The 225,994-nt window shown below is 61.3% G+C and carries 217 protein-coding genes and 3 tRNA genes (2 of these 220 only partly in view); 111 read left to right on the top strand and 109 right to left on the bottom strand.

From position 1 onward, the window contains the following. Both infB and P0648_RS15895 read right to left on the bottom strand, forming a co-directional pair. Positions 1-1,312 carry the 5' portion of a translation initiation factor IF-2 gene (infB, locus tag P0648_RS15900; RefSeq protein WP_277504742.1) on the bottom strand. It extends 488 nt beyond the left edge of the window, so 1,312 of the gene's 1,800 nt are visible here — the first part of the coding sequence; the start codon lies at positions 1,310-1,312; its stop codon lies beyond the left edge, outside the window. Positions 1,313-1,388: 76 nt separating this feature from the next. Beyond that, positions 1,389-1,922, bottom strand: a complete 534-nt coding sequence (locus tag P0648_RS15895; RefSeq protein ID WP_276246319.1) for a plastocyanin/azurin family copper-binding protein — start codon at positions 1,920-1,922, stop codon at positions 1,389-1,391. 106 nt (positions 1,923-2,028) lie between these two features. Here P0648_RS15895 and P0648_RS15890 point away from each other — a divergent pair, with 106 nt between their 5' ends. Next, complete coding sequence (locus P0648_RS15890; protein WP_276246320.1) at positions 2,029-2,274, top strand: PRC-barrel domain-containing protein; 246 nt, start codon at positions 2,029-2,031, stop codon at positions 2,272-2,274. Further along, the gene (locus tag P0648_RS15885; RefSeq protein ID WP_276246321.1) at positions 2,274-2,738 is read left to right on the top strand and encodes an NOB1 family endonuclease; all 465 of its coding nucleotides are present in this window, start codon (positions 2,274-2,276) and stop codon (positions 2,736-2,738) included. The genes P0648_RS15890 and P0648_RS15885 overlap by 1 nt, the downstream gene beginning before the upstream one ends. Here P0648_RS15885 and P0648_RS15880 read toward each other — a convergent pair. Genes P0648_RS15880 through P0648_RS15870 form a run of 3 tightly spaced genes read right to left on the bottom strand, consistent with a single transcriptional unit; the run spans position 2,735 to position 5,340 of the window. Continuing rightward, complete coding sequence (locus P0648_RS15880; RefSeq protein WP_276274755.1) at positions 2,735-2,866, bottom strand: CopG family transcriptional regulator; 132 nt, start codon at positions 2,864-2,866, stop codon at positions 2,735-2,737. The genes P0648_RS15885 and P0648_RS15880 overlap by 4 nt on opposite strands. Positions 2,867-2,913: 47 nt before the next feature. Then, entirely contained in the window at positions 2,914-4,011 is a 1,098-nt protein-coding gene (locus P0648_RS15875; RefSeq protein WP_276274756.1) for a CPBP family intramembrane glutamic endopeptidase, read from the bottom strand. Positions 4,012-4,050: 39 nt separating this feature from the next. Then, entirely contained in the window at positions 4,051-5,340 is a 1,290-nt protein-coding gene (locus P0648_RS15870; RefSeq protein ID WP_277504741.1) for a glucose-6-phosphate isomerase, read from the bottom strand. 157 nt (positions 5,341-5,497) lie between these two features. On the opposite strand from P0648_RS15870, the gene P0648_RS15865 reads away from it, so the two are divergent. Genes P0648_RS15865 through P0648_RS15855 form a run of 3 tightly spaced genes read left to right on the top strand, consistent with a single transcriptional unit; the run spans position 5,498 to position 7,400 of the window. Next, on the top strand, positions 5,498-6,055 hold the full coding sequence (locus P0648_RS15865) for a hypothetical protein (protein WP_276246325.1): 558 nt from the start codon (positions 5,498-5,500) through the stop codon (positions 6,053-6,055). A gap of 43 nt (positions 6,056-6,098) precedes the next feature. Continuing rightward, positions 6,099-6,893, top strand: a complete 795-nt coding sequence (locus tag P0648_RS15860; protein ID WP_276246326.1) for a winged helix-turn-helix domain-containing protein — start codon at positions 6,099-6,101, stop codon at positions 6,891-6,893. A gap of 45 nt (positions 6,894-6,938) precedes the next feature. Next, a complete protein-coding gene (locus tag P0648_RS15855) occupies positions 6,939-7,400 on the top strand; it encodes a DUF5812 family protein (protein ID WP_276246327.1) in 462 nt (153 codons plus the stop codon). Here P0648_RS15855 and P0648_RS15850 read toward each other — a convergent pair. Then, a complete protein-coding gene (locus P0648_RS15850; protein ID WP_276246328.1) occupies positions 7,388-7,702 on the bottom strand; it encodes a hypothetical protein in 315 nt (104 codons plus the stop codon). The genes P0648_RS15855 and P0648_RS15850 overlap by 13 nt on opposite strands. A 111-nt stretch (positions 7,703-7,813) precedes the next feature. On the opposite strand from P0648_RS15850, the gene secF reads away from it, so the two are divergent. The 3 genes from secF (at position 7,814) to P0648_RS15835 (ending at position 11,055) form a co-directional block, all read left to right on the top strand. After that, positions 7,814-8,686 carry a protein translocase subunit SecF gene (secF, locus tag P0648_RS15845; protein WP_277504740.1) on the top strand — a complete coding sequence of 291 codons (873 nt, stop codon included), beginning with the start codon at positions 7,814-7,816 and terminating at the stop codon, positions 8,684-8,686. Continuing rightward, entirely contained in the window at positions 8,683-10,239 is a 1,557-nt protein-coding gene (locus P0648_RS15840) for a preprotein translocase subunit SecD (RefSeq protein WP_277504739.1), read from the top strand. The genes secF and P0648_RS15840 overlap by 4 nt, the downstream gene beginning before the upstream one ends. Positions 10,240-10,305: 66 nt before the next feature. Next, complete coding sequence (locus P0648_RS15835) at positions 10,306-11,055, top strand: hypothetical protein (protein ID WP_277504738.1); 750 nt, start codon at positions 10,306-10,308, stop codon at positions 11,053-11,055. 3 nt (positions 11,056-11,058) lie between these two features. Here the strand turns inward: P0648_RS15835 and P0648_RS15830 are convergent, their stop codons facing one another. The 6 genes from P0648_RS15830 to P0648_RS15805 all read right to left on the bottom strand — a co-directional run bounded on the left by P0648_RS15830 (position 11,059) and on the right by P0648_RS15805 (position 14,830). Further along, positions 11,059-11,409, bottom strand: coding sequence for a hypothetical protein (locus P0648_RS15830; protein WP_277504736.1), 351 nt, complete (start codon positions 11,407-11,409; stop codon positions 11,059-11,061). A 39-nt stretch (positions 11,410-11,448) separates the two neighbouring features. Beyond that, complete coding sequence (locus P0648_RS15825) at positions 11,449-11,772, bottom strand: multidrug efflux SMR transporter (RefSeq protein ID WP_277504734.1); 324 nt, start codon at positions 11,770-11,772, stop codon at positions 11,449-11,451. Positions 11,773-11,813: 41 nt separating this feature from the next. Continuing rightward, on the bottom strand, positions 11,814-11,948 hold the full coding sequence (locus tag P0648_RS15820; protein ID WP_277504733.1) for a hypothetical protein: 135 nt from the start codon (positions 11,946-11,948) through the stop codon (positions 11,814-11,816). A gap of 42 nt (positions 11,949-11,990) precedes the next feature. Next, positions 11,991-12,632, bottom strand: coding sequence for a ribonuclease HII (gene rnhB / locus P0648_RS15815; protein WP_277504732.1), 642 nt, complete (start codon positions 12,630-12,632; stop codon positions 11,991-11,993). A gap of 80 nt (positions 12,633-12,712) precedes the next feature. Next, positions 12,713-13,237, bottom strand: a complete 525-nt coding sequence (locus tag P0648_RS15810; RefSeq protein ID WP_277504731.1) for a hypothetical protein — start codon at positions 13,235-13,237, stop codon at positions 12,713-12,715. Positions 13,238-13,534: 297 nt separating this feature from the next. After that, positions 13,535-14,830: a tRNA pseudouridine(54/55) synthase Pus10 gene (locus tag P0648_RS15805; protein WP_277504729.1), complete on the bottom strand. Its 1,296-nt coding sequence runs from the start codon at positions 14,828-14,830 to the stop codon at positions 13,535-13,537. A gap of 99 nt (positions 14,831-14,929) precedes the next feature. Between P0648_RS15805 and P0648_RS15800 the strand changes: the two genes are divergently transcribed. Then, entirely contained in the window at positions 14,930-15,439 is a 510-nt protein-coding gene (locus tag P0648_RS15800; RefSeq protein ID WP_277504727.1) for a hypothetical protein, read from the top strand. Positions 15,440-15,447: 8 nt separating this feature from the next. On the opposite strand, the gene P0648_RS15795 is transcribed toward P0648_RS15800, so the two are convergent. The 6 genes from P0648_RS15795 to P0648_RS15770 all read right to left on the bottom strand — a co-directional run bounded on the left by P0648_RS15795 (position 15,448) and on the right by P0648_RS15770 (position 22,802). After that, positions 15,448-17,133, bottom strand: a complete 1,686-nt coding sequence (locus tag P0648_RS15795) for a PQQ-binding-like beta-propeller repeat protein (RefSeq protein ID WP_277504725.1) — start codon at positions 17,131-17,133, stop codon at positions 15,448-15,450. 140 nt (positions 17,134-17,273) lie between these two features. Then, on the bottom strand, positions 17,274-18,962 hold the full coding sequence (locus tag P0648_RS15790) for a PQQ-binding-like beta-propeller repeat protein (protein WP_277504723.1): 1,689 nt from the start codon (positions 18,960-18,962) through the stop codon (positions 17,274-17,276). 142 nt (positions 18,963-19,104) lie between these two features. Then, positions 19,105-20,853 carry a PQQ-binding-like beta-propeller repeat protein gene (locus P0648_RS15785; protein ID WP_277504722.1) on the bottom strand — a complete coding sequence of 583 codons (1,749 nt, stop codon included), beginning with the start codon at positions 20,851-20,853 and terminating at the stop codon, positions 19,105-19,107. A 131-nt stretch (positions 20,854-20,984) separates the two neighbouring features. Then, positions 20,985-21,230 (bottom strand): hypothetical protein, encoded by a 246-nt coding sequence (locus tag P0648_RS15780; protein ID WP_277504720.1) that lies wholly within the window; start codon positions 21,228-21,230, stop codon positions 20,985-20,987. A 119-nt stretch (positions 21,231-21,349) separates the two neighbouring features. Beyond that, the gene (locus P0648_RS15775; RefSeq protein ID WP_277504718.1) at positions 21,350-22,459 is read right to left on the bottom strand and encodes a mechanosensitive ion channel family protein; all 1,110 of its coding nucleotides are present in this window, start codon (positions 22,457-22,459) and stop codon (positions 21,350-21,352) included. Between the two features lie 43 nt (positions 22,460-22,502). Then, complete coding sequence (locus P0648_RS15770) at positions 22,503-22,802, bottom strand: DUF3303 family protein (RefSeq protein WP_277504717.1); 300 nt, start codon at positions 22,800-22,802, stop codon at positions 22,503-22,505. A 150-nt stretch (positions 22,803-22,952) separates the two neighbouring features. Here P0648_RS15770 and P0648_RS15765 point away from each other — a divergent pair, with 150 nt between their 5' ends. The 3 genes from P0648_RS15765 to glmS (P0648_RS15755) all read left to right on the top strand — a co-directional run bounded on the left by P0648_RS15765 (position 22,953) and on the right by glmS (P0648_RS15755) (position 26,822). Further along, positions 22,953-23,768 (top strand): undecaprenyl-diphosphate phosphatase, encoded by an 816-nt coding sequence (locus P0648_RS15765; protein ID WP_277504716.1) that lies wholly within the window; start codon positions 22,953-22,955, stop codon positions 23,766-23,768. Between the two features lie 61 nt (positions 23,769-23,829). Then, positions 23,830-25,023 carry a bifunctional sugar-1-phosphate nucleotidylyltransferase/acetyltransferase gene (gene glmU / locus P0648_RS15760; RefSeq protein ID WP_277504715.1) on the top strand — a complete coding sequence of 398 codons (1,194 nt, stop codon included), beginning with the start codon at positions 23,830-23,832 and terminating at the stop codon, positions 25,021-25,023. Then, complete coding sequence (gene glmS, locus P0648_RS15755) at positions 25,023-26,822, top strand: glutamine--fructose-6-phosphate transaminase (isomerizing) (protein ID WP_277504714.1); 1,800 nt, start codon at positions 25,023-25,025, stop codon at positions 26,820-26,822. Before glmU ends, glmS (P0648_RS15755) begins: the two co-directional genes overlap by 1 nt. Here glmS (P0648_RS15755) and P0648_RS15750 read toward each other — a convergent pair whose 3' ends face one another. After that, positions 26,823-27,371 (bottom strand): hypothetical protein, encoded by a 549-nt coding sequence (locus tag P0648_RS15750; protein WP_277504712.1) that lies wholly within the window; start codon positions 27,369-27,371, stop codon positions 26,823-26,825. Between the two features lie 242 nt (positions 27,372-27,613). Here P0648_RS15750 and P0648_RS15745 point away from each other — a divergent pair, with 242 nt between their 5' ends. Then, on the top strand, positions 27,614-27,748 hold the full coding sequence (locus tag P0648_RS15745) for a hypothetical protein (RefSeq protein WP_277504710.1): 135 nt from the start codon (positions 27,614-27,616) through the stop codon (positions 27,746-27,748). 9 nt (positions 27,749-27,757) lie between these two features. Here P0648_RS15745 and P0648_RS15740 read toward each other — a convergent pair whose 3' ends face one another. Beyond that, positions 27,758-29,833, bottom strand: coding sequence for a hypothetical protein (locus P0648_RS15740; RefSeq protein ID WP_277504708.1), 2,076 nt, complete (start codon positions 29,831-29,833; stop codon positions 27,758-27,760). A 115-nt stretch (positions 29,834-29,948) separates the two neighbouring features. Then, positions 29,949-30,635 carry a hypothetical protein gene (locus P0648_RS15735; protein ID WP_277504707.1) on the bottom strand — a complete coding sequence of 229 codons (687 nt, stop codon included), beginning with the start codon at positions 30,633-30,635 and terminating at the stop codon, positions 29,949-29,951. 151 nt (positions 30,636-30,786) lie between these two features. Between P0648_RS15735 and P0648_RS15730 the strand changes: the two genes are divergently transcribed. From P0648_RS15730 to P0648_RS15715, 4 genes are all read left to right on the top strand, one after another. After that, positions 30,787-31,956, top strand: coding sequence for an NAD-dependent epimerase/dehydratase family protein (locus tag P0648_RS15730; protein WP_277504705.1), 1,170 nt, complete (start codon positions 30,787-30,789; stop codon positions 31,954-31,956). Positions 31,957-31,959: 3 nt separating this feature from the next. Further along, positions 31,960-32,892, top strand: coding sequence for an NAD(P)-dependent oxidoreductase (locus tag P0648_RS15725; protein WP_277504704.1), 933 nt, complete (start codon positions 31,960-31,962; stop codon positions 32,890-32,892). Continuing rightward, positions 32,889-33,863, top strand: a complete 975-nt coding sequence (locus tag P0648_RS15720; protein WP_277504703.1) for an NAD(P)-dependent oxidoreductase — start codon at positions 32,889-32,891, stop codon at positions 33,861-33,863. Before P0648_RS15725 ends, P0648_RS15720 begins: the two co-directional genes overlap by 4 nt. Positions 33,864-33,947: 84 nt before the next feature. Next, positions 33,948-34,901, top strand: coding sequence for a DUF4352 domain-containing protein (locus P0648_RS15715; protein ID WP_277504702.1), 954 nt, complete (start codon positions 33,948-33,950; stop codon positions 34,899-34,901). Between the two features lie 12 nt (positions 34,902-34,913). Here the strand turns inward: P0648_RS15715 and P0648_RS15710 are convergent, their stop codons facing one another. Then, a complete protein-coding gene (locus P0648_RS15710) occupies positions 34,914-35,633 on the bottom strand; it encodes a YqjF family protein (RefSeq protein WP_277504701.1) in 720 nt (239 codons plus the stop codon). Between the two features lie 144 nt (positions 35,634-35,777). Between P0648_RS15710 and P0648_RS15705 the strand changes: the two genes are divergently transcribed. Then, on the top strand, positions 35,778-36,608 hold the full coding sequence (locus P0648_RS15705) for a ZIP family metal transporter (protein WP_277504700.1): 831 nt from the start codon (positions 35,778-35,780) through the stop codon (positions 36,606-36,608). A 28-nt stretch (positions 36,609-36,636) separates the two neighbouring features. On the opposite strand, the gene P0648_RS15700 is transcribed toward P0648_RS15705, so the two are convergent. After that, complete coding sequence (locus tag P0648_RS15700) at positions 36,637-37,086, bottom strand: universal stress protein (protein ID WP_277504698.1); 450 nt, start codon at positions 37,084-37,086, stop codon at positions 36,637-36,639. A gap of 280 nt (positions 37,087-37,366) precedes the next feature. Between P0648_RS15700 and P0648_RS15695 the strand changes: the two genes are divergently transcribed. After that, positions 37,367-37,738 carry a hypothetical protein gene (locus P0648_RS15695; RefSeq protein WP_276246359.1) on the top strand — a complete coding sequence of 124 codons (372 nt, stop codon included), beginning with the start codon at positions 37,367-37,369 and terminating at the stop codon, positions 37,736-37,738. A gap of 41 nt (positions 37,739-37,779) precedes the next feature. On the opposite strand, the gene P0648_RS15690 is transcribed toward P0648_RS15695, so the two are convergent. From P0648_RS15690 to rfbB, 6 genes are all read right to left on the bottom strand, one after another. Further along, positions 37,780-37,956, bottom strand: coding sequence for a hypothetical protein (locus P0648_RS15690; RefSeq protein WP_276246360.1), 177 nt, complete (start codon positions 37,954-37,956; stop codon positions 37,780-37,782). 1,210 nt (positions 37,957-39,166) lie between these two features. After that, positions 39,167-39,334: a hypothetical protein gene (locus P0648_RS15685; protein WP_277504695.1), complete on the bottom strand. Its 168-nt coding sequence runs from the start codon at positions 39,332-39,334 to the stop codon at positions 39,167-39,169. A gap of 632 nt (positions 39,335-39,966) precedes the next feature. Further along, positions 39,967-40,488, bottom strand: coding sequence for an ArsR family transcriptional regulator (locus P0648_RS15680; RefSeq protein WP_276246362.1), 522 nt, complete (start codon positions 40,486-40,488; stop codon positions 39,967-39,969). Positions 40,489-41,134: 646 nt separating this feature from the next. Then, positions 41,135-41,404, bottom strand: a complete 270-nt coding sequence (locus P0648_RS15675; protein WP_277504692.1) for a hypothetical protein — start codon at positions 41,402-41,404, stop codon at positions 41,135-41,137. A 246-nt stretch (positions 41,405-41,650) separates the two neighbouring features. Continuing rightward, positions 41,651-42,394, bottom strand: coding sequence for a UTP--glucose-1-phosphate uridylyltransferase AglF (aglF, locus tag P0648_RS15670; RefSeq protein WP_277504690.1), 744 nt, complete (start codon positions 42,392-42,394; stop codon positions 41,651-41,653). Positions 42,395-42,533: 139 nt separating this feature from the next. Next, on the bottom strand, positions 42,534-43,454 hold the full coding sequence (gene rfbB, locus P0648_RS15665; RefSeq protein WP_277504689.1) for a dTDP-glucose 4,6-dehydratase: 921 nt from the start codon (positions 43,452-43,454) through the stop codon (positions 42,534-42,536). 52 nt (positions 43,455-43,506) lie between these two features. Here rfbB and P0648_RS15660 point away from each other — a divergent pair, with 52 nt between their 5' ends. Further along, entirely contained in the window at positions 43,507-44,385 is an 879-nt protein-coding gene (locus tag P0648_RS15660; RefSeq protein WP_277504688.1) for an SDR family oxidoreductase, read from the top strand. Between the two features lie 185 nt (positions 44,386-44,570). Here the strand turns inward: P0648_RS15660 and P0648_RS15655 are convergent, their stop codons facing one another. The 5 genes from P0648_RS15655 to P0648_RS15635 form a co-directional block, all read right to left on the bottom strand. Further along, positions 44,571-45,644: a glucose-1-phosphate thymidylyltransferase gene (locus P0648_RS15655; RefSeq protein WP_277504686.1), complete on the bottom strand. Its 1,074-nt coding sequence runs from the start codon at positions 45,642-45,644 to the stop codon at positions 44,571-44,573. Beyond that, on the bottom strand, positions 45,641-46,105 hold the full coding sequence (locus tag P0648_RS15650) for a dTDP-4-dehydrorhamnose 3,5-epimerase family protein (protein WP_277505882.1): 465 nt from the start codon (positions 46,103-46,105) through the stop codon (positions 45,641-45,643). The genes P0648_RS15655 and P0648_RS15650 overlap by 4 nt, the downstream gene beginning before the upstream one ends. 54 nt (positions 46,106-46,159) lie before the next feature. Further along, entirely contained in the window at positions 46,160-46,915 is a 756-nt protein-coding gene (locus P0648_RS15645) for a hypothetical protein (RefSeq protein ID WP_277504683.1), read from the bottom strand. Positions 46,916-47,013: 98 nt separating this feature from the next. Beyond that, the gene (locus P0648_RS15640; protein WP_277504682.1) at positions 47,014-48,477 is read right to left on the bottom strand and encodes a glycosyltransferase domain-containing protein; all 1,464 of its coding nucleotides are present in this window, start codon (positions 48,475-48,477) and stop codon (positions 47,014-47,016) included. Between the two features lie 66 nt (positions 48,478-48,543). Continuing rightward, positions 48,544-50,016 (bottom strand): lipopolysaccharide biosynthesis protein, encoded by a 1,473-nt coding sequence (locus P0648_RS15635; RefSeq protein WP_277504680.1) that lies wholly within the window; start codon positions 50,014-50,016, stop codon positions 48,544-48,546. A gap of 244 nt (positions 50,017-50,260) precedes the next feature. Here P0648_RS15635 and P0648_RS15630 point away from each other — a divergent pair, with 244 nt between their 5' ends. Both P0648_RS15630 and asnB (P0648_RS15625) read left to right on the top strand, forming a co-directional pair. Further along, a complete protein-coding gene (locus tag P0648_RS15630; protein WP_277504679.1) occupies positions 50,261-51,163 on the top strand; it encodes a glycosyltransferase family 2 protein in 903 nt (300 codons plus the stop codon). Further along, positions 51,163-53,010 (top strand): asparagine synthase (glutamine-hydrolyzing), encoded by a 1,848-nt coding sequence (gene asnB, locus P0648_RS15625; RefSeq protein WP_277504677.1) that lies wholly within the window; start codon positions 51,163-51,165, stop codon positions 53,008-53,010. The genes P0648_RS15630 and asnB (P0648_RS15625) overlap by 1 nt, the downstream gene beginning before the upstream one ends. On the opposite strand, the gene P0648_RS15620 is transcribed toward asnB (P0648_RS15625), so the two are convergent. Continuing rightward, entirely contained in the window at positions 53,000-54,055 is a 1,056-nt protein-coding gene (locus P0648_RS15620; protein WP_277504674.1) for a glycosyltransferase, read from the bottom strand. The two genes, asnB (P0648_RS15625) and P0648_RS15620, sit on opposite strands and share 11 nt — an antisense overlap. Positions 54,056-54,184: 129 nt before the next feature. Between P0648_RS15620 and asnB (P0648_RS15615) the strand changes: the two genes are divergently transcribed. Both asnB (P0648_RS15615) and P0648_RS15610 read left to right on the top strand, forming a co-directional pair. Further along, entirely contained in the window at positions 54,185-56,059 is a 1,875-nt protein-coding gene (gene asnB, locus P0648_RS15615; RefSeq protein ID WP_277504673.1) for an asparagine synthase (glutamine-hydrolyzing), read from the top strand. Positions 56,060-56,096: 37 nt separating this feature from the next. Further along, on the top strand, positions 56,097-57,365 hold the full coding sequence (locus tag P0648_RS15610; RefSeq protein ID WP_277504672.1) for a hypothetical protein: 1,269 nt from the start codon (positions 56,097-56,099) through the stop codon (positions 57,363-57,365). A gap of 155 nt (positions 57,366-57,520) precedes the next feature. Here P0648_RS15610 and P0648_RS15605 read toward each other — a convergent pair whose 3' ends face one another. Both P0648_RS15605 and P0648_RS15600 read right to left on the bottom strand, forming a co-directional pair. After that, complete coding sequence (locus P0648_RS15605; protein ID WP_277504671.1) at positions 57,521-58,639, bottom strand: glycosyltransferase family 4 protein; 1,119 nt, start codon at positions 58,637-58,639, stop codon at positions 57,521-57,523. A gap of 9 nt (positions 58,640-58,648) precedes the next feature. After that, the gene (locus tag P0648_RS15600) at positions 58,649-60,070 is read right to left on the bottom strand and encodes a sugar transferase (protein ID WP_277504670.1); all 1,422 of its coding nucleotides are present in this window, start codon (positions 60,068-60,070) and stop codon (positions 58,649-58,651) included. A 215-nt stretch (positions 60,071-60,285) separates the two neighbouring features. On the opposite strand from P0648_RS15600, the gene P0648_RS15595 reads away from it, so the two are divergent. Further along, positions 60,286-60,768: a pyridoxamine 5'-phosphate oxidase family protein gene (locus tag P0648_RS15595; protein ID WP_277504669.1), complete on the top strand. Its 483-nt coding sequence runs from the start codon at positions 60,286-60,288 to the stop codon at positions 60,766-60,768. Between the two features lie 20 nt (positions 60,769-60,788). Here the strand turns inward: P0648_RS15595 and P0648_RS15590 are convergent, their stop codons facing one another. Together P0648_RS15590 and P0648_RS15585 are read right to left on the bottom strand one after the other, a co-directional pair. Further along, on the bottom strand, positions 60,789-61,157 hold the full coding sequence (locus tag P0648_RS15590) for a hypothetical protein (RefSeq protein WP_277504668.1): 369 nt from the start codon (positions 61,155-61,157) through the stop codon (positions 60,789-60,791). An 83-nt stretch (positions 61,158-61,240) separates the two neighbouring features. Then, positions 61,241-62,098, bottom strand: a complete 858-nt coding sequence (locus P0648_RS15585) for an alpha/beta fold hydrolase (RefSeq protein WP_277504667.1) — start codon at positions 62,096-62,098, stop codon at positions 61,241-61,243. 133 nt (positions 62,099-62,231) lie between these two features. On the opposite strand from P0648_RS15585, the gene P0648_RS15580 reads away from it, so the two are divergent. Beyond that, positions 62,232-63,041, top strand: a complete 810-nt coding sequence (locus P0648_RS15580) for an alpha/beta fold hydrolase (protein ID WP_277504666.1) — start codon at positions 62,232-62,234, stop codon at positions 63,039-63,041. Between the two features lie 48 nt (positions 63,042-63,089). On the opposite strand, the gene P0648_RS15575 is transcribed toward P0648_RS15580, so the two are convergent. Further along, positions 63,090-64,334 (bottom strand): alginate lyase family protein, encoded by a 1,245-nt coding sequence (locus P0648_RS15575; RefSeq protein ID WP_277504665.1) that lies wholly within the window; start codon positions 64,332-64,334, stop codon positions 63,090-63,092. Between the two features lie 344 nt (positions 64,335-64,678). On the opposite strand from P0648_RS15575, the gene P0648_RS15570 reads away from it, so the two are divergent. From P0648_RS15570 to P0648_RS15550, 5 genes are all read left to right on the top strand, one after another. Further along, the gene (locus P0648_RS15570; RefSeq protein ID WP_277504664.1) at positions 64,679-65,524 is read left to right on the top strand and encodes a hypothetical protein; all 846 of its coding nucleotides are present in this window, start codon (positions 64,679-64,681) and stop codon (positions 65,522-65,524) included. A 428-nt stretch (positions 65,525-65,952) separates the two neighbouring features. Next, positions 65,953-67,290, top strand: a complete 1,338-nt coding sequence (locus P0648_RS15565) for a glycosyltransferase (RefSeq protein ID WP_277504663.1) — start codon at positions 65,953-65,955, stop codon at positions 67,288-67,290. A 5-nt stretch (positions 67,291-67,295) separates the two neighbouring features. Continuing rightward, a complete protein-coding gene (locus P0648_RS15560; RefSeq protein WP_277504660.1) occupies positions 67,296-68,246 on the top strand; it encodes a polysaccharide deacetylase family protein in 951 nt (316 codons plus the stop codon). Then, the gene (locus P0648_RS15555; RefSeq protein ID WP_277504659.1) at positions 68,224-69,045 is read left to right on the top strand and encodes a methionyl-tRNA formyltransferase; all 822 of its coding nucleotides are present in this window, start codon (positions 68,224-68,226) and stop codon (positions 69,043-69,045) included. Before P0648_RS15560 ends, P0648_RS15555 begins: the two co-directional genes overlap by 23 nt. Beyond that, entirely contained in the window at positions 69,045-70,238 is a 1,194-nt protein-coding gene (locus P0648_RS15550; protein WP_277504657.1) for a glycosyltransferase family 4 protein, read from the top strand. The genes P0648_RS15555 and P0648_RS15550 overlap by 1 nt, the downstream gene beginning before the upstream one ends. On the opposite strand, the gene P0648_RS15545 is transcribed toward P0648_RS15550, so the two are convergent. Beyond that, positions 70,225-72,111, bottom strand: a complete 1,887-nt coding sequence (locus P0648_RS15545; protein ID WP_277504655.1) for a hypothetical protein — start codon at positions 72,109-72,111, stop codon at positions 70,225-70,227. The two genes, P0648_RS15550 and P0648_RS15545, sit on opposite strands and share 14 nt — an antisense overlap. 323 nt (positions 72,112-72,434) lie before the next feature. Between P0648_RS15545 and P0648_RS15540 the strand changes: the two genes are divergently transcribed. From P0648_RS15540 to P0648_RS15520, 5 genes are read left to right on the top strand one after another with little or no spacing between them, the layout of a single operon-like run. Next, a complete protein-coding gene (locus P0648_RS15540; protein ID WP_277504653.1) occupies positions 72,435-73,544 on the top strand; it encodes an FkbM family methyltransferase in 1,110 nt (369 codons plus the stop codon). Then, positions 73,544-74,731, top strand: coding sequence for a glycosyltransferase family 4 protein (locus P0648_RS15535; RefSeq protein ID WP_277504651.1), 1,188 nt, complete (start codon positions 73,544-73,546; stop codon positions 74,729-74,731). The genes P0648_RS15540 and P0648_RS15535 overlap by 1 nt, the downstream gene beginning before the upstream one ends. Positions 74,732-74,744: 13 nt before the next feature. Continuing rightward, on the top strand, positions 74,745-75,743 hold the full coding sequence (locus P0648_RS15530; RefSeq protein WP_277504649.1) for a hypothetical protein: 999 nt from the start codon (positions 74,745-74,747) through the stop codon (positions 75,741-75,743). Positions 75,744-75,763: 20 nt separating this feature from the next. Then, positions 75,764-76,963 carry a glycosyltransferase family 4 protein gene (locus P0648_RS15525; protein WP_277504646.1) on the top strand — a complete coding sequence of 400 codons (1,200 nt, stop codon included), beginning with the start codon at positions 75,764-75,766 and terminating at the stop codon, positions 76,961-76,963. Next, on the top strand, positions 76,960-78,087 hold the full coding sequence (locus P0648_RS15520) for a glycosyltransferase family 4 protein (protein ID WP_277504645.1): 1,128 nt from the start codon (positions 76,960-76,962) through the stop codon (positions 78,085-78,087). Before P0648_RS15525 ends, P0648_RS15520 begins: the two co-directional genes overlap by 4 nt. Here the strand turns inward: P0648_RS15520 and P0648_RS15515 are convergent. From P0648_RS15515 to P0648_RS15495, 5 genes are all read right to left on the bottom strand, one after another. Then, on the bottom strand, positions 78,068-79,522 hold the full coding sequence (locus P0648_RS15515) for an oligosaccharide flippase family protein (protein WP_277504644.1): 1,455 nt from the start codon (positions 79,520-79,522) through the stop codon (positions 78,068-78,070). The genes P0648_RS15520 and P0648_RS15515 overlap by 20 nt on opposite strands. 19 nt (positions 79,523-79,541) lie before the next feature. Then, on the bottom strand, positions 79,542-80,132 hold the full coding sequence (locus P0648_RS15510; protein WP_277504643.1) for a DapH/DapD/GlmU-related protein: 591 nt from the start codon (positions 80,130-80,132) through the stop codon (positions 79,542-79,544). 99 nt (positions 80,133-80,231) lie between these two features. Continuing rightward, positions 80,232-80,402, bottom strand: coding sequence for a hypothetical protein (locus P0648_RS15505; RefSeq protein ID WP_277504642.1), 171 nt, complete (start codon positions 80,400-80,402; stop codon positions 80,232-80,234). A 1-nt stretch (position 80,403) separates the two neighbouring features. Beyond that, positions 80,404-81,759: a hypothetical protein gene (locus tag P0648_RS15500; RefSeq protein ID WP_277504641.1), complete on the bottom strand. Its 1,356-nt coding sequence runs from the start codon at positions 81,757-81,759 to the stop codon at positions 80,404-80,406. Positions 81,760-81,769: 10 nt separating this feature from the next. Further along, on the bottom strand, positions 81,770-82,738 hold the full coding sequence (locus tag P0648_RS15495; RefSeq protein WP_277504640.1) for a hypothetical protein: 969 nt from the start codon (positions 82,736-82,738) through the stop codon (positions 81,770-81,772). A 358-nt stretch (positions 82,739-83,096) separates the two neighbouring features. Here P0648_RS15495 and P0648_RS15490 point away from each other — a divergent pair, with 358 nt between their 5' ends. Continuing rightward, complete coding sequence (locus P0648_RS15490; RefSeq protein ID WP_277504639.1) at positions 83,097-84,218, top strand: DUF1616 domain-containing protein; 1,122 nt, start codon at positions 83,097-83,099, stop codon at positions 84,216-84,218. On the opposite strand, the gene P0648_RS15485 is transcribed toward P0648_RS15490, so the two are convergent. Together P0648_RS15485 and P0648_RS15480 are read right to left on the bottom strand one after the other, a co-directional pair. Then, a complete protein-coding gene (locus P0648_RS15485) occupies positions 84,203-85,159 on the bottom strand; it encodes a bifunctional 2-polyprenyl-6-hydroxyphenol methylase/3-demethylubiquinol 3-O-methyltransferase UbiG (RefSeq protein WP_277504638.1) in 957 nt (318 codons plus the stop codon). The two genes, P0648_RS15490 and P0648_RS15485, sit on opposite strands and share 16 nt — an antisense overlap. 143 nt (positions 85,160-85,302) lie before the next feature. Beyond that, a complete protein-coding gene (locus P0648_RS15480; protein WP_277504637.1) occupies positions 85,303-85,461 on the bottom strand; it encodes a hypothetical protein in 159 nt (52 codons plus the stop codon). Positions 85,462-85,559: 98 nt separating this feature from the next. On the opposite strand from P0648_RS15480, the gene P0648_RS15475 reads away from it, so the two are divergent. After that, on the top strand, positions 85,560-86,417 hold the full coding sequence (locus P0648_RS15475) for a TrmB family transcriptional regulator (RefSeq protein WP_277504636.1): 858 nt from the start codon (positions 85,560-85,562) through the stop codon (positions 86,415-86,417). On the opposite strand, the gene P0648_RS15470 is transcribed toward P0648_RS15475, so the two are convergent. Next, positions 86,411-86,980 (bottom strand): metal-dependent hydrolase, encoded by a 570-nt coding sequence (locus P0648_RS15470; protein ID WP_277504634.1) that lies wholly within the window; start codon positions 86,978-86,980, stop codon positions 86,411-86,413. The two genes, P0648_RS15475 and P0648_RS15470, sit on opposite strands and share 7 nt — an antisense overlap. Positions 86,981-87,030: 50 nt before the next feature. Further along, the gene (locus tag P0648_RS15465; protein ID WP_277504633.1) at positions 87,031-87,420 is read right to left on the bottom strand and encodes a hypothetical protein; all 390 of its coding nucleotides are present in this window, start codon (positions 87,418-87,420) and stop codon (positions 87,031-87,033) included. A 121-nt stretch (positions 87,421-87,541) separates the two neighbouring features. Between P0648_RS15465 and P0648_RS15460 the strand changes: the two genes are divergently transcribed. From P0648_RS15460 to P0648_RS15445, 4 genes are all read left to right on the top strand, one after another. Further along, positions 87,542-88,039, top strand: a complete 498-nt coding sequence (locus P0648_RS15460; protein WP_277504632.1) for a hypothetical protein — start codon at positions 87,542-87,544, stop codon at positions 88,037-88,039. 69 nt (positions 88,040-88,108) lie between these two features. Then, positions 88,109-88,384, top strand: a complete 276-nt coding sequence (locus P0648_RS15455) for a hypothetical protein (protein WP_277504631.1) — start codon at positions 88,109-88,111, stop codon at positions 88,382-88,384. Continuing rightward, entirely contained in the window at positions 88,384-89,412 is a 1,029-nt protein-coding gene (locus tag P0648_RS15450) for a DUF4350 domain-containing protein (protein ID WP_277504630.1), read from the top strand. Before P0648_RS15455 ends, P0648_RS15450 begins: the two co-directional genes overlap by 1 nt. A 63-nt stretch (positions 89,413-89,475) precedes the next feature. Further along, on the top strand, positions 89,476-90,495 hold the full coding sequence (locus P0648_RS15445) for a MoxR family ATPase (protein WP_277504628.1): 1,020 nt from the start codon (positions 89,476-89,478) through the stop codon (positions 90,493-90,495). Here P0648_RS15445 and P0648_RS15440 read toward each other — a convergent pair. The 3 genes from P0648_RS15440 to P0648_RS15430 are packed head-to-tail and all read right to left on the bottom strand — an operon-like array spanning position 90,492 to position 93,252. Then, complete coding sequence (locus P0648_RS15440; protein ID WP_277504627.1) at positions 90,492-91,376, bottom strand: hypothetical protein; 885 nt, start codon at positions 91,374-91,376, stop codon at positions 90,492-90,494. The two genes, P0648_RS15445 and P0648_RS15440, sit on opposite strands and share 4 nt — an antisense overlap. After that, positions 91,373-91,828 (bottom strand): hypothetical protein, encoded by a 456-nt coding sequence (locus P0648_RS15435; protein ID WP_277504626.1) that lies wholly within the window; start codon positions 91,826-91,828, stop codon positions 91,373-91,375. The genes P0648_RS15440 and P0648_RS15435 overlap by 4 nt, the downstream gene beginning before the upstream one ends. Then, complete coding sequence (locus P0648_RS15430) at positions 91,825-93,252, bottom strand: DUF58 domain-containing protein (protein ID WP_277504625.1); 1,428 nt, start codon at positions 93,250-93,252, stop codon at positions 91,825-91,827. The genes P0648_RS15435 and P0648_RS15430 overlap by 4 nt, the downstream gene beginning before the upstream one ends. 187 nt (positions 93,253-93,439) lie before the next feature. Between P0648_RS15430 and P0648_RS15425 the strand changes: the two genes are divergently transcribed. Further along, on the top strand, positions 93,440-95,602 hold the full coding sequence (locus tag P0648_RS15425) for a carboxypeptidase-like regulatory domain-containing protein (protein WP_277504623.1): 2,163 nt from the start codon (positions 93,440-93,442) through the stop codon (positions 95,600-95,602). Here the strand turns inward: P0648_RS15425 and P0648_RS15420 are convergent, their stop codons facing one another. Continuing rightward, complete coding sequence (locus P0648_RS15420) at positions 95,603-96,589, bottom strand: NAD-dependent epimerase/dehydratase family protein (RefSeq protein ID WP_277504622.1); 987 nt, start codon at positions 96,587-96,589, stop codon at positions 95,603-95,605. Between the two features lie 257 nt (positions 96,590-96,846). On the opposite strand from P0648_RS15420, the gene P0648_RS15415 reads away from it, so the two are divergent. The 6 genes from P0648_RS15415 to P0648_RS15390 all read left to right on the top strand — a co-directional run bounded on the left by P0648_RS15415 (position 96,847) and on the right by P0648_RS15390 (position 103,092). Further along, positions 96,847-98,148, top strand: a complete 1,302-nt coding sequence (locus tag P0648_RS15415; protein ID WP_277504621.1) for a spondin domain-containing protein — start codon at positions 96,847-96,849, stop codon at positions 98,146-98,148. 229 nt (positions 98,149-98,377) lie between these two features. Further along, entirely contained in the window at positions 98,378-98,521 is a 144-nt protein-coding gene (locus P0648_RS15410; protein WP_277504619.1) for a hypothetical protein, read from the top strand. Positions 98,522-98,627: 106 nt separating this feature from the next. Then, positions 98,628-99,770 (top strand): GNAT family N-acetyltransferase, encoded by a 1,143-nt coding sequence (locus tag P0648_RS15405; RefSeq protein ID WP_277504617.1) that lies wholly within the window; start codon positions 98,628-98,630, stop codon positions 99,768-99,770. A gap of 95 nt (positions 99,771-99,865) precedes the next feature. Then, positions 99,866-101,008, top strand: a complete 1,143-nt coding sequence (locus P0648_RS15400; protein ID WP_277504615.1) for a GNAT family N-acetyltransferase — start codon at positions 99,866-99,868, stop codon at positions 101,006-101,008. Positions 101,009-101,176: 168 nt separating this feature from the next. Continuing rightward, positions 101,177-102,706: a flippase gene (locus P0648_RS15395; RefSeq protein WP_277504613.1), complete on the top strand. Its 1,530-nt coding sequence runs from the start codon at positions 101,177-101,179 to the stop codon at positions 102,704-102,706. Between the two features lie 170 nt (positions 102,707-102,876). Continuing rightward, a complete protein-coding gene (locus tag P0648_RS15390; protein ID WP_277504611.1) occupies positions 102,877-103,092 on the top strand; it encodes a hypothetical protein in 216 nt (71 codons plus the stop codon). 42 nt (positions 103,093-103,134) lie between these two features. Here the strand turns inward: P0648_RS15390 and P0648_RS15385 are convergent, their stop codons facing one another. The 3 genes from P0648_RS15385 to P0648_RS15375 form a co-directional block, all read right to left on the bottom strand. After that, the gene (locus P0648_RS15385; RefSeq protein WP_277504610.1) at positions 103,135-104,490 is read right to left on the bottom strand and encodes a hypothetical protein; all 1,356 of its coding nucleotides are present in this window, start codon (positions 104,488-104,490) and stop codon (positions 103,135-103,137) included. 104 nt (positions 104,491-104,594) lie between these two features. Beyond that, positions 104,595-106,175, bottom strand: coding sequence for an alkaline phosphatase family protein (locus P0648_RS15380; RefSeq protein ID WP_277504609.1), 1,581 nt, complete (start codon positions 106,173-106,175; stop codon positions 104,595-104,597). A 112-nt stretch (positions 106,176-106,287) separates the two neighbouring features. Further along, positions 106,288-108,180, bottom strand: coding sequence for a hypothetical protein (locus P0648_RS15375; RefSeq protein WP_277504607.1), 1,893 nt, complete (start codon positions 108,178-108,180; stop codon positions 106,288-106,290). Positions 108,181-108,359: 179 nt separating this feature from the next. On the opposite strand from P0648_RS15375, the gene P0648_RS15370 reads away from it, so the two are divergent. Continuing rightward, on the top strand, positions 108,360-109,331 hold the full coding sequence (locus P0648_RS15370) for a polysaccharide deacetylase family protein (protein ID WP_277504605.1): 972 nt from the start codon (positions 108,360-108,362) through the stop codon (positions 109,329-109,331). A 424-nt stretch (positions 109,332-109,755) separates the two neighbouring features. Here the strand turns inward: P0648_RS15370 and P0648_RS15365 are convergent, their stop codons facing one another. Beyond that, positions 109,756-110,751 carry a glycosyltransferase family 4 protein gene (locus P0648_RS15365; protein WP_277504604.1) on the bottom strand — a complete coding sequence of 332 codons (996 nt, stop codon included), beginning with the start codon at positions 110,749-110,751 and terminating at the stop codon, positions 109,756-109,758. After that, positions 110,748-111,929 (bottom strand): DUF354 domain-containing protein, encoded by a 1,182-nt coding sequence (locus P0648_RS15360; protein ID WP_277504602.1) that lies wholly within the window; start codon positions 111,927-111,929, stop codon positions 110,748-110,750. Before P0648_RS15360 ends, P0648_RS15365 begins: the two co-directional genes overlap by 4 nt. A 474-nt stretch (positions 111,930-112,403) precedes the next feature. On the opposite strand from P0648_RS15360, the gene P0648_RS15355 reads away from it, so the two are divergent. The 3 genes from P0648_RS15355 to P0648_RS15345 all read left to right on the top strand — a co-directional run bounded on the left by P0648_RS15355 (position 112,404) and on the right by P0648_RS15345 (position 117,323). After that, positions 112,404-113,801 carry a hypothetical protein gene (locus P0648_RS15355; protein WP_277504601.1) on the top strand — a complete coding sequence of 466 codons (1,398 nt, stop codon included), beginning with the start codon at positions 112,404-112,406 and terminating at the stop codon, positions 113,799-113,801. 369 nt (positions 113,802-114,170) lie between these two features. After that, positions 114,171-116,102, top strand: coding sequence for a right-handed parallel beta-helix repeat-containing protein (locus P0648_RS15350; RefSeq protein ID WP_277504600.1), 1,932 nt, complete (start codon positions 114,171-114,173; stop codon positions 116,100-116,102). Between the two features lie 174 nt (positions 116,103-116,276). Next, entirely contained in the window at positions 116,277-117,323 is a 1,047-nt protein-coding gene (locus tag P0648_RS15345) for a DUF1616 domain-containing protein (protein WP_277504598.1), read from the top strand. A gap of 249 nt (positions 117,324-117,572) precedes the next feature. Here P0648_RS15345 and P0648_RS15340 read toward each other — a convergent pair whose 3' ends face one another. Together P0648_RS15340 and P0648_RS15335 are read right to left on the bottom strand one after the other, a co-directional pair. Next, a complete protein-coding gene (locus tag P0648_RS15340) occupies positions 117,573-118,682 on the bottom strand; it encodes a kelch repeat-containing protein (protein ID WP_277504597.1) in 1,110 nt (369 codons plus the stop codon). Between the two features lie 3 nt (positions 118,683-118,685). Beyond that, positions 118,686-119,612, bottom strand: coding sequence for a class I SAM-dependent methyltransferase (locus P0648_RS15335; protein ID WP_277504596.1), 927 nt, complete (start codon positions 119,610-119,612; stop codon positions 118,686-118,688). A gap of 297 nt (positions 119,613-119,909) precedes the next feature. On the opposite strand from P0648_RS15335, the gene P0648_RS15330 reads away from it, so the two are divergent. The 4 genes from P0648_RS15330 (at position 119,910) to P0648_RS15315 (ending at position 123,881) form a co-directional block, all read left to right on the top strand. After that, positions 119,910-120,914, top strand: a complete 1,005-nt coding sequence (locus P0648_RS15330; RefSeq protein WP_277504594.1) for a GNAT family N-acetyltransferase — start codon at positions 119,910-119,912, stop codon at positions 120,912-120,914. 330 nt (positions 120,915-121,244) lie between these two features. After that, positions 121,245-122,189 carry an NAD-dependent epimerase/dehydratase family protein gene (locus P0648_RS15325; protein WP_277504593.1) on the top strand — a complete coding sequence of 315 codons (945 nt, stop codon included), beginning with the start codon at positions 121,245-121,247 and terminating at the stop codon, positions 122,187-122,189. Between the two features lie 42 nt (positions 122,190-122,231). Continuing rightward, positions 122,232-123,263: a glycosyltransferase family 2 protein gene (locus P0648_RS15320; protein ID WP_277504592.1), complete on the top strand. Its 1,032-nt coding sequence runs from the start codon at positions 122,232-122,234 to the stop codon at positions 123,261-123,263. Positions 123,264-123,581: 318 nt separating this feature from the next. Then, on the top strand, positions 123,582-123,881 hold the full coding sequence (locus P0648_RS15315; protein WP_277504590.1) for an ArsR family transcriptional regulator: 300 nt from the start codon (positions 123,582-123,584) through the stop codon (positions 123,879-123,881). A 62-nt stretch (positions 123,882-123,943) separates the two neighbouring features. Here P0648_RS15315 and P0648_RS15310 read toward each other — a convergent pair whose 3' ends face one another. After that, a complete protein-coding gene (locus tag P0648_RS15310) occupies positions 123,944-125,149 on the bottom strand; it encodes a succinylglutamate desuccinylase/aspartoacylase family protein (protein ID WP_277504589.1) in 1,206 nt (401 codons plus the stop codon). 619 nt (positions 125,150-125,768) lie between these two features. Between P0648_RS15310 and P0648_RS15305 the strand changes: the two genes are divergently transcribed. Then, positions 125,769-127,277 (top strand): oligosaccharide flippase family protein, encoded by a 1,509-nt coding sequence (locus tag P0648_RS15305; RefSeq protein WP_277504587.1) that lies wholly within the window; start codon positions 125,769-125,771, stop codon positions 127,275-127,277. Between the two features lie 45 nt (positions 127,278-127,322). Here the strand turns inward: P0648_RS15305 and P0648_RS15300 are convergent, their stop codons facing one another. Continuing rightward, positions 127,323-128,129: a hypothetical protein gene (locus P0648_RS15300; protein WP_277504585.1), complete on the bottom strand. Its 807-nt coding sequence runs from the start codon at positions 128,127-128,129 to the stop codon at positions 127,323-127,325. Between the two features lie 390 nt (positions 128,130-128,519). On the opposite strand from P0648_RS15300, the gene P0648_RS15295 reads away from it, so the two are divergent. Both P0648_RS15295 and P0648_RS15290 read left to right on the top strand, forming a co-directional pair. After that, entirely contained in the window at positions 128,520-129,674 is a 1,155-nt protein-coding gene (locus P0648_RS15295; protein ID WP_277504584.1) for a hypothetical protein, read from the top strand. A 9-nt stretch (positions 129,675-129,683) separates the two neighbouring features. Continuing rightward, positions 129,684-131,432 (top strand): hypothetical protein, encoded by a 1,749-nt coding sequence (locus P0648_RS15290; protein WP_277504583.1) that lies wholly within the window; start codon positions 129,684-129,686, stop codon positions 131,430-131,432. Here P0648_RS15290 and P0648_RS15285 read toward each other — a convergent pair. Continuing rightward, positions 131,429-133,387: a hypothetical protein gene (locus tag P0648_RS15285; RefSeq protein WP_277504582.1), complete on the bottom strand. Its 1,959-nt coding sequence runs from the start codon at positions 133,385-133,387 to the stop codon at positions 131,429-131,431. The two genes, P0648_RS15290 and P0648_RS15285, sit on opposite strands and share 4 nt — an antisense overlap. A 127-nt stretch (positions 133,388-133,514) precedes the next feature. On the opposite strand from P0648_RS15285, the gene P0648_RS15280 reads away from it, so the two are divergent. Next, positions 133,515-134,501: a DUF1616 domain-containing protein gene (locus P0648_RS15280; protein ID WP_277504581.1), complete on the top strand. Its 987-nt coding sequence runs from the start codon at positions 133,515-133,517 to the stop codon at positions 134,499-134,501. A gap of 6 nt (positions 134,502-134,507) precedes the next feature. Here P0648_RS15280 and P0648_RS15275 read toward each other — a convergent pair whose 3' ends face one another. Continuing rightward, positions 134,508-135,746, bottom strand: coding sequence for an ATP-grasp domain-containing protein (locus P0648_RS15275; RefSeq protein ID WP_277504580.1), 1,239 nt, complete (start codon positions 135,744-135,746; stop codon positions 134,508-134,510). Positions 135,747-135,871: 125 nt separating this feature from the next. Here P0648_RS15275 and P0648_RS15270 point away from each other — a divergent pair, with 125 nt between their 5' ends. From P0648_RS15270 to P0648_RS15245, 6 genes are all read left to right on the top strand, one after another. Next, entirely contained in the window at positions 135,872-137,560 is a 1,689-nt protein-coding gene (locus P0648_RS15270) for a Na+/H+ antiporter (RefSeq protein WP_277504578.1), read from the top strand. A 57-nt stretch (positions 137,561-137,617) separates the two neighbouring features. Further along, the gene (locus P0648_RS15265) at positions 137,618-138,790 is read left to right on the top strand and encodes an MFS transporter (protein WP_277504576.1); all 1,173 of its coding nucleotides are present in this window, start codon (positions 137,618-137,620) and stop codon (positions 138,788-138,790) included. 201 nt (positions 138,791-138,991) lie between these two features. After that, positions 138,992-139,696, top strand: coding sequence for a hypothetical protein (locus P0648_RS15260; RefSeq protein ID WP_277504575.1), 705 nt, complete (start codon positions 138,992-138,994; stop codon positions 139,694-139,696). Positions 139,697-139,745: 49 nt separating this feature from the next. Next, on the top strand, positions 139,746-142,001 hold the full coding sequence (locus tag P0648_RS15255; protein ID WP_277504574.1) for an NADP-dependent malic enzyme: 2,256 nt from the start codon (positions 139,746-139,748) through the stop codon (positions 141,999-142,001). 153 nt (positions 142,002-142,154) lie between these two features. Further along, on the top strand, positions 142,155-143,012 hold the full coding sequence (locus tag P0648_RS15250) for a hypothetical protein (protein ID WP_277504572.1): 858 nt from the start codon (positions 142,155-142,157) through the stop codon (positions 143,010-143,012). Positions 143,013-143,198: 186 nt separating this feature from the next. Next, positions 143,199-144,497 (top strand): hypothetical protein, encoded by a 1,299-nt coding sequence (locus tag P0648_RS15245; RefSeq protein WP_277504571.1) that lies wholly within the window; start codon positions 143,199-143,201, stop codon positions 144,495-144,497. Here the strand turns inward: P0648_RS15245 and aglF (P0648_RS15240) are convergent. Beyond that, entirely contained in the window at positions 144,494-145,231 is a 738-nt protein-coding gene (aglF, locus tag P0648_RS15240; RefSeq protein ID WP_277504570.1) for a UTP--glucose-1-phosphate uridylyltransferase AglF, read from the bottom strand. The genes P0648_RS15245 and aglF (P0648_RS15240) overlap by 4 nt on opposite strands. Positions 145,232-145,328: 97 nt before the next feature. Between aglF (P0648_RS15240) and aglM the strand changes: the two genes are divergently transcribed. Beyond that, positions 145,329-146,621: a UDP-glucose 6-dehydrogenase AglM gene (gene aglM, locus P0648_RS15235; RefSeq protein ID WP_277504569.1), complete on the top strand. Its 1,293-nt coding sequence runs from the start codon at positions 145,329-145,331 to the stop codon at positions 146,619-146,621. A 29-nt stretch (positions 146,622-146,650) separates the two neighbouring features. Here aglM and P0648_RS15230 read toward each other — a convergent pair whose 3' ends face one another. After that, positions 146,651-148,963: an STT3 domain-containing protein gene (locus P0648_RS15230; protein WP_277504568.1), complete on the bottom strand. Its 2,313-nt coding sequence runs from the start codon at positions 148,961-148,963 to the stop codon at positions 146,651-146,653. A gap of 84 nt (positions 148,964-149,047) precedes the next feature. Between P0648_RS15230 and trmY the strand changes: the two genes are divergently transcribed. The 13 genes from trmY (at position 149,048) to P0648_RS15165 (ending at position 159,223) form a co-directional block, all read left to right on the top strand. Next, positions 149,048-149,644 carry a tRNA (pseudouridine(54)-N(1))-methyltransferase TrmY gene (trmY, locus tag P0648_RS15225; RefSeq protein WP_277504567.1) on the top strand — a complete coding sequence of 199 codons (597 nt, stop codon included), beginning with the start codon at positions 149,048-149,050 and terminating at the stop codon, positions 149,642-149,644. A 44-nt stretch (positions 149,645-149,688) separates the two neighbouring features. Then, a tRNA-Pro gene (locus tag P0648_RS15220) sits at positions 149,689-149,761 on the top strand. A gap of 316 nt (positions 149,762-150,077) precedes the next feature. After that, on the top strand, positions 150,078-150,794 hold the full coding sequence (locus P0648_RS15215) for a hypothetical protein (protein WP_276246411.1): 717 nt from the start codon (positions 150,078-150,080) through the stop codon (positions 150,792-150,794). A gap of 198 nt (positions 150,795-150,992) precedes the next feature. Continuing rightward, entirely contained in the window at positions 150,993-152,672 is a 1,680-nt protein-coding gene (locus P0648_RS15210; RefSeq protein ID WP_277504566.1) for a glycosyltransferase family 39 protein, read from the top strand. A gap of 39 nt (positions 152,673-152,711) precedes the next feature. Then, positions 152,712-153,503, top strand: coding sequence for an inositol monophosphatase (locus P0648_RS15205; protein ID WP_277504565.1), 792 nt, complete (start codon positions 152,712-152,714; stop codon positions 153,501-153,503). Positions 153,504-153,533: 30 nt separating this feature from the next. Continuing rightward, positions 153,534-154,079 (top strand): NUDIX hydrolase, encoded by a 546-nt coding sequence (locus tag P0648_RS15200; protein ID WP_276246414.1) that lies wholly within the window; start codon positions 153,534-153,536, stop codon positions 154,077-154,079. A 52-nt stretch (positions 154,080-154,131) separates the two neighbouring features. After that, complete coding sequence (gene tgtA / locus P0648_RS15195) at positions 154,132-155,634, top strand: tRNA guanosine(15) transglycosylase TgtA (RefSeq protein ID WP_276246415.1); 1,503 nt, start codon at positions 154,132-154,134, stop codon at positions 155,632-155,634. Then, entirely contained in the window at positions 155,631-157,382 is a 1,752-nt protein-coding gene (gene arcS, locus P0648_RS15190; RefSeq protein WP_276246416.1) for an archaeosine synthase subunit alpha, read from the top strand. The genes tgtA and arcS overlap by 4 nt, the downstream gene beginning before the upstream one ends. 37 nt (positions 157,383-157,419) lie before the next feature. Beyond that, complete coding sequence (locus P0648_RS15185; protein WP_276246417.1) at positions 157,420-157,806, top strand: hypothetical protein; 387 nt, start codon at positions 157,420-157,422, stop codon at positions 157,804-157,806. A gap of 38 nt (positions 157,807-157,844) precedes the next feature. Next, a complete protein-coding gene (locus P0648_RS15180) occupies positions 157,845-158,126 on the top strand; it encodes a ubiquitin-like small modifier protein 1 (RefSeq protein ID WP_276246418.1) in 282 nt (93 codons plus the stop codon). Further along, entirely contained in the window at positions 158,126-158,386 is a 261-nt protein-coding gene (locus P0648_RS15175; protein WP_276246419.1) for a hypothetical protein, read from the top strand. Before P0648_RS15180 ends, P0648_RS15175 begins: the two co-directional genes overlap by 1 nt. Further along, positions 158,387-158,758, top strand: a complete 372-nt coding sequence (locus P0648_RS15170) for a hypothetical protein (protein ID WP_276246420.1) — start codon at positions 158,387-158,389, stop codon at positions 158,756-158,758. A gap of 57 nt (positions 158,759-158,815) precedes the next feature. Continuing rightward, positions 158,816-159,223: a hypothetical protein gene (locus P0648_RS15165; protein ID WP_276274800.1), complete on the top strand. Its 408-nt coding sequence runs from the start codon at positions 158,816-158,818 to the stop codon at positions 159,221-159,223. Between the two features lie 51 nt (positions 159,224-159,274). Here P0648_RS15165 and P0648_RS15160 read toward each other — a convergent pair whose 3' ends face one another. Beyond that, positions 159,275-161,212 (bottom strand): aldehyde ferredoxin oxidoreductase family protein, encoded by a 1,938-nt coding sequence (locus P0648_RS15160; RefSeq protein ID WP_276246422.1) that lies wholly within the window; start codon positions 161,210-161,212, stop codon positions 159,275-159,277. 153 nt (positions 161,213-161,365) lie between these two features. Here P0648_RS15160 and P0648_RS15155 point away from each other — a divergent pair, with 153 nt between their 5' ends. Further along, the gene (locus P0648_RS15155; RefSeq protein ID WP_276246423.1) at positions 161,366-161,758 is read left to right on the top strand and encodes a VanZ family protein; all 393 of its coding nucleotides are present in this window, start codon (positions 161,366-161,368) and stop codon (positions 161,756-161,758) included. Here the strand turns inward: P0648_RS15155 and P0648_RS15150 are convergent. Next, a complete protein-coding gene (locus P0648_RS15150; RefSeq protein ID WP_369685685.1) occupies positions 161,741-162,970 on the bottom strand; it encodes a M20/M25/M40 family metallo-hydrolase in 1,230 nt (409 codons plus the stop codon). The two genes, P0648_RS15155 and P0648_RS15150, sit on opposite strands and share 18 nt — an antisense overlap. A 111-nt stretch (positions 162,971-163,081) precedes the next feature. On the opposite strand from P0648_RS15150, the gene P0648_RS15145 reads away from it, so the two are divergent. Beyond that, a complete protein-coding gene (locus P0648_RS15145; protein ID WP_276246425.1) occupies positions 163,082-164,152 on the top strand; it encodes an archaeosine biosynthesis radical SAM protein RaSEA in 1,071 nt (356 codons plus the stop codon). A 335-nt stretch (positions 164,153-164,487) separates the two neighbouring features. Here P0648_RS15145 and purQ read toward each other — a convergent pair whose 3' ends face one another. Beyond that, entirely contained in the window at positions 164,488-165,159 is a 672-nt protein-coding gene (gene purQ, locus P0648_RS15140) for a phosphoribosylformylglycinamidine synthase I (RefSeq protein WP_276274801.1), read from the bottom strand. Continuing rightward, on the bottom strand, positions 165,156-165,407 hold the full coding sequence (purS, locus tag P0648_RS15135; RefSeq protein ID WP_276246427.1) for a phosphoribosylformylglycinamidine synthase subunit PurS: 252 nt from the start codon (positions 165,405-165,407) through the stop codon (positions 165,156-165,158). Before purS ends, purQ begins: the two co-directional genes overlap by 4 nt. A gap of 153 nt (positions 165,408-165,560) precedes the next feature. Between purS and P0648_RS15130 the strand changes: the two genes are divergently transcribed. Continuing rightward, entirely contained in the window at positions 165,561-166,508 is a 948-nt protein-coding gene (locus tag P0648_RS15130) for a formyltetrahydrofolate deformylase (RefSeq protein WP_276246428.1), read from the top strand. Here the strand turns inward: P0648_RS15130 and P0648_RS15125 are convergent. From P0648_RS15125 to P0648_RS15115, 3 genes are read right to left on the bottom strand one after another with little or no spacing between them, the layout of a single operon-like run. After that, on the bottom strand, positions 166,505-167,419 hold the full coding sequence (locus P0648_RS15125) for a hypothetical protein (protein WP_276246429.1): 915 nt from the start codon (positions 167,417-167,419) through the stop codon (positions 166,505-166,507). The genes P0648_RS15130 and P0648_RS15125 overlap by 4 nt on opposite strands. A 53-nt stretch (positions 167,420-167,472) precedes the next feature. Next, the gene (locus P0648_RS15120) at positions 167,473-167,988 is read right to left on the bottom strand and encodes a phosphoribosyltransferase family protein (RefSeq protein WP_277504559.1); all 516 of its coding nucleotides are present in this window, start codon (positions 167,986-167,988) and stop codon (positions 167,473-167,475) included. A gap of 35 nt (positions 167,989-168,023) precedes the next feature. Then, a complete protein-coding gene (locus P0648_RS15115; RefSeq protein WP_277504557.1) occupies positions 168,024-169,043 on the bottom strand; it encodes a phosphoribosylaminoimidazolesuccinocarboxamide synthase in 1,020 nt (339 codons plus the stop codon). A gap of 151 nt (positions 169,044-169,194) precedes the next feature. Between P0648_RS15115 and cofH the strand changes: the two genes are divergently transcribed. Then, positions 169,195-170,568, top strand: a complete 1,374-nt coding sequence (gene cofH / locus P0648_RS15110) for a 7,8-didemethyl-8-hydroxy-5-deazariboflavin synthase subunit CofH (protein WP_277504556.1) — start codon at positions 169,195-169,197, stop codon at positions 170,566-170,568. Here cofH and cofG read toward each other — a convergent pair. The 5 genes from cofG to P0648_RS15085 all read right to left on the bottom strand — a co-directional run bounded on the left by cofG (position 170,540) and on the right by P0648_RS15085 (position 175,312). Then, a complete protein-coding gene (gene cofG / locus P0648_RS15105; protein WP_277504555.1) occupies positions 170,540-171,661 on the bottom strand; it encodes a 7,8-didemethyl-8-hydroxy-5-deazariboflavin synthase subunit CofG in 1,122 nt (373 codons plus the stop codon). The genes cofH and cofG overlap by 29 nt on opposite strands. A gap of 36 nt (positions 171,662-171,697) precedes the next feature. Next, complete coding sequence (gene cofC, locus P0648_RS15100; RefSeq protein ID WP_277504553.1) at positions 171,698-172,300, bottom strand: 2-phospho-L-lactate guanylyltransferase; 603 nt, start codon at positions 172,298-172,300, stop codon at positions 171,698-171,700. Positions 172,301-172,332: 32 nt separating this feature from the next. After that, the gene (locus tag P0648_RS15095; RefSeq protein WP_277504552.1) at positions 172,333-173,103 is read right to left on the bottom strand and encodes a hypothetical protein; all 771 of its coding nucleotides are present in this window, start codon (positions 173,101-173,103) and stop codon (positions 172,333-172,335) included. After that, a complete protein-coding gene (locus P0648_RS15090; protein WP_276246436.1) occupies positions 173,081-174,256 on the bottom strand; it encodes a tubulin/FtsZ family protein in 1,176 nt (391 codons plus the stop codon). Before P0648_RS15090 ends, P0648_RS15095 begins: the two co-directional genes overlap by 23 nt. A gap of 168 nt (positions 174,257-174,424) precedes the next feature. Beyond that, positions 174,425-175,312 carry a complex I NDUFA9 subunit family protein gene (locus P0648_RS15085; protein ID WP_277504551.1) on the bottom strand — a complete coding sequence of 296 codons (888 nt, stop codon included), beginning with the start codon at positions 175,310-175,312 and terminating at the stop codon, positions 174,425-174,427. Positions 175,313-175,411: 99 nt separating this feature from the next. On the opposite strand from P0648_RS15085, the gene tmk reads away from it, so the two are divergent. Next, the gene (gene tmk / locus P0648_RS15080; protein ID WP_276246438.1) at positions 175,412-175,993 is read left to right on the top strand and encodes a dTMP kinase; all 582 of its coding nucleotides are present in this window, start codon (positions 175,412-175,414) and stop codon (positions 175,991-175,993) included. On the opposite strand, the gene P0648_RS15075 is transcribed toward tmk, so the two are convergent. Further along, complete coding sequence (locus P0648_RS15075; RefSeq protein ID WP_276246439.1) at positions 175,990-176,310, bottom strand: hypothetical protein; 321 nt, start codon at positions 176,308-176,310, stop codon at positions 175,990-175,992. The two genes, tmk and P0648_RS15075, sit on opposite strands and share 4 nt — an antisense overlap. Before the next feature lie 71 nt (positions 176,311-176,381). Here P0648_RS15075 and P0648_RS15070 point away from each other — a divergent pair, with 71 nt between their 5' ends. Further along, on the top strand, positions 176,382-177,422 hold the full coding sequence (locus P0648_RS15070; RefSeq protein WP_277504549.1) for a thiamine pyrophosphate-dependent dehydrogenase E1 component subunit alpha: 1,041 nt from the start codon (positions 176,382-176,384) through the stop codon (positions 177,420-177,422). Here P0648_RS15070 and P0648_RS15065 read toward each other — a convergent pair whose 3' ends face one another. Beyond that, positions 177,423-177,653 (bottom strand): Lrp/AsnC family transcriptional regulator, encoded by a 231-nt coding sequence (locus P0648_RS15065; RefSeq protein ID WP_276246441.1) that lies wholly within the window; start codon positions 177,651-177,653, stop codon positions 177,423-177,425. It lies immediately after the preceding gene. Between the two features lie 99 nt (positions 177,654-177,752). On the opposite strand from P0648_RS15065, the gene P0648_RS15060 reads away from it, so the two are divergent. Beyond that, the gene (locus P0648_RS15060) at positions 177,753-178,436 is read left to right on the top strand and encodes a TrkA family potassium uptake protein (RefSeq protein WP_276246442.1); all 684 of its coding nucleotides are present in this window, start codon (positions 177,753-177,755) and stop codon (positions 178,434-178,436) included. A gap of 1 nt (position 178,437) precedes the next feature. Beyond that, positions 178,438-178,668, top strand: a complete 231-nt coding sequence (locus P0648_RS15055; protein ID WP_276246443.1) for an Lrp/AsnC family transcriptional regulator — start codon at positions 178,438-178,440, stop codon at positions 178,666-178,668. 18 nt (positions 178,669-178,686) lie between these two features. On the opposite strand, the gene P0648_RS15050 is transcribed toward P0648_RS15055, so the two are convergent. The 6 genes from P0648_RS15050 to P0648_RS15025 all read right to left on the bottom strand — a co-directional run bounded on the left by P0648_RS15050 (position 178,687) and on the right by P0648_RS15025 (position 182,658). Next, the gene (locus P0648_RS15050) at positions 178,687-179,187 is read right to left on the bottom strand and encodes a DUF5813 family protein (RefSeq protein WP_276246444.1); all 501 of its coding nucleotides are present in this window, start codon (positions 179,185-179,187) and stop codon (positions 178,687-178,689) included. Positions 179,188-179,250: 63 nt separating this feature from the next. Continuing rightward, the gene (locus P0648_RS15045; RefSeq protein ID WP_276246445.1) at positions 179,251-179,595 is read right to left on the bottom strand and encodes a HalOD1 output domain-containing protein; all 345 of its coding nucleotides are present in this window, start codon (positions 179,593-179,595) and stop codon (positions 179,251-179,253) included. A 934-nt stretch (positions 179,596-180,529) separates the two neighbouring features. After that, a tRNA-Leu gene (locus tag P0648_RS15040) sits at positions 180,530-180,614 on the bottom strand. A 53-nt stretch (positions 180,615-180,667) separates the two neighbouring features. Then, positions 180,668-181,006, bottom strand: a complete 339-nt coding sequence (locus P0648_RS15035) for a ferredoxin (protein ID WP_276246446.1) — start codon at positions 181,004-181,006, stop codon at positions 180,668-180,670. Positions 181,007-181,037: 31 nt separating this feature from the next. Beyond that, positions 181,038-181,553: a peptidylprolyl isomerase gene (locus P0648_RS15030; protein ID WP_276246447.1), complete on the bottom strand. Its 516-nt coding sequence runs from the start codon at positions 181,551-181,553 to the stop codon at positions 181,038-181,040. A gap of 40 nt (positions 181,554-181,593) precedes the next feature. Next, positions 181,594-182,658, bottom strand: coding sequence for an anthranilate phosphoribosyltransferase (locus P0648_RS15025; protein WP_276246448.1), 1,065 nt, complete (start codon positions 182,656-182,658; stop codon positions 181,594-181,596). Between the two features lie 84 nt (positions 182,659-182,742). On the opposite strand from P0648_RS15025, the gene P0648_RS15020 reads away from it, so the two are divergent. Next, a complete protein-coding gene (locus P0648_RS15020; protein WP_277504546.1) occupies positions 182,743-183,252 on the top strand; it encodes a GNAT family N-acetyltransferase in 510 nt (169 codons plus the stop codon). Here P0648_RS15020 and P0648_RS15015 read toward each other — a convergent pair. Then, a complete protein-coding gene (locus P0648_RS15015) occupies positions 183,249-184,127 on the bottom strand; it encodes an SDR family oxidoreductase (RefSeq protein WP_277504544.1) in 879 nt (292 codons plus the stop codon). The two genes, P0648_RS15020 and P0648_RS15015, sit on opposite strands and share 4 nt — an antisense overlap. A gap of 79 nt (positions 184,128-184,206) precedes the next feature. On the opposite strand from P0648_RS15015, the gene P0648_RS15010 reads away from it, so the two are divergent. Next, positions 184,207-185,244 (top strand): Lrp/AsnC family transcriptional regulator, encoded by a 1,038-nt coding sequence (locus tag P0648_RS15010; RefSeq protein WP_276246451.1) that lies wholly within the window; start codon positions 184,207-184,209, stop codon positions 185,242-185,244. Between the two features lie 129 nt (positions 185,245-185,373). Here P0648_RS15010 and P0648_RS15005 read toward each other — a convergent pair whose 3' ends face one another. Then, positions 185,374-185,631, bottom strand: a complete 258-nt coding sequence (locus tag P0648_RS15005) for a hypothetical protein (RefSeq protein ID WP_276246452.1) — start codon at positions 185,629-185,631, stop codon at positions 185,374-185,376. A 41-nt stretch (positions 185,632-185,672) separates the two neighbouring features. Continuing rightward, entirely contained in the window at positions 185,673-185,894 is a 222-nt protein-coding gene (locus P0648_RS15000; RefSeq protein ID WP_277504542.1) for a hypothetical protein, read from the bottom strand. Between the two features lie 77 nt (positions 185,895-185,971). Here P0648_RS15000 and eis point away from each other — a divergent pair, with 77 nt between their 5' ends. Continuing rightward, a complete protein-coding gene (gene eis, locus P0648_RS14995; protein ID WP_276246454.1) occupies positions 185,972-187,168 on the top strand; it encodes an enhanced intracellular survival protein Eis in 1,197 nt (398 codons plus the stop codon). Here eis and P0648_RS14990 read toward each other — a convergent pair. Continuing rightward, positions 187,165-187,986, bottom strand: a complete 822-nt coding sequence (locus tag P0648_RS14990) for a S9 family peptidase (RefSeq protein WP_277504539.1) — start codon at positions 187,984-187,986, stop codon at positions 187,165-187,167. The genes eis and P0648_RS14990 overlap by 4 nt on opposite strands. Before the next feature lie 187 nt (positions 187,987-188,173). Here P0648_RS14990 and P0648_RS14985 point away from each other — a divergent pair, with 187 nt between their 5' ends. Together P0648_RS14985 and P0648_RS14980 are read left to right on the top strand one after the other, a co-directional pair. Beyond that, positions 188,174-189,022: a thioredoxin domain-containing protein gene (locus P0648_RS14985; RefSeq protein ID WP_277504538.1), complete on the top strand. Its 849-nt coding sequence runs from the start codon at positions 188,174-188,176 to the stop codon at positions 189,020-189,022. Positions 189,023-189,465: 443 nt separating this feature from the next. Further along, a complete protein-coding gene (locus P0648_RS14980; protein ID WP_277504537.1) occupies positions 189,466-190,431 on the top strand; it encodes a MoxR family ATPase in 966 nt (321 codons plus the stop codon). Here P0648_RS14980 and P0648_RS14975 read toward each other — a convergent pair. From P0648_RS14975 to P0648_RS14960, 4 genes are read right to left on the bottom strand one after another with little or no spacing between them, the layout of a single operon-like run. Next, complete coding sequence (locus P0648_RS14975) at positions 190,412-191,098, bottom strand: hypothetical protein (RefSeq protein ID WP_277504536.1); 687 nt, start codon at positions 191,096-191,098, stop codon at positions 190,412-190,414. The genes P0648_RS14980 and P0648_RS14975 overlap by 20 nt on opposite strands. Then, positions 191,095-192,348, bottom strand: a complete 1,254-nt coding sequence (locus P0648_RS14970; RefSeq protein ID WP_276246459.1) for a DUF58 domain-containing protein — start codon at positions 192,346-192,348, stop codon at positions 191,095-191,097. Before P0648_RS14970 ends, P0648_RS14975 begins: the two co-directional genes overlap by 4 nt. Further along, positions 192,338-192,940, bottom strand: a complete 603-nt coding sequence (locus tag P0648_RS14965; RefSeq protein WP_277504535.1) for a hypothetical protein — start codon at positions 192,938-192,940, stop codon at positions 192,338-192,340. The genes P0648_RS14970 and P0648_RS14965 overlap by 11 nt, the downstream gene beginning before the upstream one ends. Then, positions 192,937-193,701 carry a DUF4129 domain-containing protein gene (locus tag P0648_RS14960; RefSeq protein WP_276246461.1) on the bottom strand — a complete coding sequence of 255 codons (765 nt, stop codon included), beginning with the start codon at positions 193,699-193,701 and terminating at the stop codon, positions 192,937-192,939. Before P0648_RS14960 ends, P0648_RS14965 begins: the two co-directional genes overlap by 4 nt. 354 nt (positions 193,702-194,055) lie before the next feature. Here P0648_RS14960 and P0648_RS14955 point away from each other — a divergent pair, with 354 nt between their 5' ends. From P0648_RS14955 to P0648_RS14930, 6 genes are all read left to right on the top strand, one after another. Next, complete coding sequence (locus P0648_RS14955) at positions 194,056-195,624, top strand: hypothetical protein (RefSeq protein ID WP_276246462.1); 1,569 nt, start codon at positions 194,056-194,058, stop codon at positions 195,622-195,624. Between the two features lie 69 nt (positions 195,625-195,693). After that, positions 195,694-196,608: a hypothetical protein gene (locus P0648_RS14950; protein ID WP_276246463.1), complete on the top strand. Its 915-nt coding sequence runs from the start codon at positions 195,694-195,696 to the stop codon at positions 196,606-196,608. A 162-nt stretch (positions 196,609-196,770) separates the two neighbouring features. Then, complete coding sequence (locus P0648_RS14945) at positions 196,771-199,110, top strand: polysaccharide biosynthesis C-terminal domain-containing protein (RefSeq protein ID WP_277504533.1); 2,340 nt, start codon at positions 196,771-196,773, stop codon at positions 199,108-199,110. Next, on the top strand, positions 199,110-200,174 hold the full coding sequence (locus P0648_RS14940; RefSeq protein ID WP_277504532.1) for a DUF1616 domain-containing protein: 1,065 nt from the start codon (positions 199,110-199,112) through the stop codon (positions 200,172-200,174). The genes P0648_RS14945 and P0648_RS14940 overlap by 1 nt, the downstream gene beginning before the upstream one ends. Beyond that, positions 200,174-200,749, top strand: a complete 576-nt coding sequence (locus P0648_RS14935; protein WP_277504530.1) for a metal-dependent hydrolase — start codon at positions 200,174-200,176, stop codon at positions 200,747-200,749. Before P0648_RS14940 ends, P0648_RS14935 begins: the two co-directional genes overlap by 1 nt. Before the next feature lie 50 nt (positions 200,750-200,799). Next, on the top strand, positions 200,800-201,798 hold the full coding sequence (locus P0648_RS14930; RefSeq protein WP_277504529.1) for a glycosyltransferase: 999 nt from the start codon (positions 200,800-200,802) through the stop codon (positions 201,796-201,798). A gap of 6 nt (positions 201,799-201,804) precedes the next feature. On the opposite strand, the gene P0648_RS14925 is transcribed toward P0648_RS14930, so the two are convergent. Then, positions 201,805-202,446 carry an HAD family hydrolase gene (locus tag P0648_RS14925; RefSeq protein WP_277504526.1) on the bottom strand — a complete coding sequence of 214 codons (642 nt, stop codon included), beginning with the start codon at positions 202,444-202,446 and terminating at the stop codon, positions 201,805-201,807. 81 nt (positions 202,447-202,527) lie between these two features. On the opposite strand from P0648_RS14925, the gene P0648_RS14920 reads away from it, so the two are divergent. Together P0648_RS14920 and P0648_RS14915 are read left to right on the top strand one after the other, a co-directional pair. Further along, complete coding sequence (locus tag P0648_RS14920; protein WP_277504525.1) at positions 202,528-203,577, top strand: hypothetical protein; 1,050 nt, start codon at positions 202,528-202,530, stop codon at positions 203,575-203,577. 109 nt (positions 203,578-203,686) lie between these two features. Continuing rightward, the gene (locus P0648_RS14915; protein ID WP_277504524.1) at positions 203,687-204,784 is read left to right on the top strand and encodes a hypothetical protein; all 1,098 of its coding nucleotides are present in this window, start codon (positions 203,687-203,689) and stop codon (positions 204,782-204,784) included. Here P0648_RS14915 and P0648_RS14910 read toward each other — a convergent pair. The 5 genes from P0648_RS14910 to P0648_RS14890 are packed head-to-tail and all read right to left on the bottom strand — an operon-like array spanning position 204,756 to position 211,035. Next, positions 204,756-206,741 carry a DUF2206 domain-containing protein gene (locus P0648_RS14910; RefSeq protein ID WP_276246471.1) on the bottom strand — a complete coding sequence of 662 codons (1,986 nt, stop codon included), beginning with the start codon at positions 206,739-206,741 and terminating at the stop codon, positions 204,756-204,758. The genes P0648_RS14915 and P0648_RS14910 overlap by 29 nt on opposite strands. Further along, positions 206,734-207,663 carry a glycosyltransferase gene (locus P0648_RS14905; RefSeq protein WP_277504523.1) on the bottom strand — a complete coding sequence of 310 codons (930 nt, stop codon included), beginning with the start codon at positions 207,661-207,663 and terminating at the stop codon, positions 206,734-206,736. Before P0648_RS14905 ends, P0648_RS14910 begins: the two co-directional genes overlap by 8 nt. Next, on the bottom strand, positions 207,660-208,679 hold the full coding sequence (locus tag P0648_RS14900) for a DUF354 domain-containing protein (protein ID WP_277504522.1): 1,020 nt from the start codon (positions 208,677-208,679) through the stop codon (positions 207,660-207,662). The genes P0648_RS14905 and P0648_RS14900 overlap by 4 nt, the downstream gene beginning before the upstream one ends. After that, a complete protein-coding gene (locus P0648_RS14895; protein WP_277504520.1) occupies positions 208,679-209,683 on the bottom strand; it encodes a glycosyltransferase family 2 protein in 1,005 nt (334 codons plus the stop codon). Before P0648_RS14895 ends, P0648_RS14900 begins: the two co-directional genes overlap by 1 nt. Before the next feature lie 2 nt (positions 209,684-209,685). Then, positions 209,686-211,035, bottom strand: coding sequence for a nucleotide sugar dehydrogenase (locus tag P0648_RS14890; protein WP_277504519.1), 1,350 nt, complete (start codon positions 211,033-211,035; stop codon positions 209,686-209,688). 428 nt (positions 211,036-211,463) lie between these two features. Here P0648_RS14890 and P0648_RS14885 point away from each other — a divergent pair, with 428 nt between their 5' ends. The 5 genes from P0648_RS14885 to P0648_RS14865 all read left to right on the top strand — a co-directional run bounded on the left by P0648_RS14885 (position 211,464) and on the right by P0648_RS14865 (position 217,406). Beyond that, positions 211,464-211,604 carry a hypothetical protein gene (locus P0648_RS14885; RefSeq protein WP_277504518.1) on the top strand — a complete coding sequence of 47 codons (141 nt, stop codon included), beginning with the start codon at positions 211,464-211,466 and terminating at the stop codon, positions 211,602-211,604. Further along, positions 211,601-211,741, top strand: a complete 141-nt coding sequence (locus P0648_RS14880; protein ID WP_277504515.1) for a hypothetical protein — start codon at positions 211,601-211,603, stop codon at positions 211,739-211,741. The genes P0648_RS14885 and P0648_RS14880 overlap by 4 nt, the downstream gene beginning before the upstream one ends. Before the next feature lie 377 nt (positions 211,742-212,118). After that, complete coding sequence (locus P0648_RS14875; protein WP_277504514.1) at positions 212,119-213,552, top strand: hypothetical protein; 1,434 nt, start codon at positions 212,119-212,121, stop codon at positions 213,550-213,552. 320 nt (positions 213,553-213,872) lie between these two features. Beyond that, on the top strand, positions 213,873-215,690 hold the full coding sequence (glmS, locus tag P0648_RS14870) for a glutamine--fructose-6-phosphate transaminase (isomerizing) (protein WP_277504513.1): 1,818 nt from the start codon (positions 213,873-213,875) through the stop codon (positions 215,688-215,690). A gap of 27 nt (positions 215,691-215,717) precedes the next feature. After that, positions 215,718-217,406 (top strand): asparagine synthase-related protein, encoded by a 1,689-nt coding sequence (locus tag P0648_RS14865; protein WP_277504512.1) that lies wholly within the window; start codon positions 215,718-215,720, stop codon positions 217,404-217,406. Positions 217,407-217,430: 24 nt separating this feature from the next. Here P0648_RS14865 and P0648_RS14860 read toward each other — a convergent pair whose 3' ends face one another. The 6 genes from P0648_RS14860 to P0648_RS14835 all read right to left on the bottom strand — a co-directional run bounded on the left by P0648_RS14860 (position 217,431) and on the right by P0648_RS14835 (position 219,956). Beyond that, positions 217,431-217,880, bottom strand: a complete 450-nt coding sequence (locus P0648_RS14860; RefSeq protein ID WP_277504511.1) for a pyridoxamine 5'-phosphate oxidase family protein — start codon at positions 217,878-217,880, stop codon at positions 217,431-217,433. Continuing rightward, positions 217,877-218,314: a universal stress protein gene (locus P0648_RS14855; protein WP_277504509.1), complete on the bottom strand. Its 438-nt coding sequence runs from the start codon at positions 218,312-218,314 to the stop codon at positions 217,877-217,879. The genes P0648_RS14860 and P0648_RS14855 overlap by 4 nt, the downstream gene beginning before the upstream one ends. Before the next feature lie 42 nt (positions 218,315-218,356). Beyond that, positions 218,357-218,557: a hypothetical protein gene (locus P0648_RS14850; RefSeq protein ID WP_276246482.1), complete on the bottom strand. Its 201-nt coding sequence runs from the start codon at positions 218,555-218,557 to the stop codon at positions 218,357-218,359. 46 nt (positions 218,558-218,603) lie between these two features. After that, positions 218,604-218,921 (bottom strand): cupin domain-containing protein, encoded by a 318-nt coding sequence (locus tag P0648_RS14845; RefSeq protein ID WP_276246483.1) that lies wholly within the window; start codon positions 218,919-218,921, stop codon positions 218,604-218,606. 378 nt (positions 218,922-219,299) lie between these two features. Next, positions 219,300-219,373: transfer RNA gene (locus P0648_RS14840), tRNA-Ile, on the bottom strand. A gap of 58 nt (positions 219,374-219,431) precedes the next feature. Further along, positions 219,432-219,956, bottom strand: coding sequence for an FxsA family protein (locus P0648_RS14835; RefSeq protein ID WP_276246484.1), 525 nt, complete (start codon positions 219,954-219,956; stop codon positions 219,432-219,434). Between the two features lie 76 nt (positions 219,957-220,032). Here P0648_RS14835 and P0648_RS14830 point away from each other — a divergent pair, with 76 nt between their 5' ends. Together P0648_RS14830 and P0648_RS14825 are read left to right on the top strand one after the other, a co-directional pair. After that, positions 220,033-221,649, top strand: a complete 1,617-nt coding sequence (locus tag P0648_RS14830; protein ID WP_277504507.1) for a DUF255 domain-containing protein — start codon at positions 220,033-220,035, stop codon at positions 221,647-221,649. Between the two features lie 59 nt (positions 221,650-221,708). After that, on the top strand, positions 221,709-222,512 hold the full coding sequence (locus P0648_RS14825) for a TrmB family transcriptional regulator (protein WP_276246486.1): 804 nt from the start codon (positions 221,709-221,711) through the stop codon (positions 222,510-222,512). Here P0648_RS14825 and mptA read toward each other — a convergent pair. Together mptA and P0648_RS14815 are read right to left on the bottom strand one after the other, a co-directional pair. Continuing rightward, positions 222,509-223,447 (bottom strand): GTP cyclohydrolase MptA, encoded by a 939-nt coding sequence (mptA, locus tag P0648_RS14820; protein ID WP_276246487.1) that lies wholly within the window; start codon positions 223,445-223,447, stop codon positions 222,509-222,511. The genes P0648_RS14825 and mptA overlap by 4 nt on opposite strands. Positions 223,448-223,497: 50 nt before the next feature. Continuing rightward, a complete protein-coding gene (locus P0648_RS14815) occupies positions 223,498-224,322 on the bottom strand; it encodes an NAD(+)/NADH kinase (protein WP_276246488.1) in 825 nt (274 codons plus the stop codon). A gap of 111 nt (positions 224,323-224,433) precedes the next feature. Here P0648_RS14815 and P0648_RS14810 point away from each other — a divergent pair, with 111 nt between their 5' ends. Together P0648_RS14810 and P0648_RS14805 are read left to right on the top strand one after the other, a co-directional pair. After that, positions 224,434-225,519: a KaiC domain-containing protein gene (locus P0648_RS14810; protein WP_276246489.1), complete on the top strand. Its 1,086-nt coding sequence runs from the start codon at positions 224,434-224,436 to the stop codon at positions 225,517-225,519. 199 nt (positions 225,520-225,718) lie between these two features. Beyond that, a protein-coding gene (locus P0648_RS14805; protein ID WP_277504504.1) for a hypothetical protein crosses the window boundary here: on the top strand, positions 225,719-225,994 show its 5' portion. The gene runs 159 nt beyond the window's last position; the window shows 276 of its 435 coding nt (coding positions 1-276); it begins with the start codon at positions 225,719-225,721; its stop codon lies off the right edge, out of view.

Below are 225,994 nucleotides of genomic sequence, written 5' to 3'. Positions count from 1 at the left end.
CGGATTCGAAGATTTTCACGCCGGATTCCTCGGCGCGGCGCTCGGCGTCGTCTAAGACGCCAACGTTGAACGCGAGGACGACCTGATTTAGTTCCTCGTCGGCGGTGGAGGCGACGGAGATGTCGCGGGGAGCCACGTCGCCGACTTCGGCGCGCATGATTGGCACTTCGGCTTCCTTCAGCGCGCTCGCAATCGCTTCGAGGCTGCCGAGGGTGTCCGCCTTCACGACCACGCCGTCGTCCGCGGTGTGGACGTCGATTTCGGAGAGTTCGGCCTCGACTTCCTCGATGACCTCCGCGACCGGGCGGTCGCGGACGACGCGCACGGGCGCGCCGGCCATCGCGTCGTCTAAGTCGGGGGCGGCGATTTTGATACCCGCCGCCGCCGTCACTTCGTCGAAACGGTCGAAGCGTTTCTCCGTACGAATCTCTGCGAGCGGACGCGGCTTGAGCAGCGCGCGCACGTCGGTCACGATAGGGTCGTTCTTCCCGCCGACGACGATGGTGTCGCCCTCGCGGACAGAGCCGTTGTAGAGCACCACGTCGAGGGTTGCGCCGAAGCCGCGTTCCTCTTTGACTTCGAGAACCGTCCCTGCGCCGGGGCCGGTCACGTCGATTTCCATGGCCTCCTTCATGTACCGCTGGGAGAGACCCATGAGGACGGTCAGGAGGTCCGCCATCCCCTCGCCGGTGAGCGCGGAGACGGGGACGACGCCGATGTTCTTCTGGAAGTTCTGGACGCGCCAGTAGAAGTCGGCGGAGAAGCCGGCGTCGCTCATGTTGCCGATGACCTCGTAGAGTTTCTCTTCGAGTTTCCGGCGCGCGCGGTCGGATTGCTTGTCGAAGGTTTCCTGGACGGCGGTGTCCGGTTGGGGGTTCCAGCCGGGGGTGGTGTCGATTTTGTTCGCAGCGACGATGAACGGCGTCTGCGTACGTTTGAGGATGTCGATAGCTTCGAGCGTCTGTGGCTGGAAGCCGTCGTTTACGTCTACGACGAGGACGGCGATGTCAGCGAGTGCCCCGCCCCGCGAGCGCAGGGTCGAAAACGAGTGGTGACCGGGCGTGTCGATGAACAGCAGGCCCGGCAGGTCGAAGTCGTCTGGGTCGACGAGGTCGCCAGCGATTTCGGAGATGACGTCGAGGGGGACGGCCGTCGCCCCGATGTGCTGAGTAATTGCGCCGGCTTCGCCCTCGATGACGGCGGAGCCGCGAATCTTGTCGAGCAGACTGGTCTTGCCGTGGTCGACGTGGCCGAGGACGGCGACGATGGGGGTCCGCAGTGAGTGTGTATCTGGTGTGTTATTGTCCGACATGAAATCCACCCGTAACAAAGGTTCTTACCTAGACCAGCAATTCTCGGCTTAAAAGTCTTTCAAAAGGCTCTATTGGCTATTCGACCACTTCGAGGATCGCTTCCATGCCGAAACTGCGGTGGGGCGCACAGTAGTACTCGTACGTGCCGGGCACGTCGAACGTGAACGTGAACTCGTCGCCCGACTGATACGTGGTTCCGTTGCCGCCGGGGGTCCCCTCCCAACTCGCCCCATCTGGCTGGGAATTCGGCCGTACGTTGTGACCCGACGAATCGAATGTGAAGGTCACCTCGCCACCGGCCTGCACGGATGCCCGCGTCGGCGAAAAGCGAAGGTTGCCGCCCGGCCCGACGGTGATTGTGATGGCCGACTGAACCGGCGTCGTCTGCTGGGTCGTGGTCTCCGCTGCCGTGGTGGTCGCCTGAGTCGTCTGTTGAGTCGTCGTTTCCGCTGCCGTGGTGGTCGTCTGCGTCGTGGCTTGGGTTGTCGTTTCCGCCGCGGTGGTGGTGTCCTGTGTCGTCGTCCCATCGTCGCCACCGCCCGTACAACCGGTCAGCAGTCCGAGTGTTCCGACCGCGAGGCCATGTTTCAGTAGCGTTCGTCTGTCCATAGGGTGAAATACGTGATGGCGAGGTATCAATTTTCGCTGGTCATGCGGCCGACGGATGTCAGACATCCCCGTGCCGTTTATATGAGTTGACTCAGAACTGGTGGGTATGCCCGAAATACTCGCCGAGAATCTCTCGGGGAAGGCCGTCATGGGGTCAGACGGTGCTGAAATCGGGATGCTTTACAACATCACGATGGACCTCAAGACGGGGTCGCTGAACGACCTCATCGTCGAACCGACCGAACAGACCAACACGCGAAACGTCGACTTCAGCGTAGACGACAGCGGGCGGTTCAAAGTGCCCGTAAACCGCGTTCAGGCAGTGAAAGACCACATCGTCATCCGTCGGTAATGCACGTTCTCGACACGTCGGCCTTTATCAACGAGTACCACACGCAAGCCAAGAAAGCGTCCATCCCCCTCGTCCGCGAGGAACTGGAGGGCGAACACGCGTTCCGCTTCGACGCGATGGAAGGCGCCGGGATGTACATCCACATCCCCGACGACCAATCGGTCGAAACCGTCGAACGCGCCGCCCGCCAGTCGGGTGACTTAGCGGAACTCTCCGCTACTGACATACGCCTCATCGCGGCGGCCTACGAACTGGAAGGCACGCTCGTCACAGACGACTACGCGATGCAGAACGTCGCAGAGCGTCTCGAAGTCACCGTCGAGGTCATCGCTCAGGACGGCATCGAAGAGCAGCGAAACTGGAAGTTCCAGTGTCAGGGCTGTGGGCGCGTCTTCGACGAGAACAAAGAGCGCTGTCCCATCTGCGGGACGGGACTCACACGGAAGAACCCAGGCCGGGCCTAATCGAGCGACTGTAGGCCCGCTTCTACCAACTGCCGGAGCACCTCTGCTTCTGTGAGCCCGTACTCAGCAGACAGTTCCGACACCCGCGCTGCCTGCTGGTCCTCACAGAGAAACGAGTAACGGTGCATGCGCAATGCTACCGCGCTCGAATATTTATACTTCAGTCAGACGGCCGTCACACCGGACTGCCGGCGAGTTGGACGTACAACTGGGCGAACTGAACGGCGTTGAACGTGCCGTGGATGAGGATGGGGACGACGAGGTTCTTCGTCCGGCGGTAGGTCTCTCCGAGCAACAACGAGAGGATGAAGATGACCGCGAGGGTCGTGACCGTCGAAGCGGGGTTCGTCGCGCTGTAGTACTGGGGGATGTGGATGAGGGCGAAGATGATGCTCGCGACGATGACGGCCGCTTTCTCCGAGAAACTGTCGTAGAGCGACTTCTGGACGATGTTTCGGAACACGAGTTCCTCACCCGGGCCGATGACGAGCCACGAGAGCGGAATCAGGACGAGCAACAGCGTCGGGTTCCCCTCTCTGGCTTGCTGTTCGATGCTGCTCTCTGCCCCGGAGAGACCGACCGACTCGAGGATGAGACCGATGACGATGGCCGCCCCGTAGAGGGCGACGATGCCGCCCACCGCGTACGCGAGGTCGCGGCGAGAGGGCCGCCGAATGTCGATGTAGTCGAGGCCGATGTCGCGAATCTTCAGGTAGGCAATCGCCGAGAGGGCGAGTCCGAGGCCGAAGAAGGTGGTGAACACGCCAAACTGGATGGCGAAGCCTGCATCCGCGACGATGGATGCCGGAATGACCGAGAGCGCCATCCCGACGAGGAAGCTGATGAGACCGACCGCCGCGGCCGTCGAGACGTCCTGGACCATTCGCACGAGGTGTTTGGTGGAGACGCCCGCGCCGTCTGCCGCGGCCGCGCCGACCGAGACGAGACCCGCAATCGCCGCGATGGGGAGGCCGCGGCCCACGTCCGGGGTCGGCACGCCGGCCGTCGCTGGCGCGAGGAGGGCGTAGGCGGCTACGCCGACCACGGCGAAACTGGCGGTGCCGGCGAGGGGAGCGCCCCACGACCGGGGAATCACGTCGTGGCGGCGAAGGAGGAAGGCGAGCAACGCAAGCCCGGCGAGGGCTGCACCGGCGACGCTGCCGACGGTCAGACTGGCGACGGAGACGCCGCTTCCCGTCCACGGGAGGAACGCGGCGGCGAGCGCGACGCCAGCGAGCGCGAGGCCCACGCTGGCCGCAGGGCTCTTTGACATACCGGGAGGTAGGCGGGGACGGCTAAAATCGCTACGGTCTCAGCGAATCCACTTGGTCTCTTTGTCGGCGACGGCCTGCGCTTCTGCGAAGTCGCCACCGCCGAGCAGTCCGCGTGCGGCGCGCTTGCCCCACTCGACGGCAGGTTGGGTGAACGTCTCGACGGAGTAGAGTTCCCCCGCGAGGATGCACGCCGCTTCCATGCTGTAGAGCAGGTCGCCGATGCCCACGGCGTCGACGCGGCCGATTTCGATGCGGACGTTCGGCTGACTCGCGGCGGCGAGGGAGGCTTCCGTCGCGCGAAACTCTGCATCCAGCAGTTCACCGAGCGAATTCCCACTCAGGTAGGCGAGTTCCTCCGCACCGGTCTCTGGAATCTCTCGGTCGTCGCGCTCCTGTGAGCGCACGAGCGTGACGAGTTTGTCGTTCGGGCCGGCCCGATAGAGCTGCAACTGCGAGTGCTGGTCGGTCGCGCCGAGGGCGCGCACCGGCGTCTGGCCCATGCCGTCCTTGCCGAGGCTCTCGGCCCAGAGCTGGGCGAACCACTCGGCGAACGGTTCGAGTGCCTCGGCGTAGGGCACCATCGCGTTGATGTGTGCGCCCCGGAGGTCGAGGGCGTAGGCAATCGCGCCGTAGGCGTAGGCCGGGGAGTCGAACAGCGACCCGGAGAGCGACTCCATCGCTCGCTCGCCGCCTTCGAGAACCGCTTCGATGTCGCCGCCAAGGATGGCCGCGGGCACGAGACCGACCGCAGAAAGCGCAGAGAAGCGACCCGGCACGCCGTCCGGAACCGTGAGCGTCGGCAGGTCGTGGGTGTCCGCGAGGTCACGGAGGGGGCCGGACTCGCCGGTGGTGACAATGGTCTGGTCAGTCCAATCGACGCCCGCGGCCTTCATCGCGTCGCGAACGACGAGGAACGTGGCGAGCGTCTCGGCCGTCGTGCCAGAGCGCGAGACGACGTTCACGGCGGTGGTCGCCAGGTCGAGTTCGTCGAGGACGGCGCTCGTGTGCTCTGGGTCCACGTTATCGAGGACGTAGGCGTTCTCGATGCCGAGTGCCCGGGAGATGGTCGCCGCCCCGAGGGCGCTGCCGCCGATGCCGACGGTGAGCACCGACTCGGCGTCGGTGAGCGGAGCGATGGCATCACGAATCTCCGCGGCGTCCGTCTGCGCGGGGAGGTTGAGCGCCTCATACCCGTGTTCGTGCGTCTCTCTGCCGCGTTCGATTCGCTGGTGGGCGCTCTCGACGCGCTCGTCGAGGCGTTCCAGGGCCACTTCGGTCACGCCCGGTTTCGCGACCGAGGCGAGTGCGTTGCCGACGTCCAGTTGCATAGATGGACGCTCGGGTGGAGGGGTAAAATGATTGGTGTAACGCCGTCGTGCGCTGCAGGTTACAACTTCCGGCAGCCCGACGTGCGAAATTTGGCGCGGACTGTCCGCAGGACCGATATCGCGTCGTTTAATCGGCTCCGCTCCCAACTCCCCGATAATGACAGCCAGTGGGACGACCGACGGTGACGACGCCTACAAGGGCGTGTTCGGCGCGATTCCCTACGCGCTTCGCGCAAGCGATTCACTCCTGTTTCGAACCTACGTCGTCGTCGGGTCGCTCGCCGGGTTGTTGGTGACTATCACCATCACGCTCGCGCTGGTCGTCCTCATCGCCGCGACGTCGAACGTTCCCGGTGGGTCGCTCACCCTCTCGCGGGCGTTCTACGTCGTCATCGGCATTCTGGTGCTCGGACCGCTGCTCGCGCCCATCCTGTTCGTCGCCCGCCGCCACCGCCGTCGCTTGCCGGTGAGTGCCCGCTACGACACGCTACTCGCTGCCGCCGGCTACCTGTTCCTCCTGTCGTTGTACGTCGGCCTCGTCATCTCCATTCCGGAGTGTTTCGTCCTCGACGGCGAGACGACCTGCCGTAACTCGCCAACGGGCGTGTTCGGTCCGGTCATCAGCGTCCTCTACGCGCTTCCGGCCATCACGAGTCCACTCCCGCCGCTGTTTGCGGCGTTGCTCATCTTTGCTATCCACCGCAAACTCCGGTAAATTTTGTCGAAAACTTAAGTGTGGCCCTCTCTAGCATCCAGCTATGGGCACTGCATTCGACGATCTCGCGTTCCTCGCTGGATCAGCGAATCGGGCCACCGTCCTCCTCTCGTTGTCGAATCAGCCACGCGACCGTCACGAACTCGAAGCCGAGACGGGTGCGTCGCGGGTCACGCTGGGACGCATCCTCGCCGACCTTACAGACAAGGGGTGGGTTCGAAAGCAGGGCCACACGTACGAGGTGACGGGCGTTGGCAAACTAGTCGCCACGGCGTTCGGCACCTTTCTCGAAACGATGGAGACCATCTCGCAGTTGGGGCCGATGGCCCCGTGGCTACCGGTCGAGAACTTCGGCTTCGACATCGAGCGCCTCGACGACGCCCTGGTCACCGTTCCAACGACGGCGGACCCGCTCGCCCCCTATCGGCGGGCGGCTCACACGCAGCGAAACGCGTCGTCGCTTTCGGTCCTCACGAACGCCACCGCCCCGCAGAACATCGAGGTCATTTGGCGGCGAACCACCGCTGGCGACCTGAAAATCGAAGCAATCCTCACCGGCGACGTCATCGACACCATCCGCAGCGACGAACAGATGGCCGCCCAGTTTCGCGACATTCTGGCCTCTGGACAGGCAGAGATCCGTCGCTACTCCGGCGACATCCCGTTCATCGTGTCCATCGCCGACGAGACGGTGGACATCGCCATCGCCGACGAAACCGGGATGCCTCGGGGCCTCATTCAGGTCACAGACGACGCAGTTCGGTCGTGGGCCGAACAGACCATCGCCCGATATCGCGACCAATCGGACCCGCTCACGTGCGACGCTTTCTCTGCCTGACCGGCACACGAAACGCAGAAAACGCATCCGCACCTAGCCACGGGCATGAAAAAGACGGGCACGTTTCTCTGCACCCACGCAGAGGCCGACTCGGCAATTCTTCGAGACGTCACCGACGGCCAGGTTCACACGCTCGGGTCCAATCCCGGCGTCGAAGAGGGCGACGCCATCGAGGGTACCCTCGCGCCCGAACCGCCGATGGAGGTTTCGTGGCAACTCGTCTCCGTCGAGCGCCGTTGGCAAATCCCCGTCGAGCGAAGCGACGAATCGCCGACGAAGTTAGAACGCGACCTCGCCGCAGACCAGGAGGTGGGTGGCCTCACGACCCGCGAACGGGCCGGTATTGGCGAGATTCACGTCCTCACGGTCGAACCGGACATGACCGACTCGGTGGTCGAAGATGTCCTCGAAGACGGCGCAACACTCGAACGCGCCGCTCGTCTCGGCGTCAACCGGGTCGAAATTCGCGCCGCATCCGGCGTCGTCGCGGTGCGCTATCTCCCCTGAGGTGCGCCCTCGCTCTGGACGAGCCAGCCACCTTCGATGCCACAGGCCTCGCGCTCCGTGTACTCGATTGTGGTCGTCTCGCCGACGCGCGTGCCGCCGTCTATCGCCTCGATTCTGAGCGGCACGTCGAGTGAACTCCCACAGCACCCCACGTCCACGAACTCCTCGAAAACGTCGCCGACTGCGGGTTCGCCGAGCGTTTTCTTCAGGTAGGCGCGAAACCACGGCGTGTCGAGTTGGTCGCGGCCCCACCCGCTCAGGTCGGCCGGATACGAGATGTTGACCCGCGTTGCGTCGCTCATAGCATCCCCTTTGGGTGCCATTGCCAAGCAACTTGTGGGTTCCCTGCCGTTTCGTTCTCTCACGACAGAAGGATAAGAAGGCTTATTCGACGGGGATTAGGACCCACAGGTATGGTCGAGTTCGAGGTACCGAAGGTCGATTACACCCGGTACTCCAACCGCCAGTTGGCCGCGGTGCCCCTCGGAGTGCTCGCCGTTGCACTCCTCATCATCGCTGGCTGGTTCGTGATGACGGGTGCGCCGGTCACCCCGGGCATCGCGTTCACTGGCGGCACCGAGTTACAGATACAGACTACTGATTCACCCGCCCAGATCGAGGCGACGTTCGACACGCCGGTCGAATCGATTCAGCCGATTCGGTCGAGTGACAACAGCTACATCGTGACGTTCCAGGCGTCCGGCGAGGACACATCAGCTGGGGCCATCGAGCAACAGGCCCGCGACGCTGGCTACACCGTCCAGTCCTCACAGAGTCGCTCGCCAAGCTTCGGCGCGGAGACCCAGCGCCTCGCGCTCATCGGCATCCTCATCGCGTTCGGCGGGATGAGCGCGGTCGTTTTCCTGCTCTTTCGGTCGTTCGTTCCCTCTATCGCCGTCGTTCTCTCTGCGTTCTCTGACATCGTCATCCCCATCGCGCTGATGAACATCTTCGGCATCAAACTCTCGCTCGGGACGGTCGCCGCGCTGTTGATGCTCATCGGTTACAGCGTGGACTCCGACCTCCTGCTCAACAACCACATCCTGCGCCGGAGCGGTGACTTCTACGAGTCCACCTACCGGGCGATGCGCACGGGTGTGACGATGACGCTCACCTCGCTCGCGGCGATGACCGTCATGACGATTACGGCGTTCCTCCTCGGGATTCCGCTGCTCCCGTCTATCGGTATCGTCCTCGTCTTCGGACTGAGTGCTGACCTGATGAACACGTACATGTTGAACCTGAGTCTGCTTCGCTGGTACAAGTTCGAGGGGGTCGCCCGATGAGCGCCCTCCGCGAAAACTGGCGCATCGTCCTGCTGGTCATCTTCATCGTGCTCTCCGGGGTGGCGCTGTTCGCGCCGACCGGTGGCGCAGACGACGGCGGCCAGGCCGGCACCGCCGACACGGGGCCGACGAACCTCAAGTACGGCCTCGAACTCTCCGGCGGGACGCGGATTCGCGCCCCGCTCGTCGGCATGACCGCAGACGACGTCGACGTGACGCCCGACAACGACCGCGAGGTGGAACTCGCCGTCGCGAATCAACTGAACATCTCACGAACCGACGTTCGCGCCACGCCCCAAACCCGCACCGTCGAGGTGTTCACGGAGAACGTGACCCAGGCGCAGTTCGCCCAGGCACTCCAGGCCGCTGGTCTCTCAGCGAGCGAGGAGAACATCCGCGACGGCGTCACCGACGAGACGCGCCAGACGGCCGTCTCCGTCCTCACGGAGAAAATCAACCGCATCGGCCTCTCCGGCGGGTCGGTCCAGCAGGTCCAAACCACCCAGGAGACGTTCATCCTCATCGAGGTGCCAAACCAGAATCGAACTGAAGTGCTCAACCTCATCGGTGACCGCGGGAAGGTCGAAATCGTCGCCGAATTCCCCACCGACGCCAACGGCACCACCGAGTATCGACAGGTGTCGATGCTGACGCAGGGTGACTTCGCCGAAATCGGCGCGCCACAGGCGGGCCAGGGTAACCAGCCGTCGTACGTCCCCGTGACGCTCACCGACGAGGCGGCACAGAACTTCTCACAGGGGATGCAGAACTTCGGCTTTACGACCCAGCAGGGCGTCCAGAGCTGTCGATACGGCGATACGCCTGACGACCCCGGCTACTGTCTGCACACCGTCGTCGACGGCGAAATCGTCTACTCTGCGTCGATGTCCGCGGGCCTCGCTGGCACCATCGCGAACGGCGACTTCGTGAAGGACCCCGGCTTCCGGATGACGACGACGAACGCCTCCGACGCCCGCGCGTTGCAGGTCAACCTGCAGGCCGGTGCGCTCCCGACCTCCCTCGACATCGAAGGCGAGGGGACGACGTACTTCCTCGAACCGGCGCTCGCCTCTGAGTTCAAGCTGTTCAGCCTCATCACGGGCATCATCGCCGTGCTCGCCGTCGCCGGGATGACGTACCTGCGCTACGGCGAGGCGAAGATTGCCGCCCCGATGGTCGTGACCGCGCTCTCCGAGGTCGTCATCCTGCTCGGGTTCGCCGCGGCGGTGGACCTCGCGCTCGACCTCTCACACATCGCGGGCCTCATCGCCGTCATCGGTACCGGGGTGGACGACCTGGTCATCATCGCCGACGAGATTAGCCAATCGGGCGTGAAGACCAGTCGCGTCTTCCGCGACCGCTTCCGCAAGGCGTTCTGGGTTATCGGCGCGGCCGCCGTGACCACCATCATCGCCATGAGTCCGCTCGCGGTGCTCAGCCTCGGCGACCTGCAAGGGTTCGCCATCATCACCATCGTCGGCGTGCTCATCGGCGTGCTCGTCACCCGTCCGGCCTACGGTGACGTGCTCCGGAACCTGATGGATATCGACTGATTAGGCGTTTTCTCGTTTCGATTAATTGAGAAATCATTTTCACACCGCCCTGTGTGGGTTCGGTCAATGCTCTCTCGCCGTCAAGAACTCTGGGTCTCCGCCGTCGCCGGTTTCCTTTTGCTCGCGTTGGTGGTCTTTTATCCCATCGGCCAAGTTGTGCCGAAGTACACGTACGAGGCCGAGGAGTTCACTCTCGAAAACCCAGAACAATTGTCGACAGAAGCGTACGTAGAGCAGGTCAACGCGCTGAAGCGACACGCGGAGCACTCGGCCGACATTCAACACTGCCACTGGAAACGCTCACGCTCGTGTCTCGTCGAGCACCGCGTACTGGCGGCGGGTGGGTCGCTGGTCCTGAACGAGAGCGACGAAACTGGCTGGTACGCAGAGGACCAGGATTCAAACGGATTTTATCTGCCTCCGCAAACCCCTGAGTTCGTCTACCTCGAGGTCGAGCATCGTTACCTCGGCGAGTTTTACCGCGCGAATACCACGCTCTCAGCCAACGGAACGGTGGTGCTCACGCTCGAACCGGTTGCTCCGATGACGGTAGTCGACGAAACAGCTGTGAGTGTGAACAAATCGCCGGGATTCGAGCAACTGCTCGAAACGGGACGACACGAATCGCTCGAACCGCTCGGTGAGTACAAGTGGTGGGCGTGGTCGCACCCAGTACTCATCGAACACGAAGGGAACTACTATCACCCAGATGGCTTTCAGACGAACACCGACTACGGCAAACTCCTCCAACTCATGTTGCTGGTTACAGGGGTGGCCCTTCTCCTCAACGCGGGTCAACACATGCCCCGCGAGTAGCGGTCACTCGGTGCGCTCGTATTCGAACGCCACGCCGGCCGCAAGGCCGAACGACGCGAGGCCAAAGCCGAGTGCCGCCGCGCCGAACGTTGCGTCGTGTGTAACACCGCTCGTGAGCGCAAGACAGCAGAACGTGGTCACGCCAGCGAACGCGCCGCTCACCCGGCTTGGGCCGTCCGTACTTCGAAGAATCCGCTGGTAGCGAAGCCAGTAGTACGCGCCGACGCCATACACTACTGCGATTGCCAGTAGAACGAACCACGAGGTTTCTGGCGGCGGTGCGACGAGAAACACGGCGGCAGGAACGAGTACGGCGACGAGGACAGTGAGGGCGAACCGTGAAAACCGATTCATACCGAACCGTTCACCGCAGCGTCACTTAGTTTGGGGCGGTCAGTGGCCGCCGGAGACGAGATTCAGGCCGACGACGCCGACGACGATGAGGCCGATGAAGCCGAGTCGGGCGACGGTCGCCGGTTCGTCGAACAGGTACATCCCGAGAATCGCAGTCCCCACCGCGCCGATGCCGGTCCAGACGGCGTAGGCGGTGCCAACGGGGAGGGTTTCGACGGCTTTCGCGAGGAGAACCATGCTAATGATGAGCGCGACGACGGTTCCGGCGGTCGGGAGGGGCTTCGTGAGGCCTTCTGAGTAACCGAGTCCGATGGCCCAGGCAATCTCGAAGAGGCCGGCAACGAACAGCAAGTTCCAGGACATCGTCTCCGGGTTGGGGGTGCAGACGGCTATAGCTGCTGGAATCAGCGCGTCGTGCCCTGCGAAGGCGATAGTTTCTGCGCGGCTATGAGTCCGCTGTACACCACTGGCGGAGCGATGACGAGCAGCACCATGAGAATCGAGAAGAAGCCGAACGTTCCCGCCTGCTCCGGAATCATACCAGCACATTCCCGTTCCAGTGTGAGTGTCTTGTGGGCGTCTCAGAACTCGGTGAGTCCCGACTGCTCGCGGGCGGCGAGGACGTCTTTGCTCGTCTGCCACGAGGCCCGGGCGCAGGCGGGGAGTTCGCCGTGTTCTGCGACGTACCCTTCGAGGAACGACTTCGTCGTCGGGTCGCTCGGGTAGCCGCTGCCGACCTCGCCGTACTCCGCGGCAAGTGTCGCGACGTGGGCGTCGCGGGCCACCTTGGCGACGATGCTGGCCGCGCCCACGACGGGGTGATTTTCGTCTGCGTTGTGCTCCGCCCGGAGGGTGACGTTCTTGTCCAACTTCCCGGCCACTCGACGGGCGAACCGCGCTTCGTCGGTGTCGCAGGCGTCCACGATGCCCTCCATGTCGTCTTCGAGGATCTGTCGGAGGGCTTCCGCCTGGGCGCGGACGGTGAGGGTGTTGAGGTCCACCTCGGGGTCGTCGATTTCCCCGACGCGCACCTCCGCGAGGCCGATGCTGACTTTCGGCGAGGCTCTCAGCGCCTCGTCTAGTTCCTCGCGGCGGGCGGGCGTGAGGAACTTAGAATCCTTGATTCCGGGCGGAAGGTCGCTCTCGTCGGGCACGCTCACGGCGGCGGCGAACATCGAACCGAGGACGGGACCGCGTCCGGCCTCGTCTGCACCAAAGCGCATCGCATGGCCATCAACGCCAGGTCGTATAGTACTTTTCGCCGCGGCGACCACGACCATCCAAAAAAATCAATCGCTGCTGGCTACACGTCGAAGAACGTCCGCGAGAAGGTTCCGGGAATCGATTCGGTTCCCGCTTCCGGTTCACTGACGGTGACGTTCGTGTAGGTGACTTCGGCGAGTACGTGGCGCTGGCCGGGCGGGCACTCGAGCGTCGATTCGGGCGGCGAGAGCGTCAACGAGCCGGTAATCTGCCCATTTTTCCCGGACGTGAATTCACCGGACGCCTCGACTCTGCCGGTCTCCTCGCGCTTGTTCGAGGCACTCGGATTCTTCCCGCCGCCGTTGATGCAGGCGTACAGCGCCGAGGCGTCGGCGCTCGCGGTGACCGTCGTCGTCACGTTTTGCCCCAGTCCTGCGATTTTGAAATTCACACGCAGGTCGCCCCGGTTGTCTGGGCCGCTCGCGGACGCGCGGATGAAGTGCGGATTGGCGGCCGCGCCGCTCGTCGCGAAGGCGACGCTCGCGAGGAGCGTAGAACCGGTTACTTTGAGCACGGTGCGTCGTGTCGGTGTCACCCGGTCTCCGGGTGACGTGCTGGCTGTCATTCTTCTTCCCCCGCTGGATTCGCCCCTCTGCAGAGTGGGCCCCCTCCAGCATTAGACCGGTTTCATACCCGCCCGAAAAGTAATGCATCACCTTTCGTGTCACTGACCGTCGGTGACGCGACTAATTTCAAATTAACTCGAAGGTATTCGCTCGGAGGGAGTACTAATTCGACGATACGTTCCGTCCGCATCTGAAGGCTGTTCGAATTTGCTGAATTGGCTTCGTGCCTCGACTTGCGCGTCGGAGGTGGAGAGTGTCACTTTAACCGATCCGTTAGCACGGACTTACGGGGTGGCTCAGGCGGACTCTCCGTCGAGGAAGAACTCCTCGCGTTCGAACGGTTCGTCCTCGCCTTCGACGGCGACCACGTCAAGCGCCGTCACGACGGCGTTGACGCCGAGTAACCCGGTCAGGCTGGGTTCGGTGCGGCCGTCGTCGCCGCTCACGAGTTCCTTGATGTAGAGGCCGCCCGCCCCGTGGATGGTGAGGTCGGCGTGGTACTCGTCTACCAGTTCGCCCTCGATGTCGTACACCGTGCGCTCGCGGGTCAGGTTCGCTCTGCGGTGGTCGACGCGTTTCGGGGTGTACTGTTCGATGGTTGCACCTTCGAGTTTCGAAATCGCCGCCTGCAAATCCTCAACGGTGACGGGGTGGGCGAATTTCACGTCCATGCGATAGGTCTTCGAGGCGTCGTGTTCTTTGACGCGTTCGACCATCTCGTAGGTGCACGCTCGTAGGCCCTCGACCTCGATTTTCCCGTCGGCTTGCTCGTTGATTTTCTCCTCGAGCGCGGCCATATCAACGTGACGGACCTTCGGATTCGAAATCTCCATGACGAACGGGCGGCCCGTCCCGAGCATCAGCGCGTCTACGTCCTCGCGGCCCGCGCCGTGGAAGGTCGTTTCTTCGCCGTCCATGGCTTCGAGGAGGGGTGGGGCGGCGAGCTGTTCGACGCTCTCGGGGTAGCGGTAGCCCGACCCGGCACAGACGTGACACGGGTCGCCGCGAATGTAGCCTGTCTCGTTGCACTCAGAGCAGGGCCACTTCGTCTGGGGGATGTCGCGTTCGAGTTTGCGATAGCGCCCGTAGACGAACGTCGAGTGGTTGCGCGTCTCGACTGCGTCGCCCTCCAAATCGAGCGTGAACATCACGTGCGGGCGGCCGAAATCGACCTCCGTCTCGGTCAGCCGGCCGATGCGCTTGCCCACCTCGCGGTTGAACTCGGATTTGAACTGCTCGCCTGCGTCCTCGGGCAGGCCCGCGCTCTCGCGCAGGAGCAGCTCGTTTTCTTCGACGAGCGGTGGGGTGCGCGTGCCGACCTGGTAGGTGTCGAACTCGATGTCCGCGACCGTCTCGGCGGCGCGTTCTGCCCACTCGTCGAACGTCGCACAGAGCCCTTCACAGACCCAGCACTCGGAGACTGCGGTGGGTTCGTAGGGTTCGTCGGCTGCCAATGCCACGGCGGTCCGCAGCGCGTTCCCGCGCTGTTCGTTGGTGAGGCCGAAGCTCCGGTCGGCGAACACCCGGCCCAGACAGGAATCGCAGACGGGGCCGTTCTCGATGACCGCTCGCGCATCGTCGAGAATCGTCATTATACCTCCTGCGTCCCCCTCGGATTAACAGTCTTGGTTTTTCTGTCGCGAACCTGCTGGCTGGACAAAGTATTTACCGGTCATGTCGAAACGTCGACTATGGCCCGCACAGACCACTCCCTCCAGACCACCGCTGCCGTCTGGGTTGGTGCACTCCTCCTGTTCACCATCCCGGTCGCGTTCGTGCTCGTCCAGAGCGCGCTGCTCGTCACCGACGCGGTCGGCGCGCGCGAGGTGCTCGCGGGACCGCTCTGGTTCGCCCTCCTCGCGTTCGCCTTCGTGAGCGGCGCGCAGGTCGCGACGAACATCGCTGGCGTCCAACTCCACGGCACCGCCCACCTCTCCCGCGGCAGTCGTGTCCGCCGTTTCGCCCGTCACGGATTGTTCGTCCTCGTCGGCCTCGCGACGCTGCTCGTCGTCGGGTCGCTCTTGCTCGGCATCACCACCTGGAGTCTCGCGACCGGTCGCGCCATCTCGCTCGCGCTCGTCGGCGCTGTCGCGCTCGCACTGCTCTGGGCGCTTCGCCGGAGTCTCTCTGCGTTCACGAAGGGGCTCCGCGAACCGGTCGGCAAGGACGGTGACTTGCTGCTCTCGACGACGAAAAAGTAGGAGGTTGCTCAGACCGTCGAGAGTCGGATGGTCTCGGTGTCGCGCTTGCCAGCCTCGTCGGTGACGCGGAGGGTCATCTCCAGAATGCCACAGAAATCGAGTTCCACGTCCACTGATTCGCCAGTCTTCTCGTACTCGCCGTCGCCGTCGATATCCCACTCGAATGTGGTAATCGCGCCGTTCTCGGACGTTGATTGCTCTCCACTGAGTGTGACCGTCGCGCCGGAGTCAAAGTCCTTGTTCTCTGCATCTTGCGGGTCGCTCGTGATTGCTGCGGTGATGTCCTCCTTCTCGGAGAAGTGGTCGACAGGGGTATGGGCAGCATTCGGTGGCGTCTCACTCGATTCGAAGACTTCTATCCAGCCTTTCGAGTCGGCGAGGCCGCCGTTCGAGAAGTCGGTGAGCGTCACGTACAGTCGGTCGTCGACGGGAACACAGCGCCCTGCATTCAGGTTGCCGTGTCCTTCGGAAACGGCGTAACTCCACTGCTCTTCGCCAGACCCGGCATCGAGGGCGTAGACGGTCGGTATCGCATTCGTCGAGGCAGACGGATCCTTCGTCTCCTGTTTGGTTCCGACGTACACCGTGTCTTCAGTCGCCGATACCCGCATCGTCGGCCGAGGTGGGATGAAATTTTCGACGTGCGTACTGAACGTCCATTGTCGCTTCCCTGTCTCTGCGTCGAAGGCGTTGAGCGTGTTGTACTCGCCGCCGTTGTTGTAGGCACTCACGAAGACCAACCCGTCCCCGACGGTCGGGTCGGTGTTCGCCGTTGGCTGACCGCTCTCGCTTTCGACGGTCGTCTCCGCCTCCCAGACGACCGAGCCATCGTCGGGCGAGAGCGCCCACACCTTGTCAGCATCTGCAGTCTCGGCGAACACTTCCGAGATGTAGAGCAGGTCTTCGGTGGCGACGACGCCGCCTGAGGCTCCGTCTGGTCGGTCGACGGTCCACTGGACAGTCCCGTCCGGACCGAGTGCCATGACCTCGTCTCTCGTCGTCGTGTAGAGCGTGTCTCCCGCGAGGACTGGGCTGTCGATTCCGGCGTCCTCGTTCGTTTTCGTCCAGACCTCTGAGCCACTCTCAGCGTCGACAGCGTACAGTGCGTGCTCTGCTTCTGAGACGGCGTAGACCACGCCGTCGTGCACGAGGGCTCTGCCACCCCAGTACGCACCCATCTTGAACTGCCAGTTGATTTCGCCCGTCTCCGCGTCGAGGGCGAACAGGCCGCCGACCGTGGGGTCGGGACCCATCTCGTAGGTCGCCTGCTCTGCACACGCGGTTGGGATGTAGAGCGTGCCTTCGTGGAACGTCGGGGCCGCGAACACCTCGCCAATTTCGTCTTCGTGGTCGCGCTTCCACAGTTGCTCGCCGGATTCGGTGTCGTACGCGACGATTGCACCCTTCGAGTTGTTCGGTTCGCTCGTGGACATCGCGAGGTACATCGTCCCGTCGACGACCGTCACTCCCGCGGGGTCTCTCGGGAGCCTGTCGGTCCGCCACGCGCGGTCCGCGTACGGGCCGGGGCCGCTTCCTGTTGTGAAGTTGGTCGCCCCGGGTGTGCCATGGCCAAGGGGCCAGGCGGTTTCTCCGTTTTCAACCGATTCAGTAGCCATCGCGTTCGTGCCGATGAGGCCTGCTACACTTGCCGCGCCAATGCCTTTCAAGACCGTTCGTCTGGAGGGTCGTCGCATGCGACCGGACCAATACGTGTTAGGGTGGTAACTATTCAGTGCATAAGGCTACAACTGGTATCTTTTCAACCAGTTCACGACTGTTCAAACGGGAAATTCGGCAGACTGAGCGATGAGCACTCCGGAGAGTGATTCGGGATTCAGACGGTTGAGAGCTTGATTTTCTCGGTGGTCGTCTGCCCTGCTTCGTCGGTGACGCGCAGGGTCACTTCGAGGACACCACAGTAGTCCAGTTCGACCTCGATTGTCTCGCCGGTCTTTTCGAACTCACTGTCGGCGTCGATATCCCATTGATAGGATGTGATATCGCCGTTCTCCGAGGTGGACTCAGAGCCGTCGAGGGTGACGACTGCGCCCGAATCGAAATCGATGTTCTCGGCGTTCGGCGGTTGACTTGCAATCGCTGCATCTGGCTTGGGCAGTTCTGGTTTTGTCGGCGTGTCGTCGGCAAGTTGGTGCATGTCGCCTGGTTTCGCTTCGCTCGATTTGAGCACTCGGACGAATCCTCTCTCGCGGTCAATGGGCATCCCTTTCGTCGAAACTTGGACGTACAGTCGATCGTCTACGGGGGTTGTCGTGAACGCTTTCAATCCACTCCTTGCGTCATGGAACGCGTAGTTCCACCGTTCTTCGCCACTGGTTACGTCGAGGGCGTATTGTGCGGCGACGTTGGTGTATGCGCTCTCACCTGCTGTGTATTTGCTCTGGAAATATCCTCCGGCGTACACCGTCTCTTGAGTTACAGATGGTCTGCTCACCAACTTCGCCGCCGTGGTGAACTGCCACTGCTCTTCTCCAGTCTGTGCATCGAGAGCGTGAACGGCACCCACGTCGTTGTTTACGTCGTAGCTAGTGAGATACAATACTCCATTCCCGACGGCCACATCGCTAACCCGTGTCGGAGTACTCCATTCGTAATCTGCTGAGACGTGAGCTTCCCAGGCTAGTGACCCGTCTACTGTCGAGAATGCCCAGATTGAGTTGTTTGTGGTTTCCTCAAAATACAGCTCTTGGTTGGTCACGTAGAGGAACTCTTCAGTCGCGACAACTCCCTCTCCATTCGCGTCCTCGGGTATTTCTGCGCTCCATTTTTCGTTTCCATCCATATCGAATGCTGTGAGGCCCCACCAGTCTCCCGTGTAGAGTGTCTCACCAACTCGTGCCAATGTTCGACCGTTCGCTTCAATCATCCACTTCTCGGTTCCATCAGGGTTCAACGCATAGAGGCCATCCCCTCCGAGTGCGTAGATTGTTCCGTCGTGAACAACGGGACTACCCAGCCACTGCTCTTCCCGTTTGTAGGTCCATTTCGTTTCACCTGTCTCCCGGTCAATAGCCTTGAATCCGCCCTTATTCGGTTCCGAACCCAGTTCGTCTTCGACGATGGCACCGAAGGAACTGGTCGCAACGTAGAGCGTGTCGTCTGTGATGGTTGGTGCACCTGCGACTAACCCGATTCCTTCTGATTTGTACCAGATAAGTCCATCACCGCTCGCGTCGAATGCGGCGACTTCGCCGTTCGTTTCCGAGTAGAAGTAATTCGTCGTCACGAACAATGTCCCGTCGTCAACGACGAGCGGGAGCGGGTCTTCCTGGAGAAGTGCTTCGTCTGGATTCAGATCCGTATCGATACCGAAATCGTTGGTTGCGTACGGTCCACTCGGCCCACTCCCGGTCGTGAAACTCGTCCGGCCATCGGTTCCGAACGCCGTTGGCCAGTCGGTTCCGACCGAGGGGGACTCTTGACCGAGCGCAGTCGAGCCGAGGAGGGTACCTGCACTTGCGACGCCGATGCCTTTCAGGAACGTCCGTCTGGAGGGTCGTACCATGACTACCACTATCTCGCCAGTGTTGTTACTATCCTGTCAATAATATCTGATATATTAACTATTAGACTGGTTTTACCTGTTTTCAAATCCCAGTAAGGGAACGGAATCTGTCGAAAAAAGACGACGAAGTCGAACGTTTCGCTCAGACTGTAGAGAGCGAGATGCTCTCGGTGGCGGTCTGGCCAGCTTCGTCAGTGACCTTCAGCGTCACTTCGAGAACGCCACAGTAGTCCAGTTCGACGTCGATTGTCTCACCGGTCTTCTCGTATTCGCCGTCGGCGTCGATGTCCCACTCGTAGCTTACGATTCCACCAGTGGGCGAACTGGAGTCGCTTCCGGAGAGGGTGACCGTCGCGCCGGAGTCGAAGTCCAGTTCGTCCGCGTTCTCTGGGTCGGAGGTGATGACCGCGCTGACCGGTTCCTCCTCGGGTTCCCTTGGCGTGTCATCGACGAGTTGGTGTTCCTTCCCCGGCTTGTTCTCGCTCGATTCGAGGGCGTACATCGCACCGACCGCACCGTACGGTGGATTGCGGGTGCCCGAAACCTGCACGTAGAGATGGTCGTTCGCCGGAACAGTCGAGAGGGCGAAGTAGTCCGCGCCACCGTCCTCGATGCCGTAACTCCACTGCACAGTTCCGTCCTCACGGTTGAGTGCGTAGACCGCTGGGCGTGCGTACGCCGTGTCGACGTAATCGGCTCCGTGTTCGAAGTAGCCGGCATCACGTTCGTTTTCAACGGCCGCGTTCGTCGTGTACTGTCCACCGACGTAGATGGTATCCTCGGTGACAGCAGGTGTGCCGACGAGTTTCGCTGCAGTTGTGAACTGCCACAGTTCGTCGCCCGACTCGGCGGAGAGCGCGTGGAGTGCACCGACGCGCTCGTCGTCCTCCGAGTCGCTCGAATTGGAATCCTCAGAGGCGACGTATACGACGTCGTCTGCAACTGCTGGGGCACTCAGGTCGTTCGGGGTGCTGTCCTTGAAATTAGCAGCGACCTGCGTCTCCCAGACCACGGACCCGTCGTCGGGTGAGAGCGCCCACACTGTGTCCGCATCTGTGTCGCCACTGCTGGTCATCGTGAGGTAGAGGTGCTCGTCGCCGGCGGCGAGGGTGTTCGCCTCGATACCTTCGGGAGCGTCCGTCTCCCACTCGACTGTGCCGTCCAAACCAATCGCAGCGACCGTCTGGGGCGTCGCCGCGTAGAGCGTCTCCTCGCCGAGGGCGAGCGTGCGGACGCTGTTGGTCGTGGTCACCTCGGCGCTCCACTGTTCCTCGCCGGATTCGGTGGAGAGGGCGTACACCATCGCGCCCGAGAAGGCGTAGACCGTTCCGTCGCGGACGAGGACTGCTTCGCTCATCGTGAGTATCGACTGGTTCGTCCACAGCGTCTCGCCGCTGTCTGCGTCGAGGGCCAAGATGCCGCCGTTTGGCGGGGTCTCCCCCTGTCGCCCGCCGGCGGTATAAATCGTCGCTGGGCGCGTGACGACGAAGACGCGACCGTCTGCGACCGAGGGTGCGGCCTGTACTGCGCCGAACGAGTCGCCTTCGCGAATCCAGCGAACGCCGTCGCCGGTCGCGTCGTAGGCGGCGACCTGTCCCGTGCTCACGTCGAAGTCGAACGACCCGACCGTGCCGATGTAGGCGGTGCCGTCTACGACCGTTACTTCGGTGGGGTCGTTGAGTTCGTCACCGGGTGACCAACCTGGACCGGCGTACGGACCGGGGCCAGACCCCTGCGTGTAGCCGGTACGCGCGTTGGTCCCGCGACTCACCGGCCAGTCAGTCCTTGCGTCGTCGTCTGGTGTTGCGGCCATCGCGTTCGAACCGACGAGGCCTGCGGCCCCGGCGATGCCGATACCTTTCAAAACCGTTCGTCTGGAGAGTCGTCGCATGCACCCCACCCAACACATGATAGTACCCTAACTATAAACAGAATAATATCACGAATGATAACCATTCAACTGGTTTCAGGATGGTTCAATCGTCCAACAGGCCTCCTCAGACTGCCGAACGCTTGATTTCACTACGGGGCGGCCCCGTCCATCCACGCCCGGCGTGTTTCCGGTCTGGCGGTCGCGTTCGCGGCCACGCGGCCCATCTGCCGGACCATCAAGACGCCGTAGATGCCGAGTTTGCTCTCGTCGATGCGGTGGGTTCGCAGGTGGTCACGGGCAATCGATTTGAGCGCCTCTGGGTCCCTCGCCTCGGCCACACTGCTCACGTAGCGCTGATCACAGACGGGACAGGTGAGCACGCCGTACTCTCTCATACGAAGCAGTTCGTCTCCCAGACCTTGAAGATTCCTCACATTTCTACACAGTGTCATATGGAGAACGCTATAGGAAGGGCATGAAAGAGAGATTTTCACAAAATATAGACTATTCTCACTCACTCGCCGTTGCCGTCGCCGACAACGCCGTCGCGGGTGACGAATGCTGGCTGGGCTGCGTCCTCGGCCACGGTGACCACGCGCTGTGGGAACGGGATTTCGATGTCCTCGCGCGCGAAGGCGTTGTAGATGCGCTTGTTCATCTCGTGGGTTGCCCGCCCCCGGAGGACGGGGTCGCCAATCCAGCACAGCAACTCGAAGTCGAGCGCCGAGTCTCCGAAGTTGCGAAAGCGCACCCGTGGGTGGGGGTCTGCGAGAACGAGTTGTTCGGCTTCTGCCTCCGCGAGCAACACCGCCTCGACGTGGTCCACGTCAGTCCCGTAGGCCACGCCCACCGGGAGGCGAATCCGTCGTTCGCGCTCGGGTGTCGATTCGTTCACGATGCGCGCCGAATTCAACACGGCGTTCGGGACGGTGACGAGCATGTCGTCGCGCGTGCGGATGACCGTGCTTCGAATCGAGATGTCCTCGACGCGCCCGCGTTCGCCCGATTCGAGGACGATGTAGTCGCCGACGGCGTACGTGCCGTCGAAGTAGAGCGCGATGCCGCCGAAGAAGTTCGCGATGGTGTCGCGGGCGGCGAGACCCACGACGATGCCGATGATACCAGCGGAGGCGAGAAACGGCGTGATGTCGATGGCCCAGAAGGTGAGCAGGAGGAATATGGTCGCCCCGAGGATGAGGAACGTCCAGACGTTCTGGAAGATAGGGACGACGGTCTGGTCGAACTCCCTGCCCGCGGTGACCTCCTTCGACACCTTGCGCCCGAGCCGAGTGAGCGTGAACGCCCAGAGGACCGTAATCACCGAGAGCGTGCCCGCAAGCAGTGGGGCGTCGGTTTCGGGGCCGAAGCCGAGTGGAATCGTCGCGATGTACGCCCCGGCGAGAACCACGGTGACGTAGAGGGGGGCGTGAATCGTCCGAAAGATTACGTCGTCGACTTCGCCCTCGATACTCCGGGTGAGTCGCGGAATGGCGACTTTTCCGCCAAGTTCGACGAGTTTCGCGACGACGAGCGAGAGGGCGACGGTGAGGAGGACGCCTTGCCACGGTGGCACCGTGAGGAGCACCTCACGCAGCAACATCCAATATTCCGTCACCGTTGGCATAGCTGACAGTTGGAGAGCGTCGGGATAAAACGTGGTGTCGCCGTCACTCCATCTCGATGAAGAGACGGGCGATGTCTTCGAGATTCCCGACGGGCGTAACGTGCGCCGTGTGGTCGGTCAGCAATGGTGGTCCGAGAAACGCAGAAACGGCCCCAAAGTCGTCTGCCTCAATGACGAAGTAGAAGGTGTGTTCGTTGGTCGCGACGTACGCGCCGTGGAGGTGGATGCCCTGTTCCTCTGCGCGGGTGTGCATCGTCGAAATCCAGTCGCGGGCGTCGTCGGCCCGGTCTTCGCGTGCCCAGCAATGGTCTGGGCTGTGTGTGAGTGTTGCAATGAATTGCATAATCGTGTTTATTGTTGTTATCATTCGATTCACCCCCTTCCTTCCATTCCCTCTCCATTTCACCTCTCTGTAGAGGTACGGTTCGCTGGGCGATAATCTCCCGCTCAGGAAATCCGAACCACCTTTGTACTCACGCGAATCTGTCAGGATATGGATTCGTGGCTCCTCGCGCTCGTCGTCGGCATCCTGCAGGGCATTTTCGAGTGGTTGCCCATCTCGAGTGAGGGGAACATCACGCTCTTTCTCACGGCGTTTCAGGGCGTCTCTCCGCACGTCGCTGTCCAGTTCTCGCTGTTCTTGCACGCGGGTACGGCCTTCTCGGCGCTCGCCTACTACCGAGACGAGGTCGTCGCCGTGCTCGCCTCACTTCCGCAGTGGCGACCCGGCGACGCCTTCGACGGCGAGACGGCAGACCTCTCCTTTCTCGTCCTCGCCACGTTCGCCTCCGGCATCGTCGGGTTCGTCGCCTACGCGGGCCTCATGGACCTCGCGAGTGCCCTTACGGGAAGCGCCTTCGTCGCGTTCATCGGCGTCCTGCTCGTGGTGACCGGTCTCGTTCTGCGCGGGGCGGACCGCCTGTCGCTCGGCGAGCGCGAGCGCCCAACGCTACTCGACGCCGTTCTCGTCGGCAGCCTGCAGGGCCTCGCCATTTTGCCGGGTGTCTCACGCTCTGGAACCACCGCGAGCGCGCTGCTCCTGCGGGGGCACGACGGGCCCTCCGCGCTCAGACTCTCGTTTCTGCTCTCCATCCCGGCCGCGTTCGCCGCCGGGGCGCTCACGGTGCTCACGGAGGGCGTTCCCGCCATCGAACCGGGCCCGGCGCTGTTCGCCCTCGCCGTCGCCGCCGTCGTCGGCTATCTGACCATCGACGCGCTGATGCGATTGGTTCACCGGGTTGCGTTCTGGGCGGTTTGTGTCGGTCTCGGCATGCTCGCAATTATTGGCGGAATTCTTACACTGGCGTGACCTGTCGCAATACCAGTCTTTAGACAGAACGTTCTTACTCTCTGATGTCAATGGTATGTACATGGGTGTTAGGACAGCCGTCGTGCTGGCGGCAGGGGAGGGGACGCGGTTACATCCGTTGACGCGAAACCGACCCAAGCCAATGCTTCCGGCGGCGAACCGTCCGGTGTTAGCCTACGTCTTTGATGCGCTCATCGACGCAGGAATCGAACAGATTCACGTGGTCGTCGGCTACAAACGCGACCGCGTCCAGGAGTACTTCGGTCACTCCTACCGGAACGTGCCACTTTCGTATCACGTTCAGGAGAAACAACTCGGCAGTGGGCACGCCCTCTTGCAGGTTCAAGAGGCGGTCACGGAGTCGATGATCGTCGTAAACGGCGACCGGGCTATCGAGCCCGGCATCGTCAAAGACGTCATGGACGCCTACGAGCAGTACGGCACGGCCACGCTCGCCGTCCTCGAACGCGACCACCCGAACCGCTACGGGACGGTCGTCTTAGACGGCGGACGCATCCAGCAACTGGTCGAGAAACCGGACGTGGCCATGTCGCGGCTCATCAACGCCGGCGTGTACGCGTTCGACGCCTCGATTTTCGACGCCATCGACCAGACGCCTCGTGAGGACGGCGAACTCGCGCTCACCGCGACCATCGCGCGTCTCATCGCCGAGGGCACGGTGGTTCGCGGCGTGCGCACCGAAGGGATGTGGGTGGACGCGACGTTCCCGTGGGACTTGCTCCACATGAACCGCGAACTTCTCGCGCGTGGGCGTGTGGAGGAACCGAACCGCAACGGTGAGGTCTGGGTCGCAGAGAGCGCGCTCGTCCACGAGGACGCGACGCTCGTTGGCCCCGTCGTCATCGGGCCGGACTGCGTCATCGGGCCGGGGTCGGTCATCGGGCCGAACGTCGCGCTCGGGCGCAACGTCACCATCGGCGCGAACGCGACCATCGAACAGTCGGTCATCGACGCGGACACCCGGGTCGGTCCGGGGAGCGTTCTCATCGATACCGTGACTGGACAGGACGTCCACCTCGGGGCGAGCACGATCGTCCCCGGTGGGCCGGCAGACGTGCGCATCAACGCGCAGATCTATCAGGACGAAGACCTCGGCGCGGTGTTTGCAGACCGCGTCCGGGCAGAGGGAGCGGTGAGCGTCGCGCCCGGGACGCTCGTCGGCCCGAAAGCCCACCTCCACACGGGGGTGCGGATTTCTGGCTACATCGTCGAAGGGGCAGAGGTGATGAGATAATGTGTGGAATTATCGGCTGCGTTGGCCGTGAGGGGGAAACGTTAGACGTACTGATGAACGGGCTCTCGAAGCTCGAATACCGTGGCTACGACTCGGCGGGTGTCGCGCTCGTGAGCGACGACATCTCCGTCGTCAAGCGCCAGGGCGAACTCGTCAACTTAGAGAACGCCCTGCAGGGAGTCGAGTTGGGCGGGATGATTGGCATCGGCCACACCCGCTGGTCGACCCACGGGCCGCCAAACGACCGCAACGCCCACCCACACCAGGACTGCACGGGCGACGTCGCGGTGATTCATAACGGCATCATCGAGAACTACCAGCCACTGCGCGACGAACTCGTCGAACAGGGCCACGAGTTCAACAGTGACACCGACACGGAAGTCGTCGCTCACCTCATCGAGCGCAACCTGGACGCCGGCATGGCACAGAAGGAGGCGTTCTACGACGCCATCAAGACCATCGAGGGGAGCTACGCAATCCTCGCCGTGTTCGCCGGCCACGACACCATCTACGCCGCGCGCCAGGACTCGCCGCTCGTCCTCGGCATTGCAGAGGACGCGACGTACTTCGGCAGCGACGTGCCCGCGTTCCGCGACCACACGGACAAGGTGGTCTACTTAGAAGACGGTGAAATCGCCGTCATCAACGAACGCGAATGGTACGTCACCGACCACTCGGGGACGCGCCACGAGAAGGAGATTCACACCGTCGAGTGGAACGCAGAGGAGACGGGCAAGAGTGGCTACGACCACTTCATGATAAAGGAGATTCACGAACAGCCCCGCGCCCTGCGCCAGTGTCTCCGCGGCCGGATGAACGAACTCACCGGCGAGATTACCATCGAGGAACTCGGCGAGTTACAGCCCACGGGCGTCCAGTTCGTCGCCTGTGGGACCTCGTATCACGCGGCGATGTACGGCGCGGAACTGTTCCGCGAAGCCGGTATCCCGGCCCAGGCGTTCCTCGCGAGCGAGTTCACCACGTCGCCGCCGCCGACGGGCACCGACCTCGTCATCGGCGTGACGCAGAGTGGTGAGACGGCCGACACGCTCTCTGCGCTGCGCGAGGCGAAACGTCGCGGCGCGACCACGCTCGGGGTTACGAACGTCATCGGGAGCACGGTCTCGCGTGAGTGCGACCACGTCTTCTACATCCGCGCCGGCCCCGAAATCGGGGTCGCCGCCTCGAAGACGTTCGCCTCGCAACTGGCCGCGCTGACGCTGCTCGTCATGGCAACCGCGCCGATGAAATCGACCGAGAAGCGCGACGTCATCGCCGCGCTGCGCGACCTGCCGAGCGCCGTCCAGGCAATCCTCGACGAAGCGCCGCTCACCGAGGACATCGCAGCGGAGTACCTCGACGCGGATGCGTACTTCTTCATCGGCAGGGGGCTCAACTACCCCGTCGCGCTCGAAGGGGCGCTCAAGATGAAGGAAATCACGTACAAGCACGCGGAGGGCTTCGCGGCGGGCGAGCTCAAACACGGTCCGCTCGCGCTCGTCTCCAGCCAGACGCCGGTCATCGCCGTCGTCACCGGCGACGACGAGATCGCGCGAAAGACCATCGGCAACGTCAAAGAGGTCGAGGCGCGCGACGCGCCGGTCATCGCGGTTACCGACGGTCAGTCTGACGTCGAACGCTACGCAGACCACGTCATCCGCATCCCAGAGAGTCACGCGCGCACCGCGCCGATTCTCGCGAACGTCCCGCTGCAGTTGCTCGCCTACTACACGGCCGCCCAACTCGGGCGCTCTATCGACAAGCCGCGCAACTTAGCGAAGAGTGTGACCGTCGAATAATCAGTCGCGCTCGTCGTACGCGGGCGGCTCGAACGCCGCGACAACCGTTTTTCCGATTTTCGTCTCACCGAGCTCTCGCCACGTCAGGTCTACGCGCGAGGCGGCGAGAGCGAGCGAGACGACGAGTCCGTCCCAGACGAATCCCGCGGCTGTGAGCCTCCCTGTGAGCGCACTGGCGAGCAGGCTCGCTGTGAACGCAATCGCCACTGCAAGGCCGCCCACGCGCAGTGGTGCGCGTTGGAGGGCCGTATGGGCCTCTCCTGTGGCGGTCCGGAAGTGCGAGGACGCAACCGCTGGTGCGAGGCGCTCGGTCAGCCAGTCGAGCGCGGCGATGGCGGGCCCGACGGTCCACGTCTCGCGCAGGTCGATGACGACGACGTCTGGGTCGGGCTCCGCTGTGAGCCAGCGGTAGAGGTACGACTGTCGGGTTACCCGCCCGGTTCGCCGGCTCGCACGAGCGACGAACGAGTCGTCCACGGCACGACCGGTTCGGGCGACGACCTGCACCACGCGCGACCGCTCGCCCGCGGCACGTAGTCGTTCGGTCATCGAGTTCGGCCGAAGAAATGATTCAGAATTCATGAATATCTGTCATTTTGGATAGTGGTACGTGCGTGCCAAGTGTCGTCCCTACACGGACAAAAGAACTTTGGTGTCGCTTATCGAACCATTTTGTATGTGTCAATTGTTAGCGGAGGCAGTACTGTTTATATCTTGACTTTTTTACGTTAATTTCATGCTTGATATATTAGAATAATTATATATTCTAGTCGCGCCATTAGAAGGTTGTAATGTCCGAAAGCTCAATTAAAGCATACCTGGCAGAGAACCCAAAGATGACCGGCGCGCTGTTCATGCTGATGCTCCTGTTCTCCCAATTCGGGAGCGCGGCAGCCGGTGTGGCAGGCTCCGTTGCTGGCCCCTGAAAAATAACGTTACAGTTCGCTGTGTGTGATGTCGCTGGACCAACGAAGCTGACCGTCTATTCTAACCGGGAAATCCTCGAGCAAGAACAGTTGCAAGAGCTCAGACCGGTGGACCTCGAACGGGTCGATTCGCCCTGAGCCAAGGAAGTACTGACCGTTCTCCTGAATGTACGGGACGACGAGACTACCCATCCCGCGGTCCGTGGTCGGGAATGTCTTCATCGTGACCGTGTAGGTCTCGTCGTCAATCCGTTCGAGATCCCAGAGGAGTGGAATTCCGCTCTCAGCCTGCGCAACTGCGAGACTTCCGTCACCCACGACCGCGTACTGGCCGCCGACGATGCTCTCGCCCTTTGCGACTTCGAGTGCTGAGGCGAGCGGGAATCCGCCGTTGAGCAGTCGGGCGACCGTCCCGCCGATCTTCACCGCGCCGCTGTTGATGACGTCGGAGAGCGTGACGATGCCGCCGATGGCCCCCTTCGCGATGAGCGCCATTCCTTGGTCGTAGGACGAACAGGCGTTGAGGAAGAAGGCGTCGACGCCCACTTCGTCGAGAGTGGTCACGTCGAGTTTGCCGTCCACGCACTCGAACCCCTCCGAGTCGATGTGGCCAATGTAGTGAAGGAACTCCGTCGGCGTCTGGAGCACGGCTGCCAGTTCCTCGGTCGTGAGGTTGTGCTTGATTTCGACGTCGAACAACAACTCTGAGCGAGAGCCGTAGACGCGGTCGACGATGTCGCGCTCCTCGTCCATCTGCGGGTCGTTGCAGACGACGGTGATGTCGATGTCGCCGTCCGACAATTCTCGCGCAAGGCGGTTGTGGAACGCCTGCGTGGTGGTCTTGCTCGCGCCGAGGGGTGCACCCTCACCAATCCAGGCCTGTTCGAGCGAGCGAACGGCCTGTGGCTTCACGTACGACGACGGTGCGGCGGAGGCGGCGGCCCCACTGCGCAGGAAGTTGCCGTCGCGCAGGAACTCGTCTACGAGCGCCATCTGTGCCGCGTCCTGTTCGATACGCTCTGCCTGTGGCGTGCGGACGATTGCGAGGTCGTCGACCAGGAACGGGAGCGTCTCGATGCTCGTTGCCGAGAGCGAGACGTGCGAGGTGAGTTTCCACTCGGGCAAGAACGGGTCGAGCGTCTCAAACGGAATCGAGAGGTACGCTTCGAGCTGTGCGGCGAGTGGTTGGTCGTACAACGCGGCGAAGTCGATATCGACGACCGACTCCACTTCGTGACGTTCGTGGAGGTTCAGTTTGTAGAACCCTTCCGTGCGCGTGATGCAGTCTAAGAAGAACACGTGCTGGAGGAGCGCCTCCACCGTGTTCTCGAAGTCCAAGAGCGTGCTCCCGAGTGGATACTCGAACTCGGTGTCGGTGACGATGCGCGCCTCGACGGCGGGGACGAGTTCAGCACCGAGGTAGTACGCAAGCGGCGCGGCCACGAAGATGTAGCCGGGCTCGGGCGGAATCTCGATGGAGATACCAGTGTCCGGGCGGACGAGCCCCTCCGGAATGTTGAGCTCGTCGCCGAGTTCGACGAGTGGTGGGTGTCCGCGGAGCGTGGGATACGAACGTTCCGCGCTCGTCGTCTTGAGCGCAGAGCCGAACGCGGAGATGGCGGCCATCATGTCGAACGGGTCTTCGGTGGTGGTGATGGTCGCTGCCGGGTGTTTGTGGTGTGAGCGTGCGCCGACCAGTATTTCGGTCGGCTGGTCGAAGGAGATGTGGAGTTGCTGGGCGTCGCCGGTGATGGTGAGCGGACCGGTCGTACGCAGGTAGATCTTCATTGGCGCGCATAGCTCGAGGCTGTAGTCGCCCGCAGGGAGGTTCTCATCTGCGAAGTGTTCGGCTTCCGCGAGCATCTGCCCGGCTGCATCGCGGACGTACACCGGAATGACGGTCGGCAGGGTGACCTGTGTGGTCGTAATCGAAACGGCTTCGTCGACCGGGAACAGGAACTGCTCTGCATCCGTCGGGCGCGGCGTGACCGGCGTATCCGTCAACAACGAATAGCGCCGCCGCTCGATGGTGTCTGAAATCTCCAGGCCCGTCCCGCCATCCGTTTTCCGATACGTTATGTACACGTGCGCTCACCTGTCCGATTGCCGGATAGTCCCACACTCCTGACAGTCGTTGCTATCATACTGTTGTATAAAGGTAAAAATGTATCTACTAGCTTATAAATCACGGGACGCCTCGTTACCCCTCGCCCGTCGTGCCGAGCGTTAGCCAATCAGTTGTCACGTTCTCGTCTCGAAGATGCCACCGTTGTTGAAAGGTTCCGGCCTGCTCGCGAAGTTCGATATGTGCGTCGAACAGCTCGGTGTAGAGTTCCACCTCCGTCGGGTCGTCCGTCTGGAGGTAGGCGTGACCGAGCGCCCGCGCGTGACGGACTCGCCAGCACAGGGCGTGCAGTGCGGCGAAAGTCGCTTTCCGACCGTGGTACTCGACGAGCGGAGTGAGCGAGTCGATGCACACGCGCAGTTCTGCCGGTTCAGCACCCACTTCGAGGTCGCCGATCGCGTCGAAGGTGGCCGAAATGAGGTCGGCGAGGTCGTCACTGTAGACGTACTGGTGGCGCACGCCAGCGGTGCTCGCCGTCGCGGTTGCCCCTCGCAGGAACGTGCAGTGTTCGATGATTCGTGTCTGCCCCGGGTCTGCGGTGACCGGTAGCCGCTCCCCGACGCTCTCTGCGGTGGCGTCCGTCAGAACGAACAATCGCCGCCGCGATAGGTCAGCATCCCCAAGCATCTGCCGGGAGACGGCAGTAAAGGCAGCTCGGGGGACGCTCCCGGTCACGAGGACCGTACTTCCCGACTGTTTGAGCCGCGAGAGCGCCCGCCCGAACGCCAGTACGTCCGTCTCCGTCAGCGCACCGGGGTTCATGCATGATACGCACTTTCTGACACCATAATTGTTTCTAATCTTATGATTGTCTGACGGGAAGCTGACGGCAGTGTGGCATGTTACCGTTGACCACTCTTAGAACGGGAAAGTATTTATTGACATGTATAGTTACTCAGAAGTAGAGTAACACATGTCCATTCTCATCACTGGCGGCGACGGCTATCTCGGCTGGCCAACGGCACTCCGCATCGCAGACCGCACCGACGAACGCGTCATTCTCGTCGATAACTTCGCCCGGCGCGGCTGGGTCGAAGAGGTCGGCGCGACGAGCGCCGTGCCCATCATGGGTATCGACCAGCGCCTTGCCGCGGCCGAAGAGTCGCTCGGTATCTCGAACCTCTCGTTTGTCGAGGGGGACCTCACCGAGAAGTCGTTCGTCGACCAACTCCTGTCGGTCCACGAACCGCGCGTCGTCGTCCACACGGCGGCCCAGCCCTCTGCGCCGTACTCACAGATCAACGGCGAGCGGGCGAACTACACCCAGCACAACAACATGCAGGCGACCCGGAACCTCGTCTGGGGCCTGAAAGAAAACGACCTCACGGATACTCACTTCATCGAGACGACGACGACGGGCGTCTACGGCGCACCGAAGTTCCCCATCCCCGAAGGGTTCGCGACGATGGAGAACGAAGGCGAGCGCGACGAGGTGCCGTATCCGGCGATGGCAGGCAGCTGGTACCACCTCACGAAGGCCCACGACGCGGCCAACCTGCGCCTCGCGAACAAGCAGTTCGGCATCCCGGTGTCCGACGTGCGCACGGCCATCGTCTACGGCACTGAAACCGACGAAACCCGCGAAGACGGCCGTCTCAAGACGCGCTTCGACTTCGACTACTACTTCGGCGTCGTCGCCCACCGCTTCGCCGCCCAGGCAGTTGCCGGCTACCCGCTCACGGTCTACGGCAAGGGCGAACAGCGAAAGCCGTTCATCAGCTTAGAGGACGCCGTCGAAGGTCTCGCACAGCTCGCGCTCACCGACGTCGACGAGCGCCCCGACGACCTTTCCGTCTACAACCAGGTCACGCGCGCAATCAGCATCGTCGAGATGGCAAACACCATCTCCGACGTCGCCCAGGACTTCGGCCACGACGCCGCAGTCGAGCACTTCGAGAACCCGCGCGACGAAGACGAGACCCACCAGATGGAGATTCAGAACGCGAACTACATGGCCCTCATCGGCGAGCAGGCCCAGGACTTCGAGAGCGGCACGCGCGACATCTTCACTTCGCTCACCCGCTACGAGGACACGGTCAAAGCCTACCAGGACCGCTTCCTCCCGAGCGTCTTAGAGGACTGAGCCATGAACGTGCTCGTCACGGGCGGTTGTGGCTACATCGGCAGCGCCCTCATCCCGCTGTTACAGCAACACGACGACGTCGAGGAAATCGTCATCCTCGACAACTACTCGCTCGGGTCGCCTCGCAACCTCATGGGCGCACGGCTAGACGAGTCCATCGACTTCCGGCGTGGCGACGTCCGCGAATACGGCGACGTCGAGAGCGCCATGCGAGACGTGGAGACGGTGATTCACCTCGCCGCCATCACGGGCGCAGACAGCACCCACGACCGCCGCGCGGAGACCTTCGACGTGAACTTAGAGGGGACGAAGAACGTCCTCACTGCGGCGCGCAAACTCGCCGTCGAGAACGTCGTGTTCGCCTCCTCGTGTAACAACTACGGACGGGCGACGAGCATGGACTTAGACGAGGAGACGAAGACCGACCCGCTTAATCCCTACGCCGAGTCCAAACAGGCCGCAGAGGAACTGCTGAAGCGAACCATCGAGCAGTCAGACCTTCAGGGCACGGCCCTCCGGATGAGCACGAACTACGGCTACGCGCCCGGCGTCCGGTTCAACCTCGTCGTCAATCACTTCGTCTTCCGCGCGCTCACGCGCCGACCGCTCACCGTCTACGGCGACGGGAGCAACTGGCGACCCTTTATCCACGTCAAAGACGCCGCCCGCGCCTACCTCCACGCTGCGCTCAACCCCGACGACTGGGACCAGTTCGTCTACAACGTCGGGTCGAACGACCAGAACTTCCGTATCGCGGAGGTCGCAGAGGTCGTGAGCGAGGAGGTCGGCGAAGTGAACATCACCTATTTAGAGGACAAACACCCTGGCCCGTCGTACCACGTCAACTTCGACCGGCTCGCGGGCACGGGATTCGAGACCGAGTGGACGCTCCGCGAGGGCGTCCGCGAACTCGCAGACAAATTCAGACAATCATGACCACGGAATCGCCGCGCGTTGCCATCACGGGTGCCGCGGGCTACATCGGCAGTCGCGTCGTCTACAAACTACAGGAAGAACACCCAGACTGGGACATCGTCGCGCTCGACAACTTCTACCTCGGACAGGTTCGGGAGATCGGCGACGTGCGCGTCGAACACCTCGACATTCGCCACCGCGACCGGCTCGAGGAGAAACTCGAGGGCGCAGACGTGGTCATCCACCTCGCGGCGGTTTCGGGGGTCAAAGACTGCGACCAGAATTCGGACTTGGCCTTCGAGGTGAACGTTCACGGCACGAACAACGTCGCGTGGTTCTGTAAGAAGACGGGCGCGGCGCTCGTCTTCCCGTTCAGCATGGCCGTCCTCGGCGACCCACAGGCGTTTCCCATCACGGTCGACCAGCCACGCGCCCCGCTCAACTGGTACGGACGGACGAAACTCCTCGGCGAGCGCGCGATCGAGACGCTCGCGGAAGACGCGTTCCCCGCTCACCTGTTCATGATTTCGAACGTCTACGGCGAACACGACATCGCCGGGAAGACCATCTCGAAGAACACGGTCATCAACTTCTTCGTCAATCGCGCGCTCGACGGCGAGGACCTGACGGTGTACAAGCCGGGGACGCAGGCGCGAAATTACGTCCACGTAAAGGACGTAGCGAACGCCTACCTCCGCAGCGCAGAGCGCCTCGTCGAACTGCGCGAGCGCGGCGAGACGGGCGTCGAGAAGTACGAAATCGCGAGCGACGAGGACCCGAGCGTCCTCGACGTCGCCGAACTGGTCCAGGCGGAGGCTGCCGAGTTGCTCGGGACAGACCTCGACATCAAACTGCTCGAAAACCCGCGCAGCGAGACGCTCGTCGAATCGTTCACCGTGGATACCACCCAAGCCCACGATGTGCTCGGCTGGGAAGTCCAGCACTCGACCGAAGAGAGCGTGCGCGACTTGTTGTCGGAAGCCGCACACTGACCAGACACTACAGTCGGATTCTCTCCGACACATCAATTTTCGTGTGTGTCTAGTATTTTACCAACTAGTGTTGTAGGTGTCGCTATGACGTTCCACCAGTTCACTCGAAGACAGTTTCTGAGCACCGGAGCAGCGTCACTGTTTGCCGGGTGTGTCGGTGGTGCTGGACGGACTGCCGAGAAGACTGAAACCGAGACGCCACTGACAATCGCCGTTGGCGACCTCGTCGAAACGCCCTCGTTCAGTTTCGTAGTGAGAGCCGTAACGAAGACGAAGGCACTCACCGACTCCACTCGGGCAGACCGTGGCAACACGTTCGTCGTCATTCGGCTTGCCGCAAAAAATATCGGCGACGAGGTCGTCCACTGGCTCCCGAGTAAAGAGCCATACATCGCCGACAGTAACGGCAACGAGTACTATCTGACCGACTCGACGACGACGAACGCCCTCCCGAAAAATCACGATCTTCTCCCGGGCGAGGTTTCTCGGGGCGACGTCGTGTACGAGGTTCCAATGGACGCGGCGGGCCTCACCTATTCTCTCGATTTCACCAACCGTTCGGAGGTAGCGCTTTCAAATGTTACAATCGACCTCGAATCAACGGTAGCATCCGTCACTGATCTCGAACAGTCCCTGGAGACGGTTCATCCCCTGGGCGAACCGGTGTCCAACAATGACGTGCGCGTGACTGTCACAGAGGTTCGTACTGCAACCGAACTCGGAGACGGTATCACGGCAACCGAGGGCCACGAGTTCGTGCTTCCAACCCTCGAAATCACGAACGACCGAACTGACTCGATTCCCATCTCGTCGTTCTGGAACATGCGACTGAAACGTGAGACGGGATTGGTGTACACCGCAGACCTCTGGGCGTGGGAGTCGCTCAGCAATGGATTCGAAGTGGGGAGTCTCGACGCAGGCGAGACCGAACGGGGTGAACTCGCCTTTCACATCTCAATCGACAGCAAAGCGCGTTATTTCATGTTTGACTGGTACAACCTCGATGCCGACTACGCCAAAGCGTTCTGGGCACTCTGACGCGGCTCCTCGTTACGATTCATCGGCGTGCTTGCTTCCCGAGGCAACCGTCTCCACGCCTGGACTGTAGAGATACACCGGGTCGCTCGTCGGGGAGGCAAACCCGTTCGCTCGAAACAGACTGTTCGCACTCCATTCGACGGCTGCTTCCGTGAGCGGCCAGCGTTCGTGACTCACCGCCGCATACCGGAGCGTTCCGTCGATGGCTTCCGTGTAGTAGCGATAGCGTTCGGTCAGGAATGCTTCAAGTGAACCCGGAACAGCGTGGAACTGCTCGCCTCTCGGGCCGTATGTCGCGTGGAAACGTACTGGACGCGCACCCGGATGGACGCGCCGACTCGAAAACTCGACGCGGTCGTTTTTCGCTGAGAGGGAAATCCGGGCGTAATAGTAGGGGAGGTGATGAAACAGGCGCGCCCCGACAACGCCGAGGACGCCCTGTGCGTCGAGGCTGAAAAAGTAGACGCCCGGTTCGCCGTCGTGGGTGACGTAGGTGCGCAAATTGAGCTCTGGGAGTCGAAATCCTGCGAAGTGCGGCATGCCCGCCGGGCGCACCGCGACGTTCGTAAACGGAACCGCAGAGAGCCACGCCTGTCCGTCGAACGTGTCCACTGAGAGCGAGTCAGGGAGATGGGCCGCGACGAGTTCAGGCCCTACCGGCCAGTTTACGAACAGCACGTGTCGCCACCCCATCGAGACAGGAAGCTGGAGGCGAGAGCGCAGGGCCGTCATCTGTCGAATGATACAGCGGCCGAGGGGATAGCCCTTGGCGCACGCTCGTGGCACGGGAGGTGCCGTCACAATGCGGGGACGGTTGGTTGTTTCACAACGATTTAATCGCTGGTTCACAATGCTCCCGTATGACTAGGAGTGGCCATGGCGCTCGCTGACGAATTTATCCGCCTTTTCGGGACAAACCCCGTCGTCCACGGTCTCGTCGGCGGCCTCGTCATCGCCACGCTCAACCTCTTTGGCGCATCGCTCGTGCTCGTCTGGCGCAACCCTTCTGAGCGGGCGCTCGACGGCGCACTCGGTTTCGCCGCGGGCGTGATGCTCGCGGCGAGTTTCACGAGCCTCATTCTCCCCGGCATCGAGCAGTACTCGGGCGGCAATCCCATCCCGGTGCTTGTCGGCTTGGCGCTTGGCGCGCTGTTTTTAGACCGCGCCGACGTATTCGTCCCGCATGCACACTACCTGCTCTCCGGTCGCTCTCGCCCGGATGCGGCCCACCCCTCGGACCAGCTCCCCGTCACGGACGAGCGACTGACGGGTGTCGTGCTGTTCATCCTCGCGATTACGCTCCACAACATGCCCGAGGGCCTCGCCGTCGGCGTCAGCTTCGGGAGCGGGAACGTAGACACTGCCATCCCACTGATGCTCGCCATCGGCATTCAGAACATCCCCGAGGGCCTCGCCGTCTCCGTCGCGGCCATCAACGCAGGTCTCGACAGGCGATTCTACGCGGCGTTCGCGGGCGTACGCTCCGGAGTGGTCGAGATTCCACTCGCCGTACTCGGAGCCTACGCCGTCCAGACCGTCGCCGAACTGCTCCCCTACGCGATGGGCTTTGCCGCGGGCGCGATGCTATTCGTCATCAGCGACGAAATCGTCCCGGAGACACACACGGGCGGCAACGAACGAATCGCAACGCTCGGGACTATCGTCGGCGTCATCGTGATGCTCTATCTCGACATCTCGCTTGCCTGATGACCCAGTCAGTTGCCTGTTAGCCCCGTCAGTCGGCGTGCCTGACGATGTGGACGTCGTAGTGTGGGTCCGCGGAAACCGGCGCACCGACGCTCGAAAGCGGCTGTGACACCCGGCCTGCGTTCTCGCTGCCGATGAAGATGATGTCCGCATCGACCTCCGTGGCCACCTTTCGGACGGTGCGGACGATGTTCATCGTCACCGACGAGTAGGGTTCGTCGTCGGGGTCGCTCGCGTGCTCGACGCGGAACGTCGCCTCCGGCGCGATGTCTGCGACTCGCGCTTTGAGTTGCGCGGTGAACTGCGATTTGTCGAACCCGTCGCCGTTCGTCCAGCCGCGTTCCTGGGCGTACGCTTCGTCGTCGGGGAGGACGACCAGCGCGACGAGGTCGCGGTCGAGCACCTGGGCGAACTGGGCCGCACGGCGCAACGCAGTCTCTGCGAGCGCAGACCCGTCGAAGGGAACCAGTAGTACCATGTGTTAATCGATGGACGGGTCTGTAATGATTCTTGTTGTGGATTGTTCGCAGATGGTGGGAGTCGATGCCGGGTGATTCTTCAGTCAAGCGTGATGTTCCCTACCTAAAAACGATTCAGCCAGCGTTCAATCCTGGCTTTATCGCGCTGAAATCACCATCAGGCGGCAGTGTCAGACGCCGCTGTGCGCAGGGAGCGCAGACCCTCCTGAAACGGTCGGTAACGAACGTCGAAGGTTATTATAGCCGCCGAGAGAGGGCCTGTTGCGGAGACTCAGGACAATGAATGTATCCAAAGCCGCACTGTTCGGCATGTTGGTCGTTGCGAGCGTCCTCGTCGCGGGGACGACTGGCGTCGCCGCCCAGTCGAACAGCCCTGAAGACAGCACCACAGACGCTTCGGTCGTCGAACTCGGCAGCCACGACATCGTAATTCAAGATCTCACCGTCACGATTCGCGATACCCACGTCCGTGGCACGGGCCTGCCGAGTGAGTCCGTAGACGACGCAACCTACACGATTCAGGAGTCACACGTCTCGACCGACGGCTTCCTCGTGACCGTCGACGGAACGACCTACCGCATCTGCGCGATCGACGTCACCATCGACGACGTCGGCGTCGAACTGCAGAACGTCTCGGTCGGCGAGGCATAAGCTGTCGTTCCCGAGGATTGCTTTTGCGTGACCGGTAGTGCCTAGCCAGCCCACCCGCCCGTGATGTCCTCGTTGATGCAGTCGCGCCACGTCTCGAAGGCGGTCTCACAATCGGGTGTCTGCTCGATGTGGGTGATGAATCCCTCGCCGGGCGAGGCGAGTTGCGCTCTACAGAACGGGCATACATATGGGTCGGTCCACGTTTCACTGGCTGCCATGACTGGTCGTGTGTAGTGGTATTGTATAAGGTTTTCCGGCAAATAATTAATTTGTACTAGTGGTATAAAATGTGCCTAAAATATCGGTCGTAGGTTGGGCTTGTATCTCCACACTCGGGTGAAATCCCCGGAAGAGACGTGGTTGTGGAGATTCGAATCTGAGTGTGGAGAGTGGGGACTGCGTAGCATTTTGAGAGTAGTTTATTTCTGAAACTGGCGTATTTCGGTGCTTGAGGTGGGTTACACCCACGAACCTGAGTGTGGAAATCCACCTGAAACACGGCCTTTCAGACCGAATTTGAGGTGTTTCCCGACCACCCAAAGTCCACAATCGGTTTGCATCTGGCGGTTTTCGATTTGAGGAGTTCGGTGGCACTGATGGCCACCTGTTCTCACTGAACCCTTGATTCGAGCAATCCTGCTTTTCAGGGGATAGACGGCACAGAGCGCACGATTCGTAATTTCAATTCGCTTCGCGAAACTCACACCTGTCCCCTCCACACTCAGATTCACATACACAATAGACGCGTTCTTCCGGGGAAGCAACCCGATTGTGGAGATTCAGTCTCTGATTCTAGAGAGGTGTGGTTAGTGTTGGTGGGGCGTTGGGTGTTTCACGGCGCGTCAGGGATGGTCGTCGAAATTCGAAATCGTTCGATAGAGCTGCTCAAACCCGAGATGGACCTGGATTCAGGAGTCGGTTTCTTTCTCCAGATCGGCGCGGAGCCGTGTGACCGTGTTCATCGTGATGATGTCGGCAAAGTCGATTCTGAACTGGTTTCGTGGGGTAGATTCCACAAACGGTCTCCGTATGCGGGTTTTGCCGACAGGAGGGTTGTCCAATTCGTCGAGGACGGTGTCCCTCGGATTGGACCATCACGACCCAGATTGCTTCTGTGGGGCACAGGCGGCCATATTCGCTCTTTCTGCTTTCGTAGAATAATGCTACCGATTATCTAAATCGTGATTTTACTATTCTCGAATGTATTGGCCCCAAAGGGGTCACCCACAGGCTTCGCTGTCTCCCGATGTCGAAACACCTCCTCGACCGACTGGAGGACACGAATCGCTCGCTGAAACGTGCCCAGTACGAAGCCTTCGAATTCTCGGTCACTAAATGCGGTGTCCTCGTTCGTAATGGAGGTAATACCGACCTCTAGTCAGGCGACCCCGACTTCGAAGGCCGCAAAGCAGTCGAGACGGGTGTCCGTTACCTCGCTTCGACTTGTTGTGCCCCACACTCCGGGCACTGGTCGTGATCGGTGTGGAATCGCGCGCCACACGCCCGACACTCGTAGTCTGCGTCCTCCTCGGCTGCCTGCGTGGCGGTTTGCTTGAACTCCTCGACCGTCCGTCCGGCCCGTTTGAAGAAACCCATGTGTTCTCCTCATAGAGGGAAACGGGAAGGATAAGAGTTTATCCGCGAGAGTATGACTTATCTTTAAACAGTGAGAGAATCCCGCCGTTTACGGCGGGGAGGATGTCACGTAGCCCCTGTATCAGTGGAACGCGACCCGCCTCATCACGACTTGGCAGACCACGTCAGTTCGTCGAGCACTCACTCGCTCCGACATCGAAGAACCTCCTCAAGGCGTTCCAGACTCTCCCACAGCACTCGCACAGGCTGGATGCTCCCGAACGATATTCCCTCGTACTTGTACTCCTCACTTGGCGACTCCCGCTCCTGGTAGTGTGCCCAGCTATCGACATGTGGATTCGGCTCATGGTGCCATCCGCAGTCAAACCCAGATTCGTCGCTATAATGTATCGCAAATTCCGGTCGGGCTTCACGTGTTTCGCCCGCAAACCACCGAATCGTTACTGTCCCCGTGCTCGTTGATCCACCAAACACTGTCGGGGTACAGTCAGCTCGCACCCGAGTAAACAGCCCGGGTGGGTACCCTTGTGCCTCATTTACGCCAGGATGTCGCTCCGCGGTTCGCCGTAACTCAAGTAACACCGCATGCGACGCTTCGCCAGCATTATACCCGCTATCAGAGACGAACACAACTACGCAGGTGCAGGTGCTGGCCCGGAGTATTCCGAGTAGTGTTCGATAGCATCCTCAACCAGACTGAGACGGTAGCAAACAAGCTCCCAATCACTCGCAACTTCCCGATACGCTCGAGTTTCCGCAGCCGAGCCCGTCTGTGCGGCCTGCTCCCATAGCTCACTCGACGACGAGACACCATACTGCTCACGCCACGTCTCTACTTGTTCCTGCAGATCAGCACGTAATGCAACCAGGTCATCGCGGTCACGCCCATCAAGCAAGTCCCTGAGCACTCGCATTCGCGTGTAGAGTGGATCAGGCCGATACACCGTTGCCTGCCCCCTCGAAATGGATTGGAGGGCGTTCATCTCGACGAGCCGTGCGAGGTGACCGCGAGCAGTATTCCCGGCGACGAGCGCTTGGTCTGCTATCCAGTCCGCAGTGCGAGGTTGGTCGAGTGTAACGGCTACCGAGCGGACACGGTCGAACGCGCTGGTATGCTTTTTCCACGCGGTTGCTCCGGGCGCGTCGCCAGTCATACGCATTACTTGCTGGCAAGCTGTAATAATCCTATCGGAGATTCAATTATTTGCACACCCTTGTGCTGAGGTGGAGGTTCTGACAATACCGGTGCGCTCCGTTACCTGGACTGCGTCCGCTCTCGATTGGATCGAATCCACTGACGGCTGGTAGGCTGACTACGCTGTTCTTGAAAACGAATCTTCGTCGAGAAGGCGCTTGCTGGAGCGGCTGTGACAGTGCACACGCCGGGGACGCAGGCTCGAAATTTTGTACACGTGACAGACTGGCGCGAGCGTCTATTCTGCGTGCGGAGTGACTCCTAGAGATACTCAAAGCCAACGAGACGGGAGTCTCAACGGTCGAGCTCATTGGGAACGAACCCTCCTCAGTTGCTGAGATTGCAAACCTCGTTCAACAGCACGCTGAGGCCCTCTTAGGTAAAAACCGTCTCGTCGCTTGCTCGAAACCCCCGAACCAAGACGCTCGTTGCGCGCTTCGACGTCGATACAGCCCGGACTTCCGAGGTACGTGGCTGGGAACAGCCAACACTCAGTCGAAGAGGCAATCAGAGACGGGCTCAGCCGAACTGACAGGCACGAATTGCCGACGTCGCAGTAACTCGAATTTTGCCGTCAGTCTATTTTCCAAAAAGCGCTGTGTCACTCAGAGTGACACGGTATCGCAATGCCAACCTGGGTCGTGGCCGGTGTCGGCGATGAGCTCTGCTCGACACGCCGGACAATAGTCGGGGGTGCTCGCTTCGGCTCGCGGGACGTACACACCACCGCCGCACGCTACGCACGCATCAGCCACGATGACCACACAGTCCGCACAGATGTTGAAATCGTCTACGGTGAGGTCACGGAGGGGTTCGAGTTGTTTGTCCAAGTAGTACTCGTCGATGACCGACTGACAACTGTGGCACGGTTTCATAGCGGTACATGCTGGCGAATGTGACCATGGCACAAATAGTTATTCCTCGCGAATGTGCTGGATGCACGGTGTTTGGTGGAACCACGCTGCTCTTGCAAACGAATTTTCGCCGAGAAGGCGCTCACAGGCGAGCGATGCTTAGCCTGCAGTGAGCGCCACTGAGCATTTTACAGTTGACAGACGCTGAACCACTCGAGAAAACGAATCATTCATTGGTAATTTCTGTCATTTGAAGTTGTGAGAATTCTATTGCGTTGGACTGGTAGACTCCTGAGAGCCAGTTTCCTGAAGTCGTTCCTCAGCTTCATCGCGATCTTCTGGATAGCCAATGTCCATGCGCCAGCCATCAAGCGGGAGTGCGTCGATCGTCCGGTTACTCTGAATCAGCAGGTCGATTGCTTCACTGATCTCGAATTCACCGCGATTCGACGGCTGAACTAACTTACAGGCGTGGAAGATGGCCGGCGTAAACGTGTAGAAGCCGGTCATCACGAGATTGGACGGCGGGTCTTCGGGCTTCTCGACGACCTCAGTTATCTCGCCGTAGGGATTTGTTACGCAGACTCCGTACCTGCTCGCCTCCTCGTAAGGAACTTCCTCGACGAGGAACGCCGCATCTGCTCGGTCCTCTGACTGGCGTTTCACCACGTCCCCGAGATTCGCCTGAAAGATGTTGTCGCCGAGGATGAGCATGAAGTCGTCGTCGATGTGTTCCTCGACAGTGAGAAGGGCGTGAGCGAGACCTTTCTGTTCGCGCTGATGGGCGTATGTAATGGGGACGCCTTGGAACTCATCGCCGTAGTGACTGATAATCTTCTCTTTGAGGTACCCAACCACGATGACAAACTCGTCTGCATCTAGTTCGACGAGCTGTTCGAGACAATGGGTGAGGATTGGTTTTCCGTCGACTTCGACCATCCCTTTTGGTTTGTCTTCAGTGAGAGGTCGCAACCGAGTCCCTTTCCCCGCCGCGAGAACAACTGCTTGCATTAGTATCTCAATTCTATCGCTTCAATACCTAATAGTTTTTCAGACAAAATATTGATCGGACTGTATACCTTGCTAATAAGACTTGTATTCAAGTGCGCAACCTTGGAGAATCGGCCTTCCGATTCATTATCGATTTCACTCAGTGAGAGTGCCACTCAATCGTCTGTTTCAATCCTTCTTTGAATGACCACTTTGGTTCCCAGCCAAGCTTGTGCAGTTTGCTAGCATCAAGAGCATATCGTTGGTCGTGTCCGGGCCGATCCTCAACAAATTCAATCAGCTCTTCGCTGGCTCCAACTCCACCAATCACTGCTTTTGCAACCTCAATGTTTGTCCGCTCGAAACCGCTCCCGATATTATAAATCTCTCCAACTGAACCTTCCTTGCGAATCACTTCAATCGCGGCACAATTGTCTTCAACGTAGGTCCATTCTCGGACATTCGAACCGTCACCATAAATTGGGAGTGACTTGCCTTCATTGGCTCTGCGAATAAGCTTCGGAATGAGTTTCTCTTCGTGTTGTCGTGGCCCGTAATTGTTCGATGAACGAGTGATTTTCACTGGAACGTCGTGGGTTGTGTAGTAGCTACGCGCGAGCATGTCTGCCCCTGCTTTCGTCGCTGAGTATGGATTACGCGGGTTGAGTGCATCGTCCTCCGTGAACTCTCCTTCGACGATCTGACCATACACCTCATCAGTTGAAATCTGGATAAATTCCTCAACACCGTGTTCGACAGCTGAATCTAATAGCGTCTGTGTACCCTGGACGTTTGTTGTTACGAATGGAGATGCACCGTTAATCGATCGATCGACGTGTGATTCAGCAGCGAAATTCACTACCACGTCTGCCGGTTCAATTAGTTCTGACACGAGTTGTGCATCTGTGATATCTCCTTCTACGAACTCGAGCCGATCTGTCTCTACACCGTTCAAATTCTCTCGGCTTCCGGCGTAAGTGAGTGCGTCTAAGACGGTTACTTCAGCATCAGAATTTTCGAGAACATAGTGGATATAATTGGAGCCAATGAATCCCGCGCCCCCCGTGACGAGTATTCGCATATTTCTATCTTCTTACCGGTAGCCATTTAGATTACGCTATCCAGTTTCCGGCATGCATCTGCTCGTCACTGGAGCAAATGGGCTGCTCGGGAGCAATATCGTTTCTTATGGACTTGAATCGGGTCACGAGGTCACCGCTACTTATCATAGAACAAAGCCCGAATTGGAGTGCGAGTGTCTCCAATTAGATGTTACGGAGGACAATTCGATTGAAGAAATTCTTGACTCCAAGAACCCAGATGTTGTGTTCAACTGTGCTGCGATGACCGATGTCGATGGGTGTGAAACCCTCCCCGAAAAAGCTCACGCAGCTAATGCAGCCGCTCCAAAGAAAATCAGTCTCGAAACAAAGCAACGAGACATCTCATTTGTTCATTTCTCAACTGATTATGTCTTTGAAGGGATGGCTTCGACCCCGTACAAACCCGAAGCTCAAACGGACCCGCTTCAGGTGTATGGCGAGACGAAGCTGGCAGGGGAACTAGCTGTCCTCAAAAACAACGAGTCTGCGATAGTTGCTCGCCTCTCGTTCGTCTATGGTCGACATGGTGCAACAAGTGATGTCGAAGGGTTTCCAGCATGGATTTCTAGGCAATTAGAAAACGGTGAAGAAACGCCATTATTTACCGACCAACACGTCACGCCAACACGCGCAGGACAAGCTGCACACAGTGTGTTCGAACTCATTGAAGCTGGGGCAAGCGGGCTCGTACACATTGCAAGTCGATCCTGTGTTACTCCCTTCTACTTTGGCACATTGATTGCCGAAGTACAGGGAAGGGCTCCAAATATTTTCACCGAAGAGTCGATGAATGAACTTAACCGACCTGCTGCTCGGCCTCGGTACAGTTGTCTCGATGTGTCCGACCTCGAAGCTACGCTTGGACGGAAGCAACCCACACTGGATGAAGATTTACGCGAGATTTTCTGAACTATCCTATCCGATATTCGGTGCGGTTAGTTTCGTAGTGCTCTTGCGCACTTTCTGGCAAGTCTTCGAACCGGAGTACGTGTTTGCAATCCAGACCGGGGCATTTCAGCACTCGGTGTGACTCGAGCACGTTGGCAGCAACGATAGTTCTACAATCGGGACAGCTGAGCGTTTCAATTCGCATTTTACAATTTGAGTTTTGAATTCTCGCCAATTACGAGACGGCGGCCTTCGGGAAGGTCGTCGTCTGCACTTCCAACCTGTGCACCACGTCCAATGAGGCTATCAACAATCCGACCACCAGACGTAATCTCAGACTTTCCAATGACGACGCTGTTCTCAACATGGGTTCTGGTGATTGTGCAGTCCCTGCCAATCGATGTGTACGGTCCAATGTAGGTACCAGCGCTGATAACCGTGTTCGCGTCGATGCTCACGGGACCGCGGACAACCGCTCCTGCTTTGATTGAGGCGGTTTCAGCAAGGTCAACGTGGCCTGTCACATCTGCATTCGATTCTACTGTCCCCTCCCGCGAACCAGGCTTGCTTTCGAGGACGAGCCGATTTGCGTCGAGGATGTCTTCTGGTCTCCCGGTGTCTTTCCACCAACCTTCGACGACGTGAGAGTCAATCGAACACCCATCGTCGATGAGCGATTGAATCGCGTCTGTAATTTCGAGTTCTCCTCTCCAGGATGGCTCTAACCGTGCAATTGCGTCGAATACCTTCGGAGAGAAAACGTAGATGCCAATGAGTGCGAGATCACTTGGTGGTTCGTCTGGCTTCTCAACAAGCTCTTTGACTGTCCCATTTTCGTCAACGGATGCGATACCAAATTGGTGCGGATTGTCGACGTGCTGGAGCGCGATTCCAGCGTCGAAGTTCCCAGATTCGAAACTCTTGACGAATTCTTCGATACCCTGCTTGAGGATGTTATCTCCGAGGTACATCACGAAGTCATCATCGCCAACAAATTCTTCTGCACAGCCGGCAGCGTGAGCGAGTCCGAGTGGCGAACCCTGAATAATATAGGTGATTTCAACGTCGAGATTCGAACCGTCGCCGAGAAACGCTTGAATCTCCTCTCTGCCTATTTCACCGAGAATCACGCCGATTTCTGTGATGCCTGCTTCACGCAAGTCCTCGATGCAGTACTGGAGCACTGCTTTGTTTGCGACTGGGACGAGCTGCTTTGGCCCGGTGTGAGTGATGGGTCGAAGACGTGAACCTGTTCCTCCTGCAAGAACGATTCCTTTCATGCGTGCGGCTCTTCGTCCCAGTCTAACGGAATTTCATCCGTATCATACGGAAGTCGTTCTTCGTCTGGGTCTTCATAGTCGTAGAGGTTGGTCGGGAAATTGATGAGCATTGATTGCTCGTTTCCAATTACCTTGAAACCATGCCAGCAATCTCCAGGGATGCGAATGACCTGTTGGTTGTGTTCTCCGATGATGAACGTGTTTAACTCACCTGCAGTTTGTGAGTCCTCTCGATCGTCATAGATACCTACCTTGACACGGCCCTTGGGGCATACGAAGTGGTCGACTTGACCACGGTTGTGACGATGCCAGGCGCGGATTACGCCTGGATAGCTAATGGAGTAATATGATTGGGCTGGGGCTGGCTCATATATGTCCCAGTCCTTTCTGAAAATCTCTACAAGGTGGCCTCGTTCATCGGTATTGACTTGGAGGTCTTTCACTTCGACGCCATCAATCATCATTTAGGGTGTTTTTCAGAGAGCCTATTATTCTTTTTCTTAGATATAGTACTCTCACAAGAAGTTATCTCCCTCTTTCACACCGATTAAGACGAATATCTCATTATCCAAACAGAATTCTCGAGAGTCACTGTCTGCGACATTTGTCGCCACCACCTCATATCCTTTTTCGGACAAACTCTTCTTTACCTTTCTTTTGGGCGCCCCATAGAGGCCATGTGTTTCGACAATCACTATTCGCGGTTCGATTGTCATCTCTTCGAGTATCTCTATTTCAGCTCCTTCACAATCGAGAATGAGCGCATCACAATCGGGTAATTCTAGGGGAGCAACCACGTTTGCACCCCCATCTGCTCCGTAGAGAGAATGTGCGCTGGCAACTATCGCGTGGTTGATTTGAACGACTTCATTCACTGAATTATAACTAACCGTTTCTCTGACTTGCTCGAATGCTTGCTTCGCCCCTTCAAATGTATACACCCTACCGCTATCGGTCACTTGGAACGCTGCAGCGACAGTTGAAACACCCCACCCTCCTCCCACAATACATACATGGTCTCCTTCAGAAACGTAGTCTTGAATTCCTCGAATGATTGCTTCTTCATAATTCGGTCTATTGAATGACCGCCATGGGATGTACCTATCTCCCAATCGTGCTGCTTTTACAGGTACGTTATTATATTTCACTTCTTGTCGGGGAAGAAAGGGTCGAATGAATCTATTGTACCCGAAGTGAATACTTTTAACTGCAAGTCGAGAAATCCCCTTCTCTGAGTAGATTTTCTTCGCCCGTTCAATATCCGTCAACATAGAATATCAGAGACATACTTTTGCCCTAACTGTTCCGTTTACTCTATTCCTCCTCATTCCAATTACCTTGAACACCGTTTCCCTAGTTCTCCTACAATTTATTCTGGTTGCTTTCGAAACACTAAGAGGTTCTTTGGGACGTGAGAAAAGGTATCCACATCTATACGCTCACGTAATCGATCTCCAGTATCACTATCGTAAACAAACCCTCTCTTTTCGAACTTAGATTTCCAGTATCTTCGAGGCTGTTCGTTGACGTGATGCGTTCCCCCCTGTTCAGGCGGTGCCGCGGTCAAAACAACCGTTGAACCTGCTGTTGTTAACGTGTCAACAAAATTATCTGCATACCTCTCAGAAATGTGTTCTGCCACTTCAATACTTATCACTAAATCATACAACTCTTCGGTTGAAAACCTCTCGCGAAGGTCATGTATCTCGATTAACTCTGACGGGATAACAGCATGCTCTATAGCTGCGTTATTGCCCTCTACTCCTTTCACACGTATTCCATCTGTATAGAACGGTTCGAGATATGCTCCGATTGCACACCCGAAGTCAACAACGCTCTTCGGTTCGAATTCGTATTTGAAAACTTTGGCAATATGGTGGGCCTCGCTTCGAAACGGATCGTGTCGTCTCTTCTGATAATAATTTTCTTTATAAATCTGATTTGGCCCTAAAACACCGTATCTGTCGCCTATTTCTAAGACGTAGTCATAGATTGGTTTGAGAACATTCTGTTTTATCATAGCATTCGTTACGGTTAACGCCCCTTCCTCTTTTGCTTTTCTTGCCCCTTTCACCCCAAAATAGATTGTTGCATAATCAATCCGGCTCTCGTAGTTTCCACGCACTTGTATCCAATATTTCCAGAAAGGTTTCAACTTCGTTTGTGGGAGATGAGGGTGAAGTCGGAAGAACTCACTTCCTAAACGTGGTCCTTCCTCCATCTGGTAGTAATCGAAATCAAGTTTCCAGGAAATGTACGGGAGACTCAATTGGTCACGACCCGATTCGTTTTGGAGTTCTTTCCACCATGCCTCGGATAAAGCTTGAACATTGGTGTCATTATGATTCCGGAAGAGGATACTGTTTGCAGATAGACCGTAATGTTCAGGGAATCCCTCTTTCTTATATCGGGCTATCTGCCTTCGTATCCGCCTTTGATTCCCTTTTCCTCCTTCAATACAGGCTCTTGCCTCTTCATAAACACAATCTCGGAGATAGTGCTTTGGACAGGCAAACTTTGTACAAGAATACCTATCAACTAGCTCGGAAATATCTTTTGTAATCTGAATATTTCCGTCTATGTAGACACTATAATTATACCTCTGTAGTATATCGAATTTATGCGGTAGAATCTTCACTTTCCTGTTTTTTAGATTTGGAGAGTGGGCATTATCCTCGTATAGAACAAATGACCAAATATCAGACTTCAATGAAGGATTATCAGTAAAGCAAAGGTAGTCGATATTTTCATTTGGTACCTTTGGATCATGGAGGTAGTCATAGTCCTCGAAAATTGCGGTATATACTACGATCTTCTTCTGATTTTGACTCATGGTTTGTTAGCGAATGAAATTATAATCCTTCTTGAAGTGACTTCTTCATTTCTTGTTTCCAATGAATCAGCTTATAAGCTCAGCAAGCAAACTTCGACCCTGAAATTGATAAACTGATGCCAATATGATTGTATAAACTCCTATTCCGCAAAATACAGCTGCTACGATATGCATGAGCGTAGGCGCAACAATAATCGAAACAGGTACCATCATTATTGCTGTTGCGACTGCAGCCGGGAGCAGGTGTTCAATAAAGTCTGAAACCTTCGCTTGTGTTATCTCTTTAGACTTAAACGCCCAGATGGGAAGGGCACTCCCCATTCCGAGTGTGATTGCAAGAGCCGTTCCAGTAATCCCCCAGCGTGAAGTTAACGGGGCAATTGAAACGATGATAGTTATTACTCTAACAAGGTTCATTCTGAAGTCCCAATGAGGGCTTCCATAGCCTTGAAACAACACCCCTCCTGTTTTCCCATAGGCCCGAAACAACCCTGCAATCGCCATTATCTGCATAGCTGGTACCATCTCAATCCATTTATCCCCAAGTGCAAATTCCGTGAATTCCGGTGCGACAAGGATAATCCCGATTGCCATTGGCAAGCCGATTACAGATGTTAGACCGAACATTCGTAGATATGCTTTTTTGAGTCTGTTCTTGTCATCTTGAAGCTTCGAAAAGAGGGGCAATGACACGCTTGCGATTGTTTGCGTAACCTCCGTGGCTGGTGCATTTGAAAGTCGGAATGCCATTTGATAAAGGCCGAGTGCTCCGGCAGATAAGTACCAGCCAACGAATGCATCGTCACCTGACGTCGCCATGAACGTCACTAATGAAGTGACCCAAATCCATTTCCCAAAAGTGAGCATTTCTTTGGCCTTTTCTGTCTTAAACGCGAGTTTTGGACGGTAAGAGTGTAGTAGATACGAGGCTATTACTTTCACAACGCCAGATAACAAGAGACCTACTACCAGGGCCCAAACGCTTTGCCAGATCAATGCAGCGGTGATTGTTACTACAACATCAACAATTGACTTACTAAAATTGAATATGTATTCTTTATAAAATTCCAATTCTTTTTGGAAATAGACTGTGGCTGGGTTTATTAGAGAATCTAAGATAACTGAAATCCCTATCACTTGAATTACGGGCCCTGCAAGGGGCTCGCGAAAAACATCTGCAATGAATGGTGCGGTGACAAATACAGCAGCGAAAATACAAAGACCTCTAAATAAGTTTATACTCCATGCTGTATCTAAGTATTCGTCAATGTTCTCTTCCTTTTGTTGAATCAAAGCCGTATTTAGTCCTAATTGGGTCAACTGCCATAGCATCATTTTGGTCAGCAACGCGATTCCAAGGATTCCAAAAGAGGCTGGGGCTAAGATATTGCCAAGTATGAGTAATTTGAAAATCTGAAGGCCACGGTCACTGACGTTCAGAAACCCTGCCCAAAACCCACTATGAAGTGCTTTCTGACGTAGACTGTCCCCAGGTGACTTGACCAAATTAATAAACTGAGACAAACCGTCTTGGGTCACTATTCACTACTGGAAGTCGACGCAGTATTAAAGTATATATTGTAGTCTTCTAATTCTAATTATATATACAATAGTAGAACTTCCTGACTGGTACCTGAATTTGGATATTAACTTGTGGCATGAGTTGAATTGTTTAAAATTTATATTCAACCACATTAGTTTCTTTTTCAAAGAAGCCCTTCAATGATTGATAAAATGCTATGTAGGACCACTCCTGACTATTATCTAATCAAGCATTACTAGCATGGACTCTTTTATCTCACCTTCTGTTGCAATTGTTTTGTTGAATTGGAATAATTACAATGACACAGCTGAGTGTCTCTATTCGCTCCAAAACCTCGATTATTCGAACTACCACATTTACGTTGCAGATAATGGCTCTACAGATGGCTCTGCCGAGCGACTGGCAGAAGAGTTTCCTTGGTGTGAGGTAATTTTCAACAATGAAAATCTTGGATTTGCCGCAGGTAATAATAGAGCCATTGACCAAGCGCTTGAGCAAGGATTTGACTATATCTTACTACTCAACAACGATACCATCGTGAAACCTGATTTCTTAAAGCCTCTGGTAAAGACAGGTGAGCGTTACGATGATGTTGTCATCGTTGGCGGAGTGATAAGGGATGAGGCAGAGAATGTCTGGTCAGCAGGAGGGAGTTTTAAATCGTGGACACTACGCCTAGAACATGAGACAAGTCCAAGCACTTCTGAATATGAGACAAGATTTGTATCCGGTGCGATGATGCTCATCGATGCGGCGTTCCTCAAAGGTGTTGGCGGGCTAAACGAATCGTATTTCTTCGGGATGGAAGATGAAGAAATTGCTTGGCTCGCGAGACAGCAAGAAAATCGGTTGATGATTAATCCGAAGTCACAAATCCAGCACAAAGTAGGTCAATCATCGAGTGAACACAGTCCTTTTCGATATTACCACGACGCACGAAATCGATTGGCGTTTGCGACTAAGAATCTACCAATTCAACGGCGATTGTTTTTCTACCTTTTCTTCACGGTAACACGGATGCTCCGTTTCGTCGAATGGACTTTTAAAGGGAAAGTAGAGTTGATCTATGCGACAATTGTTGGTGTTGTCGATTGGCTTTGGAACAAACCTTTTAGACGGGTTGACCAATTCGGAGGAATCTGATGTGTGGAATCGGTGGAAAACTCTCATTTGACACTTCGCCTGAGGACAAACTCGGAGAACTGATGGCCTCACGTATGGCTCACCGAGGCCCAGATGCATCTGGAATCTACGCAACTGGACCTGCACTCCTCGCACACCGCCGACTCAGCATTCTTGACCTCAGCGAAGCTGGGCGACAACCAATGTCAAATGAGGACGAAACCGTTCACATCGTATTCAACGGTGAAATCTATAATTATCGCGAACTCAAAGAACGCGTCTCTGACTTCTCATTCACGTCCGAAACGGACACTGAAATCTTACTCCATCTGTACGAGAAGTTTGGAACCGAATGCCTCCAATATCTTCGGGGAATGTTCGCCTTTGTCGTCTGGGACGAGAATAAAGAACGTCTATTCCTAGCTCGTGACCGCCTCGGGCAAAAACCGCTCTTTTATCGACATAGTGATGACTCCTTCTGGTTTGGGTCGACAATTAAAGCAATTCTCGCAGACAATGAAGTTGAAGCAACGCCGGATCTTAAAGCTATTCGAAGTTACCTCAACTATCAGTACGTCCCTCATCCAAAAACCGGCTTTGAGGGTATCAATCAACTTCGCCCTGGCGAGTATGCAATCGTCACTGAGGACGGAATGAAAAAGGCAGCCTACTGGTCGCTTTCGTACGAAAATCAGTTTAGCTCTTCGCCATCGATAATCGCAGAGCAACTCCGAACGAAACTTCGAGAGGCAACAAAACTCCGGATGCGAAGCGACGTCCCGGTAGGTGTTTTCCTCTCTGGTGGAATCGATTCTTCTATTGTGACTGCTTTGATGGCTGACATCGCAGACGAACCGGTTCAGACGTACTCGATTGGGTTCGATGAAAAGGAATTCAATGAACTCGAATTTGCTCGAGAAGTGGCCTCAGCGTACGACACTGAGCATCACGAATATACGGTCACTCCCGATTCATTAGAAGTCCTCCCTGAAATCGTCAACCACTACGAAATGCCGTTTGGTGACCCATCTGCTCTCCCTACCTATTACGTTTCCGAGGTCGCCTCTCAGGATATCACGGTCGTCTTGGGTGGGGATGCAGGCGATGAAAACTTCGCTGGATACGATCGGTACACTCGTGACTATCTTGTTTCAAATTTAAATCGCACTCCGAATTTGCTTCGCTCTGCGGGGGTGAAAGCACTTAATCAGCTACCTGAACCGATTCGCCAACAGAAACTCTTCCACTACGCTCGACGAGCACTCGAAATCGCTGATGAGGATGGCGCAAAGCGGTATGCACGGTTCATCTGTCATGCACTCGATGAGCACACAGACCGCGTGTGGAACGGCCCAGTGCCTACAGACGAACTCACGCTCTTTCGACAACACCTCGCAGAATCTGACGGGCAGACACGGCTCGATCGCTTGATGCACCTCGATATACAAACCTATCTCCCTGATGACCTCTTGGTCAAAGTCGACCGCGCGAGTATGGCTCATTCGCTCGAAGTTCGCTCTCCGTTCCTCGACCACGAACTCGTTGAATTTGCTGCCCGGATACCATCGAAGTATAAATTCCGTCGCGGCGAGAAAAAGTGGATACTGAAACGAGCGTTCGATGATGCCCTGCCTGATTCGGTCATCAACCGGAAAAAACAGGGATTCGGCGTCCCGATTAACGAATGGTTCCGAGGTGAACTCCGTGAGTTCTCGTCTGAGAAGTTAGAGCGACTTGGCACTCGTGACCCCTTCGATGCTCATGGTCTCAAAGAACAGTTTATCGAGCATCAAAGTGGGATTGATCACGGCTATCGCATCTGGGATCTCGTGCTACTCGAAGAGTGGTACGAGCAATTTATTGACTGAATCGTCGATAGACCGAACAGTACTCCTCGACCATCACTTCGAGACTGAACGACTCACTCGCTCGCTGGTTTGCATTTTCACCTAATTTCGATCCCAGACCCTCGTCCGATAAGAGTCGATTTATCGCCGCTCCAATCGCAGCTGAGTCCCCAACTGGGATGTGCAGCCCCTGTTTTTCGTCGCTTATTAGTTCAGCACATCCGTCGACTGGAGTAGTGATAATCGGCAATCCTGCACACATCGCTTCGAGGAGTGCCCCCGGAAGTCCTTCGTAGTACGACGGGAAGACGAATAGGTCGAACAACGCTAAGAGTTCGGGAACGTCGTGCCGGCTTCCAAGGAGGTGTACTGAATCGCTTATACCTAGTTCTTCCGTTTGCCGTTCGAGAGCTTCGCGTTCTGGCCCTTCGCCAACAAGTACTAACTGTGAGTCGGGGTGTTCATTCTGAACTGTGGGCCACGCGGCAATCAGGTCGAGGTGGCCTTTTCGCTTGACTAAGCGACCAACAGTTCCTACCACAGGCCCTTGGGGAATCCCAACCGTTTGTCGATACCTTGCTGGGATAGCGACGTTGTACCCATCGATATCTCGTCCATTTCGGACGACATTGACTACTTCACGATTTGCTCCGCGATCGATTATCCATTCAGCGCCGGCTTCAGAATTTGAGATAATGAAATCCGAAAGGAAGAGTGTGGCACGGTCTATGAGCTCTCGGTGGGGCGACATCGAATTGGGGACCTCACGGACACCGGTGATGACTGTCGTTTCTGGAGCGGCGAGACCGACAAGCCGCGCGAGTACATTATCGAAATAGAGGAACGATTGAAGAATCTCGGGCCTTTCTGCGCGAAGTTCTTTCATGAGACGCAACGGAACGCGAATGTCGGTTTTACTCGACGCTTCGAGTGAGCGAACGGGAATCTCGTCTGGAATCTCACTGGCTAATGGACCGGGGTCGGCGATAGTCCAGACCACCGGTGCAAACTGTGTTCGGTCAAGTCCTGTGACGAGGTCAACGAGCGTACGTTCTGTTCCACCCACTCGCAACTCCCCAATAAGATACCATACAGCCGTTCGATCTGTCACTTCTGGGAGATACCGATGCGAACATCATAGATTTTCGGAATTCATACCCAATCTACTAATCAAATCTCTCTAAAGTACCATTCAATGTGTGGCATCGCCGGGTTGTTTACGCCTACCGGCCCTCGGGAAAGCGTCCTCAAGCGGATGAACGAATGCCTGGTTCATCGCGGTCCCGATGACACAGGGATTCATATCGACGGGCCAGTTGGATTGGCACATCGGCGACTCTCTATCATCGACCCTGAGGCAGGCTCGCAGCCAATCTTCAACGAAGACCGGACCATCTCGATTGTATTCAACGGAGAGATTTATAACTACAAAGCATTGAGAGACTCTCTCTCCGGGCACGATTTTGAGACCAATACGGACACCGAGGTTCTCGTCCATCTGTACGAAGAGCATGGCCCTTCGTTCGTTCAATATCTGGAGGGGATGTTCGCGTTTGCACTGTGGGACAGTGGCGCTGAGAAACTCTTTCTCGCACGTGACCCGATGGGAATCAAACCGCTGGTCTATGCCACCGATGGAACTTGGTTGTCGTTTGCCTCGGAGCTATCAGCCCTGTATGAGTCTGGGGTAACTCTGGGCGGTCTTGATGAGGCTGCTCTCAAACAGTATCTCGTATTTGGATTCGTTCCGACGCCGAAAACTGCTTTCGAGAATGCTTGGAAGATTCCACCCGGTACGATGATTTCCGTGTCCGAGTCTGGTCTAGACCACTGGCAGTTCTATCGGCCCTCCATTGTGACCAACGACCTCGGGTTTCAAGAAGCGGCATCCGAACTTCGAGATCGAATCGAAACGGCAGTCGAGCGACGACTTATGAGTGATGTCCCACTTGGGGCATTTCTCTCTGGGGGTATCGACTCGAGTATCATCGTTGGCGTGATGGCAGATATGCTTTCGGAACCCGTCAAGACGTTTACTGTAGGTTTCGAGGAATCTGTATTTGACGAATCGTGGGCCGCTCAGGAGGTTGCAGAGTATCACAACACAGACCATCACACCTATACGGTAACTCCAGATGACGTCCGCAGCCTCATTCCATCTGTATTGGACCGATTGGGAGAGCCGTTCGCTGACCCGTCTCTATTGCCGACCTACGTCGTCGCCCGTGAAACGTCTCAAGAAGTGACTGTGGCACTATCTGGTGACGGGGCAGACGAGCTGTTTGCCGGCTACGAAAAATATCGCGGTGAGTACGTCTCTGGCTACTACCGTGCGCTGCCCGCATCCATCCGAACCAACGTTATCGAGCCAGTGGTCCACTCTCTCCCCACGCGCCGCAACTCGAAACTCGGCGAGGCTACTCGGAAAGTTGAGAAATTCCTTCGAGCAGGTGAGCCAGACCTGATAAATCGGCATCTCGGTTGGCTTCGTCATCCTGACGGAATCGCGCTCGAAACGATTGGAAACGATGCAATCGAGCGTTCACGAGGCCGTCTTGTCGAAGCCCATGAAGAGGTAGACTCGTGGTATGACGCCACCGAGTTCCAGCGCATGCTTGCCGTGGATACTCGATTTGTTCTTCCGAATCAGATGCTTCGCAAAGTGGACCAGGCGACGATGTACAATTCTCTTGAAGCGCGCGTTCCGTTTTTAGACACTGCAGTTGTCGAGTTCGCCCTTTCGCTGCCGCAATCGTATAAAATCACACCTCGAACTCGAAAGCGCGTCCTCCGTCACGCATTTTCCGACGTACTACCACAGAAAATAGAGAAACGTGGCAAACAGGGATTCGATATGCCAATCGGAGAATGGTTTCGCGGACCGATGGCTCAAGAGTTCCGTATCACAATATGTGATGACCCCACTGACCTCCTCGAAATTGCTGACATTCTCTCTGTTTTTGAAGAGCACCGTAATGGCTCCCATGACCACGAAAAATTCCTCTGGAACGTGTACGTCTATGCGCGATGGGCAAAACGAATGGCTGATCGAGGGCTAATCGAGACGTAACCGTCCCATATTTACAATCCCAATTAGAGTTTGAAGTATGCAACTGGGGAATCTACTTTCGCCAGGAATCGCGACGGCTATCGTTGCGGTAATTCTTGTCTTTTCGTACGTTGCACGCCACGTGGATGATGCACACTTCCATAAACTAGGCACACTTGCTCTATGTGGGCACTTTTTCGTTGCTCTTGTGGTATTGCCGCTGTTACCGTACAAGTGGGATATTGACAAATTCCATAATTATGCAGTAGATATCATGACTGGGGTCCCGGTAGATCCCAATCCCACCGTCAATTCCTTTGCAGGCTTTCAATCATTGGTTTACACAGCTTTCGGAGCCAATCCTACGATAATCGCGCTCATTAATGGGTTACTTGCGGTACTAATCTCACTCCCTATTATCTATCTGGCTCGCCGTCTTTACCCAGGACTGGAATCGAGAGGCGGAGTGTTCGCTGCAATCTTGTTCTTCCCACTCCCCTTCCTATTTCTCACCATCCCGATGCGCGATGCGCTCAATGCGATAATCTTCTTCTCTCTTCTTGCGATTATTGTCAGAGCGTACGATACCAGAAACACTGCACTCGCTCTACCGGCGATACCACTCTTCGGGATGCTTGCACTGCTCCGCCCAGAATTAGCATTCATCACGCTCGGAGGAACTGGAGCGAGTGCGTTTGTGGTGGCTCTTGATCGAATTGCGAAGAAGCCTCTTCAAACAACCTCGCTATCCGCACTGTTTGGCGTAGTCGGACTGATATTGATTTGGCTTGTTGGTCCTAAGTTGCCTATCGCTGAAATGCAGGGGCGACTGCTACACCGAACATCAGGTGGTGCCGCGTATCTTGAAGGCATGACCTACGATTCGTGGGTTGACCTTATTCTCGTCACCCCGACAAGAGCGCTCTATTTCCAATTCGCACCGTTTCCGCTCCATGTTTCGAGTGCATTCGACCTTCTTGGCGCTGTCATGACTCCTCTTCTCATCATTCTCGCCGTCGCTGGCTATCGCTCTGCTCGAGCATGGGAAACTGACCGAAGTATCCTTGTCGGCCTCACGACCACATACCTGCTCGGCATCGTCGGATACGGGTTAATCGACTCGAATTTTGGGACGACGATTCGCCACCGCATTCCATTCACGTTCTTACTCGTCGTCTTCGCAGCACCCGTTATCGAGCGCTGGGCTTCGTCATTCCGTAATTGGGTCAGTCAGCGACCACGTGACTACAACGGTCACGACGAACAACAGCGCAAAACTGAGAAACTTGATTGCGGCGTTGGTATTCGAACGGAAAACGCTGACTAAACTCACGAGGAGTATGAGAGCGATGATTCCCTCCTGGACACGAGTATTCGTCACCAAACCCACAATCGCTGAGTGCTGGAACCAGCGACGAATCTGTGCCACCATGCCATAGAGCCGCGAGTTCTGTACAATTTCGAGAACCCCCATTTGGTGCTTCATTTCTCGGTGATGGTGTTGTCTTTATCGGAAAGTGCCTCGAGTACGCTCGTTGTCTGAGACGTCGTATCCTCCCATGAAAGACCTTTGTCTAAGAGTTTCTCGGGATTGTATTCTCTCTCAAGCACCCGTTCGAGTGCAGCGCTAAATCCGGCCACATCACCGACTGGAACGGTTTCTCCACCGCCTTCTATAACTGGAGCGACTTGCTCAAGATTACTGACTACGACAGGGACGCCCGAGGCAAGACTCTCTAAGACCGTACGAGGGAGCCCTTCGGCACGACTCGTCAGTAGCAGGATGTCTGCACTCCGATAGATCTGTGGCATCTCGTCGTACGGGACGTGACCGAGGAATGTTACTGCGTCTGAGATTCCTATCTCTGCTGCTCGCCGTTCGAGTGACTCTCGAAGCGGCCCTTCTCCACAGAAGTACAACTCCACGTCAGCGCCATCTTCTCGGAGTCGTGCAATTGCATCAAGCGCATCCTGTGGCCGCTTTCCTTCGACGAGCCTTCCAACAAACAATACAACGGTTCTCTCTGTCGAAACGAGGTCGCTCGTTGGCCCCTCTGGCGTGAACCGCTCTTGATCGATTCCGTTCGACACGACTGCGATGTCTGTATCCACCCCGAATCGCCGAACCCGCTCTTTGTCTTCTTCTGTATAGCAGAAAACGACGTCTGCCTGATTGAACGTCCATCGGCCAATGGTGTGGAGATAGCCATCGAAGAGCCATTCGGGGGCGTTCTGTGAGTAGAGTCCATGATTAGTAATCGCGAGTGGCGTCTCGTCCATCGCTCGATTGAGCGCTGCGAGATTCGTCGAGAAATATAGATGGGAATGTGCATGGACCACATCGAAATCATCTGCCTTGTATAATATTTGAGCGACCCCAGAAGATACCGTATTCCCAAGTAGCTCAACCGTTGGGTCAACTCTGCGTATTGTATACCCGTCTTTCTCCTCCCGTTTTGGTAGAGTTGGGTCCTGTCGAATCGTCACAACCGTCACGTCGTGGCCCATCTCTGCTTGGTCTCGACTCATAGCGTGGACGTGATATGGACCCCCACCTACGACATCAGGATAGAGCTTTTGGGCGACACGTAGAATCTTCATACAACTATTTCAGAACCGTTCCTTTACTCGCTTTCCGATATCTTCACCGACCAACCAGAGTTGACGGATGATGACTTTCGTGTCGAAAACGAACGACTGCTTCTGAATATATTCGAGGTCGAGACGCAGTTTCTCCTTTGGATTCGTACTCGAAACGCGATGAATCTGTGCAAGTCCAGTCAGTCCGGGCTTGACGAACCAGCGCTTTCGCCAAGCTCCCATTCCTTCTTCGAACTGCGTCTCTTCATCTGTCCAGACTGCCCGGGGACCAACAACGCTCATATCGCCTTTGAGGATCGACCAGAGCTGTGGAATCTCGTCAAGATGGGTGATACGGAGAATTTTCCCGACTCCCGTAATTCGGCTATTTTCATCATCGTTGACTGGAGTCGTATCTTCACTGTCCGGAAGCATTGTCCGGAATTTGTAGATGCGGAATGTTTCCCCTCTTTCTGCAGTTCGTTCTTGGCTGTAGAACACTGGGCCCTTGCTATCGAATTTAATCGCGAACAAGATGAGTGCAGTAAGAGGTGTCAACAAAATCAGTCCTATTAAAGAAAACACCACGTCAAAGCCACGCTTGACCATGTAGTCTTGCCAATCCCACGGTTCGATATCTACACGTCTGAGAACCTCTGGCTTCGAATCGATAGTCAGTACGCTGTCTGCGTGCCGTTCGTGAATCTTCGCATTCACACCCGTCGCATGACACGTTTCAAGCGTCCCAAAGAACTCCGCCCGGTCCGTACTCGAAAACGCCAACAACACCGTATCGACGTCGTACTCGACCAAGATACTCTCCAGCCGAGACAACCCTCCTAAGCAAGGAAGGTCAGCGAAACCAACGCCGCCATCTGCGACTAACTTACTAGACTGCCCCTCAGCAATCCGGGCATGCTCAATTCCACGGTCTGGCATCGGCGGCGACACGTACCCCAATACCGGCAACTCCGTCTCCTCAAGCATCTCGACCATCCCGCGCAGGTCGTCCCCGACGAGAATCGCCCGTTCGCTTTGGTCGGGCGACTTTCGAATCCCAACGTACCAGGCAGGTAACCACGCGAACAACAACCCTACGACCAGCAACAGTGTCGTCCGCGGCAGCCGGTACGTGTAGTCGAAGTAGCCAATCGCCGCGAGCGCCAAGCCGGCAATCAGGACCCGCTTGTGGGTCGTCGCAATCACGTCGAGAATCCGCCGTGGCTGGGGCTTGAACAGGGGGAACATCGCGCCGAGGACGACGGCGGTCGTGGTGAGCACCGCCAATGCGAGGGCGCCTCCCGTCAACGTCGTCGCTGGCAGGCGCTCTATCACGGGGAGCATCGTCAGCCCGCGCTGGGCGAGTGGATGGTTGGCCACTTGTACGGCTAACACGGTCAGCAATGACGTCCCCACGACGCTCGCGATGCGATACGCCCACCCAGAGACCATTGAGAAAATAACTGCACGGAACCAGCATAAATTCTGTGTATATGACTTAACTGCCAGATGGACAGATGATTGCGGTGACAAAACGCCATCCAGCGTAGGATGACTTCCTGCCTGCAGCCGCCAGACCGTCCTTGACGAACTGTCTCCGTCGCTCGGTCTCACTCGGTGAGACTCATCGAACCCCTCTATCCACCCTCTCAGCGTCTGTTTATTCGATGACAATCGACGAACTCACAGACGCGGGCATGGCGCAGATGACCGACGACGAGATTCGCGGATTCCTGTCGAGCCAGCACGTGGGCGTGCTCGCCTTGCCGACAGACGGCGCACCCAGCATGCGACCCCTATCGTTCTGGTACGACGGGGACCGTGGGCTCTATTTCCTGTACATCCTCGGGGACACGAGCCGTAAGGCACTGCTGAGCGACGAGGCAGCAGCAGCCCGCTTCCTCGTCTACCGGGCGGAGGCGCTGTTCAACTGGCGCAGCGTGTTGCTCACGGGGACCATCGACGCGGTTCCCGAAACAGAACGCGCCGCATTGGACACAAAGACGGCCAGCCAGCGCCGTCCCGACCTGTTCAAGCAAGCGCTCGCCACGGCGGAGACGGCGCTCTACCGGTTCGACATCACGGAGTGGACGGGTGTCGAGCACCTCGGGCTTCCGGCTGGCTTCGAGGAACCCACGTCCACTGACTGAACAGTTCTCTCTGGGGCGTCTCAATTCGGGAGCTTGGTGACGCGGAAGACGTAGTCGTCGTAGGCGGCATCGAGGTTCGTCGGACTCTCCTCGTCGGTGTGGGCTTCGCAGAGATACGCAACGGCTTCGACTGGCCCGTGTCCGGTCTCTTCGAGGTAGCGTTCGAGGACGAGAAACGTGGCGCGTTCGGTGCAACCACGGCGGTGGCACTCGCGGGGTGAATCTGAATACTCGAACACGTCGCCTTTTGCTTCTTGGTACTCTTCGCGGACGACGTCGGGTGGTTCTGGTTCGTCCCTACGAGCCTGCGCCGCTTTGAGTTCTCGCTCGCGCTGTCGTCGCTCCTGATCGTCGGCCTGCTTCTCCCGTCCTGCTTTGGTATCTGCCATCGTTCAACAAACGACCGCTGGGCGGATAATGGTGTGGACGCGCTGCATCGCGATTGACGAATGAAGCCACTATCGAGGTGGATTCACCCTTCACGCTCTAAGAAATCACGCACCAGTTTCACGCACAGCGCTGGCTTTTCCCGTGGCAGCCAGTGGGCGACGTCTTCGATGACCTCGCACTCCGCGTTCGACATTCGTACGGCGGCGCGTTCGCTCCACTTCGGGGGGAATAACTCGTCTTCTGCGCCGTGCAGGAGGAGCGTCGGTGTCTCCACCTCGCCGAGCCGGTCGGTGTAGACGGTTCGATACCCGGAGCGCGTCACCTCGTGTTTGCGCCAGCTTCGAAACGCCGTCGCAACGCCCGGGCGCTGAAGCTGGTCGTAGAAGGCGTCCACGACGTCCTCGGTGACGGTATCCATGTCGTAGACGATGCTCCCGAGGCTGGCACGGGCGAGCGCCCGACTGCGCTTCAACAGGCCGATCGAGACGCGATTGAACACCGGGACTTGCGCGAGGACGTACGTGAGCAGTCCGTTTGGCAGCTCGCGGCCGAGACCGTAGCTGTCCACGAGCACGAGCCGGTCCACGCGGTCCGGATTTCGGAGAGCGAAACCGAGTGCTACGCCGCCGCCGAGCGAGATGCCCACGAGCGCTGCTCGGTCGAGACCGACGGCGTCGAGGAAGCCACCGAGCAGCTCGACGTGACGGTCGGTCGTGTACTCGATGTCTGGAATATCACTCCGGCCGTAGCCGAGCATATCGAGGGCGTAGACGTGATGCGTCTCCGCGAGCGGTTCGATGACGGCTCCCCACGAGAGGTGTGCGGCGTCTACGATGCCGCCGTGAAGCAGAACGACGGGTGGGCCGCTGTCGCCGGCTTCGAGGTAGTGGAGGTCGTGGCCGGCGACCGAGATGGTGTGACTCTGGACGGCGGTGCTCATGTCGATTTACTTGTCCTTCAGTGTGAAAGGTTCTCGCCCGCTGCGATGCCGAGCAATGCTAACTGTTACCGATTCTCCCATCGATGTACTCTCCATGGCCCGGTCGAATCGGGTCTAGCACGGGGACGGGGCTATGACATCATCAAGAGATAGTGAGACGGTTGCATCGGCAGACGGAACGCAAATCGCATACCAGCGCACGGGACGGGGGCCGCCGCTCGTCCTCGTTCACGGAACGAGTGCGGACCACACGAGCTGGAGCGCAATCACGCCCCACCTCGCAGACCACGTCACCCTGTACGCGATGGTTCGACGTGGTCGTGGCAAGAGCGGTGACACAGACGAATACGCTCTCGACCGAGAGGCAGAAGACGTCGCCTCGCTCGTCGAAACTATCGGCGAGCCGGTGGTGCTGTTCGGTCACTCCTTTGGGGCGCTTTGTGCACTGGAGGCCGCCTTGCGAACGAACACTCTTCGGGGCCTCATTCTCTACGAACCGGTGATTCCGGTCGATGGTCACGACCTCTACGACGACCACGTGCTCGCTGAGATGCAATCCCTACTCGACGAGGGAGAGACCGAAGCAATGTTGCTTCTGTTCTTACGCGAGGTCGTGGACCTCTCAGCCGACCAAATCGACGCGCTCCGCGCCTCACCTGCGTGGCCGTCTCGCGTGAACGCGGCCCACACGGTACTGCGCGAGGCGGCGGTAGAGGAGGGGTATGTGTTCGACCCGCGACGGTTTGCCGAGTTGACGACGCCGACGCTCTTGCTCACGGGGAGCGAGAGTGCGGCGTCGATAACCGACGCGACGACGGCGGTCGCACAAGCCCTTCCGAACAGTCGAATCGTCACGCTAGAGGGTCAGGAGCACGTCGCCTACTACACTGCGCCAGAACTGTTTGCCGAGACGGTGCTCGAATTCGCTCGCGAGGTTTCGTAGCGAATATCGGCACGTAGGTGTCCCCTCGTCGAATCAAAAATCTGCGTCTTACAACGCAAACCGATTCGCGTGCGTGAGCGTCGTCCACCCGAGAATCCGCCGGTCGTTCACGGGTCGGCCCACCGACTCGATGGCGTCGAGGTACGACTCGTCGCCCCACTGCGAGTAAGCGAGTTCGTACACCGACGCTCCCTCCTCTCGTTCGGTGTCGGTGTAGCCGTCCTCGCCGAGGCCCCACTCCCAGCCGTCACTGCTCGCGACGAACCGGGCGTAGAAGGCAAACGCCTGTCTGAGTGCGCTTTCTGTGCCGCCTTTCGTCCGGAACTCATAGAGGTCCTCGTCGTAGTGGCGGGCGAGTTCTGCGGTCAGGGCGAGGGCTTTCAGGCCGTACAGTGAGTACGAGAGGCCGTCGTCGCGCTGGCGTTCGTATTCGAGGATGCCGTTCGCCTGGAGTTGTTCTACGGCGTACTCGCGCCAGTCGCGGAAGGCAATGCGAAGGGTATTCTGGTCGCCGAGGTACGCGGCGGCGACGGCGCGGGCGAGAATCCACCAGGCGTAGATGTTGTTGCGGATGACGCCCGTATAGCGGTCGAGGCCGCGCCCGGCGTTCATGTCGTCGAGGTACGCCCGCACCCATTCGCGGAAGGTGGCTTCACCGCCGTCGACGGCCTCCCACGCGGGGTGACCCGACACGAAGGAAGCGCCGTAAATCATCGCCGGGATGGTGATGTGGAGTTCGATGGAGAAGTACGCCTCCCCGTTGTTTCGCCCGGAGGGAACCATCCCCGTCCGCGAGTCGAGACACCAGTGGTCGAGCAGCGCGACGGCCTGCTCCGCGTAGCGGTCGTCCTCGGTGAAGGCGTAGGCCAGTCCGAGGTCGCGAATCGCGTGGCTCGTCGTCATCGCGAGGAGGTAGTCGCCGCGGTCTGCGCCGCTGGTGGCGAACTGGCGGGCATCGACGCCGGGGGGTGCACCGTTCTCGACGACGCTTCGCGGAGCCACGTCGAGCGCCCGGTCTGCGTCCCGCATGAGCGCGAGGAAGCCGGCGTACCAGGGGTCGGCACGCCCCGCGACTTTCTCTTTGATGGCGGCGAGTTCCACGCTGTCGAGCAACCCGGCGTAGAGGATTCGGTCGACGTCCGGGGTGGGCGTGGTTGGCGTCGGGGTCGGCGTCGGAGTTTCTTCGTCCGTCGGCGGCTGTGGCGACGGCTCTGGCACGGTGCTCGGCTCTGTCGGCGGCGTGCCACAGCCTGCGAGGGCGAGTGCACCTGCGCCGAGCGCGGTTCGTAACACGTTCCGGCGGGTCCACAGAGCGGGCGCTCGTCGCGCGTCCGTCCTCGGCCGCCCGGGGGATGTACGTTCCCGTGATGTCACCCCTGCCACCTCGTTCCTTGCGTGAGTTACCTCACTCGTGTGAGAGAAGGACGGCCGCGAATTTAGCCGTTACACCGCCGGTCGATGGAGTCGTTCGCGTCGGTCGATTTCGCGAACCTCTCGATTCTCGCGATACTCACGCACGCCGACAGACGACACAAATATGATAGCTTCTATCGATGTTGGAGACAGCATCTACGGGGGTTGGGTGACGTTCAGTGAAAGTGGGGAATCTCGTTCGAGCGCTCAGGTATCCGGTCGTGTTGAGACGACAGGCCGCCATCTGGGCCGTCAGACCGTTTACGAGGCCGACGCGCGAGTCGGTCGACTACCTCGCGGAAGACTGGGACAACCTGCTCATCCTCGATGCGTGTCGCTACGATACGCTAGCGCGGCGATGGGCCGTGGACCAACCGATTCGCCGAGTCCACTCGAACGCGAGTCACACTCGCGAGTTCCTCGCGAAGAACTTCGGTGATGGGTCGTACCCGGACATCGTCTACGTGACGGCGACCCCCCAGCTCACCGTCTGTCCGGCCGCATTTGCGCACGTCGAACACGTCTGGCAACACGGGTGGGACCCCGTCTCCAATACGGTGCTCCCCGAGACGATGGTAGAGTCGGCGCTGCAGGTCCACGAGCAGTTCCCCGAAAAGCGCCTCATCGTCCACTTCATGCAACCACACTACCCGTTCATCGGTGAAACAGGGAGCCAGATTACAGACCAGGCGTCCTACGAACTCACCCAGCATCAGACCACAGTCTGGGAGAAATTGCAACTCGGTCTCGTCGACCGGGAGACGGTGATTCGTGCCTACGAGGAAAACTTGGATATCGCGTTGCCTGCCGTCTCGAACCTCGTCGAGTCGCTCGACGGCAAGACGGTAGTCACGAGCGACCACGGCAACCTCTTTGGCAAGCGCGTCTGCTGGTTGCCAGTGAAACTGTATGGTCACCCACTCGGCGTCCACGATCCCGAACTCACGGCCGTTCCGTGGGTCGAATTTCCGGCTGTTGAGCGCCGAACCATCACGGCTGGGGCCACGAAGCGCCAGCAGGCCGAGCCAACGGTCGTCGCAGACCGGCTCTGCGACCTCGGCTACGTTTGAAATTTGTCTTGCTGCTGACCGGTCATGGACAGAAACTATCGACTCGTCACGAGTGAACTGTCCGAAAACGCCGGCCTTCGATGAGCAGGATCGGGCCGCGCCGAATCGACACAAGTCGCTCGATAATGCAGAAAAACTCAGGATTGTGTGACTGTTCATCTGCCACCGGTTGGAGACGAACTCGTGCGTGTCCGGAGAGCAACCGCGAATCTGACAACAGGTATTGTAATTATTACAATACATCTGACTGTCTGCGACGTGTTATCTTCCAACTGTCATGTATAACACCGTCATTGTCAGGTTGACAAAATCGGCTTCAGTAGGCCGATTAAATGGTTACAAATATCTCGACGGCCAGTCGTTCATCTCTCAAGTAATTCATAACAAAATGTGAATTGCATGAAATTGAGCCAAGGTGTGGGGTATGTATGTCATCTAAGCGGACGGATACGACCAGCGTCACGCAGAGTACAGACTCGCGGAATCGACCGGCGATCGGACTCATCGTCACCGTGGATAATACCGACGCTATCGTCCGCGTTCTCTTGCGGGCGACCAACGAGGGGTACGACGCCATCGTCACCCACTACGGAGACTCGACGATTCCGGCCATGCAGTTCGCTCGCGACCTGGACGCACACGTGGTTCACCCCGAGGACATCCACCCCGACACGGACACCCTGCGACAGGGGCTCGCCCGTGCGGCTCGCGACCTCGGATACCCCGGCTTGCTCATCCACGAAAACCCACGCGAATTCATCGATTACGAGACGAGCATCCGCAAGCTGAGCGAGACCGACGGCTACGCCATCGACACGGAAACGAACGTCTTCGAGGCGTGGGCGCGTCGCTGTCGCACCCTCGTCGCTATTCCCGCCTACAACGAGGAGACGTCCATCGCACATGTGGTTCAGAGCGTGAGCCATCACGCAGACTGCGTCCTCGTCGTCGACGACGGAAGTTCCGACGGAACGGCTCGCCGCGCCAAAGAGGCCGGTGCGTTCGTCGTCACCCACGAGCAAAACATGGGGTACGGCGCAGCCATCAAGACCGCGTTCAAGGAGGCGCGAAAGCGCAACGCCCACCATCTCGTGACCATCGACGCGGACGGTCAACACGACCCCGCCGACATCCCAAAACTGATTCACGCAATCGAGATAAACGGCGCTGACTTCGTCATCGGCAGTCGCTTCGCCGGCGAGGCGCGGGATTCGATTCCGATGTATCGTCGATTCGGCCTCTCGGTCGTGAACCTGATGACGAACTTCAGCCTCGGGCTGTTTCGCGCTCGTTCGCGGGTTTCTGACACCCAGAGTGGCTTCCGCGCGTACAACGGCCGCGCCATCGACGCGCTCGTCGAGAACGGCGCGATTACGGACCACATGAGCGCGAGTACGGACATCCTGTACCACGTCCATAAACACGGCCTCGCCATCGAAGAAGTGGGGACGACCATCTCCTACGACGTCGAAAACGGGAGCAAACACCACCCGGTGTCGCACGGTATCGTCCTCGTCCGCAACCTGCTCAAGACGGTCGAGCGCGACCACCCGATTTCCGTCCTCGGCATCCCCGGGTTCCTGAGCGCGTTCGTCGGGATATTCTTCGGCTACCTCGCGGTGATGGACTTCTTCAGAACCCAGACGTTCGCTCAGGGCTTCGCGCTCACGTCTGCGTTCTTCCTGCTCATTGGCGTCCTCGCCTGTTTCACCGCCATCATCCTCCACTCGTTCAACATGCACCTGCCAGACCGATTCTCGAAGTAACCACCATGCGTACACCACCTCATCGTCACGACGCAGCCACCACCGCACCACGCACCGCGATTCCCGACGCCGTCACCCGACCGACCGGCCCGACGGTCACACACGCGACCGAGGGCGACCGAACGGCACTCTCGGGCTGGCCCGTCGAGAAGACCGTCTACCTCACGCTCGACCTCGAATGTGACTACGGGACCGCCCTCGACGAGAACGTCTACGGGGCGACCGACGCGACGGCGGACCTCGCCCGCCTGCTCGACCGCCACGGCGTCCCGCTCACCTGTTTCCTCCAGACGGAACTCTTAGCGGAAACTCCAGACGCTGTCTGGGCGCTCTCTGATGCGGTCCAGCCAGTCGAGTTCCACGCCCACTCCCATACGCACCCGCGCCGCGACCGGGCAGACGTGCCGACTGAGGTTCGTGCGAGCGTCGAAGCGATTCGCGACACCTTCGAGACCGAGCCGCTCGGCTTTCGCTTCCCGGACGGGGCGGCTCACGAGGAGGATTATCGAGCCCTCGCAGCCGAGGGTGTCGCCTTCGACGCGAGTCTGTTTCCCTCGGTTCGCCCGGGGCGCTTTAACAATCTCGGCGAACCGCTCTATCCGTTCCGTCACGACCCGACAGGTGTCGTGGAGCTGCCCTTTACGGTCTACGCGCCACACCTGCGCGTCCCGGTCGCGCTGTCGTACCTGAAACTGCTCGGGTGGCCGTTCGAGCAACTCGTCACCCGTGCTCCGCCGTCGGTTATCGTCTTCGATATGCACATGCACGACCTCGTGGCGCCGCCCGCGTTCGGCGCGCTGCCGCGGCGCTATCAGGCGATTTACGCCCGCAACAAACACGACGGGTTCGCCACCCTCGACCGATTCATCGAAACGCTTCTCGAACGCGGCTATCGCTTCGACGTCATGACCTCGCTATATCACACCGTCACCGATGCACTCGACCAACCCAACTGACCAACCGGACGACCGCCTTTCGGTCTTGCTCGTCGTCCCGAGAGAGTACTACTACATTCCGAAATTCCTGGCGCAACTCGTCGAGTCGCCACAGATTCGCGTCGTGGGAATTACGACCGTTCCGCCCGCCCTCGGCACGCAGGGCGTGTTTGGCTTCGCCGCCCGATTGTTCCGGTCGTTCGGCCCGCGGGTGTTCGCCCAGCACGTCGGGTTCTACCTGCGCTATCTCGCCACCGACCACGCCAATCGGCTCCTCTCGCGGGGACGCCCCTATTCGCCGAAGACGCTCGCGCTCCGCCACGACATCGAGTACCGACACGTCGCTGACGTGAACGCGCCGTCGTACATCGACTACGCCAAGTCGAAGAATCCGGACGTGCTCGTCTCAGTGGCCGCCACCCAGAAGTTCGGCCCCGAGTTGCTCTCCGTGCCCGCGAACTGCGCCATCAACATCCACTCGTCGCTGCTGCCGGCCTACCGTGGCGTTTCGCCGAGTTTCTGGGCGCTGCTCAACGACGAGGACGCGACGGGCATCACCGTCCACTACATGGCCCCCGAATTCGACACCGGCGACGTCATCGTCCAGCGCCCGCTGCCCATCGAACCCGGCGACTCGCTGCACACGCTCAACACGCGCGTCGCAGAACACGGCTCTGCGGTGCTCGTAGAGGCGCTCGAACGCATCCACGAGGGGGCGGTCGAACCGAAACCGCTCGACCTCTCTGCCGGCGGCTACTACTCCGTGCCGAAACGCGACCACGTAAAGGAGTTCCTCGCCACCGGCCGGAGGTTCTTCTGATGAACGTCCTGTTCGTCCTCGAATACTACCCGCCCCACCTCGGCGGCATCCAGATCGTCTTCGAGAACGTCGCAGAGCGCCTCGCCGCCCGCGGTCACCACGTCAGCGTCGTCACCTCGAAGACCGAGGGGACGCCCGCCTACGAGTACCGAAACGGCGTCCACGTCTACCGCAGTCGCGTGTTCGGCCCGCTCGACCGCTACACCTTCGCCGTAACGGGGATTCCGAAAGCCCTCTCGCTCGCCAAAGAGGCAGACATCATCCACACCTCGACGTGGGCGGGCTGTTTCCCCGCGTGGCTCGCACGCATGCTGCGGAACAAACCAACGGTCATGACCGTCCACGAGGTGTTCTCGCCGGTCTGGAACATCTCCGACCGCGGCTTCGCAGACCGCACGATTCACAAGGTGCTCGAACGCGCCATCTACAGCCTCTCGTTCGACCGCTACACCACGGTATCCGGGTTCACGAAGGAGTGTCTGGTCGAACAGGGCAAAGACCCCGACATCGTGGACGTGGTCTACAACGGCATCGACGACGCGCTGTTCGACGAACGCGGCGTCGACGAGCGGCTCCTGCGCGAGCAACTCGACCTGGACGACACGTTCGTCTACACCTACTACGGCCGGCCGGGCTTCTCGAAGGGCGTCGACGACCTCGTTCGCGCGGTCCCGGCCGTCGCCGCCGAGATTCCCGACTCGACGCTCTTGCTCATCCTCGGGAAGACGCCGCCCCACCGTTTCGAGCGCATCCGACGGCTCATCTCGGAACTCGGCGTCGAGGACAACGTCACGCTCATCGACCCGGTCCCGCGAAGTGACCTACCCCACTACGTCGGCGGGTCCGACTGCGTGGTCATCCCGTCTTTGCAGGAGGGCTTTGGCTTCACCGCGGCCGAAGCCTCGGCGCTCGGCGTGCCCGTCGTGGCGACGACGGCCGGGTCGCTCCCCGAAGTCGTTTCAGGAACCCACTGCCTCGTCGAACCGCAGAATCCGGCTTCCATCGCCCAGGGCATCGTCGACGTGTACCACGGCAAAGCGGCTGAGACGCCGCGAAAGACCTTCGACTGGGACCGCACGGTCGATGCCTATCTCGCCGTCTACGAATCGGTCCTCGGCACGCAGCCGGTCGCACCGCTCGACTCGGCGGTCAGCAGACGGAACGGCCAGCGCCGGTCGGTCAACAGAAGATGACGTTCGTCGTCCGCGAGGCGTAGACCACGTCACACTGCCGGCCGATAGTCGTCTCCGAGAGCGGCGTCGTCAACGACCGGTAGAGCACCGGGAGCGCGTGGTCCTCGTAGGGGCCGAGGATACCGTACTGTTCTAACACCTCCTCGTCGATTTCCGGGACGAGGAAGTAGCGCATCACCTCCGGATTCACCGCCCCTTTTTCGACGTGCCTGCGGTCCATCGTCGCGGCGAGGTAGATGTCCGTGAACACGGGGTCTTCGACGTAGGCGATCGCGTGTTCTGCCCCCGCAATCTCCGAGTCGGTGAGGTAAGTTCGCTCGCCGACGGTTCGTTCGGTCGTGGACATCATCGGATTCGAGACGCCCGCCGTCGCCGCGAAGAGCGTACTCGCCGGGAACACGACGAGGACGAGCACGAGGAACACCTTCCCCGGTCGGGTGCGGACGAGGCGCAGGCTCACGAAGGCGAACACGGGCGCGACCAGCACCGAGAGGTTCTGGAACGACCGGTCGATCTGGGTTCCCTCGCCGACGAAGTGCAGCGCGGTCATCATACCGAAGATGAACGCCACCGTGACGACCCACGTGGTCGCGGGGGTTGCCTCCCGCCTGAGTAACTGGCGCAATACGAGGAACGCCGCGATGATGAATAGCGAGATGTAGACGAGCAGTTCGAGGCCGACCTGGACGAGCGGGTCTGCGAGCGAGAAGGCGAACTTGGCGGTAATCTCTGAGCTATCGACCCGCGCCGAGAGGCTCTCGCTCGGCCGCAGCAGGCGAAGGACGCGCCACACCTGTAGCTGGAAGAAGGAGATGTAAATCCAGTACTGGACGGTCAGGATGAGCACGCCGAAGACGACCAGCCGTGAGTAGTAGATGACCCGCGGGAGGCCGATGAGCCGTCCCGCGAGCTGGACGAACACGAACATCCCGAGGAAGAAGGTGAGGATGAACGGGGTGAGGTTGTGCGTGAACGTGATGAGCGCGACGATGGGGATGAGTAGCCTGAGGTAGATGCGCTGGTGAGAGCGCAGCGCGAAGTAGAGCACGAGCGTGACGAACACGAGGTTGAGCGACTGGGCGATCGGCACGCTCGTCCGGGCGACGTGCCACGGGGAGACGACGATGAGCGTGGCTCCGAGCAGGGCGGCCCGTCGCCGGGAGACCGGGTCAGCGTCCGGAAACAGCAGTTCGATGAGGCAGTAGACGACGCCGATGGCGATGACTGGCTGGATGGCCGCGGCGACGAACAGCGACACCTTCGCCGTGAGACCGGTAAAGAGGATGACCGCCCCCGAGAGGACGTGTGTCACCGGGTACCAGTGGTAGTAGGAGACGAGTTCGGGGGCGACCTGCCCCGTCGAGGCGATGTACGCGCCGAGGGCCATGTGCATGCGGGCGTCACGCCCCACAACGGGTGCGGAGTGCCAGATAGTGGCGCGAATGAGAATCGCGACGACCACGATGTAGACGAGCGCCAGCCGGGTCGGGTTGTAGATGATGCGGAAGGCGAGTAACCCAACGAGTACGGCCACGCTTCCGTAGTAGACGAGCGGCAGGCCGATCGGGTCAAGGCGTGCCAGATACCCCGTCGCCGCGATGGCGAACAGGAGCGTCGCGTCCATCAGCCGGTGTTGTGCAATAGCCGACAGCAACAGCGACACGTCAGTCTCGGTGCTCAGGGCGTAGGCGGTGTAGGTCGCCGCCCCGAAGAACACCATCACGAGGGGGTAAAACAGGAACTGCGAGCCGATGATGTAGGCGCTCGCTGCTCCCGCACCGGTTGCGAGGGTCGCGAGGAGGGCGAGGGCGAAGACGAGTCGTCGCTCGTTGACCTCGAATCGCCGCAGGCTCACCCGCTCGAACACGCCCATCTACCCGACCCCCATTGTTGCCCTAGTAACACGTCTCACCGAGATAAGCCATGCCGACCGTCGTGCAATCGTAGGCGAGGATTTATTCGCGCGATTCCGGGTAATTCCCATCCTTCAACGCGCAGGGGAGTGAATTCAGCCCCACCTGCGGTGGCCCCGAATTCGGCTCCTGCCCACCGTTAACCACCGCCAAATCGTCGCTCTGTGGTCGCGAGTGTCATGTATGCGACGAATAACAAAGGGCGTAATCGCGGTTCATACAGTGTATGTCCGGAAAAGCACCACACGGTTCAGCACGAGGGGGCGCTCCGGACGCCGATTCGATGGCCGGGGATGACGGTCGCACCCGCCTCGGAGACCGTGCTGTAGAGGCGACCCGGGCCGTCGCTAAATCTCGACCCGTCGGTCGCACCCGACTCGGTCTCGGGCCGGTCGAACTGATTCTAAAGGTCGTCGCGAAACGCCGGCAGCTGCGAGCCTATTTCGTCTGTAACGTCCAGTCGGCGCTGATGGCCTACCGCACCGGTATTTTGCGCTTGCCGCTCACGCTCCTCGTGTTCGTCGAGGAACTGCTCATGATGAACCTCTACATGCGCGTCGTGCGCTGGCGCAGTCCAGAGCAGTTCGTCATCCACGAAGTCGAGGGCACCCAACTCGTCCTCGATTTACACGACGAGGGCCTGTCTCGCGACCTGTACATCTATGGCGTGCGCGAGGCGGAGACGACCCGCGTGTTCCAGGCCGAACTCAGACGGCTCAGACACGAAGTCGACTCGCCAGTCGTCCTCGAAATCGGAGCGAACGTCGGCTACTTCGCGACGATGGAAGCTCGTCTCCTCGGCGAGTCGGCTCGCATTCACGCCATCGAGCCGAATCCCACGAACGTGACGCTGCTCCAGCAGGCGGTCGCCCTCAACGACTACCAGGACGTGATTACCGTCTCGCAGGGAGCAATCGGTGACCACGACGGGACCGATGTCCTCGACATCTCGAACAATTCGAACCTGAGCCGGATTCACGGCGCGCCAAAGCCCGACCAGCACGACATCGTCGATTCGCTCGAAGTGCCGATGTGGACGGTCGCCGGCTTCCTCGCCGACCACGACCTGCCCGTAGACGGGGTGAACGTCATCCGCCTCGACGTGGAGGGCTACGAGGTACAAATCTTCCGCGAACTGGATGCCGTCCTCGACTCGTCGGGGCCGCTGTTGTTGTTCATGGAACTTCACCGGAACTTCCTCACGCCCGCCGAACTCGCGGAACTGACCGCCCAACTCGAACGCTACGACTTCCGCATCGTGTCTGCCATCGGGAGCGGTGGCGTCGGCTGGAGCGGCCTCGGCCGCGAGATGACGACCTGGGACGAGATACGCACCCAGCGGTCGGTCGGGCCGGTACGCCTCATCGCAAAACGCGACGGAGGCGCTCGCTGATGCACATCTTGCTCCTCCGGGAAGGGTTCTACCCGAAGCTGGGCGGCGGGTCGATAGAGCAGTGGAACGTCGCGAAATCACTCGTGGCGCGGGGTCACGAGGTCACCGTGTTCGCTCCCCAGCGCGAGGGAGCGCCGCGCTACGAACGGGTCGAAGGCGTCGAAATTCACCGGCCGTACCGGGCCGCAGAGCACCTCGAGGGCGGCCCAACCTCCGCGCTGGGGTTCCTCGGACGACTCGCCTACGCGGTGTTGGTCTGTGTCGCCCTCGTCCGGTGGCTTCGCACCACCGACGTGGACGTGGTGGTCTCGGCGTCACACCTCACCCACCCCGCCGCGAAGTTTCTCTCCGTGCGCTACGGCCTGCCGGTCGTGACGTACATGGCCTACACGCCGACGATGGACCCGAAAAAACGGACGGTCACGAATCCGTCGTACCTCCTTGAACAGGTGAACTTCCGGCTGTTTCTCGGCGACCGGGTGCGCTGTCGAACGCCGGACGTGAAGGCGGCCGTCGAGCGCCACACCGACGCCCCCGTAGCGCTCATCCACGGCATTCTCGACGAGCGAGACCTCCGGGCGGCCGTCGAGAGCGTGGACGCACAAGCTGTCCGCGCCCGGTACGGCGTCGGCGACGACGAGTACCTGCTCCTGTTCGTCGGGCGGTTCATCTCGGTGAAGAACCCGACCAAGGCGGTAGGCACCATCGCTCGGCTTCCCGACCGCTTCAAACTCGTCATGCTCGGCGACGGGCCGCTTCGCGAATCGGTCGCCATCCAGCGCGAAAGCAAGCAACTCGCCGGGCGCGTCACGATTGCGGGCGAAGTCGCCCACGAGGAGGTGATCGCCCTCATGCTCGCCGCAGATGGCTTGCTCGTCACCTCGCGAACGGAGGCGTACCCGACCGTCGTGTTCGAGGCGCTCGCACTCGGAGCCGAGGTGTTCGCGACGCCGGTGGGCGTCCTCCCGGAACTCACCCAGCCGCGACTGCACCTCGCGGCGGCAAACGACCTAGCGACGACTATCGCCACCGCTGCCGGGCGCGGACGCCACGCCGTGGACGACGCGACGCTCGCCGCGTACTCGATGGACCGCTACGTCGACCACCTGCTCGCCGACTGCGCCTCGCTGGTTGCCGTCGAACAGCCGACACCGCCGGCCCGGCCGGACCTCTCTACGAACCTATGACTCAGACTCGACTATGACGAACGAACCGAATCGCTACCAGACGCTCGCACACGACCCCACCGGAGACGGGATTGGACGCTCCATCGAGACGCCCGTCGCGGACGACCACGACCGCAGGCCGCCGAACCGCTACAAACTGCTCGCCCGCGGGTTCAACAAGCGCGTGTTCTCGCTGTTGAATCCTGACGGGTACTATCGCCACGGCATCGACCTCTTCGCCGAGGACTGGGACAACTGTATCATCCTCGATGCGTGTCGCTACGACATGCTGGCCGCGGCGACCCACTCGCTCGGCCCGGTCGACTCTCGACGCTCGCGAGGGTCTGGAACCAAGCAGTTCCTGCGGGCGAATCTCCACGGCAAACAGTTGCTCGACACCGTGTACGTGACGGCGAACCCACAGCTGTGTAAACATCGCGAGGAAATCTCGGTCGCCTTCTACGCCGAGGACGACGTGTGGCGCGACGGGTGGGACACGTCGCACAAGACGGTCACGCCGGAGATACTTACCGAGCGTGCGCTCGCGGCGGCTGACCGGTATCCCGAGAAACGGCTGCTCGTCCACTACATGCAGCCCCACTACCCGTTCATCGGGTCGCCACACGACTTCGACAAGCAGGGGCACATCTTCGAGTCGAAGTACAGCTTCTGGAGGGAGCAGTTCCTCGGCATGCGTACCATCCCGACCGACATCGTCTGGAAATACTACGCCCAGAACCTCGACATCGTGCTGCCGTCCGTCGAGCAACTGGTCGCTGCACTCCCGGGGAAGACCGTCGTGACCGCAGACCACGGCAACATGGTCGGCGAGCGAGCCTGGCCCATTCCCATCCGTGAGTGGGGCCACCCGACGGGCATCTACACCGAGCAACTGGTCACCGTCCCGTGGGTGGTTTGCGAGAACGGCCCGCGAAAGACCATCGTCGCGGGGGATACCCAGCCCACGACACAGCAGCAAGCGATCCACGAAGAACTGCTCAGACAGCGCCTCTCCGAACTGGGGTACGTCTGAAACAAGCGACCGTCACAACCATGTCACCCAAGCATTCAAAAACGGTGTTCGTCATCACGACGAGCGACATTTCACACGCCCGTGGAAACACGGAACCGTACTACATCACGAACCTGCTCACGAAACGCTACGACACGCACGTCTTCGGCCCGCTTTCGCGTGGGTTCACCGGCGCGCATAACCACACGTTCCCCTTCGGCGACATCCTCGGCGTGTTCCTGTTGAACGTGCTGTTCGTCCCCTACTGGGTGTACGTCTCCGTCCGCTACCGCCCCGACGTGGTGTTCTGCCATCGTGAGGTCATCGTCCCGCCGTACGTCTGCAAACTCGTCGCCGGGTCGGCCGTCGTCTACGACATTCGCATGAATCCCTACCGGCAGGGCATCGAGTTCGTCGAACTGGACCACATCCGTAATCCAGCCTACCGGACGTTCCTCACGTTCAGCCTCCTTGCTCACCGCCTCGCATTGCCGAACGCAGACGCCGTCATCACGCTGAGTGAGTCGCTCGCAGCCCAGTTGCGCGAGGATTATCGCGTTCGGTCGGAGCAACTGCACCTCGTCCCGCTCGGCGTCGATACCGACAAGTTCCGCCCCGCGGAGCCCGCCGACGGAGACGACCTGGAGTTGGTGTACGCGGGGGCGATTTACCCGATTCGACGCCTCCACCTCGTCGCGGAGGCCATCTCGATGCTCCCCGAGGCCGCGCGCGAACGGGTCCGGCTGGACCTCTACGGCGACGCAGACGAAGCATACATCGACGAACTCGAAACGACCGCTCGCGCCGGCGGGTGGGCAGACCGGCTTACCTGGCACGGCTACGTCAACCACGAACAACTGGCGGCGAAACTCGGCCACCACGACGTGGCGCTCTCGCCGCTCCCGCCCATCGAGTCGTTCGAGGTGAGTTCGCCGGCGAAGATGTACGAGTACCTCGCCTTCGGGCTCCCAATTATCGCGACGCGCATCACGCCCCACGTAGAGGTGCTCACCGACGGCGAAGACGCCCTCATCGTCGAACCCGAGAGCCCGGCGGCGATTCGCGACGCCATCGAGACGTTCCTCGACTCGCCGGACCTCGTCGTGCGGATGACACAGACCGCCCGTGAACACTCACTCGCCCACAGCTGGGACGCGCGCTTCGAGACCGTCGTCGACGCCATCGAGGGACGGCCGCCCCAGCCAAGCGAAACCACGACGCCCCCGCAACCAGCACCATGAACTTCTGCGCCGTTCTCGGAACGTATCCGAAAGACACGCCCGGTGGCGCGGAGTTCCAGTCGTATCTCATCGCCCGCGAACTGGCCGCTCGCGGCTGGGAGGCCCACTACGTCGCCCACCAGGCAGGAGAGACGAGCGTCGAGACGGACGAGGGAATCGTCGTCCACCGCCTCGCTCGGGGGACACAGCGCACGCGAGCCCTCCTCCAGGAACTCCGGACGATAGACGCCGATTTCTACTACTTCCGGAACATGGCGGACCTTCCGCTCGCCGCGCTCGCAAAACGCGCCGTCCGCGGACAGGTCGTGTTCAACATCTCCCACGACCGCCAGTGTGACCGATTGTTCGCGGGATGGCCCGGCCAGTCGAACCGGACGCGATTCAACAGCCTCCTTCGTCGTGGGCAACTCGCGGTCTACCGGACGCTGCTGCGCGTTCCTGACCAGTTGTTCGTCCAGACGCGCGCTCAGCAGGCGTTGCTCGCGGTGAACCACGGGCTCTCGGGAACGCTCGTCGGTAACGGCCACCCAGTCCCCGAACTCGACACGCAGAAGATCGAGCCACCGGTCGTCCTCTGGCTCGCGAGCCTGAAGGCGTGGAAACGCCCGGAACTGTTCTGTTACCTCGCGGCGGCGTGTGGGGACCTCGACTGCCAGTTCTGGCTCGTCGGTCGCCCCTCAGACGAGGCGGTCACCAAGCGGGTGACCGGCCGTCTCGACGCCCTGCCCAATGCCGAATACAAGGGCGGCTGTGACATCGAGGAGAGCAACGACTATCTCGCCCGTGCCTCGCTGTTCGTGAACACGAGCAAGAACGAGGGGTTCCCGAACACGTTCATCCAGGCGTGGTTCAGAGAGACGCCCGTCGTGAGCCTCGAAGTCGACCCGGACGGCGTGCTCGCAGAAGGGGAGGTTGGGGCGAAAGCCGACAGTCCGGCGGCACTCGAATCGCTCGTCCGCGACCTTATCGAGGACGACGCTCGGCGCCTCCGCCTCGGCGAGCAAGCCCGCGCCTACGCCATCGAACAGCACGACATTAGGCGCGTCGTAAACCGTGTCGAAGAGGCGCTGGTCGGCCGCGTGACCACGCCTGAAACAGAAGAAGTCAGCGAAGCAGCCCGGTAACCCGCGCCACGTCCGTTTTCGAGATGCCGTCGATGAGGTACATGACCGCGACGTACACCACGACGCCGAGCGCCGGGTAGGCGACGAGCGTGACGACGGGGCCGTACTGGCCGGGAATCGACACGAGCACGAGCGCCATCGCCATCGACGCGAGGATGGCCTTCCCAATCGAGTCGAGCGGGAGGGTGAATGGCAGTTCTCGGGCGGCGAAGCGGTAGATGAGCGTGACGATGACCAGTTGGCTGAACAGTGATGCACCGACCGCGCCGAGCAGGCCGAAGGTGGGGATGAGCGCGACGTTCAGCCCAAGGTTCAATATCGACGCGAGGACGACCGCAAAGCCGATTTTGCGCGTGCTCTCGGTCGCGGTGAGGATGTACGCGAGCGGGTTGTCGTAGCCTCGAAGCAGGAAGCCAACCGCGAGGAATGGAAGCAGGATGGCCCCTTCCGTGGCGATTTCGGGCGTCGAGATGAGCGCGAGAAGCGGTTCTGCGACGATGGAGATGCCGACCAGCGCGGGAATCGCGATGATGGAGTAGTACTTGAAAATGAGCGTGTAGAGGTCGCTCAATTCTTGGTGGGCCCCTTCGTCCCACGCTTTCGAAACCGTCGGGTAGAGCGTCGGATTGAGCGCGTCGGTGAATTTGGTGAACGTCGCGCTGATACCGTAGGCGACGGCGTAAATACCCACTGCCGTCGGCGACATGAAGTAGAGGATGAGGAACTTATCGGCGTGGACGAGCAGCGACCCGAACAGTTCCTTTGGCACCATCGGGAGGCCGAAGGCGACGTACGACCGGTAGTTCGCCACGCTCGGGGTGGGGATGGTGTAGCGCGTCCAGATGGTTGCCATGATGAGCGCGTTGAACGCGAGGCCGACGACGAGCAGGGCGAGAAAGCCCTCGACGAGCCCGCGTCCGGTCAGGAACACGACGATGAGGCCCACCGTCTCGACGAGGCTCTTTGCCACGTTGATGGACTCGTAGGTTCGGATGTCGCCCTTCGAGCGCGAGAAACTGATGTTGATGAGAAACAGCATCTCAGAGAGGATGAGCAGCGAGGCGACGGTGACGAGCGTCGATTCGTCGCTGATGGCGCTCCCGACGATCCAGTCGAGCGAGATGGCAGACCCCGCGAGATAGACGATACCGCCGAAAACCAGCCCCAGCAGGCCCGTGAGCGCGAGGATGTCGATGTACGCTTGTTCCCCGCGCCCGCCTCGATTGCTGTAGCGGATGAGTGCGCCGTGGAGGTGGAGGCCGCCGACGGTGACGACCATCGCCACGAACGCGAGGACGATAGACCAGACGCCGTAGCTATCGGTCCCGAGTAAGTTCGTGATGAGCGGGATGGCGACGAGCCCCCTGGCGAACCCGATGAGGATGCGCACCCCCGAGATGAGCGAATCGACGCCGACCTTCTTCGCGAGCGTCACGCACACCACCCGCGCCGACTCATTGCGCCCTCTGCGTCGATTCGTCGTGGCGCGACCGGATGACCTTCGCCGGGACGCCCGCCGCAATCGAGCCAGCGGGAATGGACTCGGTGACGACGCTGCCCGCGCCGATGACGCTTCCTTCGCCGATGGTGACGCCGTCTAAGATTCGGGCCCCCGTTCCAATCCACACGTCGTCTTCGATGGTGATTCCCTCTCGCGTCTCTCCCTGTTCGTGGATGGGCACGTCCACGTCGTCGAAGTTGTGGTTCGCCGGGATGACGACGGTCGCGGCGGCGATGCGGACGTTGTCGCCGATGGTCAACCCACCGTGGCCGTAGAGAATCGAGAATGGGTTGACCGTACAGTCGTCACCCATGGTAATGTGCCCGCCGTAGGGCAACAGCATGGTCTGGTCGTGGATGTGACACCGCCGACCGATGGTAATCGTCCCGTTTCCGGGGTCGAGTTTCGCCTGCAACCCGATTCGCGTGGTCGGATGGATATCGACCGATGGATACAGGTTCCAGCGTTTGACGTTCGACGGAATGACGTACCGAGAATAGGCTCTCTCGAGCACTGCGCGTACTGAATTGGTTGAAAGACTCATGGACCCCACCCCCCAGTGTGGGTGACACAAATACGAGAGATTGGGGAATGATACCGTGTGTGTAGGAAGATATTGCCGCTATTTGCGGGCGGGTTCGACTTAGTCGATTTTCCAGTAGCGCCTAACGGTGTCGCGCCGACACTCGGGACACGTCCGGCGGTTCCGTTCGAACGTACACCGACAGTTCGTACACCGAAAGCGGGGGACAGGGCCGTCGGCGCTCACGCCGACCAGTCGTCGCACGACGGCGACGAGGTCCCGGATGGGCATCTCACTCGTAGTAGGGGAGGTATCGCGTCTCGCCGCTGCCCGTCTCGATTTCGAGCCACCCTGCCGGCCCCTGGCCGGTCGGGTCGCTATCCGTGCTGCCCTCTGCGTGCCCCTTCAGGCGGTTACCCTGGAGGTCGTGGTCGCTGTTCCAGCGCACTTCGTGTTCGTTCACGAACTCCACGTAGCCTCGACGGTGGTAGCCATCGGAGAGGAAGAAGTCGGCGTGGTGGTTGTCGTTCCAGTTCACGTGGTCCGTGCCCTCGATGTCGGTGGTCGTCCCGCCGAAACTGACCCCGCCGACCATGGTGAGCGTCCCGCCGACGACACCACTTGGCGATTCGGATTCGATGCGAATGCCGACCTGCGAACTCTCGATCCAGCCGTCGCCGTGGATGGTCTGCGGGCCTTCGTGAATGTGGAGGCCGATGTCAGCAGACCCAATTTCTGGCTGGTGGATGGCGTTTCGGAAGCCCTGCTTGATTTCGATTGCCTTACTGAACGTGTTCCAGTGGATGGGGTAGATGGAGTTCCCGTTTGGCTTCTCTTTGGTCTCACCTTCGGTGTTACAGAGGACGATGCCTTTGCCCGCAGGGACGTCGCCGTACGTCCGGGTCGCCCGGATGCGGTTGTAGTAACAGCCTTTCTGTCCGCCGAGGCTCTTCAGCCGCACCGCACACTTGTCGTAGGTCCCGTTCGGGTTCACCCCGTCGTCCTCGGTGAAGGTGCCCGTCCCGACGTAGTTGAACCGGACGTCGGCTTGCAGGCCCTTCGTCGCGTGGACGTCGAGGCCGACGAGGCCGTTCTGGCCGCAGTCGAGTTCGCCGACGGTGAACCGACACCAGTTCGAGTCGTAGAACTCCCAGAGTTTGATTTCGTCGTCGGTCCGGAACGACGCCTCTGCTGCGTTGATGGTCTTCTCGGTCTGGTTGTTCAGGAAGATTTTCTCGGTGAGGGTGTAGTCGCCGACAATCTGGACGTGGTCTCCCTGCTCGATGGCCGAGACGATGACCGCAGAGGGATTCGTCCCCGATGCAATCTCGCCGTTCCGGCCTTCGGCGCGGACGGTCGAGCCATCTTTGTAGACGATGACATCCGGAAACTGGACGCCTGAACCGCCGGAGCCACCACTTTGTTGCCCGACCGGGAGCGGGTTCCAGGAAGCGCCGTCACCGATGTAGACGTTCCCGGTGTCGGTGGCGAGGAACTTCGCGTCCTGCTTCGGTTCGTAGTCCGTAAGATTCGCGTCTACGTCGCGGATTTCGACGTCTCTGTCGAGTGATTCGAAGTTCTGATTGAGGGGGATGTGCCAGTCGGTGGCCCCCTTCGCTGGCGTATTGTAGTCGTGATTTCGCGTCATGAATTGAAAGTCAGGAGAGGACGCCGCCGTAGCCGTACTCGCCGTACCGTTGCTGGCCGTACTCGTCGGCGTCGGTGGTCGTCTGTGTCGTCGATTCGGTCGTGGTCGAGTCTGGCGCGACAGTCGTCTGTGTCGTCGCCGTCGGTGCCTCTGTCGTCTGGGTGGTCGTCTCAGTGGCCGGCTGGGTCGTCTGCGTTGTGGTCTGCGTCGTCGTTTCCGTCTGCGTGATTTCCGTCGCCGTCTCGGTCGCCGTCTCCGTTTGCGTCGTCTCGGCCGTCGTGGTCTGCGTTGTTTCGACAGACTCGGTCGTAGTCGTCGCGGTCGGTGTTGGCGTCTGAGTCGTCTCCGTTGGCGGTTGCGTCTCGCCGGGCGTCACGGACACCGTGAGCGTGTACTCACTGTTCCCGTCCTGTACGTCCACGAGCTGGACGAAATAGGAGCCAGTCTCGGTGACGTGTTCTGCGAGTTGCGTCGGCGCGTTGCTGCCGACGTACACTTGGTCGAGAAAGTGCCCGGCGCGGTCGTAGAGCGCGACTGCGGTGACGCCCTCTTCTTCCTCGCGTTCGAATTCGACGGTCAGTTCGTCGCCAGATTCGGCTTCGAACGTGAACCAGTCGACCTCGTCGGAGTCGAGTTCGCCCTGGATGGCACTGCCCGTCTCGATTCTGGTCGCAACCTCCCGGTCGTCGTTCGGTTCGCGTTCGCGTCCGGCCACCGATACGAGCGGTGCGTCGGCGTCGTCCGCCGCCGGAGCACCGCCGTAGCCGAACACTGTCTGCGGTCGCATCTCGAGGCCGTCGTCCGAGAGCACGAGTGCGCCACCGCCGGCGACGACCACCGCACTCGCGAGCTTCAGATAGGTCCGTCTGTTGAGGTGAAGACCACGCGAATCGTTCTGTTCAGCTGAGTCGGTGCTGCGAAAATCGTCGGTCCTACTGCCCGATGGTCCTGCATCTCCGCTGTCGTCGTCTCGCGACACGCCCGAAAATTTGACGCCCAGTATGTATCCGTTCTTACGACACTCCTGCACTTGCCTGCATTTACGTACCACTTTGCAATGAGTACCAAAATTTAGTTACCAGATGCCAGCAGATTAATCCCCGCTTAACCAGTCTGAAACCAATACAGTCAGATTTTCACGAATACCGCGGCGCGATACCAGCCACTCATACAAAATTTGTGACAATTATGCCGGGCGCGGTGTGCGTTCTGAGGGGCGCGAAATCCGTAAGGATACGCGATATTCTCCCATCGAAGACGGTTGTCGGGCCGCTCGACCGCAGAAACCCTCTGGATACCAACATTACTTTAGCCTCGCGCAGGCAACTACTAGGGCAATGGTGAGCCGCCGAGAACTGCTGTTGTTCATCCCGCGACCAGTTCGCCACTTCCTCACGGACCTCGCGGCGGTGGTCGTGCTTATCGTCCTCGCCGGTGTCGGCATTTTCGTCCCCGGGTTCCGGGAGACGCCGCTGCAAGTCGTCCTGGGATTGCCACTCGCGCTGTTCCTCCCTGGGTACGCGCTCATCGCCGCGCTCTTTCCGCGAGCCTCGGCTCCACTCGACGCTGCGGAGGAGACGAACGACGCGAATACGACCTTCTCGACCCCGCTTCGCTGGCGACAGAAGCGCGGCCTCACTGGCCTCGAACGACTCGTCCTCTCGTTCGGATTCAGCGCGGCGCTCGTCCCGGTAATCGGCCTCATACTGAACTTCTCGCCGTGGGGGATTCGAGTCGTGCCGTACTTCCTGGCCGTGAGCGGGTTCACCCTGCTCGCGACGGTCGTCGCGGCGTATCGCCGTGGCCAGCTTTCTGCGGAGGCTCGTTTTACGGTCCCCTTCGGCGCGTGGGCGGCGACGGTGTACGCCACCATCCAGCCGTCCTCGCGCACCGACGCGTTGGTCAACACGATTGTGGCGCTCGCCGTCGTCGCGGCGTTCGTGAGCGTCTCACTCGCCGTGGCCGTCCCGAATCAGAGTGAAGCGTTCTCTGAGTTCTACCTGCTCACTGAAACCGCGGACGGCGAGCGTATCGCGGGGAACTTCCCGACGCGGTTTACGAGCGGCGAACCGCGCACGGTCATCGTCGGCATCGAGAATCACGAACAGCGGACGATGGATTACACCGTCGTCGTCGCGCTCCAGCGAGTCAACGCGACCAACAACACGACCGCCATCATTGAGGAAGCAGTCCTCGCAGAACGGCGCGTACCGAGCCTCGAAGACGGCGAAACCTGGGAATCTGACTTCGAACTCTCGCCGGTGATGACCGGCGACCGACTGCGCCTGCTATTCTTGCTCTACGAGGGCGACCCACCCGCGACGCCAACGGCCGAGAATGCCGACCTGACGATGCATCTCTGGGTTACGGTCACCGCGGAAAATTCGGCTCTCGACCCACCAGTGGGGGTCGTTTCGGGGACGTGGCTTCAGGCGACGCCGCGCTACTCGCCGGTTTGATAGGCAGTGCGGTAGGCTTCGAGCAACTCCTCGTCTGAGAGGCCGTCGAGGTTGCACTTCTCGATGTAGGTGTAGTATTTCTTGTACTCACTCACTTTCGGCGGAGTTGCCGTCCAGCCGGACGGCTTTCGCCCGACCATCACCATCGTGTCTCTGAACCGCGGATACGCCTCACAGACGCGGATGTACGCGGCTCTGACGAGATTCTGGAGCGGTCCGTCCAGCTCCGCCCAGTAGACCATGTTGTTGAGCAGGCGGGTATCCACGATTTCGAGGCCGTGATAGTCTGCGAGCACTTCTCTGAGTTCGGCTTCCGTATACTCGCGGACGTGTCCCCGGAAGCTGTAGGTAGACCAGTAGTAGCCTTCGAGTGAGGTGTGGTTGGTCTTTCCGGTGAGGAGCTTCAGGCGATTGGCGAGGTGGGCCGCGTTGGGCGTGAGGACGATGACGACGCCGCCTTCTTTCGCCTTCGAGGCGGCATAGTTGAGCAGCTCGCGGGGGCTGTTGTGCATGTGTTCGATGACGTCCAGAATCAACACCGCGTCGAAGGAATCGTCCTCGACAGTCGCCATGACGGCGTCGCGGCGAATCGCGGTTACACCCATGTCTGCTGCAAACTCTATGATTCGCTCGCGGTTGTCCCCCATGAGGTGCCACGGTTCGTTGTAGTCGTCGATGCCGGTCACCTGATAGCCGAGTACCGAGAGTCCAGCTTCGACGTCACACGCCCCCGCGCCGAGTGAGAGCACCGTAGCGTCCCGCGGAACGTGGTCCTGGAGGAGCGACGCGACGAGTTCGAACTTGAAGAACTTCCCGCGGAGGTACGTCTCCGGGAACGGGAATCTGTCGCGGACTTCGTCGAATGCCTGTTCGAGTTCTCGCCCGTAACCGAGCGCACGCTGTTGCTGTCGTTTCGGCGTCGTTTTCGCACTAATCGTCATTGTTTCCCCTTGCAGAGGTCGCGAGAACCGCGCTCCCCCACCCAAACAAGACCGACCCCGCCCGACGGTGGATCCCGTCCGACGAATTCACTCTTATTCTAGATATATACTCTCCGGACTCCGATAAGTAGTTTTTGCAGACCCTACGGTTTACGGGCTTCTGCGACCAGCTCTTCGTCCGTCTCCTCGTCCGCTTCAGCCGCGTTTCGACGTTCGCTCAGTTTTTCCCAGATCTCGACACATCCTGCGCCGGGTTCGATATCCTGTAGGTGAGCTCGGTCACTTTTCCGGGAATCCTTCATGTTACTCACAATCCTAGTAACACAGTCTATGTGATGGGTGATAAACGTTTCTCAAAACCCCAATTGCTGTTAAGGAACGCGACAGAGAGTACACAACGATGACCGACGACGATGCCACGCGCCTGCTCGACCGACTCGATTTGAAGGAGTACGAACTGACCTCTCTCTATCACCTCCTCTCGCTCGGGCGCACCACCGCGCCGAATCTCGCCGAGGCGACCGGTATCCCTCGGGCGCGAATCTACAGTGTCTTAGAGGAACTCGGCGATAAGGGGTTCATCAAAATCATCCCCGGACACCCAAAGCAGTATCAGCCGAAGTCGCCACAGGAGATTCTCGACCGCGCAGCGGAGAACGAACGCCAGCGATTCGAGTCGTATCGCACCTCACTCGACGAGATTCGCGACGAGTTTCTGGCCACGTTCGAACCGCGCTACGAGCGGGCGAGCAAGGACATTACCCCGACAGAGGAACTGTTCTGGGCGGTCGACGTGGGCGAACCGAGCGAGACGGAGACGCGCCAACTCTACCAGGACGCAACGGAGACGGTGTACGTCCTGACCAAGAGTTTCGAGTACCTGTCGAACATCGAACCCGCGCTCGCGGCGGCCATCGACCGCGGGGTCACCGTGCGCGTCCTGTTTCTCGACCCGGCTCATCTCTCCGCGGAGAATCGCGTGGTTCAGCGCGAGCGCGTCGCCACGCTCGCAGAATCCTTCCCCGAGGTCTCTGTTCGCTTCAGCGACGAGAAACTCCCATGGCGGGGCACCTTCATCGACCCGAGCATGGAGTACGATTCGGGGCGGGCCATCCTGCTCGTCGAAGAGGTCGACGTCCCCCTCCACATGCGACAGGCGGCCGTCACGGACAACGGGTCGTTCGTCGCGGGACTCAAACGCTACTTCGACCTCATCTGGACCTACGAGAGCGTCGAGTCACCCGACGAGACTCACTGACTCGATTCTTCGCGGGGTCGCCCCCGGCGCGCTCGCCACAGGAGTGCGAGGCCGGGCAGGCCGTCGAGCAGCCAGACGAGTACGACGAACCCGGTGAGCAGGAGTTCGGCGCCGACGATTGCGTCGAGTTCGAGATTCAGGAGGTGTGCGAGAAAGCCCGGTTCCGGTTCCAGGTACTCGATTGCGGGGACGACCGGCCAGAGCAGGAAGCCAAGGTAGTAGGTGTCACCCAGATACCACGGGACGAAGGCGTCACCAAGAAGGTGTGAGGCGTAGCCGATGGCGAACGCGACGACGTATCGGAGGTGGTGTGGATACCAGAGAGCGGCGACGAGCAGACACAGTCCCACGAGTGCCGTCGCCGTGAGCGCGGAGTGGGCGAGCGACCGGCCGGTCGGCAGCACGTGAAACGTCCACGCGAGCGGTTTGTCGACGAGGTCGGGAAACTGCGACCCGAACATCGCCACGAGCGTCGCGCCGTCCGTGGGTGCGCGTCGCCACCGGGCGTGGCTCCACCCGCTATAAAAGATGTATCCCAACGCGAAGTGTGCCCACGGCCACATGCCACTCTAATACGGTTGCTGTCTGCTTACCCTCACCGCCTCCGCCGACGCTACGTCTCCGGGGTCTGTCGCCCGGGATAGAAATCAACGGACGTAGAGGTGATGACCACCTCCACGGGCCGGTCCTCTGGCGACGCCGTGAACACGGCCGAGGGTCCCTTTCTGACGTTGATGTTGATTCTGTACGACCCGCCCTCTCCGAGGACGTTCGGATAGTACACGCTGTTGTTGGGCGAAATCTCGACTGCTTCCCTGATTACCACTTCGTCGTCGGGCACGCGAGAGATCGTCACGTCGGCGGTCACCGCAACCCGCGCGTCGTTGATGACCACGATGTCGTTTGGTCCCCCCGAGAGCAGGGAAGTACACCCGGCGAGCCCGAGCAACCCGCCGAAAGCGACGGTTTTGAGGGCGTCTCGCCGAGTTATCTGAGCGAACATCTGCACCGTGTAAAACTCCGCGTAAATGATTAAGTGTTTATTATAATTCTTTGACTATTTTTCGGCGACTGCTCACACAGCGCATTCTACGTTTATAGGTCAGTCGCTCGAAACAGACAGTATGGTGGGTGGGGCCCCGACAGTCCTCGGACTGTTCGGCGGATTGCTCGTGGCGGTCGTGTTCACGCTCCTGTTCGAGTTACGGACTCGTGAGTTCACGCTCCCGACCACGCCGCTGTGGAACCGGTACGTCGGTCCCATCGGCGTTGGACGACTCCGGGTGCCGGGCGCGTCCGTCCTGCACCTGCTGGTCGGGGCACTCGCCGGCGGCCTGTTCCCCTCGCTGGTCACCGCATTCCTCGGCGTGGAGACGGTATACCTCTCGACGTTCCCACAAGCGCTCACCGCCGGACTTGGATACGGGCTTGCAATGTACGCGGCGGCGCGCGTCGCAGAACTGCTCGGTCTCGTCGACCTCGTCGCCCCCGCGGAGTCGCGGCTCCTGTTCGAATACCACGTCCTCTACGGCCTCGGCCTCGGAACATGGTTCGGCCTGTCCCAGTGGCTCGGCTACCCGGTCGTCTGTACACTTTTCGAGACTGTTTGCACGGGCGCATAGTCACGCTCTCGGACAATTAGTTTCGACTCGCCGACAGTTATTAGCGATGGGCCGTCGAACGCTAGGGGTATGGCAACGCTCCGGAGACAGCGGTTCGTCCACAACAACGTCGCGTGGATGCTCCTGATGCTCGTCGTGCTCATCGTCGCCGGGTCGCTCTCCTTTCAGTTGTTCTTCGCCATCTCCCTGCTCGGCTTTCTGATGCTCGTCGAACTCAGTTCGCCGTTCAACGTCGCCCCGCGCTGGCGAACCCGCCTCTCGTGGGTCGTCCGCGGCGGGTTCGTCCTCTTCGGCTACTTCGTCGTCATGGAGGTTCTTCGGTCGATTCCGCCGGGGGTGTTCTGATGGCCGGGTGGCCAGCCGTCACCGGCCCGCGCATCGTCATCGCCGTCCTCTCGCTCGCGCTCGTCACGGCACTCGTCGTCTCGGGGAGTTCCTCTACGGCCGACTTCAGCATCTACAACACCGACTGGGATGGCACCTCGAACCTTCGCTCGTCTGCGACCATCATCACGCAGGACACCGAGGTGTACGATCGAGTTGAACCGGGCGAGACCATCGCTATCATCCTCTCACCCGACTCGCCGTACACCACGGAAGAGCGCGAGCGCCTCCGCCGATTCGTCACCGCGGGCGGGACGCTCGTCGTCGCCGAGGACTTCGGCCCGCACACGAACGCGCTGCTCGAATCGCTCGGTGCTCGTTCGCGCATCGACGGTCAGTTGCTACGCGACGAGTGGAACCACTTCAACTCGCCGGCGCTTCCCTACGCCACCGAACTGGGCGGCAACGAACTCGTCTCCGGCATCGACCAACTCACGCTCAACTACGGAACCGTCGTGCAGGCGAACAACGCCACCGTCATCGCCCGGAGTTCCGACCTCGCGTACCTCGATTCGAATCTGGACAGCCTCATCGACGAACGCGAATCCCTCGGGTCGTACCCCGTCGTCACCTACGAGGAACTCGGGGCGGGTCGCCTGTTCGTCGTGAGTGACCCGAGCATCTTCGTCAACCGGATGCTCGAACAGCCCGGCAACCAGCAGTTCGTCGGTCGCCTGGTCACGGAGCGCCAGACGGTCCTCCTCGACTACTCGCACGTCGCGTCGGTGCCGCCGCTCACGCAGGCCATCTTGCTCGTTCGCGGGTCCTCGCGCCTCCAACTCGTCCTCGGGCTCGCCGCCATCGCCGCGGTTGCGATATTCTCGACCCGCCGGTTGCGCCGCGAGCGCGAGAGGGACTCTCCGATTCCGCCCACCGCCGCGACCGACGAGGCGGTGGCCGCCTACCTGAAAAAACGCCATCCGACGTGGGACACGGCGCGCGTAGAGCGCCTTCTCGAAAACCTGAAAGACCCGGGCCCACCGCGCTGAGGAGCCACACCCACGAAATTCGCGTGGTATCTTTTTCACCTCCCGTCCCGTCTAGCAGGGACAATGACAGAACCGGCGGAGATTTTCGACGCGCTCCGCGAGGAGGTGGGGACCGTCCTCATCGGCAACGAGGAGGTCGTCGAAGCACTCACCATCTCGTTGCTGACGGGGGGACACGTACTGCTCGAAGGGGTGCCGGGGGTGGCGAAAACGACCATCGCGAAACTGTTCGCGGGCGCGCTCGGCCTCGACGTGACCCGGATACAGATGACGCCTGACCTGCTGCCCGCGGACATCACCGGGACGCAAATCTATCGCGAGTCAATCGAGGACTTCGAACTGAAATACGGCCCCATCTTCGCGAACGTCGTCCTGGCCGACGAAATCAACCGCGCCCCGCCGAAGACCCAGAGCGCCCTGCTCGAAGCGATGGAAGAGGAGACGGTGACCATCGGCGGCGAGACCTGCCCTCTGCCCGACCCGTTCATGGTCATCGCGACGCAGAACCCCATCGAGGTGGCCGGAACCTACCGGCTCCCAGAGGCCCAGCGCGACCGCTTCCAGTTCAAACTGACCGTCGAGTTGCCGGCCGAACAGGCCGAACTCGAACTGCTCGACCGCTTCGACGTCGCCCCGGACCTCGGTCCTGCCCGGGTTACGCCTGTCGTCAGCCTCAACGACCTGCTCACCGCCCGACAGGCTGTGGTGGACGTGTACGTAGACGAATCGGTCAAACGCTACATTCGAAACGTGGTCGCCGGGACGCGGACCGACCCGAACGTCGAATACGGCGGGTCGCCGCGGGCGACGCTCGCGTTCCTCAACACCTCGAAAGCCCGCGCCACGCTCCACGGGCGCGACTACGTTATCCCCGACGACGTGAAGGCACTCGCCCGCCCGATTCTCGCTCATCGCCTCGTCCTCAACACCGACGCGGAGTTGAACGACGTCTCTGCTGAGATGGTCGTCGAAACCGTCCTCGATACCATCACGCCACCGGGCGGGCCTGCGGACGGCACCGAGGCCGAAACCGAGGACATTTCGACCAACGGTGGCGACACCGATACCGACGCCACCGACTAAGTTTCGGCGTCCTCACCTGGCTCCCAGCGACAGGTGACGAGATAATCGACGCGCCGCCCGCCGGCAGGCGTGGTTTCGACGACGACCGGCCGGTTCAACTTGACCGCGAACCCCGTCCCGATGAACGAGGCGACCGGGTGGTCGAAGCGGTCTACTGGGCCGTAGACGCTTCCCTTGACGCCGATGGTGATGCGTCCGGCCTCCACGTCCTGGTCCGGGGTCGCCCGCGAGACGAGCTCGAAGTCGTTTTCGAGCGTCTCACAGAACTGCTCTGCCAGCCCAGCGGGGGTATCGGTCGCCCCGCGGCGAACCGTCGCCTCGTACTCGCGAAACAGCGCCGCGCCGGTCGGGTAGAGCGCGAGGCCCCGTTCTGCCTCCGTGGCCGTGGCGACGATAGCTGATTCCAGTGCCTGTGGCGGTGGAACTTCGTAGTCAGGATGCAGCGGGACGAACAGCCTGACGCCCGCGAAGGGGGCCGTCGCGTCTGGAACTGGGACGTACACGGTCGTATCTTGCAGCCCGAGGTCAGCCACGAGCGTAGCTCCGGACACGCCGAACGCCGCGTAGACGCGCTCGCCGACCGAAGCGGGGATGAACTGCTCCGGGGTGAGGAAGTACGTCAACACGGCGGCGAACAGGCCGATGCCCGCGAGGGCGAACAACACCTGCTGAGATTCGGGATACAGCACACCGGTTGCGGCGGCCACCGCGCCGATGAGGAGGAGCCAGAGCGCCTCTCGCCGATGGCTCGCCTGTCGCGCCCGAACGTACTCGGCCCGGAGGCGGCGGTTGTCGTGTTCGAGTAGTTCGACCTGCGCGAGGAGGTCCTCGTATTCGCGGTCTTCATCTGCTGCGACTTCAGGCGACGTGCGTTCGCTCATCGTTCCTCCGCGAGCGCTCGTATCACGAATTCGTATCTGACGAGAACGTACGAGAACACGATTACGCTGGCCGCCGCCAGAATCGTCGCCGGTCGAATCCCGTCGAACCACTGGTACAGCGAGAGCGTGAGGCTGCCGAGAGCGAGCAGTGCGATGCCCGCCGTAATCGCGGTTCGAAGCCGCCGTCCCGGGCGGGAAACCGACATACCGACGGCGAGGAGAATCCCTGCTTCGAGCGCGACCAGCGTATTCACGTCGAGCGGTTGAACCAGCACGCCGAACACCACCTGCGCCCCCGCGAAGGCGAACAGTGGCGACCCGACGTACCAGAGGACGACCAGCGCGATGCCCGAGAGGGCACCGAGCGGGCCAAACCAGTAGACGAGTCCCGCCGCGAACAGGGCGAAAGCGACCACGCCCACGAACGGCCGGTCGTCGCGCAGGAGTCTCATGCTCGCCCCCGCGCTCGAGACTGCGCTCTCACCCGGCGCATGAGCGAATCGACGCTCTCCTCGGGAGCGACTTCGATTGCGGTGACGCCGTCGATGCGTTCGAGTCGCCCGCGAAACGTTTCGAACTGGCGGTAGCGGTCGTAGGCTTGCTCGACGTTGGCGAGTGCGCTAGGGTCGAACAGCACGGAAGGCGTGAGGAACACGAAGACGCGACTCTGGCCCGTTCTGGCGAGTTTCACGGCGTCCAGCACGTCGCTCCTGCTCGAATCGTCGGTGAAGATGACGGTGTCACAGTTGACGTAGTTGCGGACGTTCGCCCGGACTGTTCGAAATAACGGGTCCTCGTGTTCGACGCCCGTTCCGACCTGCGCGGCGAAGAAGGGGCGCAACGCCTCCCCGAACCGGGTGGTGTCGGACTGCAAATTGTCGTGGGTGCGTCGGCGGTCGCCGATGGTCGGTCGGACGCGCCTCGCCGCTCGCGTTCCACCCGGCTGGTCGGGCGTGTCGAGTCGCTCGTAGAGGTAGGCGGCGATGGTGTCGTAGGCACTGCGCCCCGTCGTCGGCTGGAACCGCTTGGAGACGCCGTCGTCGCCGACCGCGAAGAAACCGAGTGGTTCGCCAACCGCCCGGGCGTTCGAGACGAGGGTCAACGCGCCCTGTCTCGCGTAGTCGAGTTTTGTCCGTCCGGGTCGGCCCTGTCGCATTGGCTCGCGGTGGTCGAAGACGATGACCGTCATCCGGTCGGTCTCCCCCTCTAATTCACGGACGAACAGCTGCCTGAGCCGGGCAGAGGCGTTCCACTCGATGCGGTGGAACGCGTCGCCCTCCTGGTACTCTCTGATGCGCCCGAGTTCGATACCCCGTCCCCACCGGTAGGTGAGGTTCTCGCCGTGGTCGATGAGCGGGTCGGTCAGTCGCGTCCCAACGTAGGGCGTGATTCGGACCGTCGGCCGCGGTCCGAGCGACACGCGCGTCGTGAACAGGCCCGCTGGTTCCGTGATGGAGACGGTGGCGGCTCCAAACTCATAGGTGCCGGCGACGGGGAACGTGACGACGTGCGTGGCGGTGGTTCGTCGTTCGCCGACGACGATTTCGGCCGCGGCGGTTTCTGCCCTCGTCGTCACGGTTATGGGCGGATTCGCCGCGACGGTGAGCGAATATGGCGTCTCGAACGGAAGGCTCGCTTCGAGTTCGAGTATCACGGGCGTCTTCGTCGATGCCTGTGTCCGGTCGATCGTCTGTGTGACTTCCAGGTCTGCGACGATGTGCTTTACCTCGCGGACGAAGAGATACTGGCGAGCGAGTAACCACGAGGCGATGGCGACCGCACCGAGGAGGTACACCGGTTGCTCGACGAGGAGCGCCCCGGTCGCGAGGACGACCGAGAGGGCTGTCGCTGCCCAGAACCGGCGGGTCACATCCATTGGGCAGAGAGACGATGCCTGCCATGTTTAATGTGCTGGTGGTGTCACGAAGTGGACCACTTCGCGAAACCGACCGCCGAAACCCCGATTTTCGAGAGAGCTATCAGCACTCGTGACTGTCCTGACCTGTTCATTGACGTAACTATCAACAGAATATCTTTTACCCTGCGAAACGGATTGTCTTGATGTGCGACGAGGGTCGGGGGGAGCGCTCGTATTCGCTGTCTTCCTGGTGTTGAGCCTCGTGGCCGTGGGTTTCCAGCCGACGGTCGCGTCGGGCCAACGCGAGGTAGACACATCACTTTTCGAGAATACAGCCGCCACGCAGGAAGCGCCGAACAACACCACCGACCCAGAAAACGTCTCTGATATTCGACATCAGAACCCGTATCGGGTGAGCGAACTGTCCGACATTAGCGGCCTCGAACGGCGATTGGAGATTCAACTTGCCCTCTATCTCACCGAAAGTACGGCCCAGTTGACCCGCGAGGAGTACGCACAGGCGTCGCGTATCCTCGGCCCAACGTTCGACAACACCCTCGACAAGTACGTCTCGGTCGCCCGACACAACCAGAACTCGGACGTGAACGAAACGGCTTCCTCCTTCCGAGAGACGCGTGACACCCAACGCGAATTCGCCAGCGCCGTCACCGAGTATCAGGAGACCTACGACACCTACGTGACGGCGAAAACCGGCGGCGACGAAGGTCGGGCGCGACTCATCGCCCGCGACCTCGCGACGCTCGAACAGCGGGTCAACGAGACGAGCAGTGACCTCCTCTCCGACTACGACGGCCTCTCGAATTCGAGTATCGCGAACGTCACCGTTCCCACCGCGAACGTCGAAAACGTGACGACGGTCATCGCCGAGCGCCAGCAGTCCATCAACCTAGACGAGTTCGAGGAGACGACGCTGAGCGCGACGCTCGCGACCCAGAACACCTCGTTTCTCGACCCACTCAGCGTCAGCGGCCAGGTAACCAACGCGAACGGAACCGCCATCGCAAACGAGACGGTGGCACTCACTGCCGGCGACGAGGAGGTGCTGGTCCAGACCGACGAGGACGGTCGGTTCACGATTACACACCGGCCAACCACGCTCGGCGTGGGTACGTCCACTATCGACGTTCGTTACCTGCCCGACCCCTCGTCCGTATATCTCGGGTCGAACCAGACGCTGGCGGTAGGCGTCTCGCAGGTCACGCCGACCGTCCAGTTGACGGGGGCGACGAACGGGTCGAGCCTCGGCCAACAGGTGACGGCGACCGGTCGCGTCGCCGTAGACCAGTACAACGTGTCGAACCTCCCGGTGGTGTTGACCATCGGTGGCACGCGCATCGGAACGACCCAGACGGACGCGAACGGCTCGTTTTCGTTCTCGACGGCGCTTCCAGTGGGTGTCCCGGCCGGTGACCAGGAACTCGTCGTCGGATTCCTCTTCGAAGACCGTGCGCTCGCGAAAGCGCAAGCGAGCTCCATGATTTCTATCGCCCGCACGCCCTCGGAACTCACGATTCAGGGCAATCAGGAGACACAGGATGCGGTTCGACTCACCGGTACGCTCACCACGGGTGCCGGCACTCCGGTGGACGACCAGCCGATTCTCATCCTCGTAGACGGCGCAGTCGTGAGTTCCGCCCGGACCGGGAGCGACGGCGAGTACGTCGCCCTCGTCGAACTGGCGGCGGTCCGAACGGCCCCGAACCAGTCGCAGATTACGTTCGTCGCCGAGTACGACGCGACGCGGACGAACCTCGAACCGGCGCGGGCCGAAACCGTGGCGGTGTACGAATCGACGGGTGGGAATCTCGGGCCGCTCGTGCCGGTCGAACGAACCTCGATGCAACCGTGGTTCGAATTCGTGAGTCTGGTCGCCACCGTCCTCGTCTGGCGGGTCGCCCGCTGGAATCCACTCGTCGTGTCCTGGGTCGAGACGGTCAGAACCGGCGACGCACTCGCTAACGGCAGCGGGGAATCGGACGCCGAGACAACATTCTCACCACTCGACGTCGCGGCCAAAGAGCAGTCGCTGCTCTCGACGCTCCAGCAGTACGTTCGCGAGAACCAGACCGACCTCGCCGTCGTCCTTGCCTATACCGACCTCCGCACGCGACTCGCAGACGTCGTGTCCGTGCCACAGAACCTGACCCACTGGGAGTTCGTCGTGGCCTGTGAACGACGGGGCATGTCGGCTCCCCAGTTGCGCGAGTTGCGCCGGATTACGCTACTCTACGAGCGGTCCGTGTTCGACGACCGCGAACTTTCGACCGCCGACGCGGCCAGTGCGCTCGACGCCTTCGACCGCTTCGACGGCGGGTTCGACCTCGCGACGCCGACCGTCGAGGCCTGATTACGAGGCGAGCACGAGCGGTTCGTACCACTCGCGGTTCTCCTTGTACCAGTCGATAAACCGAGCCACGCCCTCGCGTATCGTGGTCGTGGACTCGTAGCCAATCAGGTCGTGCGCCTTCTGGACGTTCGCGTGGGTGTGCTCTGCGTCGGCCTCGTTTCGCTCGCCGAACTGGAGTTCGAGGTCCGGGGCGAGCTGGTCGCGCACCGCGATGGCGAGCGTCTTGATGTCGATGTTGTCCGTCGAACCGATGTTCAGGATGTCGCCGTCTGCGGCGTTCGTCGAGAGGAGCGCCTCGTTCGCGGCGAGGATGTCGTCGATGTAGGTGAAATCGCGCGTCTGACTGCCGTCGCCGAAGATGACGGGCGGCTTGTCGTTGAGACACCGCGAGACGAAGTTCGAGATGGCCATGTTCGGGCGCATTCGAGGCCCGTAGACGGTGAAGTAGCGAAGCGACACCGTCGGCAGGCCGTACACCTCGTTGTAGACGCGGGCGTACTGCTCCCCGGCGAGTTTCGAGACGCCGTAGGGGCTCACGGGCGTCGTGGGGTGTTCCTCGTCGTACGGCAGATACTCGGGTTTACCGTAGACGGAAGACGAACTGGCGAGGACCACTCGCGAGACGTCCGCCTCTCGTGCGGCGTCGAGGACGTTCAGCGTCCCGGTGACGTTGATGCTGTTCGGTTTTTTCGGGTTCTCGACGCTCGTCCGGACGCCAGCCTGTGCGGCCTGGTGATAGACGTAGTCTGCGTCCGCGACGAGGTCGGTGACGAGGGCTTCGTCGCGCACGTCACCCTCCACGAGTTCGTACGAACCGCCACTCTCCGCTGCGGCGTCGCGTCCCCCCTGCACGTTGTGTTCCTTGATGCGAACGTCGTAGTAGGGGTCGAAGTTGTCGAGGACGACCACGTCGTGGCCGGTGCCTGCGAACCGTTCTGCGAGATGACCACCGATGAAACCGGCCCCACCTGTCACGAGAATTTGCATTACCGCTATCCTCTCTAGCCAGCCTCTTAAAATGAATCGGCTTCCTACCAGTATGCAGATAACTCGCTCTTTGTCGGTCGAATTTTCGTTCGTCTCTGTGGCTGACCGGTCTGGAAGAATGGGTATCGGTCGGGAAGTGTCGCTCACGAATGACTGTTCATTGTAGCAATTCCTGAACTTAATTTAATTACTTCTGGTATAACCAAACCAGTTCCAGCGTAAGTTCACCCACCCTCCGTAGGGGAGAGGTGAACCGCATGTCAACACCACCAGACAGCCAACTGACAGCCGAACCAGCCGACGCGGATGAGGTACCATTCGGCCTGACTCGACGGCGCGCACTCGGTATCGGCGGCGTCGCGCTCGGGGGCATCGCCCTCGGCGGGAGCTCCGCCTTCGCGCAAGAAGACGACGACGAGACGCCAGACGACGGTGAAACACCGGACGACGGCGAGACACCCGACGACGACACCAACGGAGACGGTGACGACGGCGAGACGGAGATGCGGACCTACCGCGTCACCGTGGCCAACCTCACGCGCGGTCAGCCGTTTACGCCGCCCGCAGTGGCGGCCCACACCGCCGCAGTAGAGGTGTTCGCCGTCGGAGAGAAGGCCAACGAGGCAACGCAGGAACTCGCGGAGAACGGCAATCTCCAGCCACTGCTCGACCTCGTCGCTTCGACCGACGAAATCAAGGGAGCAGCGGTCGGTGAGTCACCGCTCGTTCCGAAGGGCGACCCCGGAAACACGGACCTGCCGTACTACACGTCGCTCGAACTGACGGCCGATTCGTCGGCCGAGTTCCTCACGTTCGTCAGCATGCTCGTCGCCACGAACGACGGCATCGTCGGACTCGACACCGTTCGACTCCCGACTGAGGTCAACGAGTCGATAACCTACTACGCGAACGGCTACGACGTCGGCACCGAACAGAACACCGAGCGCTTTACGGACATGGTCTCGCCGGCGCGGACGCTCATCCTCGGCGGGACGCCCGTCGGCACCGACCAATCTGATCCGGACCTCGCAGAGGACGACGTCATCAGACCGCACCGTGGCATCACGGGCGACGGTGACATGAACCCGGACACATACGACTGGGACGAACCGGCCGCACTGGTCCACGTCGAACGCATCGAATCGGAACCCGAACCGGAGCCAGAACCGACCACGTTCAGTGCGACGCTCTCGGGTGACGAGGAAGTCCCGCCCGTGGAGACGGACGCCTCCGGCGAGGCGACGTTCGAACTGGATTCGGCGGGCGAAACGCTAAGCTACAGCGTCTCGGTCGATACCATCGAAAACGTCGTTGCGGCACACATCCACTGCGCGGTCGCTGGCGAAAACGGTCCCGTCGGCGTCACGCTCTACAGTGGCGACCCGGTCTCGGAATCCGGCGTCCTCGCCGAGGGTGACATCACCGCACCCGACGAAGACAACGAGTGTGGCTGGGAATCCGTGGCGGACGTGGTCGCGGCAATCGAGGCCGGCGAGGCCTACGTCAACGTCCACACGCAGGCGAACCCGAGCGGCGAGATCCGCGGTCAAGTCTCGTAATCGACCCGCACGGATTTTTCAGTCTTTCCGGACCCGGTCGTACACGGTGTGCCCACAGCGAGAGCACTGCCGCGGTGCCTTCCGGTACTCCTTGCCACAGTTCGCACATTCCCAGTTCGCCCCAAGCAGCTTCGTGAGAATACCCATCGGCTGAGTGTACGGAGAGAGCGGTTATGTCGGTACCGGCGACAACAGCTTTTTGTCGCCTCATGTTTTAGGCTTACCTAAAATGCGACTCAAACGCCTCTTCGAAACGCTTCGGCCGAAACATCGGCGCTCAGACCTCTGTGTCGCCATGTACTGTTCTACCTTCGGGACCGACCCGTCGACGGCCAAGCGGGACGAGCAAGCGGGGTCTAACCACGTCCAGTAGGGTGGTTTCGGCGATTTATTCCCTCGCAAACATACGGTCTAATAACCTATCAATAAAATATTAGTAACTCTATTATTAACTTTCAATCTGCACAACTGTTCTGCGTATGTCAGTACAAACGGAAGTACAAGCCACAGAAACGGTCAGTGGCGAGTACATCATCCGGTGGTACGAAGACCGAGACCGGGCCGCATTTATCGACCTGTACGAACTCGCCTTCAGCGAGTGCAGTCCCGAATGGTTCTCGTGGAAATACGAACAGAATCCGTATACAGACCGGGTTCCAATCGTCGTCGCCGAGCGCGACGGCGAAGTCGGGGCGGTTCGCCCGTTCATCCCGCTCCCGCTCCAACTCGGTGAGCGCACGGTCTCGACGGTCCAACTCGTCGACCTCGTCGTCCACCCCGACCACCGCCGTCAGGGGCTGATGCAGACGCTTTCGCGATGGCTCAAGACCACCTGCTGGGACGAGTTCGCTTCGACGTTCACCTACGCGACGTCCGCGGCGAGAGACGGGATTCTCAAGATGCAGACCGAACGCTGGACCGACCACGACCTCGGTCAGTTCGTGAAATACGAGCGCGTCAACGACGTCTCCGCGTTCGTCGGCGAGGACCACTCGCTCTCGCTGCGTCTCGGCGCGGCGGCCGCGAACCCGGCCTACCGCCTGAAACACCTGCTGTACGACCGCCTCGCGCGGGGCGACCCGACGATTTCGGTCACGCGCCACGAATCAGTGCCCGTCTCACTTCTTTCGAGTCTCTACCGACTCTCCGTCCCCGAGCAGGCCCACATCCGACGCGACGACGAGTTCTACGCCTGGCGATTCGCCGAGCCGGGTCGCGAGTTCGTCACCTACGTCGCCCAGCGCGACGCCCTTCCCGTCGCGGCCATCGTCGTCGGCGTCGATCGAATCGCGGGCGGTCCCTCGACCGCCTACCTCATGGAGGTGCTCCCGCTCACCGGTGGCGAGGACCGTGCCGGAGCGTTCTCGTCGCTCCTCGCACACATCGTGGCGGATTTCGCCGACGTGGACCATCTCTGTGCGACCGGCGGCCAGATTCCGCCCGCTGTCCTCGCGGCCCACGGGTTCATTTGCACCGACTCCTTCCCGCTCTCGAAACTCGTCTCACCCGCGTACCTGCTCATCTGTCCACTCGGCGTCGCCGAGGCCGACCCAGACATCGAAACGCCGCTTACGAGTACGGACGGGTGGGACGCGTCGTTCTCGGTGCGCTTGCTCGGCTAACCGCCCGCGAACGACCCGTACAACGGCTTTTTCCCGCGCTTACCGCCCGTTAGGGAATTCATTCTTAACCCGGTTCGTGGCAAATCTCTGGGCATATGGCAGTTCACGAGGAGCGAGTAACGACCGACCACCCGGAGGGAGGGTACACCGTCCGCTGGTACGAAGCTGGTGACGAAGACGCCTTCGTCGACCTCTACGGCCTGGCGTTCAGTGGATGCACCCCGGAGTGGTTCGACTGGAAGTACAAACAGAACCCGTACGCGAACCACGTTCCGGTCATCGTTGCGGAAAAAGACGGCGACATCGGCGGGTTCCGGCCAGTGTTGCCGCTTCCGATTCGGGTCGGCGACGAGACGGTCATGTCGATTCAGTTGGTGGACCTGATGGTTCACCCCGACCACCGCCGCCAGGGGCTGATGACGAAGATGTACGACTGGATGAAAGCCGAGTGCTACGACGACTACGCGGTCACGTTCACCTACGCGAACGAACCCTCCCGGCGAGGGATGCTGAAGATGAACGACGACCATGTGACATACCACGACCTCGGCCCGTTCGTGAAGTACGAGCGCCTCCAGAACCTACGGGCGTTCACCTCGCCCGACCAGTCTGTGGCCTTCCGTCTCGCCTCGCGCGTCGCGAGTCCACTTTACCGCGTGAAAAACGGCATCCAAGACCGCCTCAAACTCACTGACAAGAAGATCACGGTCACGCGCCACGAGACGGTGCGCCCCGACATCTTAGTCGAGGTGTACGAGTCGGTGAAAACTGACCGCCCGCACCTGAAACGCGACGAGGCGCTCTACGAGTGGCGCTTCGACGAGCCAGACGTGGACTTCGTGATGTACTCCGCGAGCAGAGACGGTGTCCGCGAGGCTGCCATCGTCGTCGGGGTTCACACGTCCCCAGAGGGCCTCACGAGTGCCCACCTTACCGAGGTGCTCCCGCTCGCGGGCGGCGACGCACTCGGTGCGACGTACTCGTGTCTCCTCGGACGCATCGTCGCCGACTTTGCGGATGTCGACATCATTTCCGCATCCGCGGGTGCCATCCCGCACCAGGTGCTCGCCGCGTACGGGTTCCTGCGTTCTGACTCGTTCCCGCTCTCGCGGTTCACCGACCGCTCGTGGTTCCTCGTTGGCCTGCTCGGCGCTCCCGAGGCGGACCCGGAAATCGCCGACGCGCTCATCGCCGAGACCGGCTGGGACATGACCTTCTGTGAACGACTGCTCGGCTGATCTGCCAGTTTCGCTCCTCGACACTGTTTTCTGCCGCTGTGGGGTCCGCATAACGCTGTATTCTCGGCTGGTGTCGGCCGGTAGTCGCCCCATAACGAAGCCTCGATTCGACCTGTAGAAGAGTAGATAGCGACGATGTGGGACCGCCCAGTCGTCGCACCTTCGAGTATGTCTACACGCAACGATAACCTCCTGGCGCTGCTCGCAAGCTCTGCAATCGTCTTCGTAGGCGTCATTCTCGCCTCCGTCTCCCGGCTTGCAGAGCGCGTCGTCATCGCGCGCATGTTCGACCCCGCCGTCTACGGCGAGGTCACCATTGGGCTTTCGATCATGGCCATCGGTTCGACGCTCGCGCTCGTGGGCCTGAACCACGGGATGCCTCGCTACGTCTCGCGCTACGAGGACGACCGCGACGTCCGCGGTGTGTGGCTCGTTGGCTTCGCCTTCTCGCTGGCGACGAGCCTCCTCGTCGTCATGATTCTCCTCCTGAACATCGACCTGCTCACCCACTACTTCTACGACGACGCGGTCTCGACCGACCTGCTTCGCCTGTTCATCCTCATCATCCCGCTCAACGTCGGCGTCACCATCGGCATCGGGTTCCTGCGCGGGATGGAGAACACGAAGTACAAATTCTACGCCGAGGACCTCATCCACCCCGGCCTGCGCCTGTTGTTGCTCGTGGGCATCCTCGCCGCCGGCTTTTCCATCCTCGCGGTGGGCTACGCCTACGCCGTCGCCGCCGTGGTGGGTCTGCTCGTCGTCCACTACTTCGCGAATCGCCTGGTCCCGCTCGTCGGCCCGGTGCGCACCCACTCGCGGGAACTGGTTGCCTACTCCGCGCCGCTCATCCTCGCGATGTTTCTCACCGTCCTGCTCACGCAGATGGACACGCTCATGGTGGGCTTCTTCCGCTCCTCGACCGAGGTGGGCCTCTACAACGCTGCCTACCCGCTCGCGAGCAGCCTCCTGCTGTTCGTCTCGGCCTTTGGCTACCTCTACTTGCCCATCATCTCGCGGCTCGACGCAGAGGGGCTTCGCCACGAAATCTCGGCCATCTACAGCGTGACGACCAAGTGGGGCTTCGTCGCCACCTTCCCCGCGTTCCTCGCGGTGCTCGTATTCGCAGACGACATCCTCACGATGTTCTTCTCCGCCGAGTACGCCCCTGCGGGGATCGCGCTCGCCATCCTATCGCTTGGCTTCTTCACGAGCGCGACGATGGGCCACAACCGCACGACGCTCGCCGCGCTCGGCTACACCACGCACATGCTGTTCGCCGACATCATCACACTCGCGGTCAACCTCGTGTTAAACGTCGTCCTCATCCCAATCTACGGCTTCGCGGGCGCGGCGGTCGCCACCTCGGGGGCGTACGTCGCACGGAACGTCGTCGTCTACCTCGTGCTACGAATAAAATTCGGCATCACCCCGTTCTCTCGGGTCACCACGACGACGTACGTCCTCATCCCGCTCGTGCTCGCCCCGGTTGGCTACGTGCTCTCGACGCTCGTGACGTTCTCTGCACCCGTCCTCGTCGCGTTCGTCGTCGCAATCGGTCTCGCCGAACTGGTCATCATCACGGTCGCTGGCTGCCTCCAGCCAGAAGACGCCGTGTTCGTCGAGTTCGTCGAGAAGACCATCGGCAAGGAACTCACCTTCGTGCGAAACCACCTCCCGGTCGCAATCGAAGAATAAACGCCGCTCTTTCGCGCCCTGACCGAACAACTGTAAAAATTCTATTACTTTTGACCGCGTAGGCCATCTCGATGCAGTGACCCTCCAGCACTTCCGTCAGTAAACGAGCAGCCATCACAGTTGGCCTCCTCTGTGCCGGCTCCGTCGCCGCGATCCTGCCCGAACAATTCGTGTCACTCGTCGTCTTCGACTCGACTGGCATCGACGAGTACGTCCTCAGTGTGGTGCTTTACGTGGCGGTTCCTGCCACGATAATGACGGTCACACCGGCAACTGTCGCCGCTCGCCGATACACCGGCCGCCGGGCCGCGCTCGCGTCAATCTGCGTCTTCACCGCGGCGGCGCTCGCCGCATATCTCACGGCGGGCTTTTTCGTCGTTGGGTAACAGAAAAACTGCTTGTCGCTGCTCTTTGAAAAACTCGTACGGTCAGAGCGGCGTGCCGATGGTCACGTTCTCGCTCACGAACTCCGACTGGTCCACCACGACGGGGACCTTCGTCACCGCGATTTCGACGTTGCGAAGCAGCGTGTTGTTCGCCCGCAGCAGGTGGAAACCGTCGCGGTTGGCACCCGACTGGACGATGCTCACGTCCTCGAACACGCAGTTGTTGCGGTCGACGATACGGATGGCCGCGTCGTCGCTCGCGTCGCCGCGAATCGTGACCGATTCACACCGGATGGCCGCGTCCGCGTCCCGGTTTTCGAGCGTCTTCGCGTGAATCGCGGGGACACCGTCGGCGGAGGTGACGACCTTCGTGTTGCGAATCGTTGCCGACTCCATGAGCGATTCGATGACGATGCCGCCCTCGCTGTAGGTCACGTCGAGCATCTCGATGGTGCAGTCCTCGACGAGGACGGACTCGCCGTTGCGCAGACGAAGCCCGCGCATGTTCTGGAAGCCTGCCGGGGCGCTGTCACAGAGGATGTGGACGCCACGGACTACCGCAGGGCTGCTCACGCGGACGTTCGCGATACCGTTGTTCTGGTAGAAGCCGCCGATGACGTTCACGGGCCCGACCGAACTCGACGCGTAGAGACCGTTGTTCGGGAATCCGACGATGTGACAGTCTTTGAACGTCAGCTCGCCGAGGTTGTCGGGCCCGACGAAACAGCCTGCCGGGAAGGCGTCCAGGTCGCCGTCGTTGTGCAACTGGAGGCCCTCCACGAGGCCGGTGCCGTTCGGGTCCGTGACGCCGAATCGGGCGGTGCCACTCGACCCCACGGCGAGGACGTCCTTGACGACGAGGCCGTCCGTGACGGCGATTTGGAGCGGGCGTGGCGACGTGTTCGGCGCTCTGAAGTCGAAGCGAATGCCCGCGAAAAGCAGGCCGGTCGCTACGGGTTCCTGGTCGGTGCCGATGTTGAACAGGTAGCGGTCGTACCCCGTCGGCGGGACGATGATGGCGCTGTCGCCGACGATGCCGAAGTTCTCGAAGGCGCGAATCTCCCAGACGTCGTCCATCAGGTACCGACCGCGCGGGAAGTAGAGTGCGGTGTTCGACCCCGCGTGCGCGGTGAGTAACGGAACGATTGACTCGCTCCCGGTCGGGTCGGCGCCCGCATCGACCATGTTCACGACGGTTTCGAACTGGCTCAGGTCGTAGGGTAGCGACGCGTCCGGCGTCTGGGTCTCGGGTGGCTGCTGGGTAGTGCTGTCCGGCGTCTCGGTCCCCTGGGGTGGGCGTTCCCCGAACGAACACCCCGCAAGTGCCCCCGCGACGAAGAGCGACCCGAGTCGCAGGACATCGCGGCGGCTTGGCCGAGTCCCAGACTTCTCAGTCATACCCATAGATACGCGCAAATTCGTTTTGTTATAGCGCGGCTAACGGGCGGTTTGGCGCACGCCACGCCCACGCAGGTTGGCGAATTTGCCGCGAAAAAAGCCGCTTACTCGATGTAGCCGAGGCCGCGCAGTCGGTTCTCGACGTCGGTGAAGTCTTCGCTCACAGCCCCCACGGCTGCCTTCTTCGCGTACGACCCTCTGCGGACGGCCGTTTTACCGGGCGCTGAGTCGGGGGCGAAGATTTCGGCGAGTACGCGCCCGTCGGTGTGTTCTGGTACGGGTTCGCCGAGGCCGTGGAGGACGGTCGGGGCGACGTCGTACACCGTTGCGTCGTCGGTTCGCGCGCCAGGTTTCACGTCCGGTCCCCACGCGAAGAAGATGCCTTCTGGCAAGTGGTTCGCCGCCATCTTCGTCGGCGAGATGATGTCGCCGCTGAGCGCCGCGGAGATGTCGAATCCGGGGCGCGGCTCGACGACGAGGTCGGGCGAATCGGAGTCAGTCGGGAACAGGTCGTCCCCGTCGAACACTTCGACCATCTGCTTGCCCGTTTCGGGGTCGGTGACCGCCTCGAACAGCGCCTTTACCTGCCGTTTCACGGCGGGCACTTCGGCGGGATCGACGATGCCCTCGACGAAGCGGCGGGTGTCGTTTACGTACACTTCACCGAGCGCGTAGACGAACGCCGTCGTCTGCGAGTAATCGACGTCGAACAGCGGGTGGTCACCCGGAATCTGCTTCGCCACCTGCGTGGTGAACGACTGGGGCAGGTAATCGACGACCATCTCCTCGTCGATACCGACTCTTCCGAGCGCGTCCATGACGCCCTCTTTGGTGACGCCGAGGCGCGACAGTGCCCCGCGCACGCCGCGCTGTTTGCGCGGTTCGAGGAGGCCTTCCTGTTCGAGCAGCACGTTCAGTGCCACCTTCTTGTGGACCGGGCCGAAGCCGTGGTCGGAAACGACGTAGAGCGCCGCCCCGCGGGCCTCGGTGTAGGCCATGACCTCGCCGAGGATGTCGTCTAAGGTCTGGTAGTGGGCGAGCAGCACGTCGTCCTCCCAGATGAGGTGCTGGAGCCGGTCTGGCGCGGTGTAGACGAAGAAGAACAACCGCCAGTCCTCGCGCTCCATGAGCAACCGCATGAGTTCCCGGCGGTTGTGGACGAGCGTTCCGAGGTCCGTGAGGAACTGCTCTTTCGCATCGTAGTACTGCGCCCAGTTGAGCGCGATGCGGTACTCCGGAATCTTCGCCGTGAGCTCGTCGCAGAACTCAGCAGGGTAGGTAAAGCCTGGACCGATCTGCGGGGTCATCATCCCGGCGACGATGATGCCGTCTATCTCGCGGGCCGGGTAGGTCATCGGGACGTTCCCGACGAGCGCCGGCGAGACCATATCCCAGAGCGCCGGATACTGGAGGTCGTTGCCCGTGTACACCTGGTGGGTGTAGTTCTCGGTGAGGCGGCGGAAGCCGTAGATGCTGTGTTTGTCGGGACGAACTCCAGTGGCGATGGAGGGCCACGCGAGCGGTGTCGTCGCCGGGCGGGTGCTGTCGAGAGAGCCCGCAGCTCCCTCCGCGAAGAGCTTCGCGAAATTCCCGAGTTCACCGGCTTCGACCCATTGTTCGATGAGATACCACGGAACGCCGTCCAGCCCGAGGACGAACGCTCTCGATTTTGTTTGTTGATTCATGATGTGTGACTGCCTGAGAAGACGCGCCGTCGCACACGCGATGTGGACTGCTGTATTCTCCCGCGTTTTCGTAGTCTGCAATTCTGCTGAATTCGATTTTGTTATGCGCGAATTACGCGCTCGCCGTCGAATCGTCGCCCTCGTTAGTCACCGTATTCTGGTGCAGTAGGTAGACGCGAACCTCTCCGTTCGCGTGCACCTGGGCGATGCCGGGTGTCGAATCGAGTTGGTCGAACCCGGCTTCGGAGTAGCGGAGGCCTTTGTACACGTCGATCTCGAGTTGCGTGGTGACCTCGCTGAAGATGATGTATCGCTGTTCGTCGTAGAAGCCGAGCAGTGTCCCACCGTCGAAGGTACTCTGTGGAACCACTGCCGCGGCTCCGGGCACGAACTCGTCTTCGTTCACGAACGGCGTGCCGTAGTGGGCGTGGACGAACCGCTCAGGCCCCGATTGAATCCCGGTGTAGGGGATGCCGTCTGCCTGATAGTCGAACGCCGTGCCGTAGCCGTGCATCTGCATCTCGGAGACCTGGCCCGACGGCTGGTAGATGTACGGCGAGGCGTACACCGTCATGGCGCTCAGCGGCAACATGAGCGCGAACGCGACGACGGCGGCCCCTTTGACCATGCGCGTCGAGGTGCGTGTGGAGAGCCACTCGAACGCCCAAGCGAGCATGACCGCACCGAGGATGGTGATGAGCACCATGATGAATCCCAGGTAGCGGAATCGCTGAGTGGACCCCTGCAGGAGCGAGAACAGCAGGAACATCCCGCCGAGAGGAATCATCGAGAGCGTGAGGTACTTGATGAGACCGTCACTCGAGGGGTACGACCGCTCGAACGTCTTCCGCAGGTTCAGGCCCATGAGCAGCGACGCGAGTCCGAGGAACACGACGCTCACGAAGAACAGTTTGAAGAACAGCTCTCCGAGGCTGCCGCCGATGGCCGAGAGCGACGCACCGCGCTGGTCGATGGCTCCGGTCCCGCTCACGCCGAACAGGATGGCGTTGACGATGGTGTCTAACGTCTGGGTCGTCCGCGGGTTACGCGGTGCCCATAGCGCGAAGATTCCGATGAGGTAGACCGTGTGCGCGTACAGCGGTCGGTGTTTGCTGATGGCGTGTTCGCCGCGCAGTTGCCGGAACAGGAACTGCAAGAACACGACCGATAGGTAGAGCAGGATGACGTTCCCGGCCACCTGCGGGTGGATGAGCAGGATACCCGCGAGCGCCACGGCGAGCACGATCGCCGTCGGTGTGATGGCGAGCGGTCCCATCGAGATTGCTCGTTCCCGGTTGGTCAGGTAGCGTACCGTCAGGTAGAGCACGAGCGGCAGGAACAGGATAGCCTCAGTGCTCGGGTGTGGCTGCAGGTGGACGCTGATGTTGTTTATCGGCAGGGCGAGTAGGCCAGCGAAGATGCCGAACACGACGGCGTATTTCGTCTTCGCGATCGCCTGGACCGTCAGGCCGACGAACAGCACGAACGTGACGAAGTAGGCGAGGACGAGGAACTCGGTCGCTCGCTCCAGTTGCATTCCCGCCACGCGTTCGATGAACAACGCGGAGGTGTGAATCCCTGGATACAGGAAGTAGACGGGGTCGAGGATGCCGTTCCCGATGTCGCGCATCCACCCGAGGTGGGTGAGCGAATCGCCCGCGCCGACGAAGAAGTACCCGCGGATAATCGGCAGGCCCGCAATCGACACGATCGAGAGGACGGCGAGTGCGAGTGCCAGTTTGCGAATGTGATTTTCGGGCCGTACCTGCCAGGCGACGACGAGGGCGACGAACATGGCGATGGCCATGCCGGCCCAGAACGTGACCGGCGTCGCGTCGTATATCGACAGTTCGTACCCCGTCGCGGGCGCGTTGTACGCCGAAACGAGCCCGACGTAGAGCGCGACGAACCCGACGGTGAGTGCGAGTTTGCTCACGCGGCCGCGCGACCGGGTGAACCCCGTGAGTTGGTCTGTGGTCTGTGGCTGTCGGATGGAGCGAGTCATAGCTGTGCGTTACCTGTCATAGCCCGGCTGCCAGTTTTGTTATGGGTCTCTTACCGGCCTCCGTCGCGGGCCGACCGGCAGACTGCGTGCCTCTGTGACCGAACCCGACCCGGGAAGGCCACTCTGCCGTGGAACGCTGTGTATAACTATCCTGCTGGCACGCGGAGAAATGCCAACGAATGATACAGTTGTCACCGCCTGCGGATGCGGCCACGGGCCGGACCGAACAGACCGCCAGTGGAGACGCATCGTCTGCCGACGCGCCGACGTTCTGGCTGTGTCTCACTCACGACGTGGACCGGCCGTACAAGGGCTATCAGTCGCTCTACTACGCACTCAAGCAGCGCGACCCGTACCACCTGCGGACGCTCTTGCCGGACGTCAACCCGTACTGGCAGTTCGAGAATATCATGGCGCTCGAGGAGTCTCTCGGCGTTCGCTCTGCGTTCTACTTCCTGAACGAGAAACGCCTGTTCCGGGACAAACCGCCCCGTGAGTGGCTCAACCCGAAGAGCTGGCAGCTCTACGCCGGGCGCTACGACATCCACGACCCGGCCATCGTCGACGTCATCCGTCGCCTCGACGAGGGCGGTTGGGAGGTCGGCCTCCACGGTTCGTACGACTCGTACAACGATTTCGACCGCCTCAAGCACGAAAAGGAGACGCTCGAAGCCATCCTTGGCCACGAAATCGTCGGCGGCCGCCAGCACTACCTGAACCTGGAGATTCCGACGACGTGGGAGTACCACCGGGAACTCGGGCTCAAATACGACGCCTCACTCGGGTCGAGCAGCGAATACGGGTTCGACCACGGCTACGACGTCCAGCGGCCATTCGACGACGAGTTCGTCGTCTTCCCGCTCGCGTACATGGAGAACGCAATTCCCGACCCCGGTGTGGACTTCGAGTTCGCCTGGCACGAGTGCAAGCGCGTCCTCGACGAAGCCTACGAGAACCGTGCCGTCATGACCATCCTCTGGCACCCGATGAAGTTCGCAGCACGCGACTTCCCCGGCCAGCGCGAACTCTATCAGCGCATCATCGAGTACGCCCAGGCGCTCGGCGCGTGGGTCGGTCCACCCGGGGACCTTTACGCGCAGCGCTCGGCGCGGTTTGAAGCCGAGGTTGCATCTGGACGGGCGCGCTCATAGACGACGAATTTTCCAGTCGAATGGCTCTGCCGAACCCTCAATAGTTGCTGCGAATCCCCAGCTTGATGGAGAACGCATGTCTGTCGGATGGGGAAGCGGAAGTCACCTCACTCGAATCCGGAATCAGACGGGAAGTCCCTTTTTGTAGACTAACCAGTACGAGAGCGGAATCGTTATCAGCAGGATTACTGGAATGGTACGAACCTGAGTGAACGGGTCCGGAGGAGTCAGCATGGCACCGACGCCAAAACCGAGGCTGACCAGCAACAGAGAGACGATTAGAAACTGCGTCCACAACCGTTGGTTCATATGCAGAATATGTTGCTTCGGATATATTAATCTCTCCAACACTCCGCTGAAAACTCACTATCTGTCCAGCACCTCAACGGAAACCGCTGGTTAAAATTTCAACGACGAAGAAACCTCAGTTCGCTTCGAGCACCTGCTCGTAGACGGCGTGGATGCGCTCGGCCATCGACTCGACGCTCATTGTCCGCATCGCCCACTCGCGGCTCTCGGGCAGGTGGTCTGCGGTCAACAGCGCCAGCAGACCCTCGGTGAGTTCCTCGTCCGTGTTGGCGATGACGGCTGAGCCAACGCCGCCGAGTTGCTGCTGGATGTCGCCGACGTCCACCGAGACGACGGGCAGGTTGCAGGCGAGGGCTTCTTTCGTCGCGTTCGGCGACCCTTCGCGCTTCGAGGTGAGTATCATCGCGTCTGCGGCGTTCATGTAGTAGGGCATCTCCTCGTGTTCGACCTCGTAGACCGTCTGGAGGCGGAGATCGCCGTCGAATCGCTCCCGGGCGGCGTCTACGACGCGCTTTGCCCGTGGGTAGTCTTTGATGCCCCGCGAGGCCGGGTAGGGAAAGAGCACGTACGTCGCGTCCTGGTCCCAGCCGAGGTGTTCTCGGGCGGCCGTCTTTGACATCGGCGTGAACATCTCCATGTTGACGCCGTGAGGGATGACGTGGCAGTCCATCCCGAGTTCGTCGGCCATCTCCTGGGACATGACGATGACGGCGTCCGCCCGGCGAGCACAGAGCTTGCTCATCGGCCCGAGCGTCCCCATCAGGTCCGACCCCCAAAAGGAGATGACGACGGGCAGGTTCGGTTGTACCACGGCGGGCGGCGCGGTCAGTCCGGAGTTCGCGTGGACGAGGTCGAACTCGCCGAACGATTCCTTGAACGCTTTGGCGTAGAACCGAACGTAGTCGGTCGCCGGTCGACGCTCCTTGACTTCGTCGGTCATCAGCCGCATCTCGGAGACGGGGAGGTCCGTACAGGAAACTCCGCGCTTTTCGAGGGCGTTGACCTGCTGTCGGAAGAACGAAGCCGAGGGGCTGGTCACGAGGTTCAAGACGCGAATCGGACGCTCATCATTCGTGAGTTGGGGGGACGGGGCGACCGATTTGTAGCTCATTGGTGTCCGTTTACTTTTGTGGGGGGCGTTTCGACGGCGATCTGTCTCGGGCGCGGATGGGCGGCGGCCGCCCAGATGAGGTCAACCAGTTGGGTGGTCACGTCGCCCTTCTCGGCGAGGAGCACGTCGCGCTTTTCGCGCCATTCGGCTTTCGTCGCGGGCGCCTCGACGATGGCTTTGACCTTCGCCATCGCGGCTGCCTCGTCCGCGTAGGCGAACATGAGGCCGTATTCGTGTTCGAGTTCGTAGAAGATACTCTCCGTATCCTTGCTCACCATCGAACTCACGCGAACGGCGGGCGTCCCGAGGATGGCCGCTTCGGAGGACATCGTCCCCGAATCGCCCACGTAGAGGTCTGCGTAGTAGAGCAGGTGGTGGACGAGGTGTGCGGGAATCGGGAGTCGGTACTCGGCGAACTCCTCGGGGAGCGGGCTCTCGCTCGTGATGTACACCTTGCCGTGGCCGGCGAGGTAGTCGACGAGTTCTCGCTTCCCGTCCGGCGAGAGGCCGGAGAAGCCCACGTCGTGGAATGCGTCCCAGCCGGCGAACCGGAGGACGAAGTACGTCTCGTCCGGGTCCACGCCGTACGACTCGAGAATCGACGGGTCTGGCGTGAAGTAGTTCGGGTGCAGGTACGCGAGTTCCTGGAAGTCCATCAGATGGTGTTCGATGCCCTCGTTGGGTGGTTTGATGCTCGGTGGCGTGCAGTAGACGTCGATGAACGGGTGAGTGAGCACGGAGTAGGCGCGGTCGATGGCCGCGGACTTGATTTCCGTGTCCATGACGATGACGTTCCGCGCGCCGAGGAGCTTCGAGACGTGGACCAGCGGTGGGTTGAGGCGACCGACGACCACGTCGGGCTCGAACTTGCGGGCGACGTTCAGCATGCGTGCTTCGCGGATTGCCCACTCGCCGAACAGGCCAAGGGTTCCGGGCCGACGGCTCGAAAGCGGGATGTGGTCGATGCCGTAGGCGTCGAGTAGGTCGGTCGTCATCTCCTTGTTCCGGGAGGTGACGAGGACGTTCGCCCCCTCGGCTTCGAGTTCCCAGATGGCGTGTTTGAACAGGTGGACGTGTGCCGGGTGGTTGATGTCGAAGAGGACGTTCATCGAACCACCGCCAGTACACGAGCGAGAGGTATCGAGACGCCCCGTATCCCCGATTTCCGTTGCTGACATAGTGACTGCCAGACTGTCAGTACCATAATCACGTTGCTACTGCTACGCCGGATTTTTGTTTTGTTATGCGTGGCCTGAACAGAGGTGAAATTCGGTTTTAACGTCGATTTTATCGAAACAGTCGCCTAACCTGGTTTGTTACACATTCTCACGCACTCGTGAATCAACGGAATTTACGACCCTCTGGAGAGTGGACGGACCCCGCATTTCCGCCGAAATGGCCGGTGATCGGGCGAGTGGTCACCAATCGTACCCCTGAGAACCGCCGTGCAGGGTGCGTGGCGAAGGCGACCTCTCTCTCAACCACAAATTCCAGCATTTCCCGAAATTCTGTAAATAGAGGCTGTAAGGCGCCTGTTTAGAGGTTGGTATCCAGGTATCTGGTCGCGAAAAAAGGGTGGCCGGTAGCAATGCCCTCGTAGTTGGTAGTAATTATGCCCGAACTCACTTTAGGTGGACGAAGATTGCCCAAATATGGAACGACGCAGTGGTGAGAAACTCGGCGAAAATAAGCAATTAATCAACCGTCGCAACTACCTCCGTGCGGTCGGCGCGGGGGCGCTGTCGCTCGGTGCACTCGGCGCTGCAAGTGGCACTGCAGCGGCCGCGGAGTATGAGACGATTAACGTCGGTGCCGGCGAGGCGAAAACGCTCCACGTCGGCAGTGGTGAAACCCTCGAAAACGTCCTCATCGACGTGAGCGCGAAGGGCGCTGACCTCCTGATTAAAGCGGAAGGTAACGACTGGACCATCCGGAACGTCGGGGTCACTGGAACTTTCGACGTCGGTGAAAATGGTGGTCACGGGTACGTCATCCGGTTCGACGGGAACGGCCTCATCGAGAACGTCTACCTCGGTGATGGGTTCAAGTTCGGCAAATCCTCGAAGGGTGCGATGCTCTCTGGGCCGGAACACTCCGGTCACGTGACCATCCGCAACTGTTACGTCGCCGGCTGGTCCGACAACGCGATTTACGCCGCTGGCTCTGGTCGGGTGACTGGTCCGGGTTCGACCGACGGGCAGGGCGGCAACTACACGTTCGAGAACTGTTACTTCCGCGACAACAACATCTCCCACCTCCGCCTCGCGGCGGATGGGACGACGGTCAAAGGGTGTGTGTTCCACAACACCAACCGCGTGCGCCCGGAGATGAACACTTCGGCTGGGCAGTCCGACGTGGTGAACAGCCGCGGCATCTACACCGGCTACGGTGACCCATCCCAGGTCATCACCGTCGAGGACTGTGACTTCAACATCACGGGCCAGAACACCTGTAACTCGGATGAGTGGGATTACAGCGCCTGTGGCGCGTCCGTCGCCCACTCCGGCGACCACAGCACCTACGGCGCGTGCAGCACGGTCCGCATTCAGGACTCCCGTATCAACGGCCAGACCCACGGCGACTACGTCGAAGTGGCGTCCTCCACCGAAACGGGTGCCGACGCGCCGAACATCGAAGTTCCCGCAGGCGTCCCGAAATCCGCAGAAGAAGCCGCGAGCGCGAGCGCCTCGGACACGGCGAGCGACGCGGAAACCAGTGGCGGATCCACCTCCACGAACGACACCGACGCAGAGACGGAGACGGCAGACGACACCGACGCCCAACAGTCGGGCAGCAACGTCGTCTCCATCACCGGCTTCACGAACGATCCGGTGAACTACGAACTCGAAGTGTCCGGGAGCCTCGAACAGACCGGCGCGAACGGCGCGACCGTCGACCCACAGGACGACGTCCAGGGCTCTCGAGCGACCGGCCTCATCGAGGGCGGCACCGACAGCTACGAGTTCAGCGGTGAGCTCGTAGACGTCACCCTCTACGGCCACGCAGCGGTCGCGCTCAACGGTAAGGCGATCGACCCAGACGACTACTGAACCGCCTCGGTCACGATTCCGACGCGAGTCTTTTTTCAACCCACTTCTTCGATGAGCGACTGCTATTTTTCGAACTACAACGCCCCCTGCTTGGCGCGGCGCTGCCGCGCACCGTCGTCAGCTTCCGCCGATTGGTCACTTCTCGTGAGACTTCAAAAGTCACGGCAGCCCCGTTAATTGACGCATAACGTTCTCGATTTTGAACTCGTCTCGACCCGAGAGTCAGGTATTTCTGGTACTCAGTTTCCCGTGAATATTAATTGTAATCCAGGTATCTGGTCGCGAAACAATCCAACCCGGTACGTTCACAACCGAATCTGGTAACAAAGTTGCCGGAAATCTCTTTTATGGAACGTAGATTCACCGAACATGGAACGACGCAGTGGTGAGACTATCGGAGATAATGATAAATTATTCAGACGCCGTGACTACCTCAAGGTACTCGGCACCTCAGCAGCCGTCGTCGGCGGACTGGGCGCTGCAAGTGGCACTGCAGCAGCCGATTATTCGACGATTAAACTGAGTCAGAACGAACGGCGGACCCTTCGTGTTGGAAGCGGAGAGACGCTCGAAAACGTTCTCATCGACGTGAGCGCGTCCGGGGCAGACTTGCTCATTAAGGCGGAAGGCAACGACTGGACCATCCGCAACGTTGGTATCAAGGGTCAGTTCGACGTCGGCGAAGACGGCGGCTACGGCTACGTCTTCCGCTTCGACGGGAACGGCCTCATCGAGAACGTCTACCTCGGCGACGGGTTCAAATGGGGCATTTCGAGCAAGGGTGCGATGCTCTCTGGGCCGGAACACTCCGGTCACGTGACCATCCGCAACTGTTACGTCGCCGGCTGGTCCGACAACGCGATTTACGCCGCTGGCTCTGGTCGGGTGACTGGTCCGGGTTCGACCGACGGGCAGGGCGGCAACTACACGTTCGAGAACTGTTACTTCCGCGACAACAACATCTCCCACCTTCGGCTGGCCGCAGACGGCACCGTCGTGAAGGGATGTGTGTTCCACAACACGGGCAACGTCCGTCCAGAAATGAACACTTCGGCTGGGCAGTCCGACGTGGTGAACAGCCGCGGCATCTACACCGGCTACGGTGACCCATCCCAGGTCATCACGGTCACCGATTGTGACTTCAACATCACCGGTTCGAATACGTGCAGCACCGACAACTGGGATTACAGCGCCTGTGGCTCCTCGGTCGCACAATCGACCGATCACAGCACCTACGGCGCGTGCAGCACGGTTCGATTCGAGAACTCCCGTATCAACGGGCGCACCCTCGGCGACTACGTCGAAGTGGCGTCCTCCACCGAAACCGGTCCAGACGCGCCGAACATCCGCGTCCCAGCGGGCGTGCCACAGTCCCCGGAGGAGGCCGCAGACGGCAGTGCGTCCTCCACGGACAGCTCGGCTCCAACGACCACTAGCACTGTGGAAGAAGAACCAGCGCCAGACGAGGAAGAACAGCAGCCAGCAGACGGCAGCATCCTCTCGATTACCGGCGTGAACGGGCAGGTCACGAACTACGCGTTCGCCGTCACTGGGTCGCTCGAAAAGAGTGACGCGAACGACGCGACGATAGACCCCGGCGACGACCTCTCCGGGTCGAGCGCGGACGGCGCAGTCGCGGGCGGCACCGACAGCTACGTGTTCGACGGCGAGTTCACGAAGTTCACTCTCGACGGCGAGGCGACGGTCACGGTCGACGGCTCGGAAGTCGACCCTGAAGACCTCGTCACCGCAGAGCCAGAACAGGAATCCTCGGATGACGCGGACATCGTGAGCATCGTCGGCGACGCGGGCGACGTCGTCAACTACGAACTCACGGCGAGCAAGGACCTCGTCAAGAGCACGGCCAACGACGCCACGAAGGACGAAGGCGACGACCTCTCGGGCAACACCGCGTCTGGCGCGGTGGCAGGCGGTACTGATAGCTACAAGGTCGTCGGTGAACTCGTGGACGTAACCCTCGACGGCGACGCCACGGTCCTCCTGAACAACGAGGAAATCGACCCGGACGACTACGGCTACGACAACGTCATCAGCATCAGCGGTGGGAGCGCCTCGAACATCGCGGAGTACGAGTTCGCCGCCAGCGGCGGGATTCGCAAGAGCGAGGCGAACGGCGCGACCATCGACTCGGAAGATTCCATCTCCGGGCAGACCGCAACTGGTGCGGTCGCGGGCGGCATCGACAGCTACGAGTTCGCGGGCGAACTCACGAGCTTCGACGGCCCAGCTGGCCTCACGGTCACCGTCAACGGGTCGCCAGTCGACACCCGGTCGCTCTGAGCCGGTTATATCGCGGCTAATCGTCGCGTGTCACCTCATTTTTCACGCTCGACGCAACACTGGTTTCAGTGCCAACAGTGGCCAGAAGCCGGCGTATAACAAGGTGTGATTCCCGCCATATATCCTCCGTGAACGGGAGCGTATGCAGCCGTTCGGGAATGGATTGGATTTACGATGACTGACGAATCGACGTGGGGACACGATTCCTCACAGATGCATATTCCGGGACTCGACCTTGGGGTGGGATTGCTCTACCTGCTGGTCAGTATCTCCGTCGTATTGTACGTAAACGACTCGGTAATGCGGGCGCTCATTGGCTTGCCGCTCGTCGTGTTCGTGCCGGGCTATGCGCTGTTGGTGGCCCTCTACCCACACCGACACGTCGTCACCGAGCACGTAGATGGATGGTTCGTGAACGGGGATGTCGACGCACCGGTGCCGGCGAACACGCACGTCACCGAACGCGGACTCAGCCTCGGGTCACGACTGGCGCTCTCGTTCGGCCTGAGCCTCGCGCTGCTCGCGCCGCTCGCAATCGTCATCTCGCTGCTCGGCTTTACGTTCTCGCTCGAAACGATGCTCGGTAGCCTCGCGGTGTTCGCGACCCTTGCACTCCTCGTCGGCTCGGTGCGACGGCGCTCGATCGCTCCCGAGGACCGCTTCTCGCTCCCGCTCGATGCGTGGTTCTCCCACGTCTCGTCCTCGATATTCGACGCCGACACGAAATTCGACACCGTGTTGAACCTCGCACTCACCGCGGCGGTCATCATCGCCATGTCGGGGTTCGCCTACGCGCTGTTCGTCCCCAACTATGGCGAACAGTACACCGAATTCTCGCTCGGAACGCAGACCGCCGAAGGCCAGTTCGAACTCGCCGGCTACCCAACGCAGTTTGAACAGGGCGTGCCCCAGGAACTGGTCGTCGCCATCGGTAACCAGGAAGGCGCGAACGCCCGATACACCGTGGTCGTCGAACTCCAGCGCGTCGAAACCGTAGACGGCGCGCTCACGGTCGTCGAACGCGAGGAACTCACCCGGTTTGCGGGCTCGGTCGCCGACGACCAGACGCTGTACCAGCCACACGAACTCACCCCGACGATGACGGGTGAAGACCTGCGGCTCAGCTACATGCTCTACAAGGGCGACGCACCCGCCGACCCGACCGCCGAGAACGCCTACCGCCACCTGTTCATCTGGGTGACGGTGGACGAGTCGGCCTGAACGTTCCAACCCGTTCGATTCGATTTTTCAGGACCCGCAGCCTCGAGCCAGTGGCTTCTCGCAACAGGGCTGTTCGTTGGTTGGACTCCTCTGTCGAGTGCAACGCGTCGCTCGTTTTCGACGCCACCACCGGGTCGCTCTCCTTTCGCTTGCAGCCGTCAGTGCTGCGAGCCAATGCGCGGGCTTGCCACTCTCTAAGACGACTCCTACTCGCACTCGCACCCGAAAATCGTCCCCAGTTCGAGAACCTTAGCAGACGGACCCGCGAAGGAGCTTGCTCACGACCGGGAGATTACAAAAAAACGTCTCTGCGCTCCGACTCACGCGGCTGAAACTCGCGCTCTCGAACGTCAGCACCTCGACTGCATCTGAGTAGAAGAAGCCCGGCTCCGTGCCGCCAGCGGCGGCGTAAATGCGGTTGCCGAGGGCGGCGACGCCGAGGCCGTGGCGAGGCGTCGGCAGGTTGGGGAGGGCGAACCACGCGTCTTCTGCCGGGTCGTACACCTCGACTTGCGGGTTGGTTCCGTTCGGACTCTCCCCGCCCATGACGACGAGGACACCGCCAAGTGTGGTCGCGCCGAACCCGCTTCGAGCGGTCGGCATTGCCGTCACTGCTTCCCAGCTGTTCGTCGCCGGGTCGTACACCTCGGTCGTCCGGAGGTTCGAATACAGGTTCCCCGTCCGGCCGCCGATGGCGTAGAACTTCCCGTCGAGGACTGCGGCGGTGAGGTGCTCTCTCGCGGTCGGCATGGCTGGGCCACTCGACCAGGTGTCGGCCTCGATGTCGTAAATCTCGAACGTGTCGGTGACGTCGTCGATGCCGACGCCACCGGCGGCGTAGATGCGTCCCTCGTGGACTGCGGCAGCGAGCGCCCCCCGGACTGTCGGCATGGGTTTGCGTTCGACCCACGACGACCCTTCGAGGCGATAGACCGTGTTCACGGGGTCCCACTGATTCTGATAGCCACCGACGACGTAGAGGTGTCCACCGTGGGAAATCGCCGTCGTGTGGTGGAGCCCGACCGGAAGCGACGGCCCTTCGGCCCAGCTACCGGTTGACGGGTCGAAAATCGCGACGGTGCGGCTGGCCACGCGCCCGGGCTCGATGCCGCCGAGGACGTAGAGTTTGTTGTCGAGCACCGCCGCGGACACTTCCGTCCGCTCGGTGGGCATGGTGACTCCCGGTTCCCACTCGGTCTCTGCCTCGTAAATCGGCGGCGAGAGGAGCGACGAGCAACCGGCTATCGAAGTCATCGTGCCGAGAAGGAGGCCGGTCGTCGCGAGGAATTCTCTGCGGGTCGGGTGGAAGTGGGGAGAGCTGGAGTAGCGGGGTTCGGGGGAGTTGTGTGTCGTGTCCATTACCTAATCTGATGCCGAGTGTACCGGGGGTTCGCCGTTATTTATCTGAATCGCCGCCTGAATGTGCCCCTCGCTGTCGCCGGGTTGGATACCGTTCCGTGGGGTGTCTGCGGACCTGACGATGTAGCCGCTGCTCCCAGGGCAACTGTAGTTGCCGCGTGGGTTGTAGTGCCACGTCATCAGCCCGTAGTCCTGGGAGTGCTCTGCGACGAACGTCTCGAAGGCGTCGTTCCACCCGATGTGGTTCGACACCATGATACCGCCGGGTCTGAGGTACTGCCAGGCGAGTTCGAACTCGAATATCATCGAGGAGACGGCGTGCGAGGAGTCGTGGTGGAAGAAGTCGATCTCCTCGAGCCGGGTGAGCAGCCGAGGCAACTCGAGCTGTGGCTTCCCGGAGATGAGTTCCCAGCGCCCGCGCAGGTGTTCGGGGACGAGCCAGCCCGGTTCCTTTCCGGCGGGGACGAGGTGCGTTCCCTCCTCTGCGCAGGACGGCCGACCGCGGTAGTAGCCCGCCTCGGTGAGTGGGTCTACGTCGCCCTGGTGGTTGCTCAGGTAGTCAGAGTAGTCGATAGAGTAGAGGCGACCGGAGCCGTTCGCTTCCAGGGCGGCGAGAATCGAAAGCGTCGACACGCCGTTGTAGACGCCGGTTTCGACGATGACTTCCGGTTTGTACTCTCGGATGAGGGCGTACATCCGGATACACTCGTCCTTGTGGGCGTCGAACAGCGAGACGCCCTTTGGCAGTTGCTTGATGCCCTCGAAGATGGTCGGCCCGATGAGACTCGCGTTGAACTCGTCCTCGTAGGCTTTCATCTGTGCTTCCGAGCCGAAAAAGCGCGTCGAGAACGCTTCTGTCGTGTCGAGCGTTTTCTTCCGATCCTTCCACGAGAACTTCGGATTCAGTACGTAGTACCACTTTCGCAGCATAGACTGGTAGGCCTCTGGCGTTTGCAAATACAGTTGGTTGATTTTGTCCTGGAACACGTGAAATCACCTTCTTGCTGTCCCCCTCCCCACGAGGATGCAACAGCGACGGTTTGAATCACTACTACATTCGAAAACATCCTGTATAGTTAACGACACACTTAGAGACTGTCGGGGGTTCCTACCGGGTATCCACCTCGGCTAAACACGGCCTAACGAATGGTGGCAACCCCCCGGAAACGGGGGTTTCGGGCTGGTAGGTTCTGCGTTACAAAGTCCATCTGCCACATACACAGGGTGATGCGTATTGAGCAATTGGACCTGTCAGAATGGGGAGCTGAACTTCCCAAGACGGGCTTCGAAGTATTTCACACGCAGGAAGCGCTCTCCGTCATGGCAGAGCACGCTTCCGGCGAACTACAGCTGTTCGGCGGCTTCAACGGCGAGGAGGCGGTTGCGCTCTTGCCGGTGTTCGTCCAGGAACGACCCTTCGGGCGAGCGATTGTGTCGCCACCGCCCGCGATGGGCGTGCCACACCTCGGCCCCGTCCTCATGCCCAACAGTCCGAAGCGGCGGAAACACGAGCAACTGAACCAGCAGTTCACCGAGGGTGTCCTGAAGGAACTCGACGCGGACAACTCTCGGACGCTGTTCCGGATGGTCTGTTCGCCCGCGTACCACGACCCGCGCCCGTATCGGTGGGGTGACTTCCGCGTCTCGTCTGATTTCACCTACCACCTGCCAATCGGCGGCGAGTCGCTCGACGACATCCAGAGTTCGTTCAGCCGAAGCCTCCGGACGGAGATTCGGCGCATCGACGACCTCGACATGACCCTCAGTGTGGAGGGCATCGACTCCGCAAAGCAGGTCTACGAAGACCAGGTCGCTCGGTACGCAGAGCAGGGTGAAACGTTCACGCTCACCTGGGAGTACGTCCGCGACCTGCTGCTCTCCCTCGGCGACCGAGCTCGGGTCTACGTCGCCCGCGACGGCGATGGCAACTACCTGAACGGCATCATCGCGCTCTACTCGAACGACACGGTGTACTACTGGCTCGGCGGCATGCGCGCAGACTACGAGAACGTCAGCGTGAACACGCTCATCCACTGGTCTATCATTCGCGACGTGGTCGAAGATCCCGCGCTTTCGAGCATCACGACCTACGACATGGTCGGGGCGAACACTCAGCGCCTCTGTGAGTACAAATCGAAGTTCGGCGCGCAACTCGTCCCCTACTACGTCGTCGAGACGAACAGCCCGTTGATGGACGTCGCGAAGACGGCCTACAACGTCGTAAAACGGTAACGATTGCTCCTCTTTTGAATCGGCTTGCGGCGGAGAAATTCACACCTACCGTGTCGGTCGCGTGCTGTCGACTGTTCGGCAGAATCGCAACCCGACGGGGGCTAACCCGTCAATCGCTCAGTTCGTTCCGGACGGTAGCGCCGCGAAGATTACCCGGTTGCTGAAACTGTCTGATTAGCATGGACTTTCAGGTTCAAGCCTCGCCTGCTGATTTCTAACCCGAATATAACAATCCGTATACTCTTCGCTTTTAGAATATGATGATTCGCATAGCAACCAGCGCAGTTCGCATCCGGCCTGCGCGGCGCTCGCCTCGTCTGGGGGGGCCCGATGGGTGAGTCGCCACTGACCGGGCAAACCGTCCTCGTCACGGGTGGTGCCGGGTTCATCGGGAGCCATCTCGTCGATGCGCTCGTCCCGACGAACACCGTCCGCGTCGTAGACGACTTCTCGACCGGATCAAGGGCCAACCTGCCCCAGGGCGTCACGGTCTTCGAAGGCGACGTTCGTGACTCGGGCGTGCTCAGAGAAGCGATGGACGGCGTTGACCTCGTCTTCCACGAGGCGGGATTCGTGAGCGTGAAAGGCTCCATCGAATCGCCGTACTTCAGCAATCTCGTGAATGCGAACGCGACGGTCGCCGTCCTCGAGCTCGCCCGCGAGCACGACGCACGAGTCGTCATCGCGTCGAGTGCGGCGATTTACGGCGCTCCCGAATCCGTCCCCATCGGGGAGGACGCACGGACTGCGCCCGACTCGCCCTACGGCATCGACAAACTCACCGCGGACCACTACGCACGCGCGTACAACCGACTCTACGGCCTCGACACCGTCGCCCTGCGCTACTTCAACGTGTACGGACCCCGCCAGACGGCGGGAGATTACAGCGGCGTCATCAGCACGTTCGTGCGCCAGGCCACCCAAGGCGGGCCGATTACGGTCCACGGCGATGGAAGCCAGACCCGCGACTTCATCCACGTCTCCGACGTGGTGCAGGCGAATCTCCTCGCCGGCGTCACCGAGCACACCGGGCAGGCCTACAACGTGGGGACGGGACAGGCGCTGTCGATTCTCGAACTCGCGGAACTGATTCGCGACCTCGCGGACACGCCGGTCGAAATCCAGTTCACCGAGCCGCGAACCGGCGATATTCAACACAGCTGTGCGGATGTCTCGCGGATTCGCGACCGGCTCGGGTTCGGCGCACAGGTATCGCTCGACGACGGGCTCAGCGAATTGGTCGCGGCGGCCAAACAGGCACAGTCAACGAACTGAGCCCGGAGGACCCGGGCGGAAACAACACAGGGGAAACAACAGATGTACAACGGAAATTCAATTGGCGTCGTCATCCCGGCCTACAACGAGCAGGGATTCGTGGGGAAAGTGATCGAATCGGTTCCGGACTTCGTAGACCGAGTGTACGTCATCGACGACGGCTCGACCGACGATACGTGGGCGGAGATTCAGGCGGCCGTCTCGGTGAGCCGGACGCGCCCGCTCGGGACGGTGGCTGACGGTGGGTCGAACACGAATCGCGTCGTCGCGATTCAACACGTCGTAAACCGCGGAGTCGGTGCGGCTATCAAGACTGGCTACCTCCGCGCACGGGACGACGGCGTCGACATCGTCACCGTCCTCGGTGGCGACGGACAGATGGACCCGGACCTGCTGACGCTGGTCATCGACCCCATCGCGGAAGGTGAGGCCGAATACGTCAAAACCAACCGACTGCTCAGAGCCTCCCACCGCCAGTCGATGCCGAAGTTCCGGTACGTCGGTAACGTCGTCCTCACCTACCTCACGCGCATCGCGAGTGGGTACTGGGGCATTGGCGACCCGCAAAGCGGCTACACCGCCATCTCTCGACGGGCGCTCGAAACCATCGACGTAGAGAACATGTACGAGTTCTACGGCTACTGCAACGACCTGCTCGTCAGGCTCAACGTCCACGAACTCCGCGTCGTGGATGTGCCGATGCCCGCCATCTACGGGGACGAAGTGAGCCACATCCGCTACTCGACGTACATCCCGAACGTCTCGAAGATGCTGCTGCGAAACTTCCTCTGGCGGCTCAACGCGAAATACCTCCGCAACGGGAGCTACTCCGTCGTCGGGTGCTACACGCTCGCCGTGGCAATCGGAGTTCTCGCGCTCCTCTCGACCGTCGTCGGCATTGAGGGCGTCTCGCGGCTCTCGACCGCGGTGGGGGGTCTCACGGCAATCACGGTGTTCGGGCTGCTCGCGATGACCCTCGACAAGCGGGCCAACGACCACCTCGACGCAGCACGCTCGCCCGCTGAGGAATCCGGCGTCGAACCAGTCACAGTGAACAGCTCACAGTCCCACTAAGCTCCCGCAATTCTCTGGTGGGGGTTTTCACGAAATATATTGGTTCTTTCTTCAGACAGTCATTTTATCGCGATGAAATCGTTCGTAAACGAAAGACTGTCGCGAATTATTGAATATTTTCAGACGGAAGGTTTATGTAATTTTCAGTAGCTTACCCCACGTAATGGCACGCGAACAGGGACGAAACCGACTCACCGTGAGAGCGGCGGTGCCGGAAACGCCGGCACTGCCTGCATTCACCGACTCGAGGAACCGGCGCCGACTCGCCCGCGCGAGCGGTCGCGCAGCAAGCCTGCAGGTACCCGTCTACCTTCACCGATGAGTCGAACACAGGAGACACAGACAGTGGACGATTGGGACGAAGTGAGCTACATCATTAGCTCACAGTATCGCGTCGTCGTACTCGGGCAGCTCGCAGAAGGCCCGTCGACGCCGTCACGCCTGGCGAGCAACTCGGACAATGCGATTTCGCACATCTCCCGTGCGCTCGGCGAACTTCGCCGCCGGTCGCTCATCGAACTGCTGGTCTCAGAACAGCAGAAGAAAGGCCGCGTCTACGGCATCACCGAAGACGGCGAGAAACTCTGGGACCTCATCGATTCGAAGGGACTCGCCTGACAGGCGCGGAAGCGACCGCTGGTCACGTTGCATCGCGGCAGAACTCCCCACCCCGGGGTCGCTTAGACGGTCGAGAGCGTAATCTCGGTCGTGTCCGTTAGCCCGGCCTCGTCGGTCGCTGTGAGGATGATTGGGAACGTCCGGCAGGCGTCGAGTTTGACGCGGGTCTTCGCACCGGTCGCGTCGGTCGTGCCGTCTCCGGTGAGGTCCCATTCGAATGTGACGATACTGCTGTCGCCAGCCGTCGAGCCGGAGGCGTCGAGTTCGACGACGGTCCCCTTCTCCAGGTTCGCGTTCATCGCGTCGGATGGCGTGGTCGAAATCGTCGCGGAAGGCGGTTCTTCCGGCTCTGGGGTTTCTTCTGGCGTCTCGGTTTCCTCGGGAGTTTCCGTCTCTTCAGGAGTTTCCGTCTCCTCGGGAGTCTCCGTCGGCGTGTCTTCCGGCGTCTCGGTTTCCTCGGGCGTTTGCGTCGCCGTGGTCGTCGTCGAACTCGTCCCCGCGAACAACTCTTCTGCAGAGATGCGGCGGGTAATCACCGAGTGCCACTTGATGCGCGTCGAGAGGTCTACGTCCGTCGAGAGGGTTTCGACGAGGAACGCGTCTGCCCCGGCGTCACGAGCGGCTTTGTGGACGAACAGGCCCGTCGGTTCCGAATTGGGGCCCGAGAAGCCACCGAGTTTGAAGTGGTAATCCGAATCGTCGATCCACCGGTTGTTGATGAAGTTGACCGCGTCCTCTGCGTCCTGGGTCGCCTCTTGGCCGTCTGAATGGAAGACGGTCTGGCCGACGCCGTCGATGTCGTCGCCGTCGTAGCGCTCCTGTGATTCGTGGAGGTCGAGCACGGTATCGGGTTCGTACTCCTCGACGACGCTCCAGATGGCGCGGGCAAGTTCCGTCTCCGGCTGACTGCCGGTCGGGAACTGGCGGTTCAAGTCGCCGTTTTCGCCCGTTCGGGTGTTTCGTTGAATTGCAACCTCGTTGGCTCGTGGAATCACGACGAGGGTTCCCGATTCGATGTCCCACTGTGCAATCTCTCCGGCGGCTTCATAACCGGCCGTCTCGTTCCCATGTAGTCCACCAACTACGAGAACGGTCGGGCCTTCATTTTCGCCGCGGATGACGAACCCGTCCGTCTCGTGTTCGGTTCCGGAGAGGAGGGTAAACGAGTCGCGACTGGCCTGTGCCGATCCGCTGGTCGCTCGGACGAGGCTCGCGCCACCGAGCGCGACACCACTCATCGCAAGTACGGTTCTTCTGGGGTATTTCATATCTGACATCCCACGTGCGCTTTCACGCTACCGTATGATTATTATCGAGTTATTAATATGGATGTTCTATCACTTTTGTATCTCAAAAGCAAATAAATCATTCTGACACGACTGTCTGGGGAAACAATTGTTTAACTTTTCCAGCATTTACGATCTGTATTGACACACAATTTTTCCTGTATTTATGATTCTCTAATGTATCTCTCGAACGATGCGTTTTTACCTTCTGAGGGGTCGAGGCGATATCATTCGATTGGCCCACACCGCACAGTGCGAGACTCGATTTTGAGTTGTAGTTACCTCTCACCCGCTGTCGGTTATTGCCGGTTATGCAGCACTGTCTGGAAGGGTAACAGCCGCATAACGAAGCCTCGTTTCGACCATAAACAGTATAGTTGTCGTGATTGGTCGCTCGCGAAGATACTCTGTCGTAGTAATGTATCGGCCGAGACAGGGTGTGAAGCGAGCGACCAATCCGTGTTCCATCGGGTCGATATATGTATCCTGAAAATAACCGGCAGAAACAAAGCTCAAACGGCGAGGTACCTCCACACTCATGGCTCTGCGCGGACAGGTTGTGCCGCCCAGGACACCTCCTCGGAGAGCCGGACGGTGGACGATGGGGTTGAGCGTCTTCCGCGGCATCTCGGTCATGGTAAGCGGCCGAGTCGCTATGATCTTCGCCCACGTCCTCATCACGCCGCTGCTCGTCCGGGCACTTGGCGGCGATTTTGGGAACTTTACGTTCATCATCTCAGTGATGACGTTTACCATCCTCTTCCACGGGGCGATGAACACCGGTCTCCGGAAGTACATCTCCGAACGCCGGGCGACAGAGGGGTGGCAGAGCCAGGTGTTCGGCTTCTACGTCCGAGTCTCGACGTCGATCACCGTCGGCGTGCTCGCGCTCGTCGTCATCGCCATCGAGTCGGGGTTTGTCGCGCGGGTTCTCGACCCCTCGTTCGAACTGTACTTCTACCTCATGGCCGGGATGATTCTCCTCCGCAACTTTATGATGCTGGGCCAGGCCACCCTCGAAGGATCCGGCAAGGAGCACATTTCCGAGACGCTGAACGTCGCCCACCGCATCGGTTTCGGTGTGGTGGCAATCGGATTGAGCATCGCCGGATTCGGGCTTTTCGGGGTTCTGCTTGGCGATATCATTGTGACGTTCGTCGTCGTGACGCTTTTCATGCTGTTCGCGCGGCGCTACGTCTCGTTCGCGAGCGTCGTCACCCTCCCGCCGGAATCGTTCCCACGCCGCGAAGTCTCCCGGTTCAACGGACAGAGCCTCCTGCTCAGTGTGCTCATCCTCTCGTTGTACCACGTGGACATTCTCATGCTCCGCCTGCTCACCGGCAGTGAAGTGACCGGCCACTACAAGGCGGCGTTGCTCGTCGCGGAGTTCCTTTGGGTCGCGCCCATCGCGATCCAGAACGCGCTCGTCCACACGACGTCTGAACTGTGGTCGCTCGAAGAACACGAACGCATCCAGGGCATCGCGGCGTTCCTCACCCGCTACACCACCGTCGGCACCACGTTCATCGTGGTGTTGCTCGTCCCGCTTGCCGGGCCGTTCGTGACGATGTACTTCGGCGCAGACTACGCGCCTGCTGCCCTCCCGCTGCTCATCTTGCTTCCCGGTGCGCTCGGGTTCGCCATCGCGAAACCGTTGCTCGGCATCGGTCGTGGGAAGGGTGACATCCACGTCCTCATCCACGGGACGGCGGTGGCCGCTGGACTCAACGTCCTGTTGAACTTCTTGCTGATTCCCCGCTACGGGATGTACGGCGCGGCCGTCGCCACGAGCGTCGGGTACGGGACGATGGTCCTCGCCCACGTCTGGGGGGCGACGCGAATGGGCTTCAACCCCGTGAGCGACATGCGCCTCGGGCGGCTGTTCGTCGCCTCGGGACTCACCCTCGCGGTGATACTCCCGCTCAGCGCCATGCTCCCGACGGACGCGCTCCGCCTCGTCCTGATTCCCGTCGTCGGAGTACTCGTCTTCTGGCCAGTTGCCATCACGACGGGACTCATCGACCGGGCGGAACTCACACGACTCGGCGAGCGGTTCGCGGCGTTCATCCCTCGGTCGGTCGTCGTCCGCTGGCAGGCGCTGTTCGGGTGAGGTAGTCAGCGCCGCGTCGAACTAGTTTGTAAAAAGAAACGCCGCTCAGAGGGTTCCGTCGGGCGTGAAGAAGTGGGTCGTCCCCTTGCTATCCTTGTAGAGCCAGCGACTGTTGGTCGCGTCCCAGGCCCACTCCTGTGAGACGAGGCTTTCTGGCGTCGGATTCGTCACTTCTCGCAGGCCGAACACCGGGTTCCCGTGGACGTTGATGCGGTTCGCGTCGAGGTCGAGGGTGAGCGTCGAATCTCCACGTTCGTGGTTGTAGAACTGGAGGTCCTTCCCGACGCTCGCGTCCATGAAGATGCTCCAGCGCGGCCGATTTTGCTCGTCTAAGAACCGGAAGAACGCGTCGCCGGTTTCCTTCCCGCTCCCAATGTCGAGGTAGACGTCTCCCGTGTGGACGTCGGTATCGCCGCCGGTGACCTTGAACAGGTTCACGTTCTTCCACTCGACGCTTGGCTTGGCCGCCGCGTAGTGGATGTCGAGCAGCTTCATCGGCTGGGTGTTCCCGCTGCCCTGTGGGTCCGGCTTTACGTACATCGACAGTTCGTTGTCGGGCACGTCCGCGGTCAGCGTGACGAGCCGTTCGCCTTGCTCGTTGTACCAGTTCATCCCGGCGTACTTCTCGTCGGCGGGTGCCTGGAGCGCGATCTGCGGGAACGTCCCTTTGATGTTCAACTCGCCGCGATAGCGCTCCGAGAGATTCGTCACGGCGTCGCCGACGTCGAGCGTCTTCGCTTTGAAATTTTGAACCGGCTCTGTCGGTACGTTCGTCTCGGTCATCGAAAAGCAACCGGCTAAACTCCCATAGATGACCGGAAGCGCGCCGGAGAGTACTGCCCGTCGTCTCATGAGGCACCTATGTGAGCAGGTACGAAAGGTAGTCACTGCATACCGCTTTTCGCCGTTCGTTCGCGGACACACAAAACGTATAACCAGTTGCTAATTTCAACCGACGACACTTTTTCAGACCGTTTCACTGGCGCATATCGACTACCGATACAGTTTGTAAAATTGGCATATGCGGGCTCGCTCGTTTCAGAGCCCCTCCGTGTGAGTCGATTAATGGCCGATTATGTGTACGTTCTTCGCCAACACAAAGTAGGATAATTTCACTGATAAATACGTCTGTTAAACACACTCTCACAGATTCTATAGTATTATTCTGTGACTCTCACGGATTCTGACTAATGTCAAAAAGAAAATAGTTATGGTGGATAGGTCAGACATTTCTGACTGTACATGGCACGCGAATGTCCGCATAGAGAGACAGAGAGACATCCACGCGACGACAGTGGGTCGCCCTCCATCGGGCGACGGGGCTTTCTCGCCCTCTCCGGGGTCGTCGTGGCGTCGCTCGCGGGCTGTACGAGCGACCGGGAACCGACCGGGACGGACGTCGAGTCGTTCACCTCCTTTGGCTACGGTGGCGCGCCGTCTTACCAGGCACAGGAGCGAACGGTCACCACCGGCGAATCGGAACCGAACGACGACCGCACGCAGGCGACGATGGTGGAGACCGGCTCCGCCGTCCGCGCGACGCTGGCGAAACGCGACGAGGACTGGTTCGCCTTCGACGCGACAGAGAGCGAGACGATTCGCATCACTCTGACGCGCCAGTCGAAGAAGGGCGCGCTCGTGGTGGCGCTCTATCACCCCGACGGCGGCCTCTGTGAACGAGTCCACGTCGGCAACTCGAAACCTCACGAGTTCACGTCGCAGGTCCAGGAATCCGGCACCCACTACGTGATGGTCGATTCGACGGCGAAGTCGGGCGGGGACTACCGACTCGTCGTCGAAGCCTTCGGCGCGGAGACGGAGGCCACCACGACGAGTACTGCGACGGAGTCGCCGACTGCAACGAGCACGGCGACAGCGACCACGACAATCACGGAGACGGCAACGTCAGCGCCGACCGCTGAGCAGACGGAGACGCAGACGCCGACTGAAACGGCGACGTCTACAGAGACCCAGGCGACGACGGCGACCGCAACGCAGACGGAATCGACGCAGACAGCGACGCCGACGCAAACCGAAACAGTAACTCCGACGGAAACGGCTACGCCGACTGAAACGACTACTACGGCCACGCCGACTGAGACAGCCACACCGACTCAGACAGCAACTGAAACGGCAACGCCAACGGAAACGACGACAGCGACGCCGACGCCGACGCCAACGGCGACGGAAACCCCTACAGAAACGGTCACTTCGACTCCGACGCCAACGCAGACGGAAACGACGAGCACGGCGACGCCAACCGAAACCACGGCGACGCCGACGGCGACTGAAACGCAGACGACTACACAGACTCCTTCACCAACGCCGACGCCGACCGATGGCGACGATTACGGCACGCAGAACTACGGCGAGTACGGCTACGGTGGAACGATTTAACGGGCAACTATGACGCAAAATCACAATTACAACACCCCACATAAGGGGACCCAAGACTGGCACATCCCACTGAACGACAACTTCCGGGCCATCGACCGCGACATGGAGATTCGCGATGCAGAAGCGAACCTCTCTGCCTACGCACCCGCGGCGAACGCGAAGTTCCTCGCGACCGACACGGGCCGTCGATACGTCGGGGACGGTTCCTCGTGGACGCGCCTCTCCTACCCGGTCGATTCCGGCGAGGGGTCGCCAAACCGCGTGAACATGGTCGCTGCGGGAGCAGACCCCTCCGGCGAGGAACCAATCGACGCGGTGCTCGACCGCGAGGCGGGCGACGACACCGTCTTGTTGTTCCCACCGGGGACGTACAAACTGGGAGACGAGTTCGCGCTCAGCGGGACGGAGAACTTCTCGATGGTGGGCATCGACGGGTCACAGGCGACGACGCTCAAAATCGAGGGCGACTTCGCCGCCTCGAACATGTTCAACTTCGGGCAGAGCGGGAGCGTCGCCGTCTCCGGTCTCACCTTCCAGGGTTTCACCATCGACATGCGCGGCGACGGCGTTGGCGCGGGTGTGTTCTGGATTCACTGCCGGGACCGCCTCCGCGTCGCGGACGTGAACGTCGTCGGCACGCGTGACGACACGGGCGTGCCCTCGGGGCGCGGTGAGTTCCTCATGCGTGCGGACATCACCGAGGAGACTGGCTACGGCGTCGTGGAGGGTCTCACCTCCCTCGACGGGGCGAACGACCCCTCGTCGGGTGACCCGCCGACGGGCATCTACTCGGGAGCGCTCCACAACGGGACCATCACGTACAAAGACTGCTCAGTGGTGGGCTACCAGGACAACGGGCTCTACACCTCCGCGGCCGGAAAGTCTCAGACCGAGAGCACCGTTATCGTCGAGGGTGGCTACTTCGCGAACAACGACATCTCGAACATCCGTCTCGGCGCGGACAACACCTACGTGACCGGTGCGCGCATCGAGATGACCGACGACTCGGGGATGCGCTATGGCAACCCACGCGGGCTGTGGGTGCGTCGCGGCAACTGTGTCGTCGATAGCTGTACCGTCGTCTACGACGAGGGTGATTCGAACGCCATCGAGATCGCCTCCGCCGCGGAGACGGTCCAGATGAACAACGTCAAGGTCGAGATGAACACGAACGAACCGGCACTTCGGGTCGTCGCGGACGACTCGAATACCGCCGTTCGCAAGTTCCGCGACTGCGTGTTCGCTGGCAGTGGCGACGGCAGCAGCAGCTACCAGATGGTGAAGGTCGCGGCTCCCTACACCGTCTTCGAGAACTGTACCGTGGACAACGCGGCGGGCCGCTCGTCGAACAAGCGCGCCGGTATTGACCTGCTCTCAGGGGCGGACAACTGCGCCATCGTCGGCGGCTGGTTCAACACCGACTTCTGGCCTATCAGCGTCCGCGCGAACGACTGTGTGGTAAAAGACGTCGGCTTCGCGGAGGCGGGCGACGGCTCTGAACCCATCTCCATCGACGGGTCGGCCGCGAACACCCGCATCGACGGCAATCTGAACAGTCTCTCCGGAGAAGTGGACGACGGCGGCGACCGCACGACGGTCAACAACGTCGGCTTCAACGGCAGCGCTGACCCTGCCTCCGGTGGCGAGTGGAACGGCAACGGCTACGAGGGGGTCATGGTCGCGTGGCTCGACGGGTCGGGCGCAGAAAAGGTGTCCGTCTACCGCAGCGGCCGCTGGTTCCCGCTCGACGCGGCCTAAGCCGTCACATTCGCGTCGGTGTAGCCAGCCACGCCGTCGGTCGCGTAAACGCGATTTCGCGACGAGAGCGTGGTCGCTTCGAGCAGGTCCGGCGTGATGTAGTACAGCGAGTTCGAGTACGAGGGGTCCGGGTCGTATTCGTTCGTCGGGTACGCCTGAATGCCGCGGTCTCCTAACTCCCCTTCTCGCAACAAGATGAGCTGTGCGTTTTCACCCGTGAGCAAGGCGCCAGTCTCGTAGTCCCATTGGACGATGGTACACGCACCCGCCGGCGAGTAGACCATGTACTTGCAGGTGATGGCGTCGCCGACCACGGCGGTTCCGTCGAGGCCGCCGACGGTGTCCATCGCCGCCACTTCGGGTTCAGTCAGGTAGAACCGGTAGAACTGGCGTTCGACCAGCGGGTTGTCCGAGGCGACGAAATCGTTCGACACCGCGAGCGTCCCCGCAGAGAACACGATGAGCGTGAGGAAGACGAAGTGGGGCAGTCGGCCTCGAAGCACTCGCCCGCGCGAGGTCGAAATCGCCTCGTAGAGCGCGATGACGCCGACGGTCGCTGCGATGGTGATGAACGGGAAGGTGTACTGCCCGAAGCGCAGGATGTTGAACGTAGACGAGAGGTTCCCGATGAGCAGGAGCGGACCGGGGAACGAGAGCGGCGCGAGGAACATCCCGGCGAGGATGGCAACCTTCGCTGGCTTCGAGATGCGCTCGGTCGTAACGCCGCGCAGCACCCCGACGACGAGGAAGAGCAACAGGACGCTGAACTGCAGGTAGTTCAGCATCTCGCTCACTGGTTCGACCGAGATGGAGGGTGGTCCGCTCGCGACGGGGAACGCCTCAGAGTAGGACAGCAACGTGGTGAGCCGCGTGACCATGTACGGCGCGAACAGCACCCAGTAGGCTCCTTGCAGGGCGGCGAGCACGACGATGTCTCGCAGTGTGATTGGCGCGGGTTCGCGCAGCCCGATGAACAGCTTCTGGAGCACGTAGAACACGCCCAGTGCGACGAGGAAGAAGGGCATCGAAACCGTGTGGTAGACGACGATGCCGACGCCGAAAATCGGGACGAACACGTAATAGCTCCGGCCCCGAATCAGGAGCACGTACAGCAACGCGGCGGCGATGACCGACACGATGCTACGGGGAATCGAGTACGCCCCGTAGAAGATGACCCACGTGTTGAGGCTGACGAGCAACGCGGCGGTCAGCCCGGCTTTCTCAGAGTTGAACAGTTCGTGAGCGAGCAGGTACATCACGACCACGAGCACCCCGTAGACGAGTCCGGAGGTCACGAACAGGTAGACGCGCGGTTCGACGGGGATGTCGAGCGCGAGCACCTCGATGGCTCCGAGGACGTGCCAGAGCGGGAACGCCTGATACGGGCCGAACAGTTGCGTGATGTGGCCCGTCTCGACGAGGTTGGTGATGTACCACTCGTGGGGGAATAGGTCGGTTCGCCCGAAGTAGTAGTAGTACTTGAGCGTCATCCCCCAGACGACGTTCACGAGCAGGAAGACGGTCTGTGCGAGAATGACGAGTACTCGCGCCGGGTGCAGTTCCGTCTGGAAGATTTCGAGGAACAGAATCGTTCCGAGGAGACCGATGAGCGCGAAGTAGGCGAGCGGACGGACGGCGAACTGGTGTAAGAGAAGCACGGAGAGCGAGAAGACGACGAAGTACGCGGTGATGAAAAGCCGGAAGCGAATTCGTTCTTCAGCGACAGCTTTCACGTCACCCTGGAAGACGAACGGCGAGTTGACCTCGGCGCGTCGCGTGCGGAGGAAAAACGACACCACCGTGCCGACGAACAGCGGCGCGGTGATGTAGAGACCGAGAATCGTCCACTCAGGCTTGCCGAAGAATATCGGGAACGCCATCCCGGTAATCGCGGCGAACAGCACCGTCGGGATGAGCAAGTTCCGAAGGGTAGTGAAATTGACCGTCCACATCATCTGCCTGTCCAGACGTGTACGATTCGCTTAGTTATCGGCCGTATACCACGGTTAGCCACCTGCTACCGCCGTTAGGCGTCAGCTACCCTCGGATAACTATTTCATGCCAAACATCGTGTATATCTCCATGGCTACCCGTCTCGACGTACCGTATCGGAGCTACGCGGACCTCACCGCGATAAACCTCGTCGTGCTCTTTGCGAGTTTGACGCTGTTCGTCCCGGCCGTCCGTGAGTGGGGACTCCACCTGCTCGTCGTTCCGCTGTTCTTGCTGTTCGTCCCGGGCTACGCGCTCGTCGCAGCCGCGTTTCCGGGCCGACTCATTCCGCAAACTGAGGGGGCACACACCGGTGCTCGCACCCACGTCCGGGTGCTCGAATGGGTCGTCTTCTCGCTGCTCGTGAGCATCGTCGTCGTCCCGCTCATCGGTCTGGCGACCACGTACACGGCGGTCGGATTGCGGCTCGAACCCGTCGTGTTGTTCGTGAGCATCTTCACGCTGGTCGCGTCGGTCGTCGCGGGCGTCCGCCGCCGCAGCACGACGGTCGCCACACCCGACTACGGTGTCTCCGCGTGGCTCGACAGCGCGGTTGCACAACTCAAAGGCCGCGATGGGCGCTCTGCACAGGTCTCCGGCCTGCTCGTCGTCGCCGGCCTCGTTCTTGTCGCCGGCACGTTCGGATACGTCGCCTCGACGCCGCCTGCAGACGTCGGCGAGCAGTTCACCGAATACGCGCTGCTCGCAGAAACCGAGACGGGAACCTACGCGGCCACTGGCTATCCGTCTGCGCTCACCGTCGGCGAACCGACCACCTTCGCCGTCGGCATCACCAACCACGAGGGCATCGCGACTGAGTATACGGTCGTCGTCCTGCTACAGGAAGTGGATTCTGCGAACGCAGTCGTCGCACAGGACGAACTTCTCCGCCAGACGGTCACTGTCGGTGATGGCAGCTTCGCTGTCGAACCGCTTGCCGTCAGCCCGACCCGGTCCGGCGAGCGCCTCCGGCTCACGTACCTGTTCTACGAAGGAGCTGCGCCGGCCTCACCGTCGAGTGAAACCGCGAGCGAAGAACTCTACCTCTGGGTCAGCGTCTCAGACGTGACGGCCTGACCGACGTTACTCTCGTTTTTTCCCGTCGTATCCAGTCGCGAGCACGCTGTCCATGGCACGCTGCTTTCGCTCGACGGTGGCCGAAAGGAGACCCGCGAGCCGCGTCGGTGCGAGCTTTTTCCCCGCGACTTCGACGTAGTAGCCAACCAACCCGAGCGCCGCCATCGGGTCGTCGAGCGAGAACCCGTCGTAGCAACACGGCTTACCGCTCGGCGTGCAGAACTCGACCAGCGCACGCGCGGTGTCTGGTCGGGCGCGTACCTGGAGGAAGTCGTTGACGAGCGACCGCGCCTGGACGCCCACCGTGTATTCGAGGTTCGCGTCGACCGGTTCGCCCATCGCCAACTGATAGAGCATGAAGGAGAAATCGACGCCGGCGAAGTACGAAAGTGGAAGGCTGCCCCAGAGTCGGGGATTCACCTCCATCAACTTCGGCGTTCCGTCGCGGGCGTCGATTCGGTACTCGGCCATCGCCACACCGCGCCAGTCGAGCGCCGTGAGGAACCGGTCAGTCATTGCGACGAGCGGTTCGTCCACGATGGTCTCGCGGAACGTGCTCGACCCCCCTTCCGGCGGGTTCGAGCGGATGCGCTTCTGGACGACGAGACCGGCGAGCGTGCCCGTCTCGTCGTACATCGTGTAGACCCCGCGCTCGCCCCCGTTCGGGACGAACTCCTGGAGCAGGCAGGGGCCGTGTTCGGCGACCGTCTCGGGGTACACTCGTTCGAGTTCTACCTGCGTCTCACAGATGGAGACGCCGCTGCGACCGCTGCCGCGCGCTGGTTTGACGACGACGGGATACCCGATTCGTTCACCGACGGCGTCGAAATCGACCTCTTCGGGGAGCATCGTCGCCGGGTGGGGCAGGTCGTGCTGCCGGGCGGCTTCGATGGTTTCGCGCTTGCTCAGGCCCACGACCAGCCGGTCGTAGGGCAGGAAAGGAATCGCGGTGTACGGGTCGAACCGGGCGCGGTGTTGGGCGACGACTTCGACCGTCGACTGGTTTATCGGCAACAGCATGGCGTAGTGACGAGCCTTCACTTCCCGCTCCACGGCGTCGACAAATCCCTCCGGGTCCGTCTCCGGGTTCGGGTACTCGAAGTAGCGCGTGACGTACTTCGACCATTTTCCCGCGTTCGTGCCCACTGAACTGCCCGTCGTCACGCGCAGACCGCGTCGTCCAAGCGACCGAATCGCCACGAGTGCCTGGTTCGCGTGCGAATCAAGGATAATTATTCGGTCCATCCACTCTCTGGATAGACAGACTCTCAGGACGGGCTTTGGTATGGCCTGACTTCGACCCCGCAAAGGGGTCATTAACACGGGGATTGGCCCCTTCAGTTAACACCCTGACCCGTGAAACGTCGCCAATGACTGCTACCGGAGTCGAATCCAGTCTTCTCTCACTACTCGCCGTGTTCATCCTCGCGGCGGGCGTCGGCATCTTCGTCGCCAAGGTGGGACGATTCCCGTACACAATCGCGCTCTTGCTCGCGGGACTCGCCGTCTCGATCCTCGGTGTCGAAGTCGGCCTCGAACTCTCACACGATCTCATCTTGCTCGTCCTCCTCCCGCCATTGCTGTTCGAGGGCGCGGCGACCACCGACTTAGAACGGTTCAGAGCGAACATTATTCCGATTCTCGTCCTCGCGGTCCCCGGACTCATCGTCTCGGTGCTCATCCTCGGGTACATCGGGCAGTTTGCCTTCGGCCTTCCGTTGCTCATCGCGCTCCTGTTCGCCGCCACTATCCTTCCGACCGACCCTGTTTCAGTGCTCGCGCTGTTCGAGGAGCTGGGTGCGCCCCGTCGCCTCTCCATCCTCGTTGAGGGTGAAAGTCTACTAAACGACGGGGTTGGCGTCGTCGTTTTCTCCGCCTTGCTCGCCATCATCTTGGAGTCGGGAACCGACCCCTCGGCGCTGTTCACCCCAGAGAAACTCGGCACCGTGGGCGCAGATATCGTCGTCGCCAGCCTCGGCGGCCTCGTCGTCGGCCTCACTGCGGGCTACGCCGTGTTCCGCGTGATGGCGAATCTAGACGAGCACATGACCGAAATCGTGCTCACGCTGATTCTCGCCTACGGGTCGTTCCTGCTGGCGGAGCACTATCTGCACGTAAGCGGCGTCATCGCCACCGTCGCGGCGGGACTGTTCATCGGGAACAGAGGCGCAGAGTACGCGATGAGCCCGCAGACGAAGATTGCGGTGTTCAACACCTGGGAGACGGCCGCGTTCCTGGTGAACACCCTCATCTTCCTGCTCATCGGCGCAAAAACGCCCGTGACGCAGTTGCTAGAGCACCTCCCGCTCATCGCCGCCGCAATCGTCCTCGTCGTCGCGGTTCGCGCGATCATCGTCTATCCCTTCGTCTCGCTCACGAACTGGCGGCTCGAAACCACCGTGCCTCGTTCGTACCAACACGTCATGGTTTGGGGTGGCCTGCACGCCTCCATCCCCATCGCGCTCGTGTTGGGGCTGCCGCCGAGTATCCCGTTCCGCGAGGAACTTCGGGCGATGGTGTTCGGCGTCGCTGCGTTCAGCCTGGTCGTTCAGGGCCTGTCGATGGAGCGCCTCCTCGATGCCCTCGACATCGTCACTCGGTCTGAAGAAGAGGAACTCTACGAACTGCTCGTCGGGCGTGCGCGGGCGGTGGACAACGCCCTCGACGCGGCGGAGGACCTGCGCCGGACGGGCGCGATTCCGCCGGACGTGTACGAACAGTTTACCGGTGAGTACGAGCAGGAAAAAGAGGACCTCAACCGGGCCATCTCCGCGCTGCTGTCCTCGCACCCCGAAATCCACCGCGAGGAACTGCTCATCGGGGAGCGACAGGTGCTGAAACGCGAGAAGAGCGCCATCATGGACGCCATGCGCACCGGAACGCTGAGCGACGACGTGGGCGAGCAACTCTTAGAGGAAGTCGACGTCAAACTCAGCCGCGTGAATGCCGGTGAGAGCACGGTCACCGCCTCGCCGGAGGAAGAAGGCTACGAGGAGTTCTGGCGGACGAAAGTCGAGGAGTTCGGCCTCGACGCGAACCCGCGTGGCTCCCCCGAGTGAGCGCGGAACTGGCCGCGAACAAAACCCGTAAACCCTGGGGTCACACAGCCTCGATAGATGCGCTGGCCCTACCGTCGCTCGGTCCTCGTCCTCTGTACGCTGGCGTTCTTCGGCACGATGGTCGCCCGCCTCGTCATCAGTCCCGTCGTGCCCGCGATAACGGCCAGTTTCGACGTCACCAACAGCGCCGTCGGCGCGGCGCTCACGGGGATGTGGATGGCCTACGCCCTCTCGCAGTTCCCGAGTGGTGTGGTCGCAGATCGCTACGGTGAGCGCAAGGTCATTCTGACCGCCGTCGGCCTCACCGCCGCCGCGAGCCTGCTGCTCGCCTTCTCGCCTTCGTTTCTCACGTTCGTCGTGTTCGTCGTTTTGCTCGGAGCCGGAGCCGGTCTCCACTACAGTCCCGCGACGATGCTGCTCACTCGGCAGTTCGACACCATCGGGCGGGCCATTGGCTTCCACGGTGCTGGTGCACCCGCTGCCGGCCTCCTCGCCCCCGTCGCTGCCGCCTACGTCGGGTCCATCTACGGGTGGCGTTACGCACTCGCCCTCGGTGCGCTGGTCGCGCTGCCGGTGTTCGCGGTGTTCGCCTGGCGCGTGCGCCCGACGGAACCGGCGAACCCAGACACGTCGATGCGCGACCAGTTCTCGCTCGGCCCGGTGGTCTCGCTGCTGTTCCGCCCGCACATCGCGTTCATGGTCGCCCTCGCGGTTCTCGGGGCGTTCTCGTGGCAGGCGACGGCGTCGTTTCTCTCTGCGTTTTTCGAGCAGTATCAGGGAACCTCACGGACGACCGCTGGCCTCGTGTTCTCGGGGTACTTCGTCGTTCAAGGATTCGCCCAGCCGATGATGGGCAGTCTCTCTGACCGCATTCCACGTGACATCGCGGTCGCGGTGTGCATGGGTGCGGCGCTGGTCGGCTACGGATTGCTCGTCGTGGGCGAGTCGTGGCTCACTCTCGGCGGCGCAATCGTCTGCATCGGCATCGGGATGAGCTGGGGCGCACCCTTGCAGGCGCGACTCATGGACGCGCTCGCCGCCACAGAGCAGGGGGCGGGATTTGGATTCATGCGCACCATCTACATCCTCATCGGCGCACTCGGCAGCGTCGTCGTTGGCACCCTCTCTGACGTGGCTGGCTGGGCGCTCGCGTTCACCGTCCTCGCCGGCGTGATGGGTCTTGGCGTGGTAGGCATCCTCACGAATCGGGCGTTCAATCTTGGACTCTGACAAAAAGACGAGAAAAACCCGTGACTGGGAAACGCTTGAAAATAGATATAGATACGATACGTTCTGGTAAATAACCAATTACCTGTCATACTTACCCGCCGCGTAATAATGGTGGTAAGGGGGGTAGCCCCGAGTATGCGCGGTCTCTCGACTGTAAAGTCCCTCGTGACGGGTAAGCGAGGCAAAGCCAACCTGATACTGATGTTGCTCGGTGCTGCCCTTTTCGGTGCGACGGCGACCATCGTGCTCGCATCGCTCGGCCCCTCTGCCCCGGTCGAAAACCCGGTCGCCGACGAAACGGAAACGGCGACGATTAGCCAGACTGCCACGGCGGAAGCAACCACGTCCACCCCTGCGCCAACGGCGACCACCACCACGACTACGACGACAACTAGGACGACGACTGCGACGACCACTGACGACCCGTTTGCGACGACCACGACTGAGGACCCGTTCGCCACCACGACGACCGAAGATTCGTTCGCGACCACCACGACGCCGAGCGAAGACGCCCAACAAGAACACGAGGAGTTTCAGCAGACGCGTGAAGAACTCCAGGCCGAACACGACGAACTCGTAGAGCGCCACGAAGAACTCAAGGAGGAACACGAGTTCCTGAACCGCACGAACGCTTCAGACGAGGAGTGGGAGGACCACGAGCAGGCCTACGAGGAACACATCCAGGATTACGAAGACCACCGGAAGAAGTTCGAAGACCACCGCACTGAATTCGAGGACCACGTAGACGAGTACGACGACGCGGCGTTCCACGAGGACGACTTCCAGTTCTACGACGACCGCGAGGCGGAACACGACACCCTCGAAGACGAACACGAAGAGCAAGAAGAGAAACACGACGACGGCTTCTTTTTCGACGTGGCAATGGCGCGTCCCGCGCTGGGCTAACCCCGCTGGCTGACGGGTTGCTTATAATTCTGCGCTCGTCCCATACGATATGGGACTCGACGAGGACGCACTCGACTACCACCGCACCGACCCCCCCGGTAAACTCGAGATTTCGACGACGAAACCGACGAACACCCAGCGCGACCTGAGCCTCGCGTACTCGCCGGGCGTCGCCGCGCCGTGTCTCGAAATCGAGAAAAATCCCGACGACGCCTACACCTACACCGCCAAAGGAAACCTCGTCGGCGTCGTCTCCAATGGCTCTGCGGTGCTTGGCCTTGGGGACATCGGCGCACAGGCCTCGAAACCCGTCATGGAGGGCAAGGGCGTGCTGTTCAAGCGGTTCGCCGACATCGACGTCTTCGACGTGGAACTGGACACCGACGACCCGGCGAAGATGATCGACTCGGTGGCCATGATGGAACCGACGTTCGGGGGCATCAACTTAGAGGACATCAAGGCCCCCGAGTGCTTCGAAATCGAGTCAAAACTCAGAGCGCGAATGTCGATTCCCGTGTTCCACGACGACCAGCACGGGACGGCCATCATCTCCGGGGCCGCCCTCCTGAATGCCCTCGAAATCGCCGAGAAGGACATCGAGGACGTGAACATCGTCTTCTCGGGTGCGGGTGCAGCAGCCACCGCCACGGCCAAGTTCTACGTCTCGCTCGGCGCGAAAAAAGAGAACATCACGATGGTAGATATCGGCGGCATCCTCACCGAGAAACGCGCGGAAGCGGGGGAGTTGAACGAGCACAACGAACCGTTCGCAAAGGACCTGCCAGACGGCGGACTTGAAGACGCAATCGAGGGCGCAGACGTGCTCGTTGGCCTCTCAGTAGGTGGTATCGTGAGCCAGGAGATGGTACGGTCGATGGCCGACGACCCCATCATCTTCGCGATGGCGAACCCCGACCCAGAAATCACCTACGAGGCGGCGAAATCGGCCCGCGACGACCACGTCATCATGGCGACGGGGCGCTCTGACTACCCGAATCAGGTGAACAACGTTCTCGGGTTCCCCTTCATCTTCCGGGGCGCACTCGACGTTCGGGCGACCGAAATCAACGAGGAGATGAAAGTCGCCGCCGCCGCTGCCCTCGCCGACCTCGCGAAGGAAGACGTCCCCGACGCCGTGGTGAAGGCGTACGGTGACGACCCACTCCAGTTCGGCCCCGACTACATCATCCCGAAACCGCTCGACTCTCGTGTCCTGTTCGAGGTCTCGTCTGCGGTCGCCGAGGCCGCGATGGAAAGCGGCGTGGCGAGAACGCACATCGACCTCGACGCCTATCGCGAGCGCCTCGAAGCGCGCCTTGGGAAGTCTCGCGAGATGATGCGCGTCGTCCTCAACAAAGCCCAGAGCGACCCGAAACGCGTCGTCTTCGCGGAAGGAGGCGACGACAAGGTCATTCGGGCGGGGGCACAGCTCGTCGAACAGGGTATCGCGGAGCCAATTCTCATCGGCGACCAACGCCACATCTGGGCGCGGATGGCCGAACTCGGCCTCGACTACGAGCCAGAAATCGTCGACCCGGACGATGATTCCCTCGACGCCTACGCAGACCGTCTGCACCAGCTTCGCGCCCGGAAGGGCGTCACTCGGCGAGAGGCGGACGAACTCATCACGGACGGCAACTACCTCGGCAGCGTGATGGTCGAGATGGGCGACGCCGACGCGATGCTGACGGGGCTGACTCACCACTACCCCTCCGCTCTGCGCCCGCCCCTGCAAGTTGTCGGCACGGCGGAGGACGCCAACTACGCCGCCGGGGTGTACATGCTCACGTTCAAAGACCGGGTCGTCTTCTGCGTGGACACCACGGTCAATCTGGACCCCGACGAGGCCGTCCTCGCCGAGATTACCAAGCACACCGCGACGCTCGCCCGAAAGTTCAACGTCGAACCGCGCGCGGCGTTGCTCTCGTACTCCGATTTCGGCTCGGTGGACAACGACGGGACGCGAAAACCCCGGCGGGCCGCCCAACTCCTCCGCGCCGACCCGACGGTCGATTTCCCGGTCGATGGGGAGATGCAGGCAGACACCGCCGTCGTCGAGGAGATGCTGAACGGCACCTACGACTTCGCGAACCTCGACGAACCGGCGAACATTCTGGTGTTCCCAAATCTGGAGGCGGGGAACATCGCGTACAAACTACTGCAGCGCCTCGGCGGCGCGGAGGCCATCGGGCCGATGCTCGTCGGCATGAACAAACCCGTCCACGTCCTCCAGCGCGGCGACGAGGTCAAGGATGTGGTGAACCTCGCCTCGGTTGCTGTCGTGGACGCACAGGAGGACGCGTAACCTTCTCGACAGACTGTTTCACCACTTTGTATTCCGGTAGGTTGTCATAAACGCGGCATCGTCGTGCGGTTTCTCGCCCAATCGTTCTGTTGATGGTGTTGATTGTAATCGGAATCTAACAGTCGTGTTAATTGGTGTATCCGGTCTGTAACAATGTCCGTTAGTCGCGAAAATCTGGTCATGGCGATTCCAATTCGACCATCTGGCGCCGTGGTGGGAGCCGTCGTGCTCCTCATCATCGTCAGTTTCACCGTCGGCCTCACCGGTTTCGGTGGTCCAGATGCCACGCCGGACCAGGACCTCGTGTTCGACGACGTGGACACCCAGACGCCCACGCCAGTACCGACGACCAGACCGCAGACCACAACGGAAACCACCACGTCGACCCAGACGACCACGGAACGGCCGACTGAGACGGTGACGCCGGTGGAGACCGAACGCCCGCCGGAACCGACCACCACGCAGACGTGGACGAAGACCGTCAAGAAGAACCCGGCGCGCGACACCACGACCGAACCGCCCGTGACGACGGCAGAACCGACGCCAACGCCAACGCCGACCCCGACGCCGACGCCTGAGGAGCCACGCTACGACGAGGATACCTCGTCTGGCCACTACCAGGCGTACCTCGTGACGGGTCGCCAGTACCAGTACTTCAACGAGACCCGTGACTGGTCCTACATCGACAACGACCGCGTCATCTACATGCTCTACGGCAACACCCACACGGGTGACACGCAGGGTGCGCAGTCCACCGCCTGGCAGAGCGAGTTCATCCAGGAGTGCATCGTGTTCAAGAGCGCCGAAGTGACCGACACGACGGTGCGCATGGACTTCTACGTCGAAGAGGGCTGTCAACCCGACCACAGCTGGTACGCGCTCGCCGTCTACCAGCTGCCGTCCGGTGCGTACAGTTCTCCCGAGAACCCAGAAATGGTCATCGTGAGCGCGAAAGCGCGCTACTTCAGCGCCGGCCACCACTACATCGTCGTGGACCTGCCCGAGAACTGACCGAATCGCCACCATCGTTTTCACCTTTTTCACGCCTCAGAGCAGGCGCTCCGCCACGCTCTGCCGGTTTGTGCATAGTTGCACTCTCGAACCGTCTGCAGTGTGTGACTGTAACTCATAACTAACCGTCACGACTCGTGATTCATCCGGTCTGTAACAATATCTGTCATTGACGAGCGTCATACTATGGCGATTCCAATTCGACCATCTGGCGCCGTGGTGGGAGCCGTCGTGCTCCTCATCATCGTCAGTTTCACCGTCGGCCTCACCGGATTCGGCGGGCCGTCCACGCCGGACCAGGACCTCGTGTTCGACGACGTGGACACCCAGACGCCCACGCCAGTACCGACTACGACCGAACCGAGAACGACGCAACCAGCCCCCACGACGACGACCGTCGAGTCGCACACGACGACGTCCGTGGAGACCGAACGCCCGCCGGAACCGACCACCACGCAGACGTGGACGAAGACCGTCAAGAAGAATCCAGCGCGCAAGACGACCACCGAGACGCCGGCGACGACGACTCCAGTCACCACGACACCCGAGCGAACGACTGAACGGCCGCCGGCCACCGAGACGCCGCCTGCCGTCACGCCGACGCCAGACGAACCACTGTTCCCGTACCAGGTGTACTTCGCAACTGGTCGTGGCATCCAGCAGTTCGACCACGACCGTGGGCACACATTCACCGACCAGCAGCGATTGGTCGCGGCGTATCGGGGGAACACCCACGACGGAGTCACCCGGACCGAGTCAGACACAGCCTGGCAGAGTGAGCACATTCGTGAGTGTGTCGTCGTAGACCGTGTCGAACAGGAGCGGAGAGATGGTCAGGAGTACGTTACCGTACGATTCCACATCGAACCCGGCTGTGAGCGAACGTACTACTCGCTCACGCTGTATCAGTGGCCACACCTCGAAGCATTGCCAATGGAGTCTGAAGCATTAGAATTCAAAGACACCGACTACCGCAAATTCGGCCCGGGGCACCACATTCTCTCGGTGAAGGTGGACAAGCGTGTGCCACCTCGCCCACCCGAAGAAGAACCTGTGACTCACTGGCAGGTGTACGTGGCCACTGGCCCTGAGATCGAGCAGTTCGACCCAGATAACGGGGTGACGTACAGTGACCAGCGACGAGTGATACAGTCCTTCCGCGGGCAATCCCAGGAGGGGCTTGCACTCGACATCGAGCCGATTCCCACTGAACCGGCGTGGCAGAGTGACTACATTCGCGAGTGCATCGTCATCGACAGAATCGTAGACGAAGGGCTCCCCGAAGAAGTCAACCTGTTCGTCTTCTTTACCATCCAAGACGGCTGTGCCCCGACAACCATCTCGATTTCCTACTACGAGATGCCTGACGGTGGCCCAGGCCCGATGGAGAGCGACGAATTAGTGCTCGTTCGAGCCAATCCCGCTGGTGGTCAGGTGCTCGGACCCGGAAAACAAATCGTCCTCATTACCGTGGCAGAAACCTAATCTGTCTCAACCGTCTGCCCTTCTTCGTCGAGAATTCGTTCCTCTGTGGCGTCCCGGTCTTCGGGATAGCCGATGTCCGCGCGCCACCCCTCCATTCGAATGGCGTCGATGGTTCGCCCCGAGTGGATGAGCAGGTCGATTGCCTCGCTCAGTTCGTACTCACCACGATTTGACGGCTGGACGAGGTGACAGGCGTGGAAGATGGCCGGCGTGAACGTATAGAAGCCCGTCATGACTAGGTTCGACTCTGGCTCTTCGGGCTTCTCGACGACGGAAACGATTTCGCCGTATGCGTTGGTCCGACAGACCCCGTAGCGGGAGGCTTCCTCCCACGGGACCTCTTCGATCAAGAAGGCGGCATCTGCGCGCTCCTCTCGCTGGCGGGCGACGACGTCCCGGAGGTTCGCGCGGAAGATGTTGTCTCCGAGGATGAGCATGAAGTCGTCGGTGATGTACTCCTCCACAGTCAAGAGCGCGTGTGCCAGTCCGAGGGTCTCTCGCTGGTGGGCGTACGTTATCGGAATCCCCTGGAAATCGTCCCCGTAGTGGCGGATGATGTCCTCTTTCTTGTAGCCGACGACGACGTAGAACTCGGTCGCCCCGAGTTCGACGAGCTGTTCGAAACAGTGTGTGAGTATCGGTTTGCCCGCCACCTCCACCATCCCTTTGGGCCGGTCTTCTGTGAGCGGTCGCAACCGCTTCCCCTCCCCAGCCGCAAGCACAACTGCCTGCATAGCGTAGAACTTCGCGCTCGCAGATTAAATATCCCACCCCAAACATAACGGTGCCAGTGAGATACGTTGAAGGGCTTCGCTGTGATATTTTAGTAAAATGAGAGTTAGCATCGTGGGGAGTGGGTACGTGGGGACGACCATCGCCGCGTGTTTCGCGGAACTCGGACACGACGTGACGGCCATCGACATCGACGAATCGGTCGTCGCCAAACTGAACACGGGCGAACCGCCGATTCACGAACCGGGCCTCGCCGACCGTCTCGCCGAGCACGCCGGGTCGTCACTGCGCGCGACGACCGACTACACCGCCGTCCTCGACACGGACGTGACGTTTCTCGCGCTCACGACGCCCTCGAATCCCGACGGCTCTATCGATCTCTCGATCATGAAAGCCGGGACGGAATCGCTCGGTGAGGTGCTCGCCGAAAAGGACGGCTACCACCTCGTCGTCGTGAAGAGCACGGTCATCCCCGGCACGACGGGGGACGTGATTCGCCCGCTGCTCGAAGCCGCCTCCGGGAAGACGGCCGGGGAGGACTTCGGCGTCGCGATGAATCCCGAGTTCCTCCGGGAGGGCTCTGCGGTGTCCGACTTCCTGAACCCGGACAAAATCGTCTTCGGCGCGGAGTCAGACCGTGACCGCGCGCTGCTCGTCGACCTCTACGACCCGCTCGTGGCACGGACGGACGCGCCAATCGTGGAGACGGGCCTGCGCGAGGCGGAGATGATAAAGTACGCCAACAACGCCTTCCTCGCGGCGAAGGTGAGTCTCATCAACGAACTCGGGAACATCTGTAAGGAGTACGACGTCGATGCCTACGAAGTCGCAGACGCCATCGGCTTGGACGAGCGCATCGGGCCGCATTTCCTACGCAGTGGAGTCGGCTGGGGCGGTTCGTGTTTCCCGAAAGACGTGGCCGCGCTCATCGCCGCCGCGCGGGAGACGGGCTACGAACCGCAACTGCTCCAGGCGGCGGTTGACGTAAACGACCGTCAGCCCGGTCGGATGCTCGCGTTGCTCGACGACCACGTCGACGTTTCAGGAAAGCGGGTCGCCGTACTCGGCCTCGCGTTCAAGCCCGGCACGGACGACGTCCGCGAGTCGCGGGCGATTCACGCCATCGAGGGCCTGCTCGAACGCGGGGCCGACGTCGTCGCCTACGACCCTGTGGCCACCGAGAATATGCGCGAACGGTTCCCGGACATCGAGTACGCCGCGTCCGCCGCGGACGCGCTCTCAGGCGCGCACGGAGCGCTCGTCGTCACCGACTGGGACGAATTCGCCGCCCTCGACACAGAGTTCGACGTGATGGCTACGCCCGTTGTCATCGACGGTCGGCGTATCGTCTCTCCGCGCGAGGGCATCACCTACGAAGGGTTGACCTGGTAGCGAGGCGACAGCAAGCCGTCTCCGCCCATTCAGGCAGCAACCGTTTCGCCCTGTTCTACTGCCGATTCTGAGACGGTTACTGTCGCTCCGTTCACCGAATAGTCACCCGCGTAGGGGACCGTGACGCGGTAGGACCCATCCGCTGTGGTTTCGACGGTTCGTTCGTACTCGAACGTCGCGCCGGGTATCGAGACGGATGTGGTGACCGTTACCTGCGAATCAGACGCTGCACTGCCCGTTATCGTCGCGCCCGGCACGAGTCTGAACGCTTTCGTGTCGCCGCTTTCGGTACTGAAAATCGCCTGATAGTGGGCGACGCCGGGGGCGGCCTCAGTCTTGGAGCCAAAGTGGTCGTGGAGTCGGCTCTGCATCGTTCCCGGCGGATAGTCCCGGTCTTCGGTCACGACGAACCCGACGCGATTGTTGAGTTTGCCGTACCACTCGCTGGCGTTCGACCCGCGCACGAACGGCGTGTAGGTGGACTGGGCGTAGCCGTAGGAGCGCGATTCGCCGTTCACGAAGTAGTTGTACGCCCGATTCGTGCCCCACCGGGACAACACGAAGTTCTGTGGATACGCCATCCCCTCGTCTTCGGCGTAGGTGTCGATAGCCTGGGCCGTTTCGAACAGGTCTCCGTCCGCGGTCACCTGATTCATCTTCACCGGCACCTGGACGAGGCTCAGGCTGGCGACGATGAGAAAGAGCGCGACCAACGAGGCGACGCCGCGAGAGTCTGGAATCTCCACCGATTCGGGGACGCTCGGTTTCGAGTCGCGGAAGGGGACGGGACGGCGCGCCAGGTCGACGCGCTCTGCGAGGTGGACGAAGCCGAGTCCGGCGAACACGGCGGTCACCGCCGCCATCTCGCCGACGAACCGAATCTGGAACCCGGCGAGCACGAAGAAGTAGCCCGCGTACACGGCGGCGGCGACCCACTCTGGTCGATGCTTTCGATAACTCGCGAGCGCGGCCCACCCGACGTACGGGAGGGCGAGTGCGAGGATGAAGCCGAACAACAGGAGAAAGCCCATCGAGTCGCCACTGAACAGCGATTCGGTCTCGACGATGTCCCGTGGGGTGGTGAACAGGGTCAGCTCCCTCACGAGTTTCGCCCAGTACTCGGGGAGAAACGCCCGGAAGGCGAGGACGCCGACCACGCCGCCGACCGCTTCGAGACCGGCGAGAACCGTCGCTGGCAGGTCGGCGCGGAAGGCGAGTTCGGCGACGCTCAGGACGCAGAGGACGGCGACGAACAGGAGGGCTGGCGCTAAGGCCACCTGTTCAGAGTGCCAGCCGAAACTCGCGTGACCGGCAGCGGCGAGGAGCGCCCCGACCAGCAGGCCGACGACGAGGCCGAGATTCGACGCGAGGGGTGACTGACCGGCGCGAACGTCAGAGAGCACCCGAAGCGCAACGTACAGGCCGAGTGGGACGATGAGCAGCGGGCCGGCCTCCCACGCGAGCGTCTGGCCAGCAATTGCGACGCCGAGGGCGAGCATTGCGGCCCACGACTTCGGAGTCGATTTCAGGTCCGCGAGGCTTCCCCGGCGGGCGAGGACGACGACGGCGAGCATGGTGAGCGCCAGCCACGGGTAGTCGAAGGCGTGGTGGTCCGCGAATCCGAGGGCCGTCCGCAGAGCGTGGCCGGGGATGAGCGCGAGCAGGAGAACGCTCGCGAGGCCGACGCGCCGGTCGTCGGTCAGTGCGACGGCGAGCAGGTAGACGAGCGCGCCGGTGACGACCGCGCTGACGACGGGGTACCACGCCATGACGGGGCCGACGGCGTCCATCCCGCCGAACAGCGACGAGAGCCACCAGAGGGTGGCGACGAACAGTGGTTCCCCCATCGCGACGGTATCGGGCATGGCCGACAGCGCGGCGAAATCGAACAGACCGCCTGCATCGACGACCAGTTTCTCCACCCAGTAGCGGTAGAAGTAGGGGTCGTTCGCGCCGAGGACGACGTGGCCGTCGCGAAACACGCGGGTGACAAACAACGAGCGAACGAGCGCGAGAAAACCGAGCGCCCCGACGAGCATGCCAACAGCGCGACGTTCGACTGTCGGGAGCGAGAGTGAGACCGCAGGCGTCGTAGATGCGGGCGTCGATTCGCCGCGCAGGGCGGCCTCAACGGCCGTCGGATCGGCGAGGCGGTACTCGCCGTCGTGTTTCTCGACGATGTTACGGGAGACGACTTCGCCGAACGTACCCGAGTCGAGGGGGACGTCCGCGAACGTCCACGTCTCGTGCTGTCTGTCGGTAGCCAGCAGTTGCTCCAGCGACTCGGCCACCTCCGGCCGTGAGTCGAGGAGGTTCGCAGTCGCCTCGCGCACGTCGGACATTACCACGAAAATACCGGGTAACTCGAATAAATGTGCCGGGAACGTTCGACGCACGTATGACGGTTCGCGGACTTGGTTCCGGTAATGCGCCAGTTCATCATCCTCGGCCACGACGCGCCGACGACGCCTGATTTCTCGCTCGACGACCTCGCCGGCGGCGCGGGCCGCCTCGACGTGCTCTGTCGGTGCGTCAACTCGGCGTTTTTCCTCTCACACGACATTCGAAAGGACGTCCGCGTCTACCTCGTCTTGCAGGACGAACTGACGATTCGCTTCGAGGGGAGCGAACTGCGCCGACTCAACCCCGACGAACGTTCGACGGGCGCACTCATCCGCAACGCCCTCGAAGAGAAAGAGAACGCCATCGGACACATGGAAGCCGAAGCCTCTCCCGGCGTCTACCTCTCGCGACGAGGCTTCGAGCCGATTCTCGAAACCGCCGCCCGCGACGGCATCGTGGTCGAACTACACGAAGCCGGCGACCCAATCGCCGACGCCGCCGTCCCCGAGAATCCCGTGTTCGTCCTCTCCGACCACCACGATTTCACCGACGAGGAGGCAACGTTGCTCTCGGAAGCCGCAGCCCAGCGCGTTCGCATCGGTCCGACGGTGCTCCACGCCGACCACACCATCACCGTCGTCCACAATTTCCTCGACACTGACGGTTACTCGAAATACTAATTTCCGGAAGGATTAACAACAGTCGCGGCAATTAAAATAGCTGCGGGCCAGTGGGGTAGCCTGGTATCCTTCGGCCTTCGGGTGGCCGTAACCGCAGTTCGAATCTGCGCTGGCCCATTTTCCAGTCGCACCGCTCACTTTCGAGCGCCGCGTCTGAAACTGACGCCGAGCAGATTCGAATCAGGGAGCGAGCGCAGCGAGCGACCGTGGTTCGAATCTGCGCTAAGCGGCCGTAGTTTGAAACCATGCGTTTCCAAAGCAGACCAGACGTGCTCGCTTCGCGGTACACGTTCGGGCGTGGTTCGGAATCCGTAGATTCCGAGCAACGAGTTGCGCGGGAATTCGAAGCTGCGCTGTCACCCAATCCAGACCCCTTTACTTCCACTCCACCCTTACCAATCCCTTTTACGCGAAAGCGCCCAACGCACACTCCATGGATGGAATCGACGAGGAAATCGCCAGTGCAGACGAGAGTGCGGTCCAGCGGGACGAACTCGTCGAGGCGGTGACCGAACACGCGGGGCGGATTGCGCGGGAACTCGCGCTGCTCAAGGGTGGCGATTACGGGCAAGAGACGTTCGAGACGAGCAGCGGGGACTGGACGGTGAAGTTCGAGGCGGGGGCGCTCGACTACCTGCGATTCTCGGGGAAGAAGGGCGACATATACGTCGTTTCGACGAAGCAGCCGCCGTCGCCGGACGACCTGCGCCTGGCGATGGAGGACTACGGGGCGTTCGTCCGGGCGTTCAACGACCACGTCGCCTCGTTCGAGGGTATGTTGGACGACGTGCCGACGGACTTCCCCGAGGTCGCTTCGACGGCGACGGTCGTTGAGGAGCGAGACAGAGTCGTTGCGCGGATTCGAGAGACGGCGAACGCGATTGCGGCCCAACTCCACCGGTTCAACGGGACGGACTACGGGTCGTGGACGGCGCGCGTCGCCGGGAAACGCTGGGAGCTGAAGTGGGAGGGCGACCGGGCGTCGTACCTCCGCGTCGGCGGCGAGGGTGGGACGTATCTGGTGTCTCAGTACGAGCCGCCGTCGGCCCCGGACGTGAAGCGTCACGCGAAGGGCTTTCGTGAGTTCGTCGAGGCCTTCAACGACCACGTGGATGAACTCGACGCGAGCCTTTCGCACGTCGAACTGTAACGAACGAGCGTGGCAGAAAATCGCACGATAATGCGGGGTTGACGCATCACGATTCTGTCCTTACGTCGCCCATAATAATGGGTGTAGCCGGACTGCTCACAGGCAATGACTGCGTTCGCTCCGAGAGGGTCCCGTCTCTCCCCCCTGTCCCCCCTGCTGTCTTCGGTGCCGGCCCGAATCGAGGTGGCGCGATAGCCCATGTCGACGCCGCCCCGCTCGCGGACCCGTGATTCGCTGCTGCCGAGCTTTCGCCAGCACACGGTGACGTGGACCGACGTGAGGTGGCTCTCGCTCGCGGTGCTCGCCGCGGCGACCATCTACGCGTCCTACCTCGCGACCCACCAGTACCCGGCGTACGTCGGGGGCCTGTACATCGCGATTTCTGACCAAATCATCGCTCACGGCTACGCGCTGCCAGAGCGCATTCCCGGCTACACCGCCGATGGCGTCCCGTTCGCGTATCCGCCGTTCATGTTCTACGTCTACGCGGTGATTCGCGACCTGTTCGGCGTCGATGCCATCACGCTCACCCGCCTCATCCCCGGAGCCGTATTGACGTTCATGATCGTGCCGTACTACTTCCTCGCACGCCACCTGCTCGACTCGAAACGGCAGGCGGGGCTCGCTTCGGTCATCTTTGCGGGTGCGCCAGCCGTGCTTCGCTGGCACCTGTCGGCCGGTGGCATCGTCCGCGCTCCCGCGGTCACCATCGCGCTGCTCGGTGCGTACACCGGGATTCGGCTGTTCCAGACGGGCGACCGTCGCTGGATCGTTCCCGGGATGGCGCTGTTCGGTATCGAAGTGCTCACGCACCCGACGTACACCGTCTTTTTCGCCTTCACCTACCTGCTCGCCTACGCCGCCTTCGACCGGTCGATTCAGGGCCTCGTCTACGGCGCAATCGTCGCCGGCGGTGGTATCCTACTGGCCGCGCCGTGGTGGCTCCAGATTTTCGCCACGCACGGACCGGACATCTTCCTGCAGGCGTCGGGAACCCACACCGGTCTCTTCGGCGGGTGGCACCGCATCTATTGGCAGTTCGTCATCCCGCTCAAGGAGAAAGACATCACGTCGGTGTTCTACCTCGCCGTCTTCATCGCCTCGGCGTACGCGCTCTACCGGAAACGCTACTTCCTCGCCGTCTGGGCGATTGGCGCGAGTTATCTCCTCGGCAAAGACCGATTCCTGTTCATCGGCGGCGCGATGCTCATCGCGTTCCTCGTCTACGACGGCGTCCTGCCCGCTATCCGGACGTTCCTCAGCGAGCGTACGTCCCGGCCTGACCTGTATCGGGTCGTCTCGGTCGCCGTCGTCGCGCTCGTCATGCTCACCGCGGTCGGCACGGGCGTCGCCTTCGCGACGAGTACGCTGCAGACCGAGTACGACCATAGCGCGGCCCAGCCAGCGACGATGGACACCTACGACCGCGAGGCGATGGCGTGGATGGAGGCGAACACCGCGTCCGACTCGACGTTCGTCGTGATGGGTGACACCGCAGAGTGGGTGCCCTTATTCACCGACCGGACGATACTCATCGGGCCATGGGGGGTGGAGTGGACTACCTCCGCGAACTACTACTGGGAAGTGGAGTACTACAAGGCCATCTCCAACTGCGGGAGCGCGAGCTGCGTGACCCAGCTGCTCGCCTTCGGCGATCGCCACCCGGACTACATCTACGTGCCGAAAGACGACTACACCGTCCGAGGCAAGGAGCGCGAGACGACGACAAATATGGAGCACTCCCTGCTGGAGTCCCCGCGCTACGACCTGGCCTACGAGAACGAGGGCGTCCTCATCTTCGAGGTGTCTCGGTCTGCGACCCAGTCCTCCGGTGACGAGACCGACGCGACATCCTCGCCGGACGGCCCCGGCCGATAGTCAGATGCGTTTTTAGGGGTGGCTGTTGTCCACTGTGACGTGACAGCTACGTCTCCTGACGCCGACCGGGCACTGTCGGTCGCTCGCGAGGCGGCGATGGCGGGCGGAAACGTCGCACTTTCCGCCTTCCGGACGCCGCTTCGGATAACGCCGAAAGCGAGCAAAATGGACCCGGTGACGCAAGCCGATATCGACGCCCAGTCTCGCGTCGTCGAAGTTATCCACGACGCCTTCCCCGACCACACCATCGTCGGCGAGGAGGGCGACCAGTTGAAAGCCATCCCCGAGACGGGCCACGCCTGGGTAATCGACCCCATCGACGGGACGAACAACTTCACCCACGGCAACCGCATCTGGGCGACGTGTCTCGCCTACGTGGTGGATGGGATCCCACAGGTCGCCGTGACCCGCCTGCCCGCCTTCGGTGACGAGTACGTCGCGGCCTCGGAAACGCTCCGCGACAACGACCCCGTGCGCGTGAGCACCCGCGACGACCCCGAGTTCTGTACCGTCTCGCTCACGTTCGGTCTCCAGCGCGAGCACCGCCCCCTGTTCGGGGACGTCTCGCGTAATCTGCTCGAAACGTTCGGCGACCTCCGGCGGTTTGGCACCGGGCAGGTTTCGCTCGCGATGGTCGCGGCGGGCGAACTCGATGGGGCCGTCTCCGCGGTTCACCTCTCGCCATGGGACACCGTCGCCGGCGTCCATCTCGTCGAACAGGCGGGCGGGAAAGTGACCGACATCAACGGCAATCCGTGGCGCTGGGACGCAGACGGCCTCGTCGCCTCGAATGGCGAGATTCACGACGACCTGCTCTCGATTATCCCCTGATTTTTCACCCCGCTCGTCTTACTCCCGACGATGACCGACGACCCGCTCGAATGGGAAACGCTCGCCTCCGAAACGGCCTACACCTGTCCCGGCTTCGACGTCACCCACGAGGACGTCCGCTTGCCAGACGGCACGGAGACGGATTTCGATTTTCTCTCAGAACCGCCCGCCGTCGTTATTCTCCCGTTTACGCCGGAGGGCGACGTAGTGCTCATCGAGGAGTGGCGACAAGCCGTAAAGCGCGTGAACAGAGGGATTCCGGCGGGCACGATGGAGCCAGCAGACGACGACCCGGCGATGGCCGCCCACCGCGAACTCGAAGAGGAGACGGGCCACGAGGCAGCCCGCGTCGAACACCTCACGACGGTCGAACCGGCCAATGGTATCGCGAACGCGGTGCATCACTACTTCGTCGCGTACGACTGTCACCCCGCGAGCGAGCAGAAGCTGGACTTCAACGAATCGATTCGCGTCGTCACCGAATCCTACGACGACCTCCTCGCCGCGGTTGGCGCAGGTGAGATTCGAGACGGGCGGGCCGTCCTCGGGACGCTCTACTACGAGCAGTTCGCCTGACCGCCATCTCCGGAACGGAATTTGTATCCCTGCTCCGTCGAAGTTTCGGACAATGCGCGATATCTTCGAGGTCCGCGACACCGACGCCGCGGGCCGCATTGGGCGACTTTCGGTTCCCCGGGCGGGCGTCACGGTGGAGACACCGGCGCTCCTTCCGGTGGTGAATCCGAACCGCCAGACGGTCGCTCCGTCTCGACTCGAATCTGAGTTCGGTGCGGAGATTCTCATCACGAACAGCTACATCATCTACAAGAGCGACCCCGTCCGCGAGCAGGCCCTCGACGTTGGCCTCCACGAACTGCTCGATTTCGACGGTGCCATCATGACCGACTCTGGCTCGTTCCAACTCGCGGAATACGGCGAGATTAGCGTCGATACCGAGGAAATCCTCCAGTTCCAGCACGACATCGGCTCGGATATCGGGACACCCGTAGACATCCCCACGCCACCGGATGTAGCCCGCGAGCAGGCAGCAGAGGAACTCGCCATCACACAGGAACGCCTCGAATTCGCCGAAACCGTCGAAGTTGGCGACATGCTCGTGAACGCGCCGGTGCAGGGGTCTACGTACCCGGACCTGCGCAAAGCCGCCGCAGAACACGCCTACGGCACCTCTCTCGACGTGTTCCCGGTCGGGGCCGTCGTGCCGCTGATGAACGCCTACCGCTTCGACGACATGGTTGACGCCATCGCCGCCGCGAAGGAAGGACTCGGCGCTGACGCACCGGTTCACCTGTTCGGCGCGGGTCACCCGATGATGTTCGCCCTCGCCGTGGCGATGGGTTGTGACCTGTTCGACTCCGCCGCATACGCTCTCTACGCCCGCGACGGGCGCTATCTCACGGTTCGCGGGACCAAGCACTTCGACGAACTCGACTACTTCCCGTGTTCGTGTCCCGTCTGCACCGAGTACACGCCCGCAGACCTCGAACAGGTGTCGAACAAGGAACGCGAACGCCTGCTCGCCGAACACAACCTCCACGTCTCCTTCGAGGAGATTCGCACCATCAAACAGGCCATCCGCCGCGGGTCGCTCATGGAACTGGTCGAGATGCGTGCGCGCTCCCACCCGGCGATGCTCGACGGCTACCGGGCGATGCTCGCCCACGCAGACCTGCTCGAAGCGTCCGACCCGGCCACAAAGGACGCCTTCTTCTATCTCTCCTCGGAGAGCGCGTACCGGCCGGAGGTCGTGCGTCACCACAAGCGGCTCGCCCGACTATCACCAGAGGGCCACGTCCTGCTCACGGAAGCAGGCTCGTCCGACAACTACGACGAGTCGTGGCGACTGCTCCCGCCGTTCGGCCCGTTCCCGCTCGCCCTGCGCGAGACGTACCCGGTCACCGCTGAGGTGCCAGACCGCATCGACGACGAGGCCTACCGACAGGCCGTCGTCGGCATCCAGAAACTCGTCGCGGCGAACCCCAACACCGAGTTCACGGTCGCCCACAAGGGCTGGCCCGCAGACATCGTTGCGGGCGTCCCTCCGGGCGTCGACGTCGTAGACTTAGAATCGATGGACAAAAGCGGTGAGGAGACGGAGGATGACCAATGACCGAGTACTTCGAGGTCCACCACCGGGACGGCGCGGCCCGCATCGGTGAACTTCGTCTCGCCGAGTCGGTGACGACGCCGGCGCTCGCAGACGACGTCGTCGTCGATGCCGGGAGTCTCTGGCCCGAGACGCGCGACCTGCCCGAGGGCGACCCGTCGAAGGTGACGATTTTACCTCACCGCGGGCTTCCGGGCGGCACGGCGGACGAAGTCGCAGACTCCTTCGCGCCTGACTACCCCGACGTGGACTTCCCGAGCGCCGCCGTCGTCTCTCAGCGCTCCGTAGACGACTTCGGGGCAGATGTGTACATTCTCTCCGAGGCCCAGCGGGTCGTCGGCCACGCCGCGGCGTTCGTGGACGCCATCGTCGCGATGAAGGAAGCCACGCCGGGCGACACCGCACTCATGCTCTCGGGCGTCGCCACCCCCGCCAACGTCGCCACGCTCGTCTACGCCGGGGTGGACCTCGTGGACGCGACGCAGGCACGCATCAAGGGAACCCAGGGGTTCTACCTCACGACCGACGGCCAGCACTTCCTGGAGGATTTAGACGAACTCCCGTGTGCGTGTGCCGCCTGCCAGCAACCGCGTGAGGAGTTCACCCGTGCCGACTGCGCGGAACACAACGTGAACGCCCTGCACGCCCAACTCGGCATCGTCCGCCAGCGCATCCGCCGGGGTCGGCTCCGCGATTACATCGAGGGGCAGGCGCGCCACGAGGCGTGGCTCACCGCCGCTTTCCGCCGGTTCGACCAGGAGTACGCCTACATGGAAGAGCACACGCCGCTGTTCCGCCGGACGGAACTGCTCGCCGCCACCGAAGACTCACTCAAGCGCGTCGAGATTCAGCGATTCGCCGACCGCGTCACCTCGCGGTACACAAACCGGTTCGACAACCCGCTCGTCCTCGTTCCCTGCTCGGCCCGCAAGCCCTACAGCGAGTCCCAGAGCCACGGCCAGTACCACGACGCGATTCAGTTCCGCGCCCACCTCGTCTCGATGACCTCGCCGATTGGCGTGGTTCCACAGGAACTCGAAACGACGTATCCCGCCCAGCACTACGATTCGGTGGTCACGGGCAACTGGTCCGAAGACGAGAAGCAGTTTGTCGCCGAGGTCCTGAAACGATATCTCCAGCGCAACGAGTACCCGCGCATCATCGCCCACGTCCCGCCCGAGGGCTACCGCGACATCGTCGAGCGCGTCGAGGCGGATCTCGGATTGGACATCGAGTATACCGTAGAGGACCACCCGACGACGCCCGAATCCATCGGGAACCTCATGCAGACGCTCGACGGTGAGTCGAAGTACCTCAAAAGCGAGCGCCAGCACAACACGCTCCGGGCGCTCGCAGACTACCAGTTCGGCGACGGCGCGGGCGACGAACTGTTCCCCGAACTCTCGATTCAGGGTCGGTATCCGAAACTCCGCGCCCACAAGAAAGACGGGACCCAACTCGCGGCGATGGTTCCCCTCTACGGGACGCTCTCCTTTACGCTCGCTGGCGCACGCCACTGGCTCGAAAGCGACGTGCCGACAAAGACCGTCGAAATCGACAACTTCGTCCCGCAAGGCTCGGTGCTCGCCCCGGGCGTCGTCACCGCGAGCGAGGACATCCGCGTCGGCGACGACGTTGTGGTCCAGGGGCCACGCGCCTTCGCCGTCGGCGTCGCGGAGATGAGCGGCCGCGAGATGGAAACGAGCACGCGCGGCATCGCGGTGCAGATTCGCCACGTCGAAGAAGTCTAACCAACCCACTTTTCACTCGTCCGTGCTACCTTCAGGCATGGACGAGGTTTCACTCACGCTGCCAGCATCTATCGTCGAGTCGCTTCCAGAAGACGGGCAGACGGCCGCACAGGATATGCAGCGGGCCGTCGAGGGCTGGGAATCCAACATCAACCGGGCCATCGCGGAGGCAGAAGACGACGCCGAGGCCGCCCGGTTCGTCCTCGAAGCCATCGATCGAATGGAGGACCGACTGGAGAAGTACGACGACTTCGTCCCCGAACTCCGGGCGTGGGGCCAGTCGCCGATTTACGCCATCGCGTGGCGCAACCTGCAGGCGTCGCTCATCACGCAGTTGTACGAACACGAGGACCTCGCCGCGGAACTCGACCGCGAGCGCAACGCCCGACTGGTCGAAGACGGTATCAGATTCGGTGGCCGGTAGGTCGGGATTTATTGCCTTCGCGCCTCTGTCTCAGGATAATGCAGGTCGAATGCCGATTTTTCGCCAATTTCCGGGAGGCAGTGGGGTCGAAAACCATCGAACGCGAATTCGACAGCAACGTGACCGTCGGGGGCGTCCTCGAAGCACTCGAAGCCGAGTTCGAGGGCCTCCAGGGAAGCATCCTCGACGACGCAGGTGACATCCTGCCACAGCTAAGCGTTCTCAAGAACGGCCGGGAAGTCCTTCACATGGCGGGGACGGCCACTGAACTCGAAGACGGTGACCGAATCTCCGTGTTCCCGCCGGTGGCGGGTGGCTGATGCGCGTCGAAAAATCGTTCCGCGGCATCTCAGAACGACTCGCGAAACACTATCTCCAGAACCTCGGCGGGGAAGTCGAAGACGAGGAGGCAAACGAAGTGGTTGGCGACGACTGGACGGCCTCGGTCTCGAGTGAGAAGGTCAGCATCGGGCCGACGGTGGAGCTGACCGAGGTCACCGTCGTCTTCGAGGGCGAGGAGGAGACGCTCGACGAACTGGTCGAGCGTTTCTCCCAGAAGGCGATGCGGGCGGGTGGGTAGATGGCCAACGGCGACCCGATAGACGGGCAGGTGTTGCTGCTCGCGGGAGCCAAAGCCAGCGTCCCCGCGCCAAACCTCGCGCCGCTCGTCGACCGCGTGCAGGCCCAAATCGGGCCGAAACTCGACGAGTTCCGCGAACGCTTCGAACTCATCTTCGAGACCGACGAGGCGGCCTACTTCTTCGTCGGCCACGAGCAGTGGGCGGTCATCGCCCACCGCGTCGACTTGAACGACCGGGAGATGGATGCCGTCCGCCGGGCGCACAACGAGCAACTCCTGCGCATGGGTCGTCGCGAAGACCGCCAGTTCGAGTTCGACGCGGCCCTCGACATCCGCGACTGCATCGTCATCGGGAAAGCCGCCGAATCCTGACGGCGACCGGGACGGCGGGACGGAAAGAATTTTACTGCCCACATCTGTCAATCAGCTATGAAGCAGTCGACGATTAATTTCGCCCTCCTCTTCGTCGGTGCCTGCGTCGCGTTGGCCGGTGTTGGCATGTTCTTCCCGTTTGCGGACATGAACTACAACGTCGATCTCATTGATGTGAGCGAATCGCCGCCAGCCCACAAATCGACGGCGTACTACGAAGAGATGGATGCCGAAGAGAAGGAGATATTCGAGAAAGTAAAAGACGGAGGGGTGGTCACGAAAAAGGAATCCTTCGGCTATCCTGAAGTGGTTAAATACCAGGGCCAGTACTACCACATACGTTACTTCTCGACGTTCGACTGGTTGAATCCGTCTACGTTCGGTCCAGCGCTAATCGCGCTCGTCGGCTCTGCCATGGCAATCATGGCAATTCGCCGGGATATGCGAGAGCGAGTCGTCTACTGAACGCTCCAGAGCAGTCGCTCAGCGGGCGAAAAATTGGAGAAGCTTGGTTGCTCAGTCGTCTGCCGGGGCCGACCCGCCAGACGAACTGACGCCCGTGCCGGGGCCGATGTCGATGCCGAGGTCGTCGAGTTTCTCGTCTGGCACCACCCCGTCGACCCAGCCGCGAGCGGTGTAGTACTCGTCTTTCATCTGGTCGAGTTCGCAAAGTTCGCCTTCGGAGGCACCCTGGCCGGGGATGGCGTCGGGGCCTTCGACGAAGCGTCCGGGCAGCGAGTCGTCTTCGCCCTTGAAGCCTGCGAGGTTGTTGTAGTAGCGCTCTAAGTTGTAGATGCGCTCGCCGGTTTCGAGCAGTTCGTCTTCGGTCACGTCGAAGCCGGTCATGCCGTTGTACTGCAGGACGTACTCTTCGATGCCCTCTGCGAAGGCGTTGAACTTGCAGATGTCGAAGGAGTCGGAGATGGCGTGGAGGTCCTGGAACGCCATCGTCAGTTCACCCTTGCCCTCCCACGCGTACGGGTCTACCTTCTCGGGCAGGCCGAGAATTTCGGCAGACGGCGTGTACGCGCGCAGGTGGCAGGCCCCGCGGTTCGAAGTAGCGTAGGCGATGCCCATGCCCTTCATGCAGCGTGGGTCGTAGGCTGGAATCGTCTGACCCTTGACCGCGAGAGAGTTTTTGTGGGCGTCCATCTCCTCTGCGATGTGGTTTGCGCCGCCGGCGAGCAGGTCCGCGAGTTTCCCCTCGCGGCGGGCGATGGCCTCGATGAGGTCGATCATCTCGTCTGCGTCGCCCCATTCGATGCCGCCGAACTCGTCGTCGAACTTGCCTTCCTCGGTCATCTCCATCGCCATGGCAATCATGTTGCCAGTCTCGATGGTGTCCAAGCCGAGGTTGTTACACTGGTCGATCATGACGGCGACTTTGTCGCGGTCGTCGTTCATGGAGTTCGGGCCGAGCGTGAACGCCGATTCGTACTCGAAGGACTCCATGCGGACGTTCATCTCGTCGCCCTTGTGCATGACCTGCACCTCGACTTCCTTCTTACAGGCGACCGGACAGGAGTGACAGGTCGGTTCGTCGACGAGGATGTTCTCGCGGACGTTCTCGCCAGAAACCTTCTCGGCGTCGATGTTCGGTTCGTCGGGACTCTCGCGCGCTTCGCTCGCCGTACTCGTGTACTTCGCGTTGCGCGTCGGAAGTCCGTCCATCTCCTCTGTGAGGTTCATCAGGACGTTCGTCCCGTAGAGCGAGAGGCCCCCCTCGTTCGGGGCGGTCACGTCGGACTCCTGAATCACCTGCATGGCCTGCTGGTGGCCCTTCTTGAACGTGTCCGGGTCCTTCGCCTTCGGCATCTTCGTCGTGGATTTGACGACGATTGCCTTCAGGTTCTTCGAGCCCATGACGGCGCCCGTGCCACCGCGGCCGCTTGCCCGGTCGTCTTCGTTGACGATGCAGGCGTAGCGAACTTGGTTCTCGCCGCCGGGACCGATGGCCATGCAACTGAAGTTTTTGCCGCGCTGGCCGTCTACCTCCTCTTCGAGTTCGTCGATGGTGTCGTGGACGCCCCAGCCCCAGAGGTGCGAGGCGTCTTTGAGCGTCACTTCACCGTCTTCGACGACGGCGTAGACTGGGTCTTCTGCTTTCCCCTCGAACAGCAGGCCGTCGAAGCCGGCCCACTTCAGGCGTGCGCCGCTCCAGCCACCGTGGTGTGAGTCGGTGACCGTGTTCGTGAGCGGTGATTTCGTGACGACCGCGATGCGGCCACTCATCACGGTCTGTGTCCCCGTGAGCGGTCCGTTCATGAACGCGAGGAGGTTGTCTGGACCGAGTGGGTCCACGTCTGGCCCCTGCTCGAAGACGTACTTCACCCCGAGGCCGCGTGCCCCGATGTACTTGCGCGCGTCCTCCTCGTCGATACCCTCGTAGTCCACCGACCCCGATGACAGGTCCACCCTGGCTACGTTGTCTTGAAAGCCGCCAATATCACTCATGGTAACGTCTCACATTTACATAGGGGCTGTGATGTGTTGGAAGTTATTACGCGAACGTAACTATATTCGGTTAATCCTCACCATCGTTGTACAGAATTGCCGCTTTCGTGAAACTCGTCGGAATTTTGTAGGACCCTCGCCTCATCTCCGTCGATGGAGCCAGTCCGTGTCCGCATTGGTCGTGCCCGATACGCGATTCCACTTTTGGTTGCGACGGTCATTTTCGCTACGTCTGTCGTCACGCCGCCCAGCGGCGCGCTCTCGCCACTTGGCCCGTTCGGCCTCGTCGGGCAGGACAAGTGGCTTCACTGCCTCGCCTACGCGGGGCAGGCGGGCGTGCTCGCAGCGGTACTCGACCGTCACCGACACGGAAGGCTCGCGGCGTTCGTCCTCACCGTCGGCTACGGCATTTTCATCGAACTCGTCCAGTACCCGCTCCCCGCCCGCGCGTTCGACCTCAGCGACATCGCAGCCAACTCGCTCGGCGCGGCCCTCGGGGTGCTGGCGTGGGTGCTGGTTGGCCGGCGGCTACTCCGTCTCAAGTAACCGGAGGACGGTGTCGGCGATGACGTCGCGTGCCGTCTCCACCTCGGCGAAGTCGATGGTCTCGTCGGGGAAGTGCGCCTGGTCGATGGTCCCCGGCCCGAACACGACGGTCGGAATGCCCGCCTCGATGTAGTGGCGTGAGTCCGCGCCGTAGGTCTCCCCGAGTGGTTCGCGATTCGGGAGGCTCGCTGCCGCTATCGCGGCCTGCAACGCCTGGTGGACTGGCTCGGCTTCGTTGATTTCGCCGGGCTCGAACTGCACGGAGAACCGCTCAAACTGGGGCGGGTGCGCCGAGAGCCACTCGCTGTCGGCGACGACCTCTGCGAGTCGCGCCTCGTACTCGGCTTCGACCTCAGCGACGGTTTCGCCGGGCGCGACGCCGATGCGAACCTCAGCGGTCAGTTCCGAGGGAACCGTAGACGCCCACGTCCCCGCGTGGACCGTCCCGAACGAGGTCGGCCACGGATTCTCGAAGCGTTCGTAGAGTGGGTGGCGAATGCGCGTTGCCCGCTCCGATTCGAGGTCCTCGAACGCCCGCCGGATGGCCTCGAAGTGCGGCAACACGGACTCCCCGCGCCAGCGTCGGGCGGCGTGGGCAGAGCGCCCAGCGAGTTCGAGGCGCTTCATGACGCTGCCCTCGACGGCGAGGACGGGACGCAACTCGGTCGGTTCGGCGATGAGCGCCATGTCGCGGTCGAACGGATACGGGTTGTCGAGCGCAGCCGCCGCCGCGCCAACGCCGCCCTCCTCCTCGCCAACGACGCTTTCGACGACCATACGCCCGTTCAGGTCGTCAGTCTCCGCCTGCAGTTTGCGGGCGGCGAAGATGCACGCCGCGAGGCCGGATTTCATGTCCGCAGCGCCGCGTGCGGTCAGCTCGTCGCCGTCCCACGTCGGCATGAAGGGATTCGACGACCACTCCCCCTCGGCGGGAACCACGTCTACGTGCCCGTTCAGGACGACGGTCGGCCCCGCGTCGGGGTCGCCGAATTCGAGCACGCCGCCGACGCTCGGGCGGTTCGCCACGTCGATTTCGTTCGGGTCGTAGGGAAACGAGGGATGTTCTGCGAGGCGAGTCGCGTCAGCGGTCCACGTATAGGTCGTAAACCCCCAGCCCTGAAGGGTCTCTTCGACCCACTCCTGGGCTGGTTTCTCGTTCGGTGCCGTCGTTTCGAATCGCAAGAGTCGTTCGACGAACTGTCGGAGGTCCATGTCGAGGTCCGGCCCAGCGTTCATTGTGTGTAAATCTTGCCGAATCGAAGAAAAGGATTCGGGTGAGTCGCAGGCGAAGCCGATTTAGCCCCTGACCCGATATTCCGGGTAATGAGTAAGCCAAGCCCCGACGTGTACGAACAGGGGCGCGGGATGGACGCCCACAACAAGGTGATGCGCGAGATTCGCGCGAAGAAACAGCGTACCTACGACCCGCACGAGCCGACGCGCGTCTGGCTGGACGAGGACAACACGCCGGGTGGCGTCTACCAGTCGCTGACCATCATTCTGAACACCGGAGGCTGTCGCTGGGCACGCGCCGGCGGGTGTACGATGTGTGGCTACGTTGCGGAGTCGGTCGAAGGTGGCAGCGTCACCCACGAGCAGTTGATGGACCAGATTCAGGTCTGTCTCGACCACGAGGCCGAGAACGCAGACGAACCAGCGGAACTCATCAAAATCTACACCTCCGGCAGTTTCCTTGACGAGCGCGAAGTCCCCGCAGAGAGCCGCAAGGCCATCGCGGAGACGTTCGCAGACCGCGAGCGCATCGTCTTAGAGAGCCTGCCCGACTTCGTCGAAGAAGACCGCGTCGCAGACTTCGTCGACGCAGGTCTCGACACGGACATCGCTATCGGTCTCGAAACCGCCACCGACCGGGTGCGCCGCGACTGCGTGAACAAGTACTTCGCCTTCGAGGACTTCATCGCCGCGAGCGAGGCCGCAAACCGCGCTGGTGCGGGTATCAAGGCGTATCTGCTGTTCAAGCCGCCGTTCCTGTCGGAGCCGGAGGCCGTAGAAGACATGATTTCTTCCATCGAACGCTGTGCGGAGTACGCCCACACCGTCTCGATGAATCCGACCAACGTCCAGCGCTACACGATGGTCAACGAACTGTTCCACAACTCCGGCTACCGCCCGCCGTGGCTCTGGAGCGTCGCCCACATCCTGCGCGAGACGGCCGACGTAGACGCCATCGTCGTCTCCGACCCTGTCGGCCACGGGCAGGAGCGCGGGGCGCACAACTGCGGCGAGTGTGACGACCGCGTCCAGATGGCAATCAAGGACTTCGACCTCAGACAGGACCCTTCGGTGTTCGATCAGGTGTCCTGTGAATGTGAGGCGACCTGGGAGCTCGTTAGGGCTCACGAAACGAGCTTCAATATGCCGCTTACAAACTGACGTTTCGTCAGTAAGCCTGTCCTACCACTTTCGTAAACTGTCCTTACCAGGTGACAGGTGGCCTATAACAAAGCCCTCTATTGTCATCCACTGTCATACGGCACGACCGGAGAGAGGTCGTTGTTGACATGGGTAGGTCGCTGTCCTCTGTCGGCGTGCCGAGAGTGTGGGGAAAATGGGACAAGCTACGAAGCGGTACGAGTTGCTCGTCTGGTCGAATGGCTGGATTGAGATACGAGACGGTGAGAACTCTGACCAATGGATCGCCACGGACCGACCGATGGAGGTCCTGCCATAACGTTCCCTGGAGTGCGGGTGGCTGCCCCGCAGTCCGCTTAGTTGAAACCCAACAACACGCCCTGACCGTCGGTCGAGCCGATATCCGGCAGCGCCGCGCGTTCGGGGTGTGGCATGAGTACCGCAACCGTTGGCACGAGCCCAGTAACTCCTGCCACATTCGCTTTTGAACCGTTCGGATTTGCTTCGTCAGTTACGTTGCCGTCTGCGTCACAGTATCGAAACAGGATACGGTCGTCTGCTTCTAACGCGGCGAGTTCGTCGTCCGTAATCTCGAATCTGCCTTCACCGTGAGCGATTGGCAGTTCGATTACTTCGCCTTCTTCGTACGCCTGCGTCCACGGCGTGTCCGCATTCTCTACGCGCAGGTAGACGTGTTCACACTGGAAGCGGGCGCTCGCGTTGGTCGTGAACATGCCCGGCGTCAGTCCGGATTCACAGCCAATCTGTGCACCGTTGCACACGCCGAGGACGGGGACGCCGTTTTCCGCGGCCTCGCGAATCTCTGCCATGATGGGCGAGCGCGCCGCCATCGCCCCGGCTCGGAGGTAATCGCCGTAGGAGAAACCACCCGGGAGCAGCACGCCAGTCGTATCCTCGGGCAGGCCGTCTTCGTGCCAGACGAGTCGCGCATCCAGTCCGAGTTCGGTGAACGCCCGCAGCGCGTCCCGGTCACAGTTACTGCCGCCGAACTGGACGATAGCGATCACCGTTCTTCCACCTCGACCGCGTAGTCGTGGATGGTGGGATTGGCGAGCAGGCGTTCTGCCATCTCAGTCGCCTGGTCTGCTGCACCGTCGGCGTCGGTCGCGTCGAGGTCGATTTCGTACCGTTCTGCAGACCGCAGGGCCTCCAGGTCGTACCCGAGGCGCTCTAAGGCGCGCTTGGTCGTTTCGGCTTCCGGGTCGAGTACACCCTGCTTCAGCCGGACGGTGACGGTCGCGGTGTAGGCAGTCATCGGTTGAGGGTGCGCGGTCATGCGCAAAAGACCTTTTGGAACGATTTGTGTATACACATTCGTGTATACATAGTCTCGTTTGTCGACCAATAGCCATATACTTCGGCGTTGTTGAGTGCATCCAATGAACGTCTGTATGTCGGAGGTGTGCCGATGACTGGCAAACTCACCGAACTCACTGTCGTCGGCGACGACAAGACGGGTCTCATCGCCCGCGTCACGTCGTTGCTGTTCGACCACGGCATCAACATCGAGGACCTAGACCAGGCCGTCCGGAAGGGCATCTTCCGCATGACGATGCACGTCGATGCGTCGGGGATGACCACGACGAAAGACGACCTGCGAGCCAAACTGGCCGCGCTCGGTGACGAACTCGACGTGGACGTGACCATTCGCTTCCCCGCCGACCGCGAGACCAAGCAGATTGCCGTCCTCGCCACGAAAGAGTCCCACTGTCTCGAAGCTCTCCTCGGTGCGTGGGCGAACGGCGACCTCGGCGCGGACATCTCGGTCATCATCGCGAACCACTCCGCGCTCAAACCGGTCGCAGAGTACTACGATATCCCATTCTACGATATCGGCGACGAGAAGGGGACGCCCGACGAGGACGCCATCCTCTCGCTGCTCGAAGATTACGACGCAGACCTCATCGTCCTCGCGCGGTACATCCGCATCCTCTCGCCGAACGTCGTGTTCCGCTACGAGGGGCGCATCATCAACGTCCACCCGTCGCTCCTACCTTCGTTCCCCGGCGCGTCGGCCTACCGACAGGCCATCGAGGAAGGCGTGCGCATCGCTGGCGTCACCGCCCACTACGTCACGACGGACTTAGACCAGGGGCCAATCATCACCCAACGAGCCTTCTCGGTTCCTGACGACGCCGAAGTCGAGGACTTACAGCGAAAGGGCCAGCCGCTCGAAGCCGACGCGCTGCTCGAAGCCGTGCGTCTCCACCTGAACGACGACGTGACGGTTCACTGGGGGCGGACGAACCTGCGCGATGGTGCGGAAGGATACCAACTCGGACTGCCAGAAGCAGCAGACGCCGCCAACCCGGACCGGCCCGTGGACGGGCTGGCCGACGTGCTCGCAGACGACTAACGTTCCGCCGTCGGCAACGATTTGCTGAGGGCGAGTTTCTCTGTCGGCTCTTTGCCGGTTACGAGGACGACCTTTCCGGTCTGTGCGGCCTTGATGTTGTTCACGTCAGAGAGCGACGCTTCCGCCCACGATTTGACGGCTTGCTCGCGCGCTTCGGCGGCCGATTCGCTCTCGAAGACGATGAGCCACTGGCCCGGACTCTCGGTCTTCTTGAACGTCCGTGAGATGCCCCAGCCAACCGCACCCGCAAAGGTTCCCTGTTCGGGGGCCGTCTCCTCGTGCGGTTGGTGAACCACCCCGGTGAGGAAGTGGCCGTTGTTGAGCCCCTCGGTGAGCGTCCCGAAGGCCTCACTCGCCGATTTGTACTGCTCGGCTTCGTCAGCGTGGGTCGTGATGACCGTCTGAAGTCGGTCGGCCGCAGAGTCGGTATCCCCATCGACGTAGACGATGGTCTCCTCTTTGAGACCAACCGCCGCCGACGTCTCCGTGTTTGCGTAGATGTCGAACCCATCGAGCGACGTTTGCTTCGAGAACTGCCGCCCCGTCAGCCGGTCTGCGAGCGTCTCGGTTTCGAGCGACGTGACGCCGACCTTGAAGCCGGGGCCGATGGTAAATTCGCTCACGTCCTGGTGCTGCAAGTCGAGTAGCGACCGCAGCGAGGAGCCGTACTTCGTGACGTTCTCCCACGTCTCCACACGCATCGCGTCCTCGTACTGGACGAATTTCGTCGGGCTGACGCGGAAAAACTGATAGTCGTCCCCATCCGGGAGCGCGGCGGGAGCGGGCAGCCACCGCCGGTAGGACCCCTCGTCCGTCCCGGGCAGCGGCGTCACCTGGTCGATACAGCCCGCGAGGCCAGTCGCTGCACCTGCACACCCGTATCGCAGTACGTCGCGTCGTGAGAGCTCCATTGCTTGTGTGTGTCCTCCCACGGGCCAGTCAGGGCAAAAGTATTCTGGCAGCCTCACTCCCAGTGGAGCGCGTGGACGCCGTAGTCCTCGTCCAACTGCAGAACCGTCTCGCGCTCGTCTGCACCGAGTACGGCGATACCGACGACGTTCCCACCAGCGGCGGAGACGAGCGCCACGGCCGCAGCTAGCTGTGAACCGGTTTCCGTCCAGTCGTCTACGACCAGCACTCGCGCCCCGTTCGAAACGCTCGTCCGGTCCAGTTCGAGGGTCTTCTCCGTCCCCGTGTAACCGACCACCGTCTCGGTGAGTCGATTCTCGGAAGCGATGGGGAGTTTCCCACCTTTTCGTATCGGGCAGAATCCCACCCCCAGTTCGCGAGCGACCGCGGCCCCGAACAGGAAGCCAAGCGCGTCGATTCCTGCGACGGCGTCTACGGATTCGGCGGAGAACGGGGCTGCGAGGTCCGTGACCACCGCGTCGAATGTGTCGGGGTCAGTGGCGAGATTGCCCGTGTGATAGCGCCCGCCGGTTCCGGTGTCGATTTGCGCGACGATATCCGGCCACTCCATGCACTGAGCAGTCGGGCGGGCGAAAAAAGCGTTCCTCAGAGGTCGCGAACTGCGGTGACGGCCTCGTCCAGCGAGGGGGCCGCGAACAGGTCGTGGCCGGTGTACGCGTTCGTGCCGGCGGCGTACATGTCTCGGACCACTATGATAACGTCTGCTGAGAGCGGTTCGGGGGACGCCTCACAGAGCGATTTCCAGTCTGCAACGTCCCGTCGCTTCGCCTCGGCTTTCGCCTCGCTCACGGCCTCGACCCAGTCGGGCTGGGTACGCTTGTGGTACTGGCGGACGACTTCCTTCGAGAGTTGCTGGCCGTCGAAACTGAAGCGGTTCTCGTCGAACGTGCCGACCACGTCCGCGACCCGAATTTCGCCGTCGAAGTAGAGACACTCGATTTTGCCGTCCTCGTGGGTGAGGCCTGCTTTCGCGGCCTGTTCGGTCACGAGTCGGTTCACGTTGCGGGCCACGTCGGCGATGTCAGCGAGGGAGGCGACGCCGGCGATTTCGGCCGCCTCCTCGTCATTGAGGTAGCGGTCGCCTTTCTCGTACTTCGTGGAGAATTCGACGATTGGCTCGTCCAGTTCGACGACGCCCTCTGGCCACTCGTCTGCGTCGAGGCCGTGGTCTGCCGGGTCGGTCCGGCGGCGGAGGCTCGAACCCACCGGCACCGTGTTTCGGAAGATGATTTCGAGCGGGATGAGGTAGTTCTCGCCCGCAGTCTCGTGGTAGGCGTCGTAGTCGTAGGTGCGCCCGTCGTTGGGCAGTTCGGGAACCTGTGTGAGGTCGATGGCCATCTCTCGGGGCGGTTCCGTGGCGTCTGCGAGGGGCACGACTTCGTCGTCGCTGACGACGCCCCTGTAGTGCGTTGGGATTCCCTCGGCTTCGAGCAGTTCGAAGTTGAACGCGCCCATCGCACAGAGGCTCGCGCCTTTGTCGGGAATCTGGTCGGGCATCTTCCCCCAGTCGAACACGGAGTAGTCGTCGGTGAAGTAGAACGCACCGCGGCCCAGTGATTCGGGAGTGGCCGCCTCCTCGATGCGGAACTCCTTGACGCTCGTCATACCAGTACGCGTGTGGCCCCGGGTAATGAAACTTTCACTCTCGTGCCCACCTTGTCCGATTTCCTCGACAAAGTATACACGAACGCGCACACACTTCTTGCCCTACCGCAATCCCCCGTCATTATACCCTCCGAGCGAAAAGCATCCGTCCATGGCAGACGCCTACCCCACGCGAACGAACGTCCCTCGCGGGCTCTTCGACTTCGACCACCGCCCCGAGACGGACCAGTCGTTCGAAAACGCGCTCGCAAAGGCGCGGGCAGGCGACCGACTCACCGTCGCCGACGGGGTGGAACTCATCACGACTGGAACGGAGACGGAAACCATCGACCCGGGGCGGATGGAACGCGTTCTCGAAGCCGCAGACCGCAGGCGCGCCGAGGTGTGCGGAGAGGACGTCACCTTCGTCGCGAACCTGAACAACAACGTCACGACGGCGTGTAACGTCGGCTGTCTGTTCTGTAACTTCAAGGACCCCGCCGGACAGTTCGAAGCCGAGTATCAGGGGGAGATGGGCGGCTTTACGAAAACGCCCGCAGAATCACGGGAAATCGTCCGCGACGCGGTGGAGATGGGCATCTACGAGGTCTGTTCGGTCTCAGGGTTGCACCCCGGGTTCGCCCTCAACGACGAACACCACGAGATTCTCGCCGCCGCCGAGGAACCGGTGAACTACAAACCGCCATCCGCGTACAAGACCTCCCCCGGAACCTACGTCGAGCAGATGCAGGCGATGAGCGTCGATGGCGTCCACCTCCACTCGATGACGCCCGAAGAAGCCTACCATGCAAGCCGCGGAACCGACTGGTCGTACGAGAAAATCTACGGCGAACTCAAGGCTGCGGGCCTCGACAGCGTGCCCGGAACCGCAGCAGAGATTCTCGTCGACGAAGTCCGCGAAGCAATCTGCCCCGGGAAAATCGACACGCAGGGCTGGCTCGACGCGATGGAAGCCGCCGCGAACGTCGGCCTCAACACCACCTCAACCATCATGTACGGGCACGTCGAAAACGAGATGCACCGCGTGCTGCATCTCGAACAGATTCGCGACCTGCAAGACCGTACGGGGAACATCACCGAGTTCGTCCCGCTCTCCTTTATCCATCAGAACACGCCGCTCAAAGAGAAGGGAATGGTCGACGCGGGGGCGAGTCGGGCCGAAGACTTGCTCATGATTGCCGTCTCACGCCTCTTCCTCGACAACGTCGAGAACATCCAGTCGTCGTGGGTCAAGTACGGCAACGAACACGGCCTCGCCATGCTCAACGCCGGGGCGAACGACTTCATGGGGACGATTCTCTCCGAAGAAATCACCAAACGCGCCGGGGGCCAGTACGGCGAAGTTCGAACTTTCGACGAGTACGTGGACATGATAACCTCGATTGGGCGCGTCCCCGTCGAACGCTCGACCGACTACCGGCAGAAACGTCGTATCGACCCCGACGTGCGCCCTGCCGGGCCGCTGTTAGGCCCGAAGGCAGACGGCACGCCGATGTTCACGAAGAAGTCGCCGAAGGCCGACTGAGTACCCGTCGATAGCGCTCCCCTGCCTCGCTCTCCTCGCGAATCGCCTCCGTAATCTGCGCCGAGAGCCAGTGGTTCGCCGTCTCGTCTTCGGCTGGGAGGAACCGCTCGTACACGGGGAGACGCTCGCGGAGTGGCACCCCCGCATCAGCCGCGATGGCCTCCAGTTCGCGCAGCGCCGGCCACTTGTAATCTGGATTGATGTAGTCGTCCGTGACCGGGGACACCCCGCCCAAGTCGTCGATGCCACAGTCGAGCAACTCGCGGACGGGCGCCAGATTCGGCGGCACTTGCACAGAAATCTCCTCGGGAAGACAGACGCGGGCCATCGCTACGACGCGGCGCATGGTTTCGAGGGATGGGCCGTCCTGCTTCCAGCGCTCGTTCGGACTCACGTTCTGGACGATGACCTCCTGAATGTGGCCGTAGCGTTCGTGCATCGCGCGGATGGCGAGCAGGCTCTCGGCGCGGTCGCGCCACGACTCGCCGATGCCGACGAGGATGCCAGTCGTGAACGGGACGCCGAGTTCTCCGGCGGTCCGCAGGGTGGCGAGGCGTTGGCCGGGCGACTTCGCCCGAGGGCCGCCGTGGGCCTGCACCTCGGCGGTGGTTTCGAGCATGACGCCCATGCTCGCATTTACGTCTGCGACGAGCTCCATCTGCTCGCGGGTCTGGTCGCCGGGGTTCGAGTGCGGGAGCAGACCCTCGCCGAGGGCGATTTCGCAGGCTTCCCGGAGATAGCTGTGAATCGAGTCGTGGCCCCACTCCTCCAGTTGCGCGTGAATCTCGGTGTAACGATCGTCGGGGTCGTCCCCGAAGGTGAACAGCGCCTCCGTACAGCCGGCGTCTGCGCCCATGCGACACTGTTCGCGAATCTGGTCGGGCGTCATGAGGCTCGCCTGTCCGGGCACGTCGTAGTAGGTGCAGTAGGTGCAGGTGTACCGGCAGGCGGTCGTGAGGGGCAGGAAGACGTTCTTCGCGAAACTCAGCTCCGGAGCCGGGTTCACGTCGGCGGGCGTCACCGCGAGCAGTCGCTCTACGTCCGCCTCATCCAGAGTGATGTCGATGTCGTACTCGCTGGCCCCGGGTAGCATCTGTCTTCGACTCGCCCGTGGAACACAAAAAGGCTGTCACTCCCGGCAGACGCCGACGCGCCCCTGCCCCGTGTCGAGGCGAATGCCCGCGTCCACGAGCCACTCGCGGGCGGCCCCGTCGCCGTGTAGGAGTAGTTCCGCGAGGTCGACCCGTTCGTCCACGTCCGTGGCGAGGCGGTAGGAATCGAGCACCGCCCATTCAGCACCGATACGTCGGGCGATTTCTCGGTGGTCACGAAACGACGCGCCGTGGTAATCGACGGAAAACTCCGGGTGGCGGGAGACGAGCGCGTTGGTTCCGCCGCCGATACCGGGGGCGACGACCACCTCGCCCTCGGCGGAAAACAGCCGAGAGAGCGCCGCAGGCGTCGCCAGTGCGAGGTCGGCCATCACGACAGCAGTGTCGGGTTCAAGGTGCGCGTTCACCGCCGCAGAGAGCGGCCGGTCGTCGACGACCACCGACGCGTCAACGTCGAGCGGTGCCGTGGCGAGCACGACGGGGGTTCGGCCGGTTCGACGAATCGATGCGAGCACGTCCCCGAGCATCAGCCGGGAGAACTCGCGGCGCTCAGTAGGCGAGAAAAGAGACGCGAGGCGCGTCTTCGGGTCTGTTTCGTCGTAGGGGACGAGGACACGCATTTGCAGTGTGTCCGCGTTCCGCCTACAAGCGACTATCGGAGTTTGTCGTAGGTGTCCTGCTGGGACCGCCAGTAGAAGACCCCGCCGACCACAGCGAGCAGTGCGACGACGCCGACTGCCCCGTAGAGGAGCAACTGGGTGCGCTCCTGGGACTGCTTTGAGTCTGTGGCCGACTGCTCTGCGTCCTGTGCGAGGTCCACGGCGTTCTCGAAGTTGCCGTTGTTGTACGAGGAGATGGCGCGGTTGACCTGTTGTTGGGCATCCTCGTCACCACCGGCCTGTTCGATGGCCGATTCGGCGCTCGAAATCGCCTCGCGGGCCTGCTTGCTCTGTTCGGTGTAGTGGTGGGTTTCCCACGATTCGAGCTGCTCTGTGTTCTCGCCCTGCTGGCGCGAGAGCGTGGCGAGCGTGAACGACTCAGCAGGGTCGTAGGTGAATTCTTCGACGGTCGGAACCGTACCAGTGACCGTCACCTCGACGCGAGTCACGTCGTCTGCGGCCTTCACGTCGGCCGAGAACGACTGGCCGCCGTAGGACTCTTTCGACAGTTGGCTGTCGTCCAGTCCGTACTTCGTGACCGTCCACGAGACGTTCTCCAGTTCGGTTTCGCCGCCGAGCGTCCACTCGTTGCTGGACTCCTTGTAGAGTTCCGTGAGCGTGAACGTCGCAGACACCTCAGAACCGGCCTGCGCTTCCTGTGGAACGCCGCTCTCGGCGATGGACACGGCGGCGACGGGGGCCGCAAACAGGGAGAGTGCGAGCGATACGACGAGAAGGAGATTAAAAGAGTGGTTCGAGTTCATCAGAGTCATCTTCGACGAGGGATTTGAGATTCGCTTCAGACTGTCGGCGGATATCTTCGATGTTGTCTTGGGCTTCGATTGCGACTTGCTGGAGTTCCTTGATGCGCGGGACGTTGGTCACCCCAGACAGGAGGATGACGCTCGCGACGTAGCGAGATTCGGAGACGGGGTAGTCGCCACCACGGACTTCCATGCTGCCGGTCTGCTCCTCTAACCACTTGCGGCCGCGCTCGATGCCTTTCCGATTTAAGTGCTCCGGCGGGCCGCTCATGACGAGCAACGCGCGCTCTGCGCCCTCGATTTCACACGGGAGCGTCAAGCGGCCCAGTGCGGCCTTGCGCACGAGGCTGGTGATTCGGTTTGTCGTGTGGGCCGTGTCTACGGGTTCGTCGTTGCCGCCTTTGAATCGGGAGAGAAGGCCGCCAGAGGACTTCTTCTCGACTTCTTCTGCGGCGTAGCCCACGGTGGAGACGCCGCCGCCCGCGAGCGTGTTGATGATTTCACTGGAGTCGACGACGCTCTCTGCGACTTCGCCGCCGGCTTTCACTTCGCCCGCCCCGAAGAGGATGCCAAAGCGACGGACGATTTCTTCGTTGATTTCGCTGTACCCGCTTTCCATCGACTCGCCGGTCTTGCGCCAGGAGTCGTTGTCGAACACGAGGAGGTTGTCCACCTCGCGGACGAACGTCTGGAAGCTACGTGCGGCGTTCAGCGTGTAGATGCCACCTTCGTCCGCCCCCGGCAGGATGCCCAGTCCGTACACGGGTTCGGTGTAGATGCGTTTTAGGTGCTTTGCGAGCACGGGCGCACCGCCGCTGCCGGTTCCGCCGCCCATCCCCGAGATGATGAGGAACGCGTCCACCTCGTGGACGGGGATGTTGTCTATCGCACCCTGAATTTCGTCGATATCTTCCTCTGCGACCTCCGCGCCGAGTTCGTTGTCGGCACCGACGCCGTGCCCCTTGACGCGGGCCTGGCCGATGAGGACGCGCTGTTCCTGTGGTATGTTCTTGAGTCCGAGCAGGTCGGCTTTGGCCGTGTTCACGGCGACGGCGGCGCGGACGATGCCGCTCCCCGTACGCTGGTCGTACTCGAGGAACTTGTCCACGATCTTCCCTCCTGCCTGTCCGAACCCTATCATCGCGAGTTTCATAATTTGCCCATTCGTTGCAGAGAATACTGTGCCAACAATAATATAAAGTTTGTGATGCGGAAAGTACTTGTAACAAGAATATCATACCCGAAACTCGCTTACATCAGGCGGTTTAGGACGGTCGTAACCGCGTCAGAATTGGGCTACAACTCGCTCATCACAGTTGATTTATTGGTTCTCGCGGAGGTATGTTCCGAGTGTTGTTAAGTCAGACTTACTAACACCAAACGCGTTGATGTCATTTTCTGAGGTAGTGTTGTCGAGTTTGAGCGAACGGGCCTGGTCAGGGCCGAATGGGATGAACGGGAGCGGGGCGGTTATTGTCGCGCCGACCTTGACGAGCGAGAGCGGAACGGGGACGACGGACACCGATTTCCCCTTCGACTGGTAAATGAGGCGCGTCACGTCACCGAGCGTCAGCACTTCGGGGCCGCCGATTTCGTAGACGTGTCCGACGTGTGCGTCGTCGTCGACGGCGTCTGCGAGCATCGGGACGAAGTCCCCAATCCAGATTGGCTGGAATTTCGCGGTGTTGGCCCCGGGAAGCGCTGTCACGACCGGCGTGGTGAGCGATTTCGTAAAGGAGATGAACTCGCCACCGTCGCCGAATATGATGGAGGGGCGGAAGATAACCCAGTCCAGGCCGGAGTCACGGACGACCTGTTCTGCCTGTCCCTTCGTCCGGATGTAGGCGGTGGGTCCGTTCGGGTCTGCGCCGAGGGCACTCTGCTGGACGATTTTGGAGACGCCGTGTTCCTTGGCCGCCTTCACGACGTTTCGCGTCCCGCCGAGGTGGACTTTCTCGTGGCTGAGGCCACCTTTCGGCTTGAACAGCGGCGAGAGGGCGACGAGGTTGACCACCGCGTCCTGTCCCTCGAACGCGCCTTCGATGGAGTCGTAGGTGGTGACGTTCCCACGGACGGTGTTGACACCCTCTGGAAGGGCGGCGTCGTCGGGAGACCGAGCGAGGGCGGTGACGTCGTGGCCACGCGCTGTGAGTTCTTTACACAGGGCCGAGCCGACGAAACCGGTTCCACCAGTAACGAGAACCTTCATGCTCGTTGATAGGCGGGATGGACTCAAAAGGATGGCCCCTAACGATGTCCTTCGACGCGATTCGCGAACTCTTTTCTCGAGGGCGAGCAATTGCCGCATATGCTCATCACGCTCGAAGGTCTGGACGGGAGCGGGAAGACGACGGTCTGGGAGGCCCTCCACGACACCGTCCCGGACGCCGTCTTTACCCGCGAGCCGACCGATTCGTGGTACGGCGACGCCGTCTATCGGTCGATTCGCGACGACGATGCCGACCCGGTCGCGGAACTCTTTCTCTACACCGCAGACCACGCAGACCACCTCTCGCGGGTCGTCCGGCCGGCCCTGGACAATGGCAAAGTCGTCATCTCGGACCGCTATTCTGACTCCCGCTACGCCTATCAGGGAGCGACGCTCGACGGAGTCGTGAAACGACCCGTCGAATACATCCGGGGCATCCACCTGCCGTTTACCCGCGAACCGGACGCGACAATCTACCTCGACGTGGACCCGGAGACGGGTGCCGAGCGAAGCGGCGCGACCAACAAATTCGAGCAGGCGGCGTACCTCTCGGCCGTCCAGCAGAACTACGAGCGCCTGATGGACGTCTACCCGGAGCGATTCTATCGCATCGACGCCATGCAACCGCCAGAGGACGTCCTCGACGAGGCCGAGGCAATCGTAGCCGAACTACTCGCCTAGCGCAGCGTGTCCGGAACCTCGATTTCGTCGGGTGACGGCATCCAGAAGTAATCGAACGCGACCCCGAGGGCGAATGGGAGGGCGACGGCGATGGCCATCACCGCACCGGGACTGCCGAGGTCGATGCCGAGTCGTGCGACCCCGCTCAGAACGATGGTGAGGGCGATGAGGACGAGCGGGATGAGGACGAGTGCGTAGAGGGCGGTTCCCCACGTCGTCGAGAGGCGGACGCGGAAAAAGCGCGTCATCAGCGCGGCGACCAGCGAGTTGACGCCCACGATGACGAGCAATCCCACGAGCCCCAGGGTCGAGACCATGCCCGAACTAGGGACTCCGGAGGCTTTGGCGTATCGGAACGGCTTTTGCCGAATCGTGTCATCTGTTTACTATGAACAGAATCGTCGGCGAGCGTCCGCTTGCAGAGACGCCGTTTTCGCCCGACGAGGCGCGGGCGATGCTCGAAGACATGGTCAGAGCGCGGCGGTTCGACGAGCGGGCCATTGCCCTCCAGCGTCGCGGGTGGATGAGCGGCTATCCGCCCCACGCCGGACAAGAAGCCTCGCAGGTCGGCGCGGCCCACGCAATGGCCGCGGACGACTGGCTGTTTCCCACCTACCGGTCGAACGCGATGCAACTCGCCCGTGGGGTTCCCACGAGCGACCTCCTCCTCTTTCGCCGTGGACACGCCGAGTTCCACTCCGGACACGACATTCCCATCTTCCCGCAGACGGTTCCAATCGCCACCCAGATACCACACGCGACGGGCGTCGGTATGGCGGCCAAACTCCGAGGCGCAACTCACGCTGTCGTCTGTTGCTTTGGTGATGGGGCGACCAGCGAGGGCGACTTCCACGAGGGACTCAACTTCGCGGGCGTGTTCGGGACGCCGACCGTCTTCTTCTGTGAGAACAACAACTGGGCCATCTCGATGCGCCGCGACAAACAGACGGCCGCCCCGACCATCGCCCAGAAGGCCGTCGCCTACGGTTTCGAAGGTGTGCAGGTAGATGGGAACGACCCACTCGCCGTCTGTGAGACGGTTCGTGACGCGCTCACTGCTGCCCGAGCTGGCACGCCCGTCCTCATTGAGAGTCTGACCTACCGTCAGGGAGCACACACCACCTCCGACGACCCTTCGGTCTACCGAGACGAGGACGAGGCGCTTCCGGAGTGGCGGACGGCGGACCCACTCGACCGATTCGAGGCGTACCTCGGAGAACAGGGCGTCATCGACGACTCGTTTGTCCCGGCGGCGACAGCGCGGGCGAACGAGGAACTCACCGCGGCCGTCGAGTACGCGGCCTCGATACCAACCCCCGGGCGGGACAACGTGTTCGACTACGTGTATGCACAGCTCACGCCTCGGTTGTCACGACAAAAATCGGCGCTCCGCGAGTTCACCGAACGACACGGCGTCTCGACTGAATAGCTATTCGAGGGAGATGTACGTTTTCGTGTCAGAGACGCCTTCCATCGCACGCAACCCGGAGGAGACGGTATGCATTACCTCGTACACCTCCGGGGCGTCCACCTCTGCGATGATGTCGTAGTTTCCGGCGACGATGTGCGCTTCCGCCACGTGTTCCATGTCGAGGATCGACGCTAACAGTTGCTCTGACTTCCCCGCGGCGGTTTTCATCATGATGAACGCGTGGACCATAACCGACGTGTGATACCACGGGTCAAGGTAAAAAGGTTTGTCCGCGACTCCGCTGTGGGGTGGGTAACATTATTCAACCACCTCGGCGTATGGGTGCGTATGCGCTTCGTTATCATTGGTGCTGGTCGTGTCGGTCTCCGGACGGCGCGTGTGCTGAGAGAGGAAGGCCACGACGTCACGCTCATCGAGGAAAACGAGACGGCCGTGGAGCGCGCCCGCAACATGGGATTCGAGGTGGTCCAGGGGGACGGTTCCGTAGAGGAGAATCTGGAGGCGGCCGGCATCGCGGAGGCAGATGCGCTCGGAGCGCTTTCGGGAGACCTCAACGTAAACTTCGTCGCCTGCATGATTGGCAAGCACCACGGCTGTCGGACCATCATGCGCATCGACGAGGACTACCGCGAAGACATCTACCGCAAGTACGCAGACGAAGTGGACGAAATCGTCTACCCCGAGCGCCTCGGAGCCATCGGCGCGAAAAACGCCCTCGTCGGCGGGAACATCCGCGCCATCGCCGACATCGCCCAGAATCTACAGGTGGTCGAGTTGACGATAACGGACGCCTCGCCCATGCTTGGCTACTCGATTAGCGAACTCGAACTCCCCGCCCACGCCCGTCTCATCGCGTTCGGCAAGGAGGACGGTCGGCTTCGACTGCCGCTTCCGGACGACTCGCTCGAACTGCACGACCGACTGGTCGTGCTCACTGACTTCGACGTGCTAGAGGACGTTCGGCGCATCATCGTGGGCGACGCCGCCCCCGCAGCCCCAGGAGGAAACTAACATGGTACGAGCATACGTGATGGTCAAAGCGACCACAGGCGAAGCAGACCGACTGAAACAGGCAATCGAAGACATCGAGGGCGTCACGAGCGCTTCCATCGTCGCGGGAGACGTCGACCTCATCGCGAAGGTGGACGTAGAGACGCCGGCACAGGTAAAAGACGTCGCCGCGACCCGGATTCAGTCCATCCGTGGTGTCGAAGACACGCAAACCTACATCGCGATGGACTGACCCGGTTCCGGGGTACGGCTACAGCGGCGATCCGCCGCTCGATTGGTGGGCGCGCGAGACCATGTCGGCGACCGGCGGGAGATACGTGTACCCCGGAATCACGCCCTCCATGTACGTCCCCTCAACGTAGTCGATGAGTGCGTGGGCGATTTCGGGCGCGTTTCCGGCGTTGCCGTACTCGAAGCCGAAGGTGACGATTGCGTCGCCGCCGCTTCGGCGCACCTCGAATTCGCCGAGTTCGATGTTCTGGACGACCGCGCCGGGGGCGTCTTCGAGCCGGAGCTCGAAGGTCTCGAACCAGCCGTCCTCGACGACTTCGTGGACGTCGTCTTCTGTCACCGAAGAGAGCAGCGGCGCGTGTACGGTAACGAGATAGTGGAGGTCCCAGTCGTCGGTTTCAGACACCGTTACGTGGGCGTCGAATTCGGTGGCCGTCGAGACGAATCGCGACCCGTCTGCAGTGAAATCTGCGTGCTCGTCGAACGCCCGAACAGCGCGGTCTGGAACGTCGTCAGTCATTGGTCGATGTATGTGACAGAGCGAGAAAAGGGCGTTGCGTCTGAATGCAGGCGACACCGAACTCTACAACTGCTCGACGCGCTCTGCGTACCAGCCGTTCGGGCGAATCTGAATCTCGCCGTCGCTGTAAATCGCGACTTCGTGCCCCTCGATGGAGAGATACAGCGGTCCGGCCTTGTAGTGGTCGCGGTCGGGCCGGGATTTGAACAGTCGGTCCAGCGCATCCGGGTCGACGTATTCTGAGAAGCGGGGGATGACCTCGTGTAACTCCATCCCCGTCACTTCGGCCATCGCTTTCGTGACCGTGAACGTCAGGCCGTCCTCGTCCATGTCGTGATAGGCGTAGTATATTCCGTCCTCTAGACCGAGGGAGACGGACTCAGGGGTGGCATCGAGTGGCTTTGACATCCTCTCACCGAGACTAATAGTGACATATTCCCCCATCCCCAAAAGTGTATTCCATTCGAACACGATTTTCTGTCTCTGCTTGGCTCACCAGACTCTCTGTAAACTCTGATAGTAACTATTTGATACTATTCAACAGAATCTGTCACGTGAACCGCGCAAAAATCGACACTCCCTAAAGACATTCCGCAATACGGTGGCGCGATAATTGCAACCACCCGCAGATTCGCCCCTCACGGACTATCATGTCTAGCTGTTTTTATGACGGAAGGTAAAGAGCGGTGCGTTCGAGAATCACAAAAATCTCGATATTTTAATTTCTTTGATACTACTGGAGAAACAAAACTCATAATATATTTGTTGTCCTTGTCATGTTCGCCTGAAAGTGGCGGTGCCTGAAAACCCGTGTCGGCGTCGTCACCTGTGTCGCACACTGGTGGCTCCTCCGCCCGACGTGCCCATGCGACACGTGAATCCCACTCCTGTCGGCAGACAGGGAGGTGGCAGCAAGTGCGCCGAGGGAGGGGACTGAGCAAACGCTTCGCGTTTGCGAAGCAGAGAGAGCCGGAGGCTTTCCAGTGTTTGAACGCCACTCGCTCACTGCGTTTGCTCGTTTGTTCGAACCTCCTCAGTATGAGTTCTGCTGCTCACCGATTGGTTCACAGCAAGAAATGCGAGGGAGGGGACTGAGCGAAAGCGTTGCTTTCGCGAGGGTCGATGCGGCTTCGCCGCATCGGGATTTGAACCCCGGTCGCAACTCTTCGAGTTGCTCCCTGCTTCAAATCTCCTCCAGTACGAGTTCTGCTGTTCACCGATTGGTTCACAGCAAGAAATGCGAGGGAAGGGATTTGAACTTCAGTCACTCCCTGACGGTCGTTCCCTATTCAAATCCCTCGTCCGATTCGCACGGCTCTCATGTCCATTCGAGCCGAGAGAATGCGAGGGAGGGGATTTGAACCCCCGAACTCCTTCGAGAGCGGATCTTAAGTCCGCCGCCTTTGGCCTGGCTCAGCCACCCTCGCGCGACCACACTCACTCTTGTCGGGTACGGTGAAAAATGGGTTTCGGTCTGTGGCTACCAATCGACCGACAACGAACCGTCGCCGTTGGGGTCGGGTGCAATCTCTTTGTTCGTCCGCCGGTCGACGATGTGGATGACGCCGCGGTCCTTCTTCGCGGGACACACCTCCGCGGCCTTGATGTTGTGCTCCAAGTCCTCTTCGCCGATGAAGTAGGAGACTGGCTTTGCGAGAGCGGTGGTGATGTCCATCTCCCAATTCCGAGAGACCTCTGCGCATTTGCCCGCGCCGATGCACTTGTTGGCCTCGAAGATGATTTTGTAGGGCTTTTCCTCGACCGGCGGCGCATCGGCCTCCCCGATGGTGCTCGGGTCTATCGGTCCGTCGTCGCTCATTGTCGGGAAAACGTGCTGGGTGAATTTGCGTCTATCGGTAGACCTGTACCTGCTCTAAGACGACGTCCTCTTTTGGCTTGTCGCGTGGCCCGGTGTCTACGTTGCCGATTTCACGGACGACGTCCATGCCGTCGGTGACCTTCCCGAACACGGCGTGGCGGTTGTCGAGGTGCGGCTGTGGGGCGAGCGTGATGAAGAACTGCGACCCGTTCGTGTTCGGCCCGCGGTTCGCCATCGAGAGGACGCCCTCGTCGTCGTGTTTGAGCTCGGGGTGGAACTCGTCTTCGAACGTGTAGCCCGGACCGCCCGTCCCGTCGCCTTTCGGGTCACCGGTCTGAATCATGAAGTCCTCGATGATTCGGTGGAACAGGATGTCGTTGTAGAGCGGTTCGCTCATCTCTTCGCCCGTCTCCGGGTGGGTCCACGACTTCGAGCCTGTTGCGAGGCCGATGAAGTTCTCGACCGTCTCCGGGGCACGGTCCTGGAAGAGTTCGACTTCGATGGTCCCGTGGTTCGTCTGAATCTTGGCGGTTGGGTTGTCGCTCATGCCCCCAACCTAGCAACGGCGTCAGAAAACGATGCCGGTGTTAGAACGATTGGAGGTCGGAGAGAACGGCCGCCGCACTGCCGTCGTCGAGCACTTCGCGGGCCTGTTCGAGGCCGGCGTCGAGCGAATCGACGTCGCCACGGGTGAAGATACGGAACGCCCCGTTGAGGACGATTGCATCGGCGAACTGGTCGGTGCGCTCGCCAGAGAGCACTTCACGGGTGATGGTCGCCGAATCGGCGTCCACGTTCTCGACTTCGAGGTCCTCACTCGCGAAGTCCATGCCGTACTCGGCGGTCTGAATCTCGAAGTCCGAGAAGTCGCCCTCGTCCCAGACGGCGACCTTCGTCGAACCGGGGCGGATGTCGTCGTAGCCCTCCATCCCCTGGAACATGACGACGCGCGAGCGGTCCTGCGTCTCGCACTCCTGGAACGTGTCGATGATGCGCTTTGCGAAGGCGAGGTGGTAGAAACTGCCGAGGTGAACGTCCGCATTCGCGGGGTTCGCGAGCGTCTCGATGGTGTTCACGAAGGTGCGCACGCCCATCATGTCACGGCGCTCCCAGAGGCCGTGGATGCCGGGGTTGAAGTTCGGCTGGTAGTAGAACCCGAAGCCGGTTTCGTCGACCATGTCCGCGCTCTCCTGTGGCGAGAGGTCCGTGCGGACGCCGAGTTCGTCGAGCACGTGCTTGTAGGCGGTCGCCTTCTGGGTCGGGACGCGGTCGCCACTATGGACGACGACCGGAGTTCCGGCCGCGGCTGCGACGAGTCCTGCACCGACGCCGAGCAGTGCCGTCGAGTGTTTGCCGTCGTAGTTTGCCCCGCAGTCTACGGGGTCTACCTTCGGTTCTGCAACCTCGACCGACTCGTCTGTCATCACGTCGGTGAACGCGGCGAGTTCCTCTGGTGTGTTGCGCTTCCAGCGGTTCGCGAGCCAGAACGCGCCGAGCGTCGTGTGGTCCGGTTCCTGGGCCAGAATCCGGGAGAAGGCTTCGCGGGCCTGCTCGCGGGTCATGTCGTCTGCGGATTTGTGCCCCGAGCCGACGACCTCCGTCATGAGGCGCTTGAGCGGCCAATCGCCAAACTCCTGGGTCGATTTCGTCATGGTCGCGGGTTGGGAAGCCGCGAGCAAAAGCGTCCCGCTTGCGCCGGGGAAACGACCTTCGTGTCCGCCATCGAACTAATGGGCATGGTTGGCCTCACGCCCCTCGTTCCGGACACTCCGGAGTTCGAGACGGCCATCCGCCTTTACTGCGACATCTTCGACAACGACTACGACCTCGTCAGCGGGCGCTTCGAGCGCCACACCACCTATCCAGACTACCGGGGCTTTCTGGCACTCGACGGCGACGAGGTCGTCGGGTACGTCTACGGTTACACCTCCGCCCGGGGGCAGTTCTACCACGAATCGCTTCGCGCGGTCATGCCCGAAGAAGTCGCAAACGCGTGGCTCGCAGACTGCTTCGAGTTCGTCGAACTCGGCGTCGCCGCCCACGCGCGCAGAAACGGAATAGGTAGACTCCTCCACGACGCGCTCCTCGATGGCCTCCCCCACGAAACGAGCGTCCTGACCACGCACGTCGAAAACGACGCCGCTCGCTGCATGTACGAAGGGCTGGGCTGGCAGGTCATCCACCGCCCGTTCGTCCTCGACGGCGGGAGCGAGATGGTCGTAATGGGCAAACGGCTCCGCGATTAATCGAGCGGCAATTCGGCGCGCAATCCCAACTGCTCCACGCTCCACGTCCAGAGTCGCTTCTGGGCGTCGGTGTCGTACGTGTTCGACGCGCTCCTGACTGCCTTCTCGCCGTCGAAGTAATTCCCCGAAACGCCCGCCACCTCGGGAGACGCGGCGAGGTAGATGCTCGTCTGTGCCCCGCCACGCTCGGAGGTGGTGAGTCCCGGAACCAGTCGCATCGCGTTGAATCCAGCCCGCGCCATGAGCGAGGAGTTTCGCGTGAGCCCAGTCTGGGGAATCACGCCCGGGTGGAGCGCGTTCGCGGTGACACCTGTTCCCTTCAACTGCCGGGCCAACTCGTAGGTGAACAGCACGTTCGCGAGTTTCGACTGGCCGTAGGCCTTCATCCCCGAGAACGACCCTTCGAGCGAGAGGTCGTCGAAGTGCATCCGTGCACCGCGGTGGGCATCCGAGGAGACGACGACGATGCGACCTTGGCTTGCGACCAGCATGTCGATGAGTTCGTAGGTGAGCAACATCGGCGCGAGGTGGTTCACGGCGAGTGTCTTTTCGACGCCAGTAGCAGTGAGTGTGCGTGTCCCCTCGAACGTCCCCGCGTTGTGGACGAGTATGTTGAGGCGGTCGTACTGCTCGCGGAACTCGCGTGCCAGTCGCCGTACCTCGTCTGGCTCGGCGAAATCGGCGATGAGGAGAGTCGCGCTTCCGTCGGTTTCGGCTTCGATGGTCGCGACAACTTTCTCGCCCGCCGCTCGATTTCGGCCGGTGATGACCACGTGCGCGCCCATCTCTGCGAGGCCGCGGGCTGTTTCGCGGCCGATGCCACTGGTCGCACCAGTGACCATGATGACCTGTCCCGAGAGGTCAACGGGTACCATGGTTTGGTTTCGGGGTTGGACGTTGATAATCCCACTCCAGACCGACAAAGGGTAATTTCCCGAGTCCTATCTGCAGACAATGAGCAGGCCGGCCGACTGGCGCGCCAGCATCGAGGACGTAGACGCCCGCCTTGTAGACGAGTATCAGAGTGGCTTCCCCGTCTGTGAACGCCCCTTCCGCGTCGTGGGCGAGCAACTCGGCATCTCCGAAGAGGAGGCCCTCCAGCGAGTGCAGACCCTCCGCGAGCTGGGCGTGTTCCGACGCTTCGGCGCGGTGCTCAACCCGCCGGTCATCGGGAGTTCGACCCTCGCCGCCGTCAAGGCCCCCGAAGACCGCTTCGACGAGGTAGCCGAGGTCATCAATAGCTACCAGCAGGTGAACCACAACTACCGCCGCGACCACGAGTGGAACATGTGGTTCGTCGTGACCGCCGGCTCCTTAGAGACACGCGACCGCATCCTCGCAGAAATCGAGGAGCGCACTGGCTGTGACGTGCTGAACCTTCCGATGCTCACGGACTTCTACATCAATCTGGAGTTCCCCGTGGTGAACGAGGATCGGTTCGCGCGCGAGAGTGGGGTTGCTTCGGAAATCGAAGCTACGAACATCTCGGAGCAGGCGACGGGCACACTCTCGAAACTCGACGCTCGCCTCCTCGTCGAAATCCAGGCCGGCTTCCCGCTCACGCTGACTCCCTACGCCGACATCGCGGCGGCAATCGACGCCACCACCGCGGAGATCATCGATGCCATCACGCGCCTCACCGAGGACGGCGCAATCAAGCGAATCGGCTGTGTCGTCAATCACATCGTCACCGGATTCGACGCCAACTGCATGGTCGTCTGGGACGTGCCCGACGACGAACTGGACGCCCGTGGCCTCGAAGCGGGTGGCCTGCCCTACGTCACGCTCTGCTACCACCGTCCGCGCCGCCCGGAGCAGGGCTGGCCGTACAACCTCTTTACCATGATTCACGGACGCGACCCTGAGGCGGTGGACGAGAAAATCGACGAGTTGGCCCGTGACGTGCTGCCGTTCGACCACGAACGTCTCTACTCGACTGCGACGCTCAAACAGACGGGTGCGCAGTACGAAGAACTGGTCGGAAGCGAGTAGTCGCGGAGAATCAAGCAAAAACCACGTTGCAAGCAATTGTCCCGCCGCGACCGAAGGGAGCGGCGGCCTTTTTCGTGAACGTTTTTGCAACGAGTGGTGCGCGAAGCGCACCCGAGTTGTAAAAAGGTTCTATCGATTCGCGGTCGTGAGCAGAACCGGCCCGACGAGCAGCAACACGAGGCCGAGCAGTGCCCAGTGGAACGGGCCGTCGACCGCCGGGATGATCATGAACAGGACCCCGAACATGGTCGTCTGGAGCGCGAGGACCTTCTGCGATTTCAGCGGAAGGACGCCCAGCGTCGCCAGGATGAACAGGAAGAAGATTGCCTGTCCCAGGTCGTACTGGAGCAGGAAATTGTCAATCACCTGCATCGGTAGCGCGAACATTCTTGGTCGATACTCCCGCCGTTTAGGCCTTTAAACTTCCGTTACCCGGTTGGACTCGAGATGTCGAGCGGCCGAATCCAGACGTACCAGATGATGAGTACCATCGTCACGTACCCCGTCGCCCAGACGGCCCGGCCGATGCCCGGATAGCCGGACGTCGTGAGGAAGTAGTCGGCGAGGCCGGAGCCAAGCACGCCCACGACGAGCACGAGCGCGAGCTTTACTTTCTCGGAAGCGAGAATCGACCCCTGTGGCTGGTCCATACCGGCGGTTAGGGCTGGAAGGGCCTGAATCGCACGGTTTCCACGTGCTTTTTCGTGTGAACCAGCTAACTCTTCGTATGGACTACCGCCCGATACCCGACTCAGACGAACGGGCCTTCTTCGACATCGGTCAGTATGCCTTCCGTCCTGAGGAACACCCAACAGACGAGGCCTTCGAGGAGCGAAAGCCCTACGACCGCGAGAACCGCGGCCTCTACGACGGCGACGATTTACTCGCGATAAGCGGCTGGCACGACTTCACGCTCTCGCTGCGCGGCGAGTGGGTGCGCGTCGGCGGCGTGTCGAGCGTGGCGACCCCGCCAGAACACCGGCGCAAGGGCTACGTCCAGCGGATGCTCGCCGCGATGCTCGAGGAGTTCCGCGAAGCTGGCATCGACTACTCTGCGCTCTGGCCCTTCGAGTACGAGTTCTACCGCAAGTACGGCTGGGGGACGTGCAACAAGCGCACCCAGTGGACGTTCGAGACGGAGGCGCTCGAAGGCGTGATTCCCGCGCCGAAGGGCGAGTTCCGCCGCCTCTCGAAAGACGACATTTCGGCGCTTCGGGACCTCCACGAGCAGTTTTCGACGGGGTGGAACCTCGCCATGCGCCGAACCGAGAACTGGTGGACCCATCGCATCTTCGAATCGTCGTGGACAGACCCGTACGTGTACGGCTGGGAACTGGACGGTGAACTGCGGGCCGCAGTCGTCTACAGCGTCAAATCAGCGACCACCGGAATGGCGGAGGAGCGCACACTCCGCTCGTGGGACATGGCATATACCGACGACGAAGCATACCAGCAGCTCTTGCGATTTTTCTATCACCATCTCTCGCAGATGGACAAGATTCACCTGTTCGCGGCGGCGGATACGTCGCTGTTCGACCGGGTTCGTGACCCGCGCGCGCTCGACTGCGAAGTCGTGACCGGCCCGATGTTCCGCCTGACGGACGTGCAATCCGGTCTCTCACGGCTTCTCTATCCCGAAGACGCCGTCGGAAGCGTTGTCCTCGATGTGACCGACTCGCTCGTGTCCTGGAACGAGGGAACCTTCGAATTCTCCGTCGGGGAGGGGCGGGCGACGTGCGAACCGACGGACGCGGAGGCGGACGCAGCGGTCGATATCGCTACTCTCTCACAACTTGCTGTGGGCTATCTCACTCCCGAGGAAGCGCGTCGCTACGGCGGCCTTTCGACCGATTCAGAAACGGTGATGGACCTGCTCACGGCGGCGTTCCCGCGCTACCGAACGTACCTGCGCGAGTTCTTCTAGGCCGCGCAGGATTCTTCGACGAACGACACGAGCAGGTCGGTGAGTGTGTCTGCGTGAGGCGACTCGAAGATGCGTTGGGCGTGAGCGTCGCTTTCGAGCATCACGAGGCGCTTCGGGTCGGACGCGTTCTCGTGGAGTTGTTTCGCCGTGTCCACGAATCGTTGGTCGTCGTCTTTGCCCACGACGAACAGTTTTCGTCCCTGCAACTGGGGGGCGACGTCTACGCCACCGGCGGCGGAGATGCCCATCACACCCGCGACAGCGCCGTCTTCTGCCTGCGCGTTCGCATGGACGACCGCTTCGCCGCCGGAACTCCCGCCGACGAGAACGACGTTCGAGACGCCCGCTTTGGATTTGAGATAGGAGACTGCGCCGAGGACGGCCCCTGCCGGGTCGTCTCTCTCGTCTATCGGGAGTGCGGTGTAGCCCGCGGCGGCGAGCAACTGCGCCTGTGGTTTCCAGCTCTCGCGGTCGAGATTTATCTGTGGGACCATGACGACGCCGCAGTCGCCACTCCCGAACAGGGTACCTTCGATTTCAGCGTCTGCGGTTGAGGTGAACGTCACGTCAGCCCCCTCGAAGGAGGCGGGTTCTGGCGTGGCCGTGGTCTTCTCGGTATCTGCGTCGGTTTCCGCTTCGGTTTCGGCGGCCGTCGTCTGCGCCGCCGTCTGCGTCGTGGTGGTCCCATCGTCCGCCTCTGACTCGGACGTGGTCGCATCATCGGCACCTCCCTGCGAGGAACACCCCGCAAGTGGAACGGCGAGCGCAGACCCGGACAGCACCAACAGTCGTCGTCGCGACAGATTCTTCCCGGTCATTATCGTCCTTCCGTCCTTCAATTCCGTTATTATCTGGGGCCTAAAACCGACGTTTCACGTTAGTTCATCTTTTCAGACTGTCCCAATTCGCTATCCTGGGCTCGGTTGTGCGCACCGTCCTCCCAGTCGAGGGGGTCTCGTGCTTAGCTGACGGATAATAATGGGGATACAGCCGTCAGTACCTGGTATGACACAGAAGAAATCCCGACGACGAATCCTCCAGTTGACCGGCGGCGCGGCCCTGTTCGGTCTCGCGGGCTGTTCTAGTATCGCAGACATGGGCGACGACCAGTACCAGGCTGACAACACGCCCGCGGACAACCAGTCCCAGCAGACTCAAACGCAGACGACCACGCAGGAGTCCATCGACCAGTCGCCGGACGATGGCGAAAACAACGGCGAAAGTCAGGCGGTCACCCGCAAGAGCGAGGAAATCGTCCAGCCGGCCGGGGCGGTTCTCGACGCACCAGTCGAAGACACCGACTCCACGTACGCGGTCATGGGTTCGGCAGACGCGAGCGCGAAGATGACCCTCTACGGCAACTGGAAGTGCCCGTACACCCAGGAGTTCGCCGTCGGTGGTTTCCTCGACGAGATCGTCCGTGAGTACGTCGAACCGGGCGACCTGCAAATCGAGTACCGGTCGCTCTCCTATCTCGGTGGCGAACCGTTCCTCGGCCCGGACGCCCCACTCTCCGCACAGGCTGGCCTCGCCGCCTGGAACGAGGACCCGGAGAACTACTGGACGTACTTCGCGTACGTGTTCAAGAACCAGCCACAGGAGCGCTTCGACTGGGGGACCGTCCCACAGATGAAGCTGTTCGCAGAGGAAGCTGGCATCTCGAACGTCGAGGCGTTCACCACCGCGCTCGAAAACGACGAGTACCTCTCGGCCGTCGAGGCGACCACCGAGGCCGCAGCAGAAGTCAACGTCGCCACGGTTCCACGCATCGTCTTCGAGGACGGTACGACGGTTCGCCCGACGGTCGACCCGGACGAGACGCGGTCGGAAATCGAAGCGCAAATCGACGCATAAAAAATCCGATAGTTGGCAGCAATACTTATGCCTGTGGCTAATTAACTATCAATCGCGGTTTGAAATAAACCCGCCATCCAACGTTCGCAATTCGTGCGGTCTCGCGCCGACACCTTTGCCCGGGGTGTCGCCGCACATCTCTCTCGCACGCGCGACGTTGACGCGGGGGTCGGTGGCCGTCACGCCCGTGACTGGACCGCCGACCATCGACCGAACGCGACGTATCTGCCCGGTACGTCGTCTTCGTGTCCGCGTGGCTGTTACTGTTCTGTCACGTGGGCGGGCCGGAACGCTCCGCCGGACGAACTTTGCCCGGGTTCGTCTGGCAGCACCCACGTTCGGCCTGCCCACCACCACGCTTTCGACGCCCGAGAGCGAGTGCCACGTCTCCTGACCGATTTAGCCTGCTGATAATTAAAGGGGTAGAGACGCAGGCTCAGTACATGCGAGTTGCCGAGGCATACGAGTTGAGCGGCCGCGTGACCGATACCATCGGAAATGCGGTCATTACCGAGCAAGAATTTCTTGACACCGTTCTCACTGGACTGCTGGCCCGCGGGCACGTCCTGTTAGAGGACGTACCCGGGACGGGCAAGACCCTCACCGCCCGGAGTCTGGGGAAAGCCCTCGGACTGTCGTTCTCGCGTATCCAGTTCACCCCCGACCTGCTGCCGGCCGACGTGACGGGCACCCACGTCTTCAACGAGAAGACCCGCGACTTCGAGTTCAAGAAGGGACCCATCTTCGCGAACGTCGTGCTCGCCGACGAAATCAATCGTGCGTCCCCGAAGACGCAGGCCGCCCTCCTCGAAGCCATGGAGGAAAAGCAGGTGACGGTTGACGGTCAGACCCACAAGCTTCCCGACCCATTCTTCGTCATCGCGACGCAGAACCCGGCGGAGCGAAACGAGGGAACGTTCCCCCTGCCGGAAGCCCAGAAAGACCGCTTCATCATCAAGACGAGCATGGGTTATCCCAGCCGCGACGGCGAGCGAGAACTGCTTGCCCGCCGTGAGTCTCGCGACGCCCGCAGTCCGAGCGTCAACACCGTCTGTGACCCACAGGAAGTCCTCGACCTCCAGCGCGTCTCAGAGCAGGTGCGCGTCGAGAAGGACGTCCAGGATTACATCGTCGACCTCGTGCGAGCGACCCGCGAGGACGAGCGGGTGACCGTCGGTGCGTCTCCGCGTGCGACCCAGCGTCTGTTCGAGGCGGTCCGCGCCCGCGCCGTCCTCGAAGGCGAGGAGTACGTGACGCCCGACCACGTCAAACGCGTCGCCCACCCCGTCCTCGACCACCGCATCGTGCTCACTGCTGATGCGCGGGTAAACGGCGTCGAAAAGTACGACGTCATCGAGACGGTGTTGTCGTCGGTGGACGTGCCGACGATTACCTATGCAACGCGATAGTCAGGACGAGCACTGCGGCGAGTAAGCCGAGCAACGCGGCGAGCGGGACACCGGGCGTCCCGAACCCTTCGACTGCTTTTGTGGCGAGATACGCGACGACCCCCATCGCGACCGTCCCGGCGAGGTGGGTCACTTCGACCTGTGCGGTCTTCGCACCCCGGCCGAGTTGCGTCCCGAGCGTGATACTGTGGTCTGCGGCGTCCCACGCGACGACGACGGCGATGGTGGCGAGCAGGAAGGTCTGCAGGTCGCCCATCTGGACGACGCCAGCCATGATGACACCGGCGAGCAGGACGAAGCTCCCGGCTTTCACGAGCCAGCGCGACCCCTTGCGGACCGGAACGACGCCGAGACCCAGCAACCACGCGCCGAGCAGCGTCGGCCCGACGACGACTATGTAGCGTGGACTCGGTGCGGCGGCGAACCCACGGGCGACGCCGACGAAGGCGACGACGGCTCCGACGAGGACGATGGTCCGGCCCGTCCAGCGGTAGCTCCGGGTGCGGACCTCGTCACCGAGGCCGCCCACGACGTGGCCGACGAGGATGAACGCGAGCGCCATCGTGATGGCGTCGAGCGCGGAGAGGATGAAGAACGCGGGGAGGAGCGCGGCGAGCACGGCCGCCAGACTCGCGATACGAGTCGGCTTGCGGATTGGGCCGCTCATTGTCGCCACCTCCCGATGTCCTCGAGGGCGGCCTCGAGTGCGCGGTCTGGGTCCCAGTCGATGACCGGGATGTCACCGGCGCGCAACTGGCGAATCCGCTGGTCGCGCTCGACGTGGGCGACCTTGCTCCCGAGCGTCTCGCCGCCGGTGACGCGCGGACTGAGCACCGTCACGCGGTGGCCGTGGGCGTCGAGACGTTTTACCTCCTCTACGATGTCGTCGTCCACGAGGGGCGAGATGACGACCAGTTGGGTCGTCGCGGCGAGTTGCGTTCGCAGTTCGGTGAACTGCGCAGAGTCGTAGTCTTCGCGCGCTGGCGGCCGCGGCGCGAGCGTGGCAGAGGTCGCGAGCAGGGTCTTTCCGCGGGTACGCTGTTCGCGGCCAGCACCCGGTTCGAGGAAGGTAAACTCCCGACCCACGGCGGCGAGACCGACCTGGTCGCGGGAGGCGAGCAGCGACTCGAACAGCTGCTCTGCGGCGTAGCGGGCGAAGGCGACTGCATGCGGGTCGTCTTCGTTGGCCCGCCGATAGGACTGCTCGCGGGCGTCTACGAGGACGACGACGCGCGCCGCACGTTCCTGGCGGAACTCGATAGTGGAGAGTTCCCCCGTCCGGGCGTGTCGGTTCCAGTCGATCTGGTGGATGGAGTCGCCGGGGCGGTACTCGCGGGTCTGATGGAACTCGACGCCACTGCCGCCGTCTGCGGTGAGGATGCGCCCCGAGAGTTGACTCGTCTGCTGGCGAAGCGGCATCTCTGTCACGTCAGCGTCACAGCGAAGTTCCGTCTCGGTGGCGACCGTCGTCTCCACCTCGCGCGCCCCGGCGATGTCGTTCAGGACGACCGTCGCGGGCGTGAACGGGTGGGCACCGCGTTTCGCGGTAATCGTGTACGTGAACGTGGTCTCTCGCCCCGGTAGAAGCGTCGCGCTGTGTCGGGGCGTTCCCTCGCTCACGGTGAGCGTTTCCGGAACACCATCGACGATTCGCACGTCGGGAAGAATCGACGACCCCGTATTCCTGAGGGTGGTCGTCACCTCGACCGGTTCGTCGTGGTCGGGCGAGTCGGTGTTCAACCGGCGTTCCAGTTCGAGCGTGCCCGCTGGCGTCCCGGTCACCCGGGGGTAGACGAGGTAGACGACGCCCACGACAGAGACGAGCAGGAGCAGCGGACGGTTCGCGAGGAGGCCACCCATCGCCGCGAGGAGCGGAATGGCGGCAACGCCACGCCAGCGTTTGGTCTCACGCAGCACGGCCACCACCTCCAGTGCGCCGGACGATTTCGGCTGCCGTGTGGCGCGCCCCGCGCTGGGACAGCGTCTCGAACCTGACCAGCGTCGAGAGTCGCCGCAGGATTCCTGGCGAGGGAGCCTGACTCCCGAGGAAGTGGGCCGCGTACGGGTCGTCGGTCCACGTCCCTCGGTCGATTCGGTCCTCGGCTTCGGCTTTCGTACACCCCATCTCGGACTGAACGAGTCGAGTCGTCGTCGCTTTCAACTGCTCGTAGGCCGCCGTCCGCTCCTCACGATGGGTCAGCGCCCACAGCCCGGAGTTCGTGAATAGGTCGTCGTAGTGGTCGCCCGCGAGCGGGACGTTCGTCACTTCCTCTGCCTCGGGTGGCGTGGTGTGGTCGCGCGCGCCGTTTCGAGCCGAGACGGTCACGGCCAGCGTGAGGAGGACCGCGACGAGTGCCACCACCACGAGGACCAGATAATCGTTTCCGAGGAGGGCAACGAGCGTCCCGACTGGGATGGCGCTCGCAATGCTCGGGTTCGTCGTCGCGAGGTAGCCACCGACGAATGCGACGACGCCGAGAACGCCGAAGAAGAAGCGTCTGAACGTCATTTGCTGGCCACCCGATTCGCTCTGAGTTGTTCCTGGACTCGCGACGCGAGGTCGCGGTCTACGTCGGTTAGCTGTGCGCCTCCGTACCGAATCCGTTTGAACGTCTGTGTCAACTCCATGAGTGCGTCGTCGTCGAGTTCGACCTGTCCGCGCACCGCCGCAGCGACCTCGTCAGGCGTCATGGCTTTTCTGCGCTCGTACGGGATGACGCTCGCCACTTCGTGCCACGCTTCGTACACCTCGTTATCCGGCCGGGCGACGACGGTCGCCGTGGTTTCGGTCGTCGAATCGCGGTCTGCGGTCTCCAGCCACGCGGCGATGGTCTTTCGTTTCTTCACGACCACCGCGAGCACCGCGCCGATGAGGATGAACGGCAGGATGCTCATGAGCAGGGCGAGCAGTTTGTCGAGGAGACTCTCTTCGAGGATTTTCGGTCTGGACCCGGAGTTTTGTGCCTCGACGGTTTCGTCGCTCGGCTTGTTCTGCTGGTCGTCACCGTTGCCGGGTTGGGGTTGGGCCTCCGCAGTCTTCTTTTCACTCTCCTCTGCGGGCGTCGCCGTCGAGTCGGGGTCCGCTGTCTGGACGTTGTCGCCCTTGAACTCCTCTGCCTCCTGTGGATTGATGGGGAGTTTGTCGTAGTCGATGTCGATGACGTCCTCGGGTTTCGTCTCGATGGTGTCGTCGAGGGTCGTCGAGGCGAATCCGACAGAGAGGATACAGAGCACCGCAACCACCGCAGAAAGGATTCTGTCCGTATCCATCACTATCTGGCCTCGTGAGGTGTGCCTCGCCGCGCGGACGGTCTCATTATCGCAGGCCACGAATACTACGCCCATTATTATGAAGTCGATAATCGGTCAACTCGCCGAAACCGTGCGACGACTCAACAATGTGGTGTGTTCACAACTCACTCGAAACGAACTGCCCCTGGTAGGATGATACTGACACCATAACAACTTTGTGGTACCAATGAATCGGTGAGGGTGGCCAGTAATTCACGCGAGAATTACTGTCATCGAACCACGAATGTCCGGTTTAACGGTAATTACGGGCCGGTATCTGCTCCACTCATACAGCATCTAGCAGTCCGGAAAGCAATCATCTACGGGTTATCAATGACCACGCGCGACACGAACCACACAGCCGACACGACTCACGAATCGAACGACTCCCACACGAAACTTGGCCGACGAACCTTCCTTGGTGCGGTCGGGGCAACCGCAGCCGGCGCTTCGCTTCTTGCAACGGGAACCGCACGCGCTCACGACCACTGGGACGACGACTACGACCGTGTCATCGACATGGTCGAAGATGCGGGAGCCGACAACACAGGTAACGAATCGATTACCCCGAAACTCGAACAGTACGCGGCGAACGACACCTTACTCAAATTCCCACCAGGTCGGTACTTCATGGACTCGCAGTTCCGGTTTACCGACTTCCGGCACTTCGGGATGATGGGCGACGACGCGACGCTCGTCCCGGCGAACTACCACAACTTCGACGGGCCACAGTATCGCCTGTTCCGCCTCGGCGTCGATTACGACCCCGGCGTCGACCTCCGAATCCAGGGGTTCGACGTCGACCTGCGGGCGGACGATACCGGCATCCGCGTCATCGAAGCACAGGTCAAAGATGGGCTGTTCGTCGACGACATCACCGTCGTCGGCCAGCACGACTCGGGGACGTACGGCCCCGGCCTGTTCAACGTCCTCGACCCGGACGGCAAGGGTATGGTAAAGCGGTTCCGCGCCAACTACGGTGGGGCGTTCTCCGCGAACACGCCAGGCGACATCTGGCGCGGCCCATCCGGTCTCATGACCACCCGCCAGCACAAAGGCCAAATCGAGTACAAAGACTGCGAACTGGATGACTGGCCAGATAACGGCCTTTACGCCCTGACGAACGGGCGAGTCATCGTCAACGGCGGGCGCTACGCCAACAGCGAGGCGGCGAGCATCCGTCTCGGCGGGACGAACAATCTCGTCACGGGGGCGCGAATCGTCGTGAACAAACAGCGTCCAGAGAACCAGAACCAGCGTGGCATCCGCCTCGACGAAGGACCGGGGAACGCCGTCGTCAACACCGACATCATCCTCGACCGGCCGAACGGCCACGCTATCACCGTGATGAACGACTGTGAGGACGCGTACCTGCGAAACCTCGACATCAGAATCGGCAACGAAATCAACCACGGCATCGTCGTCCAGTCGAAAGCCGGGCCGACGAAAATTCTCCGTTCCGACATCAACATCAACCGCGGTGGCAACGCGATTCAAATCAACGGTGACAACGCCGGCAAAGTCCACTGTGAGTATCTCGACATCACGGGGGAGGCAGACGGCGATTCGTGGCGACACGCGATTCGCTGCAACCGCAACGACTGCGAGTTCCGCGTCGTCAACGTGAACCAGCAGGGGACGAACAAGCGCCGTGCGATAGTGATAAACGGCAACGACAACCTCGTCTACCGCGGGAAACAGACCGCGACGCACATCCCAATCGTCGTAAACGGCGAGGGAACGTGGATCGAGCGCATCGACTCCCAGTCTTCCGAGGACCAGCGCGCAGCGAAGCTGAACGACCAGAGTTCGAACGTGACCCTGAAACACAGTCACATCAAGCGAGGCATCTGGGACAAGGGCTGTGACGGACTGCGAATGTACGGCAACGACACCAGCTAACACGGCCCTTCCGGTTTCACCTCGTTTATGCGGCGAATAAGAAAGGTGGTCGCTAGAACAGTCCCCACTATGCAGAAGTCCGCACTGACGAACCGCATCCGACGCGGCCTGAACGAGCCCCATCTGGTCGTCCGTGAGTTGAACAAGTACTACTACCGCTCGCGAAAGCGCAAGGGCAAGAACGTCGGCGTCGAGATGTTCGAGGAGGACTGGGACAACCTCATCATTCTGGACGCGTGTCGCTACGACACCTTCGCCCAGCGCCATACCCTCCCCGGCACGCTGGAGCAGAAGAAGTCGAAGGTCAGTTCCACCATCGAGTGGCTCGACACCTATCTCGACGGCGCAGACCTGCGTGACACGGTGTACGTCACCGCGAACCCACAGCTCTATCGCAAGCGCGACCGCGTGGACGTCCAGTTCCACGCCGTCGAACACATCTGGCAAGACGACGGCTGGGACGACGAGTTCCGCACCGTCCGCCCCGAAACCGTCGCAGACCGGATGAAACAGGCCGCAGAGAAGTACCCCAACAAGAAGATTGTCGGCCACTTCATCCAGCCCCACTACCCGTTCATCGGCGAGACGGGACAGGAGCACATGGACTTGGACAGCCTCGACTTCTGGAATCGCGTGCTGAACGGCGAGGTCACGCTCGACGACGAAATCCTCTGGCAGGCCTACGAGGAGAACTTCGACATCTGTATGCCAATCGTCGAAGACCTGCTCGAAACGCTCCAGGGCAAGACCGTCGTCACGGCAGACCACGCCGAGATGATCGGCGAGCGCTCCTCGCCCATCCCGATGAAGGAGTACGGCCACCCCACCGAACTCCACACGCCCGAACTCACCACGATTCCGTGGCACACCTACCAGAACGGGGAGCGAAAAGAGGTTACCGTCGGCGACAGTGATGAAGAGAGCGCCCGCGAAGAGACGGCAGATGTTGTCGAACAGCGGCTACAAGACCTCGGCTACGCGTAACCCCCTATTACTTTAGGGAGGCCCCTAAGGGGCAACCGCCCAACCTTAACCCCCGTATAATAAACACCCCGTGAATACAAGCGAGAAGCGAATGACCCCTGGCGTCCGCCGAACCAGTGTGCGGGCCCACCTCGAAGACCCCACCGTAACGAAGGTGATATCGTGCAACGCAGCATCCTGAGCGGCTTTCTCTCGGTTTTCGGCTCCAAGGTCTTCATCCTGATATTGGGCCTTGTTACCACGCCTATCCTCTACCGGCTGATGGGACCCGCCGAGTACGGTGAGTACGCGTTCGTGCTCTCGATTTTCATGATGTTCATGATCTTCGTGAGCTCGGGCGTGGCTGACGGGGTCCGCAAGTACATCCCCGAGGAACGCCCTATCCAAAACTGGAGTGGCCACGTCATCGGCTTCTACTTCCGAATGGGGCTCATCCTCGCGCTCGGTGGCGGCGGCCTCCTCGTCCTGTTCGCCGAGAGCGGCCTCGTCGGCCGCTTCTTTGGTGACGACCTCGTTCCGTACTTCTACGTCCTCGCGCTCCTCGTGTTCGTCGCGCAGTTCCGGACGTTCGTTCGCCGGACGCTCATGGGATTCGGCCTCGAGAAGTACTCAGAACCGCTCAAAATCCTCTACGAAGTCTCGTTCGTCGCCATCGCGATTCCGGCTGTCTACTACGGCTATGGTGTGATGGGCGCACTCGGTGGGCAGGTGCTCGCGAGTGCGATAGTGATGTTCATCGGGTTCATCGTCGTCCATCGGAAGAGTTCGTTGGTGTACGCCGTTCGGCGCGCGCCGGAGGGCTTCCCGTGGCGGGAACTGGTCGCGTTCAACTCGCTGTCTATCGTGCTCATCTTCTGTCTGATGTCTCTCTACCACATCGACATTCTCCTGCTCGGTGCACTGACAACCAGTACAGACGTGGGCCACTACAAGGCGGCGCTCAAGCTCGCCGAGTTCCTGTGGTTCGTCCCAACCTCGATACAGATGGTGTTCGTACACTCGACCTCGAAACTGTGGTCGCAAGGCCGGACTGGACAGATTTCCGAACTCGCGGCTCGCGCGACGCGTTACACACTGCTCCTGACCGCCGTCATGGCGCTCGGGCTGTACTCCATCGCGCACATCGCGGTTCCGGTGTACTTCGGTTCCGAGGCGACACCAGCGGTCGAACCGCTGTTGCTCCTCCTGCCCGGGGCACTCGGCTTCGCGGTTGCCCGCCCCATCCTCGCCATCGGCCAGGGGAAAGGCGACCTGAAACTCCCGATTCTCGCCACGGCGTCGGCGGCGGGTATCAACCTCGTCCTGAACCTCATCCTCATCCCCCGGTTCGGCATGCACGGAGCGGCCATCGCGACGAGCACCGGGTACGCGTCGATGTTCTTGTTCCACATCTGGTCGGCCCGAAAAATCGGGTTCAATCCACTCTCTGACGCCCGCCTCGGCCGGGTCGCACTCACGACGATTCTCGCTGGCATACCAATCCTCGCGTTGCCGGGGTACATCCCACAGAACCTCGTCCCGTTCGTCTCCGGCGACATCGTGACGCTCATCGTCGTCCCGCCGGTGGGCCTCGCCATCTTCCTCACGTTCGCGTTCGTCACCGGCGCACTCGGCATCGGCGAGGTACTCGACATTCTCTCGTCTGCGCTTCCCGGGGGCCTTGCCACCCCGGTCGTGAGCCTGCAAGAACGCTATGCGAACCGCGGTCGGTTGTTCGCTGACGACTCCATCCAGTACGTCCTCGTGTTCCTCGGGATGGTGCTGTTCATCTCCGGTATCGCCTTCGCAGTCATGGGACCGGACCTCAGCCCGACCGATGGCCCAGAGGTGAGCGTTCCCGGACTGAACCAGACCAACGAGAGTACGGTGGCAACCTCCCAGACCCCGACGACTGGCGGCGATACGACCGCCGGCCAGCAGACCGGAACGTCCGACCAGGCGACCACGACGGCAGGTGATGGAACCACGACCGACGGCGGTGGCGGAACGACAGCGACGACCACGGACACCACCACGACGGACGACGGCACCATCACCGACGAGCCGACGGAGGAACCAACCGAGGAACCGACGGACGAACCGACGGAGGAGCCAACGGACGAACCGACGGAGGAACCAACCGAGGAGCCAACGACGACGACCGAAGAACCGACGGCTACCACTACGACCGCGACGCCGACCGAGACGCAGACGCAGACGTCGACCACGACAGAGCTGCTGACCACGAGCACAACGACGACGACGACGGAATCGACCACCAGTACGACCGAATCCACCACGAGTACGACGGAATCGACGACCGAGTCGACGACGGAATCCACCACCGAAAGTGGCGGCTCGACCACCGAAAGTGGTGGCTCGACGACGACAGCCGCCGCGTTCTCCGTTCCTGTGGGTATCGGCCTCACCACGTTAGGATTGGGAGTGCGTCGCATGCGCCGCGAGGACGAGGCGGCTTACGGCCCCGATAATAAAGGTCGAGAGGAGTCTGGTGACAACTGATGAGTGAGACGAGAACGCCGTTTCCGTTCGACCTGTTGCTGGTCGTGGGGCTCACGCTCCTCGCCGACGCCGCCATCCTCGTCGTCGGTGTGACCGGCACGCTCCGCATCCTCGTGGGCCTGCCGCTCATTTTGGTGCTCCCCGGCTACGCCATGGTCGCGGCCCTCTATCCGGGTCGCGTCCCCGAGGAAGGATCACAGGAATTCGACAACCCCTCGAAGGGGCTCCGGAAACTGCCCGGAAACTACGGGATGAGCCCGATAGAACGCATCGGCCTTTCGGTCGTAGCGAGCGTCGCCCTCGTGCCGTTTGTCGTCTTCGTGCTCAACTTCGCGTGGACCATCGCCGCAACGCCGATTCTGCTCGGCGTGAGCGTACTGACGCTCCTCCTCGCGTTCATCGCGCTGGCCCATCGCCTCATGCTGCCCGCAGAACGGCAGTACCGTCCCTCCCTCGGAATGCGTGCCGACGCGCCGAGCCACACCGGCTCCCACGGCGACAGTCGGTCGAAACTCCCGACCATCCTGCTGGCGGTCAGCCTGATTCTGGTCGCCGCGAGTGCGGGCTACGCCGCGACGGTTCCCCCGCAATCTGAAGAGTTCTCCGCGCTCTACTACGCGTCCGTGCCGACGGGACAATCAGAGGAAGCACCCGGACCGTTCGCCGCCGGCCAGGCGGCGGAGGTGCCAATCGGCATCAACAACGAGGAGGGCGAAGAGGTGACCTACACCGTGGTCGGCGAACTCCAACGAGTCGAGCAGGCCGACAACGGTGAGTTGCAGGTCGTAGAGGAGGAGGAACTCGTCCGCCAAGAGATAACCGTGGGAGACGGCCAGAACGCCACGCAGAATCTCACGGTAGAACCGTCGCTGACCGGCGGCAACCTCCGCATGGCGTTCTACCTCTACAAGGGCGACGTGCCACAGAACCCGAGCGAGGATAACGCCTACCGCAGCATCCACCGCTGGGTGACCGTAAACGGCGGCGGCGCGGACCTCGAACCGCCCGCTTCGCTGGGGTCACAACAGCTATCAGCGCAGCCCAGTTACGCTCGCCCAAGCTAATGTGGCCGTGGGAACACCTCGCCTTCGCGTACCTCCTGTACTCGCTTTTCGCGCACACCGTCTACCGTCGCTCACCTGACGGTGCAGCGGCGTTCCTCGTCGTGCTCGGCTCACAGGCCCCTGACCTCGTGGACAAGCCCCTGAGCTGGACGTTCGGGCTGACGCCGACGGGCCACGGCTTCATGCACTCGATTCTCATCATGGGGCCGTTGCTCGCCGGAGCGCTGGTGCTCACGAGCGGGCGGACGCGCAGGCTGGTCGTCGCCTACACCATCGCACACCTCTCGCACCTCGTAGGTGACCTCATCTACGAGCCACTGCTGCTCAATGAACCATTAATTCTCGGTCGGGTGCTCTGGCCGGTGGTGTCGCTTCCAGCCTACGGCACCGACCAGGGCGGCCTCGTCGGTCGCGCAGCGGTGTACTTCGTCCGCTGGATCGGTCACATCGCCTCGCAGGGACTCACGCCGCTGGTCATCTTCGAGTTCGCGCTGGTGTTCGGCGTCATCGCCCTTTGGCTGTACGACGGGGCACCGGTGCTCTCTGACCTGATTCGCTACGCTCGCGCTGAATGACCTTAATGCCCCGATAATAACGGTGGCAGAGCGTCTGCCTTCGAACACTGATGCCCACCGTAAGCGTCGTCATTCCAACTTACAACCGCAGCGAAGAGGTCACACACGCCATCGACAGCGTCCTCGCGCAGACCTACGACGACTTCGAGTTGCTCGTCGTCGACGATGGCTCGACGGACGACACGGAGGAAGTCGTCACGAGTTACGACGACGACCGCGTGAAGTTCATCGAACACGAGGAAAACCAGGGTGCGCCTGCCGCCCGAAACACTGGTATCGAGCACGCAGAAGGCGAGTACGTCGCCTTCCTCGACTCCGACGACGAGTGGCTTCCTCTGAAACTCGAACGACAGGTGGACTACCTGCGCTCGAAAGGTGACGACTGGGTCGCCGTCTACTGCGACGTGGACATGAAGACGAAGGGCAAGAGCGGCCCGTTCCGCTCGATTGCCGCCTCGATTCTCTCGAAATCCGACCCCGACACGCCGAGCGAAGGCGGCGACGAACTCGTCGAAGAAGTGCTCGCAGACCGCTTGCACACGAGCGCCGGGTCGACGCTCATGGTTCGCACCGACGTCGCCAGCGAAATCGAGGGCTTCGACACGACCTTCCGCCGGTTCCAGGACCCCGAGTTCCTGATGCGCGTCCTTCGACAGGGGAAACTCGCCCACGTCGCAGAACCGCTCGTCGTTCGCCACGAATCCGGCGACCCGCCCGCTGACGTGGTACGCGAAGCAGACGAGAAGTACTTAGAGAAGTTCTCCGACGTGGTCGACGACCTCGAATCGAAGGGCCACGACGTGCGCGGCAGCCACAACCTCGTCCTCGCAAAACTCTACCTCGACGAGGGTAATCTCACGACCGGCATCCAATATCTCGTCCGGTCGAACGCCCGCCCTCGTCACTACCCTGGCGTCCTCTGGTCTGCTCAGAACGGCGTCCGCGAGAACGGACAGGGTAGGGCCGTCCTCGCCGCGGGTGTCGGCTTAGTCGCGTTCCTCGCCATCCTGTTCGTCGTCCTCGGAAGCAGTTCCGAAACCGAAAACTGACCGACGCTACCCGAACACGCCGACGAGGGCTGCGAGGCCGTCCAGTCCTCGTACTTCGACGGGCAATTCTGCACCGCTGTCCACGAAAATAGGCATGAATCCGGCCTCGACAGCGGGACGCATGTCGGCATCCTTGTCGTCGCCGACCATGACGTATGCCTCGGCCGGGAGCCGGTCTCGCGCCGTCTCGAACATCGCCGGGTCCGGTTTGTGGGCCCCCACGTCGTAGGAACAGACGACGGCATCCAGATACTCGTCGAGGCCGTGACGGGCGAGCTTTCGTTTCTGGACGTGAGTGACACCGTTGGTCAACACGCCGAGTCTGTGTGTCTCTGACAGTGCGTCGAGAATGTCCGTCGCGGCCCGTGCCGGCTTCGTCGCCTCGATTTCACAGTCCAGCCACGCCGCGGCGAGCGTCTCGGGCGATTCGTCCAGGTTTGCGTGTTCGGTCACCGCGGCCATCCCCGCCTCGTAGGGGTTCGGGTCGAAGTTCTCGAAGGCGTCGAAGAATGCCTGATTGCGAATTTCGTGCCATTCAGGTTCACAGCGCCCGACGGTGCGCTCGAATGCGTCGGTCACGATGCGCTGGTAATCGCCGTCGAACTGCAACAGCGTCCCATCCAAATCGAAGTACAGCGCTTTTTCCATACCGGCGAATCTCGGGGCAGGCGGGAAAACGTTGGGGACGACAGAAAACTTATACGAGCGTATTGTCGATTCGACAACCAGATGCCCGCTCCTCCCACGCGTCGCCGCCTTCTCTCTGCGTGTGTTGGCGCACTCTCCGCGACGCTCGGCGGGTGTGCCGGCGCACTTCAGGGGTCAGACTCGACGCCCGAGACGAGCACGCCGACGCCGGTTCCCGTCCCAACCGACGACCCCACGGAGACGCCGGAACCGACTACGGAGACGCCAGAGCCCACGAACGAATTCTACCGGTCCATCAAAATCAGGCTAAACGAGCTCTCCTACGAACAGCTCGGCACGATGGCGACGACCCGCCTCACGACGCTCGACCCCGAGACGACGGCTCTGTTTTCGCGCATCATCGACGACGGGCCCTTCACGGAAACCACCCTCCAGAGCCCACTCGTGCGAAAACGCGTGTTCGTCTCGCGGGACGAAACCGGCTACATGGTGACCGCGACTGAGAAAGCGCGGACGCAAGTGACCGGCTACTCGTTCGCGCTCGATTCGGTGACCACCTGTGGGCGCGACGACCAGTGGGACGACTGGCCGGGCAAAGACGAAGCGGTGGCATTCGACGACCTGCCCGAAGTGGACCAGCAACTGTTCACGCGTCTCGGCCGTGGACGATTGGAGGACAAATCTTGCTTGAGTTCCGGGTTCGTCCACGTTTTCGACTCGGACGCAAAAGCAGACCAGTCCCAGTTCACGGAGGCTGAACGAACCACCGTCGAGTACGACGGCGAGTACTACTGGGTCGACATTCGTGCAACGCGCCCCGTCGACGAAGTGACCTACCGCTACGTAGCGGAGGAGCTTCCCGCCTACTCGTCTGCTGCACTGGGACAGGCTGTCGAACCCTACGTGGTCTCCCACGTGGACTCCACCGCGCTTCCGGACCCAGAACGCGCAGTCTACGAGGACCTTCTTGTGAACAATCGCTACGAAGCGACGATTCCCATTCCGGACGCCGTCGGAGAGCTCCGTTCGCGTCTTACTGCCAAGGGCAGGTGGGGCACCCCGCCGTATGCCTTCTTCTCGCCGGACGAGGAGACGTTCTACAGCGTTCACGTGACCGAGACGGTCTCGTGATGGCTGTGGCACACTCGCAGGCGGAGCGCACAAAACCCGGCGCTTGTAGGCGATTTAAGACGTTCTGCCTTCACAAAACTCATTCTGAAGTGTAACCGAATTATCATCCTTGAACCCGCGCTCTCGCCGCTCCCTCCTGACTACCTGTGCGCTCGCCCTCTCGGCCGGTCTCGCGGGCTGTTCCAGCCTCTCTTCAACAACCAACCAAACGCCGTCTGGGACGACGGTCACACCCGCTCCCGTCCCGACTGACGACCCGACTCCCACTGAGACGCCGACGAGCACACCCACTGCCACTCCGGAATCGCTCTGGCTCCACTTGCGTGCGACGCCAGTAACCGAGACGGAACTCAAGGCCGCCCTGTTCTGGGAACTCGACGAACTGAACGCCGCGAACAGCGACCTCGCCGCGTCGATTCTCGAGGTGGGCACCGTCGAACATTCCGCGAAGGACAGTTCCGTGCTCGGTCCCGTCACGTTCGTCGAGAACGATGAGACGTACTACCGAATCGAGCGGACGGACGTTGCTGAGCCTGCACCGCTCGAATTCGCCATCGGATTCACCGTCGTTTCTTGCCCCGAATACGAGGGCGAATATCCTGGTGTGGAGAACGTCGAACCTGCTCCGCTCTCGTCGCTCTCGGCGGCGGACCAGCGAATCCTCCCCGAGAAATTCTTTTCCTACGATTCCGATGGAAGATGCGGGTCGTTCACATTCTTGCACGAGTTCGAATCCCACGAAGCGGCTGACGAGTCGGTGTTCACCGCCTCAGAACCATTCTACCTCTCGCATAAAGAAGAGGTTATTCGCGTCTCTTCAGAACCGGCGAAGTACGCGATGAAATATCCGCGATATCGCTACACGGTGGCCGCACAATCTGACTCTCCCGCGGATTTCGAACTGCCCGACTCCGTCGTCGCGAACGTCGACCTATCGTCACTCTATAGCCCTGAACAAGAACACCTCAAGACGTTGCTCGAAGCCGGGCACCTCCGCGTCGAAGACGAGTCAGAGAACTCGGTCGGGGTGAGCCACCTCATCAACCGTCTGACTCGGGGTGACCAGCAAGGGCCGGAGAAACTGTTCCTACTTCACAGCCGAGGAGTCGTACTACGAATTCGACTTCTGGTACACGCAGTGGTGAGAAAAGGCGCGCGAATCGACGACCGAATGACGCCTATATCGCGCCGTTCGAACAGAGCATGACGTCTCCGTTCGAGTAGAGGTTGTCCATCCCCGTGCGACAGAGTCGCTCTGGCGGGATGTCGCGAATCGTGGCCACGCTCGTGTTACTGCCTTCCGGGAAGTTCCGGAAGAACGTCGCCTTCTCGCTTTGCGCCCCGCGATACATCACCACGTCGTGGGTGACGGGGTCGGTGTCGTTTATCGTGGCCGCACCGGCCATGTAGGTGTCAGACCTGAAGAACACCGTCTGGTACGGATGGTCCGTGTAGATCACCTCGTTGGGCAGAATCTCCTCTGAGTCAGGCCGTCCGGTCATCGTGCCGACGGTGTGGACGGCGTCGAGTTCCTGTTCGGTGTACGAGAGGCGAGCGCGGTTGTCGTCGAACACCGGGTTGTCGATGGCCCCGTGACTGGACATGAGCATCATCCCCGGGAACACGAGGACGAAGATGAGCATGACCGCCACCACGACCTTCGGGTAGAGGTTGAACGACATGTGGCGCACGCCGATTGCGCCCATGATTGCGAGTGGTGCGTAGAGGAACGCGAACCACCGCTGTGGGATGAAGTTCCGAATCCCGAACATCGGCAGGCCGAGCACGAACACGAGCATGATGACGCTCGCGATGAGCAGGGTGAACACGGAGTGGCGAGAGCGTTCGCGCCGGAGGACGTAGAGACAGCCGACGATGGCGACGAACAGCAACAGCAGGAAGCCGACGGTGTCCACGTACTGGGCGATTTGTTCGATGAGGGTCGGCCCCTCGCCCGCGACAACCCCACTGGCCCCGCCACCGCCGCTCGCCAGGTTCAGGAACCCAGCACTGTCGGCGACGGTTTCTCTGAGGTAGTTGAGGACGGTTTCGAGGAACGAATTCCCGCGATACGGCGTGAACGACCACATGAACGTGATGAACCCGGCGTCGAACACGAGCAGGCCGGAGAGGTTCACCGCGGGGGTGAAACTCACCACGTCGGGGCGGACGGGGGTCGGACTGAACAGGTCGATGCTCAGGATGACCTGGGCGACGACGGCGGCCCCGATGACCACCATCATGATGAACGACGACACCTGGTGGGTGAGGATGAGCGCGACGCTGAAGAACAGCAAGAGCGCAAGGTCCTTCAGTTCGTGTTCGGTCTGCATCACCCGAACCATCGCGTAGAGAACACCGAGGAACAGCAGGAGGCCGTGACTCGTCGGAATGAGGTGCATACCCCACTCGATGACGTAGTCGCCGATGCCGTACATCACGGCGGCGAACAGCGCCCACCGCGTTGCCACGAGCAGGCGCGTCGTCATGTAGATGAGCAGCGCCGCGAACGGCATTGCGAGACCGAGCGAGAGGTAGAGCGCGTCACGCAGGGTCACGTCGAAAAGGATGGCGACGCCGGCCACCAGCAGGTGGAAGAACGGCGCGGCGAAGTGCTTGTTGTCGCTAATCGCGCTGAGACTACGCTGTTCGTAGACTGGCCGGGCAATCTGCTCCATGTGGGTCCAGATGTCGATGCCGATGTAACCCGGCGAGGTGAACAGCGCGGCGAGACGGAGCACGCCCACGAACGCCAAAATCTGGATGAGCATCCAGCGCGGACGCAGGTCTGAATCCGGCGCGAACAGCACCTGAATCAGAATGAGCGTCCCGATGACGGCCGACACGTCCATGAACAGGCCGACGCGTCCCCCGAAGATGGAGGCAATCATGATGAGCGCGGCGATGCCGGTGAACACCACGCTCGGGAGGAGTCTGGCGATACCCGGCGGGAGCGTCGGGTGGCCAACGGTCTCTCCGCCCTCGAATCGCAGGGTCAGGAGATAGAGGATACACGCCGTCCCGAGGACGAGCGGAATCGTTTTGATGTAAATCTGGGAGGCGAAAAACCGCAGCGGGAACAGCAGTATCGCCATCAGCAGGCCGAGGACGGCCGCGTCTCTGTCGAGGTGGCGGTAGGCCAGCATCCGGCGGAGTCTACCCATGGCGCACCCCCGCCATCGGACAGGTAACGTCGTGATAGACCGAGAGCAGACGGTCGGTCATCTCGTCGATACTCAGACAGTCGATGGTCTCGCGGCCGTCAGAGCGGTCGCCGGATTCTGCGACCTGCTGGATGCCGGCCACGAGTTCGTCGTCGGTGTCTGCGACGGTGCTGTTCGCCACCGGTTCGAGCACGTCGCGGGCGAACCCGACGTCGGTCGAGACCACGGGCACGTTGCACGCCGCGGCCTCTTTGACGACCATGGGTCCACTCTCGCGTTTCGAGGTGACGAGCAACAGGTCGCTCGCGTTGAAGTAGTACGGCATCTCGTCGTAGTCAACTCCTGAAATCGGTCTGAGGGTGACATCACCCTCTGTGGCGTCGACCACTCGCTTCGCTCGCGAGTAGTCTTTCACGTCGCGCTCCGTGTCGTACGGGAACAGGGCGACGGTTTCGTCTGCGTCCCAGCCGAGTTGCTCGCGCGCCTCGGCCCGGTCGATAGGCCGGAACAGGTCGGTGTCCACGCCGAACGGAATTACGTTGTGGTCCACGTCGAGCCGCTTTGCGAGGGTCTTCGAGGGTACTACCACGGCGTCGGCGCGGCGGGCACACTGTTCTGAAAGCTTCTGGAGCCACGTCGGCCCCATGAGGTCCGTCCCCCAGAACGTCAGGACGACGGGCCGCCGAGGTTGGGCGAGCGCGAACGGGGCGGTCAACCCGAAGTTCGCGTGCACGACGTCGGCTCCAGAGAGCGAGGCGCGAAGCACCTCGGGGACGTATTCGGCGAACTCGCGGGGGCCGCGGCCGCCGGTTTCGGGGCGTGGAATCGGGTGGACGGGGGCGGCAACGCCGCGAGATTCGAGTCCCTCGACCTGCTGGTCGAAAAATGGCCGCGGGGTCGTCACGAGTTGGAGAGCCTTCATGCCGTCACCTCCTGAAGGTGGTTCAAAATCACGTCGGTCGTATCGACCTTGTCCGCGAGAAGCGTCTCGCGTTTTGTTGCCCAGTCGTCGTCGTTTTCGAGGATGGAGACGGCCTGTTCGAGTGCCTGTTCGTGGCGGTCGTCGCCGTTGCAGTTGAACAGGAGGCCGTATTCCTCGTCGAGTTCGTCTGTGTAGCCCATGGTGAGGGTGTTTACGTAAACAGCGGGCGTGCCGAGGACCGCACTCTCCGCGGCCATCGTCGCGCCCTCGCCGATGAAGAGGTCGGCCGCGCCGAGCAGGTGGTGAATCTCGTGTGGCTCGACCGAAATCTGCTTCTCACGCAGTGATTCGGGGAAGTCGCCTTCGGCGGTGATGACGACGTCTGCGCCTGTGGCTTCGAGTCGGGAGACGACTTCTTCGACGTCGTCGAAGCCGCCATTACCCACGTCGTGGGACGCGCCCCACTCGACGAGGCGGAGGACGACGAGTTTGTCGTCCGTCTCGGCTACTTCGGGGACTTTCGACTCGTCTACCTCGAATCGGTCGGGGTGAAGATAGGCGAGTTCGTGGTAGCCCGGATAGCGTTTCTGGTGGGGGCCGATCGTGTCGCGGTAGCAGTCAGGGGTCGCAATGCGGTGGGCGAACGGATAGGCGAGGCCCTTGATGATGGCTGCGTGTTCCGTGTCGTAGAACACGAGGCTCTTCGCGCCGACGAGTCGGGAGACGTGCGCCGCGGCCACCCCGCCGATGGCGGTGATGACGTCGGGCTGAATCTCGCGGGCTCGGTTGAGCAGACGGGCCTCGTAGACGGCCTGGACGCGGGCGAGCTGTGAGAGGCCGCTACCCGCGCCGGCGAGCACCTCGTGGTCGATGTCGAAGCGGTCTAAGAGCGCGAGGGCCATCTCTTTGTCCCGGGCGAAGACGTGGACCTCGTGGCCCTCGGCTTCGAGTTCAGCGATTGCGTGGCGGAAGAAGTGCACGTGGGCCGGGTGCTGGATGGTGACCATCACGCGCATCAAGCGGGCACCTCCAGGTGTTCATTGGCCGCGTGGTCGAAGCTAATCGCCAGCAGGACGAACAGCGTCGCGAACAGCCCCGACACGATGGTCGTAGCGAACGCCACCAGTGCGGAGCCAACCGTGAACAGCGTCACGAGCGTTGCGACCAGCAGAACGCCGGTCAGGCCGATGGTGGCCAGCCCAGCGAGGTAGAACAGCGCCAGCGGGTGAAAGCCCGTGACGAGGTACTTTTTCTTCAGGCGGCCGAGGAAGTTCCGGAACAACATTCCCGACACCTTCGGGATGTAGGAGCCGTAGTCGATGGAACTCTCCTCGTCGCCGTACTCTGCGGGCATCGCCACGTCGGCGACCCGCATGTCGTGGACGTTCAGTCTGACGAGCAACTCGTTGCAGTAGCCGTAGTACTCGTACAGGCTCTGGATGTCCACGGCGTCGAGTGCGTCGTGGCTGATGGCGGTGTAGCCGTTTTGCGAATCGGCGATTTGCCAGTAGCCACTCGCGATTTTGGTCAGAAACGAGAGCATCACGTTTCCGATAAGCCGGAAGCGAGGCATCGCGTCGAGGAACGCCGGCTCTGCGAGCCGGTTGCCCTTCGTATAGTCTGCCTCTCCGGCGACGATAGGATCGAGAAGGTCGGTGAGTCGGTCGGGGTCCATCTGGCCGTCGGCGTCCAACGTAGAGGTCACGTCGACGCCGTCTTCCAGTGCCCAGCGGTAGCCCGTTTTCAGGGCACCGCCGGCCCCCCGGTTGATTTCGTGCTGTATCGGGACGACACGACGGTCGAACGCGACGCCGCCGTCTGCAACAGGTGCCGTTTCGCGGTCAGCGCTGTTGAGGCGATCTGCGGCCTCGCGAATCTCCGTCCAAGTTTCGTCGGTGGAGGCGTCGTCGATGGCGTAGATGCGGTCTACGTACTCGGGGATGCCGTCGATGACGTCACCGACGAATCCCGCTTCGTTGTAGGCTGGCACGACGACGCCGACCGTGTGCCCCCGATACATTCTCAGACCCTCCGGAACGTGAACTCCAGGCCGTCTGCGTCCGCTGGGTCGAAGAAGTTGTCCACGTCGACGATGACGGGGGTACCGCTCATCTGACCAACTATGTCGGGCAGGTCGATGTCCGTGAACGCCGTGTGACCCGTCGTCAGCAGAACGCCGTCGATGTCGCTGAAGTCGAGTTCTTCCTGGATGTCGATGCCGAAGGCATCACGCATCGCCTCGGGTTCCGCGTGGGGGTCGAACCCGGAGATGTCGATCTGGTACTCGTCTAAGGCCTCGATGATCTCCTTTACCTTCGAGGTGCGGATGTCTGCGACGTCCGGCTTGTAGGAGAGGCCGAGGATGAGGATGCGGCTGTCCTTCAGGACTTTGCCGCTCTCGTTGAGCGCCTTGATGGTCTGGTTTGCGACGTGTGCCGGCATTCGCTCGTTGACCTCGCGGCCAGTGAGCGTCAGGTCGGGGGAGACGCCCTCCTGTTCTGCGCGGTAGGCGAGGAAGAACGGGTCCACTGGGATGCAGTGGCCGCCGACGAGGCCGGGGCGGTAGTCGTGGAAGTTCCACTTCGTCCCGGCGGCTTCGAGCACCGCGTGGGTATCGATGTCGATTTTGTCGAAAATCATCGCCAGTTCGTTTACGAGGGCGATGTTGATGTCACGCTGGACGTTCTCGACTGCCTTCGCGGCCTCTGCGGTCTCGATGCTCGGAGCCTTGTGGATGCCAGCATCGACGACGGTGCCGTAGAGTTCGGCGAGGTCGTCGCGAACCGCGTCGTTCTGGCCGGAGACGATTTTCACGACCTGCGCGAGGCCGTGTTCTTCGTCGCCGGGGGTGGCGCGTTCCGGGGAGTAGCCGACGAAGAAGTCCTCGCCGTTTCGAAGGCCGGATTCCTCTTCGAGAGCGGGAACGACCACGTCGCGTGTCGCGCCGGGGTAGACGGTCGATTCGAGGACGACGGTCGTGCCGGGGGACATGTGCGTGCCGACGGTCCGGGCGGCGCTCTCGACGAAGTCGAGGTTCGGGTTCTTCAGGTCGTCGATGGGCGTCGGGACGGCGATGGTGACGTACTGGGCCTCGTTGATTGCCTTCGGGTCGGTCGTGAAGGTGACTTCACTCCCCTCGATGGCGTCGTCGCCGAGGTCGCCGGTGGTGTCCGTGCCACCGCTCAGGGTGTCTACTTTCTGTTCGCTGATGTCGAAGCCGATGACGGAGTGACCCGCCCGGTCGAACGCGACGGCGAGTGGCAGACCCACGTAGCCGAGGCCGACCACGGCGATGGTCGCACCGTCTGCGATGTCCGTGCCCTCTGTGGCAGCTGACTGCTGAATCTCGAGGTCGTCGATGGTGGAATTCATGATTATGCGGTTTCGGGGGTAGACTCACCGGTTTCGCCGGGTGAGCGGCGGCGTTTGAGCGCGAGTACGATTCCGACCACACCGATGATGGCCAGGAGTTTTCTTGGGGGTTTCATTGTTCTCGATCTCCCGAGCCGGGGGCGACCCAGCTTTCGGGCTCTGTTCTTCGCTCAAGCAGCTAACCTCCTTATTATACGGCAGCTAAGGCCCTGGCTGTGTGATTACGTACCGTGGCTTTGCCCCCCCGTAAGCGCCAGTTCAGCTGGGAGGTCGCAAATTTTGCCGGCAAAACGGTGCAAACCTCAAATCCTGGGGTTATGAACGCTTAGAAACGGTTTTACAACCGAATTAAACGCTTGAAACCCGACGTAACCTACTGCAAACACCGGCTCCCTTTATCATGTACTCTCCAGTAAGCTTGAGCAACCATGAGCACCCAACCCCACGATGCAGAATCCGGCGCTGCGGCCGATATCGCAGACGTTGTGACAGCGCCCGTCGAACCGTTGTCGAAAGACGACACGTTCCATCTCCTCCAGAACGAGCGCCGTCGAGGCTCTCGGGCGTGAGCACCCTCGCGCTTCTCGCCTCCGCTGCCGGGTTCATTCCGGCGACGATAATCCCTCAATTTGCGATAGTTGTTCTCGTCGTGGCCGCCTTCACCCTGAGTGCGGCGGGGCAGGCGTTCCTCGCTCGAACCGCATAACCGCTGGCGATTTGACTGCTCTCCGCCACATCTTTTGTATCCACTAATCATTACATTCTACCTCTCTTATATTTTCCAAAAGACTAATACAGCAGACAGACCTTCTCTTATCTGTGACCGTCGGGGCTCCCAGACGAAATATATTAACCTACCTCTCTCATCTATCCAGTATTAAGGCCGTTCCCACACGGGGTCATAACCCGGCGCATTTGGAAGCCTCGGCCACCGTTACGTGGATACGAGTACGAACATAATGAGCCACTATTCACGACACTCCGGCTGCACCGCATCGGGTGCCAGGAGCGTCGGGTACTGGTCGGCAAGCGGACAGCGAGACGGCTCACGGGTAGCCCGTCTCACTGGAGGGCAGCCCGGGTATGAAAACTGAGCAACTCCGACGCGTGCTGGTTCTTTTTGCTGTCTGTCTCGTTTTCGCTTCCGGACTGGCAGCCCCCGCAGCGGCCAGTACGCACGCCCTTCCCGGCGTCGAGATAACGGACGTTTCCCACGGTGGCGGCGGCATCATCGAGACGGACAACGGAACGACGTACGTCTGGCAAGATGGCGCCCAATCGCTCGACGTAACGTTCACGCCATCGTCCGAGGTGAAGAGCTATCGCGTCTGTGTCTCCCACGTTGCGAGCGATGGAACCTCGACACAACTTGCCTGTAAGGACAAGTCCACGAGCGCAGAAGAGGAGACGCTCTCGCTTTCGTACGACAGCCTCCCAGAGGGCACAACGGGCGCGGGGTCGCTCAAAATCGACCTCTACAACATCCAGTCGTTCGACCGGGAGAAGGTCGATTCGAAGTCCATCTCCACCTACGTCCTCGTGAAAGCCGCAGACGAGGACGGCGACGGCCTGACGAACCAGGAAGAGGTCAAAATGGAACTCGATTTCATGACGGCCGACACCGACGGTGATGGGCTCGACGACGGGGTGGAAATCGCCGATTACCAGACGGACCCAGCGACCGCGGATTCCGACGAGGACGGTGCCCGTGACGGCATCGAAGTCCAGCGCGGAACGGACCCGACGGACTCCGATTCTGACAACGACGGCGTCCTCGACGGCGAGGAACTCGAAGTCACTGACCCACTCGATAACGATACCGACGACGATGGCCTGAACGACGGTAAGGAGGACTCCATCGGGACTGACCCGACCCGAGTCGATACCGACAGCGACGGGCTGGACGATGCGGCCGAAGTCGAAGCACACACCGACCCGCTCAACGGGGATTCAGACAGTGACGGCCTTGACGACGGCGCGGAAGCCCGTCTCGGCACGAACCCGCTTTCGCCCGATACCGACGACGACGGGCTCTCAGACCGCACGGAACTCGACTGGGGAACCGACCCGCTCAACGGGCTCACCGTCTGGTTACTCGGTACCGGAACACTGCTCGGCCTCGGCGGTATCGCGGGGCTCGTGTGGTGGCAACGCGACGAGGTTCTTCCGCCGAGCAACCCCGTGCAGCGGCCACTCGACACGGCCGTCCCCTCAGAAGTCGCAGACGTGAGCGACGAGGAGCCGGAACCACTCGTCGAACCGGCAGCCGAGTCAATTCCGGACACGGACCTGCTGCCTCCAGAGCAGTACATCAACCGACTGCTCACTCAGCGAGGCGGCCAGATGAAGCAGACGGACATCGTCGACGAAACCGGCTGGTCGAAGGCGAAGGTCAGCCGCGAACTCTCGAAGATGGAGGAAAACGGCACAATCAGCCGATTCCGCATCGGGCGCGGCAACATCGTGACCCTCTCTGGCCACGAACCGGAGGCGGCGAAGTCCCAGGTCGAAGACTGACGGCGGCACTCAGTCGCTCAGAATCACACACTCGTCCACATTTTAGGCCACTTTCGCCCGCGAGTGGTAAGCTTAGATGATAAATAAACCGCTACTTAGCCGGTGTATAGTAAGGGAGGGAGAGTTTCATCGATAGGTTACGGGTCGCCCGCTGGCCCCATCCAACCCATGCCCATGAACTCATCCAATCCATCCATGGACCGAAAGCCAACCACCGCCACGACTGCGGTTGCCGCCTCGCAGCACGCCTCCACGTGGCTCTCGACGACAGCGCGATCGGTACAGCCAATTGACCTTGCTCACGGTGGGAGGGCCGGATAATGTGCGGTATCATCGCCCGCATCGGCCGAGACGATGCATTCGACGAGATTCTGACCGGCCTCGAGAATCTGGAGTACCGCGGCTACGACTCCGCCGGTATCGCGATCCAGAACGGTACCGGCATCAAAATTCGCAAGGAAGCCGGTGAAATATCCGAACTCAAGAACCTCATCGGCAACAACGCACCGAACGGGAACGCCGGTATCGGCCACACGCGCTGGTCGACCCACGGCGAACCAACCCAGAGCAACGCCCACCCTCACGAGGACTGCACGGGCGACATCGCCGTCGTTCACAACGGCATCATCGAGAACTACGAGACCCTGCGAAAGGAGCTCAAGGCGAAAGGCCACGAGTTCACGAGCGAGACGGACACCGAGGTCATCCCGCACCTCATCGAGGAGTACAAGGCAGACGGCCTCACCACCGACGAGGCGTTCCGCCAGACCGTCGCCGACCTCGAAGGCAGCTACGCCATCGCGATGCTCCCCGAGGGCGAGAAGAAGATTTACACCGCCCGTCAGGGGTCGCCGCTCGTCGTCGGTATCAGCGACGGCGAATACTACATCGCGTCAGACGTCCCGGCGTTCCTCGACTTTACGGACCAGGTAATGTTCGTCGAGGAGGGCGACGTCGTCATCGTCGACGAAGACGGCGTTTCCGTCACTGACCTCGCTGGCAACCCCGTCGACCGCGAAATCGAGGAGGTCGACTGGGACGCAGAGGACGCAGAGAAGGACGGCTACGACCACTACATGCAAAAGGAGATCTTCACGCAGCCAGAGGCCCTCGCGAAGACTATCGAGGGTCGCGTGGACGTAGACAACGAGCAGGTCATCTTAGAGGACTTCCCACCAGGTACCTTCGAAGACGTCGACCACGTCCAGTTCGTCGCCTGCGGGACCTCCTACCACGCCGCGATGTACGGTGCCCACCAGCTTTCGGAGGGCGGCGTCCACGCTCAGCCGTTCCTCGCGAGCGAGTACAACGGCCAGTCGGAACTCCTCACCGAGGACTCGCTGGTCATCGCCGTCACGCAGAGCGGTGAGACGGCGGACACGATGAGCGCGCTGCGCCTCGCAAAAGAGTGTGGCGCTCGCACCCTCGCCGTGACGAACGTCGTCGGTTCGTCCGCGGCTCGCGAGGCGGACGATGCGCTGTTCATCCGCGCCGGCCCGGAAATCGGGGTCGCCGCGACCAAGACGTTCTCCTCGCAGGCCGTGACGCTCACGCTGCTCGCAGAGCGCGTCCTAGACGACGTTCCGAACGCCCAGCCGACCGACGACCGCAAAGAGCTGCTCAAGGACATCGACGCGCTGCCGCGCCACATCGACCAGGTGCTGGAGACGACGCGCGCAGCCCACCTCATCGAGGAATACGTTGGCGACGAGTCGTTCTTCTTCATCGGTCGTGGCCTCGGCCATCCGACGGCCCTCGAAGGCGCGCTCAAGTTCAAGGAAATCACCTACGAGCATGCAGAGGGCTTCGCAGCGGGCGAACTCAAACACGGCCCGCTCGCGCTCGTGACCGACAAGTCGCCCGTGTTCGCCATCCTCACGGGCAACAAGGACGAGAAGACGATTCAGAACGCAGAGGAGGCCGCCGCCCGAGGCGCGCCGGTCATCACCATCGGCAAACAGCCGGGTGAGGACGTCGCAGTCGCAGACGCCCACCTCGCCGTTCCCGACACCCACCCGAAACTGTCGGCGCTGCTCTCTAACGTTCACTTGCAGTTGCTGTCGTACCACATGGCGGCGATGTTAGATCGCTCCATCGACAAGCCGCGCAACCTCGCAAAGAGCGTCACGGTCGAATAACCCACAGGTCTCTCAGGAGGGATTACAATGAAAAAAGAACTATTCGGCGTGTTCGGCGACCGAGAAGACTTCACGCGGTACCGTTCGGAGTACGAGTTCGACCGCGTCGTAAGCGGCGAGGTCGTCACAGTCGGCGTCAGGGACATCGGCCTCGGATTGGATGGCCGAACGTCCATCTACAGCGGCGACGACGGCGTCTGCGTCATCTGGGGTGAGGTGTTCCCGCCACACCCGATTTCGAAGCCGCCGGCAGAGTGGCTGTTAGAACGGTACGCCACGGACGGAGACGAGGCGTTCGACGAGATAAACGGCTCGTCGGTCGTCCTCATCGAACACGACGGCGAGGCAAAGGTCGCCGTCGACACCATCCGCTCGTGGGAGGTGTTCTACACGGATTCGCCCGGTCTCCGCGTGTTCGGGACGGACGCCTCGCAGGTAGCGCGACCGATTCAGACCCCAGAGGTCACCCAGAAATCGCTCTACGAGTTCCTGCACCTCGGATTCGTCCTCGACGGGCGGACGGTGTTCGACCAGCTCCGTCGGGTTCCCTTCGACGGCTACCTCACCGAGACGGGAACCGAAACCCTCCGGCGGTTCGTCTACGAACCCGAGGAGTTCGACTACGTGGAGGAACTCGCCCGCAGGCTCAGACGGGCCATCCGTCGGCGCTCGCACCTGCCGGGTCGCAAGGGCCTCCTGCTCAGCGCGGGCTACGACTCCCGGTGTATCCTCTCCCAACTGCCGGAAATCGACGAGACGTTCACCATCGGCACCTCCGGGACGCCCGAAGTCGAGGTGGCAAAGCGTCTCGCAGACCAGTACGGCGTCGGACACAAGGTCCTCGAAACCAACGACAAGTACCTGAACACCGGCGACGAGATTATCAAGCACACGAACGGCGTCAAAGAGTCGCTACACATCCACCACGGCGGCTACGACGACGAGATGCAGGTCGATACCGTGTTCCACGGCTTGCTGTTCGACACCCTCCTGCGCGGGCACTTCCTGCCCCGCGACGGCATCGAAATTCTCGGCAAGACCGTCCCACGCGAGCGCCTCGACCCCGACCCACAGCCAATCGAACACCTCGCGACCACCCTCGGGATGTTCAGCAACAACCAGAATCTGGACCTCTCGGGCGCGTCGGTGGCCGCAGACGACGCCTCGACGTTCATCCGCGAGCAGATTCGCTCTGAGTTCGGGCGCTTTACCGACCGCTGTGAGTCCGTCTACGACGCCATCGAACTGTTCACGGTCCGCGCTATGCCGACGCAGGCGTTCCACACGCACCTCGCGTCGAACTATCTGGACGCGTTCATCGCCGCGGACAAGGAACTCATCGAGTGGCACTTGAAGACGCCGCCCGAACATCGAAACGAACAGACGTACCTGAAGGCGCTGCGAAAACTCGACGACGAGATGCTGAAACACCGGCCGCCGGACCGCCCGCACGACTCATCGCAGCTGAACGAAGTTGAGACGTTCATCCGCCGCGTCGTCCCCGGCCTCGAAGCCGCTGGCAACCCGTGGCCCGACCGCAACGACGTGTACAACCAGTACAACTTAGACCAGAAACTGTTCCCCGGCTACAAGTCGGTCCACTCGCTGCCAGTGCGGATGAAACTCCGCATCAACGACGTCAGCCGGTGGATGCGCCTCTCGACCAGCGAGTCCCAGATGACCCCCGAAGAGGTCATCAGCCCACCTCGCGTCTGATTTTGCGGCCTGCGTACCCGTGTCTCACACCGCGTCAGCCATGCGTTCGCTGTAGTCCCACGAGTAGACCTTGTCCGACGCAATCGCGATACGCACCTCCTCACGGTCGTCTGCGAGCAGTCGCTTCGCGAGTGAGGAGTCCGTCCCACCGAGATAGCGCTCGATGAGGCTCTTCAGAAGCGACTTGTCGGCATCTTCTGTGAGCGTCGCTACGCCCCGACCTCGCACCCCGTGATACGGCGGTTCGTTCGTCGATATTTCGAAGGCGACCTCGGGTGTGGCTTCGAGGTACCGGACGACCTCCGCGTCGCGGCCGGTCGCACACAGCAGTTCGCCGTCCTCGTAGCTGAACCACAGCGAGAGCATCCAGAGGTCGCCACGCGGCGTGGTGCAGGCGAGGCGAAGGGGAACTGTGGTTTCTGCGAGATACGATTCGACTTCCGCTTCGGTCCACGCGCCGGCGAACGTCGTCACCGGACGACCACCACCGGGGTCGGAGACCGCCGCGTGACCGATTCGGCGACGCTGCCGAGCAGGATTCGCGAGACGCCCTCGCGTCCGTGGCTTCCCATGACGACCAAATCGAACCCGTGCGTGTCGAGGTAGTCGAGAATGGTGCGACTCGTCGGCCCGACGACCGAATCGTGTTCGATTTCGCGGTCGTACTCGGCGGCAATTTCGTCTGCCTGCTCGAAGAGAGTCGTCTCGGCCGCACGTGCCTCTTCCATCCACGCTTCCCACGTCCCGGGGGCTTCACCCCACCCGCCGGGATAGTTCTCACTCGCTCTGAAATCGATTACATGGAGCGCGGTGATTGCCGCGTTCGGATACTCCACCAGCGCGTGGCGCAGGGCCTCCACAGCAAGGGGTGTGCCGTCAGTCGGGACCAGAATCGTCTCGATGGCCATACCACCTGTACGCCCCGCAACAAGATAGCCGTCACCGCGGGGTCACGGTCGGCGCTTGACCGGCAGCGGCATCTCGCGCAGCAAGACGAACAGCAGGCCGAGACTCACGAGTCCGACGAGGAAGAATTCGATTCCCGGTACCGTCCCCTCTCGAAGCCACACCAGTGCGTCCTCCCAGAGAAGCAGCACGGAGAGGACGAGAAACAGCGCCCAGACCGCCCACCCGAAGGTTCCTGAGGCCATAGGTGTGCCTACGCGGGGTCGGTATTCGTAGGTTGTGGTCGGTAGGTTATAGGTAGTCCTCTCGAGGTGGAGCGAACACGTCGATGACGACCCCGGATTCGAGGATTTCGTACGAATGCTCGACGCCACCGGGAATCGAGTAACTGTCCCCGGCTTCGAGAAGCTCGTCGTACTCACCAAACTGGAGGCGATACCGCCCCGAGACGACGTACCCGCTCTGCTCGCTGTCGTGGCTGTGACGGGGCACGTCTTTCCCCTGCTTGAAGTGCATCTTCGTGACCATCGAATTCTCGCCGATTGCGAGTACCTCGAAGGTGGTCCCCCGGAACGATTCCGCCCTCGCGTCTTCGGCTTTGACTATCATTTCGGCTCATCGAGAACTACGAGTGATGAGGCGATAAAACGGCTCGCAGCCCGCCTTGCAATGACGGCTTGCACAGAAAGGCCGTGACTACATCTGTTCGAAGAACGACTAGACTGTATGTCGTATCAAACGACGCTCGGGTGGTCACTCATCAGCTCTGGTCTCGTTACACTTCTGCTTCTGGTGCTACCGGGCGACTCGCTGTGGTGGGGAATCGGGTTGTTACTGGCGGGCATCGCCGTGTTCTTCGCGAGGCGGTAGCTGTGCGGGTCGGTTTTCGGGGAGCATAGAGCGGCGGCTCAGGCGTGTAGTGTTCCGAAAGTTAGGTGGCTGGGGAGTTTCAGGCCCAACCACCATGGCGACGAATGTCGCCCGTAGTGGGCCAACGCGGATTTGAACCGCGGACCTCCCGGTTATCAGCCGAGCGCTCAACCTGACTGAGCTATTGGCCCAGGTTGGCGCATTTTATCGTTGCGCGGTGTTGTGTTTAAGCGTTTCTTTTCTCCAGCCCTATGGGGAGTCGTGACTACCCGTGCCGCGGCGCTCGTCGTCGGCTTCGCTTTCCACTGAGAACCCGTCCACATCGACGGTATCGTCGTCGTAGTCGTCGTCCTGGTTCGGGAACCCGCCGGTGTAGACGTTCCCGGTGACGAAGCCGTTGACGCGCTTGTCGAGGTACGGCGTCACGAACCAGCGTTTGACGGCCATCCGAATCGGGATGCGCGTGAGGGGGATGATGAAGATGAAGCCCACGAGGTCGGTTACGATGCCCGGCGTGAGCAACAGCGCGCCCGCCACGAGCAGGAGGCCGCCGTCCAGCAGTTCGTCGGTCGGTGGCGTTCCGCTCTCCAGTTTGCGGGAGATCTTCCGCAGGGTGTGGCGACCCTCTGCTCGCACGAGGAGCATTCCGATGAGGGCGGTGAGCACGACCAGTGCGACGGTTGCGACGCCTCCGATGCGTCCGGCCAGCAGGACGAGGAGCATCGCGTCGAGCACGGGAATCAGCAGCAAGACGGCTGCAATCCGCAGCAACATGGTTCGCCCTAACGGTGGCAGCGTGAAATACTTGCGGATGGGAACCCATTTCCCCGACCCTTCCCAAGCCCCGCGCATGGACGACCCTGCAGTCGAGACGCTGGTCGAGTGGCGCGAGTGGGGCCCGGACGCCTTCGCCGAGGCCGACGACGCGAAAAAACCCCTCTTGCTCGCGCTCTCGGCCACGTGGTGTGACTGGTGTCACGAGATGGACGCCGCGACGTACGCAGAACCCCGCATCGCCGCCCACCTGAACGACGGCTTCGTGCCGATGCGCGTTGACGTTGACCGCCAGCCGCGCATCCGCGACCGGTACAACATGGGTGGCTTCCCTTCGACCGTGTTCCTCACTCCGGAGGGGAAGCTCATCTCGGGGGCGGGCTTTCTCGACCAGGACGGGATGCGACAAGTGCTCGACAGCGTGCGCCGGACGTGGGACGGGAAGGGCAATTCAGCCGGGCGCGTTCCGCGTGCGCTCCAGGGCGCGGACACGCCTCACGCGCCGCTCTCGCCGAACGTCGAGGGTGAACTGTTCGCCCAGCTCGCGGGCGAATTCGACGAAGAACACGGCGGCTGGGGCGAGAGCCCGAAGTTCCCACTGGCCCGCACCATCGAATTCGCGCTCAAGCGCGAGCAACAACAGGCCATCCGGACGCTCGACGCGATTCAGGCCCACCTCTACGACGACTTCGACGGCGGCTTCTTCCGGTTCGCGGAGAACGCAAACTGGAGCGACCCCCACCGCGAGAAGGTCCTCGACGTGAACGCCGCGCTCGTGCGCACCTTCGCGACGGCCTACCGATACACGGGTCACGAGGAGTACAAGGAGACGGCCGAAAAATCGGCTGAGTATCTCGTGACCACGCTCTGGAATGGCGACGCCTTCGCCGGCAGCCAGCGCCCGAGCGACGAGTACTACACTCTCCCCATCGAGGAGCGAACCGCCGACAAACAGCCACAGGTGGACGAGACGGCGTTCGCAGATTGGAACGGCCTCGCAATCGACGCCCTGCTCACGCTCTACGCGGCGACGGGCAACGAACAGGCAAAGGCCTTCGCAGAGCGCGCCCTCGACTTCCTCACCGAGTCACTCGTCGACGAGGACGGCGCTGTCACGCACTTCGACGACGACACGAGCGAAGTCGGCCTGCTCGCAGACCAGGCTCGGGTGCTCGACGCGCTCACGACCGCGATGCAGGTGCTCGGCGAGTACGAGGACCTCGCCCGCGCCGTCGCCGACTACACTATCGAACACCGCCGCGATGGGACCTCCTTCCTCGACGGTCCCACAGACGGTCTCGGCCTGCTCTCCGCGCCACTGCGCCCGCTCGACGCGAACGCGGAGTTCGCAGACGCTCTGCTCGACCTCGCGATTCTCACCGGCGATGAGTCGTACAGAACCGTCGCCCGGGAGGCGGTCGAAGCGTTCGCCGGGGCCGCAGACCGCATGAGCGTGCAGGTCGCGGGCTACGCGACGACTGCCGCACGCCTCACCGACCAACCGCTCACCGTCGATGTTGGCGCGGTCGGGTCGCCGCTCCACCGTGCCGCCCTCCAGTTACCCGACCACGAAAAGGTGGTCATTCCGAACGCGGACGTCGAATCGGGAACCGCAACCGTCACACTCGACGGAACGTTCACGACGGTCGAAACCCCGGACGAGTTGCTGGCTGCCGTCGCCACGGATGAATAAAACGAACCGGAGTAAACTGCCCCTTCGTTTATAATCCCTCCCGATAAATCGGTGTGTATATGGCGAGTCTTAGAGATCTGGGGCTGTCTGAGTACGAAGCGCGGGCGTACCGGGCGCTGTTGCAGACCGGCCCAACCACCGCGAAGGAACTCTCCCGGGCGAGTGACGTGCCGATGGGTCGCATCTACGATATTCTCAACAGCATCGAGACGTACAATCTCGTGCGCTCACAGAGCGCGAGCCGGCCGAAGAAGTACGTCGCCGTCGAACCCTCGACCGCCCTCGACCGCCTGCTGGAGGACAAGAAACGCGAACTCGAACAGAAAAAAGACCAGTACGAGGGCATCGTCGACGACCTCGTCGGCGAACTCGACGCCGCAGAACCGGTCGAACAGACCTTCTGGACGGCCGCTGTCGGCCCCGAAAAGACCCTCGACCTGCTGCTCGAACGACTCGCGGCCGCAGACGAGTCGATTATCATCGTCGCCTCCACGCTCAGCCAGCAGTTCGACATCGGCGAAGTCGGCACGCTCGTCGTCGAACAATTGCAGAAAGCCCTCGACCGCGGCGCGACGGTGAAGGTGCTGATGCGCCCAGAACTCGTGGACCTGCTGCCCGAATCGGTCGGCGAGCACTACGCGGCGTCCCTCTCTGCGCACCCTGATTTCGAAGTCCGGACGAGCGCCGACGTGAGCGGGACGTTCAACATCATCGACGGCACGGAAGTCGTCATCGAGGTTCCCCACCCCTTAGACCAGGAAGAAATTTTCGCGATGATAGACCTGAAAGACCGGGAGTTCGCGACGGGTATCACAGAAGAGTTCGCCCCACGGTGGAAGCAAGCAGAAAACCTCTCGTTTTAGAATTCGCCGTTCCCGTTGATTTCTGCCCGCAGCGTCCCCATCTCAGCGACGCGTTCTGCATGGGCGTTGTGCTGGTGGATGGATTCGTCGTTCGACTGCTTCATCGTGACCACCGTTCCGTCGGGGAGTTGGTCGAACTGTTTTACGACACCCTCCGCCATCGCGCGGACGCAGTCCTCTACGAACTTCGCATCGGCGTGGGCCTCGTAGGTCATGTGGTCTTCGTCCGGGCGTTTTGCGAGGTTGTAGATGCGGGCACTCATCGAATCGCGAGCGATTTCCACGATGTCCATCAGGTCTACCTTCGGCGCGTCACGACACTTGACCGTCAGGGTAGCGTGGCCGCGCTGTGAGTGGCCCGGCTGGGGGACTTCAGAGAGGAACGCTTCGATGGTATCGTCGTCGACGGCGAGTTGTCGCAGCGTCTCTCGCGCTCTCGATTCTGACATCCCCTGCGAGCACGGACACACCGTCATGCCGACGACGTGTGCGCCGATCTCCTCGAAGGTTTCCTCCTCGGTGGCTTCTGCAGAGGCGATGATGTCGATGACGCTCTGGGTTTCTAAGTTGCTCGCCGGCGTGTGGTCACGGATGACGAGTTCCGCCTCCATATGAACTTCAGCACGGGTCGTGTACTCGTGTTTCTGGAGGAGGCGCTCTGCGGCGTCGCCACAGACGTCTTCGACGCGATAGGCCGGTTCGCTCACCGCCTGTTCTAACACCTCGTCGATGACCTCCATGTTTCTCGACATGTCTGCACCCTTTCGCCAACTGGGAAGGTCGACGAAAACTGAGAAATCCGCCATCAGTACGATCGGGCGCTTGTTAGGACGGGCGAGTTTGACGAGTTTTTCGACGCCAGTGACACCGACGCGGTTCAGCCCGACGGTGACGTCAGGACTGGTTGCCTGCACGTCAGGCAGTTGATGGGCCATTGGACGCCTAGAGAACCTGCGCGTGATTATGGGTTACGGAAGGCGACACATTAGTCGAGTTTTCCGAGCGCTTTGAAGAAATCGAGCGGCGGGCCGGCCACGTGCATCGGCGTGTCCGCGACGGTCACGCTGATTGTTGCCGGTGGCGTGACGTATTCTTTCGTCCGCCCGTCGCTGATAACCACCGCCGTATCCGCGCCGTCGACGCGGATGTCGATTTCGCTCGCGAGGTCCGTCACGAGCGGGGGCATCGGCTCTGTCGCGCACATCTCTGTCACGACCAGCCCCGACACTGACGGGTGGACGAGTGGGCCGCCCTCGCTCAGGTTGTAGGCGGTCGAACCGGTCGGCGTTGAGACGAGCACGCCGTCCGCGTGCCCGCCGGTGTACAGCGACCCGTCGATTCTGACCTCCACGTCGAGTCCCTGTCCGTGGCCGCGCTGTTCGCCCTGCACGACGACTTCGTTGAGCGCGGGTGGCAGTTCCCAGCCGTCTCCTCGCGCCTGGAGTCGCGGAATCGATCGCGTTCGAATCTCGCCGGTTTCGCGGAACGGTTCGACCTCGTTCAACACGGCATCGACTGCTTCCTCGGGCGACACCGCGTTCAGAAAGCCCACCTCGCCGAGATTCACGCCCACGACCGGCGTGTCTTCTGCACCTCGGGCGGCGAACAGGAACGTCCCGTCGCCGCCGATGCTCACGACGAGGTCACAGTCGCGCATCGCGGGGATGTCGTGACCCTCGATGTCGAGGGCGGCGGCCATCTCGTGGTCCACCCAGACCGTTACGCCGATGTCGAGGAGGCTCTCGCGAATCTCGTCGGTGAGCGACGCCGCCCGCGGATTGCCTCGCTGTCCGACGATACCGACTCTCATATGTGGCGATTCGTCTGGCGGTGTAAAAACCTGCCCACGTTCGGGCAACATTAATCAGGCATGGGCGCAAGGTTCTGATATGTCAACGCGGCCAGTCCGGAGGCGAAGTTCGTGAGCGACGACGAACAGCCGACTGACGCGGCAGACGACTGGTTCGAACGCGGCCTCACAGACGACGAGAAAGAATCAGCAGACAAAGGAGTCACCGCCGACGAAGATTCATCAGCCGAGGACGACGACGCGGAATCGGTCTTTTCGAGCAGTAGTCCCACCGGTTTCGGCAGCGACGGTGAACCCGACGATTCGGCATCCGGCTTCGGCTTTGGCGACGAGGAGCCAGCCGGCTTCGACGACTTCGGCTTCGACGAGGGGGAGGACTTTGGCATGGGAAGTGACCTGTTCGATGACGACTTCGCGAGCGCGTTCGCCAGCGCGCCCGGTCCCGACGGTTCCGGCGGCTTCGGCGGGACTGACTTCGAGGACGAGGCCTTCGAGTCGAACATCCCGCGCATCGACATCGGCATCCTCGGGTTGGACGACATGATTCAGGGAGGCGTTCCCGAGAGTTCGCTGATGGTCACCATCGGGAGTGCCGGGACGGGGAAGACCACCTTCGGCCTCCAGTTTCTCCACCACGGCCTCGAAAACGGTGAGAAAGCCATCTACATCACGTTAGAGGAGAGTCGGAGGCAGGTCATCAACACCGCCGTCGAGAAGGGCTACGACTTCGACACCTACATCGAGGAGGGCAGCCTCGCCGTCGTCGATTTAGACCCCGTCGAGATGGCAAACAGCCTCGACAACATCCGCTCTGAACTCCCGAAACTCATCTCTGAGTTCGGTGCCTCACGATTCGTCCTCGACTCCGTCTCCCTCCTCGAGATGATGTACGACCAGCAGGCAAAGCGCCGCACGGAGATTTTCAACTTCACGCGGGCGCTCAAGCAGGCCGGCATCACCACCATGCTCACGAGCGAGGCCAGCGACGACAACCCCTACGCCTCCCGCCACGGCATCGTCGAGTACCTCACCGACGCCGTGTTCATCCTCCAGTACGTCCGCCCCTCCGACTTCCGAGAAACCCGCCTCGCCGTCGAAATCCAGAAGATACGCAACGCGAACCACTCCCGCGAGACCAAACCGTATGAGATTACGGGGAGTGGCATTAGTGTGTATCAGCAGGCGAATATCTTCTGAACGCATCTTTTTGCTGCGAGGGGTCGCTACGCGACCCCCGTTTGCAAAAACTTGCATGAAAAAGGCCGAGAGCGACACCGTCGCTCTCGGGTGCCCTACTTGCGGGCTACCGCAACCGCACCGCAACTGAACACAACCGTTGGAAAGGAATCCGGAGCAGCGCGAGACTTTTTATAGCAATGCGCGAGCAACGTGTGGTATGAAGCGCGGTCGCCTCACGAGCGTGGCTACTCGAAAACCGATGCAGATAGCCGTCGTCGCGGGTCTCGCCCACGCTGTGGTGGTCCTCTGGGGGCGGTTGGCACTCGGCATCTACACGCCTGTGTTCGACCTCTTCTTCCCATGGGCTTTTATCGGTCTCACGCTCGTGGGAGGGGTGGTTACATACTCAATCCTCGAAATGCGACTCTACTCGCCGGCCATAGGAGTAGGTGTACTTCTGGGTTGGGCGGTCCTCAGCCAGTGGTACTACCTG

This window comes from Haladaptatus sp. DYSN1, from assembly GCF_029489995.1.
Taxonomy (GTDB): domain Archaea; phylum Halobacteriota; class Halobacteria; order Halobacteriales; family Halococcaceae; genus QDMS2.
This window is presented reverse-complemented; position numbering and strand designations above follow the sequence as displayed.

What these genes read in the sequence shown, in the direction of transcription:
- P0648_RS15175 (WP_276246419.1), top strand. Translation starts at nt 158,126, where the DNA reads ATGCGCGTCGAAAAATCGTTCCGCGGCATCTCAGAACGACTCGCGAAA.
- P0648_RS15675 (WP_277504692.1), bottom strand. Translation starts at nt 41,404, where the DNA reads ATGAAACCGTGCCACAGTTGTCAGTCGGTCATCGACGAGTACTACTTG.
- P0648_RS15800 (WP_277504727.1), top strand. Translation starts at nt 14,930, where the DNA reads ATGGCCCGCACAGACCACTCCCTCCAGACCACCGCTGCCGTCTGGGTT.
- P0648_RS15560 (WP_277504660.1), top strand. Translation starts at nt 67,296, where the DNA reads ATGCGTACACCACCTCATCGTCACGACGCAGCCACCACCGCACCACGC.
- P0648_RS15855 (WP_276246327.1), top strand. Translation starts at nt 6,939, where the DNA reads ATGAAAAAGACGGGCACGTTTCTCTGCACCCACGCAGAGGCCGACTCG.
- P0648_RS14855 (WP_277504509.1), bottom strand. Translation starts at nt 218,314, where the DNA reads ATGGCCATCGAGACGATTCTGGTCCCGACTGACGGCACACCCCTTGCT.
- P0648_RS15530 (WP_277504649.1), top strand. Translation starts at nt 74,745, where the DNA reads ATGACGAACGAACCGAATCGCTACCAGACGCTCGCACACGACCCCACC.
- P0648_RS15330 (WP_277504594.1), top strand. Translation starts at nt 119,910, where the DNA reads ATGCGTATTGAGCAATTGGACCTGTCAGAATGGGGAGCTGAACTTCCC.
- P0648_RS14975 (WP_277504536.1), bottom strand. Translation starts at nt 191,098, where the DNA reads ATGAGCGGCCCAATCCGCAAGCCGACTCGTATCGCGAGTCTGGCGGCC.
- P0648_RS15455 (WP_277504631.1), top strand. Translation starts at nt 88,109, where the DNA reads ATGGCAACGCTCCGGAGACAGCGGTTCGTCCACAACAACGTCGCGTGG.
- P0648_RS15475 (WP_277504636.1), top strand. Translation starts at nt 85,560, where the DNA reads ATGACCGACGACGATGCCACGCGCCTGCTCGACCGACTCGATTTGAAG.
- P0648_RS14955 (WP_276246462.1), top strand. Translation starts at nt 194,056, where the DNA reads ATGACCACGCGCGACACGAACCACACAGCCGACACGACTCACGAATCG.
- P0648_RS15875 (WP_276274756.1), bottom strand. Translation starts at nt 4,011, where the DNA reads ATGTCAAAGAGCCCTGCGGCCAGCGTGGGCCTCGCGCTCGCTGGCGTC.
- P0648_RS15210 (WP_277504566.1), top strand. Translation starts at nt 150,993, where the DNA reads ATGTCGACGCCGCCCCGCTCGCGGACCCGTGATTCGCTGCTGCCGAGC.
- P0648_RS15730 (WP_277504705.1), top strand. Translation starts at nt 30,787, where the DNA reads ATGTCCATTCTCATCACTGGCGGCGACGGCTATCTCGGCTGGCCAACG.
- P0648_RS15355 (WP_277504601.1), top strand. Translation starts at nt 112,404, where the DNA reads ATGGAACGACGCAGTGGTGAGAAACTCGGCGAAAATAAGCAATTAATC.
- P0648_RS15005 (WP_276246452.1), bottom strand. Translation starts at nt 185,631, where the DNA reads ATGTTCGCGCTACCGATGCAGGTGATTGACAATTTCCTGCTCCAGTAC.
- P0648_RS15415 (WP_277504621.1), top strand. Translation starts at nt 96,847, where the DNA reads ATGTCAACACCACCAGACAGCCAACTGACAGCCGAACCAGCCGACGCG.
- P0648_RS15490 (WP_277504639.1), top strand. Translation starts at nt 83,097, where the DNA reads ATGGTGAGCCGCCGAGAACTGCTGTTGTTCATCCCGCGACCAGTTCGC.
- P0648_RS15085 (WP_277504551.1), bottom strand. Translation starts at nt 175,312, where the DNA reads ATGAAGGTTCTCGTTACTGGTGGAACCGGTTTCGTCGGCTCGGCCCTG.
- P0648_RS15010 (WP_276246451.1), top strand. Translation starts at nt 184,207, where the DNA reads ATGAGCAGGCCGGCCGACTGGCGCGCCAGCATCGAGGACGTAGACGCC.
- P0648_RS15645 (WP_277504683.1), bottom strand. Translation starts at nt 46,915, where the DNA reads ATGTTGACGGATATTGAACGGGCGAAGAAAATCTACTCAGAGAAGGGG.
- P0648_RS15310 (WP_277504589.1), bottom strand. Translation starts at nt 125,149, where the DNA reads ATGAAATACCCCAGAAGAACCGTACTTGCGATGAGTGGTGTCGCGCTC.
- P0648_RS15505 (WP_277504642.1), bottom strand. Translation starts at nt 80,402, where the DNA reads ATGCCCATCCGGGACCTCGTCGCCGTCGTGCGACGACTGGTCGGCGTG.
- P0648_RS15745 (WP_277504710.1), top strand. Translation starts at nt 27,614, where the DNA reads ATGTCCGAAAGCTCAATTAAAGCATACCTGGCAGAGAACCCAAAGATG.
- P0648_RS15860 (WP_276246326.1), top strand. Translation starts at nt 6,099, where the DNA reads ATGGGCACTGCATTCGACGATCTCGCGTTCCTCGCTGGATCAGCGAAT.
- P0648_RS15895 (WP_276246319.1), bottom strand. Translation starts at nt 1,922, where the DNA reads ATGGACAGACGAACGCTACTGAAACATGGCCTCGCGGTCGGAACACTC.
- P0648_RS15035 (WP_276246446.1), bottom strand. Translation starts at nt 181,006, where the DNA reads ATGAGCGACGACGGACCGATAGACCCGAGCACCATCGGGGAGGCCGAT.
- P0648_RS15470 (WP_277504634.1), bottom strand. Translation starts at nt 86,980, where the DNA reads ATGTGGCCGTGGGCACACTTCGCGTTGGGATACATCTTTTATAGCGGG.
- P0648_RS15790 (WP_277504723.1), bottom strand. Translation starts at nt 18,962, where the DNA reads ATGGTACGACCCTCCAGACGGACGTTCCTGAAAGGCATCGGCGTCGCA.
- P0648_RS15695 (WP_276246359.1), top strand. Translation starts at nt 37,367, where the DNA reads ATGAATGTATCCAAAGCCGCACTGTTCGGCATGTTGGTCGTTGCGAGC.
- P0648_RS15325 (WP_277504593.1), top strand. Translation starts at nt 121,245, where the DNA reads ATGGGTGAGTCGCCACTGACCGGGCAAACCGTCCTCGTCACGGGTGGT.
- P0648_RS14990 (WP_277504539.1), bottom strand. Translation starts at nt 187,986, where the DNA reads ATGACCGGGAAGAATCTGTCGCGACGACGACTGTTGGTGCTGTCCGGG.
- cofG (WP_277504555.1), bottom strand. Translation starts at nt 171,661, where the DNA reads ATGCTACCCGGGGCCAGCGAGTACGACATCGACATCACTCTGGATGAG.
- P0648_RS14905 (WP_277504523.1), bottom strand. Translation starts at nt 207,663, where the DNA reads ATGAAGGCTCTCCAACTCGTGACGACCCCGCGGCCATTTTTCGACCAG.
- P0648_RS15510 (WP_277504643.1), bottom strand. Translation starts at nt 80,132, where the DNA reads ATGAGTCTTTCAACCAATTCAGTACGCGCAGTGCTCGAGAGAGCCTAT.
- P0648_RS15145 (WP_276246425.1), top strand. Translation starts at nt 163,082, where the DNA reads ATGAGTAAGCCAAGCCCCGACGTGTACGAACAGGGGCGCGGGATGGAC.
- tgtA (WP_276246415.1), top strand. Translation starts at nt 154,132, where the DNA reads ATGCGCGATATCTTCGAGGTCCGCGACACCGACGCCGCGGGCCGCATT.
- P0648_RS15820 (WP_277504733.1), bottom strand. Translation starts at nt 11,948, where the DNA reads ATGATTCCGGAGCAGGCGGGAACGTTCGGCTTCTTCTCGATTCTCATG.
- P0648_RS15020 (WP_277504546.1), top strand. Translation starts at nt 182,743, where the DNA reads ATGGTTGGCCTCACGCCCCTCGTTCCGGACACTCCGGAGTTCGAGACG.
- purS (WP_276246427.1), bottom strand. Translation starts at nt 165,407, where the DNA reads ATGACTGCCTACACCGCGACCGTCACCGTCCGGCTGAAGCAGGGTGTA.
- asnB (WP_277504677.1), top strand. Translation starts at nt 51,163, where the DNA reads ATGTGTGGAATCGGTGGAAAACTCTCATTTGACACTTCGCCTGAGGAC.
- P0648_RS15480 (WP_277504637.1), bottom strand. Translation starts at nt 85,461, where the DNA reads ATGAAGGATTCCCGGAAAAGTGACCGAGCTCACCTACAGGATATCGAA.
- P0648_RS15780 (WP_277504720.1), bottom strand. Translation starts at nt 21,230, where the DNA reads ATGAGAGAGTACGGCGTGCTCACCTGTCCCGTCTGTGATCAGCGCTAC.
- P0648_RS15340 (WP_277504597.1), bottom strand. Translation starts at nt 118,682, where the DNA reads ATGGACACGACACACAACTCCCCCGAACCCCGCTACTCCAGCTCTCCC.
- eis (WP_276246454.1), top strand. Translation starts at nt 185,972, where the DNA reads ATGGACTACCGCCCGATACCCGACTCAGACGAACGGGCCTTCTTCGAC.
- P0648_RS15465 (WP_277504633.1), bottom strand. Translation starts at nt 87,420, where the DNA reads ATGTTCGCTCAGATAACTCGGCGAGACGCCCTCAAAACCGTCGCTTTC.
- P0648_RS15400 (WP_277504615.1), top strand. Translation starts at nt 99,866, where the DNA reads ATGGCAGTTCACGAGGAGCGAGTAACGACCGACCACCCGGAGGGAGGG.
- P0648_RS15070 (WP_277504549.1), top strand. Translation starts at nt 176,382, where the DNA reads ATGAACAGAATCGTCGGCGAGCGTCCGCTTGCAGAGACGCCGTTTTCG.
- P0648_RS15865 (WP_276246325.1), top strand. Translation starts at nt 5,498, where the DNA reads ATGACAGCCAGTGGGACGACCGACGGTGACGACGCCTACAAGGGCGTG.
- P0648_RS15215 (WP_276246411.1), top strand. Translation starts at nt 150,078, where the DNA reads ATGGATGGAATCGACGAGGAAATCGCCAGTGCAGACGAGAGTGCGGTC.
- P0648_RS15060 (WP_276246442.1), top strand. Translation starts at nt 177,753, where the DNA reads ATGCGCTTCGTTATCATTGGTGCTGGTCGTGTCGGTCTCCGGACGGCG.
- P0648_RS14895 (WP_277504520.1), bottom strand. Translation starts at nt 209,683, where the DNA reads ATGTATCGGGGGCACACGGTCGGCGTCGTCGTGCCAGCCTACAACGAA.
- P0648_RS14980 (WP_277504537.1), top strand. Translation starts at nt 189,466, where the DNA reads ATGCGAGTTGCCGAGGCATACGAGTTGAGCGGCCGCGTGACCGATACC.
- mptA (WP_276246487.1), bottom strand. Translation starts at nt 223,447, where the DNA reads ATGGCCCATCAACTGCCTGACGTGCAGGCAACCAGTCCTGACGTCACC.
- cofH (WP_277504556.1), top strand. Translation starts at nt 169,195, where the DNA reads ATGGCAGACGCCTACCCCACGCGAACGAACGTCCCTCGCGGGCTCTTC.
- arcS (WP_276246416.1), top strand. Translation starts at nt 155,631, where the DNA reads ATGACCGAGTACTTCGAGGTCCACCACCGGGACGGCGCGGCCCGCATC.
- P0648_RS15335 (WP_277504596.1), bottom strand. Translation starts at nt 119,612, where the DNA reads ATGCTGCGAAAGTGGTACTACGTACTGAATCCGAAGTTCTCGTGGAAG.
- P0648_RS15435 (WP_277504626.1), bottom strand. Translation starts at nt 91,828, where the DNA reads ATGAGACTCCTGCGCGACGACCGGCCGTTCGTGGGCGTGGTCGCTTTC.
- P0648_RS15565 (WP_277504663.1), top strand. Translation starts at nt 65,953, where the DNA reads ATGTCATCTAAGCGGACGGATACGACCAGCGTCACGCAGAGTACAGAC.
- P0648_RS15605 (WP_277504671.1), bottom strand. Translation starts at nt 58,639, where the DNA reads ATGAAGATTCTACGTGTCGCCCAAAAGCTCTATCCTGATGTCGTAGGT.
- P0648_RS14910 (WP_276246471.1), bottom strand. Translation starts at nt 206,741, where the DNA reads ATGGGTAGACTCCGCCGGATGCTGGCCTACCGCCACCTCGACAGAGAC.
- P0648_RS14935 (WP_277504530.1), top strand. Translation starts at nt 200,174, where the DNA reads ATGTGGCCGTGGGAACACCTCGCCTTCGCGTACCTCCTGTACTCGCTT.
- P0648_RS14835 (WP_276246484.1), bottom strand. Translation starts at nt 219,956, where the DNA reads ATGTTGCTGCGGATTGCAGCCGTCTTGCTGCTGATTCCCGTGCTCGAC.
- P0648_RS15050 (WP_276246444.1), bottom strand. Translation starts at nt 179,187, where the DNA reads ATGACTGACGACGTTCCAGACCGCGCTGTTCGGGCGTTCGACGAGCAC.
- P0648_RS15025 (WP_276246448.1), bottom strand. Translation starts at nt 182,658, where the DNA reads ATGACGAAATCGACCCAGGAGTTTGGCGATTGGCCGCTCAAGCGCCTC.
- glmU (WP_277504715.1), top strand. Translation starts at nt 23,830, where the DNA reads ATGGGTGTTAGGACAGCCGTCGTGCTGGCGGCAGGGGAGGGGACGCGG.
- P0648_RS15540 (WP_277504653.1), top strand. Translation starts at nt 72,435, where the DNA reads ATGGCCGGGGATGACGGTCGCACCCGCCTCGGAGACCGTGCTGTAGAG.
- P0648_RS15610 (WP_277504672.1), top strand. Translation starts at nt 56,097, where the DNA reads ATGCAACTGGGGAATCTACTTTCGCCAGGAATCGCGACGGCTATCGTT.
- P0648_RS15525 (WP_277504646.1), top strand. Translation starts at nt 75,764, where the DNA reads ATGTCACCCAAGCATTCAAAAACGGTGTTCGTCATCACGACGAGCGAC.
- P0648_RS14815 (WP_276246488.1), bottom strand. Translation starts at nt 224,322, where the DNA reads ATGAGAGTCGGTATCGTCGGACAGCGAGGCAATCCGCGGGCGGCGTCG.
- P0648_RS15485 (WP_277504638.1), bottom strand. Translation starts at nt 85,159, where the DNA reads ATGACGATTAGTGCGAAAACGACGCCGAAACGACAGCAACAGCGTGCG.
- P0648_RS15395 (WP_277504613.1), top strand. Translation starts at nt 101,177, where the DNA reads ATGTCTACACGCAACGATAACCTCCTGGCGCTGCTCGCAAGCTCTGCA.
- P0648_RS15290 (WP_277504583.1), top strand. Translation starts at nt 129,684, where the DNA reads ATGACGCAAAATCACAATTACAACACCCCACATAAGGGGACCCAAGAC.
- P0648_RS15630 (WP_277504679.1), top strand. Translation starts at nt 50,261, where the DNA reads ATGGACTCTTTTATCTCACCTTCTGTTGCAATTGTTTTGTTGAATTGG.
- P0648_RS15890 (WP_276246320.1), top strand. Translation starts at nt 2,029, where the DNA reads ATGCCCGAAATACTCGCCGAGAATCTCTCGGGGAAGGCCGTCATGGGG.
- P0648_RS15590 (WP_277504668.1), bottom strand. Translation starts at nt 61,157, where the DNA reads ATGGCAGATACCAAAGCAGGACGGGAGAAGCAGGCCGACGATCAGGAG.
- P0648_RS15785 (WP_277504722.1), bottom strand. Translation starts at nt 20,853, where the DNA reads ATGCGACGACTCTCCAGACGAACGGTTTTGAAAGGTATCGGCATCGCC.
- aglM (WP_277504569.1), top strand. Translation starts at nt 145,329, where the DNA reads ATGAGAGTTAGCATCGTGGGGAGTGGGTACGTGGGGACGACCATCGCC.
- P0648_RS15655 (WP_277504686.1), bottom strand. Translation starts at nt 45,644, where the DNA reads ATGAAAGGAATCGTTCTTGCAGGAGGAACAGGTTCACGTCTTCGACCC.
- P0648_RS15300 (WP_277504585.1), bottom strand. Translation starts at nt 128,129, where the DNA reads ATGAGACGACGGGCAGTACTCTCCGGCGCGCTTCCGGTCATCTATGGG.
- P0648_RS15550 (WP_277504657.1), top strand. Translation starts at nt 69,045, where the DNA reads ATGAACGTCCTGTTCGTCCTCGAATACTACCCGCCCCACCTCGGCGGC.
- P0648_RS14885 (WP_277504518.1), top strand. Translation starts at nt 211,464, where the DNA reads ATGAGCACCCAACCCCACGATGCAGAATCCGGCGCTGCGGCCGATATC.
- P0648_RS15150 (WP_369685685.1), bottom strand. Translation starts at nt 162,970, where the DNA reads ATGGACCTCCGACAGTTCGTCGAACGACTCTTGCGATTCGAAACGACG.
- P0648_RS15700 (WP_277504698.1), bottom strand. Translation starts at nt 37,086, where the DNA reads ATGGTACTACTGGTTCCCTTCGACGGGTCTGCGCTCGCAGAGACTGCG.
- P0648_RS15315 (WP_277504590.1), top strand. Translation starts at nt 123,582, where the DNA reads ATGAGTCGAACACAGGAGACACAGACAGTGGACGATTGGGACGAAGTG.
- P0648_RS15805 (WP_277504729.1), bottom strand. Translation starts at nt 14,830, where the DNA reads ATGACGATTCTCGACGATGCGCGAGCGGTCATCGAGAACGGCCCCGTC.
- P0648_RS15350 (WP_277504600.1), top strand. Translation starts at nt 114,171, where the DNA reads ATGGAACGACGCAGTGGTGAGACTATCGGAGATAATGATAAATTATTC.
- P0648_RS15690 (WP_276246360.1), bottom strand. Translation starts at nt 37,956, where the DNA reads ATGGCAGCCAGTGAAACGTGGACCGACCCATATGTATGCCCGTTCTGT.
- P0648_RS15055 (WP_276246443.1), top strand. Translation starts at nt 178,438, where the DNA reads ATGGTACGAGCATACGTGATGGTCAAAGCGACCACAGGCGAAGCAGAC.
- P0648_RS14845 (WP_276246483.1), bottom strand. Translation starts at nt 218,921, where the DNA reads ATGATAGTCAAAGCCGAAGACGCGAGGGCGGAATCGTTCCGGGGGACC.
- P0648_RS14925 (WP_277504526.1), bottom strand. Translation starts at nt 202,446, where the DNA reads ATGGAAAAAGCGCTGTACTTCGATTTGGATGGGACGCTGTTGCAGTTC.
- P0648_RS15280 (WP_277504581.1), top strand. Translation starts at nt 133,515, where the DNA reads ATGGCTACCCGTCTCGACGTACCGTATCGGAGCTACGCGGACCTCACC.
- P0648_RS15260 (WP_277504575.1), top strand. Translation starts at nt 138,992, where the DNA reads ATGTTGCTCGGTGCTGCCCTTTTCGGTGCGACGGCGACCATCGTGCTC.
- P0648_RS15015 (WP_277504544.1), bottom strand. Translation starts at nt 184,127, where the DNA reads ATGGTACCCGTTGACCTCTCGGGACAGGTCATCATGGTCACTGGTGCG.
- P0648_RS15200 (WP_276246414.1), top strand. Translation starts at nt 153,534, where the DNA reads ATGACCGACGACCCGCTCGAATGGGAAACGCTCGCCTCCGAAACGGCC.
- P0648_RS15130 (WP_276246428.1), top strand. Translation starts at nt 165,561, where the DNA reads ATGACTGGCAAACTCACCGAACTCACTGTCGTCGGCGACGACAAGACG.
- P0648_RS15430 (WP_277504625.1), bottom strand. Translation starts at nt 93,252, where the DNA reads ATGGATGTGACCCGCCGGTTCTGGGCAGCGACAGCCCTCTCGGTCGTC.
- trmY (WP_277504567.1), top strand. Translation starts at nt 149,048, where the DNA reads ATGCGCCAGTTCATCATCCTCGGCCACGACGCGCCGACGACGCCTGAT.
- P0648_RS15160 (WP_276246422.1), bottom strand. Translation starts at nt 161,212, where the DNA reads ATGAGTGATATTGGCGGCTTTCAAGACAACGTAGCCAGGGTGGACCTG.
- P0648_RS15830 (WP_277504736.1), bottom strand. Translation starts at nt 11,409, where the DNA reads ATGAATCGGTTTTCACGGTTCGCCCTCACTGTCCTCGTCGCCGTACTC.
- P0648_RS15545 (WP_277504655.1), bottom strand. Translation starts at nt 72,111, where the DNA reads ATGGGCGTGTTCGAGCGGGTGAGCCTGCGGCGATTCGAGGTCAACGAG.
- P0648_RS14825 (WP_276246486.1), top strand. Translation starts at nt 221,709, where the DNA reads ATGGCGAGTCTTAGAGATCTGGGGCTGTCTGAGTACGAAGCGCGGGCG.
- cofC (WP_277504553.1), bottom strand. Translation starts at nt 172,300, where the DNA reads ATGCGTGTCCTCGTCCCCTACGACGAAACAGACCCGAAGACGCGCCTC.
- P0648_RS15715 (WP_277504702.1), top strand. Translation starts at nt 33,948, where the DNA reads ATGACGTTCCACCAGTTCACTCGAAGACAGTTTCTGAGCACCGGAGCA.
- P0648_RS15375 (WP_277504607.1), bottom strand. Translation starts at nt 108,180, where the DNA reads ATGACTCGCTCCATCCGACAGCCACAGACCACAGACCAACTCACGGGG.
- P0648_RS15840 (WP_277504739.1), top strand. Translation starts at nt 8,683, where the DNA reads ATGAGCGCCCTCCGCGAAAACTGGCGCATCGTCCTGCTGGTCATCTTC.
- P0648_RS14890 (WP_277504519.1), bottom strand. Translation starts at nt 211,035, where the DNA reads ATGAATTCCACCATCGACGACCTCGAGATTCAGCAGTCAGCTGCCACA.
- P0648_RS15775 (WP_277504718.1), bottom strand. Translation starts at nt 22,459, where the DNA reads ATGCCAACGGTGACGGAATATTGGATGTTGCTGCGTGAGGTGCTCCTC.
- P0648_RS14950 (WP_276246463.1), top strand. Translation starts at nt 195,694, where the DNA reads ATGCAGAAGTCCGCACTGACGAACCGCATCCGACGCGGCCTGAACGAG.
- P0648_RS15275 (WP_277504580.1), bottom strand. Translation starts at nt 135,746, where the DNA reads ATGGACCGAATAATTATCCTTGATTCGCACGCGAACCAGGCACTCGTG.
- P0648_RS15270 (WP_277504578.1), top strand. Translation starts at nt 135,872, where the DNA reads ATGACTGCTACCGGAGTCGAATCCAGTCTTCTCTCACTACTCGCCGTG.
- P0648_RS15345 (WP_277504598.1), top strand. Translation starts at nt 116,277, where the DNA reads ATGACTGACGAATCGACGTGGGGACACGATTCCTCACAGATGCATATT.
- P0648_RS15155 (WP_276246423.1), top strand. Translation starts at nt 161,366, where the DNA reads ATGGAGCCAGTCCGTGTCCGCATTGGTCGTGCCCGATACGCGATTCCA.
- P0648_RS15450 (WP_277504630.1), top strand. Translation starts at nt 88,384, where the DNA reads ATGGCCGGGTGGCCAGCCGTCACCGGCCCGCGCATCGTCATCGCCGTC.
- P0648_RS15735 (WP_277504707.1), bottom strand. Translation starts at nt 30,635, where the DNA reads ATGAACCCCGGTGCGCTGACGGAGACGGACGTACTGGCGTTCGGGCGG.
- P0648_RS15580 (WP_277504666.1), top strand. Translation starts at nt 62,232, where the DNA reads ATGACATCATCAAGAGATAGTGAGACGGTTGCATCGGCAGACGGAACG.
- rfbB (WP_277504689.1), bottom strand. Translation starts at nt 43,454, where the DNA reads ATGCGAATACTCGTCACGGGGGGCGCGGGATTCATTGGCTCCAATTAT.
- P0648_RS15380 (WP_277504609.1), bottom strand. Translation starts at nt 106,175, where the DNA reads ATGAATCAACAAACAAAATCGAGAGCGTTCGTCCTCGGGCTGGACGGC.
- P0648_RS14930 (WP_277504529.1), top strand. Translation starts at nt 200,800, where the DNA reads ATGCCCACCGTAAGCGTCGTCATTCCAACTTACAACCGCAGCGAAGAG.
- P0648_RS15765 (WP_277504716.1), top strand. Translation starts at nt 22,953, where the DNA reads ATGGATTCGTGGCTCCTCGCGCTCGTCGTCGGCATCCTGCAGGGCATT.
- P0648_RS15535 (WP_277504651.1), top strand. Translation starts at nt 73,544, where the DNA reads ATGCACATCTTGCTCCTCCGGGAAGGGTTCTACCCGAAGCTGGGCGGC.
- aglF (WP_277504690.1), bottom strand. Translation starts at nt 42,394, where the DNA reads ATGCAAGCAGTTGTTCTCGCGGCGGGGAAAGGGACTCGGTTGCGACCT.
- P0648_RS15185 (WP_276246417.1), top strand. Translation starts at nt 157,420, where the DNA reads ATGGACGAGGTTTCACTCACGCTGCCAGCATCTATCGTCGAGTCGCTT.
- P0648_RS15075 (WP_276246439.1), bottom strand. Translation starts at nt 176,310, where the DNA reads ATGGTCTCGACCCTGGGGCTCGTGGGATTGCTCGTCATCGTGGGCGTC.
- P0648_RS15030 (WP_276246447.1), bottom strand. Translation starts at nt 181,553, where the DNA reads ATGAGCGACAACCCAACCGCCAAGATTCAGACGAACCACGGGACCATC.
- tmk (WP_276246438.1), top strand. Translation starts at nt 175,412, where the DNA reads ATGCTCATCACGCTCGAAGGTCTGGACGGGAGCGGGAAGACGACGGTC.
- P0648_RS15245 (WP_277504571.1), top strand. Translation starts at nt 143,199, where the DNA reads ATGGCGATTCCAATTCGACCATCTGGCGCCGTGGTGGGAGCCGTCGTG.
- P0648_RS15770 (WP_277504717.1), bottom strand. Translation starts at nt 22,802, where the DNA reads ATGCAATTCATTGCAACACTCACACACAGCCCAGACCATTGCTGGGCA.
- aglF (WP_277504570.1), bottom strand. Translation starts at nt 145,231, where the DNA reads ATGCAGGCAGTTGTGCTTGCGGCTGGGGAGGGGAAGCGGTTGCGACCG.
- P0648_RS15120 (WP_277504559.1), bottom strand. Translation starts at nt 167,988, where the DNA reads ATGGAGTGGCCGGATATCGTCGCGCAAATCGACACCGGAACCGGCGGG.
- P0648_RS15360 (WP_277504602.1), bottom strand. Translation starts at nt 111,929, where the DNA reads ATGTCAGCAACGGAAATCGGGGATACGGGGCGTCTCGATACCTCTCGC.
- P0648_RS15370 (WP_277504605.1), top strand. Translation starts at nt 108,360, where the DNA reads ATGATACAGTTGTCACCGCCTGCGGATGCGGCCACGGGCCGGACCGAA.
- P0648_RS15265 (WP_277504576.1), top strand. Translation starts at nt 137,618, where the DNA reads ATGCGCTGGCCCTACCGTCGCTCGGTCCTCGTCCTCTGTACGCTGGCG.
- rnhB (WP_277504732.1), bottom strand. Translation starts at nt 12,632, where the DNA reads ATGCGCTTTGGTGCAGACGAGGCCGGACGCGGTCCCGTCCTCGGTTCG.
- P0648_RS15850 (WP_276246328.1), bottom strand. Translation starts at nt 7,702, where the DNA reads ATGAGCGACGCAACGCGGGTCAACATCTCGTATCCGGCCGACCTGAGC.
- P0648_RS15460 (WP_277504632.1), top strand. Translation starts at nt 87,542, where the DNA reads ATGGTGGGTGGGGCCCCGACAGTCCTCGGACTGTTCGGCGGATTGCTC.
- P0648_RS15170 (WP_276246420.1), top strand. Translation starts at nt 158,387, where the DNA reads ATGGCCAACGGCGACCCGATAGACGGGCAGGTGTTGCTGCTCGCGGGA.
- secF (WP_277504740.1), top strand. Translation starts at nt 7,814, where the DNA reads ATGGTCGAGTTCGAGGTACCGAAGGTCGATTACACCCGGTACTCCAAC.
- P0648_RS15045 (WP_276246445.1), bottom strand. Translation starts at nt 179,595, where the DNA reads ATGTCAAAGCCACTCGATGCCACCCCTGAGTCCGTCTCCCTCGGTCTA.
- P0648_RS15710 (WP_277504701.1), bottom strand. Translation starts at nt 35,633, where the DNA reads ATGACGGCCCTGCGCTCTCGCCTCCAGCTTCCTGTCTCGATGGGGTGG.
- P0648_RS14920 (WP_277504525.1), top strand. Translation starts at nt 202,528, where the DNA reads ATGCCCGCTCCTCCCACGCGTCGCCGCCTTCTCTCTGCGTGTGTTGGC.
- P0648_RS15750 (WP_277504712.1), bottom strand. Translation starts at nt 27,371, where the DNA reads ATGACCGAACGACTACGTGCCGCGGGCGAGCGGTCGCGCGTGGTGCAG.
- P0648_RS15250 (WP_277504572.1), top strand. Translation starts at nt 142,155, where the DNA reads ATGTCCGTTAGTCGCGAAAATCTGGTCATGGCGATTCCAATTCGACCA.
- P0648_RS15165 (WP_276274800.1), top strand. Translation starts at nt 158,816, where the DNA reads ATGAAGCAGTCGACGATTAATTTCGCCCTCCTCTTCGTCGGTGCCTGC.
- P0648_RS15230 (WP_277504568.1), bottom strand. Translation starts at nt 148,963, where the DNA reads ATGTCCGACGTGCGCGAGGCGACTGCGAACCTCCTCGACTCACGGCCG.
- P0648_RS15880 (WP_276274755.1), bottom strand. Translation starts at nt 2,866, where the DNA reads ATGCACCGTTACTCGTTTCTCTGTGAGGACCAGCAGGCAGCGCGGGTG.
- P0648_RS15180 (WP_276246418.1), top strand. Translation starts at nt 157,845, where the DNA reads ATGCAGGTCGAATGCCGATTTTTCGCCAATTTCCGGGAGGCAGTGGGG.
- P0648_RS14965 (WP_277504535.1), bottom strand. Translation starts at nt 192,940, where the DNA reads ATGACGTTCAGACGCTTCTTCTTCGGCGTTCTCGGCGTCGTCGCATTC.
- P0648_RS15405 (WP_277504617.1), top strand. Translation starts at nt 98,628, where the DNA reads ATGTCAGTACAAACGGAAGTACAAGCCACAGAAACGGTCAGTGGCGAG.
- P0648_RS15365 (WP_277504604.1), bottom strand. Translation starts at nt 110,751, where the DNA reads ATGAGCTACAAATCGGTCGCCCCGTCCCCCCAACTCACGAATGATGAG.
- P0648_RS15000 (WP_277504542.1), bottom strand. Translation starts at nt 185,894, where the DNA reads ATGGACCAGCCACAGGGGTCGATTCTCGCTTCCGAGAAAGTAAAGCTC.
- glmS (WP_277504513.1), top strand. Translation starts at nt 213,873, where the DNA reads ATGTGCGGTATCATCGCCCGCATCGGCCGAGACGATGCATTCGACGAG.
- P0648_RS14940 (WP_277504532.1), top strand. Translation starts at nt 199,110, where the DNA reads ATGAGTGAGACGAGAACGCCGTTTCCGTTCGACCTGTTGCTGGTCGTG.
- P0648_RS14875 (WP_277504514.1), top strand. Translation starts at nt 212,119, where the DNA reads ATGAAAACTGAGCAACTCCGACGCGTGCTGGTTCTTTTTGCTGTCTGT.
- P0648_RS14960 (WP_276246461.1), bottom strand. Translation starts at nt 193,701, where the DNA reads ATGGATACGGACAGAATCCTTTCTGCGGTGGTTGCGGTGCTCTGTATC.
- P0648_RS14985 (WP_277504538.1), top strand. Translation starts at nt 188,174, where the DNA reads ATGACACAGAAGAAATCCCGACGACGAATCCTCCAGTTGACCGGCGGC.
- P0648_RS15705 (WP_277504700.1), top strand. Translation starts at nt 35,778, where the DNA reads ATGGCGCTCGCTGACGAATTTATCCGCCTTTTCGGGACAAACCCCGTC.
- P0648_RS15500 (WP_277504641.1), bottom strand. Translation starts at nt 81,759, where the DNA reads ATGACGCGAAATCACGACTACAATACGCCAGCGAAGGGGGCCACCGAC.
- P0648_RS15795 (WP_277504725.1), bottom strand. Translation starts at nt 17,133, where the DNA reads ATGCGACGACCCTCCAGACGAACGGTCTTGAAAGGCATTGGCGCGGCA.
- P0648_RS15720 (WP_277504703.1), top strand. Translation starts at nt 32,889, where the DNA reads ATGACCACGGAATCGCCGCGCGTTGCCATCACGGGTGCCGCGGGCTAC.
- P0648_RS15870 (WP_277504741.1), bottom strand. Translation starts at nt 5,340, where the DNA reads ATGCAACTGGACGTCGGCAACGCACTCGCCTCGGTCGCGAAACCGGGC.
- P0648_RS15090 (WP_276246436.1), bottom strand. Translation starts at nt 174,256, where the DNA reads ATGAAACTCGCGATGATAGGGTTCGGACAGGCAGGAGGGAAGATCGTG.
- P0648_RS15640 (WP_277504682.1), bottom strand. Translation starts at nt 48,477, where the DNA reads ATGAGTCAAAATCAGAAGAAGATCGTAGTATATACCGCAATTTTCGAG.
- P0648_RS15420 (WP_277504622.1), bottom strand. Translation starts at nt 96,589, where the DNA reads ATGCAAATTCTCGTGACAGGTGGGGCCGGTTTCATCGGTGGTCATCTC.
- asnB (WP_277504673.1), top strand. Translation starts at nt 54,185, where the DNA reads ATGTGTGGCATCGCCGGGTTGTTTACGCCTACCGGCCCTCGGGAAAGC.
- P0648_RS15320 (WP_277504592.1), top strand. Translation starts at nt 122,232, where the DNA reads ATGTACAACGGAAATTCAATTGGCGTCGTCATCCCGGCCTACAACGAG.
- P0648_RS15660 (WP_277504688.1), top strand. Translation starts at nt 43,507, where the DNA reads ATGCATCTGCTCGTCACTGGAGCAAATGGGCTGCTCGGGAGCAATATC.
- P0648_RS15095 (WP_277504552.1), bottom strand. Translation starts at nt 173,103, where the DNA reads ATGAACTCGAACCACTCTTTTAATCTCCTTCTCGTCGTATCGCTCGCA.
- P0648_RS15125 (WP_276246429.1), bottom strand. Translation starts at nt 167,419, where the DNA reads ATGGAGCTCTCACGACGCGACGTACTGCGATACGGGTGTGCAGGTGCA.
- P0648_RS15065 (WP_276246441.1), bottom strand. Translation starts at nt 177,653, where the DNA reads ATGGTCCACGCGTTCATCATGATGAAAACCGCCGCGGGGAAGTCAGAG.
- P0648_RS15725 (WP_277504704.1), top strand. Translation starts at nt 31,960, where the DNA reads ATGAACGTGCTCGTCACGGGCGGTTGTGGCTACATCGGCAGCGCCCTC.
- P0648_RS15385 (WP_277504610.1), bottom strand. Translation starts at nt 104,490, where the DNA reads ATGACTGAGAAGTCTGGGACTCGGCCAAGCCGCCGCGATGTCCTGCGA.
- P0648_RS15835 (WP_277504738.1), top strand. Translation starts at nt 10,306, where the DNA reads ATGCTCTCTCGCCGTCAAGAACTCTGGGTCTCCGCCGTCGCCGGTTTC.
- P0648_RS15600 (WP_277504670.1), bottom strand. Translation starts at nt 60,070, where the DNA reads ATGGTCTCTGGGTGGGCGTATCGCATCGCGAGCGTCGTGGGGACGTCA.
- P0648_RS15445 (WP_277504628.1), top strand. Translation starts at nt 89,476, where the DNA reads ATGACAGAACCGGCGGAGATTTTCGACGCGCTCCGCGAGGAGGTGGGG.
- P0648_RS15285 (WP_277504582.1), bottom strand. Translation starts at nt 133,387, where the DNA reads ATGATGTGGACGGTCAATTTCACTACCCTTCGGAACTTGCTCATCCCG.
- P0648_RS15685 (WP_277504695.1), bottom strand. Translation starts at nt 39,334, where the DNA reads ATGGGTTTCTTCAAACGGGCCGGACGGACGGTCGAGGAGTTCAAGCAA.
- P0648_RS15115 (WP_277504557.1), bottom strand. Translation starts at nt 169,043, where the DNA reads ATGACGAGCGTCAAGGAGTTCCGCATCGAGGAGGCGGCCACTCCCGAA.
- P0648_RS15410 (WP_277504619.1), top strand. Translation starts at nt 98,378, where the DNA reads ATGCGACTCAAACGCCTCTTCGAAACGCTTCGGCCGAAACATCGGCGC.
- P0648_RS15680 (WP_276246362.1), bottom strand. Translation starts at nt 40,488, where the DNA reads ATGACTGGCGACGCGCCCGGAGCAACCGCGTGGAAAAAGCATACCAGC.
- P0648_RS15885 (WP_276246321.1), top strand. Translation starts at nt 2,274, where the DNA reads ATGCACGTTCTCGACACGTCGGCCTTTATCAACGAGTACCACACGCAA.
- P0648_RS15255 (WP_277504574.1), top strand. Translation starts at nt 139,746, where the DNA reads ATGGGACTCGACGAGGACGCACTCGACTACCACCGCACCGACCCCCCC.
- P0648_RS15585 (WP_277504667.1), bottom strand. Translation starts at nt 62,098, where the DNA reads ATGAGCACCGCCGTCCAGAGTCACACCATCTCGGTCGCCGGCCACGAC.
- P0648_RS15825 (WP_277504734.1), bottom strand. Translation starts at nt 11,772, where the DNA reads ATGTCCTGGAACTTGCTGTTCGTTGCCGGCCTCTTCGAGATTGCCTGG.
- P0648_RS15650 (WP_277505882.1), bottom strand. Translation starts at nt 46,105, where the DNA reads ATGATTGATGGCGTCGAAGTGAAAGACCTCCAAGTCAATACCGATGAA.
- P0648_RS14850 (WP_276246482.1), bottom strand. Translation starts at nt 218,557, where the DNA reads ATGGCCTCAGGAACCTTCGGGTGGGCGGTCTGGGCGCTGTTTCTCGTC.
- P0648_RS14865 (WP_277504512.1), top strand. Translation starts at nt 215,718, where the DNA reads ATGAAAAAAGAACTATTCGGCGTGTTCGGCGACCGAGAAGACTTCACG.
- P0648_RS15555 (WP_277504659.1), top strand. Translation starts at nt 68,224, where the DNA reads ATGCACTCGACCAACCCAACTGACCAACCGGACGACCGCCTTTCGGTC.
- P0648_RS15810 (WP_277504731.1), bottom strand. Translation starts at nt 13,237, where the DNA reads ATGACAGCCAGCACGTCACCCGGAGACCGGGTGACACCGACACGACGC.
- P0648_RS15305 (WP_277504587.1), top strand. Translation starts at nt 125,769, where the DNA reads ATGGGGTTGAGCGTCTTCCGCGGCATCTCGGTCATGGTAAGCGGCCGA.
- P0648_RS15520 (WP_277504645.1), top strand. Translation starts at nt 76,960, where the DNA reads ATGAACTTCTGCGCCGTTCTCGGAACGTATCCGAAAGACACGCCCGGT.
- P0648_RS15595 (WP_277504669.1), top strand. Translation starts at nt 60,286, where the DNA reads ATGACAATCGACGAACTCACAGACGCGGGCATGGCGCAGATGACCGAC.
- P0648_RS14830 (WP_277504507.1), top strand. Translation starts at nt 220,033, where the DNA reads ATGGACGACCCTGCAGTCGAGACGCTGGTCGAGTGGCGCGAGTGGGGC.
- P0648_RS14900 (WP_277504522.1), bottom strand. Translation starts at nt 208,679, where the DNA reads ATGCGCGTGATGGTCACCATCCAGCACCCGGCCCACGTGCACTTCTTC.
- P0648_RS15440 (WP_277504627.1), bottom strand. Translation starts at nt 91,376, where the DNA reads ATGAGCGAACGCACGTCGCCTGAAGTCGCAGCAGATGAAGACCGCGAA.
- P0648_RS15295 (WP_277504584.1), top strand. Translation starts at nt 128,520, where the DNA reads ATGGCACGCGAATGTCCGCATAGAGAGACAGAGAGACATCCACGCGAC.
- glmS (WP_277504714.1), top strand. Translation starts at nt 25,023, where the DNA reads ATGTGTGGAATTATCGGCTGCGTTGGCCGTGAGGGGGAAACGTTAGAC.